Here is a 230,686-nt window from a genome sequence, read left to right as displayed (position 1 = left end):
GGTGAAATTGATTCGAATACCAACGACCGTGCTTTCCCAAGATGATTCTGCCGTGGGGGTAAAGAATAGCGTAAATGCCTTCGGAAAGAAGAATTTTATAGGAACCTTTGCGCCTCCTTATGCTATTATTAACGATACGGACTTCCTTAAGACTTTAGAGCAACGCGATTGGATCGCCGGTATTTCTGAAGCCTTAAAAGTGGCATTGATCAAAGATGCCGTCTTTTTTGAATACTTAGAGAAAAACGCACACCTCTTGCGCGATAGAAATATGGAAGCCATGCAATATACCATTTATAGGTGTGCCGAAATGCATATGCACCATATCGCCCAAGGAGGGGATCCTTTTGAAAGCGGATCGTCCCGACCTCTTGATTTCGGACATTGGGCGGCCCATAAATTGGAATATATGACCAATTACGCGCTTCGCCACGGTGAGGCCGTTGCAAAAGGTATTGTTTTGGATGTGGCTTATGCCCATTTGATCGGTCTGATAAACGAAGCCGACTTAAACCGCATTGTACGCGTCTTTCAGAACATTGGTTTCGACTTGAGTTTTCCGTTGGCTTCCGCGAAGGAGGTAGACGAACTGCTTAACGGAATTGAGGAATTTAGGGAACACTTGGGCGGTGTGCTTACGATTACCCTGATTTCGGATATCGGTGTAAAACACGACGTTCATGAAATTGACCGGGAGGTCATGAAAAAAGCATTGGACGTAGTAAACGAAATTTCTAAACTTAAAGTAGAGTAGCTTGCGCATAGATAATAATTTTCAACTTACGTATTGTACCAATATCCATCCCGGATTCGATTGGAAGACCACTTTTGATAGTCTTAAAGAACACGTTCCACAGATAAGGGGCAAAGTGTCTCCCGATAAGCCTTTTGGCTTGGGCTTACGGTTGTCTAATAAGGCGAGTGAGGAGCTCGATATGGATGGAAACCTAGAGGAGTTTAAGCAATGGATGGCCGAAAACCAGGTATATGTTTTTACCATGAACGGTTTTCCTTATGGGAACTTTCATAACGAGCGGGTCAAAGACGATGTTCATGCGCCCGATTGGACGACACCGGAACGCCTCACCTATACCAAACGAATGTTCGATCAGTTGGCGGCCTTGCTTCCTGATGGTATTTCTGGGGGAATTTCCACTTCTCCCGTTAGTTATAAATATTGGCATGCTACGGAAGACGCTGTGAAATCGGCTTTTGAAACCGGGGCGAAAAATATGATAGAGGTGGCCATGCATCTCAATGAAATAGAGCGGCAGACCGGAAAATATTTGCATCTTGATATAGAACCTGAGCCCGACGGAATGTTGGAGAACAGTGACGAGGTGCTAGGCTTTTTTGCAGATTATCTTTTGCCTATCGGTACATCGGTAATTGTCGAAAAGCTCGGGGTCGATGTGGAAACGGCCGAAAAAATGATACGTCGTCACCTAACCGTATGCTACGATATCTGTCATTTTTCATTGGCTTTTGAGGAGCCGACCGATACCTTTGAAAAATTCGCTGAAGCGGGAATAGTTATCGGGAAAATACAGGTAAGTGCCGCTTTGAAGATTCTGTCGAACCCTTCGGGGAACGATGAAATATGGAAGGCTTTGACGCTTTTTGATGAGCCTACCTATCTCCATCAGGTTACCGAGAAAATTGGGGGAAAGGTGGTGACCTATAACGACCTACCTATTGTTCTTAAGGATAAAAAGGAATTTCAAGAATTGCGGGCGCATTTTCATGTGCCTATATTTTTAGAACGTTTTGGTGCGTTGGATTCGACCCAAGACCATATTCTAAAGGTGATGGAGTATGTAAAGAAGCATCCCGTTTCAGAACATTTGGAAATAGAGACCTATACTTGGGATGTGCTTCCGGCAGCTTTAAAAAAAGACCTTTCAGAGTCTATCATTAGGGAAATCGATTGGTTTGTAGAAAAGTTTTAGAAGATGAAAAAAACGCTAGTGATCAATGTTGTGGGTCTTACCCAACGTCTTATCGGGGAGCATACCCCCTTTATTGAGTCTTTTTTAAAAAAAGGCAAGTCGGCCTATATCAGTCCTGTTTTACCAGCGGTAACTTGTTCGGTCCAGTCTACCTATCTGACCGGGAAAACCCCGTCTGAACACGGTGTAGTGGGGAATGGCTGGTATTTTAAAGAGGAATGCGAGGTGAAATTCTGGCGTCAATCGAATAAATTGGTGCAGAGCGAAAAGCTTTGGGACGAGTTAAAAAGGGAAGATGAACATTTTACCTGTGCCAACCATTTCTGGTGGTATAATATGTACTCTAATGTAGATTATAGTTTAACGCCACGGCCCAATTACTTGGCGGATGGGCGAAAGATTCCCGATGTGTATTCGTATCCCCCTGAACTGAGGGATACCTTGCAGGAAGAGTTGGGTACCTTCCCTTTATTCCAATTTTGGGGGCCGAAAACTTCCATTAAATCGAGTAAATGGATTGCCGATGCAGCCATACGTACCGATGAGATGCATAACCCGACCCTGTCATTGGTTTACCTTCCACATTTAGATTACAATTTGCAACGTCACGGCCTTGATTTTACCAAGATCAAAAAGGACCTTAAGGAAATAGATGGGGTGGTGGAGCAGTTGGTGACGCATTTTCAACAGCGCAATGCACGTATTGTATTGCTATCTGAATATGGTATTACCGATGTGAGCAATCCTATTCATTTGAACAGGATCCTGCGTTCCAAAGGCTATATCGCCATACGGGAAGAACGCGGATTGGAGTTGTTGGATGCCGGGCAGAGCAAGGCCTTTGCGGTAGCGGACCACCAAATAGCCCATGTTTATTTGAACGACCCTTCGGTAAAGTTGGAAGTTAAGGCTTTGTTGGAGTCGGTTTCGGGGGTAGAAATGGTATTGACAGGGGAAGAATTGCAAAAGGTCAATTTACAACATGAACGTTGTGGAGACCTTGTGGTTGTGGCCGATGCGGACTCATGGTTTACCTACTATTTTTGGTTAGATGATGCTAAGGCTCCCGACTATGCGCGTATGGTGGATATTCATAAAAAACCGGGTTATGATCCAGTGGAAATGTTGACGGACCCTAAGGATAAATTGGTGATGGCCAAGGTTATCGGTAAATTATTGAAGAAGAAATTGGGATTCAGGACGGTAATGAACATTATACCCTTGGATGCCACCTTGGTAAAGGGGTCGCATGGTAGGATTCCGGAAGATAAGGCTGATTTTCCTATTTTGGTTACCGATCAGATCAACGCTACTTTCGACGATGCTATTGAAGCGACCGATGTATACCAGATCTTAAAAAACCATGTAACCGAAGATATATGAGGTATTTTTTTAAACTACTGGGCTTTGTGTTTACGGCCTTGTTTCTATGGTCGGCCTATGTTCAGAATAACGACCCCGATGCCTTTTTATGGTATGGTATTTATGGCCTTGCCGCGATAGCTTCGCTATTGTTCGCTATGGATAGGTTGAAATTTTCCGTGGCGGCTGTCTTGGGAATGCTTTATTTGATAGGAGCCATTGTTTCTTGGCCCGAAAAATTTGAAGGTTTTACCATTGGTGAAGGTAATATCGAAAATATTGAAAGAGGCCGGGAAGCTTGTGGTCTACTGATTGTGGCCTTGGTTATGTTCACTTATATGTGGCGTGAACGGTATGTAAAAAGACGATTAAAGGTCTAGGTCAAAAGTTTGGCGCAGCAAATCTATGGCGGGGTTTTTCTCCCGTAATTTTTGATATTTTTCTTCTGGGGTAAACGCGAACTTTTTGGCTACGGTTTCGTTTACGGTTATTTTTAGTTCAATAAAGTAGTTGTTGAGTTTTTTTCTCAGATACTCCATCAGGTCGTATTGCTCTCGCTCAATCTCCTTTTTCATAGTGCCGTTGGGAAGCTCGATCCAAATGGTTTTTTCTTGAAGCAGTTTCGGTACATCGGCATTGAGGTTGGAAGCTAATATTTTCTTGCCCTCCAAATCGATTTTATCGACAAAATCGGCCCAGTGCTTCTGCATTTCCTCTTCGGTAAATGGGTCTTTGGGTAGCTTACTTTCGTCAATGGTCTCGTCTTTTCGGCTTAGCTCGTGCTCTTTTTTGATCTTTAAGCTTGAAAGGGAGAGTCCTGATACCCTTTTGCCGCCACCGATATTGAGTTTTTTTATCGGAGGTGTTTCCGGTTGGGGTTCGGTTTCGGGCTTGGGTTCTACCACAGCATCCGAACTCGGAACTTCTTTCGGGCTTTCTTGGGGCCGATAATGGGTTTGCTCTTCCTTGTTCTTTGCTTCTACGGGGGTAGGGGGCGCTGCTGGCGATTGTTCTTGGGCGGTGCTTTCCTTTGGTTTTTTTTGTAGGGCATTGTTCCCCTTAAAAAAAGAAGCGGGAGCGATAAAGTCAGGGCTAGGGCCTGTTAAGATGTCGTGTTCAGAATTTTTTTTTTCAGCCTCAAAATCAATAGAGGCTAATTTCATCAGGGTAAGTTCTACCAGCAGCCGCTGGTTCTTACTGGTCTTGTACTTGAGGTCGCAATCGTTGGCAATGTTCAAGGCTTGCAATAGGAAGCGGTTAGAGGTCTTCTTTGATTGCTCTAGATAGTTCTGTTTGGCTACGTCGCCAACTTCTAGCAGGTTTATGGTGTCTTGGTGCTGACATACCATAAGGTCCCTGAAATGCGAAGCAAGGCCACTGATAAAGTGATGGCCGTCAAAACCTAGTGACAAGGTTTTGTTGAACAAAAGCAATAATTGGGGAATGTTGTGTTCTAAAATCAAATCGGTTGCCGAGAAATAGGTGTCGTAGTCAAGAACGTTAAGGTTCTCTGTAACGGCTTTTCTCGTCAATTCCTTTCCTGAAAAACTAACGACCCTGTCAAAAATGGAGAGGGCGTCCCTCATGGCACCGTCCGCTTTTTGGGCTATAATGTGCAAGGCGTCGTCATCTGCAACAATGCCTTGGTTTTCGGCTATGTATTTTAGGTATTCGGCGGCGTCTTTGACGGTAATTCGCTTGAAATCAAAAATTTGACAACGCGAAAGTATCGTAGGTATAATTTTGTGCTTCTCTGTGGTCGCCAAAATGAAAATGGCGTGTTTTGGTGGCTCTTCCAGGGTTTTTAGAAAAGCGTTGAAAGCCGATTGCGAGAGCATATGCACCTCATCGATGATATATACTTTGTATTTGCCGACTTGGGGCGGGATACGTACCTGGTCGATAAGGTTACGGATATCGTCTACCGAGTTGTTCGAAGCGGCATCGAGCTCAAAAATATTGAAGGCAAAATCTTCACCTTCACGTTCGGTACCATCTGAATTGATCTGTTTGGCCAAAATACGCGCACAGGTAGTTTTACCAACTCCCCTAGGGCCACAGAATAAAAGGGCCTGTGCCAAATGATTGTGTTCAATGGCATTGGTGAGGGTATTGGTAATGGCCTGTTGTCCCACAACATCCCTAAATGTCTGGGGTCTATATTTACGTGCCGATACAATAAAGGGTTCCAAAAGAAACTACGGTTTAGAATTTACGTTCACTCGAATGTGCAAATATAAAAATAGGATTGGTAAGAGGGTTTTATTTCGACAAGATAAAGTCTTTATTTATCAACAATTGTTCTAATTTTGCAGGTTGAGCAGGTCGCCTTATCGCTGCCGTGAAAACGGGAGAGGAAAGTCCGGACACCATAGTGCAGCATAGCGGGTAACGCCCGTCGTCCGTTTAACGGAAAGGACAAGTGCAGCAGAAAGTATGTACAGGTAATGCTGTAGTGAAACCAGGTAAACTCTATGCGGTGAAACGCCATGTAAATCGGTGCTTGAGGGTTGCACGCCCGAGCCGAAGGGTAGGCGGTTAGAGGCCAGCAGTAATGTTGGTACTAGATAAATGATAGGGAAGTCCCTCGGGGCTTGACAGAATCCGGCTTATGGCCTGCTTTTTTTATTTTTGGTTTAGAGGGTGACTGGTTCGGGCCAGGCAAAAAAGCTAAAAATGCTACCTCCGTACTTTCTTTTTTCCACAAAATGTTCAAGATGTGATAGGTCCATGTGGCTCGAGTGCTCAATGATGAGTAGTCCGTTGTCTAGCAATAGGCCGTTTTCGAATACCTTTTGGGGAATTTTTTCAAAGGACTCTATAGGAAGGTCATAAGGAGGGTCGGCAAATATGATGGTCGCCTTTTCCCGCGATTTTTCAAGATAGGTAAAAACATCGCTTTTAAATGCGGCAATACCCATCTCAAGGGCGTCGGAGGTGTCGTTGATAAATTTTACGCAGCCATAATCGGCATCTACCGCGCTTATGTTTTTGGTGCCCCGGGAGGCGAATTCATAGCTGATATTTCCGGTGCCCGAAAAAAGATCTACTACGGTGAGCTCGTCAAAATAATAGCGGTTGTTCAAAATGTTGAATAGGGCCTCCTTGGCCATATCCGTGGTGGGGCGAACCGGAAGTTTTTTGGGGGCGCTTATTCGCTTACCCTTATGTGTGCCTGAAATGATGCGCATTAAAAAGCGTTTATAACGGTGAAATCTATGGTCTCTTCTTTAGAGTTTAAATGGGGGTGCTCAGAGAAGGAAGGGAAAAATATCGAGACGTTCTTTGCGTAATTGTAGCAAAGCGTGTAGATGTCATCGCCTTCTTCGATCTGACCGAAAAGCTTTATGAAGACCGACTCGGTATCGAGTTCAAGTTGCTCTAAGGTAAAAAGCAGGTAGTATAAAAAGTCTTCTTTGGTGATGAAGGTAAAACTGTTGTAGAGTAAAAGTTTCTTTCCGGAGATTATGGTGACATCCATCTGTTGTTCCGAGATAAGAACATAACAGGTGGGCTCTTTTGAAGCCATATGGGTGTTCATCAATGATTCTACTAATACGGTTCCGTTATGCTTAAAAGTAAATTCGCCGAAAAGGTCGTAAATGTAATTGTTGATGTTTACAAAAGGAACATAGACATTGATGATATCAAAGCTATCGAGTTCATCATAGGCCAAGTGGTCATTGGCCAGTATTTTGGTGTTGAACTTTAGGTAGTTGGCCAGTTCTTCTTCGTTGAACAAGGGTTTGGGTACTAGGCTAAAGAGAGTGTTGCGGTGGACTACCACAACTTCTGAATACTGGTCTTGTTCTATTTTGTGGGTGGAGAAGAGAAGTTTTAAGCGCTTTAATACCTCGTAGGGCGTCAATCTTTTGGCAAAGACTACGCTCTCGGCACTTACAATGGAATTTTCTACAGTATTGAGGACACAAAAAGAAAGTCCATTCAAGCTAACTTGAATGGACAGTTTTTTGAAATCTTCCACTAGTTCTCCAGTGTTATTTTTTGTCTCCTTTTTTGTCATATATAGGGGGCCAGTTTCCGTTGGTACTGACTTCGTCTAAAGATCCAACTTTGATAAAAGGTCCGTTTACTTCTTCAACACCAACTTCGGCTTTTTCTTTCTTAAGGAGGGTTTCAGGCTGGTCATACAATACAACAGCCTTGTCAACCTTAGCTTCAAAAACAGGGGCTTTGTAATTTCCTTTAGTAAGAATCGAAGCTTTCATTTCGAATTTCTCACCACCTTTTGCAAAAGGTACTTCCATTAGGGTTTTATAGCGGTTGTCACTTTTGAAAAGTGAGTCTTTAACCGATACCGTACCTAGGGTGTCTATAATTCTCACTTCTCTAAGCATATCGATGCCGTAAGTCTTATCGAATTCCATATAAGATGAATCTCTCTGCTGGGTAATGGTATAATGAGCAGTATCGATAAACTTAATCAAACTGTTAAAGTCGTTAGCGTATTTTCTGTTGACTGTTTTGTAGGCCTCCTGCGCATTTTTAATGTCTTTCAATTTGGCGATAACCTGCCCGAAACGTTCTTCCTTCACTTTATTGAATTCGATGGGCCCTGTAACTGATTGGTATATAAGGTATCCCAAACCTATACAAGCTATCCACAGTACAATTTGAATTATGGTCTTCATTTCTTAAGTGTTAATTATATTTTAGTGGTTGTCACAAATCTACAATTTTTTTTCAATCGCAAAAGTTTTTCGCCCAAAAATCCTGTTTATATTTGAGGTCTATGACAATGTTGACCGATGCATCTTTTTATAAAATTCTAAAGGAAAAATTTCCACACGAACCTACGCTGAAGCAGGCCATAGCCTTAGAAAAGTTGGCCATCTTTATACTTTCAAAGCGAAAGGAGGACGTATTTCTTCTAAAAGGCTTTGCGGGTACGGGTAAAACCACCCTGGTCGGCACCTTGGTCAACAGCCTGTGGAAAACCACTATGAAAGCCGTACTTATGGCCCCGACGGGGCGTGCGGCCAAGGTAATGTCAAACTACGCCAATACGCAATCCTTTACGATCCATAGAAAGATATACTTCCCTAAGAAACAGGGGGGTGGGGGGATACAGTTCGTCTTGGCGCCCAACAAGCACCGCAACACTATCTTTATCGTTGATGAAGCGTCTATGATACCCGATGCACCCACCGATTCAAAGCTCTTTGGTAACGGTTCTTTGTTAGATGACCTGATACAGTTCGTGTATTCAGGACATAACTGTAAACTTATTTTAATCGGTGATACCGCCCAGTTGCCGCCGGTGCATTTAGATTTGAGTCCGGCCTTGGATCCCGATAAACTGGCCTTGAATTATAATAAGGAAGTGATACGATTGGAACTTGACGAGGTGGTGCGCCAAGCTGAAAATTCCGGAATTTTGGTTAACGCCACCCTGCTTCGTGAACAATTACAAGGAAGTTTCTTTGAAAATTTCCAATTTCACCTCGATAACTATAAGGATATCGTCAGGCTCGTTGACGGATATGAGATACAGGAAGCCATTGACAACAGTTATTCGGAAAATGGAAAGGAAGAGACCGCATTTATCGTGCGCTCCAATAAAAGGGCCAACCTCTACAATGAAAACATTCGCAGTCGCATCTTGTTTCTAGAGAACGAGTTGGCGGTGGGTGATTATATGATGGTGGTCAAAAACAACTATTTTTGGCTGAGTCCGAATACGGAGGCAGGTTTTATTGCCAATGGGGATATCATAGAGGTGCTTGAAATTTTTGCCATTAAGGAACTGTACGGCTTCCGGTTTGCCGAAGTGAAGGTGCAAATGGTAGATTATCCTAATCAGAAACCTTTTGAAACGGTACTTCTGTTAGATACCATAAAGGCCGAAACACCTTCGTTGCCCTATGAAGAGGGCAATAGGTTGTATCAGGAGGTAATGAAGGATTACGCCAACGAAAGTTCAAAGTACAAGAAGTTTTTGGGAGTAAAGAACAATAAGTATTTTAATGCGCTACAGGTCAAGTTTTCCTATGCCATCACCTGCCATAAGTCACAGGGGGGGCAGTGGAATACGGTTTTCGTGGAGCAGCCCTACTTGCCGAACGGTGTGGATAAAGAGTATTTACGTTGGTTGTATACGGCTGTTACAAGGGCCAAAAAACAATTGTACCTTATCGGATTTAAGGACGATTTTTTTGTTGATTCGGAATAGGCTAAATTCGTCTTGGTAAAGCGCTAGTTTTAAATCGGTTTGCCGCTGAAGGGGGAGGCCTTGGCTTAGCGGGTCGAATGGCGGAATGAAATAATTTTAGTTGAGATGACATCAGATACCATTATCAGTATTTTTTTAGGGGTAGGCTTGGCCGCTTCGGTAGGCTTTCGTGTATTCTTGCCGCTTTTTGCCTTGAGTCTGGCCTCGTACACAGGGGTCTGGGAGTTGAATGAGAGCTGGCAGTGGATCGGTAGTTTAGCGGCTTTGATTACGCTGGGCGTCGCCACGTTTGTGGAAATTTTCGCCTACTTTATCCCTTGGGTAGATAATGTTTTAGATAGCTTTGCGGTACCTTTGGCCGCTATTGCGGGTACAGCTGTAATGGTGTCTACCGTGGCAGATCTTGATCCCGTGGTTACTTGGTCTTTGGCCATAATAGCCGGTGGCGGTACCGCTACGGCCATTAAAGGGGCAGGGGCGACCAGTAGATTGGCTTCGACGGCTACCACCGGAGGATTGGGAAATCCCTTGGTTTCGACGGTAGAGACGGGTACCGCCTTAGTCGTGACCACGGCCTCTATATTCGCTCCTATTTTGGCCGCATTTTTGGTGGTTATCATTTTAGCTTTGATTTTTAGGATCTATAGAAAACTAAGGCCTAGGACAAAAAGATAGATACTGTTTGAGCGGTAAGCTTATGCCAACGGATGTTTTGGCCGTAGGCATGAAGTATAAAATATGTAGTTAACGATAATACTATAGTAAAGTGAAGATAATAGCCATGATACCGGCCCGTTATGCCGCATCGCGATTTCCGGCAAAGTTGATGCAGGACCTTTCGGGTAAGCCGGTTATATTACGAACATATGAAGCTGCGCTAAAAACCATGCTCTTCGACGAGGTATTCGTTGTAACCGATAGCGATGTTATTTACAATACCATTATAAGTGCTGGTGGCCAAGCCTTAATGAGCCAAAAAGAGCATGATTGTGGTAGTGACCGTATTGCCGAGGCCGTTACCGATATGCATGTTGATATCATTGTCAATGTTCAGGGGGATGAACCTTTTACCGATCGCGAGAGCCTGGCAGGGGTATTGGAGGTGTTTAAGCAGGATCCCGATAAAGAAATCGACTTAGCTTCGTTAATGGTACGTATTACCGATGAAGAGGAAATAAGCAACCCTAATACGGTCAAGGTTATAGTCGACAACCGAAATTTTGCATTGTATTTTTCACGTTCGCCTATTCCTTATCCTAGAAATAAAGATATAGAGAGCATATATTATAAGCACAAAGGTATCTATGCCTTTAGAAAACGGGCCTTGATGGACTTTCAAAGGTTGCCGATGCTGCCCTTGGAGGCCATAGAAAAGATAGAGGCCATACGTTATTTGGAGTACGGCAAAAAAATTAAGATGGTGGAAACCACGGTTTCCGGAATAGAAATCGATACCCCTGAAGATTTGAAAAGAGCACAACAGGCATGGAAGTAGACTATAGTAATATTAAGGTCGTCGGTTTTGATGCCGATGATACGCTATGGGTAAATGAAACCTATTTTAGGGAGGCCGAAACAAAGTTTGGCAAGCTTCTCGAAGGGTACGAAACCATGAATACCATTGATCAAGAGTTGTTCAGAATGGAAATCAAAAACCTTGAGCTTTACGGTTACGGGGTTAAGGGATTTATGCTTTCAATGGTAGAATCGGCATTGGAACTGTCGAACAATAGGGTTTCGCAGGCAACGATCGGCGAAATCTTGAATATTGGCAAAGAGATGCTAAGGCAACCTGTAGAATTGTTAGGGGGCGTAAGGGAAGTTTTACGTAAATTGAGCGGAAATTATCGGTTAATAGTACTGACCAAAGGAGACTTATTGGATCAAGAACGCAAATTGGAACGATCGGGACTTTCTGAATTTTTTCAACATGTGGAGGTTTTGAGCGATAAAAAAGAAGAAAACTATCTACATTTGTTGAACCATTTGCAGATCGATGTAAACGAATTTCTTATGATCGGAAACTCTTTGAAATCGGATGTTCTTCCCCTTGTGAATATTGGGGCCCAAGCGGTTCACGTTCCTTTTCATACCACCTGGCAGCACGAAGAGGTCAAAGTAAATGAGGATGATTATAAATATCTGAAAATAAATAGATTGACAGATATTTTGGGGTATTTGAAATAAGACTATGGAGGTTAAAAAAGATATGGGGCGTAAGCCCGAAACAATTAATGTGAATACTGAATATAAGAATTTTCCAATGGTACCCAGGGTGGTATTCGGAAGGGGGAGTTTTGATCAATTGGGAGCTATTTTAATGCCGAGAAGGAAGCATTCCGAAGCACCGTTTATTTTTTTGGTCGATGATGTTTTTGAGAATACCGAATTGGCCAAAAGAATCCCTTTAATTTTTAATGATCAGATTATTTTTATTTCGGCGGAAGAAGAGCCGAAAACGACCCAGGTAGATGTCTTGGTCGATAAAATCAAGGCCGAATTCGGGGAATTGCCTTCCGGTATCGTCGGAATCGGTGGCGGAACATTGCTTGACTTGGCAAAGGCCGTGGCCATCTTGCTAACGAACAACGGTAGTTCTTCTGACTATCAAGGTTGGGATTTGGTTCATAAACCTGCCGTTTTCCATGCCGGAATACCTACCATAAGCGGTACGGGTGCCGAGGTTTCTAGAACTACCGTACTCTTGGGGCCCGAAAAGAAATTAGGAATCAATTCCGATCATACCACTTTTGACCAAGTGCTTTTAGATCCCGATTTGACCCAAGGGGTCAGCAAAGAGCAGTGGTTCTATACGGGTATGGATTGTTATATCCACTGTATCGAGTCATTGACGGGAACTTACCTGAACGCCTTTAGCCAAAGTTATGGCGAAAAGGCCTTGGAACTCTGTAAAGAAGTCTATTTAGGGAGTTTATCCCCTGAAGAATCGCGTGATAAATTAATGATGGCATCATGGCACGGGGGTATGAGCATAGCCTATTCACAGGTGGGTGTAGCCCATGCGATGAGTTACGGTCTCGGCTATTTGTTGGGGGTTAAACATGGTATTGGCAATTGTTTGGTGTTTCAACACTTGGAGGAGTTTTATCCTGAAGGCGTGGCCCTTTTTCACGAAATGAGGCAAAAGCACGATATAGCATTGCCGCAAGGGGTTTGTGCCAACCTAAGTGATGCCGATTTTGAGACAATGATTTCCGTTGCCATGAATATGGTTCCCTTATGGGAAAACGCCTTAGGTAAGAACTGGCGGGAAACCATTACTCCTGAAAAGTTGAGGTCTATTTATGAAAAAATATAACTTTCCTGCCGCTTAAGGGAAAGTGGTCATGGCATTTTGATGCCTATCCGTATTTTTCTTTAATTTAAAGTTTCCTCTATGCAAAGATTGGCCCGTTTTATTTATTTCAAGCTGATGGGCTGGAAGATGGTCGGTACATTTCCAGGTCATTTAGACAAGTTTGTCATCGCCGTTGTTCCACATACCAGTTATGTCGATTTTTTTCTCGGTTTGTTGATACGGAAAATATGGAATGAACCTATCAATTTTGTCGGTAAAAAAAGTCTCTTTGCCTTTCCTTTCGGTTTTATATTTAGGAAGTTGGGAGGAGAGCCCATTGATCGTAGTAAGAATAACGATATGGTTTCGGCCACAGTAAAGGTATTCCAAGAGCGGAAGAAATTTAGATTGACCATTGCTCCTGAAGGTACCCGGAAAAAAGTGGATAAATGGAAAACCGGGTTTTATTATATCGCCAAAGGAGCCCAAGTGCCCGTTGTGCTGGTGGCCTTTGATTTTGGTAAAAAACAGGTCAAGATTTCAGAACCTTTGTATACTACCGATGATAAAGACGCCGATTTTAAGGTTTATGAAGACTTCTTTAAAGGTGTGGTCGGAAAGATACCACGGCAGCCATAAGGTGTGCTAAGGAAGAAAAGTTTTTTTCGCATCATACAAACTTAGGTTTACCCTATTAAAAAAGCGGCCTATCGGACCGCTTTTTTAATATGTGAAATAACTTTCGTTATCGAATGCTATTCTTGCATTGTATGGTAGACGTTCTGAACATCGTCGTCTTCCTCTATTTTTTCTAAAAGCTTCTCGACATCGGCAGCTTCTTCCTCTGAAAGCTGCTTGGTCACTTGTGGAATGCGCTCGAATCCGGAGGATAAGATTTCAATCTCCCTGTTTTCCAGTTCTTTTTGAATGGCTCCAAAGCTTTCAAAAGGGGCGTAGATCAAAATACCGTCATCATCTACAAAAACCTCTTCCGCTCCAAAATCAATAAGTTCCAGTTCCAGTTCTTCGGGATCGATGCCTTCTGCAGGAATCCTGAAATTGCATGTGTGGTCAAACATAAATTCTACAGAACCCGATGTGCCCAAACTTCCATCACATTTATTGAAATAGCTTCTGATATTGGCAACGGTTCGGGTGTTGTTATCGGTAGCGGTCTCGATGAGGATGGCTATACCATGGGGTGCGTAACCTTCGAACAATACTTCTTTGTAATCGCCTAGACTCTTATCGGAGGCTCTTTTAATGGCGCGCTCAATATTGTCCTTGGGCATGTTTACCGACTTGGCGTTCTGGATGACCGCCCTAAGTCTTGAATTGGAGTCCGGATCCGGTCCTCCTTCTTTTACAGCTATTACAATATCCTTTCCAATGCGAGTAAAGGCCTTTGACATAGCTGACCATCGCTTCATTTTACGTGCTTTTCGAAACTCAAAAGCTCTTCCCATAATCTGTAACTAAATATTTGTTGAAGGTAGCAAATTTAATAAAATTGACAACGGGTGCAAGTACTTGGCCCTCACCATTTCAAAAGAAGTTTGTATAAGGGGCGTTTTTGAACCGTACAGGAATATTATTTTGTCAAATAGGGCTACCTTTTATTCACTTTCAATAATCGCTTCAATGCTATGCGCCAACTTAAAATCTTTTTCCGTAAGGCCCCCTACATCGTGGGTGTTCAGTCGAATGTGCAATGAATTGTAAACGTTGCTCCAGTCGGGGTGGTGCCCTTGGGCCTCGCATTCAAAGGCAATACGCGTCATTACCGAAAAAGTTTCTTTGAAGTCCTTGAATTCGAACGAGGTTTCAATGGCGCCATTGGCGTAATCCCAACCGTCAAGCTTGGCAAGTTGGCTCTCGATTTCTTGTTCAGATAATTTTTTCATAGGTGTGTTGCTGTATTTGCGTGGTTACGAAAACCTGAAATTAATCATTTCAAATTTCTTCGGGGGTAAAAAATACCCTTATTGTGAGTTCTAGCGCATCACATGGTGGTCTATGATATCTTGATAGCTAAACTGTAGGTTTTTAGGGAGTTTGTTGTCTCGGGGCAATACGGCGAGATATCGTTCGTCGTTAGTGGTGAATACCCGCTTGTAGATCGGGGTGAAATCACCGATGCGCTCTACGATTTCCTTTGTGAAATCTTCGTGGTGCACAAGGTCGTTACTGCCAAGATGAAAGATACCTCTTTTATTTCTGTTGATGAGGTAATGGATCTGTTGGGTGAGTTTGTCGTCGTTGGTTACGTTCAAGACCAGATTGGGAAAAACTTCAACAGGCGCATTGTCCCAAATATATTTTTTGATATCCTTTACCCGTGGAGAACTATTTCCGAAAACCATGGGTATACGCAGTATGCCCATTTTTTTTTGGGGAAGCCTAAGGAGCATATTTTCGATTTTGATCTTCAATCGTCCGTATACACTCTCCGAAAGCGTTTTGTCGTGCTCGTAGGAAGGGTATTTGCTATAGGCGTCAAACACATTGGCAGAAGAGAGGAAGTATAGGCAACAATCGTTTTCCTTTACGTATTCGACAAGGTGCCGATGGGCCACGATTTGCGAGGCAAAATTTCCCCTGACGGCCGATACGATTACTTTTGGGCCTACCTTTTCCAGAATTTCATGAACGTCATCCTCTTCCATATTGTATTTGAAGAACTGTTTGTTGCCTTCAAATGATCGTCTGGCCGAATTATACGTGCCGTAGGTGTCAAAATAGTTGCATAGCTCTTTGTATATGGCATTGCCCAAAAAACCACTGGCTCCTAAAATGAGAATTTTTTTACTTCCATCGTCCATCTTTCTCCCTCTCTCTTATGTGTCTGTGCCGCTTATCCTTTGTAAAAAGGCGGCTTTACAATAGTGGCCGGTACCGCATTTTTTCTGATTTGAATGTGTATTTTACTGCCTGCTTCCGCAAATACGCTAGGAACGTAACCTAGGCCTATACCCTTGCCCAACGAAGGGGACATGGTACCGGAGGTTACAATCCCAATGGTCTTTCCTTGTCCGTCCACTATGTCGTACCCCTGTCTTGGTATCCCTCTTTCGTCAAGTTCAAATCCGATCAACTTGCGTTCTGGGGCATGCGCCTTTATTTTGGCCAAGGCTTCGCTGTTTACAAAATCTTTGGTGAACTTGGTGATCCAACCCAATCCGGCTTCAAACGGAGAGGTGCTGTCGTCAATATCGTTACCATATAGGCAATAGCCCATTTCAAGACGTAGGGTGTCACGAGCGGCAAGACCTATGGGTTTGATGTCGTAGGCGGCTCCTGCTTCAAAAACCATGTCCCATACTTGTTGTACCTCGCTGTTCTTGCAATAGATTTCGAATCCGCCCGATCCGGTATAACCGGTAGCCGAAATAATGACATTGTCGATTCCCGCAAAATCGCCTACCACAAAATTGTAGAACTTGATGCTGGCCAAATCGACCGATGTCAGCGATTGCATCGCTTCAACAGCTTTGGGCCCTTGGATGGCCAAAAGTGAAAATTCGTCAGAAATATTGCGCATGGTAGCGCCTATTTCTTCATTGTATTTTGATATATGTGCCCAGTCTTTTTCAATGTTCGAAGCGTTGACTACCAAAAGGTAGGTTTCTTCCTTTATGCGATATACGATAAGATCATCGACAATACCACCTGTTTCATTCGGGAGGCAGCTGTATTGTGCTTTTCCAAGGGTAAGTTTAGAGGCATCGTTAGACGATACTTTTTGAATAAGGTCTAGGGCTTTCGGGCCCTCGATCAAAAACTCTCCCATATGGGAAACATCAAAAACACCCACACCTTTGCGAACGGTCTCGTGTTCTACATTTATGCCTTCATAAGAAACAGGCATATTGTATCCGGCAAAGGGTACCATTTTTGCACCTAAGGCTTCATGGGTCTGGGTCAACGCAGTATTTTTCATCGTACTTCTTTATTTAGGCTTACAAAGCTATTGAAATATTTAACTATTGTATAATTGCGGTTTGATATGTTTTGCATAATCTTTGTAAATTACCCCAAGCATTGTTTCAATGCGAAAAGATCAAACCTCTAAAAAATACAAAATGGTAAGACTACTTTATGTAATGGTAGCGATATGTATGGCTCCTTTGTCCAGCATGGCCCAAGACGAACCTTCCGATTTCCTTTCGGCCGATTTTCACAAGAACAGAAGGGAAGCGGTCCGAAAAATGATGCCCGCCAATAGTGTGGCCGTTTTTTTTGCCAACGCCGTTAGAAATCGTGCCAATGATGTAGATTATGTCTACCATCAAGACCCCAATTTTTATTACCTGACAGGCTATAAGGAGCCGAACTCGGTCTTGCTTATTTTTTCGGAAGATCAAAAAGATGCCAATGGAGAAGTGTACAATGAGACACTTTATGTACAGGAGCGTGACCCGAGGGCCGAGCAATGGAACGGAAAACGTCTGGGAATAGAAGGGGCTAAAAGTAAATTGGGTTTCAAATCGGTCTATAACGGTAGTGCGTTCAAACAAGTGGCCGTCGACTTTCAAAAGTTCGATAAGGTGCTGTTCTTTGATTTTAAGAACGATTATCGCGATTCAAGGGACGGGGCGGATCTCTTCGATTTGATACAAACCTTCAAGGAAAAAACCAATTATCCGGCCGATTACGATGGCTCAAAAGAGCGGTTTTATTCGATGATTACCGCTACGGATGTTGAGAACAGTGCCAATGTGGCCCAAGTTTTGGGGCGTTATTTGAACCGGGACGAAAAGTTGCAGGAAGATGAACTTTTAAGTGGATTTGTAAATGCCGGGGACGATAAGTTGCGAAATGAAATAAAGCAAAAGGTTTCCCTAAAGCTCGATGCCCATAATTTGGATTCCTCTACGCTGGGCGAGATTATGGCGACTTTACGCGAGACCAAACTTGAGGAAGAAATGGCGCTCTTGAAAAAAGCCATAGAGATTTCGGCAGTGGGGCAGGTAGAGGTGATGAAGGCCATGCACCCGAACATGTCGGAAACCGAAATCCAAGGGGTGCACGAATATGTCTATAAGAAATACGGTGCGGAATACGAAGGGTATCCTTCTATTGTAGGAGGAGGCAATAATGGGTGTATTTTGCATTACATAGAAAACAACAAACCTCAGGTAGGCAATGATTTGGTGTTGATGGATCTAGGCGCCGAATACCGGGGCTACACGGCCGATGTTACCCGAACCATACCGGCTAACGGAAAGTTTACCAAGGAACAAAAACAGATATACGATATTGTATATGAAGCTCAGGAAGCGGGTATTAAGGCCAGTGTGGTCGGTGCCCCCTTCCAGGCCCCGGGGCAAGCCGCGAGTAAAGTGGTTACCGAAGGTCTGATGAAACTGGGTATAATCAAAAAGGAAGAAGAGGCCCGTGTTTATTTTCCCCATGGTACTTCGCATTATTTAGGTTTAGATGTACATGATGCCGGAACCTATAGACCTTTTCAGGAAAATACGGTAATTACGGTAGAGCCGGGTATCTATATTCCCGAAGGAAGTGCTTGTGATGAAAAATGGTGGGGTATAGCGGTACGGATAGAAGATGATATCCTAATAACGAAAGACGGGCCGGTAAACCTATCGGCCATGGCGCCTAGAAAGGCAGAGGACATAGAAAAAGTTATGAAGCAACCGAGTCCGTTGGACAAATTTGAGCTTCCGAAGTTGAACTAATAAAAAAGCCCCTAAAATTATTTAGGGGCTTTTTTATTAGCGGTTCAATAGATACTGTTTGAGCTCGTCGTATTCCTTTATGGAAATGGACTTCTTTTCTTTGTCCATTACCTGTTTGATCTGTTCGGGAATATCGACCGACCGACCGATGGTGTCTTCCACCACATCCAAAAATTTTACGGGATGTGCGGTCTCTAAAAAGATACCGTAACAATCGGGATGCGTTTCTTGGTATTTCTTCAACCCTAAATAACCGACAGCCCCATGGGGGTCGGTAATATAGCCGCTTTTAGTGTATACTTTTTTCATGGTTTCCCTGGTTTCCGCATCGGAGAAGGCGTACGAAGAGAGGTTTTTCTGTAACGCTTCAAAATTATCTTGGTACAAATGTCTGATGCGAATGAAATTACTTGGGTCGCCCACATCCATGGCATTTGAGATGGTTGGTGTAGAGGGTTTTGGGGTGTATTCCTTCGTTCTCATGAACTCGGGCACGGTGTCGTTAACATTGGTGGCGGCAATAAAGTGTTTTACGGGCATGCCTAGACGTTGGGCTACCATACCGGCACAGATGTTTCCGAAGTTACCGCTGGGGATGGAGAAAACGATTTCCTTTCCCTTTGCTTTCGCTTGTTTATAGGCAAACAAAAAATAGAACAATTGGGGCAGCCAGCGCGCCACATTGATGGAATTGGCCGATGTCAATTGCATTTTTTCCAGAAGGTCTCCGTCTAAGAAAGCGGTCTTTACCATTTTTTGACAGTCGTCAAAGGTGCCGTCTACTCTAAGGGCGGTTATATTCTGGCCCAAGGTGGTCAGCTGTCGTTCTTGAATATCGCTTACTTTTCCGTTCGGGTAGAGAATGACCACACGAACGCCTTCCACGCCTAAAAAACCATTGGCAACGGCGCCACCGGTGTCACCTGAAGTGGCTACCAATACGGTTACATCTTGCTTTTCCCCTTCTGAAAAATAGCCAAGGCAATTGGCCATAAAGCGTGCGCCGACATCTTTAAAGGCCATGGTGGGACCGTGAAAAAGTTCTAAGGTCGATACGTTTTCCTCAATTTCAACTACCGGAAAGTCAAAGTCAAGGACCTTGGCAATAATTTCGCGGAGCCTGTCGTTGGGAATTTCATCGGATACAAATTGGTGAATGGCATTGAATGCAATTTCATGATCGGTCAAATCTTCGATATGTTCAAAGAAACGCGCGGGAAGGGGCTCTATCCGCTCAGGAAAATACAGTCCTTTATCGGGAGCGATTCCTTTGATTACCGCATCTTTAAACGAAACTTCGGGGGCTTTTTTATTTAGGCTATAAAAATTCATTACTGTAGGGTCTTTATTCCTTCACGGTTAATTTTAGAGACGTGAACATCGTAATCGATACCAATGTTCTTGTATACATTTTTCATGGCGGCCGCAACTTCGTTTGCCATAGCTTCACCTTTGCTGAACGCAAAAATAGAAGGCCCGGAACCCGATATGCCGCAACCTAGGGCACCTGCATTTAAAGCTTCGCTTTTTACTTGGTCAAAACCGGGAATCAATATGGAGCGGATGGGCTCGACGATATGGTCGACCAAGGAACGTCCGATGAGGTCGTAATCTTCAGTGAATAGGCCGGCTATGAGCCCGCCTACGTTGCCCCACTGCTTAATGCCGTCGGCCAAGGTGATATTGGTTTTCAGTATTTTTCGCGAATCAGATGTCTTTACTTCTATTTGTGGGTGGATTACCGTAGCGTACAATTCGGAAGGCGTGTGAATAGGTATAATGTCCAAGGGGGCGTAACTGCGCACCAGGGTAAAGCCTCCAAATAGGGCCGGGGCTACATTGTCGGCATGGGCGACGCCACTTGCCAACCGTTCGCCTTCCATAGAAAACTGAACCAGTTCAAGGGTAGAAAACGGCCTGCCCAATAGCTCGTTCATGGCCCAAACGGCCCCTGTTGAACTCGCTGCGCTGCTGCCGATTCCGCTTCCGGCCTTTATCTTTTTGTGGATTTCGATTTCAAATCCACCTTCGTAGTCGCCTTTTTCCAAAAGAGCCAAGCCTGCTACACCGGCCACATTGCGCTCGGTTTCCATGGGGAGGTCTTGGCCTTCTAATTTAGTGATCCTTATGCCTTTTTCCGAGGTTTTTCGAACCACCATGGTATCGCCAACGTTATCTAGGGCCACACCGAGTACATCAAATCCGCAGGAGACATTGGCAATCGTTGCCGGACAGAATATTTTAATTTCTTCCATAATTAGAAATTTCCGATTCTAATGATATCGGCAAAAATGCCTGAGGCGGTAACGTCGGCCCCTGCACCGGCCCCTTTGATGATCATAGGCTGGTTAGGGTAGCGTTCCGTGTAGAAAAGAACGATATTGTCACTGCCTTCCAAGTTGTAAAAGTCGTGTCCCTTAGGTATGGCCTGAAGGCCTACATTGGCTTTTCCGTTTTCGAATTGGGCCACATACTTTAATTTGCTATCGGCGTCTTGGGCCTCTTTGTACATCTTTTGAAAATCGTCTTCATGCTTGATCAACGAAGCGAAGAAATCTTCATTGTTCGTAGTGTCAAGGCTTTCTTGAGGTAAGAACGATTTGTTTTCAATATCGCCGATCTCTAATTGGTTTCCGCTTTCACGGGCCAAGATCAAGATTTTTCGCATCACATCAACACCGCTCAAATCTATCTTTGGATCCGGTTCGGTATAACCTTCTTGCTGGGCTTGTTTCACGATATCGTGAAAAGTGGTCTTGTCGTTGAAGTTGTTGAAAACAAAGTTCAGGCTTCCGGATAGAACCGCTTGTATCTTAAGGATTTTGTCGCCCGAGGCGATCAAATGTTTTAATGTATCTATAATCGGAAGTCCGGCCCCTACATTGGTCTCGAATAAGAAGGGAGCATTATAGGTTCGCGCAAGCGACTTTAGTTCTTTGTAATTTTCATAGGCCGAAGAACAGGCGATCTTGTTACAGGTAACTACCGAAATGCTGTTGCCCAAATAGGCGTTGTAGGTTTTGGAAACTTCCTCGCTCGCCGTATTATCTACGAAAATGCTGTTGCGGTAATTGAGCTCGTTGACCTTTTTCATGAACTCGACCTTGTCGGCCTTTTGTCCGGCGGCCAGTTCCGCTTCCCAATTTTTAAGGGGAATACCGTTTTCGTCAAAAACCATGGTGCGCGAATTCGACATGCCAATGACGCGTATGTTCAATTTTAGGTTTTCTTTTAAAAACTTCTTTTGTTGGTAGATCTGCTTCAATAATTTAGATCCTACGTTACCCACACCCATTACGAAGAGGTTGAGCTGTTTGATGTTTTCTTCAAAAAATTCTTCGTGAAGGGCGTTGAGGGCTTTTTTAACGTCTTCTTTCTTGATAACGGCCGAAATGTTCCGCTCCGAAGCGCCCTGTGCAATGACACGTAGGTTTACGTTGTTCTTGCCTAAAGTGCTGAACATTTTACCGCTCAGGCCTTGATGGCTTTTCATATTGTCGCCGACCAGTGCTATGATGGCCAAATTTTTTTCCGCAATTACGGGCTTTATCTTTCCGCGTTCTATTTCGTATTCAAAAGCAGTATTCACCACTTCGGTGGCCCTGTCGATATCATCGGCCGAAACACCTACGCAGATAGAGTGTTCCGAAGACGCCTGGGTAATAAGCACTACGCTTATTTCTGATAGGGAAAGCACTTCAAAGAAGCGTTTTGATATACCGGGAATACCTACCATTCCAGGACCTTCAAGAGATAATAGGGCAATATTTTCTACATGGCTGATACCACGCACCGTCTTGCCTTTTTCGTTTTTGTTCTTGGTGATTAAGGTTCCGGAATTATCGGGTTCAAATGTATTTTTAATTACGATGGATATACCTTTGGCCAATACCGGTTGAATGGTTGGGGGGTATAAGACCTTGGCGCCAAAATGCGATAGCTCCATGGCTTCTTCGTACGATATGTGCGGAATGGCCTTGGCCTGTTTTACGATTTTTGGGTTGGCCGTAAACATACCGCTAACATCCGTCCATATTTCCAAGAACTGGGCATTGATGGCCGCAGCTACAATAGCGGCCGTATAATCTGAACCTCCACGGCCTAAGGTGGTAGAGTTGCCGTTTTCCGAGGAAGCGATAAAACCTCCCATAACAATGACTTGGTGGTCGTCTTTATCGAAGAACTTTACGCAGTTGTCATTGGTCAGGTCGAAATTGACCGCGGCCTTACCGTTTATGTCATTGGTCTTGATCAGTTCCCTGCTATCGATATAAGCGGAATTTAAATCCTCTTGAATAAAATATTCGTTGATGATATAAGACGATAGAAGTTCCCCGTAGCTTACGATCTTATCGGAAAGACGAGGAGTGATTTCCCCAATGAGAAAAGCACCTTCGAGTAGGGTTTCTAAAGTGTTGATTTCACTTTTGACCTTGCTTAGTACCTTGCTTTGGGCGCTTACGTGAATAAGTGATTTGGCCGTATCCAAGTGTCGGTCTTCGATTTCTTTTAAAATAGATTTATAACCTTGGTCTTGGGCAGAGGCTTGTTGTGCCGCATTGAGCAAGAGGTCGGTAACACCACCGAAAGCAGATACCACAACAATAGTTTTTTTGGCATCTGATTGGGATACGATATTTTTTACTAATGATATGTTGGAGGCGTTGGCTACGGATGTGCCGCCGAATTTTAAAACTTTCATGTTAGAGGAAATTAACTCTTAAAAATAGATTGGGTGCGAAATAACGCGATAACGAACTGATATGTTTTTGCCTACCCCAAAGGGGTGGTGGTGCCAAATGTGTTGATAGAACCATTGGTCGTGAAGAAAAGTTCAGTTGATATGTTTGCGATATGCTGGTACATTGTAAAAATGAAAGCATCAAAAGTAGTACTTTTGGACTCTTAATCAAATTTTTGTTGCTAGTTATTGGGCCATAATGTTAATTACTTACATTATTGAAAATTTTGTGAGATTTTTGCATAAAATTATAGCTATTGCATCATTGTTTGAGCGGCGAGCTAACAAGTGGAAACCATATACATACTTAACAACCAGATAATTCTACAATCGTATACATGAAAATTTTCTCAGCAAAACAAATCTATGAAGCCGATAAGGCTACGATAAAAAAGAACGGTATAAGCAGTGATGAATTGATGGAAGGCGTTGCTGTTCAACTTTTCAATTGGTTGCACTATAGAATTCAGGGCGCCCCGGTCAAAATTCACCTCTTCTGTGGTATTGGTAATAATGGGGGAGACGGCATTGCACTGTCGAGGCACTTACTAGAACACGGTTATAATATTGAGGTGTACGTTGTGAATTATAGCAAGAAACGGTCCGATGATTTTTTAGTGAACCTAGACCGTTTGAAAGACCGGAAAGTATGGCCCGAGTTTTTGGAGGAAAGCTCCGTTTTGCCTGAAATAGGGCGGGATGATATTGTGGTGGATGCCATTTTTGGTATTGGCCTGAACCGTGCTCCCGATACTTGGGTGGTAAAATTGTTCGACCATATCCGGCAATCGGAAGCCTTTGTGCTTTCTGTTGATATTCCGTCAGGATTGTTCACCGATAAGGTGCCCCACGACGAAAATGCGGTGATAAGGGCGAACCATACCTTAAGTTTTCAAGTGCCGAAATTGGTGTTTTTCTTGCCTGAAACTGGTGTCTTTACCGAGCAATGGGAGGTTTTGGATATTGGTATTGATCCCGAATTCTTAACGAATACGGAAACGGATTATGAGTTGATAGGGAAGAACGAAATGCTTCCCGTCTATATCCCCAGGGAAAAATTTTCGCATAAGGGAAGTCATGGACACGGACTTATTGTCGGGGGAAGCTATGGTAAGGTCGGTGCGGTGCATTTGGCTTCTAAGGCATGTTTGTATGCAGGTAGCGGCTTGGTAACGGCCTATGTTCCCAAATGTGGCTATGTGCCCCTGCAGACGAATTTCCCCGAAGCTATGGTCATAACCGATGTCGATGAAGAAGTTATATCTAAAATCGAGTTTGATATTGACCCAACGGTAATCGGTATCGGTGTTGGAATGGGGAAAGATAAACGTAGTGTGCAGGCTCTCGATGATTTTTTGAATAGCAATAAAAAACCCTTGGTAATTGATGCCGATGCCTTGAACATACTTGCAGAAAACAGGCATTTGTTGGATAAAATCCCCGCGCAAAGCGTATTGACCCCCCATCCAAAAGAATTGGAAAGGTTGATCGGTACTTGGAAGGATGATTTTGATAAATTGGATAAGGCAAAAGCATTTTCAAAGAAATACGACTGTGTTTTGGTGATCAAAGGCTCGCATACCATTACCCTCTATGATGAAAAGGGATATATCAACACTACTGGGAACCCAGGTATGGGAACCGGTGGAACGGGGGACCTGTTGACCGGTATGGTAACGGGACTTATAGCTCAGGGATACAATCCGCTTAACGCCGCTGTTTTTGGGGTGTACCTACATGGAAGGGCAGGGGATATAGCCGTTGAAAAAACGGGATATCAGGCATTGACCGCTAGTGCGGTTGCCGAAAGTATCGGTGCGGCCTTTATCGACTTGTTTGCCGTACCTGAAAATAGGCCTCGGCCGAACGAAAACGATACGGCCCAAGAATAAGGAAATGTTTCATAGACATAAAAAAACTCAAGATTTTTAAAATCTTGAGTTTTTTTATACCAATTGATAGGTGTACTATTTAGCTTTTGCGCGACGCTTTACCCAAGCTACCGCATTGTCATATTCAATAAAGAATTTCATGGGTTTTTTATAGAATAGCTTTTCGATCTTGAAATTATGCATGTCTATTTCCTTTACCGATACTATGGCAAATGCCTTCAGGTTGTCCAATTGACGTAGATACGTATATATAGTTGGGTCTACGGCATACGATTTTTTCCTTAGGCTGATGTAGCCGAAGTTTTTATCCCTGAAATGAATTTCTGAAATGCCTATGATTTGATATACTCTTTCTAAAGTGAGTGTAGCGCCTTCATCGAACAGCGAAACCATATGGTTTTCGTAAACTTGTATTTTTCCAACATCTAATTGATACTCCCTGACTATAACAGTCTTTTTTGGTCGCCTCACTTTCATTTTAAATTTATTATAATGTCCTGTGACGAATGTAGATGTATCGTTATCTATTGAGAAAAATAATAGATTAAAAGCGTAAATATCGTTTATAGTGCTGTTGTTGAAGCTTTATTGTACTGGGTTCTTGGGGTCTAATTCTTTGTAAAAGAAAAAAGGGAGCCCATATAATAGGCTCCCTTGATAGAATTTATGGCGGTAAAAATTAGGTATTCGAAGACTTTTCCGCTTTTTTGATTTCTATGGTAAGTTCCTCTTTTTTCTCGTCGAGGTCCATGATAATACTATCGCCATCTTCAAGTTTTGAGTTTACGATCTCTTCGGCCAGTGCATCTTCAATATATTTTTGAATAGCCCTTTTTAAAGGTCTGGCGCCATATTGTTTATCAAAACCCTTGTCGGCAATGTAGTCTTTGGCTTTATCGGTTAATTTTAAATCGTAGCCGATATCCTTAATTCTAGCAAAAAGCTTTTTAAGTTCAATATCTATGATTTTGTGGATGTCTTCTCTTTCAAGTGCATTAAATACGATCACATCGTCGATCCTGTTCAAGAATTCGGGTGCGAAGGCCTTTTTAAGGGCACCTTCTATAACACTCTTTTGGTGACTGTCTTCTTGGGACTTCATGGCCGATGTGCCGAAGCCGATACCTTGTCCGAAATCTTTTAGTTTTCTCGCGCCAATGTTTGAGGTCATAATGATAATAGAGTTTCTAAAATCAATTTTTCTGCCCAAACTATCGGTAAGGTAGCCGTCGTCTAGCACTTGTAGCAACATATTGAATACATCGGGATGTGCTTTTTCTACTTCATCTAGAAGAATAACGGAGTAAGGCTTGCGTCTTACCTTTTCGGTCAACTGACCGCCTTCTTCGTAGCCTACATATCCTGGAGGTGCTCCTACCAATCGGGAAATGGCGAATTTTTCCATGTATTCGCTCATATCGATACGAATCAAGGCATCTTCAGAGTCAAAAAGTTCCTTGGCCAGTACTTTGGCCAATTGGGTTTTGCCTACCCCGGTCTGACCTAGGAAGATGAACGAACCAATAGGCTTGTTCGGATCTTTCAGTCCGGCCCGGTTTCTTTGAATGGCCTTGGCTACTTTTGCTACCGCCTCGTCTTGACCGATTACGTTTGATTTGATCAAGTTGGGCAGTTCGGCAAGTTTGTTGCTTTCCGTTTGTGCAATTCGGTTTACGGGTATGCCGCTCATCATGGAAACCACGTCGGCCACATTGTCTTCCGTTACCGTTTCTTTATGAAGCTTACTGTCTTCTTCCCATTTTTCTTGAGCGGTAGCCAAGTCTTTTTCAAGACGTTTCTCGTCATCGCGCAATTTAGCGGCCTCTTCGTATTTCTGTTTTTTGACCACGCTGTTCTTTAGCTCGCGAACATCTTCAAGTTGTTTTTCGAGTTCAAGGATCTGCTTGGGTACATCCATGTTAACGATATGGACGCGAGAACCTGCTTCGTCAAGGGCATCAATGGCCTTGTCCGGTAAGAATCGGTCCGTCATATAACGGTTCGTAAGCTTAACACAGGCTATGATAGCTTCGTCAGTGTAGTTTACGTTATGGTGGTCTTCGTATTTCCCTTTGATGTTGTGAAGAATTTCAATGGTTTCCTCAACCGTAGTCGGTTCAACGATTACCTTTTGAAAGCGTCTTTCGAGCGCCCCGTCTTTTTCAATGTACTGTCGGTACTCATCTAGGGTAGTGGCACCTATACATTGGATTTCGCCCCGGGCCAATGCCGGTTTGAACATGTTGGAGGCATCTAAACTGCCCGTAGCACCGCCTGCACCTACAATGGTGTGTATCTCGTCAATGAAAAGGATGACATCGTCATTCTTTTCAAGTTCGTTCATTACCGCCTTCATGCGCTCTTCGAACTGGCCACGGTATTTTGTGCCGGCTACCAAAGACGCCAGATCAAGGGTCACCACCCTTTTGTTGTATAGGATACGGGAAACCTTTTTGTTGATGATCCTTAAGGCCAAGCCTTCGGCAATGGCACTTTTACCAACACCGGGCTCTCCGATCAAAAGCGGGTTGTTTTTCTTTCTTCTACTTAGTATTTGGGAAACACGTTCAATTTCCTTGTCCCTTCCCACAACGGGGTCTAGCTTGTTTTCCTCGGCCATGAGTGTAAGGTCGCGGCCAAAGTTGTCCAGTACGGGGGTTTTTGATTTTTTGTTTCCTTTTGGTCCTGCCGTAGTGCCAAAACTTCCTTCTTTTCCTTCGTTGTCGTCGCTATCGCTCGGAAACGATTCGGAAGTTGGGGCGTCTACAATATCGTCGTCGCTTGTAATCATAAATTTAAACTGTTCCTTTACACCGTCGTAATCTACTTTCAACTTGTGAAGCAGTTTCGTGGTGGGGTCATTTTCGTTCCTTAGAATGCACAATAGCAAATGGGCCGTATTGATCGAGGAGCTCTGGAAAAGCTTGGCTTCTAAAAATGTGGTTTTTAGGGCACGCTCCGCCTGTCTCGTCAAGTGCAAGTTCTTTTTATCTTTTTGTAAGTTGTTCGGGTTTGGATTGGAGGGGCTGAGAATTTCGACCTTTCGCCTGAGGTGATCTAAATCCACCTCCATAGCGTCAAGAATGCTAATTGCCTTGCCGTTACCATCCCGCAAAAGCCCCAGCATCAAGTGCTCGGTACCAATGAAATCATGGCCCAACCGCAGCGCTTCTTCTTTGCTGTAAGCAATTACGTCTTTTACCCTCGGTGAAAAATTATCATCCATAAAATTATCCTTTCATCTATAAAATTAGTAAAACTATACCAATCTAACGCAAATAGTGTACCTAATATTAGAGAAAGTATTCTTAAATAAGAAAAAATGGGCAGGTCTTGGGGATAAGCGGTAAATCAAGCTGTAGGCTTGGGTCTTGTAAAAAGTGTTGATAAATTATTTAATAAAGAAGGCGGTATGTGCTTTAAAGGCTATCATTTTATGTATATTGGCATGTTTTTTTTAACTAAAATAATTCTAGGATTTAAAAATGGCAGAAGGAGAAAAATTGATTCCGATTAACATTGAAGAGGAAATGAAATCTGCTTACATCGACTACTCGATGTCGGTCATTGTGTCACGTGCTTTACCTGATGTCAGGGACGGTCTAAAACCGGTTCACAGAAGGGTTCTTTACGGGATGTACGAACTAGGGGTTCGTTCCTCTAGCGCACACAAAAAATCTGCGCGTATCGTGGGTGAGGTTCTGGGTAAGTACCACCCTCACGGTGATACATCGGTATATGACTCTATGGTGCGTATGGCCCAGGAGTGGAGTTTGCGTTACATGCTCGTAGATGGGCAGGGTAACTTTGGATCGGTAGATGGCGATAGCCCTGCGGCAATGCGTTATACCGAGGCCAGAATGCGAAAAATAGCCGATGACATGTTGGCGGATATCGATAAGGATACCGTCGACCATCAGTTGAACTTTGATGATTCTTTACAAGAGCCTACAGTGCTTCCTACGCGAGTGCCCAATCTTTTGGTGAACGGTGCTTCGGGTATTGCCGTAGGTATGGCTACCAATATGCCTCCCCACAACCTTTCGGAAGTGGTAGATGGTACGGTGGCCTATATTGAAAACAACGATATAGAGGTCGATGAGATCATGACCCATATCAAGGCCCCCGATTTTCCTACCGGTGGTGTCATTTACGGTTATGATGGGGTAAAGGAAGCCTTTCATACCGGAAGGGGAAGGATCAAGATCAGGGCCAAGGCCATTGTTGAAGAGGTTCAGGGTAGGGAGTGTATTATCGTAACCGAAATACCTTACCAGATCAACAAGGCCGATATGATCAAGAAAACGGCCGATTTGATCAACGAAAAGAAAATCGATGGAATATCGAGTATCCGTGATGAGTCCGATAGAAACGGAATGCGTATCGTTTATATTTTAAAACGTGATGCTATTCCTAATATCGTACTTAATACATTGTACAAATACACGGCATTGCAATCTTCCTTCAGTGTCAACAATATTGCACTGGTAAACGGTAGGCCTAGGTTGCTGAACGTAAAGGAAATGATCCATTATTTCGTCGAGCACCGTCACGAAGTGGTGGTAAGGCGAACCAAGTTTGAACTTAAAAAAGCGGAAGATCGTGCCCACATCTTAGAGGGCTTGATCATTGCTTCCGATAATATCGATGAGGTAATTGCCATTATCAGGGCATCGTCCAATGCGGATGAAGCCAGGACCAACCTGATGGAACGCTTTAAGCTGACCGAAATACAGGCAAAGGCAATCGTTGAAATGAGACTCCGTCAGTTAACGGGTCTTGAGCAGGATAAATTACGCTCAGAATACGAAGAAATTCTTGAGACCATAGCGGACCTTAAGGATATCTTGGCCAGAAAAGAGCGAAGAATGGAAATCATCAAAGAAGAACTTCTTGAGATAAAGGACAAGTATGGTGATGAGCGTCGTTCCGAAATCAATTTGGCCGGAGGGGATTTGAGTATCGAAGATATGATTCCTGATGAGCAAGTGGTTATTACCATTTCGCATGCCGGATATATTAAGAGAACACCCGTTTCCGAATATAAAACACAAAATAGGGGCGGTGTTGGTCAAAAGGCTTCCTCTACGAGGAATGAGGATTTCTTGGAATACCTCTTCGTGGGAACCAATCACCAATACATGCTCTTCTTTACCCAGAAAGGAAAATGTTTCTGGATGCGTGTCTATGAAATTCCGGAAGGAAGCAGGACTTCAAAAGGTAGGGCTATACAGAACCTTATCAATATAGAACAAGATGATAACGTCAAGGCCTTTATTTGTACACAAGACCTTAAGGACGAAGAATACGTAAACAGTCATTATGTGATCATGGCCACCAAGAAAGGTGTGGTCAAGAAAACGAGCTTGGAGCAATACTCGCGCCCACGACAAAATGGTATTAATGCTATCGGTATTCGTGAAGACGATGAGTTGCTAGAAGCAAAATTGACTACGGGAACCAGTCAGATCTTCCTTGGTTTGAAATCAGGTAAAGCCATCCGTTTTGAAGAAAGCAAGACTCGCCCAATGGGTAGAAATGCTTCAGGGGTGCGTGGTATAACCTTGGCAGACGATAAAGACGAGGTTATCGGTATGGTATCCGTACACGATATGGAAGACAATATCTTGGTCGTTTCCGAGAACGGTTACGGAAAACGGTCGAATATTGATGATTACCGAATCACCAACAGAGGTGGTAAGGGGGTCAAGACCATTTCCATTACGGAAAAAACCGGAGGCCTTGTAGCTATAAAGAACGTTTCAGATTCAGATGACCTAATGATCATTAACAAGTCGGGTATAGCCATTCGTATGAGTGTTGAAGACCTACGTGTTATGGGTAGGGCTACCCAAGGGGTGCGTCTCATCAACCTGAAGGGCAATGATTCCATTGCCGCCGTGGCCAAAGTAATGAAGGATGAAGATGATCTTTCGGAAAGCGATGTCCTTGATATCGACGTAGATGCAGAAGAAGGTGGCACGGCTCTTGATAATGATGGAGGGGGAGAAACAACAGAAGAATAGATTTGAACTATAATTATAACGCTAATACTTAATTAAATTGAAAATGAAACGTAGATTTTTAATAGTTGCGAGCCTTTGTTTTTGCATGGCGGGATTCGCACAGAAGAACGAAATAAAAGCAGCCGAAAAGGCGATGAAGGCCGGCGATGCAGCATCTGCTAAAAGTGCCCTTGAAGCGGTTTCTGGATCTATCTCCGGAGCCGATGTAAAATTACAGGCCCAATACTACTTCGTAAGTGGTAAGGCTTATGCCGATTTGGCTAAAAAAGGTGATGGCAGTGCTTTTCAAAAAGCGGCCGATGCCTTTCAAAAAGTCTTGAAGATCGAGGAGGAAAGCGGAAAGAAAAAATATTCTGCCGAAACCCAGCAGCATATGTCGGCCTTGAGTGCCGATTTGGTCAACTCTGCGGTTGAGGATAACGGTAACAAGAAATTCAAGGAAGCTGCCGAGAAATTGTATACCAGCTATAAAATTAGCCCTAAGGATACCTCTTACCTTTATTATGCGGCCAGTAGCGCTGTAAACGGAGGTCACTACGAAGAGGCCTTGAAGTATTACAACGAGCTTCAGGAGATAGGATACGATGGTAGCGGTGTTGTCTACAAAGCTACAAATGTAGAGACCGGTCAGGAAGAGGAAATGGACAAGACCCAGAGAGACCTAATGGTAAAATCTGGAACTTACAAAGATCCCAAAGATGAAAAAACACCATCTAAAAAGGCTGAAATCGTTAAAAACACCGCTTTGATCTATACTCAGTTGGGTCAAGACGATAAAGCATTGGAAGCTTACAAAGTGGCAAGGGCCAACGATCCCAAAGATGTGAACTTGATCTTGAACGAGGCCAACCTATACTACAAGATGGGTGATAAGGACAGGTTTAAGGAATTGATGGCCGAAGCGGCAGCTGTGGCTCCCGATAATCCAGATTTGCACTACAACATAGGTGTAATCAACATGGAGCAAGGTAACTTGGAAGAAGCAAGGGCTTCGTACAAAAAGGCATTGGAAATCAATCCTGGTTATACCAACGCTCAATTGAACCTTTCTACAACCTATGTAAACGAGGGTAACGGTCTTATCGATGAGATGAACTCATTGGGTAACTCTAAGAAGGATATCGCTCGTTACGACGAATTGAAAGAGAAAAAAGATCAGCTTTTTAAAGAAGGAGCTAACATCTTGGAAGACGCTTTAAAAACTAATCCTGATAACCAAGGTATTTTGACCCAATTGAAAAATATCTATGGAGCTATGGGTGACAATGAAAACTTCATGAGAATCAAAAAGATTCTTGGCGAGTAATCGTTGAAGCGATACAATATCTAAAATCCCCCAAGGAATTTCCTTGGGGGATTTTTTGTTTACAAAGTTTTCTTGGGAATGGGGAGTGTGTCGATCTATGTAACGGGAAGGGGGGTGAAATAGGATTAGGTTCATTTTTATGGTCGATTCCTAAAATGGGGGAGAAGCAGGTATTTTAAGATAAAGGTTGTCTGTTAGACTTTTGTAATAACGACCTCTCGTTTTATGGAAAAGGTGTAATCCAGTAGATAGATCTTCATCAGTCGACCGATAGGGCTGTTGAAACTAGGAGGTGCAAAACCCCAAAGAGCGAAGAGGTTGTTCCTCTGAGGTAATTTCGCGCTAGAAAATCCGATTCTTTAGTATAGGAAAAGGCTAGATGATCTTTTTAATGACCCTTAGTTTGTGGGAGTAGCTACCGTTCTCCGCATTGAAAATTCCGGTGTGGTCGATACGGTCTATACGGACCTTTCCGTCTACGTGAATGATATAATTGTTTTCCATGATAATGCCTACATGGTAGATCTCGCCATCGGAATTGTCGAAAAACGCCAGATCGCCCGCTTCGGTTTCTTCGATAAAGCTTAGGGGGTTTCCTTGTTTGGCTTGCTGGTCGGCCTTTCGCAATAAGCGATAACCATTGATTTTATAGACCATTTGGGTAAACCCGGCCGCATCTATGCCGAAGGGGGTTTTTCCGCCCCAAAGATAAGGGGCGTTGAGGTAGAGCAAGGCGGTTTGTATGAGTTGGGTTTTGTCTTTTTGTTGACCGGTAGATTTACCGTCGAAGGTATGGGAGAGTACCGCACAATTGCCGGTAGACGAACCAAGGATGACCGGTAGCAGGACTGAGTTTTCGGTTTCTACAAAGGAGATCAGGTCGGAACTGTAGCCTACCTTGTCTGAAGATTCTATATGGTTATAGGTCTCTTCCGAGATCAAGGTCATCTGATGATTGCTCACCCATCCTTCAAATTTATCAAAGGCCACACGAATGCGGCTCCATGCTTTTCTTCGTTCTAAGACTTTGAAGTGTTCGCCATAGACCAATTGTGAAACCATTTCTGAGGTTTCATCGGCATTTGCGCGAACGGAGACTATACTTAGGGGACAAATTCCGTATTGCATAAGACTGGTTGGTTCGGGTATGGATTATCGTTCTACGATTATTGCAGAAGCGCCACCTCCGCCATTACATATTGCGGCAGCCCCTATTTTGGAATTGTTTTGTTCCAAGACGTTGAGAAGTGTAACGAGAATACGTGCTCCTGAACAGCCCAATGGATGCCCTAGGGATACCGCTCCGCCGTTTACGTTTACCTTGTCGTCCGTGAGTCCCAATAACTTCATATTGGCCAGTCCAACCACTGAAAAGGCTTCGTTGAACTCGAAAAAGTCGATATCGTTGATCGATATGCCCGCTTTGGCGATGGCCTTCGGAAGGGCCTTTGCCGGTGCGGTGGTAAACCATTTGGGTTCTTGTGCGGCATCGGCATAGCTTTTTATGGTTGCCAAGGGTGTGAGTCCGAGTTCTTTTGCCTTGTCAGCACTCATGAGTACCAAGGCGGCGGCGCCGTCGTTTATCGTGGAAGCGTTCGCGGCGGTTACCGTACCATCTTTGGAGAAGGCGGGGCGTAAGGCCGGAATTTTGTCCATTCTAACATTCTTGAACTCTTCGTCCTCGGAAATAATTATAGGTTCCCCACGGCGTTGCGGTACTTCAACGGGAGTCACCTCGTTGTTGAATTTTCCGTTTTTCCATGCGTTTGCCGATCGTTCGTACGATTGTATGGCAAATTTATCTTGGTCTTCCCTAGAGAATTGGTATTCGGTTGCACAGGCGTCTGCACAGACTCCCATGGCCTGTTGGTCGTATGCGTCGACAAGACCGTCTTTTTGCATTCCGTCCTCTAGGGTCGCGGGACCGAATTTTTGACCGTTTCTCATATGAACGTAATGAGGTATAAGGCTCATGTTTTCCATTCCTCCGGCAACGGCAATGGAAATATCGCCCAAGGCGATTGCCTGAGCGGCCAGCATGACCGATTTCATACCCGAGGCACAGACTTTGTTGATGGTAGTGCAGGGTACCGAATCAGGAATGTCCGCAAAGATAGCGGCCTGTCGGGCAGGTGCTTGGCCCGTGCCCGCTTGAACTACATTGCCCATAAAAACTTCTTCTACCGAATTGGGGGCAAGATTTATTTTGGCGAGTGCCGCCTTGATGGCCACGGCGCCCAACTTAGGGGCCGGAATGGTCGATAACCCCCCCATAAAGCTGCCAATTGGAGTTCTTGAGGCAGATACAATAACTACATCGTTCATAATTATACAAGAATTTCTGTTTCGCAAAACTAAGAAATTAATAGGCAACGTTTTTCGTTGTTGCCAGAAAAGCCTTCGGTAAGTTTATTATTTTCTATTTTTGACTCATATACTAAGCTCATGCGCAAATTTTTGGACAAACTTTTTAAGAACCAATCCCTCCTGTATAAGTACTTTCTGTATTTGGTTTCGGTGGCATGTATTGTTTTTTTCTTTCCTAAGGGAGGAAAGTTCAAGTATGAGTTTCAAAAAGGAAAGCCGTGGCAGTATGAAAATCTCTACGCACCTTTTGATTTTTCCATACAGAAAAGTGCCGAGGATATTGAAAAGGAGAAAAACGAACTGTTGAACAACCAAATCGATTATTACCGATTTGATGAAACGGTAGAAGACACCGTCTTGAAGGTGTACAATAAAAAGTTTACTTCCGTATTCAATGAAGAAAGATATAGTGCAAGTGCCCGTGAAGCCTTGTATTCGGCGGGGAAGGATATTTTAAGGCGCTTGTACAAAACCGGTGTTTTGGAAAAGTTGAACGGAAAGGTGGAAAAACAACGCCTTTACCTGGTAAAAAACAATGAAGCCGAAAGTGTACCGCTCAATAGTCTGGTCCGGATAAAGAATTTACGGCCCGTATTGAAAAGAATACTTCGAGAGAAGGACCTTTCCATGTACGAACAGGAATATCAAGGCCTTTTTCTTGATTTGGTAAGGCCCAATGTGACATATGATAAAAACCTCTCGGAGAAGGCCCTGAACGAAGCCTTGTCGAATATCTCGCACACGCGGGGTACCGTAGATGAGGGGAAACTCATAATAGCTCGGGGTGAAGTGGTAGAGGCCGAGAACCTGAACATCTTAAACTCCCTGAAGACCGAGTACGAGTCTGAGTTATGGACTTCCAATAATTACTATTTTATTTTATTCGGATATACCGTGCTTGTAGCCTTGGTGCTGATGATGCTGTTTCTGTTTTTAAAGAAGTACAGAAGGGAGAATTTTGATAACAATACCAAGGTTACCTTTATATTCTTCAATATTCTTTTTATGGTCTTGGTCACAACCATGGTGGTCAAATATAACGAGGCCTATGTATTCGTGGTTCCGATATGTATTTTGCCCCTGATTCTCAAAACCTTTTTCGATGCCCGTTTAGGACTGTTCGTTCATGTCTTGACGGTGCTTATACTCGGTTTTGTGGTGCCCAATAGCTTTGAGTACATTTTTTTACAGATCATTGTTGGTATTGTTACCATTTTAACGGTATCGGAACTTTATAAGAGGGCCAATCTTTTTATATCGGTCGGTCAGATTACCCTGATCTACGTGGTGGGGTATTTGGCGTTCCACATTATACACGAAGGTAATTTAGACAATATACAGTGGTTTACTTTAGGACTTTTCTTTTTAAATGGAATGATCACCCTTTTTGTACAGCCTTTGATCTATGTGTACGAAAAGGTGTTTGGGTTGGTTTCCGACGTTTCCCTATTAGAGTTGTCCGATACCAATTCGAAGTTGTTGAAAGAACTGTCGAACAAGGCGCCAGGTACGTTTCACCATTCTTTACAGGTAGCCAACCTAGCGGAAGCCGCAGCCAATGAAATTGGGGCGAATGCCATGTTGGTGAGGGTGGGGGCCCTCTACCATGATATAGGCAAAATGTTGCACCCTACCTATTTTACCGAAAACCAGATTACGAACGTGAATCCCCATGACGAACTTTCGCCCAAAGACAGTGGAAAAATTATAATCAACCATGTGATCGACGGTATTGAGTTGGCCAGGAAGAACAACTTGCCCGATCGGGTAATCGATTTTATCAGGTCTCACCACGGTACAACTTTGGTCTATTACTTTTTTAAGAAGCAACAAGAGCTAGAGGAAGACGTAGACGAATCTTTTTTCAGGTATCCTGGTCCTATACCCTTTTCAAAGGAAACGGCCATTCTGATGATGGCCGATTCGGTAGAGGCGGCATCAAAGAGTTTAAAAAACCCTACTTCGGGAATAATAGAAGAATTTGTAGATAAAATTATAGCGGGACAAATGGCCGCGGGACAATTTTTAAATGCCAATATCACCTTCAAGGAGATAGAAGCCATAAAAAAGATTTTTAAGCAGAAGTTGATCAATATTTATCACCTTCGAGTGGAATATCCTGAATAATAGGGTGGTATGACGGATTGAAAGTCCAGGTTTTTTTATTTTTGAAAGGAAGATAATGGTCGTGATAAAACTTCTTGAAAAAAATGTAAAAAATAGTTGCGATCTCGAATTCTAAGCGGTACATTTGCAACCGCAATTTTAGTCATGGAGACGTGCTAAAATAAGTTCTTTGAAGAAATTATTAGGAGAGGTGCCGGAGTGGTAACGGAGCAGATTGCTAATCTGTCGACGCGTAAGTGTCGCATGGGTTCGAGTCCCATTCTCTCCGCAATTTTCTTTGTAATAATAGATAACCGAATTATCGGGGTGTAGCGTAGCCCGGTTATCGCGCCTGCTTTGGGAGCAGGAGGTCGCAGGTTCGAATCCTGCCACCCCGACCAAGAAAATCCGATTACGAAAGTGATCGGATTTTTTGTTTTTAAAGGTGTAGTGCCAACGGCACTTAAACCGGAAAAAAAATATGGACAGGCGATAGCCTGTGTCGGATTGTCTTGAGCACCGACCCTCTTTCAGGTTCAGCGCAGCTAATCCTGCCGGCCCGACAAATAGGGTGTTAATTTTTTTAAAATACGCAAATAAATGAAAGCCGGAAAAATACACTTTTGCTGGTTTTTTTTGTGCCCGTTTGGCGGCAGATTCGAGTTCGATTGTCCATATCTAAGTTCTAAACCAAAATTAGTTTTTATTGCCGTTCCATTTTATAAAGCAATGTATTGTGGACGGCCCATTGCTTTGCAGTCAATATTACTGGTATTTTTTTGTTTAAAAGTATAATATCTCGTACAGGGTAGTAAAGAAGGATTAACTAAAAGGGTATTGCCAAACCTGCAATTTACTTGTTTAGTTGTGGTATGTGTTAACTAAAAAGGGAAGGACTATGGACTTTCTTAATAATTACATTTCAGGTTGATTTGTGCATGATTGACTTTAGTCGAACTAAAGTTGCCCTTTGCGTCGAAAAATACTTTATGTAGCAATAATGCTACAATTTTTCTGTTTTAACTATCTCTTTTATAATCGAGTTTACTTTAAATATTTTTGATGCTCAAGGCGCTATGCTTTTTCGTAAAAGTTAATTACTTCACCTTTAAGTTATCTATATTTAGACCTAACTAACGACGTAAATTTTTAAACAAGAGTCTATAAGTTTATTTTTTTTCTTTTAGATATTTGATTTTCAATTCAGTATGGTCAAGAGTTATAGATTTTTGGTGTATTTTTTTATGATGTTGGCCATCCTTATCGCGTGTACGAAGGAGGTTAATCTTGTAACTGAAGTAGAGTTCGATCTATTGGGGGACAATACGGAGGAAGGATATGTTAAAGAATCTCTTGCAACGGTATTAACTATATCTCCAGAGGAAATTTTGGAAGAAATTACCTATGGCTTTAAGTATACGGTAGAGGAAGGCGAAGGCTTTTTTGAGGATGATAACGGAGAACCCTTGGCACCGGGAGAAATGTATCTTTTTGAAGGGCTGTCCCAAAACCTGCATTATATAGGTTCTGAGGCCGGAGAGCATAAGGTTCTCTTTCAAGCAGAGGATTCATATGGTTTTGCCAAGGAACTTGAACTAGTATATACTCTTGAAAATGTGCCTGCAACATGGACGGCCACCGCTGCCGATGAGGAACTTCTTGTGGGAGACGAAACTACTATTACGGTTACCCTTGGTGATGAAGGGGCCGGGTATGCCTCATACGAACGTAATTATAAGATTACCGTTGGATCGGGGGAATGGACTAAGGAAGACGGTACGGGACTGGAAACTGACACCTTTGTTCAAATCGTTCCTGGCACTTACCAATATAATTTTATAGCACAAGAACTAGGCACGGTAGTTCTCACGTTTGATCTTCAGGATGGCAACGGACAGAAAATTACAACAGAGGTAGCGCTTGAAGTAGTGGAGGAACTCTCATCGGGAGAGAATAACATTCTAAGTTTCTCACTATCGGAACAGATTGGTACGGCTATAATCGATTCTGAAAACCACACAATATCTGTAACAGTTCCGGAAGGAAGCGAACGGAATATTGCACCATCGGTACTGACAGTGTCGGAGGGAGCTACAGTCTCACCAGGAGCTGAAGAGCAGCAAGATTTCATGAACCAGGTGGTCTATACGGTTACGGCAGAGAACGGTGATGAAAAAGAGTGGACAGTAACGGTAATGGAGCAAGCTATTGCTATTGAAATAACTTCGTTTAGTATTAATGGAGTAGAAGGGAGTATAACGGACACGGAAATCCTCCTAGAATTGCCATCTGGTACAGATGTTACGGCATTGATTCCTACGATAGGGATTGTTGGTGAATCGGTGAACCCAATGTCCGGAGTGGAACAGGATTTTAGCAATCCAATTACATATACGGTCATGGAAGGTAGTATGACTAAAGCGTATACGGTTACGGTCACTACGGTTGCCAACCAACCACCTACGGCCAGTGATGTTACGGTTAACGTTATTACAAATTCCGCTAACAACAGTATAGACATGGAACCCCATATTGGCGATCCAGAAAACGACAACCTTACCGTAGGTATAGGAAGTGGCCCTACAAACGGCAATGCGACCATCTCCGGGACGATTATCAATTATACCCCGAACAATGGTTTTTCCGGTGGGGATGAAATCATCTACACGGTCAATGACGGGAACAACCCTACAGAAAGCGGAACGCTAAGCGTACAGGTCAATGGGGTTGCGAACGAACCGCCTACGGCCAACGATTTTACGTTTACGGTAGATGCCAACTCCAGTAATAACGCTATTGAACTGTCCGGTGAAATCAATGATCCGGAAAACGACAACCTTACCGTAGGTATAGGAAGTGGCCCTACAAACGGCAATGCGACCATCTCTGGGACGATTATCAGTTATACCCCGAACAATGGTTTTTCCGGCGAGGATGAAATCACCTATACGGTCAATGACGGAAACAACCCTGCAGTAAGCGGAACGCTAAGCGTACAGGTCAATGGGGTTGCGAACGAACCGCCTACGGCCAACGATTTTACGTTTACGGTAGATGCCAACTCCAGTAATAACGCTATTGAACTGTCCGGTGAAATCAATGATCCGGAAAACGACAACCTTACCGTAGGTATAGGAAGTGGCCCTACAAACGGCAATGCGACCATCTCCGGGACGATTATCAGTTATACCCCGAACAATGGTTTTTCCGGTGGGGATGAAATCATCTACACGGTCAATGACGGGAACAACCCTGCAGAAAGCGGAACGCTAAGCGTACAGGTCAATGGGGTTGCGAACGAACCGCCTACGGCCAACGATTTTACGTTTACGGTAGATGCCAACTCCAGTAATAACGCTATTGAACTGTCCGGTGAAATCAATGATCCGGAAAACGACAACCTTACCGTAGGTATAGGAAGTGGCCCTACAAACGGCAATGCGACCATCTCCGGGACGATTATCAGTTATACCCCGAACAATGGTTTTTCCGGTGGGGATGAAATCATCTACACGGTCAATGATGGGAACAACCCTGCAGTAAGCGGAACGCTAAGCATACAGGTCAATGGGGTTGCGAACGAACCGCCTACGGCCAACGATTTTACGTTTACGGTAGATGCCAACTCCAGCAATAACGCTATTGAACTATCCGGTGAAATCAATGATCCGGAAAATGACAATCTTACCGTGGCCATAGGAAGCGGCCCTTTTAATGGCAGTGCAACCATCTCCGGGACGATTATCAGCTATACCCCGAACAATGGTTTTTCAGGTAATGATGGTATCACCTACACGGTCAATGATGGAAACAACCCTGCAGTGAGTGGAACACTAACGGTAGAGGTAAATGGAGTGCCAAACGAACCGCCTACGGCCAACGATTTTACGTTTACAGTAGCTGGTAACTCCAGCAATAACGCTATTGAACTGTCCGGTGAAATCAATGATCCGGAAAACGACAATCTTACCGTAGGTATAGGAAGCGGCCCTACAAACGGCAATGCGACCATCTCCGGGACGATTATCAGTTATACCCCGAACAATGGTTTTTCCGGCGAGGATGAAATCACCTATACGGTCAATGACGGAAACAACCCTGCAGTAAGCGGAACCCTAACGGTCACCGTTACGAATATTGCTCCGGAAGCGGTAGCTTCGGGCCCTAGTAGTGCTGCGCCTAATTCTGTGGTATTATTTACGGGCAGTGGCTCTTCAGACCCTAACGGAGACACTTTAACCTATTTATGGGATTTTGGTGATGGCAATACTTCAAGTCAAATGAATCCATCCCATACCTATACAAGTTCAGGGGATTATAATGTAGAACTAACGGTTAACGATGGTAATGGGGGAAGTGATTCAGTGATAATTAGCATAACAATAGAAACCCCAACGACATTTGATCCTCTAACGGGTAGGTATACTGCCCCAGCAGGTACTTCAATTAATGTGAATCTTGAATCGTATGGTACAGGCAAAGGTGGTGCCACATTAAGTGCACATACAGGCAGTAATCAGACGGGAACCTCTCTTCTTACTTTACAAACTTCATGGAACGAATCATCTAGTTCAACATTTTTTGATGATGACAATGGTAGTTTTATAATGCCTTCTAGCGGAGAGGTTTATTTTTATGGAAGACATACTTCTATTATTCCTATAGCGGATAGCTTTGTTGCTATAAATGATGGATCATCAACGAAATCACATAATTTGAGCAATACTCCAATACAGTAGTATGTATTTTTTTTAGAATAAAAACAGCAAAACTATAAAGTACTTCCCTTTTGAAAATAGGATTTTAGACGGATTTTTCATGAGTGGTTTGATACTGAAAACTAGTGCAATGCTAGCGCCAGCGGACTCCATTAACAACAACGAGAGAGTCATCCCAATGCTCACCAGCTTGAAAATAGGCATCCATATGATTCAGGCCGACAATTTTATCAAAACCGATTATATTTTCTACTTGTGCCAGTACAGAGCATTCTCCAATAAGTAGGACAGCTTTAATACAAATCTCGGTTAATTTGTGCTACTTTTTTAAACATGTCTATCGGTCTATGACAAGCTATGGATTCATGTCTTTTTTCCTTGTTGTAATGTTCAAAATACTCCGTTAGGAGTAGGAACGGTACCAGTCCATCACTTTGGTGGGTTCAGATATATCTTAATATTGCCTCTTCCTTTTGGAGGTATGCCTTCCGGGCAATACGGCCCGCAGGCCCATAACATGGTAATATAGCCGCTTTATTCTGTTCTTGCTTACTTTGTATCCCTTTGTCATGGGTAAGTCATACATGGATCTATAATAGTATGACCAATGAGATTTAAAGCATTATTATATACCCTACCTTATCTTTATGGGACAGCAACAGCAGATAACCATCTGGCTATCAAATGAATTTCACTCTACTTAAATAATTAACAAGTTTAACAAGGTTGAAACAAAGTGGTTTTTAATAAAAAACCACCTATTTAGGTGCTTTCCGTATTTCTTTGGACCATGCCAAAAACCAACATTAAAATTGTCTCATACTTTTCCCCCATCTTATCTCTTAAAATACGGAAAGCTTTCGTTATTTGGTTCTCGACAGTTTTCTTAGAAAGGTTCAGGCATTGAGATATCTCAATATTGGTAAGTCCTTCTTTTTTACTCATTAGAAAAATTTGTTTACATTTTGGGGGCAACTCTTGAATTGCAGCGAAAAGGACATTCAATACCTTTTGTTCCTGGACCTCGTCTTTTTCTTCAACAGCAAGTTCTAAAGCTGTCAAGTATTTTTTCTCTAAAGCCATAACGGCTTTACCTTTTCGATATTCATCAATGAATTTATTATGAACAGATTTATACAGGTAACTATCCAAAGAAAGTTCATGGTTTAGTTTTTTCCGTTTTTCCCAAATCTGGACAAATACATTTTGCACTATATCTTCTGCCAGCAAATCATCACGCATAAGACTGTTGGCATAAGCACATAATCGGTTGTGGTAGTTCTCTACCAGGTAAACATATGCCTCTTCGTTCCCTTTTTTTAAACCCTCAATCAATAATGATTGATCATTAAAATGTCTTTTCATATGGTGGTTTGGTTGTTGTTGGTCTATGGATTATAACAAATATTAAAAAAAAATGTGAAAAAAGTAGGGGTATCGTAATTTGAGTTCGTATTAATGTGAATTGTATAATGAATGAAACCGAAAAAACTACATAGACTGATTGTCAAATATATTACAGCTGCAATTTCGAAATCGGAATTGGATGAATTGGAAATTGAACTCAAACAACCTTCCAATATTCAACTTTTTAATGAATATGTAAAACTAAATTATAGAATTGACAGTAAAATGAAAATCTACGATACGGAGAAATCAAAACGTCTTTTACTGGATAAGATAAGGGAAGATAAAAGGAAGCCCAAAAAAATCAAACTGAATAATTACCTCAAGTATGCTGCACTTATTGTGTTATCTATGACTATTGGATACTTGGTAAAAGAAGTAGCGTTTGAAAAACCGAAGGAGGCCGAATTTACTCCAACGGAGAACTTTATAACTCTAGAACGAGAAGATGGAAATATACAAGTTATTTCAGAAGATGGCTCTACTGAGATATTGGATACCAAAGGAAATGTAGTCGGCTCTCAAGTAGGTAATCAATTAGTGTATAAAGATAACAATGAGTCTGAAACGAGTGAACCGGTTTATAACACGTTACATGTGCCTTATGGAAAACGGTTTGAGCTTAAATTGGAAGATGGTTCCATAGCATACTTGAACTCGGGGTCATCCTTAAAATATCCAGTAAGATTCCAAAAAGGAATGGACCGAAAAATTTATTTGATGGGAGAAGCTTTTTTAGAGGTAGCAAAGGATAAGGAAAGACCATTTATTGTCAATGCATCTGATTTGAACGTTAAGGTGTATGGCACAAAGTTCAATGTGTCAGCCTATCCTGAAGACAGCATGAAACAAGTTGTTTTGGTCGAAGGGTCAGTAGGTATGTATTCAAAAATAAAAAGTTCTGATGTAATTAAAGAAACAGTATTAACACCAGGAACCTTAGGGAGTTACGACAATGCTCTTGGTGATGTATCTACTCAACCGGTTGTAACAAGTATTTATACATCTTGGGTTCAGGGAGTTTTGGTGTTTAGGAATATAAGTTTTGAAGATATTCTCAAAAAGCTAGAACGGCACTACGATGTTAAAATAATAAACCAAAATTCAAAAATGGCATCGGAAACATTCAATGCTAGTTTCGGTGATATGCCAATCGAAAAAATACTAGAGTATTTCAAGAGTCAATATGATATAGATTACATCATTAATAAAGACACAATAATTGTAAAATGAAAAAATTAACCGTTTAAAATCCCAGCCAATGAAGAACTAGATTAACCAATTATTCACTTTTTTGTTTATTTCTCAACTGGGCAAAAAAAATCGGAAAATGTGTCACCATTTCCCGATTGGTAGAAGTGATTAGCCAATTTGTATAACCACAATCAAACATTATAAAAGTATGAAAAAATTTCTTGATCAAACAAGAAGGGGACTCCCATTGCTTAAACTCAATTTGAAGATGAAAATTAGTATGTTGTTTATGTTTTTGGTCCTGTTTACCATGCAGGCCAAAACATCATATTCGCAGGGGACAAAGATTACACTAGATTTGAGCAATGTCACTGTTATAAGGCTTATTGATGAAATTGAAAGCCAAACCGAATTTCATTTTGTGTATCAAATCAAAGATGTTGATTTGAATAGAATAATAAGTGTAAAAGCGAAGCAAGAAACGGTACCACAGATTCTAACTAGAATTTTCGCAAAAACAAGAACTACTCATCGGGTAGTAGATAAACAAATATTTCTTAAGCAACGTGCATTATCTAATAATGTCCAAAACAGTAATATTTCTATTATTGAGGCGGAGATTCAAGAAGTAGTGTCCGGAACGGTTACGGATACTAACGGTCAACCATTACCAGGTGCAAACATTGTCGAAAAAGGAACAACTAATGGTGTTACCGCAGATTTTGACGGTAATTTTTCTATTGAGGTAGAAGAGGATAGTGCCATTTTAGTTGTCACTTATATCGGTTTTGCAACTAAGGAAGTTCCTGTTGATAAGGAAACTAGTTTAATTATAGAATTACAAGAAAGTGCAGCCGGATTGGAAGAAGTTGTGGTAGTTGGGTATGGAACTGTCCGTAAAAGCGATTTAACAGGAGCAGTCGTTAATGCTGACCTTGAATCGTTTAAAGAAGCTCCAAATACAAACATTTTACAATCTATTAGTGGATCGGTACCAGGTTTAAACATAGGTCAAATAAGTTCTGCAGGAGAAGAACCCTCTATTCAGGTTAGGGGCCGAACATCAATTAACGGAAACCTATCCCCATTAATAGTGGTTGATGGGGCTATATATCGAGGAAGTCTTAACGATTTAAACCCAAGTGATATTGAAGCGGTAAATGTACTTAAGGATGCTAGCAGTAAAGCCATTTACGGAGCCCAAGCAGCGAATGGCGTGATTTTGCTTACTACAAAAGGCGGAAAAAAAGGCCAAGGACCGGTCATTAGGTACAATGCCTATTATACATCACAATCGCCATCTAACGACCTACGAACCCTAAATCGAAATGAATATATCGAAATGCAACGAGATTTAGACTGGCGGAACAGCTATTTGGCGCCGAACTATACCGAGCAAAACCCTGATTGGAAAGTTCTAGATGCTCTAGATGTTTTGCCGCCACTGGTCCAAGGTGTTCAAGATGGCACTGATAGCGATTGGTTCGGAGAAATGACAGGCGCTGGTTTTATAAACAACCACCAGCTCTCATTTAGCGGAGGAAGTGAAAACACTACATACTATATATCAGGCGGATATACAAAACAAGATAATTGGGTTCTGAATGACGAATTTGAACGAAAAACGGTAAGAATCAACATTGAAACCAAGCTTACCCCTTGGTTGACATTAGGGGCAAACACCTATGGGTCTTTCTCAGATTTCTCAGGTGTAAGCCCATCAATCGGCGGTGTAATCTCGCAATTACCTTTTGGAAAAATTAGAGATGAAAATGGAAATTATATTATAAATCCAAATGGCAATGCAGGGGTCAACGGGTTTTTAGAGTCCGAAGCCGAAGATAGTGATATACGAAATAATATTTCTGGGGTATTTCATAGTATAGTTAGTATTCCAGGGATTGATGGATTGACTTATCGTATAAATTATAGCCATAATTACAGATGGAACAATAGGTTTAATTCAAATATCTACGGTGCTGGCTTAAATGGAAGTGCGTTTAAAGATGTTTCCAGTACATACGACTGGTCCCTAGATAATATCATAGACTACAAAAACGACTTTGGAAAACATTCTATTGGAGTAACGCTTTTATCCGGTAGAAATAAAATAGAATTTGACCGCACTAGGGTTGAAGGCTCAGGTTTTGACAACTTGGATTTGGGGTATCAAAGTATTTCCCAAGCTTCAGTGCAAAACATAACTTCCAACGGATATAGAGAGTCTTTTAGTTATCAAATGGCTAGGTTAAGTTACGACTATGACAATAAATACCTATTGACAGCAACCATAAGACGAGATGGGTATTCCGGATTTGCAGAAAATAAAAAAATTGGCTACTTCCCTTCCCTTGCCCTAAGTTGGGTGCTAACGGAAGACCTTAACTTAGGCGATGATTCCATCCTTAATTATTTGAAATTACGAACAAGCTATGGCGCAACAGGGAATCTCACCAATAGATTTCAATCATTGGCTCGTGTAGATTTAGATGAAGATTCAAGATATGTTTTCGGAGATGGAGGAGGAACCCTAAATGGGCAATCACCAACATCATTGGCCAATCCAAACCTTAGTTGGGAAACCACAAAAGGAATCAATCTAGGATTAGATTTTTCGATTATGAATAGCAGTATTAGTGGTAGTATCGATTATTATAACTCGAAGACCACCGACCTTCTTTGGAAGCAAAGTTTACCTTCCCTAACAGGATTTTCATTCATCCAGACGAATTTAGGCGAAGTTGCCAATTCTGGTATAGAAGTCTTTTTGAACAGTAGAATTGCACGGCAATCTTCATCTTCTAAAATAGGATGGGATATCGGGGTCAATCTATCTGCCAACAAAAACAAGATAAACACTTTATTGGGGTATGATCAAGATGGTGATGGAAAGGAAGACAATCTTATTGCCGATAATCTTTTTATAGGAGAATCGATAGGAGCAATTTATAATTATGATATTCAAGGCATCTACCAGCTAACCGACCAAGGAAATATTCCCGACGGTTACACTGTGGGGACACGTAAAATCAGGGACATAAATGAAGATGGTATTTTAAACACCGATGACCGTACAATATTAGGTAGAGCTGAGCCAGCTTACACTATAGGGTTTCAAAACACTTTAAAATATAATAACCTTACGTTGAGGCTTTTTATTAAAAGCATCCAAGGAGGAAAAGATGGGTATTTAGGGGTTAACAATCCAATTATAGGCGAATTGGAAAGGCCTACTACCAACACAAATGTATTGACCACGGTAGATTGGTGGTCTCCTAGAAACCCTAATGCCACCTTTAAAGGATTAGGGGCTCAAGAACCCTTACCTATTAGAAATTACTTCTCTCGAGATTTTATTCGTTTACAAGATATTTCTCTAGGTTATGATTTTGACACTTCCTCCAACTGGATGAAAGATGCAGGTATTAAGGGATTGAAGCTGTACCTCAGCGGAAAAAATTTGATTACTATAACAGACTGGTTAGGTTGGGATCCAGAAACTGGACAAGGATTTACCTCGAGCAGCCCCGTAATGAAATCCATTACTACTGGATTGGATATTAGTTTTTAATTAAAAAAATAATTCGATGAAAAGTAAATATACACACATTACAATATACATACTCTTACTGTTTTTATCAGTATCGTGCAATGAAGACGACTTTCTTAAAGAAGAACCCCAAGATTTCTTTGTCACGGAAACGGCGTATAAGAATATTGACCAATTTCAATCGTCGCTAATAGATTTGTACGCAAAGACAAGAGCTGCCATTATGGGAGACGGAACCAATCAGTTTGGTGCAATGGCCCAATATTTTGGCACGGACATGTTTCAAGAAGGAAGAGACGAGGAAAATCAACCGACTCGATTTGGTAATTATGCCAACTCTTACAATCCCACTAACGGAAATATTGTATCATTCATTTGGAACGATTATTATAAAATTGTTGCTAATGCCAATACCATTATAGCTCGGATTGAAAACTCAGAATTAACAGACAGCGAAAAAATAAGCGTAGGTGCCGAAGCAAAGTTTTTCCGAGCATTTGCCTATAGATATTTAGTCTATCATTTTGGAGATGTACCCCTATTGACAGAAGAGATTGCAGAACCTAAAACAGATTTCACTCGAGATTCAAAAGAAGACGTTTTAAATTTAATGGTTCAAGATTTTTCGGACGCCGCGGCCGGGTTAAGTGATATTACCGAAGTTGAAGATGGACGATTACATAATTTAGTTGCGCAACACTATCTGGCTGAAACATATATTTCTTTAGGCGAGTACGGCCAAGCTATCACAGCAGCTTCGGTTGTAATCGATAATCCAGCAACCTCTTTAATGACGGAAAGGTTTGGCTCTCTCGCTTCAGACACAGAAGGAAACGTTTATTACGACTTATTTAGGGTAGGTAACCAAAACCGTTCTTCAGGAAATACAGAAGCCCTATGGGTTGCACAAATGGAAGTAGATGTCCCGGGAGGACTTTTATCAACCTCGAGTGCGGGACCCGCAAATCTTGAACGAATGCATGGACCTCTATCATGGACCCTGGTAGATCCCGATGGTAATCCTGGCACTATAGGACCATCCTCTACATTAAACAGTGGAGGAAGAGGTATTGTTTGGATAAAGCTTACAAAGTTTTGGGAAAAAGACATTTGGGGAGACGATTATGATATAGATATTCGAAGCCAAAGAATAAACCTATTCAGGGATCCTGTCTATGATAATCCTGAATCCGCTTATTTTGGTATGAGTATGTTGGAAAATCCCCCAGCAAACAATGTTCTTGATGATGAACCATGGCGTATCACACCATATCTTACGAAGGTAACTACAATAGGTCAACATCCTGATAATCTGTATGCCGACAAAGAAAAAATGTTATTGAAGAATAGTGCAGGATCTACCTTCCGAGATCGTTATTTCTTAAGATTGGCAGCTACTTACCTCTTAAGGGCAGAAGCTTATCATCTAAATGGGGATAATGCCAATGCCGCGATTGACATTAACAAGATTAGAGCCCGGTCTAACGGATCGCTTATTAATGCAAATGAAGTAAGCATAGATTATATTCTAGATGAGCGAGGCCGTGAACTTAGTTTTGAAGAACCTAGAAGGTTAGTACTTCATCGAACCGGAAAACTGGTCGAAAGGGTTCGGCTACAAAACTCTTTTAATACCGACGACATTCAAGACTTTCACAACTTAGCTCCTATTCCTTTATCGAATATAGAAGCAAATGTTACAGGAGAATTAAAACAAAATCCAGGATACTGATATTTATTTGAGTTTGTTTAACAATGAATCGCATGGGAAATGCATCGTTCATTTTCCGTGCTTTTCTAATTTTTTAGAATAGGAATGAAATATATAAAAATACGAAGTTGCATTGGTATTATGGCCTTGGTCCTTGTATCGTGTACTCAAGAAAGAAATACTGTATCCCTTAAAAAATATACCGACGAAGTAGTGTTTAAAAATAAGGGGACCGTTTCACGTGATATGATTTTTTCCAAAGTAGAAAAAAAAGGATTTTATGTTGAGACTGACGAAAAGTATAGATATATGGATGGTCCGAATTATCTTTTTGAAAAAAAAGGAGATAGTACGATAGAACCACCGTCGGGGATGCGTTCTTCCGTGCCTTTAGGAGGCTTCGGGGCAGGATCTGTAGAATTAAGGGCTGATGGAGGCTTTATGGACTGGGATATTTTCAACAACTCACCCGCAACGGGAAATGATAAGATACAATTAAACGATGCCTTCATGGGGCTATATATTCAGGCTGATGGTAAAAAGGCTTTTGCCACTACTTTACGCACACACCCTCCCAAAAAACTTCCAGCGGTCCAACAATTGGAATACTCAGGGGCCTTTCCTGTTTCTCGCCTCAATATTCAAGATTCCAATATTCCTTTAAAGACAAAATTATACGCATATTCAGAATACAAAATTCGTAATTCAATACAGTCAGCCACTCCCTGTGCCCTTTTCAGTCTCGAGCTAGAAAATGTCACAGATGACGAGTATCAAGCTGCTTTTCTTTTTAACCTCCCAAATCATATCCAAGGTTTGTTTAACGTAGACCAAGGTTTAGTCTTGACCAAAAAAGGAAAAGAACCTTCCAGCGGAGACATGACCTTGGCAGCGAACGGAGCAGATGAAGTAACTTATAGCGTAGCGGATGACTTAAACAAATTATGGGATGAATTTTCCGATAACGGTAATTTTCAAGAAGATATTCATGATTCGGGCCAATACGGTGCCATAAGCGCAAAAGTCTCATTGGCTCCAGGAGAAAAAAGAACCATAACGATAGCGATGGGATGGTACTTTCCTGAGAGACCGATTTCTGTAGAGATAGTGGGCAATTATTACACCAACTTATTCAGGAGCAGTACCGAGGTTACCGAAAAGGCATTGAGCCGCTTACCTGAAACATGGAAAGGAATTATTGAATGGAACGAAACCTGTTTTGATAATTCCCTGCCTGATTGGTTACAAGATGCTATGGTAAATAGTACGGCAACCATTGTAAAAACTGGAATCTGGACGAAAGATAACAGATTCCGTCAGTGGGAATCCTTCGCGTGTCCCAACATTGACCCAATTCATATAAGTTTTGCCCGTTCGCTACCGTATGATTTGTTTTTTCCCGAACTTAAAAAGAGTATTATCGGTGCTCATGGTGCCGCTCAGCGAGATAATGGATATATCCCCGAAAAGCTTTGGCCCAGAAATTCCAAAGACCCTTTAGACCAACCTAGTCCGGGTCGTGTTCTTGGTGATTGTAGCACTTCATTCATTTTGAGCGTTTATGCCTCCCACATTTGGGATGGGGATGAAGAGTTCGTAAATGAAATGTGGCCCCATGTAAAAAGGGCCGCCCAATGGCAAATAAATCGTTCGCGGAAATTTGGCTTACCAGATAGACTTGCGGCCACCTATGATTTGTCTGGATTCGGCAAGAAAGATCTCGTTTCATATAATGCCTTTATGCATTTGGCGGCGATGAAAGCGGCTACAGAATTGGCAAAGGAGCGTGAAAAAGAAGATTTAGTATCACTATATAAAAAGAACATTGCAGCTGCCCAAAATACTTTAAAAGCACATTTTTGGACCGGAACTTACTTTAGAAATTGGTGGAATAAGGATGAACCTAAAAATGATGATATTCATATTGATACCCAATTTGGTCAAGTATGGAGCTATTTGTTGGGACTTGGAGATGTTATCGAACCAGAATTAATGAAGTCGCACCTTGAAGCTGAGGTAGTTGCCGCAGATTCACCCTATGGAATGAAAGTGTTGGCTTATGCGGGTAACGACAGGGATGAAACAGGTTCCGGCGTAAACAATACTGTATGGCAAGCAGGGAGCATTCATTGGTCGATATTGAATATTTATTTGCAAATGAACCCGGATAAAAGTTTAGGACAGGCCAAGAAAGTAATTAATCATTGGCGGAAGGGACTAAATGATCAATGGAATTATGCTGATCTCACTTCAGTAACCAATGGGTATCCACATACAAACTCCCATTATGGCAGACAATTGATGCTTTGGGGAATTCCACTTGCCTTGAGTGGGCAGCAATTCTCGGCCCCACAAGGAGTGTTGTCTTTCACCCCAAGAATTGAAGCCCCCTATAAATTACCATTTTTTACGGCTCACGCTAGTGGGGTATTAGAAGCTAAAGTGGGGGAACCATTGCTATTGACCTTAAAAAGCGGTCACTTAAAGTTGAACAAAATCATAGTTGATGATCAAACCCTAACGGAGAACGCAACCCTCAATGTAGGTGACACTATCGTGTTGGATCAAGGATAATATTTGTTTGGAGCCTTAGACGTCCGAATGATTGCAACAACCTTTTTTTAAGATGTCCAATACGGACATATCCTTTATGAATAGCTAAATATGAAGAGAATACTAGTTACTTCTGTCTTTTTACTTAGTCTCTTATTGATGCTGTTTTCCCAGGAGAATACCCCATTTTCAAGGTCTACGGACTTTGAATTACTGCACCAATTTCGGGCCGCAGGAATTTGGGATGCCTGTTTAGACCTTAAAATTGATTTCAATGAGGTATTTGGTCCTTTGACCACTGAAGTCGGCCATCCTTACAGACGTTACCGCTGGTCCGTAAGCTATGATGAAAATGGAGGGACCATGATAAATGCATTGCCCCCTGAAGAAGAGTTAGGTTGGACACCATGGGAGCGTTGGTCTTTAATAAATGGCGAGCCCACGAGAACTGAATGGGTAAAGTATCCTGTAAAAAAACTTCTTAAACGAGGTATTGTTCCATGGTATAAATTGTCAGAGACATCAACATTATCTCCTCGGTTTCATAAAAAAAGTACTCAAGATTTGGAAAGTCAGCTTCGATTGGCCAGGGTAGACATAGCATCGGAATGGTTGGGGCTGGATTTTAAAAAAACATTTATAGAACCAATGGAACTAGGCCTACAACAAAAATACCAACAGTTTAGGTGGGTAGTGATTCCTCATATACTCGCTGCCGATGGCCCTGTAATTTATGCCTTACCTCCAATGCACAAATCAGACAATTGGCCTTGGGAATCATGGTACACCGATGGAAAGACTTCGCACATTCACCACGTCCATTATACCGAAAAGAAAATACTTAGTACGGGGAGCTGGTCCGAATTGGTGGGAGCTCCACAGAGACCGCCGGAAGTTTGCCAGTTTACATGGTATTGGCACAATGACCAATTGATGACACCAGCATTATCCCATACACATTAACTCCTTACAACATTAGTAAAATAAAGAAACATCTTATGTTTAATCTGATATCAGCCAATCGACTTAAAAACACCAAAAAGACAGCCATTTGGTGTGATATTTTTTTCCTCCTAGTAGTATCGTTCTCTTCTTTCTCCGCTATATCACAAGAAGAGCAAGGCCCTCACATACCCTTAGAAAAGAACCTCAATCCAAAATGGGTCGAATCCCTATTTGAAAAAGGAAAACAAAAAGTTTATAGTGGAGATGAACTTAAATATATTGCCATGCCTTGCGGAGGAATAGGTTCCGGGCAAGTAAATGTAACAGGAGACGGCAGGTTGGCGTTTACAGAGTCTGTGTATAATTTGCAACAGCAACCCAATAGCGGACACGGTCTTTCAACGGGATACAACTACTTACATCCCGAGGAGCCCCAATCAAAAGTTGAAAATACTTTCACGATTTGTATAGAACAGGCCAATGGTATCTCCGAAGAGTTAAAACTGGACAAAGACGATTTTGACGATATCCAATTCATTGGAGAGTATCCTATAGCACAAGTGAATTATCGCAAAAAGTCTGACCGGCTTCCCATAGAAATCAGTTCCGAAGTTTTTTCTCCGTTTGTCCCATTAAGTGTTCGGAGTTCTGCCAACCCTGTTACTGTAGTGAAATATAAAATCACAAACACAAGTAAGGATAAAATTGATGTTTCCATTATTGGCGAACTCAAGAATATTGCGTTTCCACAGCCCTCCAAGGTAAAACAAGTAAATACGGCTCTTCGGTCAAAAGGGGTTTCAGGTATTTCCTTTGAGATGCAACCTATGAGCAATGATTCGGTTTTGGCCAAACATCCTCAATTGGGAGGGTTTTCGTTGAGTGTTTTAAATCAGAAAGCCGATTTATTGGTCAATGCCAATGAAAAAGATAGTAAGAAAAAAAGAAGTTCTTCTGAAGATCCCATAAGTGGGAGTGTAGGTTCTACCGTCTCGTTAAGGTCAGGCCAAACCAAGGAAATCACCTTTCTAGTGAGTTGGTATTTCCCTAACTACTATGAAAACGGCAAAAGATACAAAGATGCCATGGCCGAAGCACCGGGCTGGGTAGGGCACATTTACAACAACTGGTATGCCAATTCGTTCGATGTTACAAAATATGTAGCAAGCAACTTCAATACACTTTATGCCGACACAAAACTATTTAGGGATACTTACAATGACAATACCTTGCCCTATTGGTTGGCCAACCGTATTACAATGCCGGTCTCCACTTTGGCCGCAGGAAATATTGCCATCTGGAAAAATGGTAGAATGTATGGCTATGAAGGGATAGGTTTCTGCCAAGGAACCTGTGGCCATGTGTACAATTTTGTCGCCGCCATCTCCAAACTATTTCCTGAATTGGAGCGCTCGGTACGCCTACTCCAAGATTTTAATAGCACCGAAAAATATAGTGGATACAGTCCGTCGGGGCGCATCAATTTTAGGGGATATGGGGTAAACAAGCCTGAAGTTCCCCATAGTTACGCCTCAGATGCCCAGAGTGGATATGTATTAAAGGCTTATCGTGAACATTTAAATTCCCCGAACAATGAATTCTTGGATACGGTTTGGGAGAAAGTAAAAATGGCCATCGGATATCATATTTTTAAAGATGGTGCCGAAATCGGTCTAGAGCCAAACGGGGTATTGGAAGGTGAACAGACCTTTTGGGACCCCATGTGGTACGGCCCCAATCCGTATAACAACACTTTATACCTTGCCGCATTACGGGCGGCAGAAGAGATGGCCAAGGTGAAAGGAGAACCTGAATTGGCCAGTCGTTACCATAAACTATTTGAATCTGGACAAAAGTTTATGAACGAAGAAATGTGGAACGGTGAGTTTTACATTCACCTTTATCCGGTTGGACTTAACGGGAATGTAGGAATCAAGAATGGTTTCAAATTACCTTCCGAAATTGATGATAACGCCCAAAGTTATATCAAAGCCTTTAATGAGGGACGATCGGGCTATTTTCCCGGTACGGCCTGCGATGCCCAACAATTGTTCGGACAAAATTGGGCCAACCAACTTGGTTTGGGCTATATTCTATCACCTGAAAAAAGTGAGATTGCCGCAAAAAGCATATTCAAATATAATTGGACACCCGATATTGCAACTATTTATGACTTTGAAAAGCCGAACGCACGGGTTCTTGCCGCAAAAGGTGAAGCGGCCATGATAAATGGTGGGTGGACAAAGGAGAAGCCGAAATCTTTTGAGAACACACACGACAAGACCAATGTATGGACCGGACTTGAATACGAGGCAGCCTGCGATATGATTAACGAGGGATTGTTGGAAGAGGCTATTGTAGCTATTCGTTCTATAGACGACAGGTACAATGGAACCAAACGAAATCCGTGGAACGAAGTAGAAGGTTCCAACCACTACTCACGCGCCATGCACTCTTGGAATGTACTCCTATCATTGAGCGGGTTTACCTATAACGGTCCGGAAGGAATCATAGGCTTTAAGCCTCGCCTAAATCCCGATAATTTTAAAAGTTTTTTTTCCACGGCCGAGGGCTGGGGTACTTTCAAACAGGTTAGATATGGTAAAGCACAGACAAACACACTCTTACTTACCTATGGCAAGCTCGAACTTAATGTCGTCACCCTAGATATTGTTGAAGGCAAAGAATTAAATGGGGTATCGGTGAAACTGAACGGGAAAATCATAAAATCTTCCTACGAACAGCAAGGAAACACTGTTTTAATTTCATTGAGTAGTAAGCTGACAATGAATACAAACGATATTCTTAACGTCGATTTAAAATAAGACAAAATGAAAAAATATATAATTCTTTCCCTTGTTATTTGTTTGACGGTAGCCTGCGGGGAAACAAATTGTAATCTCCCGAAACCAGAGAAGACTACTGTAGTAAAGGTAGATTGGGAAGACGAACTTCAAGATCAAGTGAAGCTCTTGGGGCATCGCAATTGGATCGTTGTGGTTGATGAGGCCTATCCGTTACAGAGCAGTCCTGGCATTATGATGCTCAGGAGTACCGCGGGCCATGTTGAAACTCTAATATCGGTTAAGAATATCATAGATGGACAAAGGCATATTAAACCTAACGTTTATTTGGATAAGGAAATAGATTATATAGATGAGGATTTAGCTCCTGGAATTACGGATTATCGCGAAACCTTAAATAGAGTTCTTGGGCAGAAGAACGTGGAGAAAGTTATCCATGAAGATATAATTACCATGCTCGACAAGGCTTCTGAACAGTTTAAGATCCTTGTGATAAAGACTGATTTTACCATTCCATATACTTCTGTTTTCTTTCAATTGGACTGTAAGTATTGGAATACGGAGGCCGAGAAACAGATGCGGGATAAAATGGAAGGCAATTAATATTATAATGACCGAAATTGATTGAATTTACATTAATGCGTTTCAACCTCATGCCAATATTGATTCAGAGGTAGTTTTTCTAAAATAGCCGCTGGGCAAAAAAATATTCTGTTTAATTCAGTTGAGTTCGTTGAGTTTCTTATCAAAGAGCAATAGGAAACTTGACCTCCTCCCATCTTTAGGTACCGGTCATAACTAGGGAATCAGGGCTATTTTCATTCATTTTGATGTACTCGTAGGGAGAGGTCCAAATAAAATGGTATGGCTATATGAGGAAGCGCTGTGATGGTCAATGTCACCTTGCCCCGAGATTTTTAAAGGGCAGGTTTCTAAATGGCTAGGGTGGTGGTAATCCATTTCAGGCCTTCTTCCTGTCCAGTAGAGTCGCTCCGTTTCTTCACTTTTATAGATATAGTGTTACCAATCCAATTTTATACGACTATGATATTATAGGTAGGTGGGTTCACAGTGAAACGGGATTCTCTCCACAATGGTTTCTACGAAGTGAACTTGGGCGAAATACTAGGTAAGGGTACAAACATTGCCAACGGTAAAACAATTATTTTGATCAGGATAACGAAAAAATTGTGTAAACGGGACCAGAGGTGATACTTTTGTATGGCTGTATGTTTAAATGGCAAGGTATGTTATCCCAAATTACCTTAAAAACCTACTTGTTTATGAAATTGAAATGGATGTTTTTCATTTTGTTCATTGCATATACTACTGTGGCAATGAAAGCAAGTAATTTACCCATACCTGTATCGGTAAATGAAAGCATAACGATTACGTTATTTTTTCCTTCGGAAATCAAAAAGGTCGTAGAACCTGCTCCCCACTATAAGTTCGAGTATGAACCCAATGGAAAAATAGCGACCCTCGTAGCCAAGAAGGGGGCTACCAGTAACCTCACCGTAATTACCAAGAATGGATATATTTATTCGTTTTTACTTCAATATGATAACGAGGTCAATAGCTTTACCTATGTGCTGACAAAGGATCAAGCTATTGGGAAATTGAATGAATCTAGTGTTGCTGAGGTAAGTAACACAAATGGAAGGCTAGCCAGTCATGACGAAGAAACTGTCGAGGAGCAAACTGTCGAGGAGCAAACTGTCGAGGAGCAAACTGTTGGACAGGCCGAATCCGATACCTTTGGGGAGCCATCTTCGAATGAAAATAACGATACTGACAATAAGGTAGAAGCTGATTTAAGACCTAACGACCTAACCAGTGAGGAAACCCCAGAAACAATAGAAAGCAGTCTTTACGATTCGGATAGGGAGGGCTATTATCGGATTTTTTGTGAAAACAGTTATTTGCAAAAATCTAAGTTCAAAAAAATTTCCAATACGGTAAATTTAATCGGGCTACAGTTAAACAATATAATAAAAGATCATGATGATCTACACTTTGTATTAGAGGTTAAAAATGATTCTTGGAGCGATTATAAGGTAAAGTCGTTGAGATTCTTTATCAAATCCTTGGAAGGGAACCGCGAAATACAAATAAAGGATTTGTTTATCTACAATTTGCAAGAATCCATTCCTGCGCACAGTAACAATCATCTTGTATTTGTTTGCAAAAACTTTGTTATGGGCAAAGGCCAAAATATTTATGTATTGCTTGAAGAGGACGGGGGTAGGGAACGCTCTGTAATGTTAGGGCTAAGCTCACAGCAAATCAAGCGCGGTAGATAAGCGATAAGCTGCGGTATATAATGTATGGCAAAGCTTGTTTTAGTTTACTCCCTAGCTTTTATATTTTTGGTCCCATCCGGTAAAGCCACTTGTAGCAAACGAGTGGCTAGTCGGAAGTGAACTATATAGGGTATTAGGTGTTCTTTTATTGGCAAGTCTCTGCTAGTTCTTTAATATCTTCAACACCCATTTTTTGTGATTCTATCATGGTGGGATAGTTTTCCATCATTTTGTCAAGAATACAAGAGCATAATTCATTTGCTTTTTCTTCGGAAACTTTTCCATTGTTTGCACCAATGCAACCCTTTAGAAATCCGTTTTTATCATCTTCAGACCATCCTTTGGTTTCTTGGCAGGAAATTCCTAGAATTATGAATAGTAGTAAGACGAAACCTTTTACTTTTACGATTTTCATGTTAACATTTTATTTATAGATTATTTCTTACAAGTAACGGTGGGTTTGATGGTTTAGTACATATGCCTAATAGAAAAACAAGTATTTGTGTTTGATGGTTTCTTGTAGATTTTTGTAAGGGAAACTATAATTGAAAATTGCGTTTTCTCTTCTATTGGTGGGGCAGCTACCAAGGAGTGTTTACGTTCTTTTTACGGCGTTTTGATCTTTAGAGCCGAAAATGGCCGAAGAATAAGCCCAAATACCGACGAGCATTCCACCGACAAAGAACAGCACCAGAAAGGGTAGCCAATCGGGGTGGTCATCGGGGTTTTCTAAGAGGATCCATCTCTTGTACAAATAACTTAAGAGTCCTAAAGTAAAACCTAGCATCATCAAGGGTATGATAAGCTTGAGTCCCAAAATGCCCAAAATATTCTTGGGCCTGGCAGTTGGTTTTCCTATGGCGTAATTGTATCCCGCCCATAATAGTGCCAATAACCAGATACAAGTAAGCCAAGCCACGAGTTTTGTTGCAACAGAAATTATTCCGAGGGTAAGTACTTTGTCGTTTTTGGCATCGTAGTAGATGGTAATATTGCTTCCTATTTTTGCTCTATCCCCAGAGCTATAGTCGAGTTTGCGCTCCAGTTTTCGTCCGTTGTCCAATTCAATTTCTACAATGGGGGTAAACATTGCTACTTCTCGCTCATGGCCATCACTGTCCTTAACGGTATCGTAATGCATTTCTTCAAAAACAATGGGAACCTCCATTTTATTTCCTGTAAAAAGGGGGAAGAAAGAGTGGGGTATAATGAGTGTAAACGGAATAGCAAGGTTTGAAATAATGACGGTCAGGATAAAGATATAAATTGCGGAACAACCTGACTTTTCCCCTTTGTTCTTTGTTTTGCGTCGGCTTATGATGCCCCAGCCCAATACCAAGCCGAGAAGACTGCTGAAAATAAAAAGAGATGCATAAAGAGACATAGAATATATTTTTGGGTATCGGAGGTTTTATGAGTCCGAAAAAGCGACTCATTCCTTATTTCTTTTACTCGATAATCGAGATTAAATGTTCCGAAGCTTGCCTCAAAATCAAGGTGTATTCCTTTTAATGCCTCGCGGGCTTGCACCGAGGTAGTTTACTTTAGTTTGATAAATCTTGTACAAGAGGGAATGATTGGTCAAAATAAATATGAGGTTAACGAAGGCTATAGCGGCCCAAACTAAAAACAATTTCAGCGTTGCTTGGTCATTGTACTGCATAATACCAATGATGATAGCACCGAGGAACCATGTAGCAATGAAATAGAGTAGGCCCAGGATGTTCATTTTGCCATCGGGTGCTTGTTTGAAGAGGCTAATCAAGAACCTGTAGGGTATATACAATACCAAAATACCGATATACGCCAAGGATTGAATAATAGCAATATTGTTGTTGATTCCTTTTAGAAAATCAACATACTCAAAACTGAACTCCATCGTACTGTTTTTCTTTTTCGGAAATCTGCAATAGTTGTTTTTTACCGTATCCCATGGGTTTGGCCAATAACAGGGCGGGAAATTCATTGATGCCTATATTGTACAGGTTGACGCTGTCGTTGTAAAGTTCCCTCCGGTCGGCCAAGTGGTCTTCGAGCTCCGATACCCTTTGCTGTAGGGATAGGAAGGAGGAATTGGCCTTTACATCGGGGTAGTTCTCCGAAACCGCCAATATATTCGCAAAGGCCTTGTTCAATTCATTGGCGGCCTTTACCTTGTTGTCGTTATTGGAAGCGTTCAAATACCTCGTTCGCAATTCGGTCACCTTGGTGAGCAGGCCTTCTTCGTATTCCATATACTTTTTGACGATTTTTACCAGCTCGGGAATCTCCTCGGCACGCTGTTTTAAGAGGACGTCGATATTGGCGAAGTTCTTGTCGACGTTCTGGTTGAACATCACCAGGCGGTTGTAGATCTTAACGCCGCTGGAAACGATGTAAACCAAAATCAGGGCCAGTACTATAATTAAGATAATGTGGTTCATATTTTTATGTATTAAAATTCAAATGGTAAAAATTGTTTTAGGTCAAACGCCTTAAAAAGAGAAGTAAACCTTACGATTACCTTTTCACCCGATATATCTATATCGCAAAGTAGTATAATACTGATTATCGCGATTAAAAATATAAAATGTCTTATAAGCGAATTACGTAGCGGTCGTAAGACGTTCCAACGTTGAACATAATCAAAGGGGGCGATTGCGAAGATGTCTTTCGAAGGTTCTTTTTCTATGAACACTTGCTGTCCCCTGTTGGTAGCCTTACCTACCAAGAGTACATCCATGCCTTCTTTTAATAAAAATAGCTGATAACGTCTGCTATTGGATTCATAACTGTGTTCCGATTCGGGAAAATTCAATATACTTATATCTTCTCCCTTAATGGTCGCCGTACCCGTATCATCGGCTATTTCAAAGGTATTGCATTGGGTCTCCATGGAGATGTTGGTATAGCTTTTTTTGCCATCCTTGTCCCTACTGATCGTGTCGATTTTATACACATATCCGATGCAGGGTTCTTTTTTTATTCTAGATATTACGGGGTCGAGCATTCTGGTTTTTCCGGAAATTTCTACCAAGCCCATGGCCATTGAACGTACCTTGGAGGTGGCGAGGGTGCCTTGTAAATCGTAAAAGATATTCTTCTTACTAGGTTTAACGATATCCAAGAAAAGAGGAACGGCAAACAACAGAAAAATACCCCAAGGCCATGTGAGCATTATTAGGGGCATTCCCAATAAAAAAAGAAAAATACCTAAGAGTGATTCCTTTTTACGAATTGATTTATATATCCCTCCGAAGATCATAAGGAGCAAAAGAAGGGGGAAATTGACCAAGCAAGCGAAGAGAACGTAACCAGGATCGAAAAAAGCCGTAATCAAGACCACGGCAGGGGGAACGGCGAATAAAGGCCAGCCCGGTTTAACGGTAATCTTATAAATACCGTTTAATACCAAGAAATAAAAGATGCCGAAAGCACTTGAAAATAATACCATAAAAATGATTATCGGGGTATCTATGGTATCTACTCTGAAGGTTTCCAGCACGGACTTGTTTTATTTTCTATTGTAGTAACGAAAGGTTGATTACATAAATTATTAAAAAAGCGACTATTTGTCGAAATGACATTTCTAATAACGGGTGTACTTATAGGATATAAGATGTAGCAAGCTATAAAAGAGGGCAAAAAAGTGACATATAAAATCTACAAAGCCTATATGTTTCGGAGTTTATACTATTTTGTCATAATTGATTTGATGTCAAGGCCTACTCGATTCACAATTACTTTATAAGTGCTAGGAATCAAAGTGATTGATTTCTCCACCGAAACCTAAAATTAAAAAGGAGCTGAATTTTGGGGTGGGTATCGATATCGCTGAACTCTTGGACTTAGTGCCCTTTATGGCTTTTAGGCATATTATTGGCGCTTTGCCCATGCTTTTTTGAGGTTGAAAAAGCTGAATATAATTCCCGCACCGATCAATAGGTACATGGCATAAGACTCGATAAAAGATTTTGATGGCGTTTTGGCCAATTGCGGTGTCTCGGGGTTGTACAAGATGGTAATCTTATCGTTGACGGCCTTAGTAGTGCCGAATATCGGAATGGCCAGCAGTTCCACTTGGGTTTCATATTGATTGCCATCATTGGCGGTAAAAGATACCATGGCAAAAGCCCTAGTGCTTTTCGCCTTGACCTTATTGTGAACTTCAAGAATGGTAGCCTCTGTTTCGACCCAGTTTTCAGTGGCATCCTGAGCCATAAGAAGAAAGGGCGATACTAGAAATAATACACTAAGCAAGATTGATTTCATATGTAATGTTCATTGAATTATGTTCGAGATAGCTTCGTTTTTAACGGCTTTTCTTCATTCGATAGATGTTTAATACCTAAACGAAAATTTATAGGAATTCCCGATAGCAAGTTTACATATTTTTCTGTAATTAGGATATTCAATTCTTAAGTTTTGTCTTTTTTCTACATGAAAATCGAACATTTTTTGGGTTAGTGAAACTGTATAATACTCTGTAATAAAAAACCACTGCAATATGAATTGTAGTGGTTCTCTGCTTTCTTTATTTCTTGTTGTTTCTTACTCCGTATGGCACTCGTTAACGATCGCTAGCGAGGGTCTTATTCAATTTTTTTAAAACCTTCTTCGAGAACAATATCAGGAATTTCGGTTCTTAGTATTAGTGTACTTTGGGTTACTTCTAATATTGTACTGTTAAAAACTTTATTACCTGTCTCTTCATTTGTTATGTAAATGGTATCTCCTTTCAATTGGTATAATTTATCAACAACAAACTCTTCTTCACAATTTAAAAAGGCAAACTGTATGTATCTTCCGTTTTCGGTAAACTGGATATAATCTGGTTTAAAACCTGGACAAGCTTCGCCAGAATGTTTAAACTGATTATTTATAACTCCATTTATGCGACTAGATGAATAAGCCCACTTACCCACTAACAATTCTGCATTTTTATTTAATAAATCATCATCAGAGTCCGTGTCCGAATCACTACAAGAAAGAAATAAAAACGCTAATGTAAACAAAAGTGATTTTTTCATTTTAATAGTAGTTAATTACGGCAATATTACAATTTAAATAGAGTGCGAATTTACAGATTAGCGTAAATTGGAAAATTTGTATTTTTATGGAAGTGCAGCTTGGTCATTCGTGTTTTTAAAATTAGAATTTTGATTTAATGATGCTATCGGGAAAATCTATTTTCTAATCGCTCGATTATTTTTTCTTTCTGTCCATTAGGGTAATTTATTTCAGATTTTCCATCAATTATATAGATGAGAACTGAATTTATTCGCCGAGAATCAACATCTCCTACGCCAATTGCCGAACCATCGGTAAATTGAGATAAGATTAGAGAACGATTATCGCCAATACCTCTCCAAATGAAATTTTCTTTTTCTTTGAGTGCATTTATAGATTCATCATTATTTAGATTTTCTGCAGCTCCTAATAGCTTTTTAAGTTCATTAAAGATTAAGTCTTTATCACCAATAAAATTATATCTTAAGTGTAATGTTTCTATTAAATCGCTATCTCCATTTTGCCTGCTTAATGAAATATAACTATCATTAGGGATTTTGACGCCATTGATTTCATAAGTAGATAAAAGTTCAATATCGCCCAATTTAAACAAGTTAACATTTGTAGTCCGTTCAGCCTTTATATATTCGGAGAATTCACTTTCTTTGACTTTAAAATCAGCCGTTTTTAAAAGTTTACCAAAGTCAGTTGAGAAATTAATTTTTAATATATCAATTTTCATATTGGTAGGGTCTACTGTTTTATCGTCACCTGTTTGCTTTTTAGTTTGACAGCTTATATTTAATGAGATAACAATCAGGAAAATCAGAAATATAGTTTTCTGTTGCATAGCTAGATTATCTTTTAATTATTACATCTAATGGGCCTAAATATTTCATCTATCCCATTATCCTTTTATTCCATTAAACAGAATGATAGCGAAGGTAATAATGGTTAAAAGTGCAAAATAAACAAAACCCTTGACTCCTGTTTTTTTAAGATATCCGGTGTCTTTGCCAATTATAACAAATATCAAATAGAGAATAGGGTAGAACAAGAGGATGCACAGTAAGACAGTGCCTGCCAAAAAGAGATACCCCTTTTTGGAGATTTCGTATATGACGTTGTTCTTATAGGCAACCTCTCTAATACTGCCAATTTCAGGTCTTTCCGACGATGCTATGTCCAATGGCATTTTAAGGTGTGCCGTACTATTTTCCAGTTTAAAACTAACAATTGGGGTGTGCATAAGAACCCTACGCCTGCTTCCGCTTCTGTTTATCCAACTAGATTCACTTTTTAGGTCAATTATTTCGGCCTCGTACCTGGGATAGGTAATGAAGGCGTAGCCAGTTTTTACCAATTCTGGAGTTAAATAAAAAAGTAGTAAAAAGACCATATTCACCCATAAAAAAGTAAAGCCTTTAAAGGCTATACTGGTCTTATTCCGGGATTTTTTTTTCTTCAGAAAAAGAAAACTTAAGATTGAGGCCAATAATATGGGGATTAGCAAGTAGGTCATTGATTCAGTTGTTTGCTCACTAGCTTAATTCGATAGTAGGAAAGACTCACTGATTACGAAAGCCGTTAATTTGCCAGTATAATATTACTTGAGGAAAGAACCTCGCTATAAAACACCTTATCATCAATATTTTCTCTTTGGTTTCCAGATGAACTTAGGGTGATTTTTAGTTTTTCGTTTTGCCATTGTTGCGACATGCCGTAATCATTCTTATAGATTTTTTTTCCGACACCATACATTTGTTTTGAATGTTCCTGCCATTTTTGTTTTTCCTCAATCTTTTCAGAAGTAATGGTGTATCCTACAATCTTACCATTTTCACAATAAACATAGGCTTTGTCTCCTTTTATATTGGGGTGAACAAAATCACCCGGCTCAAGTATGTAGAATGAAAAATATTGATCTCCTTGATGGGGAAATTCCTGAAGTAATTTTTCTCCTTTGCCCATAAGGGTATTTAAATGAATATTACCTTTTTTGGAGCAACTTGCCAAAAGGGGAGGGGAACAGAGACCTATAATTGTAACCAAGGTACTTTCGATAAATTGTCTTCGTTTCATGAATAGTTTTATTAATCAAAACGGTTTAAAAATAATGGACCGGTTTCAGTTATCCTGTTTTCAAGAATTCTATTTTCCCCATCCAGAAAATGAACAAGTAAATCCCTTGTGTCGATAAAGTTAATTTCCCTTATGCAGGTTGAGAAATCGGTCACAAGTTTTTTATCGGCACTTCCGAAAAATTGTTTCCATTTGGGTACCTCCACCATTTTCGGTCTGCTATATTCAAGCGAAAACCGCAAATCGTTTTCCAAAAAAGAATCGTTAATTGCAAAGTTGGGCACAATTAATAGTTGTGATTTTTGATGTTTTACATCGGAGTAGGAGATGTTGAAATACCAAAAATCGTTTCTCGGGTCTGCCTCTTTTTTTTTCGTATTTCCATCTTGGTTTCCAGAGAAGGATTCTATCACCAGTTTGTGCCAATTTATTTTTTCAAAATCGGCTAAAACTTGTTTTTTGGAGATTCCTTCTTTTACAAGTTCCTTTTCCATGAAGGGATCCAAAAATTCATATTGTAGATTTCTCATAATTCTAAGAGCTAACTATATGATAGAGAATCCTTTTGAAAGATCCCGTTTGTGAAGCTTTACTTCAAATTCAATATCGCCTTGGCTCTCTGGGTCTGGACTTTTGAACTTAAGGGCTTCCGTACCATCAAGGCGTACCAGACGCACTAGTTTACCGTGTCCCATGACCTGAACGCGAAGTTCATCTTTTTTCATGGGCAGCATTTGCAATTTTTGTCCAAAAATTTGCATGGCTCCTTTTTGAAAATTCGCTTTTCGTTCTTCGGAAAAGTAAAAGGCTTGCTCTTGCAATCTCATTTTTTCTTTGGAAAGTTCTAAATATTTTCCCGCATTATGAGATTCCATCACTAAATATAGTTGGTTATAAAAGGCAAAAACCTCTTCAAAAAGTTTTTCTTCTTTAATTTTTGAGAGGTCGACCGAGTTTTGCCAACCATCAAGAACAAAAGGTAATTCAACTTCTATTTTTGTTGATATTTCAAATACAGGATAATTAATATTTTCGCTAAGGCCATCCCAAGGTTGTTCTATACGGGGGTGAAATTTATACCTTGTTTTTTTCATTGTCCCCAATGGCCCTTCGGTCTCGGCTACATGAAAGTCAAGAGACATATATTCTTCTTCCGTAATGGCTTTTTTACCATATCTAGGAAGCATTTTGCCTACGACTTTATATTTGCCACTTTCTAAAATCACATTGTTGATAGGCACTGCCCCGGTAGAACCACCTTCCTGTGTCTGGTCTCCAAAAAAGCTGTATACCAATACGTCGTTCACATATAGTTCACCAGAACATCCAAACCTTTGGTATAAGGAATAATAGGGCTTTAAAAAATTATGTTGCATAAATTATTGTATTACTATAATAAATACTATTTCGCAAATCGTTCCTCGTCATCGGGTATAACTTAATCATTCTCTTAGGTCCGGAATATCGATTAAGCTTAATAGGCCTTTGCTATATTGCCATAGGCCTTGCTCCAAAGCTTTTTTGCTAACTACAGTTAGTGCGCCGCTTATTGATTTTGTCTCCTCTTTTTCTAAATTGGAAACCCCTATTAAATAATGAACGATAATATCGTCTTTATGCCATATGTAAGCTTGGGTTTTATCTCCATCGGAATACACAAGTTTACCCTTTCCGTAATTTTTTGTTAATTGGGCCAATAGGTCATTGGATTTGTTAGAACCGCTGACAACACCTTTATAGCCTTTTAAATAATCGTCTATAACACCCAATTCTACGCCTTCATCAAATTTAATACTGGCGTAGGATACCCCTTTTTCTTTTGCATTGATAAAATAATTCCAAATCCTATTATCCGCATCGGTGGGATAACTGTTCTCAATGGTAAGGGAAGCAATTATGGGAGCAACGTTTTCTTCAAAGCCGATTTTGGAAAAGTCTATGATGTTTTGGTTACCGCATCCCATAAAAAACAACAGGGGTATCAATCTCAGGTACATGTTTTTGGTTTTAGGGTTTTAGTCAGTTTTAATTTCGAAAGTACAAGAATTACCAGTACACTGTAATCTGTAAAAAAAGGACATCCAATAAATATAATTTTAATCCCTTATATCCGGCATTTTAACTTTATCTAGATATGGCTTGTAAATTGGCCATTGACCTTTCTTTAATGCACTTGTCTTTAGTATTATTAGCATACCTTGTTCAGCCTCTTTGGCAGTACCTTCTGATGTACTAAACTTATTGAACTCGATTATTTTATTATCGCTTTCCCAAATATAGTACTGGGTTCCTTTGAAATTATAAATGAGTTTTCCAATCCCATATTTCTGTTCTAGGGCAGCAAGAAGTTCTTGGGTATTTTCAGTTGAAGAGGTGCTACATCGAAAACCGATGGGTTTATCATTTACTGTTCTTATTTCGACTATATCATCTCCTAATTGTATGCCGTTATAGGTAATTTGATTTTCTTTTGGGGAAATAAAATAACTATAAATTATGTTGTTTCTATTTTCCTCCAGATGGTCAAGTGGCTCGATTCTCGCAAATTTGAAGTCCGATTTAAGGTTGATTTCTCTTTTTTCTTCAATTTTGAACGATGAAATGGTTTTTTCAAAATTAGCATCAAAGTTTATGTTTGCCAGATTAAGATTATTTGAGCAACTAGAGCAAGAAAACAATATTACTAGGCTCATGAATTTTATTATGCGCATATTTGAGTTTCTTAATTTAAGTAGTAATCTTTTTTTCCAATGCGATTGTAGAGTTCCTTCCCAATTAACAGGGCGGCTTTTGTACAGAACCAAAACGAGTAACAAGTCTCTTTCTTGATTAAACATCAGGGAACTGTCTTAAAATAATGCCCGCCTCTTGGTAGGCATGTGCCCGTTTTTCCCGATCCCGTTTCCATTATAACCGTTCCATCCTGTTTTTAGTATGCTCAGGGAGCGAGCGTTGTAGGGTTTGCTTTGTTCGTAACCTTTCCGACACCTAAAAAACAAAAGCTATTTAATACTTTAAATTAAATAGCTTTTGTGATGGGGTGCTGTATATTATAGTCTTAGGTTTATTCTAATAAAATCAAAATAAATTCAGTTTTTTATCCTTGATGTTATTTTCTGATAATCTCGAATTCGTCCTTGCCGATGGGCTTATGAATAAAGAAATTATAATACCAATAATCGGTATCCGTTTCGGCGATTAGGCATTCACCCTTAAATTTTTCCACTCGCTCTATGGTGGCCAATTTGCCATTCGCATAAATTTTCATTACATAATCCTTCGGGTTTATTGGCCACATGTTCCCCTGACAGTCGTTTAGTAGTTCATTTTTTCGTTCGGAAGAGCTATACCAGTTTAAGTTGTCTTCGTCATAGGTGCAGATTCTTATTTCTGCGTCTTTGTTTTCGTTCATTTCCAAGTAACCCTCTACATCTCCATTATGAAGCTTATCTTTTATTTCCTCAAAAAAACCGAAGACCTCTTTCTCCAGTTCCTCCCTGTCCATCGATCTAAGGTCTTGGCTGTTGCTCCAGCCCTCCAGCTCATAGGGTAGGTCGGTAATCTCAATATTCCATTCTTGTTCTATCATTGGGATTTTAATATTTGGTATCGTCAAGGGCAGTTCTTGAAGTACTTTATAGTTTTTGACCCTGCCCATATCCGGTTCTGTCTGCTTTTCATAAGAGACGAGCTTTAGAAAACTGTTTTTTAAATCGTTATTGGATACAGTTTCTCCGGAACCATCAGTAGGGGCAAGAAACCTAGCTTTTAACGAGTGGCTACCATTGGATAAAAGGTAGGGGTTGATATCGATGCCCATAATTTTTCTTGACATGGAATATTCCTTGGCAAGTGGTATATCGTTCAGATAGAGTTCAAAAGGAACATCTATTTGTAGGGATATGGCATAAAATAGTTCTTTAGTGTCCATGGAGTATTGTTTTTCCGTCTTTTTGATAGTGCTATCAGCTTTTTTCTTGTCTTGTGGCTTGCAATTTACCGCGCAGAGCAACAGTAATAATAATATATGTTTCATTTCTCAGAATTTGAACAGTTCTATTTCGGGTCCCGATAGCCCGGTACCTACTATCAAACCTATATAATAATTTATTTTTACCGCACCAAAGGTCGATAAAATTATCCCGTCGACTACTTTTTGAACGCCCTCGATGGCCTTTCCGGTCAAGAATCAATCTACTCTGTAATAATCGGTCGGGACCAAAGTGACTTCGTCCTCGTTCATAAACCTGAAATCTAATAGAAACTGGATTTCGTTGGGGCTATCATCATCGTCGTAGCACCATTGTATATATGCGCGTAGTTTTTTTTGCAGATATAATCTCATCCTCAGGGTGGTTTGGTCTATAGGGAGGGTCGTTGAGAATTCATATTCCCTGTCCCGGTAGGGGATGGTTAGGTAAATGATGGATTTAAACCGGGTGAAATCTTTCTGTTTATGGAAGGTGTCTCTAAACTTGAAATCACTGGTCCCCCCCGCTGGCGCTCGTTTGCAACGAGTGCCGTCCCAGTTATTTTTTATTCTAGAAACCAATATCGTCAATTGTTAATATAGTATGATCCTCTGCAAAGTTTTTAGCGCTACTATATTTCCAACCTATTGAATTACTAACAAAATCAGTAATAATACTTTCTAATATACAGTAGCAAAAGAAACAAAATATGCAGTTGTTGGATTATGAAATTTGTATTTTCTGCTCATTGTTTAAAAATACGAAAACCTATCTGGAAATATAGGTAGGTTTTATTGTTTAGCGTTATTTGTATAGCATACGGCTTACTCTGTAGGGCACTCGTTGCAAACGAGCGCTAGCGGGGGTTTTGATTTAGTGCCAGTGTATTCTTTTCTGAAATCTAAAGGAGTCTCCATGATTTCAAAAGGCAAATAACCTGCTAAAAAAGCATTTTTTTTTCTTTGAGTAGGGTAGGTTTTGTGGGTTATTTTTCTATCAAAGCTAGATTTTAATTCTTCCATTTTTTAATTTATTGTGGTACCACAGGTTTCCATTCGCCATGGCGTTCTACATTTTCTGCGGATTGCCATATGCGGTGTACTCGGTTTCCTTTTTGATCGGTTTCGATGATGTCTTTCCAATGTTTGTCCCGTTCTTTTTGCCACTTGTGTTTATACTCGCGTGTAGGTATAAAGCTTCTGAAAATAGGAGGGGGGAAACCTTCTTCCTTTCTGCGTTTATAATCTGCTTTACGGTATGCATCAAAAGCATTGCCAGGTGGCAGTGGTCTGTTTTTGTCCATATACCATATTAAAAAGGAAAGTTCTTGAAAGTAATTACCACCAAAATGGAAAGTATAAAAAGTACCTACTTTATTTGGACGAATAGCATTTAAACGATCAGGAGAGGGAGACCCTGCAGCTCCACCCGCATATATTAATCTAATATTTTGCAAAGGCATGGTTATAGCTTTAGCCCATAGAACTCCAGAAAAAGTGATTACTGAACTTTTCCTGTTCAGAATAAGAAGTTTTTGTGGAATTGTTATCATATAAATAATAACACTAAATAATACTAATGAAGAGATAATAAACATTATCAATTCTGAAGTGTCCCAAAAATGTTCTTTATACCATATTAATAAAGAACTAATCATTAAAAAAATGGATATTGCTCCAAAAATAATGGGTCCTAAATATTTAGATTCCTTCCTTACAAGAAAAGTATTATTACATAATATGTAATTGTGTTTTGATTTAGAACCAGTGTATTCTTTTCTGAAATCTAAAGGAGTCTCCATGATTTCAAAAGGCAAATAACCTGCTAAAAAAGCATTTTTTTTTCTTTGAGTAGGGTAGGTTTTGTGGGTTATTTTTCTATCAAAGCTAGATTTTAATTCTTCCATTTTTTAATTTATTGTGGTACCACGGGTTTCCATTCACCATGGCGTTCTACATTTTCTGCGGATTGCCATATGCGGTGTACTCGGTTTCCTTTTTCGTCGGTTTCGATGATGTCTTTCCAATGTTTGTCCCGTTCTTTTTGCCACTTGTGTTTATACTCGCGTGTAGGTATAAAGCTTCTGAAAATAGGAGGGGGAAAACCTTCTTCCTTTCTGCGTTTATAATCCGCTTTACGGTACTCATCAAAAGCGTCACCAGGTGGCAATGGTCTGTTTTTGTCCATATACCATATTAAAAAGGAAAGTTCTTGCAAATAACTACCCCCTAAATTTGTCATATATCCAAATTGTTTTTTAGTAGGTCTTATGATAATCAACCTTGCCGGTCCCGGTGAACCACTGGCCCCGGAAGTATAACCTATTCGTAATTTTTCTACGGCCATGGTAAAAGGCTTGCCGTAGGTAAAAGCTGGAAAAGAGACCAGACCATCTCTACGATTTAAAATCATTTCCTTATCTGGTACTGTATAATAATAAACGATACAAGAAATAAGTAGTAAAACACTAAGAGCAAAAAGAAATATCTCAGTCATATCCCAATTATTTGTCGTAATCAAGACAGCAATTGATCTAAAAAGAAAAAATAAGGCAATTATAGAAAAAATCAAGGGCACAAGAAATTTTGGTTCTTCACTTACTAAAACTTCATGATTTGCTACTCTATATTTTTTTTTTGAGTCTTTACCAACCGACTCTAAAGTCTTTGACATTGGGGTTTCAGAAATTTCAAAAGGTAGATACCCCGCCCAAAAAGCATTTTTCTTTCTTTTCTTTATGTAGGAAGTGTGGGTAAGTTTTTTATTGAAGTAGTCTTTTACTTTTACCATGTATCATGATTTAAAAGTTCGTTTAAAGGTAAATTTTTAAGATTTTCTTCTTGATCAGAATTCTCTAGCATTATCTCCGTATTGGTCAACTTTATTCTTGCGCCCATATAGCGTTCCTCACCTTTCAACTTATAGGGGAAGTAGAGCTCGGCCTCCGGATCTATTTTTAGGCGAAGTGCAAAAAGAACCTTGGATTTTTTAATAATAAGTGGCTTTTGTAAATCTGGGATATTGGATTTTATAAAACCTTGCTGTTTATCAAAATACTATGGTTTTTTGATCGAGACAAACAACATTTCAAAGTCTTCACTTTCTGGAGGTTCATACAGACTTCCATCTTCATTTGTTTGGGAATATATAATGCGCCCGTCATTGAAAATGAATTTTACATATCGGTTGGCTACAGGGGTTTTTGTTTCTGGTTTCAAATAGGTGGTTTCTTCCCAGTCGTTATGAATTTGTGGGTCATACCATGTTGATCCTTCTTCTCTTTCGAATTTTTCGGTATACTGCTCATCTGTCCAGTATTGCTCCCGTTCTTTTTGTTGTTCAGGGGTGGCTTCTGGGGTAGGGACATAGCTTTTGTACAGGGGAGGGGGGAAGCCTTCGGCCTTCCGCCTTAAAAAGTCCCTTTCCCTATAGGGGTCAAAGGCATCCCCCGGTGGTAGGGGACGGTTTCTGTCCATATACCATACGTAGAATGATAATAATTCATCAAATTTAGTAATATGACCATATAATTTAGCTCCTTTAAGAAGATAGTCAGGATGTTTTACGGCTAATACCATGTCTAAATTGCCAGAGGACCCTCCAGTCCCAACCCACCCAAATCTACCTTTACTAAATTCTATTGTAAATCCCTTTTTCCACATGAATCCAGGTACACTTAATGTACCTTGATATCTCTTAAGAATAATATCTTTGCTGGGAATGGTGAAATAATATATTATTCCAAGAATTAATAGTGAAAATAATCCCAAAGTGATAAATAGACTTCCTAAACTTGAAAACATATCATCTGGTCCTAAGAAAAATAGAAATAATAATATTAGAAAGGGAACTATAATTAAACCTTGGGGAGAGGATTGTGCATCACTAATAATAATAACAGTGCAATCATCAGCTTTTTTAAAGATTTTATTATTTATTAATTTACTTTTAACAGCTGAAGGTTTTACAGAAATTTCTAAATCCAAGTGACCTTTCAGGAATTCTTTAATTCTTTTCCACTTAGATTTTAAAAAAGTTACTTTTTCCATGCAATCCCTGGTTTTAGGTTGTCCAACTTATTTATTCGCAAATTACTATGGTAGGTGTGGTTTATATTGGTAATGTTCAAACTTCCTATGGTTTCTGTTTACATGTTCATCCCCAATTAACAGGGTTGCTTTTATACAAATCTAGGTTAATTTGACCTCCTTCCATTTTTAGATGCCGGTGCGGTTTGGACCACTATGCCATTTAAAACATTTTTAACTTCTTCCGCACCTACACTTTGTGATGATAATCCTATTTGACTCATTTTAGACTATTTTATTACCGTTGTAGATATATATTTTTTCGGGCCTTGACAAGCTCTATGGTCCGGGTATCGTTTTTCAGGTAAACCTTGATTTCGGAGTTGTATTTATCGACTTCCACTATAAACTGGGCCTGGACCTTGTTCTCTTGCTCGAAAATATGTTGGAAGGCCTCAAAGGTTTCCGTTTCGTCCAGTTCTATAGTGGCGCCATAAGCCGTGTCCCCTGCATACCAAGTCGGTTTTATATATTTCGGGCCCCCCTGTAAGCTTCCCTTAAAACCGAACTGTTTAAAAGTAGAATAATAATCTTAATTTTAAACAGTATTATGAGGAAGAGTAGATTTTCACCCACGCAGATCGCAAAGATTTTAAAGGAGTTCGATAATGGCAAGACCGTTGCGGATATAACCCGTGAACACGGTGTGAGTTCGGCCGCTTTCTACAAGTGGCATTCGAAGTATGCCGGAATGAGCGGCAAGGAGCTCAGGCGCATAAAGGAACTGGAAGAAGAGAACCGAAAGCTCAAGCAGATGTACGCCAACTTGGCTTTGGACCATCAAATGGCGAAGGAGATCATCGAAAAAAAGCTCTGAAGCCTTGCCGTAAGCGCAGTATCGCCAAAGAACTTGTTCATTACGGTATCAGCAGGGCGTGCCGTGTCCTAAATATGAGCAAGAGCGTCTATTATTACAAACCTTTGCCGAAGGACGACACCGAAATAGAGGATGCCTTGCGGCAAAAGGCAAAAGAACATTCGGAGGAAGGCTTCTGGAAGGCCTACGACCGTTTGCGCAATGAAGGGAAGCCATGGAACCATAAACGGGTCCACCGTGTGTACAAGGCCCTTGGACTTCCTTTGAGAAGAAAAGTAAAGAAACGTTTGCCCGCAAGGGTGAAAGAGCCCTTAGAGGTGCCTGATGGACTTAACCACACATGGAGTATGGACTTTGTGACCGATGTCCTGGAAAACAAGAGACGCTTCAGGTCGTTCAACGTCATCGATGATTTTAATCGAGAAGCACTTCATATAGAAGTCGACTTTTCCTTGACCAGCAATCGCGTTGTCTGGGTGCTCAACCATCTCATCAATAGGAAAGGGAAGCCGAAGAAGATAAGAATGGACAACGGCCCTGAGTTCATTGCCCACATAACCAATGATTGGAGCCAGATGCACGGGATAGAGTTCAAATATATCCAACCGGGCAAGCCGACCCAAAATGCTTTTGTGGAAAGGTTCAACGGAAGCTGCAGACGTGGGGTGCTGAACAAATATATCTTTGAAAACCTAGACCAAGTAAGGGAACGGACACAGATCTGGATCAACGATTATAACCATCATAGGCCCCACGATGCCTTAGGTAGAATACCGCCCGTAAAATACGCGGAACTTAATTCTTTTGGGGCTAGCCCCAAAAGAATTAAAAACAATAACTTTAATGAAGTTTTAGAAAACTAAGCAGTTCTAATTATGGGAAGCTTACAGTTCACCTTTTTGCCCTTGGCCACCACATTCTTGATCTCTGCCGTATAGGTGCGAATAACGGGTTCGCCGTTAAGCTCTAATAAAGATGCGTAAGATGTTTGGGTCTTTGGCATTAAATGGTTTTATGATATTCTGTTATGCTTAATCCGATGTGAACATTTTAACTTCCGCCTTTTCTATTACAATGGTATCATTGGAACTCTCTAGGCTGATTTTCAAACTACGATTGTATTTATCGATTTCCAAAACTAATTCGGCCTGTGTTGTTTCAGGATTTTTATATATCGTTTTAAAGGCGTTCCAGATTTCTTCTTCATCAAATTTTATTTTAGAGCCGTATCGATTATTGTTTTTATCTTTCCAATGAAAATAAAAACTTTTAGAAGGAGGGTACTCCTTATATTCATTTAGAATGGGGTTATCCGAACGCACTTTATAACTTTCACCGTTATAAAATTTATTTGAGAAATCTTGAAGAACTCCGTCATCCTTGTGCTTAAAAGTAGGCTTCCAAAGAAAGGATTGCCTGTATTCAGTCCATTTACCTATGGGAATACCTTCTTGGGCTATGACTTTTTTGGTCTCATCTGAAAATTCATTTTTTCTGTTTTGTACATATTCATCAAGGCTAATTTTTGCAGAAGGCTTAAAATCTCCCATGGCTACTTCTGTTTTTATAGCTTGGTAATGCCCTATTTCAATACTAGTACCTGCCCCCATAATAAAAACAGATACAGCGCCTCCTGGGGCTAAACATACTATTAGGTTGTTATAAGTTTTATGTTTTCCGTGCTCGTTTATATATCCTTTTTCAAATAGTTCTGTTATTTTATCTGTGGGCAAATTAAAATCTCCAAAATAAAATTGATTTTCGGTATACGAAATCCAAATAATTTTCAACTTGTTGGGAACGGGCTTAAAATCCGGTCCGGTGACCCAAGTAGAGCCAGAGTTGCCCCAACCGTTGGAAACCACACCACCATTCGGAATCATAAAATATTCATCATCCTCGGTAATAAACCCCCCTTGATAAATTCCTATAGGGTAATGCTCTGGGGCACATTCCGTGGGTCGCCATTCAAATGTTTTCATAGTGGAATTAGTGGTTTGCTGATTATTATTTTTGTTTGGTTTACAGCAGAAGCCAATAAGAACAAGACCAATTAGACTTATTCTTTTGAGTGCTGAAAGCTTGTTTCTATCTAAATTCATTATCCGTCATTTTCTTCGCGTTCTCTGGTCAAATAACTATCTCTTGGATGGTGTGGAGGGTACCAAACCCCTTTAATTTTAATTTTTTGGCTATAATGCGCCGACGAATGTATATAGTTTGCTCGTATGGCCCTAAGCATTTTTACATCTTTGGGATTATCAAAGCGCATAGGTGCCGCATTTTTATAAATATGTTGATCCAAACGAGCTTTAATAGCCTTTAAATTGACCGTATAGTTGGTGTTGTCAGGTAATTTAACGCTTGTATCCTCGTTTATATCGTAATCTTCTTTTATCATGGTATCGTTAAAACATTTAATTTTGGAATTTGCATATTCTACCATAATATGTAGGGGTATAAAACTATAGCTTTGAGAACATACAGTTCTATTAACGACGAGTGCATGGTTGGGACGTACATGTTCATTTTTGCCAACAGTGAGTTTACCCTTATTGATATAGATTTCATCTGGAGAGTACCAGCTATCCTTAATTAGCTGGTCTCGCATATCCCTGGCAGCTTTATAGATCCACTGTGTACGTTTTTCATCCATTGAAATAGTACCTTCTCGTATCACTAAATGATTTTCATGATCGTTATTGGTATAGCCTCCTCCAATATCGGAATGTACTCCTGGTATATATTTTTCGACGCCTTTTGATCCTGCACTTTTAATATTGGTAATTACAAAATTTTCCCTATGTTCATCTTGTGCTACTAAATGAAACGTATGTTTTGCTTTACGAACCGCATCTAAATCTAGTTGAAAGGTGTCAAAAACATGTTCTATGCCATATGAAGCAACGGTCTCATAAAGTCCGGCAAAACGAACTTCTAATAAGAGTGGTTGTTCAACTTCATTGGCTTTTAATTCTTCTCCTAGCTTACCATAGGCAGTAATTAATTTTCTAGTTCGTACATGTCCTCTTCCGTATATTTTACGGGTAATTTTATATATAAAATGCCGCGCTGCCGCAGCACCACGACTAAAACCAAAGACATCGATACGGAGGATCTTTATTTTTTCAGCTTCACTACGGTCTAGTAGATCTTTTATTTTTATTGCTGCCTGTTCACATGCTTTTTCTACTTTGCCTGGGATACCTGTAGGGCCTTCCCCCAAGCCTTTACCCTTTTCATCATCCGCACCATAATTGATAGTGCCAATGCCCTCTATATAGATACTTGTTTGTAACTCTTCTCCAGATTCTTTTTTTACATAAGCAGGTTCCATACGCGCAACATTGGAGAGGTCATTATCATAACTACCCGTATCATCATCAGCATTATTGCTTTTTATTTCTCTATATTTTCTACCTTCCCAAGTAGTATTACCTGCTTTTTCAAACGCTAATCTAGCTTTGGTATTTTTGGCATTATTTAAAGTACCATCAAAAAAAACACCTATTGTAATGTCTATGCTCTCTTCAGGTATTGATTCTTCATATGTAGAATCACCAACATTAACCGGTGCCGTTTGTACCTTTATGCCACTTAGCATATTTTTTGCTCCTTCTTCGCCAGCAGAAGTTGCCGTTAATCCTATTTGACACATACCTAATTATTCTTGCTTATATATTTCTCTAATTCTTTAAATACTTCCACAGAATTTGTTTTAGAGGTAAGAAATATTCTTGTTTTACTATTGTATTTAAATGACCTAAGTTAGTTACTACTCCCCGTACTCAATAGAATCACCACTTGCAATGGTGATCTTACCTCCGGCATTGGTTTTTATCTCCCCACTGGCATCCGTAGTAATTTCTTGGGCCTCCTGTTTGAAGGTGCTGCTGATCCTTAACGGCACTCGTTATAAACGATCGCTAGTGGGGGGGAGTATAATAAACAGTAAAAATCCTGATTCAATTTTTTTTTTGTTAACGTATAACTTCTAGTGGTGCTCCCGGTTTTGGGCGATGGAGAAAGATGTTAAAAACTTCTTCATATTCATCTTTAATATCTGCAATTAGAGGAGATTCATGATTCATATTCTCAAGACTTACTAACTTGCCTTTTCCATATAAACAAAGATGGTAATTTGTTAAAGGTCTCATATTGTTTTTACTGTCTATGATTCTATTTGTTAACCTTTCTAAATCATCATTTTTTACATCTTTATCAGCAAAAAAAGAATCAAATTTTTCTATATTTTTTTTAGATAACTCTTTTAAATACTTAGAATAATTACCCTCATTAATTATGCTACGTATTTCTTGGTATTTTTGGAGGGTTTCATTTAATAAGTCATCTTTGTTTTCTTTTGAAAGGTCTACAGATTCACTCCAACCCATATGTTGATAAGGTACTTTAGCCTCAAACTTCCAGACTGCAATCATACTTGGTTGATTTGGTACAAAGTTTTTGAATTTGAACGTATGTAACAAGGTCTTCTTTTGTTCACTATAAGAGGTTAATCCATTTTCATACAAATATATTTTTGCCTCAAAATATTCTACGTCTAATTTGTTCACCTCGTTTTTACCTCGATTAGGTAGCAATTTAATTTTTATTTCTTGTGTTCCACTTGACAGGATTAAATCATTAATTGGCAGTTCATGGTCTGTTGAGCCTTCTTCGTAATCTTTTTCTAATACAACATCGTTTATATAACTTTCGTAAGGATTGCCTGAAGTTATTTTTAAACTATATAAAGGTTTAGTTTCATATGCTATGGTTTGCTTCGTTTTCGTGATTGTTTTTATTTTACCGTTCGTCCCGCTATTACAATTTAGGGGGAGTGTAATTAAAATTAAAGCCGTTTTTAAAATCAGTGTGTTCATATTTTTAATTTCCTTCAAATGTCATGCTTATTATTTTCGATATATGACCAATGGTTAACTTGATGGGCCTGGTTTTTTGGGCTATAGCCTTTTTCTCTTATTGCCAGTATGTATTAAATCTATTTTATTGTCCCGATTAAAATTGGGCTTGCCGATATTTTAAAATAACGATCGGTTTTCCCCTTTGTTCTTTGTTTTGTTGAACCGGCTTGTGATACCCGGCCCCAATACCCGGCCGCAAATACGATTCATTCCAGACCAGCCATTTCTTGTATGTTTTTGTGGTAAACCTTGTACAGGCGGGAGTGATTGTTCAGCACAAAAATGAGGTTGACCGTGATGATAGATATAAAAACAAGGAACAACTTTATTCCCGAGGTTTCATCTTGGCATAGGATACCTATGGTAAAGCCACTCATCAACCATGTCAAAACAAAATATAATAGTCCTAGGGAATTCATTTTCCCGGTTGTATCCTGCTTGAACAGTTTCAATAGTAGCCAATAGGGAATATATAATAATAGAATACCGCCATAGGCCATAAGCTTAATACTGCCGATGTTACTGTTTATGCTTTTTAAAATATCGAAATACTCAAAACTGAACTCCACCGTATCGTTTTTCTTTTTCGGATATCTGCAATAGTTCCTTGTTTCCATATCCCATGGGTTTGGCCAATAGCAAAGCGGGAAATTCCTTGATGCCTATATTGTACAGGTTGACGCTGTCGTTGTAAAGCTCCCTGCGGTCGGCCAAGTGGTCTTCGAGTTCCGACACCCTTTTTTGTAGGGAGAGGAAGGAGGCATTGGCCTTTACATCGGGATAGTTCTCTGAAACCGCCATGATATGGGCAAAGGCCTTGTCCAGTTCATTGGCGGCCTTTACCTTGTTCTCGTTATTGGAAGCGTTCAAATACCTCGTCCTCAATTCGGTGACCTTGGTGAGCAGGCCTTCCTCGTATTCCATGTACTTTTGACGATTTTTACGAGCTCGGGTATTTCATCTGCACGTTGTTTTAAAAGGACGTCGATATTGGCGAAGTTCTTGTCGACGTTCTGGTTCAGTATCACAAGGCGGTTGTAGATCTTGATGCCGCTGGAAACGATGTAAACCAAAATCAGGGCCAGTACTATGATTAAGATTATGCTGTTCATATATTTATATGTTAAAAATCATATTTAAAGAGCTGTTCCGGTTCTGATTTAAAAAAGCGAAAAAAAGCTTATCACGATTTTTTCGCCGTCTATATTGATGTTACAGAGCAGAACAATACTGATGATTGCTATTAAAAATATAAAATGTCTTATAAAGGAATGATATAAAGGGGTCGATTGGTTATATTGATAAACATAATCCAAGGGTGCGATGGCGAAGACATTTTTCGTTGTGTCTTTTTCAATGAACACCTGCCCGCCCTTGTTGGTCGCCTTACCTATCAAGAGTACGTCCATGCCTTCTTTTAATAAAAATTGCTGATAACGTCTGCCCTTGGATTCATAGCTGTGTTCCGATTCGGGAAGATCCAATAGGCTTATGTCCCCTCCCTTAATGGTTACTGTGCCCGTATCATCGGTTATTTGAAAGGTATTGCATTGGGTCTCCGTTAAAATATTGTCATAACGTATCCTGCCTTTTTTGTCCGTTCGGATTACATCGATTTTATAGATATAGCCGATGCAGGGCACTTTTTTTATTTTGGAGATTAGGGGTTTTAGCATAACGGTTTTCCCGGAAACCTCTACCAGGCCCATGGCCATGGACCGTATCTTTGAAGAGGGCAGTAGGGTCTGTAAGTCATAAAAGGTATCGCTTTTAGAGGGAGTTAGGGTGCTTAGGACCAGAATAAGCACTATTGAGGCTATTAAGCCATAGGGGCCGGCCATTATGGATATCGGGACAATGGCCCCTACGGTAAGTAACCATGCTACGGTAGATAGTTGCACCTTGTTCTTTAGTATGCCATAAATGGGAGCAACAATGATCAAAAAAAGAAGAATGGCGCAATCGATCCATATAGCCGTGGGCGCATAACCGGGGTCGTACAGTACGGTGAGGGTCATTAATACCAGGGGAAGGGCAAAAAGTGGCCAGACATGTTTTGCCTTTAGCTTGAATAAGGATTTCAAAATAAAATAATAGGCCACACCAAACACTATCGAAGAAAAGGTCATGATAGCTATGATCAATGCATCTACTTTGTCCCAATAAAAAAGATTCAAGGCATTTTATTTTGGTGTAAAAAGGTTTGAAAACTTGGCCCAATAAAACGAAAGCTATTTAATTAAATAGCTTTTGAGGGTGGGTTTTGATAAGGTCTGTCTTTTTAGTCTGAATGGTACTCTTTACAAATGAGACAGTAAAAGTCTATACAAACAAATTTATCTACTTATTACCGTATGACTTCTAATCTGTCAGATTCTTTTGGTTTGTGTAAAAATAAAGGAATTTGATATTGTGTCTTTTCAGTTTTGTTTTCAAAAAACAACGCTGGTTCAAGGTTTGGTTGTTGAAGGGAAATGACCTTTTCGTCTCCATAAAGAAACAAGCTTACGTTTTTTGATATAGGGGCTATTTGCATTTCTGGGTCATTTAAAAATGAAACAAGTTCTTCCCACTCACTATCGGTTTCCGCTTGAGAAGAGTAAATACTGGTATCCACTTCTTTAAGCTTTGTTAAGTAAATTTTCTTATAAGCCACGAAGTCCTTTTCCTTTAAGATATTATGAATATTACTATAAAAAGCTAATACTTCATTCGTTAGTGATTGGTTTATTTGAAAAATGCTTGAGTCGGACCAACCTTTCAATAAATAAGGGACAGTGACTTTAAAATTAGTTTTATATTCAAAAAAGGGCATAGGCTTATCGAATAAGGGAGTCTGGAAAACAAGTACCTCTGTTGGCATCCTACTTGGATCGGAAGCATCGTTAACAAGAATTGAAATTTGTAATTTTGAATGCTCGGTTAGACTACTTTGGCTGTTCTGTGGCCAAAGTTTTAATGAAATACCTTGATTCCCTGATTTTAATATTAAATGGTTTATAGGGTATTGGGTAGAAATCATACCCGTATCCACATAACTGAAAACAGGCATGTCATTAATCCGTATTTCAAAATTGCAGGAAGTGCTGGAAAATTTTATTTTGTAAAAGGGTTTGTCCATTGCTTGATTATTCTCTTAAATCTGGCATTTTTATTTGCTTTAGCATACTCGTGTATAAAGGGCAGGTTCCCTTTAATAATTCATTCGCATCTACCATTACCAATGAGGAACCTAACCAATCAACTCTATTTCCATCTTTATCTTCATTGGTGTATATTATCGTTGAATATCTAATAAATTTATTGTCAATTTTCCAAATGTAGATTTGACTACCATTATTGTCCTCTCCAAAAATAAGTTTTCCCTTACCATATTTTTTTTCCAAATAATCAAATAGCATATTTGTTGACTCAGCGTCGTAAATGTCCATATGATAATAAGCGATTATATTATCAATTGTCCGAAACATAAGCTCATTTGGGATTATATTATTATATGTAACCTTATTGTTTGAGGGATCAATATATATATCTTTGATTATTCGTCCTTTGTTCCTTTCAACCTCACCACTATCTTCAATCTTTAAAAATTTATAGTCTAGTAAAAGGTCTATGGATTTAGTGTTTTTAATGTTTAAAAATTCTGAAAAATCATTAATGTTTTCAGTAAGCGTTAAGTTTTCTAAATCCATAGTTTGATTACAACTGGTTAAAATGCTAAATAAAACAATTAGTAACATTCGCAACATATATTATTTGTTTAAATAGTTTTTTTGAAATTCTACTTTATCAGATTCGACAATTTTTGCCTCCGGAGGACTTTGATCAAAACTTTTTTTTGCAATTCCAAATTTGACACTCCCCTTTAATACAAATGTAGCGATTACTCCCCCAAATTCTGCCACAGGCATTACATACACCCCTTCTTTATCGGCACCCGCTTCCAATCCTCCGGTGACACTTGCTTTACCAGTTATCCCAGCTTCCAATTCTGCTTCAAAACTTCCTGAAACAAACTTCCCAGTAGAGCCTTTGGCGGAAAGTTCTACTTCTACACTAATCTCACCATTAATTTGTATTTTTCCTGTTGTCTCTTCAGGAGTTAATGTGTTAATTTCTAGTTTCCCATCAATTTTGATTTCTCCGTTAAACCTTATTTCGAACAAAATTTCAACGTATTCTTTTGCATTGTCCCTTATGAATCGAACGATTTTCTCTACAGCCGGCGAGCCTACGTTAGCAAGGGTTGAAATCAAATCGATAGTAAATGTAGCTCCTATCAATGGATTAGCTGAAGCCCCCACGGTAACCATGGTAGCTACTTTGTGTGCAAAATCAGGAGTTTCGCTATCCATCTCTTTTAGATACCATTGTGCGGAAATTGCAATGGCGGGAGATTTAACTTCAAATTCAAAGGGAAGGTTTCCTCGTAGCTGAGTTGTAATACCATCAACAATACCCTTGACCTTTAGAAACATCTTCAATGTCTTTCGGATATTCTCCATGAATTTATCCCCAATCTCAACAGCATCGCCTTTGTCCCATTGGGCTTTTAGAGACCAACCAAAGGACTGGGCCATTTCCCCCTCTTCTTTGGCCCATTCCGCATCTATGGCAGCACCTATTGCTTTTTTTCTGTCGACGCTATGCTTTGGAAGCCCTTTGCTAAAACCATATGCAAAGGGGGCATCATGGTTCCATTGAAATTCTAAGGTCCATTTAATATCGGAATATACATGTACTGGTACATGTTTTTTGTAGCTACAGGTATCAAAATAGAAGTCATATTTACGGTACAACCTTTTTCCTTTAGGCCATATATAATGTAAAGGAGCCAAATGATTTTCGCTAAGATTACAAATGACATCATGTTTTATTGTGTTACCTCCTTGTAAAACCACGTCTTCTTTTGTGATAATATTGTCATTGTTCTTATAGCTGACGACTATTTTTTCATCGAGATGTTCAGTAATACTACTGAGGCATTTTCCGACTTCAAGTCCTTCTGCTTTTATGGTTATATTATTAATGTTTTTATTAGAACCTGAAACCATTTCATATGGCTCTGGATTTATCACCGTTTTGTTCTGATCAAAATAGATATAATCTCTATTTGTTTTTTTCTTTTTAATAATCAATGAAGTGAACTTGCAGGGGTTGTACCTCAGTATACTATGCTCAACTCGCCCAATAGAAACCGGTACAGCACTCCCTTTTTCAGATTTTCTGTCGGCAATCTTATTCTGAATATCAATATAATTAGACCTCAAGCTTTCTTTCTTTCCCGTTTTTGGGTCTGTATAGCTGATTATTGGAGTTAATCGTAAATAATCGTTAAAAGTTTGTTCTGCAAGATTGAACAATTTATTTCTCCAAATACTTTTTATTGGAACATTTAAAATAAGTTTTCCTAAGTAGGTAATATCGCTTACAGAATCAATAATCGTTCCTTCTTCATCTTCTTCAAAATCTATATGTAACAATTCACCATTTAGCCCCTCGGTTTCGATGTGTAATTGGAGCATGTCTCCAAACTTCGCTTCGGCATATCCTAGTTCCGCCCCATTATTATCGTCTTGATACTTTTTCCAAGTTACATTGGTGATTTTAGGGTCACATTGACCTGATACATAGAAACCTGAGGGTAGTTTGTTTTCAGGGTAAGAGTGAAAGGCTTCTATCCAATTAAGGGCACTGCCACATAGTTTTTTCTTTAGGACGGCTCTAACTCCCCTACCTTTAATGCCTACAGCATCATCCTTGGTGAATATTCTGTTCTTGTCACTCAGGGTATGCCATATCCAGCTTTCTTTTCCTTTCCTAAAGGATGGTGTTTGTGCGTAATAACCGTCATCAGGTACAAAGACATCTAGATACATGCCATCCTCCTTGCTTCCCATTAATATGTGGTAAGGACTATGTAGAGATCCGGTTTTTGCTTCGACCCCGTTTGACTCTTTGGCAACTATTCTTTTTACTCCAGTAATATGCTGTTTCTTACTTTTCATTTAGATTAATTCAATACCATCGTAATCCTCGTTCCTATATTTTGCGGTTCCCAAATTGACCATGGGGTTTAATTGACTATGTATGTCTTCATCCGCATCTTCCAAGGTGGAAGCTGGGATGCTTATCGTCTGTCCATGGTTAAATATCGTTATTGTACCACCGCCTGCACTGCATTGTGCAGTACTTGTGTCCAAAAGAGGCTTTCCTCCATTGGGAAGTTCTATGTTTTCATAAAAGCCGGACCATTCTAAATTGGCGGCACACGGCATTGAAGAAGGAGTGCCGGGTTTACAAGTGGTAAAATTTACAGAAGCTACTGTTTTTTCTAAATCTGTGGCAATAAGTTTTTGTGTGCCTTGGTCGTCGTTGATGTAATATTTTTGTTGAGTTATTACCTCCATGGGAAGGGATGGTACCCCGGGAGCCATAGTGCAATTACAGATAGCACCTTTGCACACCAATATTCCGTTTTTTTCTGGTTTTGCCATAATTTGTTCTTTTTCTATTAGATTTCAAAAGCTTCCATTCGAAAACTTCTCCCTTTGCCATATGGCAGCTCTATGAAGCAATCTGAAATAATGGACTTTATAATTTTTGAATTCTTATCTAATTGAAATGTCGCTTCTATACGACCATTTTTATTTTCATTGGAAGGTGTTACCGGAATATCTTTTAAGGTAACTAAATCATAGGCACTGCGTTCCTCATTTAAAAAACCTTCCATTCTTAATGTAATAGAACCATAATTACTAATCTCGTGGTTTATTTTTAATTCGGACAAAAAGCAAACCGGTAGGGTGTTGGGCAATATGGGTACTTTGATTTCTGCTTCCGTCATGTTGGTCAGCATACCATATGTTTGGTATATCGGAGCTAAATAAAAACAAAGAAAAATGTCTTGTTCTATTGCTTTGTTCAACAAAGTGTCATCTTGAATATTGTTGTCTGTAGTTTTTAAATACCAGTCTACCAGTTCATGTGCAAACCTGTTTTTTAAGATTTTTCTTTTTTCATTCCAATTTGCCCTAATTATATCACTATTTATAATTCGTTTTCTTTTCTGTTTCCATCCTATTTCCAATTGCATAGGATAGAGGGCCAAATTACATTCTGTAGCTATGACATCTAAGTTTTTATGTGGTTTTTGATCATTAATTCGTACGTTTTTCTTGTCAAAATTGTACAGCCATAAGAACATGTCTGTTTTTTGGGCATTTATCTCTATTTCATAGGTTATGAGCCCTTTTTCCTTACCCTTGTCGTCGTTGAATTTAATTAGGACGCCATATTTCCTTTTGAAATTTGAGGGTTCGATTTTTAAGTAATTGTCAATTCCTAAATTGACCTTTTCTTTATTGTTTTTCAAAAGAAGTAAGGATTAAAATAATTTTACCTTTTCATTGCTTTGTACATCAACAGATTTTTGAGAAAATAAAGTCAAATTTTTGGATGTACTGTTCACGGAGATTTCGTCAGCAGTTTCTTCTAATTTTTTAGCATTGATCATAATTTCGTTGTCGATAATATCATTTTTGTTTTTGGCCATGGTATTGACGGTTTCTCCAGCACTAGCACTAATATTTCTACTTGCTCCGGCCGTAATATCTTCCTGTGCGTCTAATTGTATATTTTTAGCTGAAAATTTTATGGTTTCCTTGGCGGTAAGCGTAACGTTATTTTCTGCATTAACATTTACATTGTTATTCGCATTGATGGTAATGTCGTTACTCGCCGTATCGATCTGAAAAATATTCTCATTCTTATCCTTGATCGTAATGCTCTCCCCACCGTCGGTATCGTTGAGCTCTATGATATGCCCGCTACGGGTCTTGATGGCCTTGATGTTGTTGTCGGCATCGGCCAGGCCGCTTTTGGCACTGCTGTTAAAGCCGGCACTGAGTACAAAGGGCTTTTCGGGGTTGTCGGCCTCGAAACCGACCAAGACCTCTTCTTCCTTTTCGGGGATGAAGTAAAAGCCCTTGTCGCTACCGGAGTAGGGGGTGGCCATCTTTATCCAGGGTGTACTGGTACCCATGGGCCTCTGCCAGGGGAACTGCACCTTGATACGTCCGAGTCCTTCCGGATCGGCATTGTCGAGCACCCAGCCCCTTTGCGCGCCCGATCGGGGAGCGGCAAAACTGTTGGAGTAGGGCAGGTGTTCGGTGCCCTCGGGCACGCCCTCGAACTCGTTGCGGTAATGTCCGCTATGGTCGAACCTGTGTACGACCTTGGTGATATCATAGGAACCGTAGGGGTCCTTTTTGCCCTGGTCGGAAAAATTGAGCCCTTCCAAGGTGAGGGTATCGCCGACGCGAAGGCCCACGAGCTCCGAAGTGCCCGAGGCCAATATCATACTGGCCGCCTTTCCCATGGCGTTGACCTTTGTGGCGGTATCTACGCCGCTTTGCGCACTGTATTCGTGCTGGCCTACGCTCCAATCATAGGAACTTCTCTTGGCGAAAACGTTTTGCGATTCGCCCTTTATCCGGTCTTGGTAGGGGTGTGACGAGCTTGGGGCGAAGGCCGATGCATCGGCTTCCAGATCGGTGTCGTTGACCCAGTCCCTGGCCTTAAGTCCGAAGGACTGCTCCCTGAGCACGGTGGAAAGGTTAAAGCCCTGTACATCTTGTCCGTAAATGCCGTGCACCTGTTTGTCCCCGGTCCTGCCCACGCAGAAATCGGTGCCGTTATGGTAGATCCAGGCCCCATAGCGGCTGCAGAGCCGTTGAAGGAAGGCCAGGTCGCTCTCGTTATATTGTACGGTATAGGGCAGGCTTACGTCGGTGCCCTTGCCGATGGAAAGTTTTACATGTTCGGTGGAATGTCCGTTCACGGTATCGGTAGCCACCTGAGATAGGGGCGTACCCTCTTCGTAGCTAAGGCACTGGACGGAATTGGCCAAGAGGGCCGCCGGCCCATGGCCCGACAGTACGATGGTACCTGCGGCATCGGCCCCCTTTTGGAGGTCTACCGAGGTGACCACGCCCTTGAATTCCATTTGGTTTTCGTTGATGCCGATGGTGATCTTCTTGCCCACATAGGCCAGGGCATTGTCCATCAAGGCGCCCGCGTAGCCTTCGGTGGCATTGGAAGGGAAGGCGATACGGAAGGCGCTGTGCCCTCCAATGGACTGTTCTACGGTAACGCTATAGCCCGAATTGGGCAAGAATTCCTCTCCTCCTACAAGGAGTTTGCTGTTTACTATTTTGGACATAAGGCAGTGTTTACGGAGGTTAAAGTAATAATAACATTAAAAGCGTACAAAATAACACTTGTTTTTTCGTTAAACTGCAAGTTGCTTTTTCTTACAAAAAAATCAAGTTGAGGTATAAAAAACACGGAAGGGCAATACATTGGCCGAACGCGTTTTAATGCCTATCAACAATTCTTTTTTCAGATGTTCCCAATCATCTTCACTATAATTGGTCTCGCTATTTTGGGTAATATATATATCGGTCGTAGGGGTGTAGCCCACAGAATTGTCACGGGAAACCATGACGCCTTTTTTGATGCTTACCTTTGTAATACTATCCTTAAAAATCGCATAGCAATGTTGAACGATATCTTGTCGGGTTATTATTCTTCCCCTAGAGAGAATGTGTTCGCGGTAGGCGTAGATTTTTTCACTTGGGGACGGCTCGTCGTGCCCTCCCAAGGTACCCGTGATCAAGACCAATGATTCGGGTTTAAAGGCCGTTCCCGAATATTGGTGCAGCTTGCTGTAGGGGTTGATCTTGTTGGCCTTTTCACCTGAGGTGGTCCAATAATCGGCATAAATAATGGTGTCCCTATTTTTGTTGATACTGTTCTTGTTAATGATCAAATAAGGAATTTTATTTTTCTTAAAACCGCGGAGTTCTATTTGTTGTTCTATGCGGGAAACGATCTGTTTCAGGTCTTTTAAATTCGAATTGATAAAGTCGTCCCCCATGGCCGAGAAGGCCACGCTGTCTTCTTTTAAAAGGTCTAAGGTGTAGTTCAATAGTTCGGAGGCATCGCGCTCGTCAAAACGGCTGACCCCTCCAAAACGCAAGTAGGCCTGGGGCCTTACCTCGTCTTTTTTGTCCCTGTTATGTACATAATACTTATTGCCGGTATCGCCCTCCACATGGCTGACATCCAAAAAGAAATCATTTTCCGATTCCATGGGGATAATATTGAAATACGACTGTAAACGCCTACTGGTGCTATGGGTCTTTTTATTCAATATGGGAAAACAGTTGATATGGCAATGCAGGTTTTCCAACATTGGGGTGGAAACCACGGAAGAAAAGGAAATTTTGATCCATAGAAGCGGCTCTTGGAACATGGCGATATCTTTTTCCGATAAAAACTCCTTGAAAATTTCCGGATGTGGCTTCAAGTTATCGGCCAAGGGCACTTGGCCCTCAATGGTGTAAAAATGGTCTTCGTAATACTGCCTTACGTAATCTTCATAAAACTGTATCTTACTTTGTATACCTTCATTGATATAGGCACTATAATCGTCCCTAACGGCCTCTTTTTGAGGGAATCCCTTGGTAACTTCCAAAGCCATACCGTTTACGGACCATTCGGCAATGCCCAAGTGGTGTACCAATAGTTCTTTGTTCGAGAAATTGAGGAGGTCAAAGTAACATAAAAGCTCCTTTAATTCCTTTAGGTCTTTACCGGGCTGGATCCCTAGGTATATGGCGGATGATTCCGGGGCACCGGAGAAATCGCCTTTCGTGAGCCACGGCGCACTTCTTTGATTTCCGTAGGATACGATCTTGTCGGGATAGGCAATATATTTCAGTTCACAATTGTTCAGGGTAAAATCGCCCGAAGGACAGAAGAAAAAATCGGTAAACCCTTCCCTGCCATTGAAATTGTTGAACAAGGGCATTCTTTTTCTATTGAAGAATTGGGTTTTTCCGTTGATTTCTATTTGCGAATCCAAGGGTAGGGCGTGCATGACGGCATGGGCCGGTTTGGCCGTTACCGATATTTCCGGTGTTAAAAGATCTACCAAGCGCTCGGTAATCTTGGTTCGGCTGGTCTTTATGGTTTCCGATATGCGTTCGAACTCATGCGAACAAGCATCGAAAAGGATGCCGACGATGGGATCGAATGAATATTCAATTTCCATTTCATCGACCCCCCAAGTGTCAGCGGCCCTGCGGATTAGACGATCTTTAATTTCCTCTTTGGATAGACTTTTCACACGTATATTTTTTTAATTTACCTATTGATCATCAATGTTTGTACGACAAGGGAGCCAAGTAATAATCCCCTGTAAATGAAAAGGGCTCATCGGTTTTTATAATGGTCCCCTTAATAGTGATATATAGATATTTTTTGAGTCTTACTTTGTTGGTGTTGGAAGACAGGCTTTCCATGAGCTCAACGTTCAAATCGATATTCGAAAGGCGTTTTTCGTAGGTTTCAATCTGATTTTTCAGCGATTTTTTGATGCGTTCCTTAAGGACGTTGGCATTTATCAAAAGATCGAAATCGGTTTCCCATATTTCACTACCAAAAGCTTCATCAAACGTATACTCCTCGAAATAGGTCGTAATGATCACGCTAATAAACTGGGAGATAGAGTCGCGCATACCGATTTTCTTGAGCTCTTTCTTCTCGAAAAAACGCTTAAAATCAAAAGGTGCCTGATAATAGGGTTTTGCCATTCTAGATTTGTTTATTCTGTTCGCAGTTTGCTTTTGACCTGCTATTTCTTCATTTTACTAACTACTTAATACTTAGTACTGACTACTAACCACTAACCACTAACCACTAACCACTAACTACTTAGTACTTAGTACTGACTACTTAATACTTAATACTGACCACTAACCACTCGCTCTTCCATATCATTCAACAACGGAAAAAACTACCTCCTTATTTTTCATTTCCACTTTTACGGTCTGTGGCGCCTTGATTTCTCCGGAGATGATCATTTTCGATAGGGGTCTTTTCAGTTTGTTCCGGATGACCGCTTTAAGTGGTCGAACCCCGTAAGTAGGGGAGAAGCCGTCTAATGATAGGTGCTCTTTTGTCTCCTTGTCTATTTCAAGGGTAATACCCAAGCGTTCGGTAAGTACCAATAATTCCTTCATTAAATGAAGGTCGAAAATGGTAGGGGCGTTCTTTTCCGAGATGGGTGCAAAAGGGACGATCTCTGTAATACGTCCTAAAAATTCCGGTCTAAAATAAGAGGCCATTATTTCGAGCAGCTCGTCCGATTTTGGAACGGAGCCCCCTTCGAAGGCCTTGCTTATAAATTCGGAGCCTATATTTGAGGTAAAGAGAATTACCGCATTTGAAAAATCGCCTACCTTGCCTAAACGGTCGCTGAGTTTGCCTTCGTCCAATATTTGGAGAAATACGTCGAATACCGACTGGTGGGCTTTTTCAATTTCATCGAATAAGACAATGGAATAGGGTTTCTGCCTGATCTTATTGACCAAGACCCCGCCTTCTTCATAGCCGACATAGCCCGGAGGCGCACCGTATAACAAGGCTGCAGAGTGCTCTTCCTTAAATTCTGACATGTCAAAACGAATGATCGCACTTTCGTCGTTGAAAAGAAATTCTGCCAATGATTTCGCCAATTCCGTTTTTCCCGTTCCCGTGGGTCCGGAAAAGAAGAAAGAGCCGATAGGTTGTCCGGCTTTTGAAAGTCCTGAACGCGATTCTATAATAGCTTCGGTAACGGTTTTAATGGCATTGTCTTGGCCGATGACCCTTTTCTTAAGGGTGTCCTCCATATCCATCAAACGTTCTTTTTCCTTGGTCTGTACCTTGCCTGCGGGTATTCCCGTAATACTCGAAACCATGGCGGCCAGATCTTCTTCGAGTACGGCTTCACGGGGTGTTTTCGAGTGCGCGTCAATAGCGCTTATGATATTCTTAAGGTAAGTGGATTTTTCGTTATAGGAAGGAAATCCGAAGGCGTCTTCGGTGTCGAATTTCCCGAGTACGATAGGGCTTAATTTATTCCTTAAGGCCATATAGACCCAGTCGATTTCTTGAATGTTCTCGGCTTCGTCGCGTTCTTCGGCTTTTTCCTCAATGGCTTCCATCCTTGCCTTTAATTCCTCAAGGTCGTTGGGAAGGGACTGCTCCGATACATTGGCCGCAGCCATGGTCCGGTCCAATAAGTCTAGGGCGGAATCGGGCAGGCTTTTTTCCTTTAAATACCTTTTGGACAATCGTATCGCTTCGCGAAGGGTATCTTCGGTAAGTTGCAACTCGTGATGGTCGGTATAGGTTTGGCCGATACTTTGTAGGATCCTAAAGGCCATTTCGTTATCGGGCTCTTCCAAGGTGACGGATTCAAACCTCCTGTTGAGCGCATCGTCGTTGCTGATATATTTTCTGTAATTGTCAGAGTTGGTCGCCCCTACAAGAATGACTTCGCCTTTGTTCAGCTCAGACTTGATGACGTTCAAAATTCCTTGGCTCGATGAGGCATCCTGTAGAAGAAAATGGAAATCGTCTATAAAGACAATAGGTTTTACAAGTGCCTTGGCTTCATCAAAAATGTTTTGCAGGCGGTCTTCGACCTCCCCTTTATATGAAGCACCGGAGAGCAATAGGGCCGTATCGATTTCAAAAAGATGGGCGTCCTTTAGGTTTTCAACGATTTTTCCGCCGACAATCTCCCTTGCCAAATTTTGGGCCAAAACACTTTTGCCTACACCCGATTCCCCTTGAATGATCACATTCGGCTTGTTTTTACGGCTGAGGATCTCAATAATTTTCTTTAGTTCCCTATCGCGGTTTACGATATGGTCGTACGAGCCTTCGCGGGCCGGTTCCAATAGGTCTTTTGCGTACTTGTATAATACGCCGTCAGATTTGGGAGGGGTGCTTCCCGGGGCGGTTTTTGTATTGACCGTCCCCGATTTGTCGGTTTTTCTTTGGCTTATAAGGTCGTCGAGCAATTGGTTACTGCTCAGGGGTATTGACTTTAGCTGGTCAAAGGTAAAGCCTACGCCGGGCGTAATGGCGGCGATAAAGATGCAGATCAGGTCGGGTTCCTCCTTGTTGAGTTTCTGTTGTATGTCTTCGGCTTCGTTAAAGACAAGTTGTGCTTCCGGACTTGCCTTAAGGTCGCCCGATCGGCTGGTGCGTTTTGGGTATTCCTCTAAACGAACCTCGGCCCATTCCTCGATAAAATACACATCTACGTTCTTGTTATGCAAAAAACGTAAGAGCGATAAATCGCGATGAAGGGTGGCTTTGACCAGATGTGCAGGTCCGAAACTATCGTGTTGGTATTCATCGGCAATTTGAGTGGCGATGTGTATGGCCTTTTCCAATTCAGTATTCATAGGTCGGTTAATTTCTGTTCAAACGTTGAGAAAGGCTCAATGCCGTATTTAACTTGTTGATTTCTTTTTCGTATTCCTCAATCTGCTCGTTCAGGTCTTCAATATCCATTCTGGCACTTTCTACCTGTTTTAGGTCCCTCTTGGCATCGACCAGTTTTTTATAGGTGAGGATGAGGTTTTCGTACATGCCCCTGTCGTCTAGGGAGTCTTTCGGGATGTCACTTTTTAGGTCGATAAGATCAGCGTTGATCGATTGCTCCAAAAAGAAATAACCGTCCTTGGCACCGTCTAGGGAATCAATTTGTTTGTCGATATCTTCCAATGCCGTCATGAATTGTTTTTGGTATAAAAATTCATAGCGTATTCTCTGGTTTTCGGCACGGAGTACCTCGTTTTCTTTCCAAGGTAATTTATAGCTAAAGAAAAAAGCCGTAAAAAGAATGCCTACCGAGATGGCGAACATCAGTAAGAAAAGCAGAAAAGAAGAGATGCGTTCGTTTTTATTAAGTACTTCCATATTTCAATATTTATTCGGCCAAAAATGAAGTGCCCCTAGATTTTCTAGGCTTTTCCTCTACAATGTTTTCGTTAACAAAGATGCCCATATCCCTACGCTTACCGATATAATCGACTTGGGTGAGAACGGTGAGCAACCTGTCGATGGTCTGCATAAAGACGTTGATTACCTGAAGGTTTTCGTTAACGTCGTTATGATTGTACTGTAGGTTGATGACGTCAGTGAACAATTTTTCATAGTCCCCTCCCTTAAGGTCTGTCCATTCCCCAAAATAATTGAAGAGCTGTTCTTTGTTTTCAGGAGACGATATATCTACGGATCCTTTGAATATCCGAGCAAAACTTACAAGGATTTGCAACAATTCCCTAGGATGCATGTCGTGTTCTTCCCACTTCACCTTGGTAATCTGTTGGGCAAGGTATACGTAAATCTTGTCGACCACTAATTTCATGGCATCGGCAATGGGGTTGTCACTTTGTTTTGACATGATTTTCTGAACGATCAAAATGGCATTGCGCTCGGTCATTTTTAGGAAGCTCTCCGATTCGTTGTAAAAATGAATCAAACTTTCGTGTGCCCCAAGGGTAGTGCAGGGAGGAATGTAGTCGGTGGCCACTGATAATCCCTTGCCTTCTTTTTCGATTTTGGCAATGGGTAATTGGTTGCCGGTCAAGCCCGATTTTTCTAGGTCGGACGCACTAACAAAGGAGAAAAAATACCCGTGTGTAAGGTAGGGAAGCCTTGGGGGGACTTCAGCGGGGTCTTGATTGCCAAAAGGAATAGGGTTTGCCGTGTCGATATTGATCAAGACGAAACCTTCCTCCAGTGTTTTGTCGGCCAGCTCGGCCACTACGATCTCTTCCTTGACATCGGGAGTGTTTTCGGTGATCTCGATACGGTTGCCATTGGGGGTGACGGCCCTTAATCTATTGAATGAAACCTTTAAGCTCTTGTGAATATCAAGGTTTATGGCGTATTCGTTGTTGCCAAAGAGATGCGAGGCAAGAAATCCGTGTCCGTATTTCCCCATGCGTACAACAAAGGCATCTTTTATACTGTTTTCAGCAAAGTTTTGAAGGCTTTGAAAATGCTCTTTTGAGATTTTCATTCCATCTACCCAATTGATCTTGAAATTTTTGATATCTTCTATCATGTGTCTTATTTTAAATACGTTGGCAAACGACTGTATCGCTATCTTTTAGGTTGTTTTCTTCCACGGTGCGTTCCGGGTCTATATGTTTTGATGTCCCATACCATTTAGGTTTACTGTAAAAGTACCATCCATGGGGGTCTCCTGTATCGGAGGTAACTTCAATTTTGGTCGTTGTTTTCTTGTTGTTGTAATCATTGATAAAGAAATAGAACAATCTTCCGAAGTCCATATCTTTTGGCGCCTTCGCCTTGAAACTGGTCATATTCGGTGAATTGGCATTCTTGTAGAACATAAAATTCAGAACGATCATGTTGTTGAGCTCGTAATGCTTTGGCGCATCGTACTTATTGCCCATGGGGTAATACCATTTGGTAAATAGTTTTGCGGGAATGGAAATGGAATATTCATATAGGATGAAAAAGCTGGTAGGGAATACATAGGCAGCAATGACCAAAAAGTAGTAAGGCAAGTACTGCAGGTCGTTAAAATGTGCGGCTATCATTATAATAGGAACCATTAATACCAATCCGGAAATTATGGCGAACACCAATTCCTTAAGCTTTTGGTGGGTGTCGAATTTTTCAAAGATGCTTCTGTGAAAGAAGACATTGGCCACCCCCATGATGGTGGCAAAACCGAGCATTGAAAAATACCGTAATAGTAAAGATGACTGCTTCAGGTTATATATGATGGCCACGAAGAGTGCCATAACCACTATATTGGCCGCTAGGTAGACATAGTATTTTTTGCGCCTGGTTTTAAACCCGGGGGTTTTTGAACCCAAGAAATGAAGAACCAGGGCCACTACCACCAAAACAATGGCAAAGGGCATTATAGATTCAAAACTTATGAATTTTCTAAAGTAACTTTTGATCATGGGGTGTTAAATTGTTGCCGATATTCCAAGTCTACCTGAATAGGCGTCCTCGGTCATTATAAATCTTGTTTTACGCTTAGGTAGCCTGAAGTTGATTTCAAAATCACTTTCATGGGGCAAGGTATGTTCCAAAAAGAAATTGACGACAGCCGTTATTTTCCCGTCAGGCAGGTAATCCTCTATGTTTTCAGGGCGGCTAATGTTGTTCATTGTAAAAATATATTTAGGCAGAAAGGTCTTTTGTTTTCCCGAGGTCGCCATATTCACGCCAAGTTGCCATGGTTCGTTCGTAACAGGTAGGCCTGCGGTAGCAAAATCTTTCTCGATCAAGATCTCTTCTTCTATGATATTTTCAAGTATCTTTTTTAACAACGGAATATTTCCGGCTATTTTATACATGAACGGCATAGTTTTTAAAATTTTTGCCGCCATACGTTTCGGAATCCTTTCGTCTATTTTCCATAAATCCATTAAAAAGTCAACCAATTTGGGACTTCCCAAGGCTGTTAGGATTTCGTTTTCGGCAGATTCGATATCGACACGATGAAGAAAGAACTCGGTTTCCAAGGGTTTGAAAAACTTCAAGGCATTCTCCTGTTCAATTTTTCTGCCATGGTAATCCGCCACCATGGTATTTACAAAAGGAGTACTAATATAGGTGGAATGAAAGAAACGTTCGGGCAAAACATTGTAAAAGCTACGTCGACTTAGGTGAACGTTCAGGGTATCATCATTATAACGGTCTTTTTCAATACGGGTGATATCTTTACTAAAGCGACGCTTAAAAAAGTCGCTGAGCGAAAGATCGACCTGGGTATCTTCCTCAATATAGGAAAGTAGGGTTTCCGCCTTTAGGTCAAAATCCAAATTGAATACCTCTTGGCGTATGTCGTTTTCGGGGAAATCTTTCATTTATTGAATGTTTAATAACCTGGCGGAGGCTACATATTTATCTTGCCAATATGGATTGTTAAGATCGACGATCTCTACACCATGTGGCGAGTTTGAGCCCGTAAATTTACCGTTTTGTAAATAAATACCCACATGTGAGACCACACGATCTTCATTACGGAGCCGAAAAAAGAGCAAATCGCCCTCTTTTAGGTATTTCTGGTTTTTAAAATGTGATTCGGGGTCCAAATAAAACTGCTGTATTGAGGTTCTTGGAAGCTCGCTGCCGTACGCCTTACGGTAAATAGCTTGCACATAGGCCGAACAATCTACCCCGTTTTTCGATTCCCCTCCCCAATCGTAGGGGGTGCCGAGCCATTCCTTAATGGCCGCATATAGCTTTTCGTTTTGGATCGATTCTTCGCTCACTTGTAATAATTGAGCGAATTTTTTTTTCTCTTCGGCAGATAAATAGCCCATACCGGTAGGCTTTTTTATTACTTTAGCCGTAGTTTTTTGAACAGGCTTCTTGTTCTCCGATTGGCGTTTGTATTTTTCCATTTCACGCTTATAATAGGAGTAATCCTCATTTTGCAACGTTTTTCTCGAACAAGAAATCGATAACACAATAACTAAGATAAATACAAGTTTTAATTTCATCGAATGAATAGTACTTTTAGATACATAAACCATAACCGAAAATTAGATATTAATTATGATTCATAAAAGGATTAAAACCCACTTTGACAAAAACGTATTTATCTCTTTTTTAGTATTGGTGATTTTTGGTCTTGGGCTTTTATCATTTAGATTGAACAGTAAGGTAGACTGTAGCAATGTTGATTTTGAAATGATTGCCGAATCTTATACCACTGCCGATTTGATCGAATTTAAAAGTATAGACCCATCGGGCGTGGAGTGGGAGTGGGATTTTGGAAAAGATATTCCTAAAAAATACAGGTCTAATGTGGTGCATCAGTTCACCAAGGAAGGTACTTATACGGTATCCTTAAAAATGAACGGTCAATGCGGGGTGACAAAACAGATTGAAATTTCAAAACCGAAGGACCTGATCGTTCCTGAACTGATTCCTAATATAATTCTTCCCGAATACGTAAGGGTCGGCCAAGAAGTTGAATTCTCGAACGATTCGGAATTTGCCGAGTCGTGGCAATGGAGCTTTGGGGAGTCGATGACCATTGATGGCAACAATCGCAAAGAGAAGTATGTCTATAAGAGTCCCGGGGAAAAAACCGTTCTATTGGTCGTGAATGGCGATAGGCGTCATGAAGCCAAGCAGCGGATTACCGTTTTGCCGGAAAAGAAAAGTAGAAAAAGAAGGGCAAGCATAACCCGTGTAGATCCTATTGAAACGGTTCTTCAAGATCAGATAAGGGATAAACCCAAGGCCGAAGATAAGGCTGCTGCGGATGCGGAACAAAGGAAAAAGGAAGAAGTTGCCAATAGAATAGAAGTGTCAAACGATGATATGCAGCAAATGTTTATTTCCTATTCCGGTAGGAACCTTGATGATATTTCCATTCGAAAATACTTCTGTTATAGTAATATACCTGTTTTCAATAAAACAGGCAACCGGTTTACGGTGAGCCAGTTTTTTAAGGAAATAAGGGATGTGAACAAACTAGAGATCAAGAGTATAAAAATGATCAAGGATAAGAAAACAGGTTGCGTAAAAAGTATGACCATCGATATGCGAACCAAAAAAGGCTTGTTCTGGAAGACCTTTTAAAGGGATGCACGGTTTTTGAAAGTAATCGTTCCCCTTACATTTTTTATGTCAAAAATGTTTCAAGTTAAGTTTTATAGGAAAACAACTACTTTAAATGTATGTTTTGATTTTTAATTTTAAAGTGTTTTCGTAATGTCGATAAAAGAATTTTACGAACATTTTAATCAAAAAATCAATAAGGGGGAGATTTTGTTCTGGTACTGATTATTACTGGTGTTCCCCGTGTTTTAATACGCTTTTTCGAGGTTTTATGATTTGGTATTTCGTCGAAAAAAATTGCAAGTTTTAGTGATAGTCAATAGTTTAGCAGCGTTCTTATGTAACGTTACTTAATTATTAATCAGGTATTATTTACCAAAAAATTATTTATTATGGCTTTTAAAGCAAAATTGAAAGTTGCGGGAAAAGAGTTTACCGTTTTACACTGTTCTTATGATTTAAACCAAGAAGTTGATCCAACAGGAAGACCTTCTTCTGTTACCCGTGGTGGCAGAATCAACATGACTGTTGAATCAAATGGGGAAACCGGTTTTTTTGAATGGATGACCAACAACTTTGAAAGAAAAGACGGAAGTATTGTCTTTATTAAGCGTGATACTGACGCAACTTTAAAAGAAGTTAAATTCAAGGAAGGTTATTTGATCAAGTACAAAGAAAACTTTGATGCTACCGGTCAGAACCCATTAACTGAATCATTTACTATTTCTGCCAAGGAATTGGCCAGTGGTGGTGGTGAACATGTCAATGAATGGGTATAACCATATACGGACTTTTATTTATAAAAGGGGGCAATCTTATGCCTCCTTTTTACGTTTAATTGTGTATATATTGTACGTATAACTATTTTTTATTTAAATTTAGAAAATAAAATTATAATTTATGGCTATAGGTAATCTAGGTATAGGTGGTAATGAGGTAAAAGGCGACGCAAACGAGGCCTTGACCGAAATACCACAGAATAGAACTTTAATTGTAGGTAAGTTGACCCCAAATGCTCCGGTAAAGCCCGAGGCTATTGAAGGACTTAGGACAATTGAAGATGCTTTTGAGCATTTTGAACCTAAACTGAATATCCCGTTCGAGGATAAAGACGGTGGCGTTTTTAATGAGGAACTTTCGTTCACCAACTTAGGTGATTTTGGTAAAAAGGGAATTACAAATAACAGTGTGTTTTTAAAAGAGTTGGAAATTGAAAGTGATCAATACAAAAAGATCATCAAGCAATTGAAGACCAACAAAATTTTAAAAGCGGCATTGGAAGACCCTGAAGCCAAACAATCATTGGTTGAGACTATTGATGCGCTTATCGAGGAAATCAAAAATGCCAAATAACCTTATTCTATTCCACATATGTCCGATAAACTAAAACAGTCACAACTAAGTGACAAACCTTTCATTGAGCAAATCAAGGAAAAATCAGATAACCTTGCCAAATACGGTGGGTTTGATTTATTAGAATCTGCTATTGATGATGTTCAGAACCTAAACCCCGATCGTAAGGCACGTAGAAAAATGTTCCTTACCGAAAACAATAAAAAACAAGAGCGGGAGTCGCTTTTGAAAATTTTATCGCTTTGGTCGGATACCTTGAAATCAGGGGATGATATCATAGGCTTGGTACAAGCTGCCGATGATAAGGCTCAAGAATCACAAAAAACATACACCAAAAATATTAAAACGGCACTGGAAGAGACTCGAGAATTGGAGACCTCTTACCGTTCTGTTGCCCTATTTTATAAAAACACCGATTTACCTTCATTGAAGAACGTAACCGTGGTCAATGCCGAATTGGACCAATTGACCGATTTGGACAATACACGTTTCTTTGATTACATACGTGAAGAATTGGTGTCTAAATATGACCGTTTAGACCTAAGGGAGAACTATTCGCTTATGGTGCTTCCAGGTTATCTAGGTTCAAAATCGGTTGTGGATAAATGGGCAAAATTGGCCCATGAAAACAAAGTGACCTTGGTTACCGATTTTGCGCATTTAGATGAACCGGACGATGTGATGGAAATGTTCGAAAGTGCCAACTTGGCCAGTGGCGATGCTTATTTGTCCAATACGATCATGACCTGTAACTGGTTGGTCGGTAGAGGTAAGTATGATGAGGTAGGTGAAGAAGAAGATGTACATGTACCGCCCTCTGGAGCCTTGGCGGGAAAAATATACAAGACCTTAATGTCACAGGTTACCGCTGGTAAAAAGCACGGTGGACTAAGTGAAGTTGATGGAGTGCGTTTTGACCTTCGGAAAAGTGAGATTGCCAATTTAGAAAACTTAGGATTGGTACCTATGGTAAATGAATATGGCAAAGTAATGGCCTTTTCGGCCAAAACCTTGTTCAATGGTGACAACCTAGGGCTACAGACCTATTCCGTAGTACGTGTTTTCGATTATGTGACCAAAGTGTTGATGGACTTCCTTAACAGAAGGGCCTTTGAAAACTTCGATGCACGAACCAGAAAGGAAATACAAAACCAAATCGTTCGCTTTTTGGATGAAATTACTGGTCCCGGTAAATTGATCGAGAATTTTGAGATCCGTCGTTTCGAACAGGATATTAATCAAAAGGACCGTATTTATTTAGACGTGCGTTTAAAACCTTATTTCCCGGCCAAAAACTTCTTGATTAAGATGGACGGTCAAAAAGGTGATGAGGGTGCCGAATGGGATACCGATTACCAACAAAGTTAATAACCCGTTTTTAAAGTTCTAAAACACATAAACCCCTACAACTATGTCTTTTTTAGCAAAACTCATTATTGATGGGCAGGACTACAACGTCTTGCACTGTACCTATAATTTTGAACAACCTATGGATTCTACGGGCAAACCTGCCGGGAAACCATTGGGTGGTCAAATCATGATTACCTTGGAATCCCAGGGAAAATTCGATCTGTTCCATTGGATGTCTTCTTCAGATCAAACGAAGGACGGAACGATTATCTTCTATAAGCGCGACGCCATGTCGCAATTGCAACGGGTGGAGTTTACCAAGGCCTATTGTGTTAGCCTTGAGGAAGAATTTGACGCCATCGATGATGTGCCTATGCAAAAGCGCATCGTTATTTCGGCACAGAGCATTAAAATCGGTGATATGGTCTTTCAGAATCGTTGGGGGGAGTAGTACAGTTATGGATGCCAATTCTTTAAAAGCTAAAAAGCAAAGGTTAAAGCTCGAGATCAATAAATCTTTGACCCGGGTACGCTTATCCAAGAATGGAAAGTTGACCTTGGCCGACAAGCAGAGAATTAAAAATGCTGCGGCTAATGGTCTTCAGCGTTTTGTGAAAGCCGAGTTGAAAAGAACTACTACAAAAACTTATGACTGGTATTTTACAAAAACAGAAAATGACCGGATTCAAGTAGGAACACCTCTTAGGAATAACCTTGGTTATAATCGATATTTTATTATTGATTATGTTGAAGTCCCTATAAATACTCAATACTCTTATACTTCTTATTGTACTTATGAAAGGGTTAGGGAATTTAGTATTTCAAGTAAGGAAATATCTGATATCATATCGGGGTCTAAACGGTTGTTCAATAGGATGTTGACGGTGACCGTAAGTGAGAAAGAAGATGCAAAAATATATGCAGCGTTTGACAATGTTGATGAAAAAAAGATAATAAGCGTTACTATTGGTGTTCCTGTGGCTGTTATTGGAACTGCAAACACCTTACCTTTCATTATTGCTGAAGGACAATTAATAGCAGGGTCTGGTTCATATCTTAAGAGTACGATAATTGGTAGTGGTGCTGGGCTCAGCTTAGAAAGCAGTGTTAGTAGTTCATTAACTTCAATAGCTGCCGATGCTACTTCTCAATATGTTGGGAATGGGTTTGATTTTAAAGAGGTAGATCCATTAAAGGCTACAATGTCAGGAGTTTTTAAGGTAAACGCTTCTTCCGTATTATTAAAATCTTCCGTAAGTTCTAGGAGTGATTATGGTTACGTTCCACAATTAAATAGTTTTGGTGAAACTGCTATTAATTTTTCATTTGGTATGTTGGGTAGAAATAGTATAAATCAAAATATTAGTTCTTTAGGGCTTTCAGAATTTAATAAAAGTATGGGAGGGTATTTAGAAAACATTCTGAAAATGGGAGCTAATAGTACTAAAACTGCTATTGTTGTTGAAGTTAAAAAAGAAATGGAAAAATGATGGATTGGTTAAATTCCAAAAAACCGGTGAAATTACTGCTGGTATTAGCCATTTGTTTTTTTTCATTTAAATATTTTCGCACAATTTATCATTTCAAATTTTACTCAACTTATACTATCGGAAAATGTACTTCCATTGAACACCAAAATGCATCCACTTATGCAGACTTTATTTTTTTTGTTGAAGGTCGTCAATATGATGGCTCAACTAAGTTGAAAGAGGTAAATAGTATTTGGGTCAACAAATACTTCAAGGTAAGATACTCAAGTAAAAAACCTGAAATAAATGAGATACTTTTAGACGAAATGATTACCGACCCCAAGGCCGTTGAAGCGGCGGGCTTCAAGCTAAAAAGCAAAATAGAATAGTATATGTTCTTTTTATGTTTATGATTCTACTACATTCAGTTTTAGCGTAAAAAAATAATCTAATATTTGGTACGTTCTAAATTAAAGTGTCCCGTATGAAAAACAATTTGATCACCATAGCATCCTATGTACCGGTCATTATTTATATAGTCTATTCTTCTTTGACAAGAGAGCCCAACAGTGGCATAAATTGGATTGAAGTTGTAACGGCAGGACTTTTAGGTGGTGTAGGTACTGCAATCGGGAACAGAATGAAGAACAAAAATTTATAGATAAAACTTCAGCGTTTTATTAAAGGAAAGAGTGTATGTCATGGTTCAATGGTTCGGACTAGGTAACTATTAGCTGATATGTCAAATATAGCGAGTAGTGAAAAATGAGGGGCCAAAAGTGTTGGTTACGTTTTATAATGTGGATAAAAAAAAGCAGCTATGAGGTTTATATTAATGATCGTCCTTTTGATTTCTGCTATTTCTTGTAAAGAAAAAGCTTTTTCGCAAGAGATGTCTACAGAATTCTGTAAAGGCATTAAGCAGCTAGATTTATCAAATAGTTCAGCTGAAAATATCTTGAAGGATATGACGCAACTTGGTTTAGATTTAAGAAACAACAATCCGGATAAAGTTAAGTCTATAAGAAATCAGATTGCCCAACAAATAGGAACGGACGATGAAATGGAGGTAGCATATGCTTTTGCAGTAAAATTTACCGGTGATCTAATGGAAAACTGTCCCGAATATCTAACGGCAGTTAGAAAAATTTTGCCTCAAAAAATAGACTCAAATGCAACTGTAGGCTATGTGTCAGGTAAGGTCGAATCTTTTCTAAAAGAGTGGCAAAATGAGCCTTTGGACAAGAAGTATGAAATGGCTACGGATTCGATAATTACATATTTAGGCTTCTGTGCTAATTACAGTGAGAATTACCCAAATTTGAGTTATGGAGATTTATCACCTCAAAACGATGTACATATATATCTTTTGCACAATTCAGATGATTATCTAAAAGCTTTCCTTGTCAATACTCAATTAAAAGGCATGGGATATAAGGCTGTAGAATTCCCGAGGTTACCTGAAATTACTATTAAAGGATTTGAGTAATTCTTTTTTAAGAACCTCGCCCGCTAGCACTCGCTTGCAACGAGTGTCCTACAAAGTAAGAATAGGTACAAACTAAAAAGAAAGCTATCCAATATTTTAGATATCTTTTATGTTTTTAGACAATGCGATGAAAACGATAACTAAAGTAACACGGACCGTGCTCGTCAAATACCGTATTCGGGATTTATTCGTTATTCCTAATGGAGGCGGAGCAGGTATGAAATTCTGGGCCCACTTGGCCAAATTGGGCAAAATATGGCATAATATTTAGGTACCGGTCATAACTGGAGAATCCGGGCTATTTTCATTAATTTAGATATACTCGTTTGGGGGTATGTCCTAAACGAGCAGTATGCACCCCCAATTAAAACTTCGGTCATATGCTGACAGGGTAAACTTGAAAAAAGGGCGCAAAAATATATGCGGTATTTGATAATGCTGACGAAAAAAAGATAATTACGGTGACAGTAGGTAGAGGAATGACCTTTACTTTGGCAGGTCAAACGGGTACTAAAATTATTGGGAAAGATGGATGCTCTGAGGAATAAGTTTCCAGGGTCTATCTCCAAGGATACAATTGCTTTTGTAATTGGTCTATTGGTTTTGGCTTTAGGTATATTATATGCCACATATAAACAATATGATATTGCGGACAATCAAAAAAAAACAAATGGGGAGATAATTGAATTTTACCATTCTACAAGAGCTAGATATGGTTTAAAATATCGTTACTGGGTGGATGATAAGGAATATATTGGGTCGACAGGTGTTAGTCCTTTTAACTGCGACAACGGCAAAAAAGGTTGCGTTGGCCAGGAGTTTCCCGTGTACTATTCTTCCGAAAATCCTCAGTATAGCCGAATAGACTTGGGCAAATACGAGAAATACAAAACCACGGTCGAGTTTGTAAAATAAGTGTTCAGTTAAATTCAGATAAGAAATGAGGTATTTTATTGTTTGGATCATATTGTTTCCCTTGGCCGTTTCGTGCCAAGTAAAAGAAGTTGACCTACAAGGTACTTGGCACTATGAGCGCCGTTCAAGACCCGAAACGGGTTTTACCATGAGCATCGATGGGGTGGATGTCACCGACGAACTGAACGACGAAACTGGGGATGGGGACGGTATGGACCATTTTTACCTGGTCTTTGACGGTCAGGGACAATTGATCGAGTACAAGGTGGGCATAGGCTTCCGTTCCACCTACAAAATCGTTGATAACCTTATTTACTCAAACGGAGAACCGCTATATCAAATAGTGACATTCAGGGATAGTCTAATGGTCATAAAGCAACCCGATGAAGTGGATACCGCTACATATGAAAGAGTTGAAGTCGATTTGAGTGCTTTGGAGATCATAAATTGACTTATGAAGGGTCTGTAAATTAAACTCTGTCCGATCTGTCAATCCCTCTGGGGCTAGCCCCAGAGGGATTGGGATTTAAATCCAAGGGTATCCTCTCCCCAAATTTAATATAAAGTTGCTGGACCACTAGACTCCAATTTTGGATGGGCGAGGTCCATTTCCTCTCGATGTTCCTGGTGGCCAGGTAGACCAGCTTGAGCAATGCCATATCGTTTGTAAAGGCCCCCTTGGTCTTGGTGACCTTTCGCACCTGTCGGTGGAAGCCCTCCACGGCATTGGTGGTGTAGATCATCTTGCGTATCGGCGGGGTGTACTGGAAGTATTGGGAGAGTTCCTCCCAGTTGTTCTGCCAAGATTCGATGACCACAGGGTATTTACCGCCCCATTTTTCGCCCAGGGCCAGGAGCTCGTCCTCGGCCACCTCCTTACTGGTGGCACGGTACACCTGTTTGAGGTCCCGAAGAAACTCCTTTTGGTCCTTTGAGGCGATATACCTGAGGGAATTCCGTATCTGGTGGACGATGCACTTCTGCACCTGGGTCTTTGGGAATATGCTCAGGATAGCCTCTGTAAAGCCCTTCAGGTTGTCGGTACAGGCGATAAGGATCCCGGTTGTTCAGGTCGGTCAGTACCTGGAGCCAGAAGTTGGCACCCTCGCTCTCGGAGATGTACATCCCCAGAACTTCCTTATAGCCCTCCTTGTTGATGCCAAGGATGTTATAAAGGGCCTTGTGCTCGATCTTCCCATCGACCTTTACCTTGTAGTGCATGGCATCGAGCCATACGATGCAATAGAGAGGCTCCAAGGGGCGGTTCTGCCATGCTTTTACGTCCGGGATGATCCTATCCGTTATTTGGCTTAGGACGGTATGAGAGATGTCGGTGTCGTACATCTCCTTTCTATGGGCGGAGATGTCGCGGTAACTCATGCCAAGACCGTAAAGGCCTATTATCTTGTCGGAGAGGTTGTCGGCCAAAATGGTCTGTCGCTTCTTTACAAGTTCCGGTTCAAAGCTGCTCTGCCTGTCCTGGGGCGTATCGATGTCGAAGGTGCCAAAACCACTTTTCAGGGTCTTTTTTCCCTTGCCGTTGCGTTTGTTGCCCTTGGCGCGCTCACCCTCGTCCAGATGGCCGTCCATCTCCGCCTCAAGGGCCTTCTCGATTACATTCTTCAACATGGGGGGCAAAGGCGCCCCCTTCTCCGAATAGGTTCTTGCCCGACATGAACTGCTCGAGCACCTTTTTTTCAAATTCAGTCTGTTCTTTCTTTGTCATGATTCTGTCTGAATAAAATTAATAATTATAATCTTTTTCAGACAGAGTTCAGTTTACAGTCTATCAATATATTATCCTTATTAACCACTATTCAAAAATCATTCTTTATCAGGATATCATATTTTTCAACAACATCCTAATTTCGGATCACAAACAACTTGTTGATTCTTTCATAAACCCATTCTTTAATTCACAGATAGTATTGAAAGTATTTAACACTTTAATCATTGTTGTATTAAAAATTAGATAACTATAAAAAAACTATATAAGTCAGCAATTAACAAAAAAAAATAATTATGAACAGGAATAATGTATGGTTTGTAACCGGAGCATCTAAAGGTTTGGGATTAGCACTTGTAAAGCAATTACTAGCTAGTGGACATTATGTAGCAGCAACCTCACGCGATATAAAATCATTAGAAAAATGAGGTAAGTAAAGTTACTAAAACGTTTCTGCCGATTGAAATGGATCTAGTAAAAGAGCAAAGTGTGCAAGAAGCTATTGAGGCCGTAGTCGCTCATTTCGGGCAAATTGATGTTATTGTTAATAATGCAGGATATGGCCAGATGGGAACACTAGAAAAAATTTCTGACGCCGAGATAAGGGCTAGTTTTGATGTAAATGTTTTTGGTCTGGCACATGTCATTAGAAAAGCAATGCCTTACCTACGGAAACAAAAATCCGGACATATTATTAACATATCTTCTATTGCAGGTTATACTGCAAACTTTCCTTTTTGGGGTATCTATAGCGCTACCAAATTTGCAGTAACGGCTTTTACAGAGGCTTTGGCTGCTGATATTAAATCATTTGGAATTAAGGCGACAGTTGTACATCCTGGATATTTCAAGACTAATTTTCTAAAGAAAGGATCTATAGCCGTACCCGCTAACCCAATTGTTGAGTATACCGAAGCCCGTCAAATACAAGAAGCACATCTGCGTGAAATTGATGAGAATCAAGCCGGAGATCCTATAAAGGCAGCTAACGCTATGATAAAAATAAGTGAAGTAATGGATCCTCCACTACACTTATTTCTTGGTCAAGATGCTTATGATATAGCCTATAAAAAAATGGAGCAGGTAAAAACCGATCTCGAAGCGTGGAAAGATGTAACAGTTTCAACAGCCCTTTGATAGGCCAATGGACATATTTAAAAAAGCAGCATAAATTAACCTGGATTTGTAGAAAACCTGTCCTACTAATTGGGGAATGAACAGGGCTTCTGGATTTAATTAAAGTTTCGAACATGACAGTCAATCTAAAAAAAGGTAAAGGTATCCTGAATGTTCTAGTTTATTGTCCATCACATTAAATGAATATAAAAAGTCTTTTTTATGTGTTAAACCAGTTTAAGAGAAAAATTAAGAACCCAAAATGAATGACAATGAAACAAAAACAATTAGCCATTATTGGAGTTGGATGTAGATTTCCAGGTAATTCCAATACCCCAGAACAATTCTGGGATTTATTGAAATCAGGAACAGATGCCATTATTAATGTTCCTAAAAGTAGATGGGACAACAGGCGTTTTTTTAGTCAGAATAAGAACAGGAAAGGTAAAACGTTTTCATCCCAGTTTGGTTTTTTAACCTCAGATGTAACAGAATTTGATCCGTTATTTTTTGGGATCAGTCCATTTGAGGCTGAAACCTTAGACCCGCAACAAAGATTATTACTTCAAACTACCTGGGAGGCTTTTGAAGATGCAGGAATTCCCGAATCGAAATTCAGAGGAAGTGATACGGGAGTGTTTATAGGAGGTTTTACACTGGACAATAAGTTGATACAGTTAGGCTCTAAAAACCGAAATCAAATAAAATCTCCAACAGCAACCAGCTGTACAATGGCCATGTTATCTAACCGTATTTCGTATTCATTGGATCTTAGAGGTCCTAGTCTTTCTATAGATACGGCCTGTTCTTCTTCTTTGGTTGGTATCCATTATGCCTGTCAGAGTATCTGGGCAGGTGAGTCCAAAATGGCCATTGCAGGTGGCGTAAACCTGATGCTCAAACCGGAATATCCCATTGTTATGAGTAAAGGACAATTTTTATCCAGTCATTCCAGATGCAAAACATTCGATGCGGACGCTCAGGGATATGTTAGAGGCGAAGGTGTTGGAGTTATACTGATTAAACCCTTGGAAGAAGCCTTATTGGATAATGATATTGTTTATGCGGTCATTCATCAAACAGGGAGTAATCAGGACGGTAAAACAGAAGGAATTACGGTGCCGAATGGAGATTCCCAAAAGCAGTTATTGCGAAAAGTTATCGATCAGTCTGAAATAGACCCCAATGATATTTGCTATGTAGAAGCTCATGGAACTGGTACTCCTACTGGAGATCCGATAGAATTTTCTGCTTTAGATACCGTGATCAAAGAGAAGGTTACAAAAGAAGAGCATGTGGCTGTCGGTTCAGTCAAAACAAACATAGGCCACCTCGAAGCCGCTTCTGGTGTGGCCGGTTTAATAAAGGCTATTTTGGTTTTAAAGTATAACCAAACGGTGCCCCACCTTCATTTTACAAACCCAAATCCACAAATTGACTTTGAAAATGCCAAACTGAAGGTGTCTACCGATGTAAGAAGGTTGTCCGACCAACAGGAAAGATACGGTTTGGTCAATTCATTCGGATACGGAGGAACCAATGCCAACGTATTGTTATCTAATACGACCATTGAGCAAAAGGAACTGCCATCAGGATTGAAAACCTCTCGTGTTTACATACTTCCTTTAACGGCTAAAAGTGATTATTCGTTACGGGCATATGCCAAAAAAATAGCATCACACTTAACAGAGGATAATTATGCAGACACCCTATATACTTTACTTAACAGAAGATCTAAACTAAATACTAGGGCTATATTTGTGGCCAATTCGATGGATGAACTCATGTGGCAGTTGAACGAATTTGCCGAAGGAAATAGTGTGAAAGGTGTGCAAACCTATACGGCTACAACCGAATTATCTCCTAAACTTTTTATCTTCACAGGCATGGGACCTCAATGGTTTGCCATGGGTCGTGACTTATACCATTCGAGTGAATTGTTTAAGCAAAAATGGGAAGAATACGATATGATATTTCAGGCTATTACCGGTTGGAGTATGCTTGAAGAGCTACTAAAGGAGAAAGAAGATTCCAGAATTAAGGAAACGCAGTTTGCACAGCCTGCCAATTTCTTTTTACAGGCTGCATTAACCGAACTTTGGGCTTCCTACGGTATTACACCCGATGCTGTACTTGGACATTCAGTAGGTGAAGTAACGGCAGCATACGTTTCTGGAGCGTTAAGATTAAAAGACTGTTTAATAGTAAGTTATCATAGAAGCAGGATTCAGCAAAAAGCCGCAGGAAAGGGATCCATGCTGGCAGTGGGGCTTCCAGAAAATGAAATAAATCAGTACATAGAAGCTTACGGCGATGTTTCTGTTGCAGCCATTAACAGTCCCAGCACGGTTACATTGGCAGGTAAGACCAAGAGGCTTCAACATATAAGTAACAAGCTAACGGAGTTGAATGTTTTCAATAAAATGTTGGAGGTAGATGTTGCCTATCATTCTTACCAAATGGATGGTCTAAAACGAGAGTTATTGGATTCTCTGGATGTTATTTCACCCCAACCACCAGAAATTCCGATTTATTCTTCGGTAACGGCTAGGAAAATGGAAGGGGCGTCATTTAACAATACGTATTGGTGGGACAACGTACGGCAGCCCGTGAGATTTTCAGATGCTATCGTTCAGACTCTTTCAGATGGATACCACACCATGTTAGAGGTTGGACCTCATCCGGTTTTAAGGCATTCTATCAATGAATGTGCAGAACGTCTGGGCAAAAAGACCAACCTTCTTTTTTCATTGAGACGAAAAGAAGATGGGGAGCAACACATTTTAGATAACCTTGCCCATTTTTATGCGATTGGATACGCTATAGACTGGTCAAAATTCTATACTGGTGGAAATCACATAAAATTACCATTATATGAATGGGAAAACCAGAGCTATTTCTCTGAAAGTAACTCTTCACGTGAAGACAGATTAGGATTGGAAGGTCATCCATTTCTAAATCAAACGTACCCTTATCACCTTCCTTCGTTTGAGATGGAAGTCAATGAGCAATTTTTACCCTATTTACAGGACCATGTTGTTTCCGGAGCGGTAGTTTTTCCCGGTGCAGCCTATGTGGAGGCCATACTGGCCATGAATCAAAAAGTGAGTGGAACAGAGACATGTACGCTAAAAGATGTTCTGTTTAGTAATGTCTTGATATTTAATGAGGATGAAGTTCAGTTTTTAAATACGACTTTTAATCCTTCAAACTCCACGTGCGACATATTTTCCCATAGCGATGAAAGTAATTCATGGACTCAGCATGCATCGGCAAAAGTGATAGAATGTATTAATGGCAAACATGATAAAATAGCTTTTTTAGCAACGCTTAAAGCTTTTGAAAAAGAGAGGACCATTGAAGGAATCTATGATGCGTTGGATGCCATTGGTTTGAAATACGGCCCGGTATTTCGAGGTATCCAAGAGATTAAATGTAAAGGCGATAAGGAACTATTGGTAAAGATAAAACCACATAAATCCATAGTTAAAGATCATGAATATTTACTGCATCCTAGTATCTTAGACGCTTGTTTTCAAAGTGTTATCGCAGCGCTTAACGGACGAGAGGTCGCTCCGGGCGCATTCGTGCCGACAAAAATCAATTTCGTGCATTTTCACACCAGGCCGAAATTGAATGAATATATCTATTGCCATGCTGAGATTACAGAGATAGGCCATGAATACCTGATTGCCAATATGACTTTGATAGGTAAAGATGGTACCGTTATAGCTCAATTGGAAGGTCTTAATTGCCAGTCGATTGAAAGTAATGCGCAAAATGAGGAGCGAGATATTAACGAATTGTTTTATGAGTTTAACTGGAAGAATATTCCCTTACTGGAAGGTGAGCCTGATTTTGAGAATGAAACAATCTTATTCTTTGGGCCTTCATCTAAAAAGGCAAAGCCATTTATGGACGACCTTAAGTTTTATGGGGCCAAGGTTATTCAAATGGATCAATTTGATAAGAATCTTCTGGAACAAGAAAAGAATTCAGTTACCAGATTGATTTATGCACCTTTTCTAGATGAAAAGAAAGAACTAAGTTACAAGGCTGTTCAGGAAATTACCTTTCCGTTACTTTCTTTTTTTCAGTCTTTAAAAGGTACAGGACCGGTTCAGTTAGTAATTTTAACTCTGAATGGTCACCAGGTGCTGGATACCGATGATATGAATATCAATTCTGGAGCTCTGCTCGGTTTAAACCACGTGATTGGAAACGAACATCCAAATATTTCGCCTTTATCATTGGATACCGACCACTACAATCTAGAAAACCCTAAATCAATATTGCTACAATTGTTGGGAGTAGAAGAAGATATTGCATTAAGGGGAAATAGCCGGTTTGTCAGGTCATTAAGCAAACCTTCAGAACCTAAGGTTCTTGGTTTTAGTCGAAAAGCAGCCAATGATGAGCCTTTTCAGATTATACATGAAAAAGGAAAAGGCGCTGAAGGTTTTTCTTTGGTAGAGAGCACTATTGTCGAACCGTCTGAGGACGAAATTACATTAAAAGTAAAATCTGCCTCCTTGAATTTCAAGGATGTCTTGAAAATAAATGGACAGATTTCCCAAGATGCGTTGAAAAACAGCTATTTTCAGAATAGCATAAGTATGGAAGTGGTAGGTACCGTTATCAACAAAGGAAAAAATGTATCGGACATTGCTATTGGAGATGATATTTTGATGCTGGCAAAGGACGGTGGTTTTACCAGATATATTACTACGAAGCCCGATTTCTACGTTAAAAAGGCGACCACATTATCTTATGACGAAATGAATATTGCCATACCTTTTATTACCGCATGGCATGCATTGGTTGATAAGGCCGATCTTTCTGAAGGAGAAACAGTCTTGATTCATAACGGGACAGGAGGAGTAGGTTTGGCAGCTATTCAAATAGCAAAAAAATTAAACGCTAAAATTATTACAACAACCAGTACCGAAGAGAAGAGAGCCCACCTGAGAGCGGAAGGTGTGGAGCACATCCTTTATTCCCGAAGCTTGGATTATGTAAAAGATGTTATGGATATCACCGATGGTAAAGGCGTGGATGTGGTTTTAAACGCTATTTCTGGAGAGTCTCTGGTGCAATCATTCGAGTTATTGGCCGATTACGGCCGGTTTATTGAAATTGGTAAAAAGGATATCGTACTTAACAAGGGTTTGCCCATGCAGACCTTCAATAGAAATGTTAGCTTTTTTCACATTGACATTGATCAAATGTTTATGCAACGACCGAAAAAAACACATGAGTTGTTGCAAATTCTCTATACCAAGTTCCAGGATGAAGACTATAAACCAATACCTGTAACTTCATTTCCTGCAAAGGGTATCGAGGAGGCGTTCAAGTTTATGAATAAAAGTAAGCATATTGGTAAGGTAACACTGAATTTTGAAGAAGGTGAGGTGGAATTGACCACTGCTAAATCTGGGATTGATTCAGACGGAGCATTTCTAATCACCGGAGGTACTGCCGGTTTCGGTTTTGAAATTGCCAAATGGCTTATTGGAAAAGAGGTAAAGAAAGTTGTCTTATGTTCCCGAAGTGGCGTAAAAGATATGGAAAGGCAGGCATTTATTGATCGGGTGAATAAAGCTGGTGTTACGGAGGTATATGTTCATAAACTGGATATCACCAATACAGATGAAGTTAAAAAGCTGATTGATTCTCTATCGCAAGATACCATTGCTTTTAAAGGAGTTTTTCACGGAGCCATGGTGTTGGATGATGCCTTTATGAAGGATTTGGATGAAGAACGTTTCTTACGTGTTATGAATCCCAAAGTACTGGGAGCCATTAACCTTCATAATGCACTCGGTTCTTACGCTCTGGACTTTTTTCTTTGTTTTTCGTCTATTTCATCCTTAATTGGTAACGTAGGACAAGGGAATTATGTGGCAGCGAATGCATTTTTAGATAATTTCTCGCACTGGAGAAATGCACAAAATCTGGCGTGTACCAGTTTAAATTTAGGTGTGCTGGCCGAGGTTGGTGTGGTTTCCCGAAATGAACATGTAGGTCTGATAATGGATGCAGCAGGAGTTAAAGGGTTTGATACCCGAACCGCATTGCGTATGCTTGATTATATTTTAAGTGAAAAGCCTGCTCAGATTTGCTTTTTCGATGTGGATTGGGAGGTATGGAGTGCGATAAATCCGAGAGTAGCTAATTCATCCAGATTTAAAAGCATTGTTGATCAGTTTTCCGGCACTAATGCACTTTCTAAGGAGTTAAGATCTCTGGTAGAGGAACTTAAAGACTGTGGTGAAAAAGATAGAATAAGAGTTATTCTTGAAAAAACAATCGTAGTATTTGCCAATGTAATGAAAATGAACCCCGATTCCATCAACCCGGAAGAGGGAATTAATATGATGGGAGTAGATTCATTAGTTTCTGTTGAAATAGTTGTGGCGATTAAAGCGATGCTTGGGGTAGAACTTTCTATTATGGATTTATTAAATGGCTCCAGCCTCAATCGGTTAAGTGAAATTATCTTAACGAAAGTTGAAGAGCATTTAGGTGGTATTGTAGAAAACTAGTTATATGAAACTAATTTGTTTTCCTTTTGCAGGAGGGACAGAGAGAGCATTTGATTTTTTAGAAACATATTTGCCGGAGGGCATCAAGCTGGTTCAGCTGAGTGCCCCTGGTAAGGGTATTCGTTTTAAAGAAAGTCATAGTATTTCTTTTGATGAATTAATAGACACGTATTATGATCAGATGGAGTTTGATGAAACTTACATATTATTTGGTCATTCCATGGGAGCATTGATTGTTCATTGCCTGTTACATAAAGTTATTAGTGAAAAGCAAAAATTACCATGTCAAGTCATTGTGTCTGGTAAAGAAGGTCCCTCAATTCATAAGGATCGGAAACGGTATCATTTTTCAAATGAAGATGTTGTTCGTTTGCTAATTCGATTAGGTGGATTATCTAAAGAAACAGTTAAGGCAGTAGACCATTCGACCATTTTACCATTCAAGAAAGATCTTATTATACTAGATCAATGGCCTAAACGTTTTTTTAGGCCTCACATGGTGCCTGTTCATTTTATTTACGGGAGTACAGATAAGTTACACCCCGATGCCGCTAAATCCTGGAAAAAAACTACTAGTGGTTACTTTAGTATAAAGGTTTTTACTGGAGCTCATTTTTATTACTTGAATCAAAAAGAAGGTTTTGCACAAGAGTTGATAAACCAAATATTAATAAATAACAAGGCTACGGAAGGAAAAAAAGGCAAAAATTTCGATGATTAAAGACACAATAAATTCCAAAAAAGAATAGCACATTTTACCTTTTTTTTGCCCTCAAACTTTCGTTGTTATCATTTGATATGCTTTAGTATCAAAGCGAACTCATTTAGACTTTTTAATTTTAAACTTTTTTAGGGCCAGTACGATAAAAGACAAATAGTTGAACCCTTTCCAGCTTTCCGTTGTGGTATCGAACCTGTTGAGCAAGGAACGAAAGCTGTCCATCCATGCATTGGTGCGCTCTACCGCATATCGTTCGCGATATAGTTTTTGGTCAAAATACTCGTCCCTGTCCGTATTCCCGTTTCTTTTGTTGAAACAAACGTTGGCATTGATGTCCTTGGCCGCACAGGCCGACCTGAAATCTTTGGAATCAAAACCCGCATCGGCGTTGAGAAACAGCCCCCCCGATATCTATTCTGGAATTTTCAAGTGTTGCCGTGACCACCTCGAACTGCACCTCTATTTCATACAGGTCGTTATGGTTGCCCTCCACGGGTTGCGACATGGCCAGGGGCAATCCCTGTCTATCGGTCAGGTAAAGGGCGTTTGTCGTTTTCGATTTCTTCCTTCCTTGATATTGTACATCCTCGCCGCCCCGTTTGGCAGGAGTGTGACTGCCGTCAAGGTCTACACTGGAAAGGTCGAGCCTGTCCCTATATTTTTCAAGTATGCTCGTCCAACATCGGTAGAAGGTCCCTGATAGGCACCATTTCCTGAAGTGGTAGTAAACACCTTGCCAAGTCAATGCCCTTTGAGCAAAAAGAGCCGTTACGGGCAAGTATTCCCATTGCACACCTGTCTTCATCTTGTAGAGAACGGCATTGACTATCTCGGACAGTTCTACCCTAGGGGGAAAACCGCGTCTAGCCATCGGGATATTAGGAACTATTTCCATTTCTATGGTATCTTTGTCGAGTACTTTGTACATGGGCTATGGAGTTTGAGTGTCGCAACACAAATATCCGTAGCCCTATCTTTCGATCCAAAAAAAAAGTCTAAATCACTTCATTTTACAGAAATGGGAAGCTGAAAGCAAAGGGACTTTTTCAAAAAAATATTAAAAAAGGTTGGTGGAACTATTACCGACAAGATGGTGAACCAAAGAGTTTGGAGGAGTACTTGGTCATCCATGACAGTATGTACAAGAATCAATCGATACATTATCTGAATAATGGGGAAATAGACTTAAAAAACAGTTCTTTCTTTAGTTTGGAAATACCCGATACGATGGTAGTGGGTAAAAATGTAGGAAAAGTTTTGAGCTATAATTCCAACTATTCATCGGACGAATATTATCTATCGGATTACCATTTCTTAACGGTAATTGTAGAAAATGAATATGAAAACGGATTGATAAAAAAAGATACTTTTAGCGATGGGACATTTACTCCTAGTTTTGGAATTTTCGCTAGAAAAAAAGGGTATCAGACAGTAAGAGGTCGTATCATGGAGGAAATAGTATACGACATTCCTTCTGATAGCTCGGTAGTTGTTAAAGAGCATTTTAAATACTTCGAAAAAGATGTGTTCGTTCAAAAACCTACATAATATTTTTGATTGTTTCTTGCCAAGAAAATCAAACAGACCTACAGGGTGCTTGAAATCAAGAGATAATCTAATGGTCATAAAACTACCAGATGAAGTGGGTACCGCCACTAAAAAAAAGGTGAATGCCGATTTAAGTATTTTGGAAATGGTAAATTAAACTGAAATCTTATAACTGAATTTAACTGAATTACATTGGGCAACATTAAATTTTGCTTCATGAATACGTACCTTAGTTGTATTTTAGAATATCATGGGTAAAAATAAAATTGGTGTCCCAAACTTCTTTCTGGTCCTAGCCTTTGTTTTTTGCTTGGCCTTTTTTTGGGGAGGTTTACTGTCTTCGGGTTCATCAAGCTCCGTACGTGTTAATGGACTAGCCATTCTATTTATGATAATTGCCTGGGTATTTGCAGGTATTATGTCATTTTGGCTTTTTAGAAGCTTTAAAATAGTCACCATTAAAAATAATACAATTACCGCTTCATCATTTTTTTCGAAAAAGAAAGTACTTAAGTTCAGTGATTTGGAGTTTGTAGGGTGGCATTCAGAGTATTTCCATTATTCCAAAAGTTTTCATATCGTCGCAACACTTTATGATATTCATGGTGGTTCTATTGAAATAAATGATTTGGAATTGGAAAATTTTGATGCGATTATGCAGTGTGTTCCCCATGAAAATTCAAGTTCTAAAAAACGGGTATATAAAAAGTTGGCAAAGGATGGCTATCTCTCTTCAGCTATTGGCTTGGCGCTTAGTGCGTTGTTTTTTGTTTTTATGGCCGTAAGTTTTGGAGGTGATATTCAGGGCAATCTTTCCGGTAATTATACTTTAGAGGACTTCTTTTTTAGAGTGCTTTTCCCAATAGTTCATATGCTGATAATTTGGGTGTTTTTAAAACGTACGCTTAGATATCGAAACATCCTTAAGAAGGGGAAATCGGTTAAAAAAACAATAGCAAAAACCAATTTGGGACGAAAGGGGAAAATCGAGAATAGTTTTGAATATTGTGATGACCCGGTAATGGGATATTTTAGCGGGTCATGGAAGATTGAGGGGCAAAATGAGTTGGCCGAGGTGTACTTTTATGCCCCTAAAGACGAAATACTTCAATCTCAAATCGATAATTTTGATAAACTCTTGACTAATTATCCAACGCTTAGAAAAGAACTAGGCCAAGCGTTGGATGAACGATTAAAATTAGAGAACCACAAACATTTGGATCATTTACTGGAACAACCTCTTCATTTTTCAATTATTTCGGTGCTATATGACCAGAGAAACCATGAGAATGTCCAAGCGGATTACGATATTGAATTGATTGCTTCAAAACTCTACAAATCATTAGGGATAAAAAGGGCTGTGGATATCGTTGCGGTTATTGCCAACGGAAAGATAAAAGAAATCATACAAGAGTCCGACAGTCAGGAAAACGATAGTTTGTGATTACAATGATCGGCGAGCTTTGTTTTAGGACTTAATTTAGCTGGCCAGGCTATATTTGAAATCGGTATAATTTTATTTTCTAAGTAAATTTTGTTTATAGACGAATGTAATGAGGAAAAGAAATCGCAATAGGTAAGAGTCTTGATGTTAAGAAGAGGCAGGGATAAGATAAAATATGAACACTGCTCTTTCTTAAAGTCGGATGAGGTAAAAAACCAAACTAAAAGAGCGTTGTTTTTCATGTGTTTCCCGATAGTTTTAATGAATTCAAGACCCTTATGCTTTAGGGAAAATCAAAAGGAAACTTATATGATGGTTATGGCTGGTAAGAGTAGGGCGGCCGGCACAATGGTTGTGTGATGATAGAATTTTTTGGTTTTTTATTTGACGGTATAAACCTACAACTCTAGCCTTTCGACGATAATTTATTGGGATATCTCCCTTTATTAGTATTTTTGTATTTTAATGTTTTGTTAAGCCTTCTTTTTTTTGTAGGTAAAAAGCTATAGAAAATATTAAACTTTCTTTATGTATGAAGGTATCCCCGATTCTCTTTAATTTATTTATCGGTTTTTTTTTCTTGATAGTGGGTAATACTATGGTCGCCCAATCCCCATTGGCGGTAGCATGTAACGAGAATAGTACTGTGAGTCTATTTTTTCCGTCCAAACTGGTGAAAATTGTAGAACCTGGGGTTAATTTTAGGTTTACCTATGATGAAAGCTCGAATATAGGGGCCTTACAAGCTAGAAAAGGAAAGAACAGTAACCTTACGGTGATAACTGAAAATGGTTTTATCTTTTCGTTTAACTTGAGTTATTCAGAGAATGTAGAAAAGTTCAATTATATAATTTCACCTGAGCAAGCGGTGGGGAAACTAAATCAAGGGCCTACGGTTCAAACTGAAACGGACCAAGAACCCCGCAAAGATTTACAAGAAACCCAAGAATCCCCTTTGCCTAAACCTTCGATAAACGAAGGGGTAGAAATGCAGAAAGAGGCAATAGTTGAGAAAGAAATTCCTAGTAATCCCATTGAAAACCAAATAATTCCAGAAAATAGCCCTAAACTTGAATCGGAAGGAACCGTTTATAATGACGCTTCCGGGGTTGAGCAAGACTTATATGATGTCGATAGGGAGGAATATTATCGTATTTTTTGTGAAAACAACTATTTACAAAAAACAGTTTTTAAGAGAAGTTTTAGACAGAATAAAAGAATTGTCTTAAAATTGAACAATATTTTGGTTGACAGGGAAGAAATTTACTTTATACTCCAGATTGAGAATAATTCCAAAAGGGAGTATCATATAGATGGTGTAAGTTTCTTTAAAAAAGCGGCTGTTGGTCAATTACAAAAAATTATGAAACCCCGATATACCTTTAACCTACAAGAATCCCTTGATCCGGCAAGTGTCAATGAGATCGTATATGTTTTCAAAAATTTCAAATTAAGTAGCAAGGAACTTATTTATGTGGCCTTGGCAGAAAAAGACACCGACAATATGGTGATACTTCCGTTAGATAATAAACAAGTAAATTCCCCTTCCAATTGAATATTAAAAAAATATTTTCGGTCTTACTTTTTTGCATCCCCGTTTTCATGATAGGGCAAAGTTATACAAATACTTTTTCGGTCTCCGGTGGTATGTTCGGAGAGGGTTATGGTGGTGAGTTAACCCTGGATAATAATCTTAGTGAGACCACCTTTACGGAATTGGCCTTAAATGTCTCCATTGCAAACTATCAGTCAGGAATAAAATCTATTCCCTATTCAAGCTTAACGGCGAGCTATTCATATTTCATAACCCTTTATAGTAGAAATAGGCGGATGCAGGCACTCTCATTAGGGGGCGGTGTTTTGGCAGGCTATGAAATGGTCAATAACGGAGAGGTCGAGGTATCAAACATTGTATCGGTCAATGGGGAAAGTAAGTTTATTTACGGAGCCGTATTGACGGGGGATATCGATATTATTGTCAGTGAGCATATATCATTGATCATCCGTACATCGGAATATTTTCATGCAAATAGTGATTTCGGGAGTTTTACTAACTACACAGGCCTTGGGTTAAGGTATTATTTCAATAAATAAATTAACTTAAATTAAGTTAAGTGAAAAGGCTATACGACAAACTTATATATTCTGTGGTTGTTATAGCCATCCTTATCGCCTGTACGAAGCAGGTAGGCCTGGTGACTGAGGTAGAGTTCGATTTTGTAGGGAACAATACCGATACGGGCCATATTAACGAAGGGCTCACTACGGTCCTTACCGTTGTCCCGGAGGAAGTTTTGGAAGGCTATACCTATAGCTTCACCTATTCGGTGGAATCGGGGGAGGGCGGTTTCGAGGACGACAAGGGGGAAAACCTTGCTCCCGGGGAGAAACATCCCTTTAGCGGATTGACCGGCAACCTGCAATATATCGGCACCACGGTAGGGGAGCACAAAGTGCGTGTCCTAGCGGAGGACCCCTATGGCTTTACGGAGGAACTAGAACTCACCTATACCCTTAGCGAGGTTCCCGCCACATGGACGGCAACGGCGTCGGACACCGAGCTTTTGGTCGGCGGCCTTACGACGATTACGGTCACCTTGGGCAACGAGGGCACGGGCGATGTGGCGTACGAACGCAGTTACGGTATGGTCGCGGGATCGGGGGAACTTACCCTGGAGGACGGTACGGGGTTGGAAATGGAGGCCTATGTGGATATCGTTCCCGGTACCTATCGATACAATTTCATGGCGGAAGCCCTTGGTACGGTCATCCTTACCTTCGACCTGAGGGACGGCAACGGTCAGGAACTTACCGCGGAGGTGCGCCTTGAGGTGGTGGAGGAACTGTCACCGGAGGGCAACGACATCGTGGCCTTCTCATTGCCGGGGCAGATCGGTACGTCCGTGATCGACCCCGATGCCCATACGGTATCCCTAAATGTCCCCGAGGGAACGGAATTGGCCACGGCCCCCGAGGAGCTTAGGGTATCGGAGGGCGCGACGGTCTCCCCCACGGCGGATGCGGAGCTTGATTTCTCGAATCCCGTCACCTATACGGTCACGGCCGGTAACGGTGATGTCCAGGAGTGGACGGTCAGTGTCGCCGAGGTCGCTGCGGACCCCGAGATTACGCTGTTCTCGATAAACGGGACGGAGGGCGTCATTTCGGGCACCGATATTACGGTAAGCCTCCCCTCTGGCACCGATGTGACGGCCCTTGCCCCGGTGATAACCTACACAGGGGAATCGGTGAGCCCGGAACCGGAAGTAGAACAGGACTTTACCGATCCGGTCACCTACACGGTCACTGAGGGCGGTGTAACAAAAGAATATGTTGTTACAGTGAATGTCAATGCGGTCGTAAACGGGGCCCCGACGGCGAACGACCTTACGGTGACCGTCGAAGGGAACTCGAGCAATAATACCATCGATGTGGCCGGGGAGATCGGGGATCCCGAGAACGCCCCCCTTACTGTGGGCATCCAAGGCAACCCTGCGAACGGAACGGCCAGCATTTCGGGTACGGTGATCAGCTATACCCCTAACAATGGCTTTTCGGGCAATGACGTTATCACCTATACCGTCAATGACGGAATCAACCCTGCGGTGAGCGCGACGATTACGGTAACGGTGAATACGGTGGCAAACGGGGCCCCGACGGCGAACGACCTTACGGTGACCGTCGAAGGGAACTCGAGCAATAATACCATCGATGTGGCCGGGGAGATCATGGATCCCGAGAACGCCCCTCTCACGGTAGGCATCCAAGGCAACCCTGTGAACGGAACGGCCAGCATTTCGGGTACGGTGATCAGCTATACCCCTAACAATGGCTTTTCGGGCAATGACGTTATCACCTATACCGTCAATGACGGAATCAACCCTGCGGTGAGCGCGACGATTACGGTAACGGTGAATACGGTGGCAAACGGGGCCCCGACGGCGAACGACCTTACGGTGACCGTCGAAGGGAACTCGAGCAATAATACCATCGATGTGGCCGGGGAGATCATGGATCCCGAGAACGCCCCTCTCACGATAGGTATCCAAGGCAACCCTGTGAACGGAACGGCCAGCATTTCGGGTACGGTAATCAGCTATACCCCTAACAATGGCTTTTCGGGCAATGACGTTATCACTTATACCGTCAATGACGGAATCAACCCTGCGGTGAGCGCGACGATTACGGTAACGGTGAATACGGTGGCAAACGGGGCCCCGACGGCGAACGACCTTACGGTGACCGTCGAAGGGAACTCGAGCAATAATACCATCGATGTGGCCGGGGAGATCATGGATCCCGAGAACGCCCCCCTTACTGTGGGCATCCAAGGCAACCCTGTGAACGGAACGGCCGGCATTTCGGGTACGGTGATCAGCTATACCCCTAACAATGGCTTTTCGGGCAACGATGAGATTACCTATACCGTCAATGACGGAATCAACCCTGCAGTGAGCGCGACCATAACTATTACTGTATCATCTGTGTTGCGATATCATCGATTTGAGCGTTTAGGGGCAAATTTAACCGAAGCTACTGCCAATTTTTGTAATGGTAGCAGTTTAGGCGGGGCAAAACTCAATATTGAAATAGAAACAAAGCTTATTGTCGGAAATGTTTATCGATTGTCTAACACTGATTATACAGGCTATTATAAAGTGGCCATTGCCTTGGACACCCCGAATAACGATGCTGACGATACCATAAGCGGAGGTGATGTTTCAGGAGCGGTCAGTATTAATTGTTCTACGCCTACGGAATTAACTTGGGATCTTAGTACAGGTGTGTTAAGCGGCCCGCCTAATGCTAATGTCACAATAAGCATAAGTGCTACGGGTGATGGAGGGGCTACTTTAAGGAGTTCAAGTGTGAATTTTAATTGGATAATTTGTGGTCCAGGGGCACAGGCAGAAGGGTGTCCTTATCCCAGTTCAGAAAGCATAACTGTTCAATTTCCTTCTTCAGGAAGTATAACTATTTCAGGTAGTCATAATTCTTCCTCAGATCCTTCAAGTGCGGCTACCGTTACTTTTTCTAGTGGAGGCAAAACGATAACGGATTTTATGGCCAATAATGCTATTCCCAGGTAGGTCATTCAGCACATTTTGTATAAATGTATTCTTTATTTTAGCTTAAGTTTTTAATAATATACCCTACAACGAATAAATTTGATGAAATAATCAACGGTTGTTATTTTGTCCTGATTGTATAGAATGTTCCTTAACCATGTACAAGAACTACAGACCCTTAGCGTATTTCATTTTGATGTTGACCGTCCTGTTTGCCTGCACGAAGGACGTAGGCCTTTTGACGGAGGTGGAGTTCGTGCTGTCGGGCGACAACACGGAGGAGGGCCATGTGGGGGAACCGCTCCCCACGGCCTTGACGGTGGTCCCGGAGGAGGTGCTGGAAGGTTATACCTATAATTTCAGCTATTCCGTGGAATCGGGCGACGGACATTTCGAGGACGGCCAAGGGGAGGTGCTGGAGCCCGGGCGGGCCTACGCCCTTGACGGTTTGGCCAAGGACCTGGTCTATATCGGGTCGGAGGTGGGTGACCATAGGGTGCGCTTCGTTGCCGAGGACCCCTACGGATTCACGGAGGAGCTTGAACTGGACTACATACTGACGGAGGTCCCCGCCACATGGACGGCCACGGCGTCGGACACCGAGCTTTTGGTCGGCGGCCTTACGACGATTACGGTCACCTTGGGCAACGAGGGAACGGGCGATGTGGCGTACGAACGCAGTTACGGTATGGTCGAGGGGTCGGGGGAACTTACCCTGGAGGACGGTACGGGATTGGAAATGGACGCCTATGTGGATATCGTTCCCGGTACCTATCGATACAATTTCATGGCGGAAGCCCTTGGTACGGTCATCCTTACCTTCGACCTGAGGGACGGCAACGGTCAGGAACTTACCGCGGAGGTGCGCCTTGAGGTGGTGGAGGAACTGTCACCGGAGGGCAACGACATCGTGGCCTTCTCATTGCCGGGACAGATCGGTACGTCCACGATCGACCCCGATGCTCATACGGTATCCGTAAATGTCCCCGAGGGAACGGAATTGGCCACGGCCCCCGGGGAGCTTAGGGTATCGGAGGGCGCGACGGTATCCCCCACGGCGGATGCGGAGCTTGATTTCTCGAATCCCGTCACCTATACGGTCACGGCCGGTAACGGTGATGTCCAGGAGTGGACCGTGAACGTAGCCGTAGTCGCCGCGGAACCGGAGATAAGGGCCTTTACAATCAATGGGGTGGAAGGCAACATATCGGGCACCGATATTACTGTGGACCTTCCCGTAGGTACGGACGCGAAGTCCCTTGCCCCGGTGATAACCTTTACGGGTGACTCGATAAGCCCGGAACCGGAGGTCGAACAGGACTTTACCAATCCGGTTACCTATACGGTCACCGAGGGCGATGTATCCAGAGCATATACCGTTACTGTTAATGTAAATACGGTCGTAAACGGCCCCCCGACGGCGAACGACCTTACGGTGACCGTCGAAGGGAACTCGAGCAATAATACCATCGATGTGGCCGGGGAGATCATGGATCCCGAGAACGCCCCCCTTACTGTGGGCATCCAAGGCAACCCTGTGAACGGAACGGCCAGCATTTCGGGTACGGTGATCAGCTATACCCCTAATAATGGCTTTTCGGGCAACGATGAGATTACCTATACCATCAATGACGGAATCAACCCTGCGGTGAGCGCGACGATTACGGTAACGGTGAATACGGTGGCAAACGGGGCCCCGACGGCGAACGACCTTACGGTGACCGTCGAAGGGAACTCGAGCAATAATACCATCGATGTGGCCGGGCAGATCATGGATCCCGAGAACGCCCCCCTTACTGTGGGCATCCAAGGCAACCCTGTGAACGGAACGGCCAGCATTTCGGGTACGGTAATCAGCTATACCCCTAATAATGGCTTTTCGGGCAATGACGTTATCATCTATACCGTCAATGACGGAATCAACCCTGCGGTGAGCGCGACGATTACGGTAACGGTGAATACGGTGGCAAACGGGGCCCCGACGGCGAACGACCTTACGGTGACCGTCGAAGGGAACTCGAGCAATAATACCATCGATGTGGCCGGGGAGATCATGGATCCCGAGAACGCCCCCCTTACTGTGGGCATCCAAGGCAACCCTGCGAACGGAACGGCTAGCATTTCGGGTACGGTGATCAGCTATACCCCTAACAATGGCTTTTCGGGCAACGATGAGATTACCTATACCATCAATGACGGAATCAACCCTGCGGTGAGCGCGACGATAACGATTACAGTAAAAACACCAGTTATTTCCATTACCTTCAATCGTTCAACGGGCCGTTATACCGGCCCTCCGGGATCTAGGGTTACCATTACGATGTCTACTAATTCGGCCAGTGGTAAGGGAGGGGCGTTTTTTAATGTAGGAACCCAACCCTTTCCAGGTGGAGGAACAGTTCTTCTGACGCTTGATTATACATGGAATACTGTGTCAGGTAGTTCAATCAACAAAACAGGTTCAGGTAGTTTTACTATGCCTGCAAATGGGGAGGTCTATTTAAAAGGAATACATAACATTACAATAGAAGATGGTTTAACTTCTACGGGTATAGTTATTTCAAATAACCAAGGAATAACCAAAACGACGTACATGGATGAATTAAACCCTTTGCCTTGAACAAGTTTTCTGTTAACGACAAGCTTACATTTTTAGTTTCAGGGTAGGAGGGTATCGGTATTGAGTTCTAGTTACAATAAATAGATTTCAATAAGTTGTTGGTAGTTATTGCTGATACTTGTGGAAGTCTCCCCTTCCTTTGATTTTTAAAGGAAGTACTACTGCAGTAGGGAGTATCGCTTTTCCTTTTCATATAGTAAGTACCTTGATAAAAAAAATCAAAAATAAGGGTGCCTACTTTCTTAATTGGGTTAAATTGTCAGGTTATATCGTAGTTCATCTTCTACAAATATTGATGGCTTATTCATGAGGTATGGCTCCAGTATGATTAACTAAGCTTTCAAATACCTTTTACATGTTTGCCTCTCCAGAGTCGCAATTCGTCCTAAAAAAATGGCATCTTTTTCCAATAGTCGTTTTATGGTTCGGTTGTTTTTTTTGAGGTATTCTCATTATAAGGGCTTATAATTATTTTTTAAGAAAAATACACATCTCATTTTATTGTAAGTGTTAAAATTTTAGAACTTTTAAACACTATAACGTTTTCGTTTTTTTTCGAAAACGTTTTCGGGTTTTACACAGTTTCTCCAACGTTTTCATTCCTATAAATTTACATCTGCTTTATGCATTAAAGTGAGATTAGAACGAACTCAATTATTAATACAACAAACAAAATCTATGAAAATACTTCAGAAGATATGGTTGCTAGTATTTCTGGTGCCCACGGCAATTTTCGCCCAACAAAAAGTGAGCGGAACGGTAACCGATGCGGCTTCAGGAATCCCAATAATGGGAGCAAACGTAATTGTTAAAGGAAGTACCATCGGAACTACAACCGATTTTGACGGAAACTATCAAATAGAGGCAGATAATGGGGCGATATTACAGTTTTCCTACCTCGGATTCGAATCGGTGGAAATGATGGTAAATGGTGGTACTTTGAATGTAGTCATGAGCGAAGATGCCCAACAATTGGAAGAAGTGGTCGTAATCGGTTATGGTACGGTGAAGAAAAAAGACGCTACAGGCGCGGTTGATATGGTTTCTTCCGAGGATTTCAACCAGGGCCCGGTGCTTTCCGCCCAACAGTTGATTCAAGGTAAGGTTGCAGGGGTATCCATTACTTCTGGTGGGGGTGCGCCTGGCGAGGGTCAAAATATCGTAATAAGGGGGCAAGGGTCGTTATCACTGACCAGTGAGCCTCTTTACGTGGTAGACGGTATTCCCTTAGATAATGAAGGCGTAGGCGGATCTCGTAACCCTTTGAACTTTATCAACCCAAACGATATCGAGAGTATGACCGTCTTAAAAGATGCATCGTCTACTGCTATTTACGGGGCACGGGCAGCTAACGGGGTAGTAATGATCACGACGAAAAAGGGAAAAGGAAAAGAGTTTCGGTTCAACTACTCTGGATCGACGACTTACTATGATCCTACGGACTATGTAGATGTCTTGGATGCGGATCGGTATCGTAATTTGGTGAACCAAATCGGCGATGAGTCCGCTATTGACCGCTTAGGAAATAGTAACACCGATTGGCAAGATGAAATCTATACACAGGCGGTTGGATTTAACCATAATTTCAGTACAACCGGAAATATTGGCGGCTTTATTCCCGTGAGGGCTTCTTTAGGTTATACGGACCAGAACGGTATTCTTAAAGGGGATAACTTTTCAAGAACTACAGGAGCTGTGAACTTTAGGCCCAATCTGTTGGACGGCCATTTGAAGATCGAGCTTAACGGTAGGGGTATGTATACTGAAAATTCATTCGCCAATAGGGATGCCATCGGTGCGTCGGTCGATTTTGACCCTACACAGTCCGTTTACGATATGAATTCACCTTTTGCCAATTATTATACGTGGCTCAATGCCGATGGGGTGCAGAACAACCTTGCGCCTACCAATCCGGTCGCTTTGGTAAACTTAAAGGAAGATACCGCAGAGGTAAGGCGTTTTATCGGAAATGCCAAAGTGGATTATAGGCTTCACTTTTTTCCTGATTTGATTGCTACCGTAAACGTGGGGCTCGATAAATCCAATAGTCACGGAAGAACCATCGTATCGGAACTTATGCCCTCTTCCCAACTTGATTGGAACGGTTCGTTGTCAAACTATACGAACGAGTCGACCAGCAAATTGTTCGATGCCTATGCCACCTATATGAAGGAATTTGGCAAAAGCAACCTGACCGCCGTAGCGGGATATTCATATCAAAGTTTTGAAAATGATAATTTTAAATACGATAGTGAGGCCGAAGAAGATGGTAACGATTTTGAGTTTATAGATAAGTGGAAAAGTGTGCTGCTATCCTACTTCGGAAGGGTCAACTATAATTTTGATGACAAATATCTGTTGACCGCTACCTTGAGGGCCGATGCTTCTTCAAAATTAAATCCAGATGACCGTTGGGGCTATTTTCCTTCCTTCGCCTTTGCTTGGAATATGAACAATGAGAGTTTTCTGAAAGATTCAAATACGATCGATAATTTAAAACTTCGATTGGGATATGGTGAAATTGGAAACGTCAACGGCTTGGGTGATTATAACTTTTTGACCCGTTACAACGGAAGCCAATCGACCGCCAATTATCAGTTGGGTACCGGTTTTTATCAAACATATCGCCCTGAGGCTTTCAACGGAAACTTAAAATGGGAAGTTGGTAAAACCTTCAATGCAGGTGTCGATTTTGGCATATTTGATAGTAGAATTTCAGGTTCTTTGAACGTCTACTATAAAAATACAGAAGACCTTATCAGTAAGGTGACCGTAGACCCGTTCACTAATTTTTCCAACACTATAGATAAAAACATTGGCGATATGGTGAACAAAGGTGTTGAGATGGAACTGAATCTCGTGCCCGTCACGACCGAAGACCTTCATTGGAGCATAGGTTATAATATTTCCTTTAACGATAATGAAATCACCAATTTGCCCGATCAGGTAGAGGTCGGTGACATTAACGGAGGTACCGGAAACAAAATACAGTTGCATAAAGAAGGGTATGCTCCATATAGTTATTGGGTGTATAAACAGGTATACGATCAACAAGGACGTCCTATAGAAGGAGCCTATGTCGATCGAAACGGAGATAACAAAATCAACAACGAAGACCGGTATCTGTACCAAGACCCCTATGCTGATATTATCATGGGCCTAAATACCAACCTTAATTACAAGAATTGGGATTTGGCCATAGTGACCAGGGCGAACTTGGGCAATTATGCCTACAACAATATGGCGTCGAGTAAAAGTTATGAGGTTAGGGCAACGGAGAACAATATCTTGACCAATTTACATTCCGATTACTTTAACACCGGGTTTAAATCTATTACGGAGAGTAACCTAGCGAGTGACTATTATATTCAAGATGCTTCCTTTTTTAAAGTAGATAATATAACGCTAGGATATACGCTGCCCGAATTCGCGGGAAACACTTCGCTAAGGGTATATGGTTCTGTGCAGAATTTACTGACTCTTACCGATTACGATGGGCTGGATCCCGAAATCAAGGGAGGGATTGATAATAATTTCTACCCAAGGCCGCGATCTTTTGTATTTGGAGTAAATCTTGACTTTTAAAACGTATACCATGAAAAAAACATATAAGAAAATAATAGCCTTGTTCGTTGTAGGGGTATTTTTAGGATCCTGCCAAGATGACCTCGACCAAACCCCTATCGATCCCGATAGTTTTACGGAACAAAACGTATTTGCAAGTCCTGATGAGGCCAAGGGTGCCTTGGCCAAACTTTATGCAAGTTTGGCCCTTACAGGTCAAGAAGGGCCTTCGGGACAAGCCGATATCAGTGGAATAGACGAGGGAACGTCACAGTTTTCACGAATGCTTTTTAGCCTGAACGAACTGACCACCGATAATGCCGTAGTCGGTTGGGGAGACCCGGGCCTGCCCAATCTTCATGAAATGAACTGGGATGCGAACAACGATTTTACTACGGCAATGTATTACCGTTTGGCCCAAGAGGTGTCTTTCTGTAATTCCTTTATCGAAAATGCCCAATCGCTTGCCGATGATGCAGAGGTGGGCTATTATATTGCCGAAGCACGGTTTTTAAGGGCTTTTGCCTACTATAATCTAATTGACCTTTATGGCAATGTTCCCTTGGTTACGGTAGTTTCTACCGAGCTTCCAGAACAGAGTCGCCGATCGGAAACCTTTGATTTCGTTGAAAGCGAATTATTGGAAATTCAAGACCTGCTCAAAGATAGCCAGTCTAACGAGTACGGACGTGTAGATCGAGTGGCCGCTTGGGCACTGCTGTCTAAACTGTACTTGAATGCCAAAGTGTGGACGGATCAAGATAAATACACCGATGCGGTTACTTATGCCAATAAGGTCTTAGGCTCTTCTTATTCCATAAATACGAACGATACCAATGGAAACGGTACGGCCTATGACGAGCTTTTTTTGGCGGACAATGATACCAACGGGGCTCAAAATGAATTTATTTTCGCACTTAATTTCGACGGAAACCAATCGAGGACATATGGAGGAACGACCTTTTTGGTCCATGCTGCCGTGGGCGGTACAATGGAAGCTTCAGATTTTGGAGTGAACGGAGGATGGAGCGGATTAAGGACTACCAGTGCCTTAGTGGAGAAATTCGATGCCTCGGCCACTGATTTCGATTCTGATGGGCATCCGGTGCAATGGGCCGATATGAGGGCGATGTTTCATGCCGACGGACAAAATTATGACATCAATACGATTGCCAATACGTTTACCGATGGTTATGCCGTAACCAAGTTTAAAAATGTAGACGCCCAAGGTAATGCGGGTAGCGATGCCGGAGGTGAATTTGTAGATTCCGACCTTCCTATTATCCGTTTGGCCGATATATATCTGGTATACGCGGAAGCCGTTTTAAGAGGTGGCTCCGGTGGCGATATCAATACGGCCGCATCTTACATCAATGAGTTGAGACAACGTGCCTATGGTTCCACAGCGGGTAATATTAGCGCCGCTGACCTTACCCTGAATTTTGTTTTGGACGAAAGGGCCAGGGAATTGTTTTGGGAAGGACAAAGACGCACAGATCTTGTTCGTTACGGTCTCTTTACTTCAAATAGTTATGTATGGCCATTTAAAGGTGGGGTCAAAAACGGAACCGCGGTCGATTCCTATAGAGACTTGTTCCCACTTCCTGCCAATATTATTTCAATCAATAGCAACCTTACCCAAAATACGGGGTATTAAAAACCATAAAAAATGAAAAAAATAGCATTTGTAATTACCTCACTCGTAATTTCATTGGGCTTTTATGCTTGCTCTAATGATGATGATTTTACTTTTGTGGCCCAATCCAATACTGAGGAAATATCCTTTGAAAACACCCTTCTCGAGTCTTATCAACTTAGCTCCGCTAATGCCGATAACCTCGCCGAACGCTTTATTTGGAATAAGGCCGATTTTGATGTGCCCACTCCCGTTTATTACGAGGTCCAGGCTTCTTCCGATGAATCTTTTGAGGCTATTACGGTTTTGGCAAGCGACCTCACCGAGAATAACTACGGGGTTACCGTTGCCAATATGTTAAGTTTGGCAGAAGACGCGGGCTTGGATAACGCCCCTGATACAGAGGCCCCTAATACCGGTACATTATATTTTAGGGTACGCGCCTATGTTGGCGATGATGCCGCAAATGTAGTGGAACAATTATCCGAAACCTTGTTATTCCCGGTCGTACTTGTTCAAGAAGAGGAGGGAGAAAGTCCGATAGAAATAAAACCGCATTTGTTTATGGTCGGAGACGTTACCGAGGCCGGATGGGACAATAATGCGAACAATACTCCACTTTTTAGGGATTCTGAAAATGACAATAATTTCTTTTTTACAGGAAGGTTTGCCGGTAGCGCCTCTACGGAAGGATTCAAACTATTGGAAGTTTTGGGTGCATGGCAACCTCAATGGGGGGTAGACGGGACCAATGTGAGCAGCAGCGATATCCTAGGAAGTGACCCGTCTGCGTTTGAGGTTGACGAAGACGGTTATTACAGCTTCAACATCAATACCGAAGAGCTTACTTATACCCTAGAAAAATATGATGCTTCCGCGGCAGCTACCTATACCAATATCGGAATTATAGGTGATGCGAGTGCAGGAGGATGGGATACCGATACCGATCTTGTCCAATCCACTTTTGATCCCCACCTGTGGCATGCAGAGGGAGTTGAACTTGTAGACGGTGAAATAAAATTTAGGGCAGACCATTTGTGGGACAATAGCTGGGGTGCCAGCACTGAATTAAGTGGTCAGGGCATGAACAATAATGACCCTAATATTCCTGTCAAGGCAGGGACTTATAACGTTTGGTTTAACGATCTTGATGGAAGATATATTTTAATACCTCAAGAATAGGGTTAGCTGAAGAGGAGTCCGAAACCATGGGTTTTACCTGATGTTTCGGACTTCTTTTTTCTGCCTATAAAGAATATAATATGAAAAAGATCTACAGATTTTTTTGTTTCGGACTGGCCATAATGGCCTCTTGTTCGAGTGATGATGACCAATCGGTAGTTGCCGATACCAACGACAATACCCAAAAGGAAATTATAAGTCCAATTGAACTATCTGATTACGATAATGGAAGCGGGGTTATGATGCAAACCTTTTATTGGGATGTTGAGCCAAGGGGGGAGTGGTGGACAAACCTCTCTGGAAAGATAGACGACTGGGCCGAAAGTGGGGTAGACAGGTTGTGGTTGCCCGTAGCGACCAAGGGGGCATCGGGAGGTTACTCCATGGGGTATGACCCATCCGATTATTTTGATTTTGGCGAATTTGACCAACACGGAACAGTGGAAACCCGTTTCGGTAGCCGGCAAGAGTTGGAAACATTGATTGAAAAAGCCCATGGGAAGGGCTTGGAAGTTATCGCCGATATTGTTATTAACCACAATTCGGGAGGGGGAGAGGAATATAACCCGTATAGGGACAAAAATACCTATACTTTGTTCGATGAATTGCACGGTAATGCCTCTGGAATGTTCAATAGGAATTTCGAAAATTTTTACCCGAACAGTACGAGTAATTATGACGATGGAAGTTTGTTCTACGCCGAGCAGAATCTAGATCACAACCAAGAATATGTTCAAAATTGGCTATGGAAATCGGAGAATTCGGTAGCCAAATATTATAAGAACGTAATGGGGTTTGATGGATGGCGCTTCGATTATGTTTTAGGATATGAACCTTGGGTGGTCAAGGCATGGTTAGATGAAGTAGGGGGATTTTCGGTAAGTGAACTCTGGGATGGAAATGCCGATGTGCTTTCTCAATATGTCGATCAGACGGGTAGTGGAGTCTTTGATTTTGCTACCTTCTATAAATTGGAGGAAGCTATGGACCGTTTTGACGATCTTACGGTTTTGGAAGGTAAAATGTTGTGGAAGACCCATCCTGATAAATCCGTTACCTTTGCCGCCAATCACGATACCGAAAAAGATGAAAACGAAGACAATCGGATTGCCGATGAGAACAAATTAAAGGCCTATGCCTATATATTGACACATCCGGGCTATCCGACCATTTTCTATTCCGATTATGAAAATGAAGCGTTTAAAGAACCGTTGAAACAGCTCGTACAAATTCATAATAGCTTGGCTATAGGTGATGCCGAAGTGCTTTATGTTGATAATGATGAGTACATCATGAAACGAGCGGGTACCGATGATAATCCAGGGTTGATACTATATATCAATACTTCGGGGAATACTAAAAAACGAACGATAAAGTCGGCATGGAACAATAGCTATTTAATGGATTACACCAAAAATGTCCATGGCTCGATTACGAGTGATGAAAATGGAGAGGCCCTTATTGAGGCACCTGCCAACGGCTACAGTATTTGGTCTATTGCCAAAGTAAATTAAAAATTAAGTATTATCTACTTTGATAGGTCGAGGGCGTTCGATAATGAAATAGCCGGCTTAGCAGGGTCAAAATGATTTATAAAATGAAGAAAATATTTTTTGCCATTGCGGTTTCCATTTTACTTTTTCCACGGGCAATAGCGCAACAATTGAAATCGCCCAACGGTGATTTTTCAATGGGATTCACTTTGGTCGACGATGGAATACCGGTCTATAACCTGTCTTACAAAAACCAAGAAGTAATCAAGCGGAGCAAACTAGGGCTAGAGCTTAAGAACGATGAAAAATCATTGTTGAGCGGTTTCTCGATTACCGATACGCAGACCACTACTTTTGATGATACCTGGGTTCCGGTTTGGGGAGAGGTGAATGAAATAAGGAATCGTTATAATGAGCTGAAGGTTGATTTGAAACAAGAGGGCACCGAAAGGGTTCTTCGGCTTCGTTTTCGCCTATTTGATGACGGACTCGGGTTTAGATATGAGTTTCCCGAACAGCCCGGTCTAACTTATGTGGTCATTAAGGAAGAGCGTACCCAGTTTGCCATGACCGGTGACCATACGGCCTTTTGGATTCCAGGGGACTACGATACGCAAGAATACGATTATACCGAATCAAAGTTGTCGGAGATACGCGGTAAAATGGAAGCGGCCATTACACCCAATGTTTCCCAGACCCAATTTTCCCCCACCGGTGTACAAACATCCTTAATGATGAAAACCGATACGGGGATATACATCAACCTGCATGAGGCGGCCTTGATCGATTATCCATGTATGCACCTGAACCTTGATGATAGCAATATGGTATTCCAATCTTGGTTGACACCCGATGCCAGGGGAGACAAAGGGTATATACAAGCACCTTTTGAAACTCCTTGGCGTACGATTATCGTAAGTGACGATGCACGCGATATTCTATCCTCTAAAATGACGTTGAACCTAAACGAACCTTGTAAGATTCCAGATACCTCATGGATAAAACCTGTGAAGTATGTTGGGGTTTGGTGGGAGATGATTACCGGAAAAAGAAGCTGGTCGTACACCAATGACTTTCCTTCCGTAAAATTAGGAAAGACCGATTACAGCAAGGCAAGCCCTAACGGTACCCATGCCGCAAATACCGAACATGTTAAGGAATATATCGATTTTGCCGCTGAAAACGGATTCGACGGGGTTCTGGTAGAGGGATGGAACCAAGGTTGGGAAGATTGGTTCGGAAATTCAAAGGACTATGTATTCGATTTTGTAACTCCATACCCTGATTTCGATGTAGCGGAAATTCACCAATATGCCAAATCAAAAGGGATAAAGATGATCATGCACCATGAGACTTCGGGATCGGTTCGTAATTATGAGCGGCACCTGGACAAAGCCTATCAGTTTATGAACGACCACGGCTACGAGGCGGTTAAAAGTGGGTATGTGGGCGATATTATCCCTCGGGGAGAATACCATTATGGCCAGTGGCTTGTAAACCACTATCAATATGCCCTTGAAAAAGCCGCTGACTATAAGGTTATGGTAAATGCCCATGAAGCGGTACGGCCGACAGGAATTAGTAGAACGTATCCGAATTTGATAGGCAATGAATCGGCAAGGGGTACCGAGTACCAAGCTTTTGGAGGGAATAAGCCTAACCATGTTACCGTTTTGCCCTTTACCCGGTTGGTAGGTGGACCGATGGATTATACACCGGGAATTTTTGAAATGGATATCTCTAAGTTGAATCCGGAAAATACCTCGCACGTCAATGCTACTATAGTCAATCAATTGGCATTATATGTTACAATGTATAGCCCATTGCAAATGGCCGCGGATCTACCCGAGAACTACAAACGTTTTCCAGATGCCTTTCAATTTATAAAAGATGTAGCCGTCGATTGGGACGATAGCAAATATCTTGAGGCCGAACCGGGTAGGTATATTACCGTGGCCCGTAAAGAAAAGGGTGCGTCGAATTGGTTCGTCGGTAATGTCAATGGAAATGAAGCTAGGACATCAAAGATAAAATTGGACTTCCTTGAAAAAGGGAAAAAATATACGGCTACTATTTACGCCGATGCGTCCGATGCACACTATAAAACCAATCCACAGGCATATAAGATTTCGACCAAGACCGTAACCTATCGTTCATTTTTAAAGTTAAGGTCGGCATCGGGTGGTGGGTATGCCATAAGTATAATTGAAAAATAAGCATAAAGCAAAGCAATGGTCGACTCCGACTTTTATGGGGCTTTATCCTATGGTTTGCTTTTGCTTGGAAAACAGCATTGAAATCAATTCACATGAAACGTGATTGGATCCACTTTTATTGGTGATTCTTTATAGGGAATGTTAAGGAGGCTGCTCAGATGAAATGGGTTTAGCCTCCTTTTTTTTGTGCACGACATGCTCAAAAGTGAAGTGTAGGTCATGGTATATGACGACAATATAACATCTTATGGTTTTTCTGCCATCGGATAACCGTAAGTAGGTACGAAAGAACGACCCCGAAAAAATGGCAATTGGAGTTAAGACAAAGGAAAAACCATGGACCCTGACCCCACCATTTCGGTTTTTATGTGCTCTAAAACGGCATCTAAATTATTCCTGTAGCTGGTAAACGCGTGCGTAGTCGATTATCATTTTCTGAGGAAAGATACTGTCATCAATGCCTTTTAGTCCTCCCCAACTACCCCCGATGGCCAGGTTCAATTTTAAATGGAAAGGCTGGTCAAAAGGCCATTCCGCATTGGTTTTGTGCTGGTTTTCAAACTGATGGTACGCAGTGCCGTCTAACAGGAATACAATTTTTTCGGGAGTCCATTCAATGGAATACTCGTGGAAATCGTCGTAAGGGTTTTCTATAAAAACCGATTTGCCTACTTCGGTTTTTTTGATGTGGTTGAAAGCTTCGGTGTGCACCGTACCGAAAATCGAATCGCTTTGATAGCCAACGTGCTCCATGATGTCTATTTCCCCGCATTTGGGCCAACCGACTTCTTTCCAGTTTTTGCCCAGCATCCAAATGGCCGGCCACGTTCCGGTGCCCTTGGGTAATTTGGCCCTAACGCTGACTTTGCCATATTTCCACTCGTTCAGGTCTTTGGTGGTTATACTGGCCGAGGTATATTCCCCAAACTCTGTGTTTTTTGTCCAGTTGTCGGCCTCTTCGGAAACGAATGTCTCGTTTTCCACCTTTTCCTTATGGGACTCTATAATAAGGAAGCCGTCCTCAACACGAATGTTTTTGGGGTTATCGGTATAGTACTGTGCTTCGTTGTTTCTGATAAAACCTATTTCATAGGCCCAATTGTCAAGATTTGGTTCGCCCTTACCATCGAATTCATCGGCCCATACCAATGTATAGCCTGCTGGCGATTCTTCTTCCGCCTCGGTATCGTTGGTTTTCTTGTTGTTGCCATCACAGCTGCCAAGGGTAAGGCCTATAAAAATAAGAGGTATTAGGTATTTTGAAAAAAGGGATTTTTGCATGGGGTCTTAGTTATGTATACAAGATAAGAAACTTCGGGAAAAGGTAATGGTCGACACTAGGTTCTTCATGGAAGAAATCGCTTTTAGGGTTGTGCTGTTTTCTTAAGTAGAAGCTCGGGCTCGTTGGTGGTGATATAATCGAAATCGTATTTCAAGAACCATTCCATGTCTTCCTCTTCATTTACGGTCCAGGCATTTAGGGCTAGTCTGTTCTTTTTGGCACTTGTAATCCATTCCGGATGTTTTTTAAAGACGGATAAGTAATAATCGGCACCATCGATGCCATCACGTTTCAATACTTCGGGAGATTTGCTGCCGTCTAGATACTGCGTGTGTACTTCAGGATTCAGTTCTTCCAATCGCTTTAAAATATCATAGCTAAAGCTGATATACACCACCATATGTTGTGCGTTGAGCTCGTTTATCAAATGATAGACTTTCTCTGCGATCAAGAGTCCCCTTTCCTTGTTTTTAGAGGGTTTGATCTCGCACACAAGGCGGGTCGTAGTATTGTTTTCAAGGCCGGCCAAAATATACTGCCTTAGGGTGGGCAACACCTCTCCGTTCTTCAATGGAAATTTGCTTAGCTCTTCATAAGAGCTTTCTTCAATTTCCAGGTTGGCGTAATCTGGGTCGTGGGTAATTATTAGAGAATCGTTCGCGGTCATACGTACGTCAAATTCGCTACCTGCACATCGCATTCGGATGGCTTCCTTAAGGGAAGCTATGGAGTTCTCCGGTAAATTTTTGGCCTTCCATGCCCCTCTGTGGGCCACCACTTTGTTTTGTGAAAAATCGACGGTTTTTTTTGTGGTTGAACACGAACCGACCAGAATCATTGTCATCAATAGAACAATATATCTCATACTTTACTTTTTTAGTATTAATATTTGGGCACAGGCCCTACGACCCATGCCCAAATCACTCAACTCAATTAATTATTACTCGGGGAAACTATTAATTATAACCATCGTTTTGCGGGTAGCCAGGACCTAGTAAATCAAGATCGATCTGTGCAATAGGGAAATTGATATAGTAAGGCTTCCAATTGGTACGTGGGTCTTTTTCGCCCAAGTTGGCCGGATAGTATTCCGCATCACCTGCGTAGTTCGTGATTTGCCTATCGATGACCTCTTGCCCCATTCTTTTTAAGGTAAACCATCGTTCTCCTTCAAAGGCAAGTTCACGGGCCCGTTCGTCCAGTATGGCCTGTTCGTCCACTGTGGCCAAGGGAGCGGCTCCCGCCCTTGTTCTTACCGCGTTTATATAGGGAAGGGGGTCTCCACTTGAGCGCATTATGGCCTCTGCCGCTATCAAGTAGGTTTCGGCCAATCTATATACCATTATATTGCTTCTTTGAAGATAGGAATTAGGGTTGTCGTCTTCTTCGGCAAACTTTATACAAGAGGGGTGAAGCCTTTGGTAGTACGAAGTATAGGTGTCACTAGGGTTGTTCAAATCTGTAATCGGCTTATAGATCTTGATTTCTTGATTTATACTATCACCGGAAGTATAATAGTATTTTAGCCTAAAATAAGTGTCGTCATCACGGGTGTCATTGGGGTCTTCCGCAAGCAGGTCGAGCAAATATTTGTTGGGAAGTATCCTTGAGAATCCTCGCCCACCTTGTGCAATATTGGCCTCTATCCCAGAAATCTGAAAGTATTGGGTAACATAGTTGGCGTTGATCATGGTGTTGTCGCCACCGCCCAATAGGTCGTCTTGAGACTGTATTACAAACAGGGCTTCTGCATGGTTTTTATCTCCGGAAAAGACTTCCTCCGTTGTAGGCATCAGGCTATGGGGTCCTTCCTCTATAAGGGAAACGGCTTGGTATTTGGCTTCCTCCCAATCGCCTTCCCACATGGCCACTTTGGCTTTTAGATGTTTTGCCGTCCCCTTTGTTACGCGACCAAAGGTATCGTTCCATTCCAAATGCTCTATGGCGAAATCCAAATCGCTATTCAGCAGTGCAAAAATCTCTTCCTTCGATGATTTGTCGTTGATGACATCAAAGGCATTGTCTACCGTAACCGTATTGGTGGTAACATAGATGTTGTTGAACATTCGGTATAGGTAGAAATAGGAGTTCGACCTAAAAAACTTGGCTTCGGCCAAAACTTGGTTTCTTATATCTTCGTCGATATCCTCCAGAGCTTCGGCAGCATTGATAATTTCGGTTGCCTTGTTGGCAATATTATAAAAATGTTTCCAAAATAACGAGGATACAAATTTGGCGCCTTGATCTACGGGAGATACCCCTCTTTCATACCTGCCCATTAACCCGGTATAGCCGGTTCTACTGAAGGCAAGGTCGCTTCGTGAAGACATTAACACCCCGCCCATAAAATCTTCGGTGCCGTTGTCATATCGATCCCTATTGAACTTGTATAAACTTACTACGCCCGATTTTAAACCATCTTCGGTAGTATATATATAGTCGGAATCGATCAAGGTACTCGGTTGCTCTTCTAGGTAGTCTTCACACGATATGGCTATAACGACTACGCTTAGTAGGGCAAATCCCTTCATTAATTTTAGGTATAGTTTTTCGGTATTCATAATTTCTTTTTTTTTAAAATTTAACCCTTACACCAAAAGTGAAACTTCTTGCATCTGGATAGCCGGTGTCGGCATTCGAAAAGGTACTCCTGATATTTACTTCAGGACTATAGCCGATATAGTCGGTATCCGTAAATAGGTTCGTTCCGGTAATATAAAACCTAATTTGCTCAAGGCTTAGGTCAGAGGTTATGGCATCGGGCAATGTGTAGCCTAAACTAACGGTTCTTAATCTTACGTATGACGCATCCCTTACCGCCAATGAATTTAAGTACAATGGGGTAGTGTCGTAATTAGGTCTAGGGAAAGATGTGGAAGGATTTTCGGGAGTATAATAGTCCACCTTTACACCATTGAGCTTTCCGGAAAGCGTTCCGCCGTTATTGAAATCGGACAAGAAAGGATTCACTTTGGTCGTACCTTCAACCGCATAAAAGTCTACGAACAGGTCAAAGCCTTTGTATGCTACCGAAGTGGACAATGAACCGAACCAGTCGGGGTTAGGACTCTTAAAGACCCGGTCTTCGGGAGTTATTTTTCCGTCCGGTATTCCGGTTTCGTTGCCGTTTTCATCTACCCCGTTGGTATCTTTTATTTTGATGTCTCCAGGTCTTAGGTTTTCCTGTGGAAGTGCCGATTCGGGGTTGGCCTGCGGGGCATTGGCAAAATCTTCACCTTCTTGCCAGATACCGTCAAACTCGTACTGGTAAATCACGCCAACGGGTTGCCCTACATAGTATCCGTAGGTGTCATCTGCAATGATGGGGTTGCCGTCGCCGTCATTATAGAGTTCCAATAATTTGTTTTTGTTCTTTGACCAATTGGTTGAAACCGACCATTTAAAATTATCGGTAGTGATAAGATTGGCCGTTAGATTTAACTCTACACCGGTATTTTGTAGTTCCCCGGCATTAAAGAAGGTGTATTGGTAACCTGTGATGGAAGGAACCCCCCGTCGAAGCAACAGGTCGGTGGTTCGCGCATCGTAATAATCGACATTACCTGTCAAAGCCCTATTGAACAAGGAGAAATCAAGACCTAAGTTGAGTGTCGTTATCCTTTCGAATTTTAAATCGGTATTGGGGAGAATGACCGATGGCGAGTATCCTGAGAAGGATTCCCTGTCGAAAGTATAATTTTGTCCATCTGCGGTAAATAAAGAGGTATAGGCACGGCCAAGGTCATTAACCAAAGAACCGTAACTCGCCCTGAGTTTTAGCTCTTGAACAGCATTGACATCCCTTAAAAAGTTTTCGTTATGCAGTTTCCAAGCAGCGGAAGCGGCCGGGTTAAAGCTCCATTTGTTGTCTTGTGAATTTACCGAAGCCCCATCGGCCCTAGCGGTTGCGGTCAGCAAATATTTATTGTTGAGGTTATATCTGGCCCTGGCCATAAAGGAAGCCAGTCGTTGCTGATTTTTATCGCGTTCTACGGTTACGTTCCCTACGGCATTCGATATACCGTCATAGCCCAAACTTTCATTTGAAAAACCTTGTCCCTCGGTAAAGGTTCTGCTGTATTTGTTTTCTTGGGAAGATTGAACCAAGGTTAGGTTGAGCTTGTTGTCCTCGTTAAAGGCCTTGTCATAGGTCAATATATTCTCTATCAAATAAGACTCGGTCAAACGGTTGTCGATTCTGGCGATACCATTGACATCGTCGCCAGCGGAACTTAGTGAAGATTGGTATTGCCCTCTTTCCGATGTTCTTCTGGTAAGGTTGGTCTTTAATTGATACTGTAGGTCTTTGGTGATTTGCCAAATGGGGGTAACGTTGATTACGTAATCGTTTCCTTTTTCATCATTGTCTTGTTCCCGTAGGTTCCAAATGGGGTTAACGGCCGACAGTTCCTCGCCGCTTGGAAACTGGGTTAGGTTGCCGTCTTCGTCATAGGCCCTGCCCAAAGGAGAGGTGGTTATTACGTTTACGTTGGCGGCCCTTTCGGTATCATCGTTCAAGATATTCAGGTCAAAATTCACTGAAAACTTGTCGCTGATTTTTTGATCGACGTTGAGGCGTAACGTTTTTCTCGTATAACTAGAAGTTGGAATAATACCTTCTTCCTTAAAGTAATTGACACTGCCGAAAACCTTGGTGAATTCCGAACCGCCACTAACGCTCACGGCATGACTGTTGACATAACCGTTCTTTACCAATTCATCCTCCCAATCGATGAATTCGTTGTTGGCTATGGAGGCCAATTCTAGTTCTGAAAAAATATCCTCTTCATTTGGGTAGGAGCCATCCGCAATGTTGGATCGGGCAGCTTCCCTTCTTAATTGGGCGAACTCCTGTCCGTTATAGACATCGAAATTACGCTCCATTGTTTTTGAGCTTACAAAGCCATGATAGTTTACGCTTACTTTTCCGCTTTTACCTCTCTTGGTAGTGATCAAAACAACACCATTGGCCCCTCTTGATCCGTAAATGGCCTGTGCAGACGCATCTTTTAAGAATTCAACCGACTCAATATCGTCAGAGTCGATATCTTCGATGCCGCCATCCCTAATAATACCGTCGACAACATAAATGGCGCTAACGCTTCCTTCAATGGAACCTTGTCCCCTGAAGATGATGTCGGAAGTACCCCCAGGTCTTAGGGTTCCGCCTCCTACATCTACCTGTAGACCGGCTATTCTACCTCTTAGCATTTCGTTGACATCCGATGTCGGGGTCAATAGGGCCTTTTCAACATCGGTAACGGCAACCGCATTGACCACATCACTTTTGTTTTGGGTACCATACCCAACTACAACGACCTCTTCCAGTTGGCTGGAATCTTCCTGTAATGTAATGGTGATAGGGCCGTTTGAAATGGGTACTTCCGTAGTGGCGTAACCGATATACGAAGCAATCAGGGTAGTGGCGCCTTGGGGCGCGTTCAAAGAGAAATTACCATCAAAATCGGTAGATGTACCCTGGGTGGTTCCTTTGACCACTATCGAAGCTCCCGCTAGGGGAATTCCATCTTGGTCAAGAACTGATCCTGTTATTTTTTGCTGGTCTTGCGAATAGACGACTACAGCAGAAAAAATATTGAGCAAAAGCCACAGTAGCTTTTTTCTTGGATTAAATAATTTGATAATCATAGAATGTTGGTTTTGTTCAAGATTAAAAGTTGAGTTTTTAGATAGTTATACATTTTGTATCACTAGAACATATAGTTCCATTGTTACCAATGTAGAGAGATTTCTCTTTTGAGAGGGAAAACGTGGCACTACAAAAACATACATATTGAAATAGTCTTGGCCATAGCTTCTTAAGCCCCATTATTTATAGGATTTTCAGCTATTTTGTTTTTGCTTGCAATAGTGGGGAAAAGGTGTGCTTATAAAGGGGTTTAAGTAATTTGTGGGGGTAATGTAGGGGTAATATTTAGGTGGTTTTAACGTTTAAATCGAGAGAATGTAGTCCGTAAGTTTCGTTTCCCTTTTTAAATCGAGCTTTTTTCGTAGCCTTGAACGCCTGACTTCTACACTTTTGACGGAAATGTTAAGTAGCGGTGCTATTTCCTTAGATGATAGGTTCAATCGTAAATAGGCGCAGAACTTTAAATCGTTGGATGATAAATTAGGATGCAGTTCCTTGGCCCTGGTTAAAAATTCCCTATCCGTATTGTTAAAGGCCTCCATGAAAATTTTTCGGTCTTTTGAACTGTTAAGGTTTTTATCGATCAGTTTTATTACCGGATGGGTCTTGTTGAATGTATCATCACTCTTTTTGAGCTCTTTTTTGACCCTTCTTAGCAATTCGTTTCTCTTGATCAAACTCATTGTAGAAATGGCGAGTTCCCGGTTCTTGCTTTCAATTTCCTGGTTGAGCTTTTCATTGGTTAGCCGTATCATTTCCTGTTCACTTTGAATATACTTCAACTGCATTTCGCGTTGACTTTCGAGCATGGCTTTTCTGTTCTGACGGCGATAGTAGGTCTTATACGATTTGTGCACTAAAAATCCGACACCGAAGATGAGCAGGGCGTATGCCAATAGCGCTATGTTGGAGAGGTAAAACGGACGGGCAATAACAAAGCTGTATTGTATCGTATTCGTTGAAATATGTTTCCCGATTTTTGATCGGGCCCTAAATACGTAATCTCCAAAAGGCAATTTTTCAAAGGTTACGGATGGGGCAGGACCCCATTCGCTCCACGAATCGTCGAGCCCTTCCAATTGATATTGGTAGTTAACGTTGGTATACTTGTCGTATTGGGGTACACTATAATGAAATTTTAGTGTTGATCGCTTATAGGAAAATTGTCCTTCTTCAAGTATGGGGACATCCTTGGTATCCTTTTCGTTTTTTGTAACGCCGACCTTGTCCAACACGATTTGATGGGGCTTGTTCGGAATTTTCTCAAGGTCTATCAACAAGTATCCATTGGTCTTGCCTATAAGGTATTTGTTGTTATCTATTTGGGTGATATTTTCAAAGCTGAGGGTCATTTTTCTCCAATTGTTTCCAATGGGAATGGAGTTGAAGTCTACCATATTGTTCAAGGGCCCTTTTTGGGTATAGCCGATATGGGTCTGGTTAAAGCTCCATAGGCGTTCCTTTTGATCAAATACCAATTTGCCCGATAGATATTCGCCCTCCGGAATGAGCGGACTCAGAGTGCTGTCCTTTACAAATCTTCTTGTGCTAGGCTCAAGCTTGAAAATCCCGTTTCGATTTGTATAGAGCAGATCTTTGCCCATCTTTACTATTCCGGAGCCCTTGCTTTTTTCAATGTCGGGAATCAGGGTCACGGAATCAAAAGACAATAAATCGCTGTTCAGTATTAATCGGTAGACTCCTTTGGTTTCGTGGTTGACCCATATTTCACGAGTCTCTAGAATTTCAAAAAAACGCGATGAAATTTCAAACCCTTTGATTTTGTGGTCTAGTTTCCACAAGCCTGCATCGTTTTTCAATATGGCCAAGCCAGAATAATGGCCGACCAGAAGTTTGTTGGGCTGATCGGGTATGGGCTTAAAGTCCCACGTCCCATCAATATGGGCCACTAACGATGCCGTATTGCCCGTAATGGAAAAGACACCATTGTTGTGTCCGCATAGCAGTTGGTCGTTTTCGGCATAAAGAGACCAAACCTGGCCTTCCGTACCTTTTATAAATTTCAGGTTTTCGTCAGAATCTAGATTTTTATAGAATAGTCCCTGATTGGTGCCGATATACAGCTTTTTGTCGTGTGTGATGGAGGTGTAGGTGGTTCCGAACGTACCATCGCGGTCATTGTACTCCCTTATATACGATTGCCTGTTGATACAATCAAGGCCATTGTCTAGGGCGGCCCAAACATTGGCGTCGGCATCTTCAAATAAATTGAGTACGGTATTGTTACTTAAGCCATTTTTTTGGTTGAATACCCTGGTAATTTGTCCATCGATCGACATTGAAACGATGCCTTTTGAGATGGTGCCCAGCATAAAGCTTTTGTCCTTTAGCTGAATGCCTCTAAATACCCGTGCATGTTGAAGTAGGGTGTCGGCGGGAATATGCCATTTTTTAAGGGTGCGGTTTTCTATTTTGTACAGTCCCTTGGTCCGTGTCAATACCACCAGCCCGTCATTTATTGAGAAGATGTTAAGGAGGAACTTTATGTTGAGATCTTTAGGTATGGTCGCAATCAATTTTTCCGTTCCGTTTTCAAGATTGAAAATTCTTCCGTCGTATTTCTGTAGGTATATTTTTTGGTCGACCTTGAATAACCTGTAGTTGTTTTCTTTGTCCGTAGAAAAGTTCAATTCCTTTGAATCGGTATCGTAAAAATAAAGGCGGTCGTATGACTGAAAGATCACATATTTATCGAGCCCTTCAATATTCCATATGATTTCATCTTCGAAGAGCTTTTCTTTTATGGATTCGGAGATAGAGTGGTAGTCCATTGCCCCTTTGTCGTTTTTGGTCCAATAACCGAACTCCATATAACTACCTGAATAAACCTTGTCCTTATAGGAAGATAATGAGCGAATTGCGGCATTGTTAAGTGAGGGATATAAGACCCATCGAGAGCCGTCATATTCAAGTAGTCCTTCGTTGTTGGCCACGTAAATATAGCCTTCGAGGTTTTGGGTTACGTCCCAATTCTGGTTTTCCGCCCCGTATTCCGAAGCGGAAAACTTAACGATGGGTGGGGTTTCTTGAGCGTGCAAAAACTGTAGTCCAAAAAACAGTACAATCGCAAGTTTATAGAAGCGCAAAAAATGAAAGGCATTTAAAGTATGCATGTTTTTTGATGGTATAACCTATAAACAGTTCAGGCAAATTTATGAATATGTAGCCAATTGCTGTGATTGGCCATGTTTTGATACGTAATAATAAACAAAAGGGGAGGGTTTACCGGTTTTTTGGGCTCTTATTTGAAGGTTGTCTACCATCAACATAAGGAAAGGGGCGGTGCTTTTCTCTTAAAGTTGTAATAAGGGGTGGTCTTCCTCCACTTTAATTTGTAAAAAAGGATAGACCTGGTGAATGTGAGCTCCATTCCTTATATTTTTATGTAATCGAAAGGGGGGGGAGGACCTAGGACATTTTGGCGTCCCTTTAGCTCCTGAAATACGTGTTATGTGCAAATTGATTTCGGTTTAGAGGGATCACGGTTTGAAGGGCAATTTTGATAGGCAGGTATATTGGACTTGGTTTTGCCGTATTTCAAACGGGCTGTATTATGCTAGCTAATGTATTGAGGGTGTTTTTTTGTAGAATGGACCAATGCGGGAAAAAGAAGCAAATATTTTCTGTATTCAGGCTTATTGGTAATGACGGAGGGCATTACGGTAATTGCTAATGGGAATTTTATTTCCCATTGACTCTTGATAGGATGGAGGTGGCATTGGAAGGCAACGATGTTCAAAGCGACTATGGTTAAAATTGAGTCAAAGCTGAAACAACAAGCTATAAGCATGGAATACGGAAGTCGGGTAAACTTTGATTTATGGAGGTTATGATTTTATATCGACAGTAGGATATAAAAACAAAAAGGAGCGCAATTCAACGTACGCTCCTTTTTTAAAACTAACAAAAACTAACTCAAACGTGGTAAGGCTTAGCGAATGAGATGCGCTATTAGGCCTTCCATTATGTTATATCCTATTCTTTCGTGATTCCCCTATCCGTATTTTTTTTTGTTCGAAAAAGGGTGGTGGCGAATATCTATACTTTATTAAATCCGTGTATCACTTGTGTGAGGCGTTAGGCTATGTTATCTCGATATGCCGATGGTGATTTCCCCATTACTCGCTTAAAGACCCTGGTAAAATAGTAGGGGTCGTCATAACCGATGTCAATCGCTATTTCATTTATGCGGAGCGTGCTGAAATCTAAAAGGTGGCAGGCGCGCTGCATTTTTAGGAAGGTAAAATGTTCGATAGGGGTGTGGGAGGTCTTCTTTTTAAAGAGAAGGCAGAAGTGCGAAACGGAAAGGCCCGAAGAGGAGGCGATTTCATGTATACTAAGTTTTTTCTGTATGTTTTCCTTCATAAGGGCAATGGCTATGGAGACAGGGTCGTTGTTCAACGAAGTCTTGGTCTGTGTAAAAAGGGAATGGTATTTAAACGAACCCAGAAGGTTGATAAGCAGCACACTGCTGTATTCTAGATTGTTCAATGAATTTCCCGCTTCAAGGGTATAGTATATTTCCTCAAAAAGATAGGCTCTTTCCCTTAACCTGCTGTTCGGCGTCTTTATCAAGGTCCTTGGGTAGACAAAGGGGTTGATGAAGTGATCCGTGTTTTCCCCGTTAAAATGTATCCAGTAGATGGTCCATGGGTCGGTATAATCCGCACCATACTTGTGGGGCGCGTTTTTAGGTATAATGGAAAACTGGTTTTCGGAAAGATTATGCCGCTTCCCTTCGATTTCTATCCACCCTTTTCCCTTGGCGCAAAAAATAAGAATATATTCCGGACAGCCCTCGGGTCTCTCGCGATAGTGATATTGAGCCTTTGGGAAATAACCGACGTCTGTCACATATAAGCCCCTTGTAAATTGGTTTTTTCTTAAAATTTTGAGGGGTTTTTTATGTAATACTAACATCTTCTGCCCCGTGAAAGCATCCTTTTTTTTCATAAGACTAATATAGTAATAAGAAAATAATCCATTAAATGAATAACATAATCTATTTTTTGATGCCTCGTCAGCGAATACATTTGTTCTATATCGAAGTGGCAGTATCCTTTGGTGGTATGATCATGGCCGATATCGGTATTCCAATAAATTCCTTGTCGTATAAACAATCAGCCTAATTGACATTTGAAAAGGGCTAAATGAAATGAAGTAATGAGCGTAAAAGTCTGGAGCGAAAAAATAATGATTCCTACCTATGAAATCGGAGCTGCCGAAAAGAACCCCATTTTTCTTGAAAAAAGGGTGTATCAAGGCAGTAGCGGAAAAGTATACCCCTATCCGGTGGTCGAGAAAATAAGCGACGAAAAGGTCGAAAAGGAATGGCTGGCCTGTTTTCTCGAAAACGATTTTTTAAAAATTATGATTTTACCCGAATTGGGCGGACGTGTACAAATGGCCTACGATAAAGTAAAAAAACGCCATTTTGTATATTATAACGAAGTGATAAAACCGGCATTGGTCGGACTTACGGGGCCGTGGATTTCAGGAGGTATCGAATTTAACTGGCCACAACATCATCGCCCCTCTACCTACCTTCCCGTTGATTATAGCATTACCGAAAATGATGATCAGAGCAAAACGGTTTGGTGCAGTGAAATGGAGCGTATGTCAGGAACCAAGGGCATGGCCGGCTTTACCTTGCATCCCGATAAGGCCTATTTGGAAATAAAGGTAAGCCTCTATAACCGCACCGATAGGCCCCAAACATTTTTGTGGTGGGCCAATCCGGCAGTAGCGGTCAATGATGACTATCAGTCTGTCTTTCCTCCCGATGTTACCGCCGTATTCGATCACGGTAAACGCGATGTTTCCGAATTTCCGATTGCCAAAGGGGTCTATTATAAGTTTGATTATTCCCCGGGTACCGATATTTCGCGTTATGCGAATATTCCCGTACCTACATCGTACATGGCCATGAAGTCGGATTACAATTTTGTCGGGGGCTACGAAAACGATTCTAAGGGAGGCCTGCTACATGTGGCCAATCACCATATTTCCCCTGGAAAAAAACAGTGGACCTGGGGTAATGGGGACTTTGGCAAGGCATGGGACCGAAACCTTACCGATGCCAATGGCCCTTATATTGAGTTGATGTGCGGCGTCTATACCGATAACCAACCCGATTTTACATGGCTCAAGCCTTACGAGGAAAAATCGTTTTCACAGTACTTTATGCCCTACCAAGATCTGGGCGTGGTAAAGAATGCATCAAAAGATGCGATGTTGAACCTCGTATTCGAAGGGGATAGGGCCCTTGTAAAGGCATATGCCACTGCGGTCTATAACCAGGCTACCGTACGACTTAAGTGTAAACAAGAGGTGCTCTTAGAGGAAAAATATGACTTTAGGCCGGGCCGATCGTATGCCTCGGAGCTTAGTATCGATCCCGATTTGCCCCAACACGATTTTGAACTTTCGATCCTATTGGAGAACGGAAGCGTTCTGTTGGATTGGAGACCGGAAAAAGAACCTGAGAATACCATTCCCGAGCCGGCACAGGCGGCTAAGGAACCTAAGGATATAGAAACGAACGAGGAGCTGTTTTTGAACGGACTTCATTTGGAACAATATCGCCATGCCACTTATGACCCCCTGCCGTACTACCGAGAGGCATTGGAGCGCGACCCAGGTGATATCCGTTGTAATAACGCCATGGGCCTATGGTTGATGGGGAAAGGAAAGTTTGGAAAGGCGGCACCATACTTTTTAAAGGCCTACAATAGGCAGATAGACCGCAACCCGAATCCTTTGGATGGGGAGCCTCTTTTTAATCTAGGGCTTTCGCTGTCTTACCAAGGCAAGTATGCCGAAGCCTATGATGCTTTTTATAAGTCCGTTTGGGATGTTTCCTTTATGGATCCTGGGTATTTTCAGCTGTCACTTCTCGATTGTATGAAGCAAGATTGGGTTGCGGCTTTAGATACCGTAGACCGGTCACTGCTACGCAATTGGCATAATCATAAAGCACGCCACTTAAAGGTGGCCGTACTCCGAAAGCAAGGGGAAACCGAACGGGCCCTATTGCTTATCGAGGAGTCTTTATCCATAGACCTTTTCAATTTCGGATTGTATTTTGAAAAGTACCTTATGGGGAACCAAGGGGCTAAAGAAGAACTGATCGAGCTCATGCGCAACGATATTCATAATTATATTGAAATTTCGTTGGATTATGCCCGGGCCGGTTTGTTCGATGAGGCCATAGCCCTGATAGGGTTGGGAGTTTCCCATTGTGGCCCTGACTATCCGATGGCGCTGTACTTTAAAGCTTGGTTTTTGACCCGGTCGGGGAAAGATACCGCTGCCCTTGAAACCATAAAAGCTGCCGAGAAGGCGCTTCCCGATTATTGCTTCCCGCATCGTTTGGAAGCGGTTTTGGCCCTTGAGTCGGCCATACGTGTCTATCCTGAATGTGCTAAGGCGCCTTACTACTTAGGTAATTTTTGGTACAACGCCCTCCAGTACAACGATGCTATTTCGTGTTGGGAAAACTCGGTCAAGAACGACCCTTCTTTTCCAACGGCACATAGAAACCTGGCCTTGGCCTATTACAATAAAAGGGGCGACTTCAACAAGGCCCTTGACTCTATGGAGGTCGCTTTTGAATTAGATCCCAACGATGCCCGAATTTTTATGGAGCGTGATCAACTCTATAAACGGCTGAACAAATCGGTAGCATTTCGGTTTGAAAATTTTGAGAAATATCCGCAATTGGTATTGCTTCGGGATGACCTGTATATCGAAAAAGCCTATCTCTTGATTATAGAAAGGAAATATAGGCAGGCCTACGAATGGATTATGCAAAGGAAGTTTCATCCATGGGAAGGTGGTGAAGGCAAAGTGACCAAGGCCTATACATCGAGTCTGATAGGTATGGCGCGCGAGGCCTTTGTAAAAAAGGATTTTAAGGCCGCCATGGAAAATTTGGAAAAGGCGAGAACCTATCCCCATAACCTTGGTGAAGGCAAACTGCCGGGTGCCCATGAGAACGAAATCGACTACTGGTACGGCTGTGCCCTTGAGGGGCTTGGCCATATTGAAAAAGCAAATTTGTATTGGAGGAAAGCCGCTTCGGGTGCCAGCGAGCCAATGGCGGTATGGTTCTATAACGATCAGCCGCCTGAAACTATTTTTTATCAGGGCCTTGCCTTGATAAAACTGAAAAAGTCAAAAGAAGCTCTAAAGCGATTTGGAAAACTGATTTCTTACGGGGAGGCCCACCTTGCCGATGAGGTTAAAATCGACTATTTCGCGGTTTCCCTTCCCGATTTGATGATTTGGGATGAAAACCTTGACCTAAGGAATAAAATGCACTGCCAATATTTAATGGCCCTAGGCTATAAGGGTATTGAAGGAGGAAGAAAGTTGGCGGAAGAACTCTTTGAAAAAGTCATGGCCCATACAAATGTCACTTTAGACATGGCCGCCATTATGGAAATCGATTATCCAATACAAACGAATTCAGCACACCACCAAAAATAGAAAGTATGAGCACTTTAAAAATAGTGGAAGAATGTGATCAAGTTTCAGTAATCAATCTCAAACTCGGATGTGATGTGGCCTATAGGGAACTGTTCGACCGATATAATAAAAGGCTGTATTATTTTGCCTTGGGGTATTTAAAATCGCCCGTAGAGGCCGAGGGGGTGGTGCAAGATGTCTTTGCTAAAATTTGGGAAAAGAAGGAAAACCTCAAACCTGACAATTCCTTTAAGGCCTATATCTTTACAATTGCCTATAATTTGATCAAGAAAAACTTCATAAGACGGGGGCGTGTACGCGATTATTTGGCATCGGAAGGTGTGCAGCGAGGCTTTGACCTGTCTACCACGGATCAATTGGATTACAATTTTACCATGGAAAGGTTGAAAAACCTGGTGGCCAAAATGCCAAAGAGAAGACAGGAGACGTTTATCAAAAGCCGTTTTGAAGGCCTTCCCGTAAAAGATATTGCCGTAGAGATGGGAATAAGTCCTAAAACCGTTGAAAACCAGATTACTTTGGCCTTAAAATACCTTCGCGTGCATTTGAACGGTATTGAAGAACCAGGGGTTCTAGAAATATAGTAGGCCCGAAACGAAAGTTTGCGCTCAAAAGACTTCATAAGCCGTTAAATAGGGTATGTCCGTGATTTATTGATCGTGATAGTCCGAACGGGGCAGCGTAATGCCCTCTTATTTCACAATATTACGGTACTCGTACTTTGATCGAATATCGCCTGTCAATCTACAATCTAGACCTAAAGGATCATGTCATTGGAGCGCCCGCTAAACGGAATACTTCCATTTTCTTTAACAAAATTTAACGAAAACTTGTTATGGCATAGGGGAATAAGGACAATATCGGATATTACTTAATAGTAGTGCCTTTTTATTATTTCTAAAGCTTTTCCGATGAAGATGAAATTAGATGAAAAAAGAATTCTTGACTACTTCTCAGGAGAAGATACCCCTAAGGATAGAAAGTACATAGAGTCTCTTTTTGCGGATGCTGAACGGGAAGAAGAATTAAAAGAGTTATTGGCAAGACATTGGGAAGCCTTTTCCCAAGATGATAATTTCCCCGATAAAAGTCTAGGACATTTGTTTCAAAGACCAATCGGCAAGCCGGGTTGTCTAGGAGGTAAAAATATATCCGACGTCTTTCGAAAAATATGGATGGCCTATGCACGTGTTGCCGCGATGTTGCTATTGCCATTGGGACTACTGTACCTAGTATGTATAAATGGGCAAAAAGAAAACGTCCTCGATCAAGTTTCTTCTATTCGTATAAATGCTCCCTTGGGGTCAAAACTTCAATTTACTTTACCCGATGGAAGCACAGGCTGGTTGAATAGTGGTTCGACCCTGACTTACCCACCACAATTTGGAGAAACCCGTGATGTCCATTTAATAGGGGAGGCATGGTTCGATGTGAAGAAGAATAAACACAGGCCCTTTAATGTGGTAACCCCTGATGTTGATATTTCCGTTTTGGGAACCAAATTTAACGTAGTAGCCTACAAGGGAGAAAAAACCGATGTCGTCTTAGAGTCGGGAAAGGTTCTGTTAAAACCTAAAGGAGACCAACAGCAATTATCAATGGAGCCCAGTGAGAGGGTCGTTATCGATTCGAAGACGAACCGAGTAAGTCGTTCGAACATCGTAGGTGACAACAAATTTTCGAGTTGGAAAGATGGCAAATTGGTCTTTCGGAACGATTCAATGGAAGAGGTGGCCCAACGATTGGGCCGATGGTACAATGTCGACGTTACCATAGAAAACCATACAGGTAAAGATTTGAGATTGCGGGCGGTATTTGTAGATGAGGATATTGAGGAGGTATTACGGCTCTTAAAAATGAGTTTCCCTATAGACTATCATATAGAAGATCGAAAAAAGGACGAAGGACACTTTCAGTTTTCAAAGCGAAAGGTCAAAATCACGGTTCGATAATAAAAGAAAAACCAACCAAACCAAAACCAATGCCTATGGTGTAACCTTAATAACAAAAAAAACAGGAAAGTGGTTGCAACACATTCCTGTTAGGGCGATTAGAAGTCACAACCGAATTATAACTACTAAACTATTACAAAATTATGGAAAAAAAACCGAAACGAGGGGGAGCGGAAATGTTTACCCTGCGTAAAATTTTAAGAATCATGAGAATTACCTTTTTCTTGGTTATAGTGGCGATAAGCAGTGTTTTTGCGAACGATTCGTATGCGCAGCACAAAAAGCTATCACTAAAGATGACCGATGTGAGACTTGGTGAAGTTCTCGATAAAATAGAAAAGGAAAGTCAGTTTTACTTTTTGGCCAACCAAGAATCTATTGATCTTGAACGTCTAGTGGACATAGACGTAAGAAACCAGCCTATCAGCTCTATACTTGACTTGGTCTTGGAGCATACGAATATCCGGTATACGGTGATTGAAAAACAGATTGTTCTGACCAACTCCGAAATTCAAAGGATAGTTGAACCTCATATGTCGGCATTGGCGCAAAACGGCATTGCCGCTGTACGCCCTGTGAATACCATGGATATAGGCAAGAGTGCATTTTACCAGATAATCAGGGGAACGGTCATCGATGAAGGCGGACAACCATTGCCCGGGGTAAACGTTTTGGCAAAAGGTACGACTACGGGTACACAAACCGACTTTGACGGAAACTATTCGATAAATGTGCCCGAGGGAGCAACGACCTTAGTTTTTTCATTTATCGGCCTAAAGTCACAAGAAATCGCAATTAACGGGAAAACGGTGGTTAATGTTACCATGATCGAAGATGCTACTGCCTTGGATGAGGTGGTGCTTGTGGGGTATGGAGCGGTAAAGAGAAGTGACTTGACCGGATCAGTAGCTTCGATCAGTAGTAAAGACATAAGTGAGATCCCGACCAATACGGTCAGCAACCTTTTGCAAGGTAGGGCCGCAGGTGTTCAGGTTACTACTGGGGATGGCTCACCAGGTGGTGGGATCAACATTAGAATACGAGGTACCAGTACGATTACGGGATCTACGGAACCCCTTTATATTGTAGATGGCTTCCCGGTGAACAGTGATAATGATGACCTCTATGTTTCAGGAGGTCTGAACGAAGGTGGCGGAGCCGGAAACGATACGAACAAGGTTCGTCCCAATGCACTATCCTTTATCAACCCTAACGACATTGCCAATATCGAAATATTGAAGGATGCCGCAGCTACCGCTATTTACGGAAGTAGAGGTGCCAACGGGGTAGTTTTGATTACGACTAAGAGAGGGAATATCGGAAAGACAAAACTGAACTTGAACTATTCTACTGGGGTTCAGACCATAATCCGTAAAATAGAAACATTAGATGGCCCGGAATATGTAAGAAGATATACCGAACGTGAGATCAATGGGGGCGTTGCTCCTCAAAATGTAAGGTTCAATGGTTCCGATAAATACCACCCAGTGGCCGAAGATGCCAAAACCTTCAACTATCAAGACCTTATTTATCGTCCTGCCATTACCCAAGACATTGCACTGGCTTTTACGGGAGGTAATGAAAAAACAAAATATTTGCTATCTGGGAAATATGTGGATCAACAGGGGATCATGGTAGAGTCAGGTTATAGGGATGCCCAGATTAGGGTGAACCTTGACCAAAAATTGGGCGACTTTATAGACGTAAAAACGAATCTATTATTGAGTAGGTCGATCAATAAAAGAGTGCCAGCTGGTGCAGGTTTCAATTACAATACGGTAACCTATGCTTTGGGGCAGGCGCCTATTCATGACCCGGAATGGTTCGATGAATCGACCGGACTTTGGTATACGGATTCGAAGGTGAGTCAACAGTACACCAATCCATTGAAGATTTTACAGGATATAGACGACCAAATATTCACCAATAGACTTTTAGGTAACGTACAGGCCGATTTTAGAATAACAAAATCATTGACCTTTACAGGTAGTGCCGGTATAGATTATTCCGATGCCACAAGAAAATTCTACCAGAAAAGAACCTTGACCTATTTTGATTCACCTGTGCCAAATGGACAGGCAAGAATCAATGGGGTAGAGGCCGTTCGTACCAATACCAATGGTTATTTTACTTGGACCAATAGTTTTGGCGACCATAATCTAAATGTGGTAGGTGGGGGTGAATTGATATCCCAAACGATATCCAACCTCAATGTAAGTATTGAAGATTTTGCGACCGATGAATTGGGTACCGAAAACCTAGGTGGAGGTAATATTGAGACCGCAGGTTTGAGTAATGGAAAACGCAAGTGGCAAACCGTTGGCTTTTTCGGAAGGATGAACTATGATTTTAAAAGTAAGTACTACGCCAGCGTTAACGTAAGACAAGATGGCTCGTCTGTATTTGGGGCATCGAATAAATGGGGATTCTTTCCTTCCTTGGCCTTGGCATGGCGCCCGACCGAAGAAGATTTTCTTAAAGATCAAGACTTCGTTTCCAACTTGAAACTAAGGGCGAGTATCGGTCAAACCGGTAACGGTTCGCTTGATCCCTATAGTGCCATTGGCCTATGGACCATTGGTGGAACCTATAGCTATGACGACCAGATCGTAAATAGGGTTAACCTGTCAAGAATATCGAATCCTGATTTGAAATGGGAGACGACTACCCAATACAATGTTGGTCTAGATGCACGCTTCTTGAACGGAAAACTTGGTTTTACCTTTGATTACTACTTAAAGGATACCGAAGATTTGATCCTGCCTGTAGTTATACCTAAAAGTACCGGCTTCGATTCTTCCATTCAGAACTTGGGTGAATTGCGCAATACAGGATTGGAATTCGGTATAGACGCCGCCCTTGCCTCAACCGAAGACTTTTCATGGAACATTAATGCAAACGTATCCCATATAGAATCTAAAGCTACCAATGTAGGAGAGGGAACGAACATCGACCCCAACACACAGGAGCCTTATATTGAAGTAGCCAAATGGAACAGAAGGGGAGGACCACGTTTATACGAAGGACAGCCTGCCGGACAGATTTACGGATATGTAATTGAAGGGGTTTTCAGAGACCAGTCACAAGCCGATAACTGGCCTGTAGATATGGATCCTCAAAGAAACTTGCATCAAGAAGGTTTCTATATCTACAAGGATATTAATGGAGATGGTATAATTACCGATGCTGATCAAGAATCTTTGGGAACGGGACAACCTGATTATATTTTCGGGCTTACCAACCGTTTCAAATACAAGGCTTTCGACCTATCCTTATTTTTACAGGGAACCACTGGTTCAGATATTGTGATGTTTTACTCGGGTGATGCGGACAAGGCTATCAATTCCGATTTTTGGACTCCTGATAATAGGGATGCCTTGGTGGCCGTAAATAGTAGCAGCAACAATAGTAGAAAAGGGCTGACGTTCGACAACAGACAGATACAGGACGGTAGCTACCTTCGTCTGAAGAACATTCGTTTGGGATATACTTTCCCTGATGATATCGGTCTGTTAGGTGGACTGAACATTTATCTCAATGCATCCAACTTACTTACGCTTACGACTTACGACGGTTACAATCCCGATGTGAATTCAGGTGGAGGAGAAGCCTTTAGTGAAGGTTTTGACGCTGGGGTTTATCCGCTTTCTAGGACATATACGTTGGGCTTGAATTTTAACTTTTAAAAGGACGAAAAGATGAAAAAGATATATATAAACACCATTTTAATTTTAAGTCTTCTTTTTGCTTCGACCTCTTGTGAGGACTATCTGGAAGAAGAGGTATACAATTCTTTTGGCGATACCGATTTTCCTACGGAAGCCACAATAGAGACCATGGTCAATTCGGCCCACCATTTTATGGGTATGTTGGTGGTTTTTAACCATCGTATGTTTTGGGCAACGGAATTTCCAACCCCTGTTTTTCACTATAAATTTCGTGAAATACACCCAAGGAACAACCTCTCTACATGGAGTTGGAACAACGAGTTCGGAGATCCGGCATACTTCGATATTATGGAACGTCTTTGGGATGTAGTGAGAATGTCTAACGATATCATCGAAAAAGCTCCCCAAATTCAAATGGAAGACGCTGGACGACAAGCGGAAATTGTTGCTGAAGCTAAGTTTCTTAGAGGTATGGCCTATTTCTACGCTGTACGCCTATGGGGAGGAATGCCAATTGTAGACAAGCCACAGACCCTAACGGACGATCTGTTTCCGGCTAGGGCCAGTATTGAAGAAACCTATGCCTTCTTGATCCAAGATTTTAAGGATGCCGCGGCCGTATTACCTACAAGAAGTGAATATACCAATAGAGGTTTCAATGAGGGACATATAACAAAAGGAACGGCCCAAGGGATGTTGGCAAAGGCCTATATTACCATGGGCGGAGCGCCCTTGAACGACAAATCTAACCTAGAGGAAGCTAAAATCTTATTGGAGAAGGTTATGGGTTCTGGACAGTACAGTTTGGTGCAATCGGATACCCCTTATCAGGATTTATGGGACTGGCAGAACGAGAACAATTCTGAAATGATGTATTCGATCCAGAAAGAAGGCCTTGTTCAAAATTTCAGGGGAATGTTCGGGTATATGACCCCAAATGATGCTACGGAAGGTATTTGGACGAGTGGGCAAGATTACTCCAGAGGTTCAGCCTTAGACGGGGTAACCCCTGAATTCGCTAAATGGTATGCGTCTCATGATTCAGGTCCGAGATATAAATGGACCATTGTAACGGAGTATTTGCTTTTAAACGATAAGCCACCTTTTAAGGCAGGTGATATTTTGAATATGGAAGATGGCCCCCAGGCCCAAGCCTATCAAGGAAAATGGAGGGCTGTTGGTGCTGAATTGGACAACAACTTTTTCTGCCCCAACAACTTTCCTGTTCTGCGTTATGCCGATATTTTATTGTTGCATTCCGAGGTAACCAATGAATTGGGTGCAGCCGATTATACCGGCCTTAATGCCATCCGGGAAAGAGCAGGTTTACCTACTTTGTCAGGGTTGTCCCAAGATGATTTCAGGGATGCCGTTTTTATCGAACGTGACTTGGAACTGACCTATGAGCAGAACATGCTCTTCGATATGAGGAGAAGAGGATTGGATTATACCAAGTCGAAATTAGAAGGCTTTTTTAATCCGAACCAGAACGAGTCGGCACCTGGTGCCGGAGATGGTTATCCGCAAGATTTCCAATTTTCCATAGAACCACATCGAATGTTGTTTCCTTATCCACCAAGAGAGTTGCTCTCAAACCCTAACTTAGAGCAGAATCCTGGTTATTAATACTTTTTATCTTAGGGCAAATATGAGTGGTATCCGCTCATATTTGCTTTTTTTATTTCGTTCTTAACCATTAAACTAATCTTTAAACTATGCGCAAAAACAAATTCTTACGAAGACCTGAAAAACACCTAACGCCTATTTTTTCATTTTTTGCCTTCGTCTTATTATTTTCATGTTCGGGAGATAAGAACATGGAGAGTGTAAACCTTACCAGTCCTGACGCTAAATACAGCTTTACCTTCGATACGGGAAATGGAACATCACCTTCGTACCATATTAGTTTTGACGGCCAAGAAGTAATTGCAAGTTCCGGTTTGGGGTTTCAAATGGAAAATGGAACGCAAGCAGTTTCGTCCATTGAAATAGAATCGGTAGAGACCGATGAGGTCAACTCAAGTTGGAAACCGGTCTATGGTGAAAAAAACAGCTATCCCGAAAATTATAAGGAATCACTCATCAAACTAAAGGGCGAAGGGGCTTTATACAACCTCCGAGTTCGGGCATATAATGAAGGGGTTGCATTCCGGTACGAGTTTAAGGAAGCAAAGGGTACCATTGAAAAGGAACTCACCGAATTTTCAGTATCACCGTCCGCTACGGCTTGGTCATCGGTAAGGGCACAGAGCGAGATTTCCAAAAGGAAGGTAACGGAACTCGATACGGTAGTGGAACGCCCCTTGCTAGTACAACTCAAAGATTCATTGTTTACGGCCATAGGCGAAGCCGCACTAGTCGATTATGCACGGATGAAACTCAGACGCGACCTAGATAAAAGCGGTACACTGGTTTCGGAATTGAGCAGTAAGGTCGTATTGGGGAACACGGTTGACAAAACCCCATGGCGCTTTGTCATGGCGGCGAAAAAACCTGCACAGTTGTTAGAGAACAATTATTTATTGTTGAACCTGAACGAACCGAACAAGATAAGCGATACCTCATATATAAGACCGGGAAAAATCATACGGGAATCTACGCTTACAACCCAAGGGGGGATGGCCTGTGTAGATTTCGCGGTAAAACACAATTTACAGTATATAGAATTTGATGCCGGTTGGTACGGTAATGAATACGACGATGCCTCCGATGCGACTACGATTACGATTGATCCTAAAAGATCTAAGGGTCCACTAGATTTATTGAATGTAATCAAGTATGCGAAAAGTAAGAATGTAGGAGTTGTTCTTTATGTGAACAGAAGGGCTTTGGAAAAACAATTGGATGAGGTTTTGCCCTTGTTGAAATCATGGGGCGTAAGCGGTATAAAATACGGTTTCGTGAACGTAGGTCCGCAAGAATGGACCGTTTGGTTGCACGATGCCGTACGAAAAGCCGCGGAACACAATCTTATGATCGATATTCACGATGAGTACAGACCTACGGGCTACTCAAGAACCTATCCCAACCTAATGACCCAAGAGGGAATTAGGGGAGATGAGGAATCACCCGAAAATGGAGAGGTCATAAGTACCATATTTACGCGTATGATCGCCGGGGCCGGTGATCAGACCAATTGCTATTTCGCGCCTAGGGTAGAAGAGAAAATGGGCAGTCATGCCTCACAGTTGGCCAAGGCCGTTTGTATTTATAGTCCATGGCAATTTTTATACTGGTACGATAGGCCCGAAGGGTCAAAACCAGGAGAAGAAGGTGCAGGGGGTACTAAAGAATTCATACAGGAAGTGCCCGAATTGGCATGGTACGATGCCTTGCCCACTACTTGGGACGACACCCGGGTATTGGACGGCTACCCTGGGGAATACGCCATAATTGCCCGAAAAAGTAACAATGATTGGTTCGTTGGGGCTTTAAGCGGATCGACCGGGAAGGATATTAGTTTTACATTAGATTTTCTTGATGCTGGAAAGGAATATGAGGCTACGCTATATTCGGATGATGCCAATAGCGATGCCCGTACCAAAGTAGCGATAGAAACGAGAAAAGTAAGTTCAAAAGATAGTATAGATCATACCCTATTGGCCAAAAATGGTTTGGCGGTCCATATTAGGGCATTATAATAAGTACAACTTCTTGCATTTTATAAAAAACGCTGTTATATACAGCGTTTTTTTTTGCCCTCTACGGAGCAACTGCCAATAATCCTTCCCTAGGGAATTTTACTCGATAATCGAGATTAAATGCTCCGAGGCTTACCTCGAAAGCAAGGTATATTCCTTTGAATGCCTCGCGGGCTTGGCCTGAAGTAGTTTACTATTTCGAAACATAGACGTGACATTTTACTTCTTTCCACGGTCTATTTCCCTATCCTATGACGAAGTACAAAAAAGAAACCGTTCCTGAGGTTGTCTTCTTTGATATATAGGGTATGTTTTTTTTAAAGAATGTATAGGGATGCAATTTTATTCAATAAATAATGTAATACATATCTTACGTGTTTATGAGGTTTTTGACCTTTAAATAAAACTTAATGTTTTGTGAACAAAACGACCTCCTATTTCAGTGATTTTCTCCACCTAGAACAAAATACAACCTCAAACTGAAATATATATCCCCCCTGTAAACGTAATCCAGCCGGTATATTTGGACGAGTTTACACTAAGAAAACAAGTTTCAGGATACCAATTTACCTACTGTGTTTCAAGAGGGGAATGACCGCATAATCCGATGTCGTTCCATAATCTGAATGATTTTGATCTGTCTACTTAAAGTAAATCCACCAGTCCTTATTGAGCGAAAAGTTGAATAAGATTTTTAACCAACCATTTGAAATTATGAAGTACATAGAAAAAGTTTTAATGGTCATAAGTTTTGTGTCCGTAATCACACTTCTCTCATGTAACAACGATGATGAAGAAACCATCGAGCTTAGCGATCCGCGTATAAGCTTGAAGTCACCCGGTGATAAGAGTGATGGAATTGACATTGCCCCCACCTTTTCTTGGGAAGCTACCGATCCAATGCAAAAATCATTGAAGTACGATTTTTATTTGGGACTAGATAGCACGAAGCTTTTCTCCCAAGCCAGCAAATTGGAAGCCACGACCTATACCTTAACCGATTATAAGCTTCGTAAGGATAAAGTTTACTATTGGCAGGTGTTTGCCGATAACGGAAGCGATAGGGCGGCCAGTGAGATTTGGAGTTTTAGTAGTATTCCCGCTCCGGATGCCCCGATTCTCGACGGCCCTTCCGATAACATCTTTGTACGTGACCAGCTAGAGTTTACATGGCAAGAGGTTGTTGCGGGCGAAGGGGAAGAGCTGCAGTATCAGGTTTTCTTTGGAAAAACGAATCCTCCGAAGGAAAAGGTCGCTACCACAAAGGAACTGGCCTATTCCATGGACCCTGTCGACCTTGAGGTCGGGGAGGTGTATTATTGGCAGGTTAAGGTTTCCGACCTTATAAATGATTCTGCAAGTGAAGTCCGTATGTTCAAAAAATTAAAACCAGGGGCACCCGACGAGCCCATGGCAACTTCACCGGAACACAAAAGCGGACAGTATTCGAGTAATATCACCCTTAAGTGGAATGAGGCCCCAGATCCTGAAAATGATGCGGTTTCGTACACGGTTTATCTCGATGAGGTTTCTCCCCCAAATGTAAAACTGGGCGAAAATATTTCTGCCACCCAGATTAATGCAGAAGGTTTGGAAATAAACAAACCCTACTACTGGCGTATTGAGGCTAGCGATCCCATGGGGAACACTACCGAATCTTCGGTATTCAGTTTTACTATTTTAAATGCTGGCGCCCCAGGAGCACCTATAGTTCAAGATCTTGCCGTAAACGGGGTCTTTTCTTTAGATGAATCGCTTGTATGGGCAAAAGCAGACGGGGCGGTGTCCTACGATGTCTATATAGATACGGTGTATCCGCCATTGAATAAAGTGGCCGACGGCCTTACGGAAACGGAGTATAAAGTGCCAAATAGTGATATACCGAGTGATATAACGGATGTGAAGACCTATTACGCCATTGTGGTAGCAAAAGATGCCGATGGCAATGAATCGAGCTCGGTGCCTTTACAGTTCACACCTCAAATGACAGGCTCCATTAGGGATGCTCGAGGTGATGAGGTAAATCATTACGAATGGGTAAGGGTCGGCACACAGGTTTGGATGTCGCAAAACTTGAGGGCAACCCGCTTTACCGATGGTGAAAAAATAAATCAACTAGGGCTTAACGAATTGGTGAAAGATGACGTCAACGCTCTTTATTACAACGAACATCCCGCTGTGGAAGGATTTCCATCGAATTGGGTGAACACCTACGGTCGAGTCTATTCTTGGTGGGTGGTAGAGAGTGCCATAGCACCGGAAGGATGGCATGTTATGAAACCTTCGGATATAAACACATTGAAAGCTTATGCGGGACACCCTAGAAACCTGTTGAGCGAATGGCATGAGGGTGGGGCCAATATTTACGGACTCAATTATGAAACCGCAGGATGGCGCTATCCTTCCTCGAACGACTTTGTCGAGGGCTTTAGGGTGCCCCTAGAACAGTCAAGGGCCAACCTTTGGGTCAACAATGGCAACTATGGTGTTTGGGAGCTCAACGCCAGCTACAACAATACTTTCAGATATTTTGACTACCACTCAGGGATGATGTTCGGGATACGATTGGTAAAAGACTGATCTCAATTATAAAAGAAGCATTTTTCAAAACGAATAACCTATGAAATTCAAACTAATAATCTGTATCATCACTGCTGCTATTTCCATGCAGGTAATATGTGCTCAAACCATTGAGGTCTCTGGTCAGGTCACCGATGAAACGGGACAGCCTCTTTTGGGTGCCAATGTCATTATTAAAGGTACTTCCAAAGGAACCGTAACCGACTTCGACGGAAACTATAGCATAAAAGTCGAACCTACCGACAAACTTACTTTTACCTATATAGGTTTTATTGCAAAGGAATTCGATGTTGACGGAAAATCTGTAATCGATGTAAGCTTGCTACCTGAGGCACAAAGCTTAGACGAGGTCGTGGTCATTGGTTACGGCACGCAAAAGAAGAGCAATATCGTTGGGGCCGTATCCGATGTTTCGGGAAAGGATTTAGTAAGCACGGGTATCACCAACCTCTCACAGGTAATACAAGATAGGCTTCCGGGGGTGTTTACCCAAATCAATACGGGACAACCTGGTGCCGATGACGCTAAGATAACCGTTCGAGGTGTGTCAAGTTTTAATGGGGACAACTCTCCGTTGATTTTGGTCGATGGAGTGGAAGCGGCCGGTGGATTTTCGCAATTGGATCCAGGGGAGATTTCTTCCATATCGGTATTAAAAGATGCCTCATCAACCGCTATTTATGGGGTTCGTGGTGCCGACGGGGTTATTTTGATTACAACAAAAAGAGGGTCCATAGGAGCGCCTAGAATTAGCGTGGCCGGAGGTATTACGGCCAAAGTGTTGACCGATATACCCGATCAGCTTGGGTCTTACGACGTGCTGACCCTCGGGCAAGAATCCATAAAAAATTCAGGTTTTTACGACGGTTTAAGGTCTCAACGGTATATCGATACCTTTCTTGATCCGAACCGTGATCCCTATGCCTATCCAGATATTGATTGGTACGATGCCCTTATACGGGATGTCGGATGGGAAAGCAATGCCCGTATCAACGTTTCCGGTGGAACGGATTTTGTCAAGTATTTTACATCCTTCAGTGTGAACCATGTTGGGGATATTGTAAAAACGGAAAAATCGAACGGCTATTACAGTCCTGAATTTTCATATGACAAATATAACTTTAGAACGAACCTAGATTTCAACCTTACCAAGACCACGACGTTAAAAACTGATATTTCAGGGCGATCGGAATTGCGGAAAACACCGAACACCGAGGTTGCGGCCGATCAATTTAGCAATGTATTCAAGTTTATAGATCAGGCCACGCCTTATTTGTTTCCCTTGTATTATCCGGAAGAATTCGTATTGTCCCATCCGGATCCTTTGGCGCCTAACCAAGGAGGGATACGTTTAGCCGCCGCAGGGGCCGAAGTGCCCTACCAGGCCAACGCCTATAATGCGCTGAACTATTCGGGAATGCGTAAGTTCAGAAGGGATGTGGTTGATATACAAATAGGCCTTACCCAAAAACTGGACTTTATCACTAAGGGGCTTTTACTATCAGGTCGTTTTAATTACAGTACCGCCTACGAATATGAAAAAAGGGAAGGGTGGAATGTAAGTGAGTGGCTTTACGATGCCGAACGTGATCAATGGAGAGAACAATCGGGACAAAACTACAATTCAACGGATCTGGATTTTCACAGTACGGGAGGTGAAAGTTACGAGAGCAGTATTAGAAATATTTATTACGAAGCTAAGTTGGATTATCAACGTCAATTCGGTTCGCATAATGTAGGATTTCTGGGGGTTTTTAACCGAAATGAAAGGCGTTTAAGCGCTACGGATTTGCCGTATTTCGGTGAGGACTGGGTCGGTAGGGCCAATTATGATTATAAGCAGCGCTATATATTTGAAGTTAGTGCAGGTTATAATGGATCGGAAAAATTTGCCCCGGGAAAACGCTTTGGCTTCTTTCCTGCAGCGGCCATTGGCTGGAACATCGCCAAAGAACCTCTTGTAGAAAAGAACCTACCTTGGTTAGATGATTTTAAAGTGCGTTACTCCTATGGGGAAACGGGCAATCAAAAAAACTCCCCCCGCTTTCTCTACCTAGGAGGATGGGATGAAGTGTCCAACAAATGGGGCTATATGAGGTTCGGTTTGCCCGCAGCAAATGAAGCGCCCAGATATGGTGAAGTTAAAATTGCCAACCCGAATGCAACTTGGGAAACCGCGTATAAACAAAATCTAGGTTTTGATGTCGCCCTCTTGGGCAACGATCTAACATTGGCCGTAGATCTCTATAAGGAAAGGAGAGAAGGTATTTTATTATCGAACCCCGTTCCATCGTATTACCATCCGGGATTCGGGTCCTTGGGTAAAGTAGGCCTGCCTCCTATTAATCAAGGAAAATCTAAAAATCAAGGTATTGAAGTGGTCTCTAATTATAGCCATATAACACCAAGTGGATTCAGGTACTCCTTAGGAGGAAACTTTACCATTGCCGATAGCCGGATCGTCTATAAGGCCGATAGGGCGCTCACACCCGATTATCAAAAGCAGCAAGGCAAGCCCATTGGTTGGATCAGTGGGTATCAGACCAACGGTTATATCAATAATTTTGAACAGGCCGTTAACGCCCCTGCTATTAGTGGAGGCAATGCACCAGGAAATTATTTTTACTCTGATTTCAATGGTAACGGAGAAATTGAGGCCAATGATAATGTCCCTATGGAAGAGACGAATCAGCCTTTCATTCTGTATGCATTTAATACCAATTTGTCATACAAGGGTATTGATCTCGGTGTGCGTTTCTTCGGTAAGGATGGTGTGGCGTATTCAACCAATAAATACTATCCAAACTTTGACCAACACCTTTTAGAGGCAAAAACCGTGCATTTAGATCGTTGGTCGCCAGAGAACCAAGATGCACAATTTCCGGCTTTTTCCAATGCAGGCGAACGATTTTATAGAAAACGTAGTGATGCTAACGTATTGAGTACGGCCTATTTAAAACTTCAGAATGTCACCCTTGGCTACACTTTGGAATCAGCTTATTTGCAACGTTTGTTGCGCATCCAGCGTATGAAGTTCAATCTATCCGGTCAGAACCTATATACCTGGTCCGATGTTCCTTTTGGGGACCCTGAAGGGGGTAACGGACTATCCGGAGGTTATGGGGCCTATCCCCTTGTAAAAAGATACATTTTTACTCTAAATATCGATTTCTAAAAAACAACAATGATGAAATATAACTATATACTACTCATACTCTCTATAGTCATATTGGTAGGCTGTGAAGATTACCTTGATAGACGTGATGAGAACTCAAGTTTTCTGACAGAGGAAGATATCTGGAGAGACAAAAATAAAATCAACGGTATGGCCTTCCGGCTGTATGACACTATGGAGTGGTTTTTTGAATCACGATACGATTATAATGGTCGGCAAAGTGCAGGTGGAGGTAAAAACTACGGGAACAGTTGCCAGTTTTCGGGAGAAGTACTCAATACCAGAAGTGTAGGGGGGAATGATAAAGTGATGCGGGGGGATTGGGTGGCCGCTGTAAACGAGAATTTTGCTAATCCTGATTTTCAAATGGCCTGGGAAGATATGTGGGAAGCTGTATATGTTTCAAATTCAATCTTATATGGTATTGATGATGTAACCTCCGACGTAATGACCAAGGATGAGAAAAACCAAGTAAAAGGGGAAGCCTTTTTGTTTAGGGCGTTGGGCTACCATGAGCTATCTAAACGTTGGGGCGCCATGCCTTATATTAAGGAGAAAATATTTCCAGAAACCGAGTTAAACCTACCAAGGCCTACATATAAGCAACAGATCACCGATATCGTCGCCGATTGTGATTCGGCAATTGCATATTTGCCCAAGGTCAGTTATTTGAACGACCCGGTTATGATGGGGAGAATGGGCAAGGCGGCTGCTATGGCACTTAAGTCAAGGGCGCTGACTACGGCGGCAAGTCCTAATTACACCGTAAACAATGAAAGTGATACCGAATTATGGGAAAAAGCGGCCCAAGCGGCGTGGGATTTGATCAAACTTTCGGAGACAAGCGATAAGGTGGGCCTTTACCAAGGGGATTACAACAATATTTTCCATACCGAACCGGGCACCATAGAAGGGGTTTGGCCCCGCTATTATGAACCTTCTCGACCCAGTTCCAATTTATACTTCCATACTTGGCTTTGGATCAATATCGGAGGATATGCCGGGCTAAGTCCTACTCAAGAGCTGGTAGACCTCTACGAAACCGCCGATGGATGGCCGATTACGGATTCCCGATCGGGGTATGATGACCAAAATCCATATGAAAATAGAGACCCAAGGTTTTACAAGAACATATTGTACCATGGCAGTACTTGGTCAAAATTTTCAGAGAATGAAACCATTGACATGCGAACAGATCCTTTAGGGGTTGACCGTACCACTCCTAACGGGGCCGATTTTGGAAACTCAAAAACAGGCTATTTGGTTCGAAAAATGTTGCCGGATAAGTGGAACAGTAAAAAATATAACGACAGCAAGTACATTAATGCGCCCTATATAAGAATGGCCGAGATATACCTTAACTACGCCGAGGCGGTCAACGAGGCCTATAAGAACCCGAATGCGGCCGTACCAGGTGCCAGTCTTACGGCAGTTGGGGCTTTAAACGCCGTTCGTAATAGAGTGGGTATGGCAGATGTTAGACCGGAATTCACTACCGATTATGCCGTCTTTCAAGAGCGGGTAAGAAATGAGTTTCAGGTAGAGCTGTGTTTTGAGTACCATATCTGGTTCGATTTGATCCGCTGGAGAATCGCTCATGAAAAACTGGACAATTACAATTTTCATGGCGTAAAAATTATCGATGACGCCAGTGCCCCCACGGGTGTACGATTCGAAAGATTTGAAATACCTATAGAGAGACGTTTTGAAGAGAAACATTACCGCTACCCACTTCGATTGGGTGATTTACAGATTTTTGAGCTCCCAGAAATGAAACAAAACCCAGGCTGGTAGTATGTTAATAATAAAAGATCTAACAATGAAAAAACTACGACCCATATATCTAGTAATCACTGCTCTGTTGTGGTTAAGCACCCATAAGGGTATGGCTCAAGATACAAGTGAACTATTTGAGGTTTCGGCAACACTATTGAACGAGGCCGGTGAGGTGTGCGATAAAGCGACAATAGTGGCTTCCAACTCAAAAAATAGAACATTTACCGACCTAAATGGCGTTTTTAGCATACGTGCGAACAAGGAAGATGTACTGGTTATTTCGGCTTTAGGGTTCGAAAGGACTACAGTGAACGTAACGAACGGTGAACTCGAAAGTACTTCGATCATTCTTAAGGAATGGGGCACTATTGATGCAGACCGAAAAATTAGTGTGGCTTATGGAGATTTGCCCTTCGAACGGATCACGGGTTCCGTTGAACGCATTACGGGAGACGAGTTAAGCGATTATCCTACCACATTTGTACAAGAGGCTTTGGCGGGAAGGTTATCAGGACTCACTTCCAATTATGGATCGGCTTCACCTGAAATAGAAAATTTCAGCAATAGCGTTCGCGGTGCCGGTGTTGGTGAGATGTATTTGGATGGAATACCGTCAAACCTGGTATTGACCCCGGGAGAGGTTGACAATATCGTATTGGCCAAGGATTATGGAAGCTCGTTCCTGTACGGAATTACCGCGGCGCCAGGGGCCATGATCGTAAAGACAAAGAAAGGTTTGAAGGGTGATCGCTCTATTAAGTTTAAAGTGCGTAGAGGGGTACGGACACCGACGTTTCTTCCTGAAATGATGAACTCCCAAGATTATGCGAAAAATTATAACCAAGCTTTGGCGAACGACGGTATATCTCCCATATACGATCAAAATACAATAGATGCATATACCAACAAGAGAGATACCGTAAGAAATCCCAACCAAGATTACCACAAGAAATTTGTCAGCGATTTGGCGAGCTACCGACATATTACGGGAGAATTTTCGGGAGGAAACGAAATCACCCAGTATTTCTCACATTTGGGGTATTATACTACCGATGGGATTGAAAGCGAAGGCGATGGAAGAAAGTTGTCGAGACTACGCCTGAACAACAACCTTCAGATAAAGGTGAGCGACTTTGTTTCGGTGGATCTTGGAATAGGGGGGAGCTTCAACAAAAGAAAGGCGCCCCTTATGAGTGGCGACGATGCCTTCAATACAATGTATCAATATCCCGCCAACGCCTTGCCGTTTAAGATCAATGATTCTATTTATGCAAGAAACCCCGAGTATGGAACCAACTTGTTGGTCAATCTGGCACATGGGTCCATTATAGAAGATACCAGAAGGGACGCCAATGCCAGGCTGGGTTTGAACTTTGATTTGTCGACCGTGGCCAAGGGGTTGAATTTTAGTAGCCTGGTAGGGCTTTACAGCTATAACAATCTCTCAAAAAGGTTAGACCCAACGGTCGATATGGCCGAACCTTTTTTTACAAAAACACTCACAGGACAAGACACTTTGGTTTTAAGAAATTATACCAAGGGAGCTACCGATACAGGATGGGCCAAATTAGGAGATCGGGTCGACCGAAACCAATTCATAAAGGCGTCCTTCAATTACGATAGAAGTTTTGGAGACCACCATGACCTGACCGCCGATTTGATTTATACCAAGGAAAGCAAAAGCGGCAGCCAATTAGGGCAGGAAGAACACTATAGGAATATTGGTTTTAGGGCCAATTATTTAATGGCTAAAAAATATGTGTTCGAAGGAAATTGGATGAACTCGGCGGTACGACAACTTCAAAAAAAGCAACGCCGTACGATTACCTATGCCACGGGTGTAGCCTGGTTGGCCCACAAGGAAAACTTCTTGAAGAGTTCACAATGGTTGGATTTTCTTAAGCTAAGGGCGAATTACGGTATGCAAGGGCGTCCTGTTGGCCAGTTTTTTCTTGAAGATGATCAATACAGCGGATCAGGTGCCGGTACCTTCGGTATCGTTGGGGCCACCTCTTCATCTGGGGGATATCGTCGCGTATTTACGGGAGCCGATGACATTGTAATGCCGAAACAGGAATACCTTAACGTAGGTTTCGATTTTCAGATGTTCAAGCATAAGTTGAACGGACAGATCAATTATTATAACATACGTAACTACGACGAGTTGGTGGTTCCGAACAATCTATACGCCCTATTGGCGGCAAATGACGATTACCTGCCCTATATTAACTTTTCCGACAATGAGAGAAAAGGCTTCGATGGAAGTATAAGCTATCGAAAGAAACTTGGCGATTTTCGCTTCTCCATCGGTGCAAATGCCATGTACAACACCACATATGTAACCAAATCAAACTCCATTAATTATCCTGAAGAAGCAAGAAATCAAATGGGCAATCAAGGAGGTCGTATCATTGGTTTGGAGGCCGACGGAATTTTTCAGAATCAAGCGGAAATAGATGCTGCCATACCTTCAAAATTCGGAGAGGTAAAACCGGGGGATATCCGATATAAAGATTACAACGGAGACGGTACCATAGATGAGAAAGACTACCATGAAATAGGGCATTCCCCAAGATTATCCTATGGTTTAAACTATGGTATGAAATATAGAAACTGGGCCTTTAGCCTGCACGGCGATGGCGTGGCCGGTGGTAGCTTCAACGACGGGCTCTATTGGAGTAGGGGCACGGACGCCTATACTCAAGAATTGTCGAAAAGCTGGCCGGCTACCAATGATTTGCCAAGGTTGACCACACTGTCTAACAGTAACAACTACAGGAATTCTTCATTTTGGTTGAAAGACGCCTCGTATTTCAATGTCAGGAGTATTACGTTGGAGTATACGATTCCACAAAATATAATTCAAAAATCGTTTATCAAGGAAATTACGTTTTTCACTTCGGGCAAAAACCTCTTTGTCTTATCATCGGTTAAAGACCGCTATATGCCAAGTCCTAATAAAGGTTATTCACAATACCCGGTATTGAAATCGTATGAAGTGGGGTTAGAAGTATCCTTTTAAAATAAAACCATCAACAATGAAAAAAAATATACTATTTTGTTTTGGAGTAGCATTGCTGGGCATATCCTGCTCCAATGATTTTACTGAGGTGGTGCCATCTAACAATGTTTCCACTAAAGAAGTGTTTACCGACATTAGCCGGGCCCAAAGCTTTTTAAATCCGGCCTATGGTTCTGTTCGAAATTCACCATGGATATCCTTAGATGCACAGACCCATAATGTCGTGAGTAAAAGCGGTCCTTCGCGTACTGCCGTTTCAGGGGCTACGGCTGAGTCTTCCCCGGTAAGCGGGGAATGGAATTCGGCCATTGGCAAGATTCTTCATATCAACGAATTTTTCGAAAAGGGCTTTAATGTTACCTATGATGCCTTCGATGAAGAGTTCGCTGAAGCTCTAAAGAAGCGGATTAGAGGAGAGGCTTTTGGTCTAAGGGCCTATTACAAGTGGATTCTGCTAAAGAATTTTGCAGGGCCGTCGGCCCAAGACCCCAATACCATGTTGGGAATACCGATTATTGATGAAGTCCTTACCATTGATAATGCCAATGATATACCCCGAAGTACATATATGCAGAGCTATGCCAACATTCAAAAAGATTTGGATAGCGCCCTTACCAACATTGACCTGCTACGTTATGCAGGTGATGGCGATGTAGACGGCGTTCGGCTTACCAGTAGAATTTCGGGAGAAATGATTTGGGCCTTACGTGCTAGAATGGCGCTTTTTGCGGCTAGTCCCGCTTTCGAGCAGATTTCATGGGAAGAGGCGGCAAATACGGCATATGATGCCATTGCGGCAATCGATGAAGGGGCCATAAAAGATTTACAGCCTTTTGGGAACTTTAATAATGTAGATAATCCCGACCATTTTTGGAGACGTAGTTTCAGCGAAAACGGCAGCCTTGAATCCCAAAATTTTCCACCTTCCTTATTCGGAAATGGCGATTGGAACCCTAGTCAAAATTTGGTCGAGGTATTTCCCGACAGCTTGGGGTACCCGATAACGGATCCGAATAGTATTTACGATCCTGTTGAGCCATATGCGAATAGAGACCCTCGTTTTGAACGTTTTGTTTTCCATAATGGGGAAAATGAATTTCGAAATGCCTTTATCGAAGTATTTGCCGGAGGCAAAGATGCGCAGGGAGGTATACGCAAACAAGCGACTCGTTCAGGGTACTATCTAAAAAAGTTTCTTAGTGACAATATCAATCTCGATGTAGAGGCCAATGCCAATAAGGAGGACTATAAAGTTTATCCTATTTTTGATCGTGGCGGACTATATCTCGATTTTGCCGAGGCCGCCATCGAAGCTTATGGTATTGCCGGAAAAGGGGGAGATATGGTGTTTTCGGCCAAAGAGGTGCTATCGGTAATTAGAAAAAGAGCCGGTATATCTACCGATCAATACCTAGACCTTGCAATAAGCGACCTTGGTGCATATCGTAACCTGATACGTAATGAACGACGTATCGAATATGCCTTTGAAGGTGAGTATTATTACGATGTACGCCGTTGGAAAGTTTCCTTAGAAGAATTGAACCAGCCTGTGCTAGGTATAGAGGTCGGTAAAGAAGCTAGCGATAAATTTAACTATACCGCTACCGAAATAGAGTCTAGAAGTTTTGAGGAATATATGTATTACAACCCTATTCCTCGTAATGAAGTTTTAAAATCGAATACCCTTATTCAAAACTTCGGATGGCAATAGTTTTCCGAACGATTAAATTTAAACTGATATGAAATATAGCTATTCAATATTGACATTGGTCCTGGCATTGGTTTTCTCTTGTGAAGAGTATGAAGATTATGTTGTAGATACCGCGGGTTACACCGATGTTTATTTTCCTAAGCCCGAATTACAAAGGTCAATTGTGTCCGGAGAGGGATTGTCCATCAAAGTGGGCGTTTACTTGGGCGGCCTAAGGGAAAACAAGGAGGATCATCAAGTAAAGTATGTAATCGATGAGACCTTGTTGGTCGATACCCCTTATACCCTTATGCCTGATGATTATTACAGCTTGGAGGGTGATGAGATTACGGTGCCGAAGGGCTCGTTTCAAGGTTTGGTCGATGTGAAATTCGATTCCTTGAAATTGGCGCAGGATACCTTGCTTAGGGATTTTAATTATGCACTTCCTTTTAAGATCGTTTCAACCTCGGTTGATTCTATTCTAGAAGGTAAGGAACAGACGATCATTCCCTTGAAATTAATGAATACCTACGAAGGTAATTTTTATCAGGTGGGATCTTTGAAGCAATTTTTTACCGCAACAAAAGTACTTGATACGGTATATGTATATGGGGATGATTTAGACGGGCCCAATACACCGATTCGAACCCTTTCCTCTATTATGATGGATACCGTAGACCTTGATGGTATCGGGCCACGAGGGGGAGATGGTTACCATATGCGCTTAAAGGTCGACCCCAAGGATAATTCGGTAGAAATCATTGCCGATACCGCATCGATATATCAAGTTTACCCTAACGGAAAGAGTACTTGGGACCCCGTTAAGCGAAAGTTCGTTTTAAGCTATAAGTACAGCGATGGCGAGAGGGATTATGAGGTCGAGGAAAAACTGACGTTTCGAAATCGCGTAAGGGATGGTATAAACGAATGGAGATGGGAAGGTTTTCCCGGTAACTAGAAAAGTAGACTATAAAAATCAAAAGATTAAAAATGATATTGAACCCGGAAAGCTCGCTTTCCGGGTTTTTTGTTTTGGCAAGATAAAGTCTTTTGGGGCGGGTCTCAGTTCGATTCCCCCTCATCTAGATTTCACAGGGCAACCTTTACATGGTTATTGCACCATTGATTCCTTCTTTTATTGCCTTCTTTTTCAGGAAAGGATACGTCGTACGATGTCCCGGGATGTTGCCGGTCATTTTTGACTGTCTTAAATACGACTTGCTTTAAATATTTAACCTTCTATGGGAAGGGGAGGCGGGCCTAAACGAAGGTCAGGATAATTACGTATTGTTTATGGTTTAGGGCAAACCGGAAGAAGGGTTTGATTTACTCTCGGAAACGTATCGCTTCGCATATTCCGAAGGGGTCAGCATATGTTCTTGTTTAAAGCACTTGCTAAAATATTTAGGGTCGTTGAAGCCACTTTTAATGCAAATTTCGGCAATGAGCAAACCAGAATCTTGGCGTATGATCTGGGCGGCCCTTTTTAGTCGATATGAGCGTATAAATTCATTGGATGACTGTCCGGTCAGTTGTTTAAGTTTACGGTACAGGGCAGAGTGGCTCATGCCCATTTTCTTTTTGAACATTTCCGCGGTAAAATCCGGATTATCGAAGTTTTCATCTAAAATCGAATGGGCCTTCTTGATAAATAGGGAATCGATTGAATCTACCGAGGTGTCATCAGGAACCAGGTTTACCTTTACTTTGGATATCTCCGATACTCTTTTGACATTTTTGATGATGTTCTCAATTCTTGCTTTTACGATCTGAATATCGAAAGGTTTGGCAATGTAGTCATTGGCGCCTATTTCCAAGCCCCTCAATTTAAACTCATCCGATGTCCATGCACTAAGGAAGAGGAAGGGGATGTGACGTGTCTTCTCGTTCTTTTTTATAGCTTCACAGAATTGTAGGCCATCCATAATCGGCATTAATGTGTCGCTCATGATCAACTCTGGGGCGTGTTCTAGGGCCAATTTAAGTCCTTCCTCCCCATTAGGGGCTTCTATGACCTTGAACGTATCGGAAAGGGATGATACAATGTACGACCGTATATCGACATCATCTTCTACGATCAATATTTTTGGAGTGCTTTTGGAGTGGACCTTTACCGGAAGGGGACTAGGGGTTTTCTTGGCGTTCCGTACGGTTATCGGACGCAAGGGCAAAGTCGTCTTTACAATTTCTTCTTGTTTGATTTCCTTGGGTTGATAATACTTTCGCTCTATGGGTAACTGTATGGAAAACAGGGAGCCGACCTCAGGCTCGCTTTCCAAAGCAATGCTTCCATGATGAAGGGTGATAAGGCGTTTCACATAATCGAGACCGATACCTGCCCCGTTCGGGTTTAGCGACTTGGCTTCCTGCACCTGATAGAAACCTTCGAAAATCTTATGTTGTTTTTCTTTGGCAATCCCTATACCGGTGTCTTTTATTTCAATGACAATATGGCCTTTAGACTTCTTGCTATAGCCTAATCCTACCGAAACCAAACCGTTTTTAGGAGTAAACTTAAAGGCGTTGGACAATAGGTTGTATACGATTTTCTCTATTTTGTCTTCGTCGACCCATCCTTCTATTGTTTCCATTTCTTTTATGAACTCTAATCGTACTCCTTTTTGAATGGCAAATTCACGGAAAGCATTGGTGGCTTCTTCTAAAATCGCGGCTATATCTTGCTTAGACACTTGAAGGCTTAAAGTATCCCCTTCCAGTTTACTGATATCGAGAATTTGATCGACAAGGCGCAGTAATCGTGCCACACTCGTATCAATCAATTGAAATAGATGGTCTTGTTTGGGGTCTTTTTTGAATCGCCCCAGTTGCTGTAAAGGGTCTGAAATAAGGGTGAGCGGAGTCCGTAGCTCATGCGATATATAGGTAAAAAAACGCAAGCGCATTTGATTGAAATCTTGTTTGTTTTTCATTTTCAACCGCTGCACTATCAAGGCGTTCTTTTGCTGAACACTGATAAACGTATACTTGTTGTAGAGATACAGCAAGAAAAGCACCAATAAGACCATTAGGGATCTAAACCACCAAGTAGCATGAAACGGTGGGGCTATCTCGATAGCTAAGGCCTTTACGTTGGCCGATGCCCCAAGGGTCTTTAACTTTAAAATGTAATTGCCGTGGTTGAGATTGGTAAAACCAATGGTTCTGTTATTTCCGATAGGAACCCATTCATCCATATAGTTTTCCAATATATAGGCGTACTGGTTGCCTCCGGGGTTGTTGAAGTCTAGGGCGACAAAATCTATGGAGAAATCCTTTTGGTCGGGCTTCAAAAATAATTTGTCGGTTTTAGAGATACTTTTCTTGAGTAGGGACGACGCTTCCCCGGCGGTAACTTCCTTATTGTCTATTTTTAGGGAAGTCAGAATTATTTCGGGCTCCGTTCTTTTCCTTAAAAGACTATCTGGATTGAAAATCACCAATCCCTTTGATCCGCCAAAGGCGAGTCTATTATCGGGTAAAAAGGTCGATGCGCGCGGATAAAACTGATACAATGGAAATTTATGTGGCCGCCCTACATTTTCAAAGGTGGAGGTAGCCTTGTTGAACTTAGAAATTCCCTTAAAAGTACTGACCCAAATTGAGCCATCGTCAGTGTCGATAAGGCTAGAGACAAAATTGGTAGGTAGGCCCTCTTTTTCGGTAAATATGGTAAACTCGCTATTTCTTGGATCGAGGTATCCCATACCGCCGCCTAATGAAGAAAACCAAATATGGCCCGATTTTTTATCTAGAAGAACTTGACTGATCGGAAAGGACGACAGCTGGGGTGATCGGTAGTTTTTAAAGCTCTTGGTTTTGGTGTCAAAGATGCAAATGCCGCCGAAAGTGGCTAAAATTAAGGTGTTGTCGCTACCGATTCTTATATCCCTGATATCTTTTCGGCTGTAGCTCTTGAATTCTTGTTTTGATCTATCGAAGAGGTTTAAGCCTTCTTGTGTGCCTATCCATAGATTGTTCTCGGGATCTTCAATGATACAATAAACCATGTCACTGCTGAGGCCACCAGGGTTCAAGGCATCGTTGTTATAACGGATGAAACCGTTTTTTTTTGGTTTTAAACGGTTAAGTCCCCCAGAATAGGTGCCTACCCAAATGTTACCGAGGTAATCTTCATAAATGCTCGTTACGGTATTAAAGCTCAATGATGAAGGATTCTTTCTATCATAGAGGTACGATGTGTATTTATCTTTTTCGGGGTCGTACACGTTGAGGCCTCCCCAAGTACCCAACCACAATTTGTTCTTACGGTCTAGGTAAACACTTCGGATCCTACTGTCGGAAATGCTATTGCTATTGTAGGTGAGATGTTTGATCAACTCGAACTTGTCGTTTTTTGCGCTGTTGAAACATACGCCGCCGGCATAGGTGCCTACCCATAATACGCCTTCCCTGTCTTCGTATACCGAATAAATGGAATTGGTAACCAGGCCACTAGTGTGATCCGGAAGGTGTTGGTAATTGGTGAACGACCTATTTTCGGTATCCATTTTGCTTAACCCGCCTCCATTGGTCGCTATCCATAAATGACCATCGGGAGTGTAAAAAATGTCCCTGATTTCATTATGGGGAAGCAAGCTGTTTTTGGTATTGAAGTTCTCGAAACGGACTTTCTGTTTGTTGAAATAAGAAATACCTTGCCGCTCCGTACCTATCCAAAGGCCTCCTTGGTGATCAAGGGATAAAGATTTTATATGGCTTCCGGACAAAGAATCCGGCTTTTTTGGGGCTCCAAAGTATTTGGTGAACTTTTCGGTCTTGACATCAAGAAAGTTCAAGCCATTTTGTGTTCCCACCCAAAGATTGTCATTGTCTTTGGCCAAAGACCTTACATCTGAATTCGATAAGGAAGTTTTGTTATTGGAATCGTGTTTGTACGTTTTGAGTATGCCCCTTTTAAGATGATAAAGCAATAGTCCTTCGGTAGTGCCTAGCCACATTAAGGAATCATTTTCAAATGCGAGGACATTCACGTGGGGACGACTATCGGAAATGCCTGTCAATTCATGCTCAATGATCGTTTCTAAATAAGGGTCGTAACGTTTGAGCCCGTTGTCGGTCGCCAACCAAATATTGCCCTCTGTATCTTCCAACATATCATAGACCTTACGGCCTTTTAAAGGGGAGGTGCTCTTTTTGAAGATATCCACATGGTAGCTATTGTACCTGCTAAGGCCGTCATCGGTTCCGAACCAGAGGTATCCCGTTCTATCTTTTAGAATGCTGTATATGGTATTTTGTGATAATCCGTCTTCCGTGGTGATAGAGATAAAATCTAGGGCGGATTCCTTTTCAAGGGTCTGGGCAAATACTATAGGGAATCTTGTCAAAAACAATAAAATCCATATAGCATAAAAATTTTTAGACATAGGGGAAGCTTCAAAATGTAAAAATGGTTGGTAGGGTCTTTATGATGATGTTATTGGAATCTTTAGTAAACGAACCGATCTATTTTCATGGGGTAAACTTGATTTATAGTGAGACTTAACAAAAGATAAGGTATAGATATTCTGGATGGAAGTAGCGAAACGATAAAAAGACCGTTTAAAATTACGAATTTTTTGATTTTATAGCCAATGAAATGTCTTTTTGTTTGTATTAATATGTAAAAATTGACGAAATAAAACCATTGAGGTATTTGGTTTAGGATAAACATAATTTTTGTGCTAAACGTAAGGGCTTCTTTTTTTATGGAATCGATTCAAGAAAGTCGGCTCACTCTGCCAATAGTCTTAAAAGTGTTGTTATCGGCCCATTTTTATTGACTTTGAACAAAATGTTTACCAATTATATCTCATAGTCCACCCCTTGTCTAGCGTTTTCCTCTTTATTTGAAGACTAACATGTCATGTCCCTATGGAAAAGGGAAATCGGTGTTCATGTTGAGAAAAACTGGTCTTAGGCCATTACGCTGTTAAAGAGCCCGGAAGTGTTTTTTTAACGGGCCGGGCCGAAAAAGAACGATAAATATATAGTTAAATGAGGATAGGTGCACTGATAATTGGGATTCTACTGTTTTCTTTTCCAAAGGAATTACATTCGCAAAGCAAGCAAAAGATATATCACAAAAACTGGGTCGATTTTAATAAGAACGGCAAAAAGGATGTTTATGAAGATCCCACACGGCCAGTAGACCTTCGTATTGAAGACTTGCTCTCACAAATGACCTTAGAGGAAAAAAGTTGCCAAATGGCCACCCTCTATGGCTTTGGTAGGGTATTGAAAGATGAATTGCCGACCCCCGATTGGAAAAATCAGATATGGAAAGACGGTATCGGCAATATAGACGAGCAACTCAATAATCTAGCTTACCACCCTTCGGCCGTGACCGATAAGGCTTGGCCTCCCTCGAATCATATCAAAGCCTTGAACACCATTCAGGAATTCTTTGTAGAAGACACCCGTTTGGGTATTCCGGTTGATTTCACCAATGAAGGCATACGGGGGCTGTGCCATGAAAAGGCCACTAGTTTTCCCTCACAACTCGGGGTAGGGGCTACATGGAACAAAAATTTGGTCGGTAAAATAGGACATATTACCGGAAAAGAAGCCCGGCTATTGGGCTATACCAATGTGTATTCTCCCATACTCGATATTGCGCGCGACCCACGCTGGGGCAGGGTCGTGGAGTGCTACGGGGAAGACCCCTACCTGGTAGGCGAACTCGGTTATCAAATGGTAAAGGGAATACAGCAAGAGAAAGTGGTTTCCACTCCCAAACACTTTGCCATATACAGTGCACCAAAAGGAGGTCGTGACGGCGATGCCCGAACCGATGCCCATATTACCGAGCGCGAATTATTTTCTCTTTATTTACATCCCTTTAAACGTGCTATCAAAGATGCCGGCGCCATGGGGGTGATGAGTTCTTATAACGATTACAATGGGGTGCCGGTGAGCTCCTCCAAATATTTTTTGAACGATATTCTACGTGAAGATTGGGGCTTTAAAGGCTATGTGGTATCCGATAGCCGTGCGGTCGAATTTATTGCCGATAAACACCATGTGGCCAAAGACCGCAAGGATGCGGTTCGACAGGCTGTTCTCGCAGGTTTGAATGTAAGAACCGATTTTACCATGCCCGAAGACTTTATTCTTCCGGTTCGGGAGTTGGTCAAGGAAGGAGGGCTTGACATGGCCACCATTGACGACCGCGTACGCGATATTCTAAGGGTGAAATTCTGGCAAGGACTTTTTGATGCTCCTTATGGGAAGCAAATGAAAGAGGCGGATAAGACCGTCGGGAAGCCTGAGTACCAAGAAGTGGCATACCAAGCTTCCTTGGAAAGCATTGTCTTGCTCAAAAACGAAGAAAACATTCTCCCTCTCGACTTTTCAAAATATAAATCGGTGTTGGTTACGGGCCCCAATGCCAAGGCCATCAATCACTCGGTAAGTAGATACGGTCCATCTCACATTGATGTGGTTTCGGTTTTTGACGGAATAAAGGAAAAATTCCCTAAAGACGTAGAGATAAAGTACACCAAGGGCTGTGTTTTTTTTGATGAAAATTGGCCCGATAGCGAATTGATGAACACCCCGCCAACGGAAGCGGAACAAAGTGAAATCGACAAGGCTGTGGCGATGGCGAAAACGGTAGGCTTGGCCATAGTGGTTTTGGGCGATGACGAAGAAACCGTAGGGGAATCGCGATCTAGAACCTCCTTAGACCTTCCGGGAAACCAACAAAAACTGGTCGAGGAAATCTACAAAACGGGTACCCCGGTAATCGTGGTGCTGATCAACGGTCGGCCGATGACCATTAATTGGGTCGATAAATATGTGCCGGGCATTGTCGAGGGCTGGTTTCAAGGAAAATTTGGCGGATCTGCCATCGCCGATGTATTGGTGGGCAGTTACAATCCGGGCGGAAAGCTTCCGGTATCCTTCCCTAAAACGGTAGGGCAATTACCGATGAACTTTCCTTCGAAACCGGGCGCCCAAGCCGATCAGCCCGCTAAAGGACCCAACGGCTCGGGAAAAACACGGGTAGGAGGCTTTCTTTATCCTTTTGGTTACGGTCTGAGTTACACCACTTTTGAGTATACGAACCTGAAAATCCGATCGAATATCAAAAACGGTTTGGGGGATGTAGTGGTTTCCGTGGATATTACTAATTCAGGGAAGCGAAAGGGCGATGAAATCGTTCAGCTTTATTTTTCGGATGAAACCTCCAGTGTAACGGTCTATGAAAAACAGCTTCGGGGCTTCGAGCGAATTTCCTTGGAAGCAGGGGAGACCAAGACGGTAAATTTTACACTGTCACCAGAAGATCTGTCTCTTTATAATAGGCAAATGGAATTTGTGCTCGAACCAGGAAGTTTCACGATCATGATAGGAAGCTCTGCAGAAGATATTCATGTCAGTGGAAACTTGAAAATATAAACCAACCAATGAAAATAAAATCAGCCCTTATATTGCTTTTACCTATTGTCTTGAGCGCCGTTAGCGCTACGGCACAAGACTCTCCTTCTTTTGAATTGGCAAAACCAAGTGCCAAACAAATTGCGTTTGCCGATTGGGAGGTGGGGGCTTTTATACATTTCGATTTAAACACTTTTACAGGTCAGGAACATGGTGACGGACAGGAATCACCATCACAATTCAACCCTACCGAATTAGATGCCGAGCAATGGGTGCTGACCGCAAAATCTTTAGGGGCAAAATATGCCTGTCTTACGGTCAGGCACGAAGGCGGATTCTGCTTGTGGCCCTCAAAAACTACCGATTATACGATTGCCAACAGCCCGTATAAAGAAGGTAAAGGTGATATTGTAAGAGAGTTTGTCGAAGCTTGTCGTAAACATGACATGGTGCCCGCATTTTATCATACCGCCGCCTTTGATGCCAATGCAACCCTCAAAGATTACAAAGGAAAACTTGACCTTCCGTTAGACTGGATGACCACTTGGGGGAAGGCCATGTCTTCTGCCCATAAAAACGATCCAGGTCTTAAAGAGCGGCTGAAAAAAATCCAGGTAGAACAGATGAGGGAGCTCCTTACCGAATATGGCCCGATTGGTTTTATGTGGTCTGACCACTGGAATGCACAAGATCCAAATGGAGTTTGGAGGGCGGTAACGGATTTGGCGGAAGAATTGCAACCGGAAATGGTATTTATGGGAACTGATACTTGGGTCCCTGGAAATGAAACAGGACATGTGGTATATCCTATGTGGAATGCGGTGAATACGGTTGATGGGACAAATTATTCAAGGCCGGCACCAACCAAAAACGATATTACGGATAAGAAAAATGATTATGGACTTTTGGAAACAGATGTCCTTACGGGACATCCGTTGGGGAAATTTTGGCGCGTCCGTGAATGCACTACGAATTCAGGGTTTCATTATGGGGGGTGGTTTTGGCACCCCGACTCGGTGAAGGCGACCTTCCCAAAAAAACTATGGGAACACTTAGACCTGTATTATAGAACCGTAGGGCTTGGAGCCAATACCATCATCAATTTACCTCCTGACGACCGTGGGCTTATACCGGAAGATTTTGTAACTGCTGCCAAGGTTTTCGGTGATGAAATCAAGGAGCGATTTTCAAATCCAATAGCCCAAACCAATAAAATCCATAAGGGCGACACATTGGAGTTGTCATGGGCAAAGCCTAAAGTTATTAATACCATAGTCACTATGGAAAACATAGCAAACGGACAAAAAGTGGCAAAGTATGTATTAGAGGCTTTTGTAGACAAAAAGTGGCAAGAACTAAAACCCAGAAACAAGCTAATCGGATTTAAACCCTATAACAGTAGTCCAGGGTATCAGACCATTGGCCACAAGAAAATAGATCGAGTAGAGCCGGTAACTACAAATAGAATACGGTTTAGAAGCTTGGAATCTATTGTGCACCCTGTTGAAATCAGACAGATGTCGGTTTTTAATTGCCCGCCGGTAGTAAAGAATTTTGACTCGAAGTTTCCCTTTTTAAGTGGACTGGAATCTATATCTGAATCTGCTCATAATGGCGTAAAAAGAGATAAAAATTATATCGGTGAAAATATAGTCATTAATGGCAAAGCATTTCAAAAAGGGCTGATGGTTTGTCCGGTCGGTAAAACCAGTGAAGGACATATCGAATTTAATATATCGCAGTACCAAGATGTTAAAGGTATAACGGCCACTATAGGTATAGACGATATGGTAAACCATAACGGCTCGGTCGTTTTTATTGTAAGAACGTATCAAAACGGTTTATGGACTGACCTATACACCAGTGAAACACTAACAGGGAATGATGACGGAGTCGATATTGATATTGATTTCCCGCACCCTACCAGTAAAGTTCGCCTTATTACAACCGACGGGGGAGATAATGCCAATTCTGACCATGCCGTTTGGGGCAATATTCAATTTAAACTAGAGGAATAAACTTATATTTTTTATGAAATATTTTTCCTATTCATTACTGTTTCTACTATTCCTAAACTGTAGAAATGAAAAATCGTCGTCCTCAAGTATAGAAGAGTCTACACTTGCAAAACCAAGTGCCAAACAAATTGCGTTTGCCGATTGGGAGGTGGGGGCTTTTATCCATTTTGGATTGAATGTATTTAGCGGGCAGGAACATGGAGATGGAAAAGTATCGCCCTCTGAGTTCGATCCTAGCGAATTAGATGCTGAACAATGGGTGTTGGCAGCCAAGGCGTTGGGGGCAAAATACGCTTGTCTCACCGTTAGGCACGAAGGCGGATTCTGCTTGTGGCCCTCAAAAACTACCGATTATACGATTGCCAACAGCCCTTACAAGGGAGGTAAGGGTGATATCGCCCAAGAATTTGTCGATGCATGTCGTAAACATGACATGAAAATTGGTTTTTATCACACCTCAAGTCACGATGCCAATGCCGGCCTTAGCTGGTACGATGGGTATATCGGTTGGGCGGATAATCGCGATTCTTTAATGAATATTGCCTTTCAAAGACCGGGTCTCAAAGAAAAATACAAGCAGGTTCAAATGGGCCAAATGCGGGAACTGCTCACTAATTATGGCCCCATAGATTTTATGTGGTCGGATCATTGGGGAGCCCCGGGTAGTGAAGAGATCTGGAATCCGATTACCGATTTGGTAGCCGAACTTCAACCCAATATGGTATTTATGGGCCCTGAAACATGGGTTCCGGGAAATGAATCGGGCCTTGTGGTCTACCCAATGTGGAACGCGGTAAATACAGTTGACGGAACAAATTATACCAGGCCTTCTGCTAGTTCAAAGGATAAGAATGTCGAGAATGATTATGGCCTTTTAGAAACCGAGGTAAGAACAGGGCATCCCGAGGGCAAATTTTGGAGGGTAAGGGAATGTACTACACATTGGGCCTTTCATGAAGGAGGTTGGTTTTGGCATCCTGAGGTCACTTTGCCAAGGTCTTTGTCGGAACATGTAGACCTTTATTATAGAACCGTTGGCCTCGGAGCTAACACGATTATCAACCTTCCTCCGGACAATCGCGGCTTAATTCCCGATACTATCGTTTCCGCGGCCAAAAAATTTGGGAATGAAATTAAAAGGAGGTTTTCCAATCCCATTGCGGAATTGAAGCAAATAAAAACAGGGGAAACGGTTGAACTAAGCTGGAGCAAACCGCAAAAAATAAATACGGTGGTATTAATGGAAAATATCGCCAATGGGCAGCGCGCGGTCAAATATTCTTTGGAAGCCTTTGTAAACGATTCCTGGGTTCCCCTAAAACCGATGAACCATTTTCCCATAGCCAAACCGCCGTACAATCCCAATCCCGGGTACGAAACCATTGGACATAAAAAAATCGATAGGATCGAAACGGTTGAAACCAATAAAATCAGGTTCAAAAGTCTGGAATCTGTAGAAGGTGTACCAGAAATACGAAAAATGCAGGTCTTCTATAATGCTCCTTATTAATTAGAATGAAACAATACAGATCAATGGATTCCTTTACATCACGTTATTTACCCTTTACCTTACTGGCTTTGGTCATGTTTAATATGGGTTTTGCCCAAGATAAAGCACGACCTTCCGACAAGAAGATAGAAAAGCTCATTTCTAAAATGAGCCTAGAGGAAAAAGTGCATCAATTGGCCACGCAATACCCCAATGCCAACATGCGATTGGGTATACCGAACCTGAGTGCCAACGAATGCCTGCACGGAATAAAAATGGATAGCGCAACGGTATTTCCACAAGCCATAGCCATGGCAAGTACATGGGATACTGAACTGATCGAAAGAATGGGACATACGGTGGCCAAGGAGTCAAGGGCCTTCGGCATCCATCAATGTTACACCCCTATGCTGGCCGTGGTACGCGATGTACGTTGGGGGCGAACCGAAGAAAGCTATGGCGAAGACCCGTATTTGGTGGGTAAAATCGGTTCATCGTACATCAGGGGATTGCAGGGCATGGGAGCGGAACGCTTTGATGAAAACCATATAATGGCTACGGCCAAGCACTTTGTGGCCGATGGGGAACCTATGGCCGGCGACAATGGTGCGGCGCACGATATATCGGAATACACGCTTCAAAATGTGCATTTATATCCATTTCGGATGGCCATTGAGGAAGCCGAGGTAGGCGCGATAATGCCGGCCCATCACCTTTTGAACGGTATACCTTGCCATGCGAACAAACACGTAATGCAGACCGTACTTCGCGATGAATGGGGATGGGACGGGCTTGTGGTCTCTGACAATGGGGATATGCGCTCCTTAAAACGGGTTTTTAATTATGTTCCCGATTACGAACATGCGGCCAAAAAAGGTTTGGAGGCTGGAATTCATCAAGAACTGGCCCTTTTTCAAGGCTGGAGCGACCATCGTATGTTTGGCGATTACCTGATATCGGCAGTAAATAAAAAGATAGTGCCCGTCGCTCTTGTAGACGATGCGGTAAAACATGTATTACAGGCTAAATTCGATCTAGGTCTTTTTGATACCGATATCAAAAACGACGAGCGTTTCGATGTCCTTAAAAACCCCGATAACGGTGAGCCGGACAAGGTTAGCCAGCACGATGCCGAAATGTTTAAAAAGGCCCTCTATGTAGGGATTCCTAAAAAGGATTGGAAGAAAACCGTTTTTGACCAAAGTCATAATGACCTGGCCCTTGAAGTGGCACAGAAGTCCATTGTACTCTTAAAAAATGAAGGGGATCTTCTTCCGCTCAAAAAGGAAAAGTATAAAAAGATAAGTGTTGTAGGGCCCAATGGAAAGGCCATGCGCTTGGGAGGCTATTCTCCCGACAATCCTAAATACTACATCAACATAGTAGAGGGAATACAAAACTACCTCGGTAGTGATAGGGAGGTCGCCTTTGAAGAGGGCTGCGATTTTACCGACTCTACGGCAAATATTCCGAAAGCGGTGGCATTGGCCGAATCTTCCGACATCACCATCGTTGCTATCGGCGGATCGGAAGAAACCTGCCGAGAGAATGAAGATCGTGATGACCTAAGCCTTCCCGGGCCACAACAAAAATTGGTAGAGGCCATTCACGCCACGGGCAAACCTTATGTAGTGGTACTGCTCAATGGTAGGCCTCTTTCCATTGAATGGATTGCCGAGAATTCTCAGGCCATTGTAGAAGGGTGGTATCTAGGGCAGGAAACAGGAAAAGCGATCGCCAATATATTGTTCGGAAAGGTAAACCCAAGTGGTAAACTACCAATAACCTTTCCTAGAAACGTAGGTCAGGTGCCCTTGTTTTACAATAAGCTGGAAACCGGACGCCCTAGACAGATATATAACTCCGATCCCGAACCCTTGTTTCCGTTCGGTTACGGGTTGAGCTATACTTCCTTTGAACTAGGTGAGCCCCGACTTTCAAATGAAACCATAGCCGCAAATGAACTGACAACGGTAAATATTCCTATAACCAATACCGGTACCCGTTCGGGGGAAACGGTGGTCCAACTGTATGTGCACGATGTTCTTTCCGAAAGGGTGCGCCCCCAAAAGGAACTGCGCAATTTTAAAAGAGTGGCCCTAAAACCGGGTGAGACAAAACAAATAAGTATCAAAATCGGTGCTCAGCAATTGGAGTATTGGAACGATGGTAAGTGGACGATAGAACCGGGACAATTTGATATCATGGTCGGATTGGACTCCAAACACCTCAAAAAAGTAGCCTTAACTGTCAAAAATTAGTCACATATTATGAGATTTTTGAACCTTTCAAGCTTTACTAATTCTATCGCGCTGCTGTGCTTGTGCCTTTTCTTGGGATGCGCCGAGAAGCCAAAGGAAACAGGTGGTAAAGCGGAATTGAAGTTATGGTACGATAGGCCGGCCGAAATTTGGGAAGAAGCCTTGCCCGTGGGGAATGGAAGTCTGGGGGCCATGGTTTTTGGACGTCCCGTAATGGAACGGATTCAATTCAACGAAGATACCTTTTGGGCAGGAGGTCCGATTACCCCTAGTAAACCCGAGACCAAGAGCTATCTGCCAGAGGTCAGGAAACTGGTCTTCGACGGGAAATACAAAGAGGCCGATGCCCTTATCAATAAACATATTATCGGTCCTAAAATGATGCCTTACCTGCCTATGGGCGATGTTGTTATTGAAATGAAAGGCCTTGACGATATCACCGATTTTCGCAGGGAATTAGATCTTAGAACGGCAATAAGCAAGGTCGGTTTCAGCTCAAAAGGAATAGCCTACAAACGTGAGGTCTTTTCTGCCGTCGAAGAAAATGCCATAGTCATTAGACTAGAGGCCAGTAAAGAGAAAAGCCTTAATTTTTCCATTGCCCTAGATAACCAAATTGGGGCAACATCCCAGGTCTTGGATGCAAATAACCTAGAACTCTCGGGCACCGCTCCCGATAGGGCCAACAGAAAGAGTGAACTCCGCTTTGTTTCTAGATTGAATATTGGGGAAAACGACGGACATACTATCATAAACGATTCCACTATTACGGTTTCAGGCGCTTCTAAGGTGACCCTTCTTTTATTCGCGGCCACGAACTTTAAAAATTATAAAGATGTTTCGGGTAATCCTGATTTTAAATGCAAGACCTTGTTGGATCTGGTGCATCTCAAAAGCTTCGAACAAATACGGGAACAGCATATAACCAATCATCAGCGCCTATTTGAACGCTTAGACTTCGACATGCCCACCAATTCGAATTCAGGCTTACCGACCAACGAACGATTAGAGAAATTTCAAGAGGAGACCGACCCTAGTTTGGTTGCCCTGTATTATCAATTTGGGCGCTATCTCTTAATGAGCAGTTCAAGGGGAAATAGCCAACCGGCGAACCTGCAGGGCATATGGAATCAAAATCCGACCCCCCCTTGGGATAGTAAATACACGACCAATATTAATTTGGAAATGAATTATTGGCCTGCAGAGGCGAGCAATTTGGCGGAATGTGCCATCCCCTTGTTTACCTCTATTCGACAACTGGCGGAGGCTGGGGCCGTAACGGCAAAAAACAATTATGGGGCCGATGGGTGGGTACTACACCACAATACGGATATCTGGAAGACCACGACGCCGCTAGATGGGGCGGCTTGGGGTATTTGGCCAACAGGTGGGGCCTGGCTTACGACCCATTTATGGGAACACTACCTGTTTTCCGAAGACGAGGCCTTTCTTAGATTACACTATCCCGTGATAAAGGGCGCAGCCGAATTCTTTGTGAATACATTGGTCGCCCACCCCGAATACGGTTACTTGGTGACCAATCCGAGCATATCTCCCGAAAATAGACATATGGAAGGGAATATTAGCGTTTGCGCGGGCCCGGCAATGGACACCCAGTTGATTCGTGATCTTTTCGCCCAGTGTATCAAGGCTTCCGAGATATTGAACGTCGATTCCGATTTTAGGGAACTTCTGGTAGAAACCCGAAGTAAACTGGCTCCCGACAAAATAGGCTCAGAGGGACAATTGCAGGAGTGGTTGGATGACTGGGACATGAAGGTCCCTGAGTTACAACATCGCCATGTAAGCCATTTATACGGACTCTATCCTGGGGCGCAATTCACCCCGGAAAAAACACCGAAGGAATGGAATGCCGCAAGAAAATCGCTAGAAATCCGTGGAGATGGGGGTACCGGCTGGTCTCTTGGTTGGAAAGTTGCCCTTTGGGCACGGTTGAACGATGGAGACCATGCCTTTAAAATACTAAAGACTTTATTGAAGTCTACAGATTTTGTAGGGCATGGAGGCCCGGGAGGGACCTATCCGAACTTGTTCGATGCCTGCCCTCCTTTTCAAATAGACGGGAACTTTGGAGCCCTTGCCGGAATCAATGAAATGTTATTGCAGAGCCAAAACAACAGGGTGTTGCTGTTGCCGGCATTGCCTGCCGAATTGAAAGACGGGAGTATTCAAGGTATTCGGGCGCGTGGGGGATTTGAGCTTTCCATAGCATGGAAGGAAGGAAAATTAATGGCTGTAAAAATACTTTCTAAAAAAGGGAATACCTGCAATTTGGTGTATGGTGATAAAAGCATGGCACTAGAAACCGAGGCAGGGAAATCCTATCTGTTGGACGGAGAACTGAATATCAAAACAAAAAAATAAATTATGATTAAAATGATACATACGAATCGAGGAAAACTATTTCTCTTAACGCTCTTGTTAAGTTTGCAGGGCTTTGCACAGAAACCATACGAAGCCAATTGGAAATCCATAGACAGTCGCCCCGTTCCTGAATGGTACACCGACGCCAAATTCGGTATTTTCATACATTGGGGACCTTATTCGGTACCTGCCTTTTCTAAGGTAGGCGAATATTCGGAATGGTACTGGATGAATTTGGCCAATCCGCAAAGGGTTAAAAATGGGTATAAGGAAACCAATGAATTCCACAATCGGGTCTATGGGGAAAATTTTACCTATCCTGATTTTGTACCCTTGTTCACGGCCGATATGTACGATGCCGATCAATGGGCCCGTATTTTTGAGAAATCAGGGGCCAAATATGTGGTGCTGACTTCTAAACACCATGACGGTTACACCCTGTGGCCGAGTAAAGAGTCCGACAAATCATGGGGACGCCCGTGGAGTGCTACCAACTCCGGTCCCGGTCGCGACCTTTTGGGTGAACTGACGACAGCAGTACGTAAAACCGACGTGAAAATGGGGATCTATTACTCCCTCTACGAGTGGTTTAATCCCTTATACACCTCAGATGTAGACCTGTACGTCGACCAACATATGGTACCCCAGTTTAAAGATGTGGTCAACAAATATTCCCCATCATTGATTTTTACCGATGGTGAATGGGACTACCCCCATACGACATGGAAGGCGACCGAGCTATTGTCTTGGTTGTACAATGAATCACCAAGTAAAGAAGATGTAGTGATCAATGACCGATGGGGTAAAGAGACAAGACATCACCATGGGGGCTACTATACTACCGAATACGGTTCAGGAATGCCCAATGCAGATGTGCCTTGGGAAGAAAATCGAGGCATGGCCCATTCATTCGGGTTTAGTAAAACCGAAAATTTTGAAGATTACAATTCTACCCAAGAGCTTCTGTATATGTTGATCGATATAGTGAGTAGGGGAGGAAACTTTCTTTTGGACATAGGCCCAACGGCAGATGGACGAATACCCGTAATCATGCAGGAACGCCTTTTGGAAATGGGAGATTGGCTCAATGTGAACGGAGAGGCAATTTACGGCACTACGCTATGGAAGGAAACATGCCAATGGACCGACGGTCAAGTGCAAGATGCCAAAAGAGGACGGTACAAAGTAAAGTACGATGTCATGAAACTGACGGTCGATCCAGAACCTGGCTTTGCCTCGAAAGAAATTTTCTTCACCCAAAAGGGTCAAACACTTTACGGTATTTGTCCGGTATACCCTAAAGGAAACCTGACGGTTAAAAATGTCAAATTAAAGTCTGATGCCAAGGTGACCTTACTTGGTTATGAAGGCCCTTTAAAATGGGAACAAAACGGAAAGGATATTATAGTGAACGTTCCTTCATTAACGGCATCGGAAGTGCCTTGTGATTATGCGTGGACGTTTAAAATTGATGGCGTAAAAAAATAATGGTAGGATTCTCTAAAAATATAACCTCTAAATTACGCATAGTACTGCTTTTGTGCTTGCCCTTGTTCGCTTGTAAGGACATGGTGGCCCCAAAAGGGAAAGAGAATCCCGATGCGGTAACCCAACAACGGTTGCCCGAATCAAAATTGAGGGAATGGCAGGCGTTGAAGTACGGTATGTTCATACATTTTGGTATGAGTACGTTTTTAGGGGAAGAACTGCCCGATGGCCAAGCACCGCTGGATACATACGCCCCGACCAATTTAGATGTATCGCAATGGGTCAGGGTGGCCAAAGAGGCGGGGATGACCTATGCCGTTTTGACGGCCAAACATGTTGCGGGCCATTGTTTATGGCCCTCCGATTATACCGATTACGACGTGTCGGGAAACAAAACGGCGGTTGATGTGGTAGGTGAATTTGTAAAGGAGTGTCGTAAGCAGGGAATACGGCCGGGACTCTATTATTGCGCATGGGACAATCATCATACTTTCGGAAGTCTTATGCCGGGCAAGTCGGAAAATTATAATGGGGCTATGGTCACACCTACGGAAATGGAACCGGCAAAGGGAGCACCGTATACCTCCCATCTATACCAGAATTTTATGACCGCGCAAATAGATGAGCTCCTTGAAAGATACAGTCCCTTGGTCGAATTCTGGATCGATATTCCCATAATTCTTGGCGATGGCTATCGACAGTTTATCTACGACCGTATCTCAAAAAAATATCCAGATATGCTTATCGTCATGAACCATGGAAAGAAAAAGGTAGGAAAGGATCTTGTCTTTTTAGATAAAAAGGCCTGGCCTACCGATGTCCTTACATTAGAGCGCTTCTCTCCCGAAAAACCGTATGATCCCGTATGGGAAATAAAAAACCAACAATACTACTTACCTGCCGAATCGAACATGCCTATAGGCAATGAGTGGTTTTGGGAAATTGATGACGAGGCCAAACCCATAGACGAGTTAACCTCCAAATTTCAGGATTGTTTGGATAATGATGTAAACTTTCTATTGAACGTACCGCCCGACCAAAGTGGTCAAATACCTCAGAAGTGGATTATACCATTGATGGAGCTAAAACAGAAAATGAACTTGCAAATTCAAAATTGAACAGAAAATGAACAGCTTATGCTTTAGCCAATATCGGTTGGCCCTTATTAGGCCAATGGCCTTCCTCCTTGTTAATTTGCTGATGTGTTCTTTGGGGCATGCACAAGAAAATAAGGAAGAAGGGCAACCCGCATTTTCATTTCCCGAGTACAGCTCCAAATACACCGACAATCAATTTTTAAAAGATGTAAGACCTGGGGCAAAATTCTATGTTGGCCCGAACGGCAAGGACAATAACCCCGGAACGAAGAATAAACCCTTTAAGAGCCTGGAGGCCGCAAGAAATGCGATAAGGAACTTAAAAACTACTAAGGGCTTGCCCAATGGTGGGGTTGAGGTAGTTGTATTAAAAGGGACCTATTTTATTGAAAACGAGTTTCAACTTTTAAAAGAAGATTCAGGAAGTCCTGATAGACCCGTGGTCTATAGCGGAGAGGCCCCAGATGAGGTGATTTTCTCTTCTGGAGCTGAACTCAACGTAAAAAAATTGCAGAAGGTAAAAAATGAAAAACTGCTGGCCAGGCTCCACCCGAAAGCACGTGGAAAGGTCATGAGTATAGACCTCACGAAGCATCAGGCCGCCAAAGCGTTTAAGGGAGATGGTGAATATGGGCAATTGGCCATGAACGGCAGTATGTTGCAATTGGCACAGTGGCCGAATCGGGGATATAACCATATAGGGGAAATTTTAGAGGAAGGCCCCACTACACGTTGGCTTAAACCTAATGAACAACCTATGCCCTACAGTAAGGAAAACCCGACCGGCGGGAAATTTAGGTTCAAGGAAAACCTCTCACCTTCTATTGCGGATGAATTTAAAAGAACGGGAGATATGAGGGTCCAAGGCTACTTTCATAATGATTGGTACTTTCAGAACGAAGCCGTGGGCAATATAGAAGAGGGCTCCGTTCAGTTGTTGCACCACACCCGATACGGAATTGTCGACAAGATCAAGTCCATTCCGAGAAGGGTACGGCTTTTTAATGTTTTGGCAGAATTGGACGAACCGGGAGAATGGTATTTCGACAAAAAGGAGCAACGCTTGTACGTCTGGCCTATTGACGGATTTATGCCAAAAACATCAAGATTGACCGTGATTGGCGATCAAGGGAGAGGCCAGAAAGGCAAAAGCGGAAAATTGGCAATGATCAGCCTTAAGAACACCTCAAACGTAATTTTAAAGAACTTCGTTTTCGAAAACACGGCCGATTTGGCCGTGAGTATAGAAGGAGGGGAACACAACCTCTTGGCGGCAAGTACCGTCCGTAACGGCGCCGGAAAGGGAGTTAACATAAGTGGAGGGAAATATAACGGTATTACCGCCTGTAATTTCTATGATCTTTATGCGGCCTTCAGTATTTCCGGAGGCGATTTCCGATCCTTGGAACACTGCTTCAATTTCGCAACCAATAACATCATAAGGGATTGCCGTTATCGCGGGTATGGGCTTATAGGCTTATCGGGTGTCGGTATATATTTTGCGCATAACCTTTTGTACAACATGAACGGGGCTATCTCCTACAAAACGGTGGATCTTTTAATGGAATACAACGAGTTTTATAACATAGGTTATGAAATGGGAGATTTTAACGTGGCCTATTGCGGGGCGCAATGGTATACCATGAACAATGTGCTTCGGTACAATTTTGTACACCACCTCATTGAACCCGGGGGACATCCCGTTATGGCCTTTAGAAATGACGATGGCGGTGCAGGTTTGAAAATCTACGGAAATGTATTTTATAGGTCGGGGCGCGGTGGTGCCGCTTTTCAAGGCCCATTAAATGATTATCAAAATAACATTACCATGGACTGTTCGGTAATGTGGTGGACGAATAAAAGCGCTATCTCTTCCGTCGAAATTCAAGACCGATGGAAGGACCTCTCTAAATTCGGGCGAGACCTTCCCAAGGGAGACAAAGGTGATTACCTCAATATTGTTGAAAGTGTTATCGGAAAAGAAGGCTGGTTGAAATCGCCATGGAAGGAAGCCTTCCCCGAAATGAAAGAAATGATAGAAACCAATCCTTGGGCACAGACGTTTTGTCAAGTGAAGGATAATTATACCTTTAAAGTCAGTCAAAAATTCCATATACACGGTGGTTCGGGTACCATAGAAGGTCTAGAGAGCAGTGAGGTCGGTCGTTTTACGGACCTTCCGGCAGAAGGCCATTTTGAACTGCCAACCGATATTGAACTAAGTGCCTTTCGCGACGTGTCTTCCCTCGATTTTAGCTTTAGGGAAGATTTTACCCCCAAGCCCAATTTTAAACCAATACCCTTTGAGGAAATAGGCTTGGTAAATGACCGGTTTAGACCGAGCACGCCTAATAAAATGAAGTATCGAAGTGAAATTTATAAGAGGTTCAAGAGCGAAAAAGGCGGGCGCTACAATGCAGAGATCGTCAATGCGAGATACCCCTTGCCCAGTTACCTGAAACCATAGGCTTCCTTCATTCCAAAAAAAAAACAGTACAGATTCAAACCAAAATATCAAAACTATGTTTAAAACCCGCACCCTAATGCTCATGCTTTCAACGAGCTTTCTTTTGCTCAATTGTAAGGAGGAAGAAAAAGTCATTACGAAAAACGCTGAGGTTGATACGGAAGAAACGGCCAGGCCATTGGCCGAACTACAGCTCGATTTTTTAAACACGCGGTATCAGGCCTATTTTCACTACAATATGTGCACCTTCAAAAACCTGAATTCCGAAGAGCATTTTGGGAGGTCTACGGGGACGGAACCAGCGAGTATGTGGGCGCCTACGGGCTTAGATGTGGCACAATGGGCCCAAGTGTGTAAAGATGCACGGATGGAAGGCGGATGGTTGACCACTAAACACCATGGGGGCTTCTGTCTTTGGGATAGTGAATATACCGATTACGATGTGGCTTCCTCTGGCGTCAAGACCGACGTGGTAGGCGAATTTGTAAAAACGTTTAGGGATGCCGGTTTAAAAGTGGGACTGTATTATTCTATTTTAGACTATCATCATGGTGTGGAAAACGGGAGCACGACACGTGAGGAAATCGAGTTCCTCAAAAATCAGATTACCGAATTGTTGACCAATTATGGGCCAATAGATTACATCAACTTCGATGGTTGGTCGTCATGGCCTACCACTCCGAATTTTGACGATGTTCCCTATGGTGAAATCTACAGATTGGTAAAATCCTTACAGCCCAATTGCCTTATCGTTAACCATACATATGAATCCAATTTGGCCCATGCCGAAGTGCCGTTTGCCGATGCGGCGGGCCGTGCCTATCCATATCACCCAGACTATATGCGGCCAACGGCAGCTTCCGATCTGGTCCAAATCGATTGGTGGTGGGATGATAATAACAACATGCGTGTTACTAAAAGTGTAGAGTATATCTTAGGTCAATTAGACAGTTACAACTCCCATAATTCGGTTTACATTCTGAATATTTCCCCCAACCCTGCCGGGCGTATAGACGATGATGCCATCGTTCGATTAAAAGAGGCCGCAGCGGTATGGGAAAAACCGGAAGACCTTAAAAGCCCAGGGGCGAATTGGGGTTTTGCTTATGAGGTTTCCGAAAACCTGGCCTTTTTAAGGCCTTGCTCCCAATCGAGCACCCATACTTTTATTCGTGATAAAAGAGCCTATCCAAGGGCCGATATTGCGGTTGATGGGGTAACCGAAGGCAATGGCGAAATGGAGCAAACTTCATGGACGGAAGTTGAAGACCGTCCTTGGTGGAAGGTAGACCTTCAGGCCGAACATAAAATAAACGAAATAAAACTGTTTGACCGCACCGATAAGCATACGGACGAATTGAAAAACTTTACGGTAAGCATATGGGATGCCGACGAAAAAGAGGTTTGGAAATCCGATGAGGTGAATGCCGCATCAAAAACGCATACCATCGCCGTTCCCGATATCGTCGGAAGTTTTGTAAAAGTTCAATTAAATGGAAAAGGTAGTCTTGCTTTGGCAGAGGTTATCGTAAAAGGAAAATAATTATGAAAATAGTAAAGATAGTAGCACTTTTTTTAATTGCGACGCATATCCAAGCGCAAACAACTATAGATAAGAAGTCAAAACCCTTACCCGAGCTTCAGCTTGATTTTGTAAATACCCGTTACCAGGCCTATTTTCATTATAACATGGCCACTTTTAACAATGTCAATTCAGAAGAGAAACAAGGTCGGGCCTATGGTAAGGTCGCCCCAACAACTTGGGCGCCTACGGGACTCGATACGGACCAGTGGGCCCAGGTGGTAAAAGATGCTAGAATGACCGGAGGCTGGCTTACGACAAAACACCATGGTGGCTTCTGTCTTTGGGATAGCGCCTATACGGATTATGACGTGGCTTCTTCGGGCGTCAAGACCGATGTTGTCAAAGCCTTTGTCGATTCGTTTCGCAAGGCGGGCCTGAAAGTAGGACTGTATTATTCGATATTGGATTATCATCATAAAGTAGAAAACGGTAGCACTTCGCGGGCGGAAATCGAATTCACTAAAAATCAGATCAGGGAACTTTTGACCAATTATGGGCCAATAGATTATATCAATTTCGATGGCTGGTCTTCATGGCCTACCAACCCTGATTTTGACGATATGCCCTATGGTGAAATTTATGCCTTGGTCAAATCCTTGCAGCCCAATTGCCTGATCGTAAACCATACTTATGAGTCCAATCTGGCCCATGCCGAGGTTCCCTTTGCCGATGCCGCGGGAAGGGCTTATCCGTACCATAAAGATTATATGAGACCGACTGCGGCCTCCGATTTTATTCAGCGAGGCTGGTGGTGGGACAACAACAATGGCTTTGGCGTATCTAAAAGTGTTGATTACCTGCTAAAACAACTGAATAGTTACAACTCTCATAATTCAGTCTATATTCTAAATATTTCGCCCAACCCTGAAGGGCGGATCGATGAAGATGTAATAACACGGTTAAAAGAAACTGCGGCGGTATGGCAGAAACCCGCCCCACTTGAAAAACCAGGATCCGATTGGGGTTTTTCTTATGAGGTTTCCGAAAACCTGGCCTTTTTGAAACCTTGCTCCCAATCTACGACCCATCCCTATATCAATGATAAACGCGCCTATCCAAGAGCCGATATTGCCGTTGATGGCGTAACCGAGGGGAACTGGGAAATGGAACAGACATCGGGCACCAAACAACAAATGAACCCGTGGTGGATGGTAGATCTTCAAGACACGGAAAAAATCAATGAAATCACCATATACAATGCTACTGGCCAGGAAAAAACAGAAATGACCGATGTAATCGTCTCTATTTTGGATAAGGACGAAAAAGTAGTTTGGTCCAAAGGGTTTAAAGAATTCCCCGATCCTTCAAAAACACTAAAGACCAAGGGCGTGTTTGGACGCTTTGTAAAGATAAGGATGCAAAAAGAAGGTAGCCTCAGAATTGCCGAGGTCATTGTAAAATAATCGATAGGGCAGGCGGCAAGCGCAGATGCCTTTTGTTTAAAAGAAAGGGATAGGGTTTCCTGTCCGTAACAAGATATAAATTAAAAATAGCTCTAAACGGCCTTTTCAAATATGGGAGTTCAAACTGTACATATGGTTCGTTCGGAAAAATCAACCGACCGACTGCTTGTTATTGCCTTGTTCCTGCTTACATTTTCTTTGCAATTTTCGGTTTATGCCCTTGAGGAAAAACGTGTCGACAAGGTATACTATGTGAGTAAAAAAGGAAATGACAACTGGTCGGGTAAACGGCCTAAGCCGAATTCAAACGGATCAGACGGACCTTTTTTGACTATAAAAAAAGCCTTAGAGGTTATGAAGGATGGTGGCATCTGTTATATTCGAAAGGGAACTTACCGCGAAACAGTATTTCCGAATTTTGTAGGCGAACCGTCAAGGAAATTGAGACTCGTCGGTTATAAAAATGAAAAGGTTATAATCAACGGGTGTTCAGTGATGGACAAGGGGTGGACCAAAATATCTGAGCATATTTTTAGTGTTCCCCTAGAAAAAACTTCGGAAGATTTAATCGTCTTCCATAATGAAAATTGGACACCCGAAGCGCGTTGGCCCAATTACTCGGGCGACCTTCTTAAACCAAATTTCGCCAAGGTAGACGGTGGTACCGCCCTATCGTTACAAAATACCGATTTACCCAAGAACATAGATTTAAAAGGTGCGACGCTCTATGGTTTCTTTGGAAAGGAATGGGCGTTGCAGACCTTTGTAGTTTCTGGGTATAAGCCTAATGAACAAAGGATCTCCTTTCCCGAGGCCAAAAGAAGGCAAAATTATTACGGAGGTACTTCTGGGTGGGACAAAAATTATGCGCCTAGAAAGGGGAATCGATTTTACATTTCCGGTCATTACGATTTGTTGGATACCGATGGGGAATGGTATTATGACCCCCAAAAGGGAAAGCTCTTTTTTTATTTAGAAGAGCATGAAGCCTCATCTGAATTAAGTCTCGAAATAAAGACGAGAAACAATGCAATTGATCTGTCGGGGAGCTCTTATGTCGAAATCGCCAATCTTGACATTTTTGGTGCGGGAATAACTTCTGATGCGCTTACGCAGCATTGCCTCATAGAAAACGTAAAAGGGTTCTATGTTGAACCGGGCATCAATTTATCGGGTAAGCATAACGAAATCAACAGTTGTGAATTTGCATATAGCCCGAAGGCCTTGGTTAACATTACGGGAAGTAATAATAAGGTCGTGAACAGCTATATCCACGATGGAAATTACACCGGCACATGGGACCAACTGTTGAACACCTCTGGTAGCGGCCATTTGATAAGTCACAATACGGTTGCCCGTGCAGGTGGCGGATGTATTGGGCCGGGAGGAAAAAATATGCGCTTCCAGTACAACAGTGTTAGTGATGCAGGCCTCATTCGGCATGATATCGGCGGTTTTTATGTGGCCAACAATGATGGGGCCGGTACGGTCATTCACCATAATAAAGTGCACAACGTCTATGGCATTGGTATTTATTTAGACAATAGTACCAGTAATTATACCATTCATCATAACGTGGTGTGGAACTGTGGTTGGGAATATATACTCACCGAGGCACCACCGGGCTTTTTGAGTATTGGGGCCTATGATGGCATACGCCTTAATACTCCGGGAAACTATAACCTTATATTCAATAATACGCTTTATAATAAATACGGACTAGGGTATTGGGGAAGGAACTTTAAAGAGGATATGTACGGTGATGTCGTAATCAACAATATTTTCACAGGTTCATACCATGTCTCGGAAAACGTAGTAACTACCCATAATCTTTTCAAGGATATTGAAGCGCGATTAGTGGATCCCCAATCTCAAAATTTTGAGCTTAGCGCGACATCTCCGGCTATTGACAAAGGGGTAATATTGAAATCCATAACAGATAGCTTTGAAGGACAAGCTCCTGATCTTGGTGCATTCGAATATGGTAAGGAAGCATGGCGTGCCGGGCATAATTTTGATGCTCCGCCAAAACCTGAATTCGAAGCCTTTAAGACCGATTTTATGAACTTGGTTACCAACGGCACCTTTGAGCAAGGTTTGAACGCTTGGCATAAAACAGGGGAGGCAGTGCAAATCATTCAAGAGGATTCATGGGGAATTGAAACGGCGAAAACTCGAATGCAATCGCATTCTGTTGCGATCCATAAAAAAAATAACGGCATTCAACAAACCATAGAAAACCTTGAATCCAATACGAATTATACCATGTCGGTCTGGGTCAAGGCTCCCGACTCTGGTGCTAAGGGTGAATTACGTATTGAAAGCAAGGATTCCAAAATGTCAGGTCAAACTTCACTTACCTCCGAATGGGAATTTTTAAGTATTGAATTTAAGACCGATGACAGACCAAAACCCTTTACCGTTTCATTGCTAAATACAGGCTCTCAGGCCACGGTTTATTTTGATGATGTGGGCTTGGTCAAGAATATAGGACAGACGATAAATAATTAAAATATAACACCATGAATGGAAGAATTTTTTACTTCACTTTACTAATTGCGGTTTGTTTCGGCTCATGTAAAAATACGGCTTCAAAAGAAACGGTATTGCACGAAGAAAAACACAGTCCGCGGCAACCCAACATCGTTTTCATCTTTGCCGATGATTTAGGTTTTGCCGATTTAGGTTTTACCGGAAGCGATACCCATCTGACACCCAATTTGGATAAGTTGGCCAAGGAAAGCGTCTATTTTGATCGGGCATATTCCTCGCATCCGACCTGTGCGCCGAGCCGCATGTCTATAATGACGGGAAAGTACCCGGCACGACTGGGGGCCGTAAGCCATGGCAAACTTGGTGGGGTTGCCCATCCGGGGCCCAATGATAATGGTTTGCCCATGACGGAAACGACAATTGGCGAGGCCTTGAAGAAAGAGGGGTATACTACCGCGCATATTGGAAAATGGCATATCGGCAAAGGTGAGAATAATCCAGGTACGCGAGGATTCGATGTGGATATTGCATCTAATGAGTTTTGTTGCCCAGGGAGTTACATGTATCCTTTTGAGTCGAACAATGAAAAACAAAGGGTGGCTTCAAAAATCCCGGATTTGGAAGATAGGAAACCAGGCGATTTTTTAACCGATGCCCTTGCGGAAGAGGCTGTGAAATTTATTCATTCCACAGATGAGAAACCCTTCTTCCTGAACATGTCATTTTATGCCGTTCACACGCCCATAACCGCCATACCTGAAAAAGTGGAAAAGTATAAAAGGTTGATCGGTCCCGATGCCAGACAGAAGAACCCTACCTATGCCGGCTTGGTCGAACACTTAGATGACGCCGTAGGTGCTATTCTTAAGGCCTTGGAAGAAAAAGGAATAATCGATAACACCATTATCGTGTTTACCAGTGATAATGGTGGGGAAATATTGCACGGTATTACCGATAACTTTCCATTGCGGGACGGCAAAGGTTCTTCTTACGAAGGAGGTACCCGAGTGCCCCTTTTGGTCAAATGGCCGGGCGTTACACAGGTGAATACGGTAAGCCATGAACGGATCATAGGGTTTGATTATTATCCGACCTTTCTCTCTATGGCCGGAGCAAATCCTGATTTACATGATATAGATGGAAGGGACTTTAGCCCCTTGTTGAAAAATCCAAAGGAAAAACTCGAGGAAAGGGACCTTCACTGGCTCAAATACCTTTCGTTGATCCATTATAGAATTCCTATAGCCGATAATAAGAGGTGTTTTGAGACCATAGTCAGTGGCGATTGGAAGCTGCACGAGTATTTTCAAATGCCGGATGGTTATAAGCAACACTTTGAGTTGTACAATTTAAAGGACGACCCTTCGGAAAAAAACAACCTAGCTAATAAATTTCCTGAAAAGGTACAGGAGTTGAAGTTGAAAATGGAAAGCTGGAAAAAAGATATTGGCGCCCCCGTTTACGATATGGAAAAATTTTATGGGCATGTAAAAATATAAACCTAAAAGAACCCTCTAAGACATGAATAAAAAAACAATAGTAATCTGTATAGGAGTCATGCTTTTGGCCACCTTTATGGGGCATTCGCAACTATTCGTTTCTCCCGAAGGCGGAGATAACAACAAAGGAAGCCGATCGGACCCTACCTCCTTTGAAGGGGCTATCGAGAAGGCTTCGGAAATCTTAAAACGGAAAGGAGTACCTAAAAAAGGACTTACCATTACGCTTGGCGGAGGGGTCTATCGATTTAAGAAAAAAATAGTTCTAGGTCCTGAATTTAAGGGGACAGAGGATAGGCCGATAATCATAAGGGCGGCAGCGGGGGAAAGTGTGTTGTTCGATGGAAGTATGCTCATTTCGCCCAAAAATTTCAGTGCGGTAAAAGCCCCCGATGAATTGGCCAGGCTATCCGCCCGAGCGTCGAACAAGATTATGGTGGCCACCATTACCGATACTACAATGTTGGGCAGGTTCAACAAAGACCTGATGCTCAACCTAAGCTATGACGATGTAGAATATTTACCTTCCGTTTTCCCGAATGAAGGCTATGCCAGTTTTGTGGAAGAGACGGTACGGGCAGAAGTGTCTCCTCCGGCCATTCCCGTAGGAAAACAAGATTATGGGGTTCGTGCAGGCTATGTGCCATATTTGGCGAAAGATAAGCCCAGGGGCTGGAAAGGTTCACTGCAAGACCCACGTGGAGCCCAGGCCCAAATAGGGGATAAGGTAAATGAAATGGCCGGCAGTTGGCAACAATGGGAGAACGAACTTAAAAGAAACAATACCAGAAACCAGCTAACCGGTTTTATTGAAGCCAGTTGGCTGTTAAGCTCCCAACCCGTTTACGGTGCTGATGCCGCAACGAAATCCATTCATCTGACCCGTGCCTTGGGCTATGGGTGGGCATGGAGAAAGAACGATAAACCTTTTCGTGTTTTTGGACTTCTATGTGAACTTGACCGGCCCGGTGAATGGCATTTTGACCCATTGACCAATCGCTTGTTCGTTTATCCGCCAACCCCCATAAACGGAAACACCCAAATAGGCTTATCGGTGGCGAATGGCTTTTTGGCCCTAGATGGTACCCGTCATGTTAAGGTAATAGGTCTGTCCGTTAAAAATGTAGGAAGCGGCAGTGTGTATACGATCAAAGGTGAACATAACCTTGTGGCCGGTGCCCAGATTACCAATTCTACGGCGGTGGGAGTTGAAATTCTAGGCACCGACAATGTCGTTAAGAGTTGCGATTTGGTTGATTTAGATGTGCACGTGCGGCTAAGCGGGGGGCTACGTTCCCCTGACGAGATCACTCCAGGTAATAACTTGGTGGAAAACTGCCAAATCTATCAAGATAGTTTTAAACACGAAAAGGTCAATATTGTAATGAACGGGGTAGGGAACATATTTCGTCATAATATGATCCATAATTCCTTGGGACAAGCCATGGTGGTTAACGGTAATGACCATTTGGTCGAGTATAACGAACTCTTTAATATCGGTTATGAGGAAGGTGATGGCGGGGCCATATATTCCGGAGCTGATTTGGGCGGTTTCGGAAATACATACCGCTACAACTTCTTTCATCATTTGATGCACGTACCCGGAAAGGTAGAACGTGCCGGATTGCATTTAGACGATGGTCAATCGGGGGCGACCGTAATCGGAAACGTATTCTATAAATCGGCATCCAAAGGCGCATTTATGTTCGGAGGGGCCGGTCATACCGTAAAGGAAAACGTATTTCTAGAAGGCGATAGGGGAGCCTACTTCGTACAGAGCCTAGGGAATAAAATGTTCGATATTCAAAAGGAAATTGCAGCAGACCCCAATCATCATCGCAAGGGAACTAAGGAAGATTATATCGGCCGCGTAGAAGTGTACACAGGAAAAAGAGGATGGACCAAATCGCCATGGAAGGATAAATACCCATTGATGCGTACCATTTTGAGCGATACTTTGGAGTTTGGCCGCTTATGGCCAATCCATATAAAAGTAGAGGATAATTTTAACTATGCGAACAAGCGGGGCATCGATAAAATTATCGATTATCGCGTCGCTCCCGAAGCTATTGCCAAGTCTAGCGTGAAGAACAATAAAGAGGTTACACCCGATGACTTCGTCGATTACGATGCAATGAATTTTGCCTTCAAAGATGGGAAAAAACATGCGGCCATTCCTTTTGCACAAATCGGATTGTATGTCGATAGTTACAGGAAAAACACACCGGACAAAACCAAATACAGAACGGCCATAAAAGAACATTTTAAAGGTATAGTTAGCGGTCATCCGGGTACCTTGCTTCGAATCGATACGGCAAAATTGGTAAGGGAGGAAAAATAGGGGCGGCCTAGAAAATACTTTAAGCCCGTTTTGTGCACCTTGTTTTTAGGAAGGCCTTATCGGTAGGCGGGTACTAGGCAAGCTGTCTTTTCGGGTAGCCTTGTTGGGTTTGAATGCCCCACGTTTTTCTTGATCTGAAATTTTAAGTTTCAATAGGGGAGTTGACTGCTTGGTAGGATACTACTTAAAATTAAAAGGTTTATATCATGAAAATTCAAAGTATTGCCCTATTGATGTTTTTGAGCATAGTTCTTGCTTCCTTCCAAGTCCGTGCTCAAAGTGAAGAACACGGTAATGAGCTGTCGGTGACCTTGCACGGGGCCAAGGCTACTTTTAAAAATAAGATACTGCAGGTAACAACCGGAAAAGTGGAGCGTACTTGGGAGTGGAGCGGTTCTGGCTTCAAGACGGTGAGTTTTAAAAATACGCGTTCGGGAAAGGAATGGTGCACGGAAAAATCGCCTTATGATAGCGATTGGGATTTGCCGACCAAAATCGATAATGCTTCCCCGGCCCGTTTGATAGCTGTGGAAGGTGTCAGTACCGATGATGAAAAGTTCACGACCGAACATATCTTGGTAAGGGCCTTGGTAAGATACGACTCCGGCATTGAACTGAACTATTTGGTTCGCGTTTACCCTAATGCTCCGGGAATATGGACGGCCCTTGAGGTCAGGGCCATTGACGGGTTTTCGCCAGAGGGCATTCCTGAAGATTTGGCCATGTATAAGTCCTATGGATCGAACCAGCCCATAAAAATTGCGAGAAACGAGTTTATTCCGGTCGATTTTTCGCAACCCAACCAACGACGGTATTGGGGAATTTACAACAATCCCGGAAACCGCGTGAATACCGATGACATGGTCAAGGAGCGTATTGTAAAGGGATACCCTATTTTTCAGGATGAGCAGAATACCTGGGCAAACGGCCTTGTGGTACAGGCCGGAGACGAAGGCTTGATTTTGGTCAAGGAATCGAATAAGACGGTAAACAAATACGGGCACCAGACCGGTAGCTTTTATTGCACGCCCACAGGTGTCGAAGTAACGGGATGGGGATTGAAGCCTAAGGAAATTACATCGGAGTTCAAACGTACTTGGGCTACGTGGAGTATTTTGTACTCAGGAGGTAGTGATGCCTCTGAATTGGCCTTCAAACGTTTTGATCGTATACGTTATCCTGTACAGTTAGATCGAGATATGCATATTTTGATCGATACCTGGGGTAGTGATTGGCAAAATGGCGAATATGATAAAATCTATGGTCGGGAGAATTCTGAATTTTCGGTTATCGAAAAGGAAATAAAATCGGCCGCCGATCTGGGTATAGATATCGTTCGCATCGATGACGGTTGGCAAGAAGGGGCCACTAAGAGTAAAAACTCATGGCATCCCAATACCAACGTGGGCTATGATGCCCACTGGAAGAAAACCAAAAAACTGTCGAAGAAATACAATGTGGGTATCGGCCTCTGGGCGGCCATCCGCTATATCACTCCCGAAGAGCTGATAAAGAACCAAGAACAACTGAATGTGGCTACCTGGAAGTTTGATTTCGATAAACTCGAAGATCACGATGCCTTTGCCGATCGCATTAAGGGGATTCGTGAATTCATCAAAAAAACCGATTATAGTACACAAACATCGTGGTGCCCCGAATACGATGATCAGCGATACGGTTGGTACAGTCCGGCACGTGAGGTCGGCCCGATGTACTTTCAGAACATACAGAACAACTTGCCATCGCATTTGGCCTATGTGCCCTATATCACGCTAAGACATCATTGGATGATGGCAAAGTATTACAATATGAACGATTTACAGGCCCATTGGCAGAATACCTCGAGAACCAATCCCAAATATTCCGATGCGCATTTGCACAGCCAATCCTATGCGGCCATGTCGGCCTTCATGGCGGCACCTTCCTGTTTTATGCTGACACAGCTGCTAAAGCCCGAAGAACGCGACGAACTTCGTGATGTAATCGGAGTTTATAAGGAACACCGTAAGGGGATTTGGGAAAACTATGTGTTTCCTATCGGGGAAGAACCCAACAATGCCGCGTGGACAGGCTTTCAAATTGCCGATCCCGAGAAAAAGGAGGGATATCTCATGATATTCAGGGAAATCGGTAACAAGGATTCCCAAGGAAAAATAGCCCTTAAATTCCTAAACGGAAAAAAGGTAAGCCTAATGGATCTTGAAAAGCCCAAGGCTAACGCGTCTGAAGAAATGAAGGTCGAGAACGGAAATCTTATCCTTACCATTCCTGAACCTGCAGGTTACCGGTTTATTAAGTATGAAACCAATTAAAGGAGGCAGGTGTTCGTAAAGGACAAGATTATAACATAAGTAGATTTCGATAATAGGGGGCAATATTCCTTCTCTAAAAAAACGTTTTACAGACTATGGGAAAATCAGATGCAGTACTAAGGGGAATTTACAAATGCGCATTGATGACTTTTATAATGCTATTGTTTTCATGTGTAGATAAGAATCCCCAAGCATTGATGCTACATACTTCCGGACTGACATTGGGGTTTAATGCAGAAGGGGAGATAAGCAAGGCGATATTTGAAAAAGGGCAGGTTGAAAAAGCGCTTGCAGGGCATTCCTTGCTTAAAGGATGCGTAGTGACCGATGTTCGATTGGAAAAGAAATCGGATGACGAGATCGTATTCTTGAAAACGGTGGAGAACAGTACCACAAAACAGACATTTCAGCTTACGGAAACTTTTAAGGCAACAGAAAATAGCATTCGTTGGGAAATACAGATCAAAGATGATGGTGAAAATTGGTCTACACCCATTCAAACCATTTTGAACTATCCAGCTTCCGAAAATGTAAAATTTTGGGCCCCATGGGCCGACCCAAGGGGCGATTTGAGTGGTGGAGGAACGGATAATAAGGAGATTGCCAATGCCATTATCGGTGAAGGAGACCTAGATGATTTAATGAGTTGGGCCGACCCATTGGAGCCTATAGATGTGGCTGATGGACTTTGGCATTATGGCGCCCCTCGCTATGAATATGAAAATCCAGGTTTGTTGTATTGTCCGTTTCAAGGAGATGTAATAACCATTCCCATGGTAAGCTTTTGGGAGGAAAAAGATGATATAGGACTAAGCTTGGTGCTTTCGCCAGAAGATACTTTACTGGATATTAACGTGCAGACCACTAAGGCTGGAGAAGTCACTTTTTCAAGGTACAACCATAGGATAGGACAAGGAAAGGAACTCACCTTTGCCATGGATATTGTACCGCATCAAGCCGATTGGCGTAGTAGTCTTGGTTGGGTGGTAAACCGTTATGAAAATTATTTTCAGCCCGTCAATCCCTTGGCGGATCAAATAGCAGGTACGGGCGCATACTCCAATAGCGATGTCTCATTTGACGTAGAAAAGATGAAGAAAATGGCTTTCCGGGTAAATTGGAGGGCTTCCTTTGATTTTCCGTATATGGGCATGTTCGCTCCTCCGGTCGACGAAACGGCCGAATGGTCAAGCTTCGTCCGTTTTCGCAATAGGGGTAAAGTGGCCCGAAAAACCACTTCAATGCCTATTATGCAGAACTACGCCAAAAAGATGAAGGATGCCGGTTTTTATGTGCTGAGCTATTTCAATGTAACGGAGTTCGGTACGCAAATCGAATATCCACGGCCAAAATCCACTCGGACAAAAGATACCCCGCTTTGGCGAGATGCAAATGACTACCTCTACGAAAACCTGGCCGATGCTATACTTTTTGCCCCTAAACAACAGAAGGCCGTTTTAGATAAAGGCATATATAGCGTAAAGCCCGGAGATCCTTTTTTTACTTGGGAAAAGGCAATAGCCCTAGATCCCGGTGTTGAGAGCTATCAAAATTTTCTGGTCGGACAGGCCGAGCGTACGGTCGCGGGAATACCCGATTCCTTCGGAATTTGCATTGACCGAATGGATTGGACCCGCTTTTATAACCATAGCACCGATGATGGCGTAAGTTGGATGGGAGAACAACCCGTAGGGTCTTTGTTTATGTCGTGGATGGGCATTATGGAAAAGCTCCATCCCATATTTCACGACGCCGATAAGGTTATCTATGTGAACAACCATGTAAAACGTATTGAACAGCTGAAATATGTAGATGGTATTTTTGACGAGTTCACCTATTCCGGTTCCGCCTTGAATGCCATTGCCTTTTTGGGCAACCAAAAACCAACCTTGGGTTGGATGAGTACCGACAAGCAATTGCTTCCCGATCCCGATCAGGTAATTCAAAAATTCATTTACATGGGCGTTTTTCCCATGGCGCCGTTTCCGGGGAATGACCATTCCATGCGACCTTCGGATCTGGCCGATAAGGTGTATTTAGATTATGGCCCCTTGTTCGATCAAATGCGGGGAAAGAAATGGGTGTTCGAGCCACATGTGATCGCTATTACCAAGGGAGAAGCAAAGGTAAATCTGTTCAAGACCGATGGAGGGTATAGCATTCCGGTGATGTATGCGGGGGAAGGGGAAGCTGTTGAGGTGACCGTGCGAAAAGAAGACTTGGTGAAAGAAGGATTAAAGGTGGTAGCCTATTATCCTGGAGATGAACAGCCAACAGTGCTAGAGACAAGTGTAGAAGCGGGGGAACTGAAAATCAAAACTCCCATCAAACGGAGCTGTGCTATGATCAAGATTGAAATATAAAAAAGGGAAATCTAAAATATGGTGAAATTTATACGTAATTCCGTTTTAACGCTCAAAGGTATAGGGGTAATCTGTAGCTTATTCATGGTTCAGCTTTCCATTGCCCAAGATAAAAAGAAACCCAATATCATTTTTATTATGACCGATGACCATGCTGCCGGGGCAACGGGAATATACGGAGGTCGTTTGGCCGATCTGGGGGCTACGCCAAACCTAGATGCTTTGGCAAAGGAGGGTATGGTTTTTGAAAATTGCTTTGTGACCAATAGTATCTGTACGCCAAGTCGAGCCTCGATTATTACGGGGCAGTATAGTCAGACCAACGGTGTTCTCGATCTGTGGAACGAATTGGATGCCAATAAACAATACCTCCCCCAAGAAATCAAAAAACTGGGCTATGAAACGGCCATGATCGGAAAATGGCACTTGCACCAAGAACCAAAGGCCTTTGATTATTACAAGGTCTTTCCCCTGCAGGGTACATATTTTGATCCTGAGTTTAGGGCTAAAGATAAAGGAAAGTGGCCCGATAATACGGTGCAATACAAAGGACATAGTTCCGATGTGGTCACGGACCAAGCTTTGAATTGGGTGCATAATCGTAAGAATCCCGAAAAACCGTTTTTTCTAATGTATCACTTTAAGGCACCGCATGATATGTTTGAGTTTAACCCCAAGTATGCTTCGTATCTTGAAGACATAAAAATACCTGAGCCCCAAAGCCTCTACGATCAACCTCATTGGGGCTCTGAGGCCACACGTGGTAAAAATGATAGTTTACTGCACGTGATCGGTTCTTCAATTTCGAGTCGCCACCCGAACCGAAATTATGTGGATATATATAAGACAGGGAATTTGCCTACGGAAAAAGAGCGAACAAGTGCCGCCTACCAAGAATATTTAAAACGCTACCTGCGCTGTGTCAAAGGGGTAGATGATAATTTAGGCCGTTTTTTTGAGGATTTAAAAAAAGAAGGACTTTGGGAAAATACCATTATCGTTTATACCTCGGATCAAGGCATGATGCTGGGCGAACACGACTTTGAGGATAAGCGTTGGATGTATGAAGAATCGATACATATGCCGTTTATCGTGAGATATCCAGAAAAGATAAAGGCAGGTTCACGAACGAGTTATCTGATCAACAACACCGATTTTGCACCTACCCTGATTGAACTGGCCGGGGGAAGGGCTCCCGTTTATATGCAAGGGAAAAGCCTAAAACCCATTATGGAAGGAGAGCGACCCGATGACTGGCGTAAGGCAACCTATTACCGCTATTGGATGCAGATGATCCACCACGACATACCCGCACATTTTGGATTACGGAGTGAAAATTACAAATTGATCTTTTTCTATGGACGATACCATAACCTAGAAAAAGAAGGAAGTCTTTCTATGTATTGGAACGATGAGGAGCATTCCAATAAGGTGGAACCTACTCCCGCTGCCTGGGAATTCTACGATTTGAAAAACGATCCCGGAGAACTGGTCAACGCGTACGGAAATCCGAAATATCAAAACATCATTCAACAAATGAAAGCTGAGCTGAAAAGCACGAGGAAAGAACTGAATGAAGAAGATGATAAATATCCCCATTTACAGGAAATCATAGTCCGCCATTGGAACGACGAATAGGTCAAACGACCATATTCGCATGGCCGGAACTTTAGAATAAGGCCCTATATCTCCGACCTCGTTGAACGACGTTTGGGTTTTGGCCAGACCGAATACAAGTTTCAGACAACTACTCTTAGGTAAGATCACGGCTACTTTTTGATAGGCTGTGGTTACCTCGTTTTTGTAATTACATATTTTTTGAGGGATAATCTTGATATTTTAACATATTATGAGCTTTATTTTTAATAAAAGGTTATTTTTTATTTGCACAAATAATATATTATTATAATATTTGAGGAAATAAAAATAAAAGCAATGCCAGCAACCCGATCCCTTCCGACAGAACAATTAGAGGCTGTACCTACAGATGCTCCGGATCGCTTATTGGTAGGGAAGGTAAAGTTGGGGTGTGCCCTGTCTTATGCCAAGCTCTTTGAGCTTTACGGCGACAAACTTTATTATTTCGCCTTGGGGTATATAAAATCGCCAATCGAGGCAGAGGGTGTGGTACAAGACGTTTTTGTAAAGGTTTGGGAGAAGCGCGAATCGTTAAAATTGGAATGCTCCTTTAAGTCTTACATTTTTACAATTGCCTTTAATTTGGTAAAAAAGGTCTTCAATAAGAGGAAGCGTTTGCGTAAGTATATTGATTCAAAGGAAATTATACATGGGTTTGATTTTTCTACGGAGCATCAAATCGAATATAATTTTATGATGGAATGGTTGAATAACCTAGTGGGCGAAATGCCGGAACGGAGAAGGGAAACCTTTATCCAGAGTCGGTTCAATGGTCTTCCCGTAAAAGAAATCGCCAAGGAGATGAACGTTAGTCCCAAAACCGTAGAGAACCAAATAACGGCGGCCTTAAAATTTATCAAGGCGCATTGGGATATCGATGTGGTGTCTAAACGGTACAAGGCCAAGCCGAAGGTCAAGTTGGCCCAAATCGAAGCGGCAGAATTAAGTTGCTAGTGTATACAGAGACATTGAAGGGCATGGTAGATTATATTATTATATTTTTTAACGTAAATTCCGGTATTTTGATAAAAACACATTTAAATTCAGGAATTTGAAGAATAAAATACCACTATACCATAAGGTTTACGACTACCTTTTAAAGAAGATAGAGAAGGAATTCAATCCAGGGGATCTACTGCCCACCCAATCTGAAATCGCCAAAGAAACGGAGACTAGTTTGATTACGGTCAAAAGGGCCATTAAGGAATTGGAAGCTATGGGCTATGTAGAATCTAAGGCAGGAAAGGGCACAACGGTCAAGAAGCCCCAAATTGTCGATAGCCATGTGGGCGTATCAAGTTGGACGGACTCTATAATCGGTCAGGGGAAAGTACCGAGTACGGCTTGGACGAAAATAGAAAAAAGGGCGCCGAGCCATAAAGTTTCGGCGGCTCTGGGTTTAAAGGCCCGTCAGAAAACCATTTATGTAGAACGGCTCCGATTGATCGATAGTAGGCCTATTTGTTTAATGTACAATGAAATGCCCATGCACTTGGTGCCGGGGTTTAACGAAGAAATAAAACTAGAGGAATCGATCTATACCTATTTGGAAGAGAATTACGGACTTATCGGTGTTTCGGCCGATGAGGAAGTATATGCAAGGGAGGCTACCGCTTATGAGATCAATATCTTAAAACTAAAATCGCCCATCGTTTTGGTTATCGAAAGAACATCGTATCTGCAAGACGATACGCCTTATGAGGCGTCTTGCATCATTGCTGCCGCCGATTCTTACGTTTACCGTTCCAGACAGATCAATAAAACGGTAGACACCGAAATATTACGAAACTTATTAACCGAATAAACATACTATGAGCCTAACATTTCCAGATCAACTAGATATAGTGAAGGAAGGTCTAAAAAAACAAGAAAAACTATTAAAACAAGTAGCCGGATTTTACGCCGACGCTATAGAAAGTGGAGGTTTGGTGCATTTATATGCTAACGGGCACTCCCGTCAATCGGTAGAGGAGACGGTCATACGTATGGGGGCACTTACCGGCTTTAAGCCCATATTGTCCGATGCCATCACCACTTTTAATGACGTTACCGGGGCCAACGGTATACGGGTAGACCAGTTTTACGAAAAAGTAGAGGGCATAGGAAAGATACTTTTAAAGGAAATCCACTTCGGCCCTAAAGATGTACTTGTAGTGATTACCGCTACGGGCACGACCCCTGCCGCGGTTGACATGGCCGCCGAGTTTAGTAAGCAATACCCTGGTCTAAAAATTATAGGTATTGCCAGCGCGACCCAATCGGCCAAGATTCCGCCACGCCATAGCGGGGGAAAGAACCTGATCCATATTCTGGAAGAGAACCCTAATGGCTATTTTATTGATAATTCGATGCCCAATGGTGACCTGTCGGTAGAGTTCCAAGGTAATACGGGTCGATATAATGTATGCCCCCTGTCTACGGTAGGCGCCATTTCGGTAACACAAAGCCTAAATGAATTGACCATTAAGGAGCTGGATAAGAGAGGGGTAAAACACTATGTGTTACGGAACATGCATATCGCCGATACCACTGATAATTATGACGAATGGCTGGATGATCAAAGAAAGCGATATGCCCTTGCCAGCCATAACCCTAACCGCGTGCAACCGATTCAATAAGGCCTGGTGGCCCGGCCATTTCAGAAAACCTGTATGCCCTGTGCATAAATGGCACAATGATCCAAGAAATGAAAGACAAGATTTTTATTATAACAGGCTCTTCCGGTATTGCGGCGGAAACCATTAAGATGGCCCTTACACAGGGGGCAAAGGTGTTTTACATTGGTCGTGATGCCGAGCGCTGCCAAGACTTTCAAGATCAACTAAGAAAAGAGGGCCTTGATGCCGATTATATCGTTGGCGATTTGGTCCATCCAGAGGTAGCCCCCGCCTTGGTAAAGGCCTGCATTGAAAAATACGGTCGTATAGACGGACTTTTTAATGTTGCGGGAATAAGTGGCCGACGTTTTGGTGATGGTCCGGTACACGAGTGTACGGAAGAAGGATGGAACATTACCATGACGACCAATGTAACCACCCAATATAGAATGTGTCGCGAAGTGGTACGGCAAATGTTGGATCAAGACCCTGATAATGATGGTTTGCGGGGCAGTATTCTCAATATGTCGAGCATTTTAGGGCTATCTCCCGAACCGAAATTTTTCAGTACGATCGGGTATGCCGCCGCTAAAGGGGCTATAATCAGTATGAGTACCTCTATGGCATCAAAGTATGCACTGAACAAGATTCGCGTAAATACGATTGCACCCGGACTGGCATTGACGCGAATGAGTGCCAGGGCCACCCAAGATGAGGCCATTACGGCCTTTATGAAAGAGAAACAGCCCCTTGAAGGAGGGGTTATGGATGCCAAAGACGTGGCTTCCTCAGCTATATTCCTGCTAAGCAATCAAAGTAAATCTATTACAGGGGAAGTACTAAAGGTCGATGCAGGCTGGAGTATTTCCTAATCAAAATTAAGAGAGGTAAATTATGCAAACATACAACAGATCATTGCCTATATCCGATAGTTACGACCTAATTGTGGTAGGCTCGGGCTCGGCAGGTTGTCCTGCGGCCATAGCGGCAGGTAGAAGAGGGGTGAAAGTATTACTATTGGAACGTTTGGGCTTTTTAGGAGGCACCAGCACCGCCGTTTTGGATACGTTTTATGGGTATTACACCCCTGGTAACCGTTCAACAAAAGTAGTGGGTGGTATTGCCGACGATGTTGTAAAAGGTTTGGCGGGCTACAATGCCTATTTGGAACGCCCGAATTCTTTCGGGGCGGGTACCGGGGTTACCTACCATCCCGAATATCTCAAAGTGGTATGGGAACAACTGGCCAAAAACGCTGGGGTCGAAATCCTGTTGAACGCTTGGGTACAAGATACGGTAACCGACGGCGACAAGGTAGTCGGTTTGGTGGTGGCTACAAAAAGCGGACTCCAATATATTAAATGTAAACAACTGATCGATGCTTCCGGTGATGCGGATATTTGTCATCAGGCCGGCATCCCTTACGAATTGGCGGGGGCTATCGATCCGGCACAGACCTTGACTACCACGTTTAAAATGGTGAATGTCGATTTGGTCAAACGAAAAACGATATCCAAGGCGGAAATCAATACTTTAATGGAAAAAGCTGCGGCTACGGGGCGGTTTAACTTACCACGAAAAGAAGGTAGTGACCATATCACCCCGGTAGATCATATGACGGCAACCATCATGACCCGCTTGTCGTCCTACAAAAAAGACGTCAATGGAAATGTTATCAATGCCGCTGACCCGAAATTATGGTCCGATGCCGAAATGGAAGGACGATTGCAGGCTTTGGAGTATATTCGGTTTTTAAAGGAATATGTTCCGGGCTATGAAAAGTCGGAACTCTCCACTTTCGGGGTTCAGATAGGGGTTCGTGAAACCCGCAGGGTACACGGGCATTATAGACTGACAGCCGAAGACGTCTTAGGGGCCCGTAAGTTCAAAGACCAAATCGGACTCTGCGGAGCACCAATGGAAGACCATCACGATGGTGAGGGCGTTCGCTGGCAATATATTCCCAATGGGGAAACAGTGGGAATTCCATATCGTACCTTGGTTCCTTTGGAAAGTAGCAATATTTTGGTGGCCGGCCGCTGTTTTTCGGCTAACCATGTGGCACAAAGCAGTGTGCGATCTATGGGGCAATGCATGGTAATGGGGGAGGCCGCAGGTGTGGCTTCGTCAATGGCATTGCAAAAAGGATGTGCTCCCATCGATATCGATACTGATGAATTACGGGCAATCTTGAAAAAACAAGGCGCCTTGGTAGATGCTCCCCAATAAGGAGCAAAATTATGCGAATGAAAGACTACACAATAGCAATAGATGTTGGCGGTACCCGAATAAAGGCGGGAATTGTCGATTCGGAAGGGAAACTATATCGTTCTGAAGAAGTAAACTCCAATGCGCATTTGGGAGCCGATGCTATGCTCGAAGTGGTAAAGGAATTGATAAAGAATCGCTCGCCCAAATCCGAAGAAGATGGTGTCTGTATCGGGATTGGACTGGGACTTACAGGTCCGGTAGACCCCCATATGGGAGTAGTTTTGTTACCGGGAAAGTTTGAAGGACTCGAGGGATTTCCTATAGTGCCTATGCTGAGGGAGGCCTTTGACCTCCCCGTTCTTGCTGAGAACGATGGCCGTTTGGCAGCTTATGCGGCCAAATATTACGGAAATGCCAAAGATGTCGATTGGGCAGTGGTCATTACCTTGGGTACCGGCATTGGTTCTGGGGTTATCATCAATGGACAGATTTTGGTTGACCCGCATTTTAATTTCGGTATTCAAATGGGGCATCTGGTGATGGACGCCAGTAATAAGCAATTTTGCCTGACCGGAAATTATGGTACGGGAGAAACCTTGTGCTCGGCTACCGCCTTGGTAAATCAAGTGAAGACGGCAATTCAAAGAGGCCTCCCCTCGGTCTTGTCCGAGAGTTATTTTAAAAACCCTTTCCAAATAGGTTTTAAAGAAATAGCTGAGGCCTGTAGAAATGGTGACGCATTGTGTCTTAGAGAATTAGAGATGTGGAAGGAATACCTGGCGGTATTGCTTGTTAATGCTACCCATGCCTACGGTCCCCAAAAGATCATATTGAGCGGTGGGGCTACCTTGGCGGCGGACCTTTTTCTAGACGATGTCCAGGAAAAAGTAAATAAACGCGTATTTCGCTATCCGAAAAATCAAGGCGTCCCTATTGAGATATCTACCATAAAAGAGTATGCGGGAGTCTATGGCGCCGCGGCCATGCTAAGGGAAAAACTTTCCGCAAAGGACTAAATCGGCAGGGTTATGAGCTTCCTGTTAGGGGCTAGACCTCTTTTTAGGATATAATCTATATATGTCTTTTTTTCAAATAGAAGGAAAACCTTGGAACCATAGTAAACTATCTCGGGGCAAGCCCGAGCGGTATTAAAAGGAATACACCTTGATTTCGAAGCAAGTCTTGGAGTATTTAATCTCGATTATCGAGTAAACAGAAAGTGGCTTTAAAACAGTAATCTATATAAGCGAGCAAATGAAAGAGTGGCTAAAATTGACATCGGAAGAGATTGGGAAACTAGATAGGGCTATACCGGTTATAGTACCCTTAGGTTTAGTGGAGGCCCATGGGCCACACTTGGCTACGAGTGTCGATATCGATACCGCCAATTATTTTAGCAGGAAAGTCGCCGAAAACACGGGAGCGATTCTCGCACCTTGCGTAAACTATGGTTTTGCGGATGAAATGCGCGATTACCCCGGTACGCTTGGGGTGACCGTCGAGACCTTTATGGCCATAGTTCAAGATCTGATACAGCGTTTCTATAAAACCGGATTTAAGAAAATCGTTTTTATAACGGGGCATGGGGCCAATAAAACGGCCTGCGAATTGGCTTTCTTTAAAATATGGGAAGCACATCCAGATTTTAAAGGCGTCTGTTGGAACTGGTGGAGCGATTGTGGCATAACGGGCATTCACCATGCGGATAAGGGGGAAACAGAGGTAGCCATGGCCGTTGGTACACCGTCAAAAATGGAAGCCGTACGTGATTTTGAGGTAAATAAACCGTGGTATAAAATAGCTTCCCGATATGAGTTGGATCCAGATTCGGGCGGTATTAACGGAAAACCGAGTCTCGCCGATATTGAAAATGGAAACAAGATTTGCGATAAGGCGGTTGAAGCACTGACCGAGAAAGTTAGGCAAGCCTTCAAATAGAAACAGTTAACATTTTTAAAACAGAGCATGCAGCACAAATTCAATTTTAGATATATCTTTTTTATATCGATTACTTCGGCAATGGGAGGCCTTCTTTTTGGTTATGACTGGGTGGTTATAGGTGGGGCCAAACCATTTTACGAACGGTTTTTTGAAATCGCCGACCTTCCTTCCTTACAAGGATGGGCCATGAGCAGTGCCCTGATCGGATGTATTGTTGGGGCCGCCTTCGCAGGTAAAATAACCGAGCGTTTCGGTCGAAAGAAACCATTGGGGCTGGCCGCTTTTTTGTTTGTGGTTTCCGCTTTTGGTACAGGTTGGTTTGATGATTTTAATATCTTTATCCTATTTCGAATTTTAGGAGGCCTGGGTATCGGACTGGCATCTACCATTTCGCCAATGTACATTGCGGAAGTGTCCCCCTCAATTTATAGGGGAAGATTGGTGTCTCTCAATCAACTGGCGATTGTAGTCGGTATTTTGGCCGCTCAGGTTATTAATTTTGGAATTGCCGAACCTGTAGTGGCAAATGCTTCAAACGCTCAAATACTGGATTCTTGGAACGGTCAGATGGGATGGCGATGGATGTTTTGGGCGGAATTGGTACCTGCGGGACTGTTCTTTATCTTGATTTTTGCCATTCCTGAAAGCCCTAGATGGCTATCGAAAAATTCACAAAAGGAACTTTCCTTAAAAATACTATCGAGCATAGGAGGCGACGATTATGCGCGACAGACCCAATCGGAGATAAACGATAACCTTGTAGGAGCCGAAAATAAAGTGAGTTTATCGCAATTGTTCAAAGGGAAAAATAAAAAACTTGTGATTACCGGGGTTGTATTGGCCTTTTTGCAACAATGGTGCGGAATCAACGTCATCTTTAATTATGCGGAAGAGATTTTTACCAGTGCGGGATATGGGGTAAGCGATGCCCTTTTCAATATTATTCTAACCGGTGTCGTGAATTTGGTCTTTACCCTTTTGGCCATGCAGGTAATTGACCGATGGGGAAGACGTAATCTGTGGTTGTTGGGATCCGTTGGGCTGGGACTTTCATATGTCTGTATTGGATTATTCTACTTTTTTGCATTAAAAGGATTTGCCTTAGTGGTCTTGGTAGTCATTGCAATCGCTATTTACGCCTTGACGTTGGCCCCGGTTTTTTGGGTGCTGATATCGGAGATTTTCCCGAACCGAATACGAGGGGCAGCTATGTCATTGACCACCACGGGGCTATGGGTGGCCTGCTTCTTGTTAACGTATAGTTTCCCAATATTAAATGTATCAATGGGTTCGTACGGTACTTTTTGGTTGTTTAGTGGTATTTGTGTTTTGTGTTTTCTTTTTGTGAAGTATTGGATTCCCGAAACAAAGAATAAATCCTTGGAAGAGATTGAAAAAATATTTGATGCTTAAGAACATAAAGGGAAGCGCCTTATAAGTAGTTATTCGAGGGGAGGACTATATACTGAAATGACAGGGAAAGTGTTACCGATTTTTGAAGGTTTCGTTTGTTTCCCTACATAAAAAAGAGGAGATTATACAAAAAGGGCACATCATAATTGAACCAAGGTGGCGCATAGAAAAAACGATATAAGAAGAACCCAAATCGATGGTCATACTATTTTAGAGTGTATCGATAGTGAAACCGATCATTCATTTTCGGTCATACCCGATTATGGGGGGAGCCTTAATTCTTTTGTCTGTAAGGGCGAGGAAGTACTCTTGGGGGCGCGTAATGAAAAGGACTTTCAAGAGTTTACCGTAAATAGCTATGCCGGGGCACAGCTGTTTCCTTACCCCAACAGGATCAAAGGAGGGAATTATACTTTTGACGGTGAAGAATTTTCATTGCCACTCAATGATCATCCCTATAAAAATGCCCTTCACGGTTTAATTTATAATCGCCCGTTCAAGGTTGTCGATATAGCGGCAAGTCATGGTCGGGTAAAATTGGAATACCGATATCAACACGACCATGGGGGCTACCCTTTTGATCTGTTGTTGTCCAATACCTATCGCCTTTCCGGTAATACGCTTTCAATCTACACGGTAATTGAAAACTTAGGTAGTGATACGGCACCGGTGGGGCATGGGTGGCACCCTTATTTTATGGCGCCTGAAAAAGCGGATGTCTATAGCTTGGAAATGGAGCAACAGGGATATTATGTCATTGATCATGATTTGATCCCTACAGGTGAATTGGTAGATACCTTTATCGCTTCCGATTTGAAGCCTATTGGATCTACTGAACTAAATCATTGTTTTGCTTTGGAAAAAGGGAAGGCCTCAAAAGTAAAATTGATAAATTCAATAAACGGCAGGGAGGTAGAAATTAGTACAAAGGGATATCCGTATATGCAAGTATATATTCCTCCAAATCGGAACTGTATAGCCCTAGAACCCTGTACTTGTATTCCTAACGCATTTAACAATCAAGTAGGATCCCGTTATCTGGAGCCTAGTGAGGTCTGGGAATTACAATTTGATATCACTATCAAAGCTTAGGAAAGACATAAAATAAACCATACTTTGAATCAATGGCCAATGCCATATAAGTAAAGGGTGTATCGATTTAATCCGAATTAAAATTGTATTGCTTTCTGTAAAGGGTAGGGGTTTTTCCTGTGATGGTTTTAAACGAGCGACTAAAATAGGTGAAACTGTCAAATCCACATTCATAGCAGATTTGACTGGTCGACAAGTCATTGCTTTGTAAAAGCTTACAGGCATATCCGATTCTCGCTTCCTTGACAAATTGGGAAAATGTTTTTCGGGTCTTCTTCTTAAAGAATCTACAGAATGCACTCTTGGAAAGGTTCAAGAGTTCTGCCGCCTTGTCCAAGTCTATTTTTTCGGTCAAATGTTCCATAACGTACTCATATACCTTATCCAGTCTCTCGTCGTTTCCTTTATTGAACGATTTGACAAAACCGGAAGTCGCCAAGACCTGGTGGTCGGTATTCGTTGCAATATCGTTCAACACCTCAAAGAACAACATCAGCTTTTCAAAACCTTGAACATGGGTCAACTTCTCGATTTTGGCACCGATTTCAATTCGGGCGGGACCATCTATGCGAATCCCGTATTTTGCCTTTTTCAGCAGGTCGTCTATAGCTTTTAGGCCTTCGAGGGTCAAGAACCGGCTTCCCCAGAGTTCAGGTTCAAAATGGATGATTATTGCCGAAACGTGGTTGCCCGAAGTATTCTCGTAATAGGGGGCTTCGTTCTGCCAAAGGTGGGGTAGGTTAGGCCCTATTAAAACCAAGTCGCCGGGCAAGAACTGATCAATATGATCACCGATAAACCGCCTTCCCTTACTTTTTAATATTAGGGTGAGTTCAATTTCACTGTGAAAGTGCCATGAATTGTAAAAATGGGGCAATTCATCCTTTCGAATTTCAAAAGCCTTATTAGAGGATAATGTGATTTTCTGTGAAATGGCCTTCATAATTGTTTATATTGTCAGAATTTGACTTCATTTTTTATTAAAATGTAAATATAGTGTATTTTAATGTGAATAATGTGCAGGTGTGGAGTGCTCCTGTACATTAGCTTTGAGTTTCTAACCTATTTTAAAATAAAGAGTATATGAATGTACTTGATCTGACGGACGAAGAATTGTTCGCAGCGGCGCGAAAAGAATTATTTACGGCCGTAGTTGGCGATGCTATGGATAAGATGAAACTGTACCATCAGTTTTTGCCGGCTCGAATACAGCCGCTTAAACCTGACATGTTATTAATCGGAAGGGCCATGACCGTACTCGAAGCCGATACTTTTGAAGAAACCCCGACTTTTACGAACAATCCTATTCTAAAAAAACCTTTTGGGCTAATGCTCGAAGCTTTGGACGACCTTAAAAAAGATGAGGTCTATATATGTACGGGAGCCTCTGATCACTATGCCTTGATTGGGGAAATTATGATGACGCGCGCCCAAAAACTCGGTGCCGCCGGTGCCGTGGTCAATGGCTATTCAAGGGATACCCATGGAATGCTGGATCTCGACATGCCTATTTTTTCCTATGGAAATTATGCGCAAGACCAAGGGCCTAGGGGCAGGGTAATCGATTTTCGGGTGCCTATAGAAATTGAAGGGGTACGAATCGAACCCGGAGACATCGTGGTAGGCGATGTAGATGGGGTATGTATCGTGCCCAAAGCTCATGAAAAGGAAGTTTTTGAACGGGCCTTTGAAAAAGCAAGGGGCGAACGAAAAGTATTGAAAGCGGTACAGGAGGGGATGAGCGCCGTAGATGCCTGGAATACATATGGCATCATGTAATCCTTTAAATAGTAGAAACGAAATAAATAATTCGAATATAGTATAATGAAAATAACCGAAGTAAAAGTTTGGCTGGTAGAAGGGGTAAAGTATAACTGGACACTGTTAAAAATATATACCGATACTGGCCATACCGGTGTTGGCGAATCAACAAACTGGCCCGGTAGCCAGATTGTAGAAGCCGCTACCCGCGAACTTGGGGAGCGAATTATAGGATTGGATCCTATGCGTACCGATTTTATATGGACAAAACTTTATCGTGATTTAAATTGGGTCGGACCTTATGGCGCCAGTATGTGTGCGATAAGTGGCATTGATATGGCCCTTTTGGACCTTAAGGCCAAGGTGTTAGGGGTTCCTATGTACGACCTGTTAGGTGGGCAGTACCGAACTGAAATTCCCCTATACGCCAATTATTGGTTCATAGGAGGGGGGCATAATACCGAAGATTATGTGCAACAAGCCAAACAAGTAAAGGAGGCCGGCTTTAGCGGATTGAAATTTGATCCCTTTGCTCACACCAATTATTTTTACGGGGATGACCTTGCTACGGAGCTTTCCCTTACCAAAACACAACAAGACCTGGCCTTTAATATCAGTAAGGCCGTTCGTGAGGCCATCGGTCCTGATATGGACATGATGATCGAAACGCACGCCATGTTGAATTTTAAGGTGGCCGTAGCCATGGCCGAACGATTTGCCGCCTTGGATATCGCTTGGTTTGAAGAGCCGGCAGGACCGGAAAGTACGAAGACCCTTAGGGCCTTTAGGGAGCGCATCGACCCTAAGGTTTCTATCTGTGTTGGGGAAAGGCACTATACGCGCTATGGAATACGTGATGTTCTCGAGAGCTATGTGGCCGATATTATCATGCCCGATATAACGAGGTGCGGTGGGCCTAGTGAAATGAAACGTATGGCTACAATGGCGGAAGCCTACAATGTTTTGGTGGCCCCGCACAACCCTAATGGACCTTTGTCTACATTGGCGAGTTCACATGTTTGTGCTTCTATTCCCAATTTCTTCCGCCAAGAGTTTATTTTCAACGATGTGCCTTGGAGGGATGAGGTGTTGAGCCACCCCCTGAATATTCAAGAGGGTAAACTGGTACTTTCGGATAGACCGGGATTAGGGGTGGACCTCATTGAGAGCGAAATGGAAAAACACCCAGGAATACGAAAACACAAGGAAGGGTATTACATTTAATAAAAATACTAAGCATATATGGTCGAAACGGTTCTAAATACTACAGCAACACTGGGTGAAGGTGTTTTTTGGCATCCCAAGGAGAATAAAGTCTATTGGGTGGATATCTATGGCAAGGAAATACATGCTACCGATCCAAAGACCGGAAGCAACCAGACTTTTAAGCTTCCCGAATATGTGGGCACTATTGCGCCCATTCGTTCAGGAGGATTGCTGGTAGCCTTAGAAAATGGCGTAGTGGAACTGGATACCGAGACAGGCGGTTTTTCCTCCGTTTTAGAACTCGAAAAAGACAAACCCGATAATAGGTTTAACGACGGCAAGTGTGATCCAAAGGGCCGCTTTTGGCTAGGAAGCATGTGTCGCCAAGGCCTAAGTGCAACAGGGGCTTTATACAGTATCGAGGCAGGTATGGGCCATGTAAAAAGAGCCGACCATATTACGGTGTCAAACGGTATTACTTGGAGCTTGGACCATAAGACCATGTACTATATAGACTCGCCGACAAGAAAAGTGGTCGCTTATTCCTACGATTTGGAAACAGGAGCTATATCCAATCCGATAAAAGTGATTGATATACCTGAAGAATTTGGTTTTCCCGATGGAATGACCATTGATAATGAGGGAATGTTATGGATCGCGCTGTGGGGCGGAAGTGCGGTATCCCGATGGAAGCCTGATACAGGGGAGCTTATCCAAAAGATAGGGGTGCCGGCCCCACATGTAACATCATGTGCTTTTGGGGGAGCGGATTTGAACAAGCTTTATATCACGACGGCAAGGGAAGGGCTTACCAAAGCACAGTTGGCCGAATACCCATTAAGTGGGAGCCTTTTTGCCATAGACCTTCCTGTCGGAGGTCCGGAGGTCTTCTTTTTTAATGAATCAATAGGCCCTAACAATTAATTATATATCGATATGCTGAACATAGACTTAAAGAATAAGGTAGTACTGGTCACAGGGGTGACAAGTGGTATAGGGGCTGGAATAGCCGCTATATTTTCCCAGGCCGGCAGTGTCGTCTCAGGTTGTGGAAGAAGGGAAGAATCCCATACCGATGTGCAAAACTTCCACGGCAAAGGAGCCGAGTACGGAAGGGCTACCCTGTACACCCAAACCGATGTCACCAACGATGATGACCTAAAAAACTTAGTGGACCGTACCGTAGATAAATTTGGGAAAATCGATTTTTTGATATCCAATGCAGGGGCGAATTCCTTTCAGGGCAGTAAGGAATGTAGCGATGAGGATTTTGATAAAAACCTGAACCTGAATTTGAGATCGCATTGGAAAATAAGCCAATTATGTGAACCCCATTTGAGCAAGAGCGATAATGGAACCATAGTTATTATCACCTCAAACCATGCCTTTTCCACCATACCGGGGTGTTTTCCATACAACACCACCAAAACGGCATTAAGGGGGCTGGTACAGTCCTTGGCCATTGAATGGGGCCCAAAGATAAGGGCAGTGGGTGTAGCTCCGGGATTTATAGAGACTGCGGGAACACAAACCTGGTTCGACTCTTTTCCCGACCCAGGGGCAGAACGCGAGAGAACCAATGCCTTTCATCCTAGCGGAAGGATCGGAACGTCCGATGAAGTCGGTGCCTTTTGCGCTTTCTTATGTAGTGAATACGGAAAATTCATGAACGGAACCACATACCTAATGGACGGGGGAAGGTCCGCACTAATGCAAGATACCTGAGCACTTTAAGGCAAAGGCACATATAAAATTAAAAAAACAACGATTGTTATGAATACTAGATTTCTTTTAATGGGCACTTTCCTCTTTGCGCTACTGGTTATCGGTGGGTGTGGAGCAGTGAAAAAAACGGATATACCGAAATCTTTTTCCCCTGATGGGAACATTGAAGTTTTCTTGAAACTTGACGAGGGGAGTGGGGCATTGCGCTTTTCCGCCCGACTGTTCGACAATACGGTTTTGGAGGCCTCGCCCCTAGGAATTATCATGGCCGATAATGAACATCGTTTTTCCGATCAACTAGAGTTTGTTCAACATGAGCGTAAGCGTATTGATGAGCGCTATGTGATGGTAACGGGTAAACAGAAAGAAAGGCATAACTACTGTACTGAATCGCGATACACCTTTAAAAATACCAAGAACAAAACCTTTACGGTCGTATTCAGGGTTTTTAACGAAGGCATTTCATTTCGATATGAACTGGACAACCAAAAGGAAACAAGCGTAACCAAAGAAATGTCCGCCTTCAATTTTAAAGGCTTGAAAGCATTATGGTCTATCGATTACCAGTCTGGGGACGAGAATATTTTTGAAAAGAAAACGGGCACCCAAACCGTACAGAACAAAGCCTTGTCCTTCCCTGTTTTGGTAGAATCAAATTCAGGGAATTGGATGCTGGCCTCCGAATCGGATGTCTCCAATTTTCCCTTGGCAGGAGCCATGTTCAACAACGATCAATTGAACCTGATATATCCGGGAGGTAAGAAAGGTGAAAATGTAGTCGGGGCAAATTTTAAATCGCCTTGGCGCATATTGATGATGGGCAAGGAACTTAGTGCCATCGCCCAAAATTCTATGGTGGACCATTTGGCCCGACCATCGGCTATCCCCGATATTTCATGGGTCGAAGCGGGAGTCACTTCATTTCCCTGGTGGGGAGACAATCTCGCCAATAGCTCTCCGGAAACCTTAAAAAAGTACATCGACCTTTCGGCTACAATGGGGTGGGGTTATATAGAATTCGATGTTCCCCTTATCAATTCTCCGGCCCATGCCATTGACGACTGGAAAACGACCCCTTGGGTAAAAGATGTAGTAGATTATGGTCTCGCCAAAGGTGTGAAGTGCTATGGGTGGGATGAATTTAAAAATTTAGATACCCCGGAAAAAAGAAAGGATATTTTCGGAAGGTACAATCAGTTGGGTATTGTCGGGTGTAAAGTCGATTTTATCAATGATTATTCACAAAGGGCAAGAAGAATCTTGGAAGAGATCATCAAGGATGCGGCAAGATATAAGCTCATGCTAAGTTTTCACGGAGCCCAAGCGCCAAGAGGTTTTGCCCGTACCTATCCCCACATTATGAGTTATGAGGCCGTAAAAGGTTCTGAATACTACCTAAGTATCAATGGGGCCAAGGGATTAACCCCCTACCACAACGCTACCTTACCGTTTACGAGAAACGTACTGGGGAGTATGGATTATACCCCAGTGGCATTTTCAACCCCTTTAAGAACGACTACAATGGCCCATGAATTGGCACTTTCGGTAGTTTTTGAATCAGGTTGGCAAGGCATGTGCGATATCCCTGAGGCCTATCTTGACTCACCGGGAAGGAAGTTTCTAGAGAATTTACCCGCGGCTTGGGACGAAACGAAATTGTTGGCGGGCTACCCTGGGGAGTACTGTGTTATGGCACGAAGAAAGGGAGATGATTGGTATGTAGGCGGAATAAGCGCCGTGGGGAAACGGGAATTTTCCATAGACCTTTCTGAAATAGTTTCAGGCCCTAAAGAGGTCATTGTATATCAAGATGTTCTTGATGAAGACAAATTGAAACTCGAAAAAAGGCAGTTGACGGAAAAAGGAAACCTTAGGGTGGCCTTAAAGAAAAATGGAGGTTTTACACTTGTGCTAGAAGGAAGTGGGCAATAGTGTTGGCCATAGGTAAGAGTGTCTGTACAAAGCAAAAATAAAATATGATGGAAGAAAAGGATGAAGTTCTGGTAGGGAATTTGAAAACGGGGGATATAAAAGCTTACGAGGCTCTATATGAAAAATATAGGGGCAGACTCTATCACTTTGCATTTGGATATTTAAAATCGCACGTGGAAGCGGAAGGTTTGGTTCAAGATGTTTTTGTCAAAATATGGAAAAAGAAAGCCGACCTCAAGCCGGAATGCTCCTTTAAGTCCTACATCTTTACCATAGCTTTCAACCTGATTAAAAAGACATTTATAAAACGAACGGCCCGGAAAAACTATATCAACTCCGAAGCAGACCGGGAAAGTATCGATTACTCTACATTGAACCTGGTCGATTATACTTTTTTAATGGAGAACCTCATGGGGCTTGTTGCCCAAATTCCGGAACGAAGAAGGGAAACTTTTACCAAGAGTCGGTTCGATGGTCTTTCGGTAAAGGAAATTGCACAAGACATGGAAGTCAGCCCTAAGACGGTAGAGAATCAGATTACGCTCGCATTAAAATTTATAAAATCAAATTTGGCGGTTGAAAATAACCAAGTGAATTAACCCTGACCCCTATTTGATTTACGAACACCAAACTCATCTAACAGCAAAACAAATATTATCTTACTATGAACACCAAAAAACTACTTCGTCCCCTTTTATTGATTTTAACCCTGACCTTCATTTCGTGCTCCAATTCCGAAATCAAGGTAGAGAGTCCTGATGGAAACTATACATTGGTTTTCAACCTCAATGAAAAATCCGAAGCCATTTACCATGTAGATTATAAGGGAACTGGCATTATTGAAGCATCTAAGTTAGGTTTGGGTATAGATGGTCTGCCAACGGAAGGCTTGAAAGCGACTTTGGTCGAAACCAAAATGCATAATGCTATTTGGAAACCTCCCTATGGAACTAAAACCGAATATCCTGAAAAGTACTCGGAAGCCTTGGTCAAAATAACGACGGATTCTGGAGAACCCCTTTACAACCTCCGCTTTCGTGCCTATGATGAAGGCATCGCCCTTCGATATGAATTTCCTGAAAATAAGGAAAAGGTCACTATTGAAAAGGAACTCACGGAGTTTTCGGTAAAGCAGGGAGCTATAGCTTATACCACCCGAGTTTCCCAAGGCGTGATCGAAAAAACTCCTGTTGACGAAATTAAGGAGTCTATGGAACGTCCTCTGTTGATCAACCTATCGGACTCCTTGTACGTGGCCATTGGCGAAGCGGCACAAATCAACTACTCGCGAATGAAACTCAATTCTTATGGAAGCCATACGCTACAAGCCGATATTGAGGGAGAAGTGACTTTTGACCATCCTTTTGTTTCCCCATGGCGTTTTGTAATGGCAGGTAAGACTGCGGGAGAAATCTTAGAGAACAATTATTTGGTTTTGAACTTGAACGAACCCAATAAAATTGCCGATACCTCCTGGATGAAACCGGGCAAGGTGATCAGGGACCTTACCTTGACTACCGAAGGGGGAAAGGCCTATATCGATTTTGCGGTAAAACACAATATCCAATATGTGATAGAAAGTGCCGGATGGTATGGCAATGAATTTACAAAAGAAGCAGATGCTTCGACCGTTACCGTCGATCCAGAAAGGTCAACAGGACCGCTTGATATGCCGGAAGTCATTCGCTATGGCAAAGAACAGGGTGTAGATATTATGGTATATGTCAACCGTAACCAATTGGAAAAACAACTGGATGATATTCTTCCCCTATATCGCAGTTGGGGCATTAAGGGTATAAAATACGGTTTCGTGAGAACCGGTGACCAATACTGGACCAATTGGATGCACGAGGCCGTTCGAAAGGCTGCGGATCACGAAATGGTATTGAGTATTCACGATGACTACCGTCCGGTAGGGTATTCGAGAACGTATCCTAACCTTATGACCATGGAAGGGATTCGGGGAGATGAAGAAAGTCCGTCGAACGAACAGACCCTAATGACCATGTTTACCCGTATGATTGCCGGGGCGGGGGACAATACCGTCTGTTATTTTGCACCAAGGGTTACCGAAAAAATGGGTTCCCATGCGTCACAATTGGCAAAAACCGTTTGCTTATATAGCCCCTTGTTGTGGCTGTATTGGTATGACCGACCGGAAACCGCAACTTTGGATAGTGGTGGTGCAGGGGGGGCAAAATCCATTATTAAGGAAGTGCCCGAACTGGAGTTTTTTGATAACGTACCGACCGTTTGGGACGATATCAAAGTGCTTCACTCAGAAGTAGGGGAATTGGGTACTATAGCCAGAAAAAGTAAGAATGACTGGTTCATAGGAACAATAAACGGTCAGTCTGCAAAAGACGTAAGCCTTCCCTTGGATTTTCTTGACGATGATACGGCCTATATCGCTACGGTCTATTTCGATGACCCTTCGGTCGATACCGAAACCAAGGTAGGTATAGAGCGATTGGAGGTCAACAGTACCTCCTCTATCCAAAGAAAGATAGCTGGCAATAATGGAATGGCGATTCATATTACCTACAAGACTGACGCCAAATAGTTTTTGAATTTATTAGACCGATCGAAGGATCTTAAAATCTCTTGATCGATGTGACTTAAACAGCGGAGCTTCGTGTTCCGCTGTCAGGCCACCCCCTACTTTAAGCTCATGGACTTGAGTCTCTATAAAAATGAAATAGTCATAGGACAGACCGGTATATGTCCACACTTGACAAGAATTCCAACCAACTAGTACGTATACGTAGTCGGTTTTAAAAAACGGTATGAACCGAGAATCTCAACAAATAATATTTCAAAGAACAGGCCTATGGAATAAATAAAAAAAACTTGACTAGCAAAGCAATCACAATGACGACTTTATTTCTGCAACAGGAAGGAATAAAATAATCGGGAAATGGACCAACATTCCCCGATAGGTAAAGAATAAAAAATAAATAACTAAAAGTAAAGATATGAAAATACCAACTCTATTAGAATTGAACTATGGTTCAAGAACTGGGCTCGTCATATTATTGACAGTTTCGTTCTTTGAATTACAGGCAATGGGGTATCATAACCCCATCGAGTGGGGTACCCTTGACAACGAAAGAATATTCGAAAGCCCAGAAGCTGTAGTTTACGAAGGTGTAGGGGATTCCGTTGCCGATACGGGAGTCCGTACTTCAGAAAGGCGAGACATTGCAAGAATTGTTTTTGGGCAGCAATTAAAAGTAAGTGGTACCATTACCGATACGGGCGGACAACCATTGCCCGGGGCGAGTATTGTGGAGAAAGGAACCTCTAACGGAACCCAGACCGATTTCGATGGAAATTTTAGCTTGGAGCTTACTGATGGAAATGCAATTTTAATTGTTTCCTACATTGGTTTTGCTACACAGGAAATAACGGTCGATGGGCGGGACAATATAAGTGCGGCCCTTGAAGAGAGCGCGGCCGGATTGGACGAAGTGGTAGTGGTCGGCTTTGGAACCCAGAAGAAGGTCAACCTTACTGGGGCCGTGGCCACAATGGGCTCTGAAAATTTGGAAAATCGACCGGTTACTAACGTTTCTTCGGCCTTACAAGGTCAAATGCCCGGTGTTACGGTGCTTCAATCTTCGGGTGAGCCCGGTAGGGACGGCGCTTCAATCCGTATTAGGGGTGTAGGTACGATGAACAATGCCAACCCTATGGTCTTGGTCGATGGAATAGAGTCTAGTATGGATGACGTTAACCCTAACGATATTGATAATATCAGTGTGTTAAAGGATGCGGCTTCGGCGGCCATCTATGGAACAAGGGCGGCCAATGGGGTAATCCTCATAACGACCAAAAGGGGAAAAGTAGGGAAACCTTCTTTTTCGTACAGGGGATATACAGGTGTGCAAAAGCCAACCTATACCCCTGAGTTCCTCAATTCTTACGAATATGCCAAACTAAGGAACGAAGGCCTGGTAAATGAAGGGGCCACACCACAGTTCAGCGACTCCGACCTTGAAAAGTTGAGAACGGGATCGGATCCGGTAAATTTTGCCGATACCGATTGGATGGATTTGCTGTATCGCGGATCGGGCATGGTTCAAAGTCATGACATCAGTGTTTCGGGAGGAACCGAAAACACAAAATATCTGGTATCACTCGGATATTTCAATCAAGAAGGTATTGTAAAGAACACTAATTTTGATCGATACAACCTTAGGGTCAACCTCGATACTAAGGTCAGTAAAGCCTTTACCCTAGGGCTGAATACATCAATTTCCCAAAGGGAGATTTTTAGGCCTAATGGCGACTTCTTTGTGTATCCCCACCGTACCCCTCCCAATATTTCGGTAAAATTGGCCGATGGTTCGTGGAATCATTATTTCAATAACAATCCTATTGCCATTATAGAAGAAGGCGGAAAACATACGACCAAGGATACGCACGTGTTGACGACTTTGTTCGGTGTCTTTACCATAGCCAAAGGATTGACTTTAAAAGGAGTATTGGCGGCGGATTTCAATTTTGACGACCAATCGAGGCACACCAAACAATTTACCTGGGGAGATGGTACCAATAGTGGGGCGAATTCTATAGAAAATGAACTGGATCGATCCAGAAACATTACTTCACAGGCCATCCTGAATTATAAAGAGGATTTTGGGGCCCATAGTATCGATTTTCTTGCCGGGGCATCGCAAGAATCCTTTACTCGCGATTTTGACGGG

166 protein-coding genes, 2 tRNA genes, 1 other RNA gene and 2 pseudogenes (2 of these 171 running past the window's edge) are annotated in these 230,686 nt (G+C 42.1%); 102 read left to right on the top strand and 69 right to left on the bottom strand.

Going from position 1 to position 230,686, the window contains the following annotated elements; genetic code table 11:
- The 4 genes in view from ZOBGAL_RS02280 to ZOBGAL_RS02265 are tightly spaced (at most 3 nt apart) and all read left to right on the top strand, a layout consistent with a single transcriptional unit that may run on beyond the window.
- Window positions 1–754: the 3' portion of a 3-dehydroquinate synthase gene (locus ZOBGAL_RS02280; protein WP_013991876.1), read on the top strand. It extends 407 nt beyond the left edge of the window; the window shows 754 of its 1,161 coding nt (coding positions 408–1,161); the start codon falls outside the window, past its left edge; the stop codon is at window positions 752–754.
- Window position 755: 1 nt separating this feature from the next.
- On the top strand, window positions 756–1,949 hold the full coding sequence (gene eboE, locus ZOBGAL_RS02275) for a metabolite traffic protein EboE (RefSeq protein WP_013991875.1): 1,194 nt from the start codon (window positions 756–758) through the stop codon (window positions 1,947–1,949).
- A 3-nt stretch (window positions 1,950–1,952) separates the two neighbouring features.
- Window positions 1,953–3,332, top strand: coding sequence for an alkaline phosphatase family protein (locus tag ZOBGAL_RS02270; protein ID WP_013991874.1), 1,380 nt, complete (start codon window positions 1,953–1,955; stop codon window positions 3,330–3,332).
- On the top strand, window positions 3,329–3,691 hold the full coding sequence (locus tag ZOBGAL_RS02265; protein ID WP_013991873.1) for a transmembrane 220 family protein: 363 nt from the start codon (window positions 3,329–3,331) through the stop codon (window positions 3,689–3,691). Before ZOBGAL_RS02270 ends, ZOBGAL_RS02265 begins: the two co-directional genes overlap by 4 nt.
- Here the strand turns inward: ZOBGAL_RS02265 and ZOBGAL_RS02260 are convergent.
- A complete protein-coding gene (locus ZOBGAL_RS02260; protein WP_013991872.1) occupies window positions 3,680–5,503 on the bottom strand; it encodes a DNA polymerase III subunit gamma/tau in 1,824 nt (607 codons plus the stop codon). The two genes, ZOBGAL_RS02265 and ZOBGAL_RS02260, sit on opposite strands and share 12 nt — an antisense overlap.
- A 125-nt stretch (window positions 5,504–5,628) precedes the next feature.
- On the opposite strand from ZOBGAL_RS02260, the gene rnpB reads away from it, so the two are divergent.
- An RNA gene (gene rnpB, locus ZOBGAL_RS22980) (RNase P RNA component class A) lies at window positions 5,629–5,938 on the top strand.
- Between the two features lie 9 nt (window positions 5,939–5,947).
- Here rnpB and ZOBGAL_RS02255 read toward each other — a convergent pair.
- The 3 genes from ZOBGAL_RS02255 to ZOBGAL_RS02245 are packed head-to-tail and all read right to left on the bottom strand — an operon-like array spanning window position 5,948 to window position 7,963.
- On the bottom strand, window positions 5,948–6,502 hold the full coding sequence (locus ZOBGAL_RS02255) for an RsmD family RNA methyltransferase (protein WP_013991871.1): 555 nt from the start codon (window positions 6,500–6,502) through the stop codon (window positions 5,948–5,950).
- Window positions 6,502–7,335 (bottom strand): DUF3822 family protein, encoded by an 834-nt coding sequence (locus ZOBGAL_RS02250; protein ID WP_013991870.1) that lies wholly within the window; start codon window positions 7,333–7,335, stop codon window positions 6,502–6,504. The genes ZOBGAL_RS02255 and ZOBGAL_RS02250 overlap by 1 nt, the downstream gene beginning before the upstream one ends.
- On the bottom strand, window positions 7,310–7,963 hold the full coding sequence (locus ZOBGAL_RS02245) for a hypothetical protein (protein WP_013991869.1): 654 nt from the start codon (window positions 7,961–7,963) through the stop codon (window positions 7,310–7,312). Before ZOBGAL_RS02245 ends, ZOBGAL_RS02250 begins: the two co-directional genes overlap by 26 nt.
- A 101-nt stretch (window positions 7,964–8,064) precedes the next feature.
- Here ZOBGAL_RS02245 and ZOBGAL_RS02240 point away from each other — a divergent pair, with 101 nt between their 5' ends.
- From ZOBGAL_RS02240 to ZOBGAL_RS02215, 6 genes are all read left to right on the top strand, one after another.
- Window positions 8,065–9,504, top strand: coding sequence for an ATP-dependent DNA helicase (locus ZOBGAL_RS02240; protein ID WP_046287298.1), 1,440 nt, complete (start codon window positions 8,065–8,067; stop codon window positions 9,502–9,504).
- Window positions 9,505–9,609: 105 nt separating this feature from the next.
- Complete coding sequence (locus tag ZOBGAL_RS02235; RefSeq protein ID WP_013991867.1) at window positions 9,610–10,179, top strand: DUF4126 domain-containing protein; 570 nt, start codon at window positions 9,610–9,612, stop codon at window positions 10,177–10,179.
- A 106-nt stretch (window positions 10,180–10,285) separates the two neighbouring features.
- Window positions 10,286–10,999: a 3-deoxy-manno-octulosonate cytidylyltransferase gene (gene kdsB / locus ZOBGAL_RS02230; RefSeq protein WP_013991866.1), complete on the top strand. Its 714-nt coding sequence runs from the start codon at window positions 10,286–10,288 to the stop codon at window positions 10,997–10,999.
- Entirely contained in the window at window positions 10,990–11,691 is a 702-nt protein-coding gene (locus ZOBGAL_RS02225; RefSeq protein WP_013991865.1) for an HAD family hydrolase, read from the top strand. Before kdsB ends, ZOBGAL_RS02225 begins: the two co-directional genes overlap by 10 nt.
- A gap of 4 nt (window positions 11,692–11,695) precedes the next feature.
- Window positions 11,696–12,823 carry an iron-containing alcohol dehydrogenase family protein gene (locus ZOBGAL_RS02220; RefSeq protein ID WP_013991864.1) on the top strand — a complete coding sequence of 376 codons (1,128 nt, stop codon included), beginning with the start codon at window positions 11,696–11,698 and terminating at the stop codon, window positions 12,821–12,823.
- A 78-nt stretch (window positions 12,824–12,901) separates the two neighbouring features.
- Entirely contained in the window at window positions 12,902–13,441 is a 540-nt protein-coding gene (locus tag ZOBGAL_RS02215) for a 1-acyl-sn-glycerol-3-phosphate acyltransferase (protein WP_013991863.1), read from the top strand.
- A gap of 116 nt (window positions 13,442–13,557) precedes the next feature.
- On the opposite strand, the gene ZOBGAL_RS02210 is transcribed toward ZOBGAL_RS02215, so the two are convergent.
- From ZOBGAL_RS02210 to gcvT, 4 genes are all read right to left on the bottom strand, one after another.
- The gene (locus ZOBGAL_RS02210) at window positions 13,558–14,268 is read right to left on the bottom strand and encodes a YebC/PmpR family DNA-binding transcriptional regulator (protein ID WP_013991862.1); all 711 of its coding nucleotides are present in this window, start codon (window positions 14,266–14,268) and stop codon (window positions 13,558–13,560) included.
- 150 nt (window positions 14,269–14,418) lie between these two features.
- Window positions 14,419–14,706, bottom strand: a complete 288-nt coding sequence (locus tag ZOBGAL_RS02205) for a 4a-hydroxytetrahydrobiopterin dehydratase (RefSeq protein ID WP_013991861.1) — start codon at window positions 14,704–14,706, stop codon at window positions 14,419–14,421.
- Window positions 14,707–14,796: 90 nt separating this feature from the next.
- Window positions 14,797–15,624 (bottom strand): sugar nucleotide-binding protein, encoded by an 828-nt coding sequence (locus ZOBGAL_RS02200; protein ID WP_013991860.1) that lies wholly within the window; start codon window positions 15,622–15,624, stop codon window positions 14,797–14,799.
- A 32-nt stretch (window positions 15,625–15,656) separates the two neighbouring features.
- Window positions 15,657–16,742 carry a glycine cleavage system aminomethyltransferase GcvT gene (gcvT, locus tag ZOBGAL_RS02195; protein WP_013991859.1) on the bottom strand — a complete coding sequence of 362 codons (1,086 nt, stop codon included), beginning with the start codon at window positions 16,740–16,742 and terminating at the stop codon, window positions 15,657–15,659.
- A gap of 142 nt (window positions 16,743–16,884) precedes the next feature.
- Here gcvT and ZOBGAL_RS02190 point away from each other — a divergent pair, with 142 nt between their 5' ends.
- A complete protein-coding gene (locus ZOBGAL_RS02190) occupies window positions 16,885–18,501 on the top strand; it encodes an aminopeptidase P family protein (protein ID WP_046287709.1) in 1,617 nt (538 codons plus the stop codon).
- 36 nt (window positions 18,502–18,537) lie between these two features.
- Here ZOBGAL_RS02190 and thrC read toward each other — a convergent pair whose 3' ends face one another.
- Genes thrC through thrA form a run of 3 tightly spaced genes read right to left on the bottom strand, consistent with a single transcriptional unit; the run spans window position 18,538 to window position 23,203 of the window.
- On the bottom strand, window positions 18,538–19,833 hold the full coding sequence (thrC, locus tag ZOBGAL_RS02185) for a threonine synthase (protein WP_013991857.1): 1,296 nt from the start codon (window positions 19,831–19,833) through the stop codon (window positions 18,538–18,540).
- Window positions 19,833–20,756, bottom strand: a complete 924-nt coding sequence (locus ZOBGAL_RS02180; RefSeq protein WP_013991856.1) for a homoserine kinase — start codon at window positions 20,754–20,756, stop codon at window positions 19,833–19,835. Before ZOBGAL_RS02180 ends, thrC begins: the two co-directional genes overlap by 1 nt.
- 2 nt (window positions 20,757–20,758) lie before the next feature.
- A complete protein-coding gene (gene thrA / locus ZOBGAL_RS02175; protein ID WP_013991855.1) occupies window positions 20,759–23,203 on the bottom strand; it encodes a bifunctional aspartate kinase/homoserine dehydrogenase I in 2,445 nt (814 codons plus the stop codon).
- 377 nt (window positions 23,204–23,580) lie between these two features.
- Between thrA and ZOBGAL_RS02170 the strand changes: the two genes are divergently transcribed.
- Window positions 23,581–25,134, top strand: coding sequence for a bifunctional ADP-dependent NAD(P)H-hydrate dehydratase/NAD(P)H-hydrate epimerase (locus ZOBGAL_RS02170; RefSeq protein WP_013991854.1), 1,554 nt, complete (start codon window positions 23,581–23,583; stop codon window positions 25,132–25,134).
- A 75-nt stretch (window positions 25,135–25,209) separates the two neighbouring features.
- Here the strand turns inward: ZOBGAL_RS02170 and ZOBGAL_RS02165 are convergent, their stop codons facing one another.
- A complete protein-coding gene (locus tag ZOBGAL_RS02165; protein WP_013991853.1) occupies window positions 25,210–25,611 on the bottom strand; it encodes a hypothetical protein in 402 nt (133 codons plus the stop codon).
- Between the two features lie 202 nt (window positions 25,612–25,813).
- Complete coding sequence (locus tag ZOBGAL_RS02160; protein WP_013991852.1) at window positions 25,814–28,360, bottom strand: ATP-dependent Clp protease ATP-binding subunit; 2,547 nt, start codon at window positions 28,358–28,360, stop codon at window positions 25,814–25,816.
- Window positions 28,361–28,619: 259 nt separating this feature from the next.
- Here ZOBGAL_RS02160 and gyrA point away from each other — a divergent pair, with 259 nt between their 5' ends.
- A complete protein-coding gene (gene gyrA, locus ZOBGAL_RS02155; protein WP_013991851.1) occupies window positions 28,620–31,160 on the top strand; it encodes a DNA gyrase subunit A in 2,541 nt (846 codons plus the stop codon).
- Between the two features lie 43 nt (window positions 31,161–31,203).
- Window positions 31,204–32,466 carry a tetratricopeptide repeat protein gene (locus tag ZOBGAL_RS02150; RefSeq protein WP_013991850.1) on the top strand — a complete coding sequence of 421 codons (1,263 nt, stop codon included), beginning with the start codon at window positions 31,204–31,206 and terminating at the stop codon, window positions 32,464–32,466.
- Window positions 32,467–32,841: 375 nt separating this feature from the next.
- Here the strand turns inward: ZOBGAL_RS02150 and ZOBGAL_RS02145 are convergent, their stop codons facing one another.
- Both ZOBGAL_RS02145 and ZOBGAL_RS02140 read right to left on the bottom strand, forming a co-directional pair.
- On the bottom strand, window positions 32,842–33,594 hold the full coding sequence (locus ZOBGAL_RS02145; RefSeq protein WP_013991849.1) for a C40 family peptidase: 753 nt from the start codon (window positions 33,592–33,594) through the stop codon (window positions 32,842–32,844).
- 24 nt (window positions 33,595–33,618) lie between these two features.
- Window positions 33,619–34,791 carry an acetyl-CoA C-acyltransferase gene (locus tag ZOBGAL_RS02140; RefSeq protein ID WP_013991848.1) on the bottom strand — a complete coding sequence of 391 codons (1,173 nt, stop codon included), beginning with the start codon at window positions 34,789–34,791 and terminating at the stop codon, window positions 33,619–33,621.
- 120 nt (window positions 34,792–34,911) lie between these two features.
- On the opposite strand from ZOBGAL_RS02140, the gene ZOBGAL_RS02135 reads away from it, so the two are divergent.
- The 5 genes from ZOBGAL_RS02135 to ZOBGAL_RS23490 all read left to right on the top strand — a co-directional run bounded on the left by ZOBGAL_RS02135 (window position 34,912) and on the right by ZOBGAL_RS23490 (window position 41,943).
- Window positions 34,912–36,960 carry an HD family phosphohydrolase gene (locus ZOBGAL_RS02135; RefSeq protein WP_013991847.1) on the top strand — a complete coding sequence of 683 codons (2,049 nt, stop codon included), beginning with the start codon at window positions 34,912–34,914 and terminating at the stop codon, window positions 36,958–36,960.
- A 184-nt stretch (window positions 36,961–37,144) separates the two neighbouring features.
- Window positions 37,145–37,228: transfer RNA gene (locus ZOBGAL_RS02130), tRNA-Ser, on the top strand.
- A 34-nt stretch (window positions 37,229–37,262) separates the two neighbouring features.
- Window positions 37,263–37,340 (top strand) — tRNA-Pro (locus ZOBGAL_RS02125).
- A gap of 807 nt (window positions 37,341–38,147) precedes the next feature.
- Window positions 38,148–41,678 carry an Ig-like domain-containing protein gene (locus ZOBGAL_RS02120; protein ID WP_013991846.1) on the top strand — a complete coding sequence of 1,177 codons (3,531 nt, stop codon included), beginning with the start codon at window positions 38,148–38,150 and terminating at the stop codon, window positions 41,676–41,678.
- Between the two features lie 109 nt (window positions 41,679–41,787).
- Window positions 41,788–41,943, top strand: a complete 156-nt coding sequence (locus tag ZOBGAL_RS23490; RefSeq protein WP_158499710.1) for a hypothetical protein — start codon at window positions 41,788–41,790, stop codon at window positions 41,941–41,943.
- A 476-nt stretch (window positions 41,944–42,419) separates the two neighbouring features.
- Here the strand turns inward: ZOBGAL_RS23490 and ZOBGAL_RS02110 are convergent, their stop codons facing one another.
- The gene (locus ZOBGAL_RS02110) at window positions 42,420–43,022 is read right to left on the bottom strand and encodes an RNA polymerase sigma factor (protein WP_013991845.1); all 603 of its coding nucleotides are present in this window, start codon (window positions 43,020–43,022) and stop codon (window positions 42,420–42,422) included.
- Window positions 43,023–43,133: 111 nt separating this feature from the next.
- On the opposite strand from ZOBGAL_RS02110, the gene ZOBGAL_RS02105 reads away from it, so the two are divergent.
- The 8 genes from ZOBGAL_RS02105 to ZOBGAL_RS02070 all read left to right on the top strand — a co-directional run bounded on the left by ZOBGAL_RS02105 (window position 43,134) and on the right by ZOBGAL_RS02070 (window position 58,124).
- On the top strand, window positions 43,134–44,297 hold the full coding sequence (locus ZOBGAL_RS02105; protein ID WP_013991844.1) for a FecR family protein: 1,164 nt from the start codon (window positions 43,134–43,136) through the stop codon (window positions 44,295–44,297).
- Window positions 44,298–44,466: 169 nt separating this feature from the next.
- Window positions 44,467–47,829 carry a SusC/RagA family TonB-linked outer membrane protein gene (locus tag ZOBGAL_RS02100; RefSeq protein WP_052725457.1) on the top strand — a complete coding sequence of 1,121 codons (3,363 nt, stop codon included), beginning with the start codon at window positions 44,467–44,469 and terminating at the stop codon, window positions 47,827–47,829.
- A gap of 16 nt (window positions 47,830–47,845) precedes the next feature.
- Window positions 47,846–49,540, top strand: coding sequence for a RagB/SusD family nutrient uptake outer membrane protein (locus ZOBGAL_RS02095; protein WP_013991842.1), 1,695 nt, complete (start codon window positions 47,846–47,848; stop codon window positions 49,538–49,540).
- Window positions 49,541–49,624: 84 nt separating this feature from the next.
- On the top strand, window positions 49,625–52,093 hold the full coding sequence (locus ZOBGAL_RS02090; RefSeq protein ID WP_013991841.1) for a GH116 family glycosyl-hydrolase: 2,469 nt from the start codon (window positions 49,625–49,627) through the stop codon (window positions 52,091–52,093).
- Between the two features lie 90 nt (window positions 52,094–52,183).
- Window positions 52,184–53,035, top strand: coding sequence for a hypothetical protein (locus ZOBGAL_RS02085; RefSeq protein ID WP_013991840.1), 852 nt, complete (start codon window positions 52,184–52,186; stop codon window positions 53,033–53,035).
- Window positions 53,036–53,070: 35 nt separating this feature from the next.
- Window positions 53,071–55,842 (top strand): GH116 family glycosyl hydrolase, encoded by a 2,772-nt coding sequence (locus ZOBGAL_RS02080; protein WP_013991839.1) that lies wholly within the window; start codon window positions 53,071–53,073, stop codon window positions 55,840–55,842.
- 6 nt (window positions 55,843–55,848) lie between these two features.
- Window positions 55,849–56,424 (top strand): RbsD/FucU domain-containing protein, encoded by a 576-nt coding sequence (locus ZOBGAL_RS02075; RefSeq protein WP_013991838.1) that lies wholly within the window; start codon window positions 55,849–55,851, stop codon window positions 56,422–56,424.
- Between the two features lie 734 nt (window positions 56,425–57,158).
- Complete coding sequence (locus tag ZOBGAL_RS02070) at window positions 57,159–58,124, top strand: DUF4138 domain-containing protein (protein WP_158499709.1); 966 nt, start codon at window positions 57,159–57,161, stop codon at window positions 58,122–58,124.
- A gap of 145 nt (window positions 58,125–58,269) precedes the next feature.
- Here ZOBGAL_RS02070 and ZOBGAL_RS02065 read toward each other — a convergent pair whose 3' ends face one another.
- From ZOBGAL_RS02065 to ZOBGAL_RS22535, 20 genes are all read right to left on the bottom strand, one after another.
- Window positions 58,270–58,539, bottom strand: coding sequence for a hypothetical protein (locus ZOBGAL_RS02065; RefSeq protein WP_013991836.1), 270 nt, complete (start codon window positions 58,537–58,539; stop codon window positions 58,270–58,272).
- Between the two features lie 180 nt (window positions 58,540–58,719).
- Window positions 58,720–59,508, bottom strand: a complete 789-nt coding sequence (locus ZOBGAL_RS02060; protein WP_013991835.1) for a hypothetical protein — start codon at window positions 59,506–59,508, stop codon at window positions 58,720–58,722.
- A gap of 108 nt (window positions 59,509–59,616) precedes the next feature.
- The gene (locus ZOBGAL_RS02055; protein ID WP_013991834.1) at window positions 59,617–60,003 is read right to left on the bottom strand and encodes a hypothetical protein; all 387 of its coding nucleotides are present in this window, start codon (window positions 60,001–60,003) and stop codon (window positions 59,617–59,619) included.
- Complete coding sequence (locus tag ZOBGAL_RS02050) at window positions 59,987–60,547, bottom strand: LemA family protein (protein WP_013991833.1); 561 nt, start codon at window positions 60,545–60,547, stop codon at window positions 59,987–59,989. The genes ZOBGAL_RS02055 and ZOBGAL_RS02050 overlap by 17 nt, the downstream gene beginning before the upstream one ends.
- A gap of 11 nt (window positions 60,548–60,558) precedes the next feature.
- On the bottom strand, window positions 60,559–61,557 hold the full coding sequence (locus tag ZOBGAL_RS02045) for a hypothetical protein (protein WP_148560685.1): 999 nt from the start codon (window positions 61,555–61,557) through the stop codon (window positions 60,559–60,561).
- 422 nt (window positions 61,558–61,979) lie between these two features.
- Window positions 61,980–62,375: a DUF3592 domain-containing protein gene (locus ZOBGAL_RS02040; RefSeq protein ID WP_013991830.1), complete on the bottom strand. Its 396-nt coding sequence runs from the start codon at window positions 62,373–62,375 to the stop codon at window positions 61,980–61,982.
- Window positions 62,376–62,695: 320 nt separating this feature from the next.
- Window positions 62,696–63,133 (bottom strand): lipocalin family protein, encoded by a 438-nt coding sequence (locus ZOBGAL_RS02035; protein WP_013991829.1) that lies wholly within the window; start codon window positions 63,131–63,133, stop codon window positions 62,696–62,698.
- A 143-nt stretch (window positions 63,134–63,276) separates the two neighbouring features.
- Window positions 63,277–63,963 (bottom strand): hypothetical protein, encoded by a 687-nt coding sequence (locus ZOBGAL_RS02030; protein ID WP_013991828.1) that lies wholly within the window; start codon window positions 63,961–63,963, stop codon window positions 63,277–63,279.
- Window positions 63,964–64,020: 57 nt separating this feature from the next.
- Complete coding sequence (locus ZOBGAL_RS02025) at window positions 64,021–64,635, bottom strand: hypothetical protein (RefSeq protein WP_013991827.1); 615 nt, start codon at window positions 64,633–64,635, stop codon at window positions 64,021–64,023.
- 65 nt (window positions 64,636–64,700) lie between these two features.
- Window positions 64,701–65,084: a hypothetical protein gene (locus ZOBGAL_RS02020; RefSeq protein WP_148560684.1), complete on the bottom strand. Its 384-nt coding sequence runs from the start codon at window positions 65,082–65,084 to the stop codon at window positions 64,701–64,703.
- A 122-nt stretch (window positions 65,085–65,206) separates the two neighbouring features.
- Complete coding sequence (locus ZOBGAL_RS02015) at window positions 65,207–65,725, bottom strand: hypothetical protein (RefSeq protein ID WP_013991825.1); 519 nt, start codon at window positions 65,723–65,725, stop codon at window positions 65,207–65,209.
- 15 nt (window positions 65,726–65,740) lie between these two features.
- Entirely contained in the window at window positions 65,741–66,571 is an 831-nt protein-coding gene (locus ZOBGAL_RS02010) for a hypothetical protein (RefSeq protein ID WP_013991824.1), read from the bottom strand.
- A gap of 66 nt (window positions 66,572–66,637) precedes the next feature.
- The gene (locus ZOBGAL_RS02005) at window positions 66,638–67,192 is read right to left on the bottom strand and encodes a hypothetical protein (protein WP_013991823.1); all 555 of its coding nucleotides are present in this window, start codon (window positions 67,190–67,192) and stop codon (window positions 66,638–66,640) included.
- 99 nt (window positions 67,193–67,291) lie between these two features.
- Window positions 67,292–67,888, bottom strand: a complete 597-nt coding sequence (locus tag ZOBGAL_RS02000) for a hypothetical protein (RefSeq protein WP_148560683.1) — start codon at window positions 67,886–67,888, stop codon at window positions 67,292–67,294.
- Window positions 67,889–68,304: 416 nt separating this feature from the next.
- Entirely contained in the window at window positions 68,305–69,231 is a 927-nt protein-coding gene (locus tag ZOBGAL_RS01995; RefSeq protein ID WP_013991821.1) for a hypothetical protein, read from the bottom strand.
- A 153-nt stretch (window positions 69,232–69,384) separates the two neighbouring features.
- Entirely contained in the window at window positions 69,385–69,540 is a 156-nt protein-coding gene (locus ZOBGAL_RS23485) for a hypothetical protein (protein WP_158499708.1), read from the bottom strand.
- A 450-nt stretch (window positions 69,541–69,990) separates the two neighbouring features.
- Window positions 69,991–70,188 carry a hypothetical protein gene (locus ZOBGAL_RS23270; RefSeq protein ID WP_148560682.1) on the bottom strand — a complete coding sequence of 66 codons (198 nt, stop codon included), beginning with the start codon at window positions 70,186–70,188 and terminating at the stop codon, window positions 69,991–69,993.
- Window positions 70,189–70,196: 8 nt separating this feature from the next.
- Window positions 70,197–71,072 (bottom strand): hypothetical protein, encoded by an 876-nt coding sequence (locus ZOBGAL_RS22540; protein ID WP_013991818.1) that lies wholly within the window; start codon window positions 71,070–71,072, stop codon window positions 70,197–70,199.
- A gap of 8 nt (window positions 71,073–71,080) precedes the next feature.
- Window positions 71,081–71,956 carry a hypothetical protein gene (locus ZOBGAL_RS01980; protein WP_013991817.1) on the bottom strand — a complete coding sequence of 292 codons (876 nt, stop codon included), beginning with the start codon at window positions 71,954–71,956 and terminating at the stop codon, window positions 71,081–71,083.
- Between the two features lie 266 nt (window positions 71,957–72,222).
- Window positions 72,223–73,215 carry a hypothetical protein gene (locus tag ZOBGAL_RS22535; protein WP_013991815.1) on the bottom strand — a complete coding sequence of 331 codons (993 nt, stop codon included), beginning with the start codon at window positions 73,213–73,215 and terminating at the stop codon, window positions 72,223–72,225.
- Between the two features lie 589 nt (window positions 73,216–73,804).
- On the opposite strand from ZOBGAL_RS22535, the gene ZOBGAL_RS01965 reads away from it, so the two are divergent.
- Window positions 73,805–74,934, top strand: a protein-coding gene (locus ZOBGAL_RS01965) for an IS3 family transposase (RefSeq protein WP_148560681.1) whose coding sequence is annotated in 2 segments (ribosomal slippage) — window positions 73,805–74,066 and window positions 74,066–74,934 — 1,131 coding nt in all. Because the reading frame shifts where the segments join, the coding sequence is not laid out codon by codon here.
- On the opposite strand, the gene ZOBGAL_RS23480 is transcribed toward ZOBGAL_RS01965, so the two are convergent.
- The 23 genes from ZOBGAL_RS23480 to ZOBGAL_RS22520 all read right to left on the bottom strand — a co-directional run bounded on the left by ZOBGAL_RS23480 (window position 74,931) and on the right by ZOBGAL_RS22520 (window position 97,304).
- Window positions 74,931–75,074 carry a hypothetical protein gene (locus ZOBGAL_RS23480; RefSeq protein WP_013991809.1) on the bottom strand — a complete coding sequence of 48 codons (144 nt, stop codon included), beginning with the start codon at window positions 75,072–75,074 and terminating at the stop codon, window positions 74,931–74,933. The genes ZOBGAL_RS01965 and ZOBGAL_RS23480 overlap by 4 nt on opposite strands.
- Before the next feature lie 28 nt (window positions 75,075–75,102).
- Window positions 75,103–76,173, bottom strand: a complete 1,071-nt coding sequence (locus ZOBGAL_RS01960) for a DUF2931 family protein (RefSeq protein ID WP_013991808.1) — start codon at window positions 76,171–76,173, stop codon at window positions 75,103–75,105.
- Window positions 76,173–77,729: a T6SS phospholipase effector Tle1-like catalytic domain-containing protein gene (locus ZOBGAL_RS01955; RefSeq protein WP_013991807.1), complete on the bottom strand. Its 1,557-nt coding sequence runs from the start codon at window positions 77,727–77,729 to the stop codon at window positions 76,173–76,175. The genes ZOBGAL_RS01960 and ZOBGAL_RS01955 overlap by 1 nt, the downstream gene beginning before the upstream one ends.
- 117 nt (window positions 77,730–77,846) lie before the next feature.
- Window positions 77,847–77,981 (bottom strand): hypothetical protein, encoded by a 135-nt coding sequence (locus ZOBGAL_RS23880; protein WP_013991806.1) that lies wholly within the window; start codon window positions 77,979–77,981, stop codon window positions 77,847–77,849.
- Window positions 77,982–78,051: 70 nt separating this feature from the next.
- On the bottom strand, window positions 78,052–78,954 hold the full coding sequence (locus tag ZOBGAL_RS01950) for a hypothetical protein (protein WP_013991805.1): 903 nt from the start codon (window positions 78,952–78,954) through the stop codon (window positions 78,052–78,054).
- A 248-nt stretch (window positions 78,955–79,202) separates the two neighbouring features.
- Entirely contained in the window at window positions 79,203–79,613 is a 411-nt protein-coding gene (locus ZOBGAL_RS01945; protein WP_013991803.1) for a hypothetical protein, read from the bottom strand.
- Window positions 79,549–79,920 carry a LemA family protein gene (locus tag ZOBGAL_RS01940; protein ID WP_013991802.1) on the bottom strand — a complete coding sequence of 124 codons (372 nt, stop codon included), beginning with the start codon at window positions 79,918–79,920 and terminating at the stop codon, window positions 79,549–79,551. The genes ZOBGAL_RS01945 and ZOBGAL_RS01940 overlap by 65 nt, the downstream gene beginning before the upstream one ends.
- Entirely contained in the window at window positions 79,878–80,108 is a 231-nt protein-coding gene (locus ZOBGAL_RS23770) for a LemA family protein (protein ID WP_013991801.1), read from the bottom strand. The genes ZOBGAL_RS01940 and ZOBGAL_RS23770 overlap by 43 nt, the downstream gene beginning before the upstream one ends.
- Window positions 80,109–80,156: 48 nt before the next feature.
- Entirely contained in the window at window positions 80,157–81,173 is a 1,017-nt protein-coding gene (locus ZOBGAL_RS01935; protein ID WP_013991800.1) for a hypothetical protein, read from the bottom strand.
- Window positions 81,174–81,343: 170 nt separating this feature from the next.
- Window positions 81,344–82,117 carry a hypothetical protein gene (locus ZOBGAL_RS01930; protein WP_013991799.1) on the bottom strand — a complete coding sequence of 258 codons (774 nt, stop codon included), beginning with the start codon at window positions 82,115–82,117 and terminating at the stop codon, window positions 81,344–81,346.
- 7 nt (window positions 82,118–82,124) lie between these two features.
- The gene (locus ZOBGAL_RS01925; RefSeq protein WP_046287289.1) at window positions 82,125–82,688 is read right to left on the bottom strand and encodes a hypothetical protein; all 564 of its coding nucleotides are present in this window, start codon (window positions 82,686–82,688) and stop codon (window positions 82,125–82,127) included.
- Between the two features lie 60 nt (window positions 82,689–82,748).
- Window positions 82,749–85,004, bottom strand: coding sequence for a hypothetical protein (locus ZOBGAL_RS01920; protein ID WP_013991797.1), 2,256 nt, complete (start codon window positions 85,002–85,004; stop codon window positions 82,749–82,751).
- The gene (locus ZOBGAL_RS01915) at window positions 85,005–85,493 is read right to left on the bottom strand and encodes a DUF4280 domain-containing protein (RefSeq protein ID WP_013991796.1); all 489 of its coding nucleotides are present in this window, start codon (window positions 85,491–85,493) and stop codon (window positions 85,005–85,007) included.
- A gap of 17 nt (window positions 85,494–85,510) precedes the next feature.
- On the bottom strand, window positions 85,511–86,371 hold the full coding sequence (locus ZOBGAL_RS01910) for a hypothetical protein (RefSeq protein WP_013991795.1): 861 nt from the start codon (window positions 86,369–86,371) through the stop codon (window positions 85,511–85,513).
- Window positions 86,372–86,383: 12 nt separating this feature from the next.
- Entirely contained in the window at window positions 86,384–88,219 is a 1,836-nt protein-coding gene (locus ZOBGAL_RS01905; RefSeq protein WP_013991794.1) for a type VI secretion system Vgr family protein, read from the bottom strand.
- Window positions 88,220–88,321: 102 nt separating this feature from the next.
- On the bottom strand, window positions 88,322–90,190 hold the full coding sequence (locus ZOBGAL_RS01900) for a type VI secretion system baseplate subunit TssF (protein ID WP_013991793.1): 1,869 nt from the start codon (window positions 90,188–90,190) through the stop codon (window positions 88,322–88,324).
- Window positions 90,191–90,221: 31 nt separating this feature from the next.
- A complete protein-coding gene (locus ZOBGAL_RS01895; protein WP_013991792.1) occupies window positions 90,222–90,656 on the bottom strand; it encodes a GPW/gp25 family protein in 435 nt (144 codons plus the stop codon).
- Between the two features lie 183 nt (window positions 90,657–90,839).
- Window positions 90,840–93,305: an ATP-dependent Clp protease ATP-binding subunit gene (locus ZOBGAL_RS01890; RefSeq protein ID WP_013991791.1), complete on the bottom strand. Its 2,466-nt coding sequence runs from the start codon at window positions 93,303–93,305 to the stop codon at window positions 90,840–90,842.
- 7 nt (window positions 93,306–93,312) lie between these two features.
- The gene (locus tag ZOBGAL_RS01885) at window positions 93,313–93,822 is read right to left on the bottom strand and encodes a type VI secretion system transmembrane protein TssO (RefSeq protein ID WP_013991790.1); all 510 of its coding nucleotides are present in this window, start codon (window positions 93,820–93,822) and stop codon (window positions 93,313–93,315) included.
- 10 nt (window positions 93,823–93,832) lie between these two features.
- Complete coding sequence (locus ZOBGAL_RS01880) at window positions 93,833–94,975, bottom strand: hypothetical protein (protein WP_013991789.1); 1,143 nt, start codon at window positions 94,973–94,975, stop codon at window positions 93,833–93,835.
- Window positions 94,976–94,985: 10 nt separating this feature from the next.
- A complete protein-coding gene (locus ZOBGAL_RS22530; RefSeq protein ID WP_013991788.1) occupies window positions 94,986–95,852 on the bottom strand; it encodes a TssN family type VI secretion system protein in 867 nt (288 codons plus the stop codon).
- Between the two features lie 6 nt (window positions 95,853–95,858).
- A complete protein-coding gene (locus tag ZOBGAL_RS22525) occupies window positions 95,859–96,764 on the bottom strand; it encodes a hypothetical protein (protein ID WP_013991787.1) in 906 nt (301 codons plus the stop codon).
- Entirely contained in the window at window positions 96,765–97,304 is a 540-nt protein-coding gene (locus ZOBGAL_RS22520) for a C40 family peptidase (protein WP_158499707.1), read from the bottom strand.
- Window positions 97,305–97,458: 154 nt separating this feature from the next.
- Between ZOBGAL_RS22520 and ZOBGAL_RS01860 the strand changes: the two genes are divergently transcribed.
- From ZOBGAL_RS01860 to ZOBGAL_RS01815, 12 genes are all read left to right on the top strand, one after another.
- Window positions 97,459–98,493, top strand: coding sequence for a PKD domain-containing protein (locus ZOBGAL_RS01860; RefSeq protein WP_013991785.1), 1,035 nt, complete (start codon window positions 97,459–97,461; stop codon window positions 98,491–98,493).
- Between the two features lie 371 nt (window positions 98,494–98,864).
- Window positions 98,865–99,251 (top strand): type VI secretion system tube protein TssD, encoded by a 387-nt coding sequence (gene tssD, locus ZOBGAL_RS01855; protein WP_013991784.1) that lies wholly within the window; start codon window positions 98,865–98,867, stop codon window positions 99,249–99,251.
- A 121-nt stretch (window positions 99,252–99,372) separates the two neighbouring features.
- Window positions 99,373–99,825 (top strand): hypothetical protein, encoded by a 453-nt coding sequence (locus tag ZOBGAL_RS01850; protein WP_013991783.1) that lies wholly within the window; start codon window positions 99,373–99,375, stop codon window positions 99,823–99,825.
- An 18-nt stretch (window positions 99,826–99,843) separates the two neighbouring features.
- The gene (locus tag ZOBGAL_RS01845; RefSeq protein WP_013991782.1) at window positions 99,844–101,193 is read left to right on the top strand and encodes a DUF5458 family protein; all 1,350 of its coding nucleotides are present in this window, start codon (window positions 99,844–99,846) and stop codon (window positions 101,191–101,193) included.
- A 43-nt stretch (window positions 101,194–101,236) separates the two neighbouring features.
- Window positions 101,237–101,626, top strand: coding sequence for a type VI secretion system tube protein TssD (gene tssD, locus ZOBGAL_RS01840; protein WP_013991781.1), 390 nt, complete (start codon window positions 101,237–101,239; stop codon window positions 101,624–101,626).
- A gap of 7 nt (window positions 101,627–101,633) precedes the next feature.
- Complete coding sequence (locus tag ZOBGAL_RS01835; protein WP_013991780.1) at window positions 101,634–102,665, top strand: hypothetical protein; 1,032 nt, start codon at window positions 101,634–101,636, stop codon at window positions 102,663–102,665.
- Window positions 102,662–103,033 (top strand): hypothetical protein, encoded by a 372-nt coding sequence (locus tag ZOBGAL_RS01830; RefSeq protein WP_013991779.1) that lies wholly within the window; start codon window positions 102,662–102,664, stop codon window positions 103,031–103,033. The genes ZOBGAL_RS01835 and ZOBGAL_RS01830 overlap by 4 nt, the downstream gene beginning before the upstream one ends.
- Window positions 103,034–103,128: 95 nt before the next feature.
- Window positions 103,129–103,305 carry a hypothetical protein gene (locus ZOBGAL_RS23475; RefSeq protein ID WP_013991778.1) on the top strand — a complete coding sequence of 59 codons (177 nt, stop codon included), beginning with the start codon at window positions 103,129–103,131 and terminating at the stop codon, window positions 103,303–103,305.
- Between the two features lie 159 nt (window positions 103,306–103,464).
- Window positions 103,465–104,133: a hypothetical protein gene (locus ZOBGAL_RS01825; protein ID WP_046287288.1), complete on the top strand. Its 669-nt coding sequence runs from the start codon at window positions 103,465–103,467 to the stop codon at window positions 104,131–104,133.
- Window positions 104,134–104,260: 127 nt separating this feature from the next.
- A complete protein-coding gene (locus ZOBGAL_RS23470) occupies window positions 104,261–104,404 on the top strand; it encodes a hypothetical protein (protein ID WP_158499706.1) in 144 nt (47 codons plus the stop codon).
- Between the two features lie 248 nt (window positions 104,405–104,652).
- On the top strand, window positions 104,653–105,048 hold the full coding sequence (locus ZOBGAL_RS01820) for a DUF3592 domain-containing protein (protein WP_148560680.1): 396 nt from the start codon (window positions 104,653–104,655) through the stop codon (window positions 105,046–105,048).
- Between the two features lie 25 nt (window positions 105,049–105,073).
- Window positions 105,074–105,499, top strand: a complete 426-nt coding sequence (locus ZOBGAL_RS01815; RefSeq protein ID WP_013991774.1) for a hypothetical protein — start codon at window positions 105,074–105,076, stop codon at window positions 105,497–105,499.
- A 19-nt stretch (window positions 105,500–105,518) separates the two neighbouring features.
- Here ZOBGAL_RS01815 and ZOBGAL_RS01810 read toward each other — a convergent pair.
- Window positions 105,519–106,774: pseudogene (locus tag ZOBGAL_RS01810) on the bottom strand (IS256 family transposase).
- 296 nt (window positions 106,775–107,070) lie between these two features.
- On the opposite strand from ZOBGAL_RS01810, the gene ZOBGAL_RS23965 reads away from it, so the two are divergent.
- The 4 genes from ZOBGAL_RS23965 (at window position 107,071) to ZOBGAL_RS01795 (ending at window position 115,156) form a co-directional block, all read left to right on the top strand.
- The gene (locus ZOBGAL_RS23965; RefSeq protein ID WP_316932900.1) at window positions 107,071–107,202 is read left to right on the top strand and encodes a hypothetical protein; all 132 of its coding nucleotides are present in this window, start codon (window positions 107,071–107,073) and stop codon (window positions 107,200–107,202) included.
- 37 nt (window positions 107,203–107,239) lie between these two features.
- Window positions 107,240–107,911 (top strand): SDR family NAD(P)-dependent oxidoreductase, encoded by a 672-nt coding sequence (locus ZOBGAL_RS01805; RefSeq protein WP_013991771.1) that lies wholly within the window; start codon window positions 107,240–107,242, stop codon window positions 107,909–107,911.
- A 251-nt stretch (window positions 107,912–108,162) separates the two neighbouring features.
- Window positions 108,163–114,435 carry a type I polyketide synthase gene (locus ZOBGAL_RS01800; RefSeq protein ID WP_046287287.1) on the top strand — a complete coding sequence of 2,091 codons (6,273 nt, stop codon included), beginning with the start codon at window positions 108,163–108,165 and terminating at the stop codon, window positions 114,433–114,435.
- Between the two features lie 4 nt (window positions 114,436–114,439).
- Window positions 114,440–115,156, top strand: a complete 717-nt coding sequence (locus ZOBGAL_RS01795; protein WP_013991769.1) for a thioesterase II family protein — start codon at window positions 114,440–114,442, stop codon at window positions 115,154–115,156.
- A 99-nt stretch (window positions 115,157–115,255) separates the two neighbouring features.
- Here ZOBGAL_RS01795 and ZOBGAL_RS01790 read toward each other — a convergent pair.
- Window positions 115,256–116,084, bottom strand: a pseudogene (locus ZOBGAL_RS01790) (IS5 family transposase).
- A 179-nt stretch (window positions 116,085–116,263) separates the two neighbouring features.
- Between ZOBGAL_RS01790 and ZOBGAL_RS01785 the strand changes: the two are divergent.
- The 11 genes from ZOBGAL_RS01785 to ZOBGAL_RS01735 all read left to right on the top strand — a co-directional run bounded on the left by ZOBGAL_RS01785 (window position 116,264) and on the right by ZOBGAL_RS01735 (window position 135,928).
- Entirely contained in the window at window positions 116,264–116,704 is a 441-nt protein-coding gene (locus ZOBGAL_RS01785; protein ID WP_148560679.1) for a hypothetical protein, read from the top strand.
- 250 nt (window positions 116,705–116,954) lie between these two features.
- A complete protein-coding gene (locus tag ZOBGAL_RS01780) occupies window positions 116,955–118,148 on the top strand; it encodes a hypothetical protein (RefSeq protein ID WP_013991764.1) in 1,194 nt (397 codons plus the stop codon).
- A 532-nt stretch (window positions 118,149–118,680) separates the two neighbouring features.
- Window positions 118,681–119,703 (top strand): DUF4138 domain-containing protein, encoded by a 1,023-nt coding sequence (locus ZOBGAL_RS22515; RefSeq protein WP_013991762.1) that lies wholly within the window; start codon window positions 118,681–118,683, stop codon window positions 119,701–119,703.
- 47 nt (window positions 119,704–119,750) lie between these two features.
- Window positions 119,751–120,242, top strand: coding sequence for a conjugal transfer protein TraO (locus ZOBGAL_RS01770; protein ID WP_013991761.1), 492 nt, complete (start codon window positions 119,751–119,753; stop codon window positions 120,240–120,242).
- Window positions 120,243–120,262: 20 nt separating this feature from the next.
- On the top strand, window positions 120,263–123,238 hold the full coding sequence (locus ZOBGAL_RS01765; RefSeq protein WP_013991760.1) for an Ig-like domain-containing protein: 2,976 nt from the start codon (window positions 120,263–120,265) through the stop codon (window positions 123,236–123,238).
- 136 nt (window positions 123,239–123,374) lie between these two features.
- On the top strand, window positions 123,375–125,837 hold the full coding sequence (locus ZOBGAL_RS01760; RefSeq protein ID WP_046287286.1) for an Ig-like domain-containing protein: 2,463 nt from the start codon (window positions 123,375–123,377) through the stop codon (window positions 125,835–125,837).
- A 678-nt stretch (window positions 125,838–126,515) separates the two neighbouring features.
- Window positions 126,516–129,422 (top strand): SusC/RagA family TonB-linked outer membrane protein, encoded by a 2,907-nt coding sequence (locus tag ZOBGAL_RS01755; protein WP_013991758.1) that lies wholly within the window; start codon window positions 126,516–126,518, stop codon window positions 129,420–129,422.
- 10 nt (window positions 129,423–129,432) lie between these two features.
- Complete coding sequence (locus tag ZOBGAL_RS01750; protein WP_013991757.1) at window positions 129,433–131,058, top strand: RagB/SusD family nutrient uptake outer membrane protein; 1,626 nt, start codon at window positions 129,433–129,435, stop codon at window positions 131,056–131,058.
- A gap of 12 nt (window positions 131,059–131,070) precedes the next feature.
- Complete coding sequence (locus ZOBGAL_RS01745; protein WP_013991756.1) at window positions 131,071–132,219, top strand: SusF/SusE family outer membrane protein; 1,149 nt, start codon at window positions 131,071–131,073, stop codon at window positions 132,217–132,219.
- An 80-nt stretch (window positions 132,220–132,299) separates the two neighbouring features.
- On the top strand, window positions 132,300–133,733 hold the full coding sequence (locus ZOBGAL_RS01740; RefSeq protein ID WP_013991755.1) for an alpha-amylase: 1,434 nt from the start codon (window positions 132,300–132,302) through the stop codon (window positions 133,731–133,733).
- Window positions 133,734–133,816: 83 nt separating this feature from the next.
- Complete coding sequence (locus ZOBGAL_RS01735; protein WP_046287285.1) at window positions 133,817–135,928, top strand: glycoside hydrolase family 97 protein; 2,112 nt, start codon at window positions 133,817–133,819, stop codon at window positions 135,926–135,928.
- Window positions 135,929–136,318: 390 nt separating this feature from the next.
- Here the strand turns inward: ZOBGAL_RS01735 and ZOBGAL_RS01730 are convergent, their stop codons facing one another.
- The 6 genes from ZOBGAL_RS01730 to ZOBGAL_RS01705 form a co-directional block, all read right to left on the bottom strand.
- Entirely contained in the window at window positions 136,319–137,209 is an 891-nt protein-coding gene (locus ZOBGAL_RS01730; protein WP_013991753.1) for a glycoside hydrolase family 16 protein, read from the bottom strand.
- Between the two features lie 83 nt (window positions 137,210–137,292).
- Window positions 137,293–138,075, bottom strand: a complete 783-nt coding sequence (locus ZOBGAL_RS01725; RefSeq protein ID WP_013991752.1) for a glycerophosphodiester phosphodiesterase — start codon at window positions 138,073–138,075, stop codon at window positions 137,293–137,295.
- Between the two features lie 91 nt (window positions 138,076–138,166).
- Complete coding sequence (locus ZOBGAL_RS01720; protein WP_013991751.1) at window positions 138,167–139,771, bottom strand: RagB/SusD family nutrient uptake outer membrane protein; 1,605 nt, start codon at window positions 139,769–139,771, stop codon at window positions 138,167–138,169.
- A 13-nt stretch (window positions 139,772–139,784) separates the two neighbouring features.
- The gene (locus tag ZOBGAL_RS01715; RefSeq protein WP_013991750.1) at window positions 139,785–142,859 is read right to left on the bottom strand and encodes a SusC/RagA family TonB-linked outer membrane protein; all 3,075 of its coding nucleotides are present in this window, start codon (window positions 142,857–142,859) and stop codon (window positions 139,785–139,787) included.
- Window positions 142,860–143,162: 303 nt separating this feature from the next.
- Window positions 143,163–145,994 (bottom strand): triple tyrosine motif-containing protein, encoded by a 2,832-nt coding sequence (locus ZOBGAL_RS01710; RefSeq protein WP_013991749.1) that lies wholly within the window; start codon window positions 145,992–145,994, stop codon window positions 143,163–143,165.
- Window positions 145,995–146,958: 964 nt separating this feature from the next.
- A complete protein-coding gene (locus ZOBGAL_RS01705; RefSeq protein ID WP_158499705.1) occupies window positions 146,959–147,735 on the bottom strand; it encodes an AraC family transcriptional regulator in 777 nt (258 codons plus the stop codon).
- A gap of 134 nt (window positions 147,736–147,869) precedes the next feature.
- Here ZOBGAL_RS01705 and ZOBGAL_RS23465 point away from each other — a divergent pair, with 134 nt between their 5' ends.
- The 13 genes from ZOBGAL_RS23465 to ZOBGAL_RS01645 all read left to right on the top strand — a co-directional run bounded on the left by ZOBGAL_RS23465 (window position 147,870) and on the right by ZOBGAL_RS01645 (window position 173,836).
- Window positions 147,870–148,010 (top strand): hypothetical protein, encoded by a 141-nt coding sequence (locus tag ZOBGAL_RS23465; protein ID WP_158499704.1) that lies wholly within the window; start codon window positions 147,870–147,872, stop codon window positions 148,008–148,010.
- A 34-nt stretch (window positions 148,011–148,044) separates the two neighbouring features.
- Window positions 148,045–151,371, top strand: a complete 3,327-nt coding sequence (locus ZOBGAL_RS01700; protein WP_013991746.1) for a DUF5107 domain-containing protein — start codon at window positions 148,045–148,047, stop codon at window positions 151,369–151,371.
- Between the two features lie 5 nt (window positions 151,372–151,376).
- Window positions 151,377–151,955 (top strand): RNA polymerase sigma-70 factor, encoded by a 579-nt coding sequence (locus tag ZOBGAL_RS01695; RefSeq protein ID WP_013991745.1) that lies wholly within the window; start codon window positions 151,377–151,379, stop codon window positions 151,953–151,955.
- A gap of 327 nt (window positions 151,956–152,282) precedes the next feature.
- A complete protein-coding gene (locus ZOBGAL_RS01690) occupies window positions 152,283–153,323 on the top strand; it encodes a FecR family protein (protein WP_013991744.1) in 1,041 nt (346 codons plus the stop codon).
- Window positions 153,324–153,466: 143 nt separating this feature from the next.
- Complete coding sequence (locus ZOBGAL_RS01685) at window positions 153,467–157,009, top strand: TonB-dependent receptor (protein WP_046287283.1); 3,543 nt, start codon at window positions 153,467–153,469, stop codon at window positions 157,007–157,009.
- Window positions 157,010–157,021: 12 nt separating this feature from the next.
- Window positions 157,022–158,617, top strand: a complete 1,596-nt coding sequence (locus tag ZOBGAL_RS01680; RefSeq protein WP_013991742.1) for a RagB/SusD family nutrient uptake outer membrane protein — start codon at window positions 157,022–157,024, stop codon at window positions 158,615–158,617.
- 89 nt (window positions 158,618–158,706) lie between these two features.
- Window positions 158,707–160,632, top strand: coding sequence for a glycoside hydrolase family 97 protein (locus ZOBGAL_RS01675; RefSeq protein WP_013991741.1), 1,926 nt, complete (start codon window positions 158,707–158,709; stop codon window positions 160,630–160,632).
- 714 nt (window positions 160,633–161,346) lie between these two features.
- Complete coding sequence (locus tag ZOBGAL_RS01670; RefSeq protein ID WP_013991740.1) at window positions 161,347–163,212, top strand: FISUMP domain-containing protein; 1,866 nt, start codon at window positions 161,347–161,349, stop codon at window positions 163,210–163,212.
- 40 nt (window positions 163,213–163,252) lie between these two features.
- Window positions 163,253–166,387: a SusC/RagA family TonB-linked outer membrane protein gene (locus ZOBGAL_RS01665; protein WP_013991739.1), complete on the top strand. Its 3,135-nt coding sequence runs from the start codon at window positions 163,253–163,255 to the stop codon at window positions 166,385–166,387.
- Between the two features lie 9 nt (window positions 166,388–166,396).
- Window positions 166,397–168,181, top strand: a complete 1,785-nt coding sequence (locus ZOBGAL_RS01660) for a RagB/SusD family nutrient uptake outer membrane protein (protein WP_013991738.1) — start codon at window positions 166,397–166,399, stop codon at window positions 168,179–168,181.
- 25 nt (window positions 168,182–168,206) lie between these two features.
- Window positions 168,207–171,185 (top strand): SusC/RagA family TonB-linked outer membrane protein, encoded by a 2,979-nt coding sequence (locus ZOBGAL_RS01655; protein ID WP_013991737.1) that lies wholly within the window; start codon window positions 168,207–168,209, stop codon window positions 171,183–171,185.
- Between the two features lie 16 nt (window positions 171,186–171,201).
- Entirely contained in the window at window positions 171,202–172,896 is a 1,695-nt protein-coding gene (locus tag ZOBGAL_RS01650; RefSeq protein ID WP_013991736.1) for a RagB/SusD family nutrient uptake outer membrane protein, read from the top strand.
- A gap of 28 nt (window positions 172,897–172,924) precedes the next feature.
- The gene (locus tag ZOBGAL_RS01645) at window positions 172,925–173,836 is read left to right on the top strand and encodes a DUF1735 domain-containing protein (RefSeq protein WP_013991735.1); all 912 of its coding nucleotides are present in this window, start codon (window positions 172,925–172,927) and stop codon (window positions 173,834–173,836) included.
- 340 nt (window positions 173,837–174,176) lie between these two features.
- Here ZOBGAL_RS01645 and ZOBGAL_RS01640 read toward each other — a convergent pair whose 3' ends face one another.
- Window positions 174,177–178,265, bottom strand: a complete 4,089-nt coding sequence (locus tag ZOBGAL_RS01640) for a hybrid sensor histidine kinase/response regulator transcription factor (RefSeq protein WP_013991734.1) — start codon at window positions 178,263–178,265, stop codon at window positions 174,177–174,179.
- A gap of 610 nt (window positions 178,266–178,875) precedes the next feature.
- Between ZOBGAL_RS01640 and ZOBGAL_RS01635 the strand changes: the two genes are divergently transcribed.
- From ZOBGAL_RS01635 to ZOBGAL_RS01515, 25 genes are all read left to right on the top strand, one after another.
- On the top strand, window positions 178,876–181,281 hold the full coding sequence (locus tag ZOBGAL_RS01635; RefSeq protein WP_013991733.1) for a glycoside hydrolase family 3 N-terminal domain-containing protein: 2,406 nt from the start codon (window positions 178,876–178,878) through the stop codon (window positions 181,279–181,281).
- A gap of 8 nt (window positions 181,282–181,289) precedes the next feature.
- Complete coding sequence (locus tag ZOBGAL_RS01630; RefSeq protein WP_013991732.1) at window positions 181,290–183,278, top strand: alpha-L-fucosidase; 1,989 nt, start codon at window positions 181,290–181,292, stop codon at window positions 183,276–183,278.
- Window positions 183,279–183,291: 13 nt separating this feature from the next.
- Entirely contained in the window at window positions 183,292–184,788 is a 1,497-nt protein-coding gene (locus tag ZOBGAL_RS01625; RefSeq protein WP_013991731.1) for an alpha-L-fucosidase, read from the top strand.
- A 5-nt stretch (window positions 184,789–184,793) separates the two neighbouring features.
- Window positions 184,794–187,028 (top strand): glycoside hydrolase family 3 N-terminal domain-containing protein, encoded by a 2,235-nt coding sequence (locus tag ZOBGAL_RS01620; protein WP_084724333.1) that lies wholly within the window; start codon window positions 184,794–184,796, stop codon window positions 187,026–187,028.
- Window positions 187,029–187,037: 9 nt separating this feature from the next.
- The gene (locus ZOBGAL_RS01615) at window positions 187,038–189,413 is read left to right on the top strand and encodes a glycoside hydrolase family 95 protein (RefSeq protein ID WP_013991729.1); all 2,376 of its coding nucleotides are present in this window, start codon (window positions 187,038–187,040) and stop codon (window positions 189,411–189,413) included.
- 3 nt (window positions 189,414–189,416) lie between these two features.
- Window positions 189,417–190,901 carry an alpha-L-fucosidase gene (locus tag ZOBGAL_RS01610; protein WP_013991728.1) on the top strand — a complete coding sequence of 495 codons (1,485 nt, stop codon included), beginning with the start codon at window positions 189,417–189,419 and terminating at the stop codon, window positions 190,899–190,901.
- Window positions 190,901–192,019 (top strand): alpha-L-fucosidase, encoded by a 1,119-nt coding sequence (locus tag ZOBGAL_RS01605; RefSeq protein WP_013991727.1) that lies wholly within the window; start codon window positions 190,901–190,903, stop codon window positions 192,017–192,019. Before ZOBGAL_RS01610 ends, ZOBGAL_RS01605 begins: the two co-directional genes overlap by 1 nt.
- Before the next feature lie 7 nt (window positions 192,020–192,026).
- The gene (locus ZOBGAL_RS01600; protein ID WP_013991726.1) at window positions 192,027–194,465 is read left to right on the top strand and encodes a right-handed parallel beta-helix repeat-containing protein; all 2,439 of its coding nucleotides are present in this window, start codon (window positions 192,027–192,029) and stop codon (window positions 194,463–194,465) included.
- A gap of 55 nt (window positions 194,466–194,520) precedes the next feature.
- Entirely contained in the window at window positions 194,521–196,008 is a 1,488-nt protein-coding gene (locus ZOBGAL_RS01595; protein WP_013991725.1) for an alpha-L-fucosidase, read from the top strand.
- Window positions 196,009–196,010: 2 nt separating this feature from the next.
- A complete protein-coding gene (locus ZOBGAL_RS01590; protein ID WP_013991724.1) occupies window positions 196,011–197,453 on the top strand; it encodes an alpha-L-fucosidase in 1,443 nt (480 codons plus the stop codon).
- Between the two features lie 111 nt (window positions 197,454–197,564).
- Window positions 197,565–199,964, top strand: coding sequence for a carbohydrate binding domain-containing protein (locus ZOBGAL_RS01585; RefSeq protein WP_084724332.1), 2,400 nt, complete (start codon window positions 197,565–197,567; stop codon window positions 199,962–199,964).
- Window positions 199,965–199,975: 11 nt separating this feature from the next.
- The gene (locus tag ZOBGAL_RS01580; protein WP_013991722.1) at window positions 199,976–201,445 is read left to right on the top strand and encodes a sulfatase; all 1,470 of its coding nucleotides are present in this window, start codon (window positions 199,976–199,978) and stop codon (window positions 201,443–201,445) included.
- Between the two features lie 22 nt (window positions 201,446–201,467).
- Window positions 201,468–203,786: a right-handed parallel beta-helix repeat-containing protein gene (locus ZOBGAL_RS01575; protein ID WP_013991721.1), complete on the top strand. Its 2,319-nt coding sequence runs from the start codon at window positions 201,468–201,470 to the stop codon at window positions 203,784–203,786.
- A 206-nt stretch (window positions 203,787–203,992) separates the two neighbouring features.
- Window positions 203,993–206,098 carry an alpha-galactosidase gene (locus ZOBGAL_RS01570; RefSeq protein WP_013991720.1) on the top strand — a complete coding sequence of 702 codons (2,106 nt, stop codon included), beginning with the start codon at window positions 203,993–203,995 and terminating at the stop codon, window positions 206,096–206,098.
- Between the two features lie 95 nt (window positions 206,099–206,193).
- Window positions 206,194–208,461 carry a hypothetical protein gene (locus tag ZOBGAL_RS01565; protein WP_013991719.1) on the top strand — a complete coding sequence of 756 codons (2,268 nt, stop codon included), beginning with the start codon at window positions 206,194–206,196 and terminating at the stop codon, window positions 208,459–208,461.
- Between the two features lie 18 nt (window positions 208,462–208,479).
- A complete protein-coding gene (locus ZOBGAL_RS01560) occupies window positions 208,480–210,099 on the top strand; it encodes a sulfatase family protein (RefSeq protein ID WP_013991718.1) in 1,620 nt (539 codons plus the stop codon).
- A 297-nt stretch (window positions 210,100–210,396) separates the two neighbouring features.
- On the top strand, window positions 210,397–211,053 hold the full coding sequence (locus ZOBGAL_RS01555) for an RNA polymerase sigma-70 factor (RefSeq protein ID WP_013991717.1): 657 nt from the start codon (window positions 210,397–210,399) through the stop codon (window positions 211,051–211,053).
- Window positions 211,054–211,150: 97 nt separating this feature from the next.
- Window positions 211,151–211,903 carry a GntR family transcriptional regulator gene (locus ZOBGAL_RS01550; RefSeq protein WP_013991715.1) on the top strand — a complete coding sequence of 251 codons (753 nt, stop codon included), beginning with the start codon at window positions 211,151–211,153 and terminating at the stop codon, window positions 211,901–211,903.
- 7 nt (window positions 211,904–211,910) lie between these two features.
- Window positions 211,911–212,717, top strand: coding sequence for a sugar isomerase domain-containing protein (locus ZOBGAL_RS01545; protein ID WP_013991714.1), 807 nt, complete (start codon window positions 211,911–211,913; stop codon window positions 212,715–212,717).
- Between the two features lie 68 nt (window positions 212,718–212,785).
- On the top strand, window positions 212,786–213,568 hold the full coding sequence (locus ZOBGAL_RS01540; RefSeq protein ID WP_158499703.1) for an SDR family NAD(P)-dependent oxidoreductase: 783 nt from the start codon (window positions 212,786–212,788) through the stop codon (window positions 213,566–213,568).
- 22 nt (window positions 213,569–213,590) lie between these two features.
- Window positions 213,591–214,925, top strand: coding sequence for an FAD-dependent oxidoreductase (locus ZOBGAL_RS01535; RefSeq protein ID WP_013991712.1), 1,335 nt, complete (start codon window positions 213,591–213,593; stop codon window positions 214,923–214,925).
- Between the two features lie 17 nt (window positions 214,926–214,942).
- Window positions 214,943–215,923: an ROK family protein gene (locus ZOBGAL_RS01530; RefSeq protein WP_046287274.1), complete on the top strand. Its 981-nt coding sequence runs from the start codon at window positions 214,943–214,945 to the stop codon at window positions 215,921–215,923.
- A gap of 238 nt (window positions 215,924–216,161) precedes the next feature.
- A complete protein-coding gene (locus tag ZOBGAL_RS01525) occupies window positions 216,162–216,845 on the top strand; it encodes a creatininase family protein (RefSeq protein WP_013991710.1) in 684 nt (227 codons plus the stop codon).
- Between the two features lie 27 nt (window positions 216,846–216,872).
- Window positions 216,873–218,261, top strand: a complete 1,389-nt coding sequence (locus ZOBGAL_RS01520; RefSeq protein ID WP_013991709.1) for a sugar porter family MFS transporter — start codon at window positions 216,873–216,875, stop codon at window positions 218,259–218,261.
- A 156-nt stretch (window positions 218,262–218,417) separates the two neighbouring features.
- Window positions 218,418–219,353: an aldose 1-epimerase gene (locus ZOBGAL_RS01515; RefSeq protein ID WP_013991708.1), complete on the top strand. Its 936-nt coding sequence runs from the start codon at window positions 218,418–218,420 to the stop codon at window positions 219,351–219,353.
- A 67-nt stretch (window positions 219,354–219,420) separates the two neighbouring features.
- Here ZOBGAL_RS01515 and ZOBGAL_RS01510 read toward each other — a convergent pair whose 3' ends face one another.
- Complete coding sequence (locus tag ZOBGAL_RS01510; protein WP_013991707.1) at window positions 219,421–220,296, bottom strand: AraC family transcriptional regulator; 876 nt, start codon at window positions 220,294–220,296, stop codon at window positions 219,421–219,423.
- 140 nt (window positions 220,297–220,436) lie between these two features.
- On the opposite strand from ZOBGAL_RS01510, the gene ZOBGAL_RS01505 reads away from it, so the two are divergent.
- The 8 genes from ZOBGAL_RS01505 to ZOBGAL_RS01470 form a co-directional block, all read left to right on the top strand.
- The gene (locus ZOBGAL_RS01505; RefSeq protein ID WP_013991706.1) at window positions 220,437–221,132 is read left to right on the top strand and encodes an RraA family protein; all 696 of its coding nucleotides are present in this window, start codon (window positions 220,437–220,439) and stop codon (window positions 221,130–221,132) included.
- A gap of 45 nt (window positions 221,133–221,177) precedes the next feature.
- Window positions 221,178–222,338: a mandelate racemase/muconate lactonizing enzyme family protein gene (locus ZOBGAL_RS01500; protein WP_013991705.1), complete on the top strand. Its 1,161-nt coding sequence runs from the start codon at window positions 221,178–221,180 to the stop codon at window positions 222,336–222,338.
- 18 nt (window positions 222,339–222,356) lie between these two features.
- Window positions 222,357–223,244, top strand: a complete 888-nt coding sequence (locus ZOBGAL_RS01495; RefSeq protein ID WP_013991704.1) for an SMP-30/gluconolactonase/LRE family protein — start codon at window positions 222,357–222,359, stop codon at window positions 223,242–223,244.
- 12 nt (window positions 223,245–223,256) lie between these two features.
- Entirely contained in the window at window positions 223,257–224,045 is a 789-nt protein-coding gene (locus tag ZOBGAL_RS01490) for an SDR family NAD(P)-dependent oxidoreductase (protein ID WP_013991703.1), read from the top strand.
- Window positions 224,046–224,093: 48 nt separating this feature from the next.
- Complete coding sequence (locus tag ZOBGAL_RS01485; protein WP_013991702.1) at window positions 224,094–225,977, top strand: glycoside hydrolase family 97 protein; 1,884 nt, start codon at window positions 224,094–224,096, stop codon at window positions 225,975–225,977.
- Window positions 225,978–226,021: 44 nt separating this feature from the next.
- The gene (locus tag ZOBGAL_RS01480; protein WP_013991701.1) at window positions 226,022–226,576 is read left to right on the top strand and encodes an RNA polymerase sigma factor; all 555 of its coding nucleotides are present in this window, start codon (window positions 226,022–226,024) and stop codon (window positions 226,574–226,576) included.
- Between the two features lie 65 nt (window positions 226,577–226,641).
- Entirely contained in the window at window positions 226,642–228,540 is a 1,899-nt protein-coding gene (locus ZOBGAL_RS01475) for a glycoside hydrolase family 97 protein (RefSeq protein ID WP_013991700.1), read from the top strand.
- Between the two features lie 412 nt (window positions 228,541–228,952).
- On the top strand, window positions 228,953–230,686 hold the 5' portion of the coding sequence (locus tag ZOBGAL_RS01470; RefSeq protein WP_013991699.1) for a SusC/RagA family TonB-linked outer membrane protein. 1,404 nt of this gene lie beyond the right edge of the window; 1,734 of the gene's 3,138 nt are visible here — the first part of the coding sequence; its start codon is at window positions 228,953–228,955; its stop codon lies off the right edge, out of view.

The organism is Zobellia galactanivorans (assembly GCF_000973105.1).
Lineage (GTDB): Bacteria > Bacteroidota > Bacteroidia > Flavobacteriales > Flavobacteriaceae > Zobellia > Zobellia galactanivorans.
Note: the sequence above shows the minus strand (reverse complement) of the source record. Positions and strands in the feature narration are given on the sequence as shown.

Excerpts from the sequence above, each read along its gene's own strand:
- ZOBGAL_RS02180 (WP_013991856.1), bottom strand. The coding sequence starts at position 20,756 with ATGGAAGAAATTAAAATATTCTGTCCGGCAACGATTGCCAATGTCTCC.
- ZOBGAL_RS23475 (WP_013991778.1), top strand. The coding sequence starts at position 103,129 with ATGAAAAACAATTTGATCACCATAGCATCCTATGTACCGGTCATTATT.
- ZOBGAL_RS02265 (WP_013991873.1), top strand. The coding sequence starts at position 3,329 with ATGAGGTATTTTTTTAAACTACTGGGCTTTGTGTTTACGGCCTTGTTT.
- ZOBGAL_RS02225 (WP_013991865.1), top strand. The coding sequence starts at position 10,990 with ATGGAAGTAGACTATAGTAATATTAAGGTCGTCGGTTTTGATGCCGAT.
- ZOBGAL_RS01720 (WP_013991751.1), bottom strand. The coding sequence starts at position 139,771 with ATGAATACCGAAAAACTATACCTAAAATTAATGAAGGGATTTGCCCTA.
- ZOBGAL_RS01695 (WP_013991745.1), top strand. The coding sequence starts at position 151,377 with ATGAGCACTTTAAAAATAGTGGAAGAATGTGATCAAGTTTCAGTAATC.
- ZOBGAL_RS01485 (WP_013991702.1), top strand. The coding sequence starts at position 224,094 with ATGAATACTAGATTTCTTTTAATGGGCACTTTCCTCTTTGCGCTACTG.
- ZOBGAL_RS01755 (WP_013991758.1), top strand. The coding sequence starts at position 126,516 with ATGAAAATACTTCAGAAGATATGGTTGCTAGTATTTCTGGTGCCCACG.
- ZOBGAL_RS01815 (WP_013991774.1), top strand. The coding sequence starts at position 105,074 with ATGAGGTATTTTATTGTTTGGATCATATTGTTTCCCTTGGCCGTTTCG.
- ZOBGAL_RS01735 (WP_046287285.1), top strand. The coding sequence starts at position 133,817 with ATGAAGAAAATATTTTTTGCCATTGCGGTTTCCATTTTACTTTTTCCA.
- ZOBGAL_RS01800 (WP_046287287.1), top strand. The coding sequence starts at position 108,163 with ATGAAACAAAAACAATTAGCCATTATTGGAGTTGGATGTAGATTTCCA.
- ZOBGAL_RS01880 (WP_013991789.1), bottom strand. The coding sequence starts at position 94,975 with ATGATAGAAGATATCAAAAATTTCAAGATCAATTGGGTAGATGGAATG.
- ZOBGAL_RS01510 (WP_013991707.1), bottom strand. The coding sequence starts at position 220,296 with ATGAAGGCCATTTCACAGAAAATCACATTATCCTCTAATAAGGCTTTT.
- ZOBGAL_RS01770 (WP_013991761.1), top strand. The coding sequence starts at position 119,751 with ATGATAGGGCAAAGTTATACAAATACTTTTTCGGTCTCCGGTGGTATG.
- ZOBGAL_RS01475 (WP_013991700.1), top strand. The coding sequence starts at position 226,642 with ATGAACACCAAAAAACTACTTCGTCCCCTTTTATTGATTTTAACCCTG.
- ZOBGAL_RS02005 (WP_013991823.1), bottom strand. The coding sequence starts at position 67,192 with ATGTACCTGAGATTGATACCCCTGTTGTTTTTTATGGGATGCGGTAAC.
- ZOBGAL_RS01850 (WP_013991783.1), top strand. The coding sequence starts at position 99,373 with ATGGCTATAGGTAATCTAGGTATAGGTGGTAATGAGGTAAAAGGCGAC.
- ZOBGAL_RS02170 (WP_013991854.1), top strand. The coding sequence starts at position 23,581 with ATGAAAATTTTCTCAGCAAAACAAATCTATGAAGCCGATAAGGCTACG.
- ZOBGAL_RS01595 (WP_013991725.1), top strand. The coding sequence starts at position 194,521 with ATGTTTAAAACCCGCACCCTAATGCTCATGCTTTCAACGAGCTTTCTT.
- ZOBGAL_RS01545 (WP_013991714.1), top strand. The coding sequence starts at position 211,911 with ATGAGCCTAACATTTCCAGATCAACTAGATATAGTGAAGGAAGGTCTA.
- ZOBGAL_RS01530 (WP_046287274.1), top strand. The coding sequence starts at position 214,943 with ATGAAAGACTACACAATAGCAATAGATGTTGGCGGTACCCGAATAAAG.
- ZOBGAL_RS01760 (WP_046287286.1), top strand. The coding sequence starts at position 123,375 with ATGTACAAGAACTACAGACCCTTAGCGTATTTCATTTTGATGTTGACC.
- ZOBGAL_RS02215 (WP_013991863.1), top strand. The coding sequence starts at position 12,902 with ATGCAAAGATTGGCCCGTTTTATTTATTTCAAGCTGATGGGCTGGAAG.
- ZOBGAL_RS01690 (WP_013991744.1), top strand. The coding sequence starts at position 152,283 with ATGAAGATGAAATTAGATGAAAAAAGAATTCTTGACTACTTCTCAGGA.
- ZOBGAL_RS02020 (WP_148560684.1), bottom strand. The coding sequence starts at position 65,084 with ATGGGCAAAGGAGAAAAATTACTTCAGGAATTTCCCCATCAAGGAGAT.
- ZOBGAL_RS01725 (WP_013991752.1), bottom strand. The coding sequence starts at position 138,075 with ATGAGATATATTGTTCTATTGATGACAATGATTCTGGTCGGTTCGTGT.
- ZOBGAL_RS01685 (WP_046287283.1), top strand. The coding sequence starts at position 153,467 with ATGGAAAAAAAACCGAAACGAGGGGGAGCGGAAATGTTTACCCTGCGT.
- ZOBGAL_RS01920 (WP_013991797.1), bottom strand. The coding sequence starts at position 85,004 with ATGAAAAGTAAGAAACAGCATATTACTGGAGTAAAAAGAATAGTTGCC.
- ZOBGAL_RS01650 (WP_013991736.1), top strand. The coding sequence starts at position 171,202 with ATGAAAAAAAATATACTATTTTGTTTTGGAGTAGCATTGCTGGGCATA.
- ZOBGAL_RS02245 (WP_013991869.1), bottom strand. The coding sequence starts at position 7,963 with ATGAAGACCATAATTCAAATTGTACTGTGGATAGCTTGTATAGGTTTG.
- ZOBGAL_RS01505 (WP_013991706.1), top strand. The coding sequence starts at position 220,437 with ATGAATGTACTTGATCTGACGGACGAAGAATTGTTCGCAGCGGCGCGA.
- ZOBGAL_RS02040 (WP_013991830.1), bottom strand. The coding sequence starts at position 62,375 with ATGAAATCAATCTTGCTTAGTGTATTATTTCTAGTATCGCCCTTTCTT.
- ZOBGAL_RS01540 (WP_158499703.1), top strand. The coding sequence starts at position 212,786 with ATGAAAGACAAGATTTTTATTATAACAGGCTCTTCCGGTATTGCGGCG.
- ZOBGAL_RS02270 (WP_013991874.1), top strand. The coding sequence starts at position 1,953 with ATGAAAAAAACGCTAGTGATCAATGTTGTGGGTCTTACCCAACGTCTT.
- ZOBGAL_RS01915 (WP_013991796.1), bottom strand. The coding sequence starts at position 85,493 with ATGGCAAAACCAGAAAAAAACGGAATATTGGTGTGCAAAGGTGCTATC.
- ZOBGAL_RS01885 (WP_013991790.1), bottom strand. The coding sequence starts at position 93,822 with ATGGAAGTACTTAATAAAAACGAACGCATCTCTTCTTTTCTGCTTTTC.
- ZOBGAL_RS01925 (WP_046287289.1), bottom strand. The coding sequence starts at position 82,688 with ATGGATTTAGAAAACTTAACGCTTACTGAAAACATTAATGATTTTTCA.
- ZOBGAL_RS02015 (WP_013991825.1), bottom strand. The coding sequence starts at position 65,725 with ATGAGAAATCTACAATATGAATTTTTGGATCCCTTCATGGAAAAGGAA.
- ZOBGAL_RS01590 (WP_013991724.1), top strand. The coding sequence starts at position 196,011 with ATGAAAATAGTAAAGATAGTAGCACTTTTTTTAATTGCGACGCATATC.
- ZOBGAL_RS02090 (WP_013991841.1), top strand. The coding sequence starts at position 49,625 with ATGAAATATATAAAAATACGAAGTTGCATTGGTATTATGGCCTTGGTC.
- ZOBGAL_RS01930 (WP_013991799.1), bottom strand. The coding sequence starts at position 82,117 with ATGGACAAACCCTTTTACAAAATAAAATTTTCCAGCACTTCCTGCAAT.
- ZOBGAL_RS01955 (WP_013991807.1), bottom strand. The coding sequence starts at position 77,729 with ATGTGTCAAATAGGATTAACGGCAACTTCTGCTGGCGAAGAAGGAGCA.
- ZOBGAL_RS23480 (WP_013991809.1), bottom strand. The coding sequence starts at position 75,074 with ATGCCAAAGACCCAAACATCTTACGCATCTTTATTAGAGCTTAACGGC.
- ZOBGAL_RS22515 (WP_013991762.1), top strand. The coding sequence starts at position 118,681 with ATGAAGGTATCCCCGATTCTCTTTAATTTATTTATCGGTTTTTTTTTC.
- ZOBGAL_RS01905 (WP_013991794.1), bottom strand. The coding sequence starts at position 88,219 with ATGTCCAAAATAGTAAACAGCAAACTCCTTGTAGGAGGAGAGGAATTC.
- ZOBGAL_RS01605 (WP_013991727.1), top strand. The coding sequence starts at position 190,901 with ATGGTAGGATTCTCTAAAAATATAACCTCTAAATTACGCATAGTACTG.
- ZOBGAL_RS01680 (WP_013991742.1), top strand. The coding sequence starts at position 157,022 with ATGAAAAAGATATATATAAACACCATTTTAATTTTAAGTCTTCTTTTT.
- ZOBGAL_RS02165 (WP_013991853.1), bottom strand. The coding sequence starts at position 25,611 with ATGAAAGTGAGGCGACCAAAAAAGACTGTTATAGTCAGGGAGTATCAA.
- ZOBGAL_RS01700 (WP_013991746.1), top strand. The coding sequence starts at position 148,045 with ATGAGCGTAAAAGTCTGGAGCGAAAAAATAATGATTCCTACCTATGAA.
- ZOBGAL_RS01580 (WP_013991722.1), top strand. The coding sequence starts at position 199,976 with ATGAATGGAAGAATTTTTTACTTCACTTTACTAATTGCGGTTTGTTTC.
- ZOBGAL_RS02220 (WP_013991864.1), top strand. The coding sequence starts at position 11,696 with ATGGAGGTTAAAAAAGATATGGGGCGTAAGCCCGAAACAATTAATGTG.
- ZOBGAL_RS02045 (WP_148560685.1), bottom strand. The coding sequence starts at position 61,557 with ATGGTATTATTTTCAAGTGCTTTCGGCATCTTTTATTTCTTGGTATTA.
- tssD (WP_013991784.1), top strand. The coding sequence starts at position 98,865 with ATGGCTTTTAAAGCAAAATTGAAAGTTGCGGGAAAAGAGTTTACCGTT.
- ZOBGAL_RS02205 (WP_013991861.1), bottom strand. The coding sequence starts at position 14,706 with ATGAAAAAATTATCTGAACAAGAAATCGAGAGCCAACTTGCCAAGCTT.
- ZOBGAL_RS01655 (WP_013991737.1), top strand. The coding sequence starts at position 168,207 with ATGAAAAAACTACGACCCATATATCTAGTAATCACTGCTCTGTTGTGG.
- ZOBGAL_RS01615 (WP_013991729.1), top strand. The coding sequence starts at position 187,038 with ATGAGATTTTTGAACCTTTCAAGCTTTACTAATTCTATCGCGCTGCTG.
- ZOBGAL_RS01555 (WP_013991717.1), top strand. The coding sequence starts at position 210,397 with ATGCCAGCAACCCGATCCCTTCCGACAGAACAATTAGAGGCTGTACCT.
- ZOBGAL_RS02025 (WP_013991827.1), bottom strand. The coding sequence starts at position 64,635 with ATGACCTACTTGCTAATCCCCATATTATTGGCCTCAATCTTAAGTTTT.
- ZOBGAL_RS02035 (WP_013991829.1), bottom strand. The coding sequence starts at position 63,133 with ATGAAAAAATCACTTTTGTTTACATTAGCGTTTTTATTTCTTTCTTGT.
- ZOBGAL_RS02160 (WP_013991852.1), bottom strand. The coding sequence starts at position 28,360 with ATGGATGATAATTTTTCACCGAGGGTAAAAGACGTAATTGCTTACAGC.
- ZOBGAL_RS01585 (WP_084724332.1), top strand. The coding sequence starts at position 197,565 with ATGGGAGTTCAAACTGTACATATGGTTCGTTCGGAAAAATCAACCGAC.
- ZOBGAL_RS01795 (WP_013991769.1), top strand. The coding sequence starts at position 114,440 with ATGAAACTAATTTGTTTTCCTTTTGCAGGAGGGACAGAGAGAGCATTT.
- ZOBGAL_RS02235 (WP_013991867.1), top strand. The coding sequence starts at position 9,610 with ATGACATCAGATACCATTATCAGTATTTTTTTAGGGGTAGGCTTGGCC.
- ZOBGAL_RS01570 (WP_013991720.1), top strand. The coding sequence starts at position 203,993 with ATGAAAATTCAAAGTATTGCCCTATTGATGTTTTTGAGCATAGTTCTT.
- ZOBGAL_RS01645 (WP_013991735.1), top strand. The coding sequence starts at position 172,925 with ATGAAATATAGCTATTCAATATTGACATTGGTCCTGGCATTGGTTTTC.
- ZOBGAL_RS02100 (WP_052725457.1), top strand. The coding sequence starts at position 44,467 with ATGAAAAAATTTCTTGATCAAACAAGAAGGGGACTCCCATTGCTTAAA.
- ZOBGAL_RS23270 (WP_148560682.1), bottom strand. The coding sequence starts at position 70,188 with ATGGAAGAATTAAAATCTAGCTTTGATAGAAAAATAACCCACAAAACC.
- ZOBGAL_RS01945 (WP_013991803.1), bottom strand. The coding sequence starts at position 79,613 with ATGGAAACAAGGAACTATTGCAGATATCCGAAAAAGAAAAACGATACG.
- kdsB (WP_013991866.1), top strand. The coding sequence starts at position 10,286 with ATGATACCGGCCCGTTATGCCGCATCGCGATTTCCGGCAAAGTTGATG.
- ZOBGAL_RS01625 (WP_013991731.1), top strand. The coding sequence starts at position 183,292 with ATGAAATATTTTTCCTATTCATTACTGTTTCTACTATTCCTAAACTGT.
- ZOBGAL_RS01600 (WP_013991726.1), top strand. The coding sequence starts at position 192,027 with ATGAACAGCTTATGCTTTAGCCAATATCGGTTGGCCCTTATTAGGCCA.
- ZOBGAL_RS01890 (WP_013991791.1), bottom strand. The coding sequence starts at position 93,305 with ATGAATACTGAATTGGAAAAGGCCATACACATCGCCACTCAAATTGCC.
- ZOBGAL_RS01950 (WP_013991805.1), bottom strand. The coding sequence starts at position 78,954 with ATGAACACACTGATTTTAAAAACGGCTTTAATTTTAATTACACTCCCC.
- ZOBGAL_RS02085 (WP_013991840.1), top strand. The coding sequence starts at position 52,184 with ATGAAGAGAATACTAGTTACTTCTGTCTTTTTACTTAGTCTCTTATTG.
- ZOBGAL_RS01635 (WP_013991733.1), top strand. The coding sequence starts at position 178,876 with ATGAGGATAGGTGCACTGATAATTGGGATTCTACTGTTTTCTTTTCCA.
- ZOBGAL_RS01995 (WP_013991821.1), bottom strand. The coding sequence starts at position 69,231 with ATGAAACATATATTATTATTACTGTTGCTCTGCGCGGTAAATTGCAAG.
- ZOBGAL_RS01610 (WP_013991728.1), top strand. The coding sequence starts at position 189,417 with ATGATTAAAATGATACATACGAATCGAGGAAAACTATTTCTCTTAACG.
- ZOBGAL_RS01520 (WP_013991709.1), top strand. The coding sequence starts at position 216,873 with ATGCAGCACAAATTCAATTTTAGATATATCTTTTTTATATCGATTACT.
- ZOBGAL_RS02065 (WP_013991836.1), bottom strand. The coding sequence starts at position 58,539 with ATGAAAATCGTAAAAGTAAAAGGTTTCGTCTTACTACTATTCATAATT.
- gcvT (WP_013991859.1), bottom strand. The coding sequence starts at position 16,742 with ATGAAAAATACTGCGTTGACCCAGACCCATGAAGCCTTAGGTGCAAAA.
- ZOBGAL_RS01895 (WP_013991792.1), bottom strand. The coding sequence starts at position 90,656 with ATGGCAAAACCCTATTATCAGGCACCTTTTGATTTTAAGCGTTTTTTC.
- ZOBGAL_RS01630 (WP_013991732.1), top strand. The coding sequence starts at position 181,290 with ATGAAAATAAAATCAGCCCTTATATTGCTTTTACCTATTGTCTTGAGC.
- ZOBGAL_RS02135 (WP_013991847.1), top strand. The coding sequence starts at position 34,912 with ATGCGCAAATTTTTGGACAAACTTTTTAAGAACCAATCCCTCCTGTAT.
- ZOBGAL_RS01745 (WP_013991756.1), top strand. The coding sequence starts at position 131,071 with ATGAAAAAAATAGCATTTGTAATTACCTCACTCGTAATTTCATTGGGC.
- ZOBGAL_RS01940 (WP_013991802.1), bottom strand. The coding sequence starts at position 79,920 with ATGGAATACGAGGAAGGCCTGCTCACCAAGGTCACCGAATTGAGGACG.
- ZOBGAL_RS01805 (WP_013991771.1), top strand. The coding sequence starts at position 107,240 with ATGGATCTAGTAAAAGAGCAAAGTGTGCAAGAAGCTATTGAGGCCGTA.
- ZOBGAL_RS01525 (WP_013991710.1), top strand. The coding sequence starts at position 216,162 with ATGAAAGAGTGGCTAAAATTGACATCGGAAGAGATTGGGAAACTAGAT.
- ZOBGAL_RS02120 (WP_013991846.1), top strand. The coding sequence starts at position 38,148 with ATGGTCAAGAGTTATAGATTTTTGGTGTATTTTTTTATGATGTTGGCC.
- ZOBGAL_RS01780 (WP_013991764.1), top strand. The coding sequence starts at position 116,955 with ATGGGTAAAAATAAAATTGGTGTCCCAAACTTCTTTCTGGTCCTAGCC.
- ZOBGAL_RS22525 (WP_013991787.1), bottom strand. The coding sequence starts at position 96,764 with ATGAAAGATTTCCCCGAAAACGACATACGCCAAGAGGTATTCAATTTG.
- ZOBGAL_RS01670 (WP_013991740.1), top strand. The coding sequence starts at position 161,347 with ATGAAGTACATAGAAAAAGTTTTAATGGTCATAAGTTTTGTGTCCGTA.
- ZOBGAL_RS01575 (WP_013991721.1), top strand. The coding sequence starts at position 201,468 with ATGAATAAAAAAACAATAGTAATCTGTATAGGAGTCATGCTTTTGGCC.
- ZOBGAL_RS01660 (WP_013991738.1), top strand. The coding sequence starts at position 166,397 with ATGATGAAATATAACTATATACTACTCATACTCTCTATAGTCATATTG.
- ZOBGAL_RS02240 (WP_046287298.1), top strand. The coding sequence starts at position 8,065 with ATGACAATGTTGACCGATGCATCTTTTTATAAAATTCTAAAGGAAAAA.
- ZOBGAL_RS22530 (WP_013991788.1), bottom strand. The coding sequence starts at position 95,852 with ATGATCAAAAGTTACTTTAGAAAATTCATAAGTTTTGAATCTATAATG.
- ZOBGAL_RS22535 (WP_013991815.1), bottom strand. The coding sequence starts at position 73,215 with ATGGAAAAAGTAACTTTTTTAAAATCTAAGTGGAAAAGAATTAAAGAA.
- ZOBGAL_RS01535 (WP_013991712.1), top strand. The coding sequence starts at position 213,591 with ATGCAAACATACAACAGATCATTGCCTATATCCGATAGTTACGACCTA.
- gyrA (WP_013991851.1), top strand. The coding sequence starts at position 28,620 with ATGGCAGAAGGAGAAAAATTGATTCCGATTAACATTGAAGAGGAAATG.
- ZOBGAL_RS01960 (WP_013991808.1), bottom strand. The coding sequence starts at position 76,173 with ATGAATTTAGATAGAAACAAGCTTTCAGCACTCAAAAGAATAAGTCTA.
- ZOBGAL_RS01845 (WP_013991782.1), top strand. The coding sequence starts at position 99,844 with ATGTCCGATAAACTAAAACAGTCACAACTAAGTGACAAACCTTTCATT.
- ZOBGAL_RS23470 (WP_158499706.1), top strand. The coding sequence starts at position 104,261 with ATGAAAACGATAACTAAAGTAACACGGACCGTGCTCGTCAAATACCGT.
- ZOBGAL_RS02080 (WP_013991839.1), top strand. The coding sequence starts at position 53,071 with ATGTTTAATCTGATATCAGCCAATCGACTTAAAAACACCAAAAAGACA.
- ZOBGAL_RS01710 (WP_013991749.1), bottom strand. The coding sequence starts at position 145,994 with ATGCATACTTTAAATGCCTTTCATTTTTTGCGCTTCTATAAACTTGCG.
- ZOBGAL_RS23465 (WP_158499704.1), top strand. The coding sequence starts at position 147,870 with ATGAATAACATAATCTATTTTTTGATGCCTCGTCAGCGAATACATTTG.
- ZOBGAL_RS02190 (WP_046287709.1), top strand. The coding sequence starts at position 16,885 with ATGGTAAGACTACTTTATGTAATGGTAGCGATATGTATGGCTCCTTTG.
- thrA (WP_013991855.1), bottom strand. The coding sequence starts at position 23,203 with ATGAAAGTTTTAAAATTCGGCGGCACATCCGTAGCCAACGCCTCCAAC.
- ZOBGAL_RS02060 (WP_013991835.1), bottom strand. The coding sequence starts at position 59,508 with ATGTCTCTTTATGCATCTCTTTTTATTTTCAGCAGTCTTCTCGGCTTG.
- ZOBGAL_RS01480 (WP_013991701.1), top strand. The coding sequence starts at position 226,022 with ATGATGGAAGAAAAGGATGAAGTTCTGGTAGGGAATTTGAAAACGGGG.
- ZOBGAL_RS01830 (WP_013991779.1), top strand. The coding sequence starts at position 102,662 with ATGATGGATTGGTTAAATTCCAAAAAACCGGTGAAATTACTGCTGGTA.
- ZOBGAL_RS22520 (WP_158499707.1), bottom strand. The coding sequence starts at position 97,304 with ATGGAAAAATACAAACGCCAATCGGAGAACAAGAAGCCTGTTCAAAAA.
- ZOBGAL_RS01565 (WP_013991719.1), top strand. The coding sequence starts at position 206,194 with ATGGGAAAATCAGATGCAGTACTAAGGGGAATTTACAAATGCGCATTG.
- ZOBGAL_RS02010 (WP_013991824.1), bottom strand. The coding sequence starts at position 66,571 with ATGCAACATAATTTTTTAAAGCCCTATTATTCCTTATACCAAAGGTTT.
- ZOBGAL_RS01730 (WP_013991753.1), bottom strand. The coding sequence starts at position 137,209 with ATGCAAAAATCCCTTTTTTCAAAATACCTAATACCTCTTATTTTTATA.
- ZOBGAL_RS01750 (WP_013991757.1), top strand. The coding sequence starts at position 129,433 with ATGAAAAAAACATATAAGAAAATAATAGCCTTGTTCGTTGTAGGGGTA.
- ZOBGAL_RS02255 (WP_013991871.1), bottom strand. The coding sequence starts at position 6,502 with ATGCGCATCATTTCAGGCACACATAAGGGTAAGCGAATAAGCGCCCCC.
- ZOBGAL_RS02105 (WP_013991844.1), top strand. The coding sequence starts at position 43,134 with ATGAAACCGAAAAAACTACATAGACTGATTGTCAAATATATTACAGCT.
- ZOBGAL_RS01560 (WP_013991718.1), top strand. The coding sequence starts at position 208,480 with ATGGTGAAATTTATACGTAATTCCGTTTTAACGCTCAAAGGTATAGGG.
- ZOBGAL_RS01740 (WP_013991755.1), top strand. The coding sequence starts at position 132,300 with ATGAAAAAGATCTACAGATTTTTTTGTTTCGGACTGGCCATAATGGCC.
- ZOBGAL_RS02070 (WP_158499709.1), top strand. The coding sequence starts at position 57,159 with ATGAAAGCAAGTAATTTACCCATACCTGTATCGGTAAATGAAAGCATA.
- ZOBGAL_RS02145 (WP_013991849.1), bottom strand. The coding sequence starts at position 33,594 with ATGCAATACGGAATTTGTCCCCTAAGTATAGTCTCCGTTCGCGCAAAT.
- ZOBGAL_RS01980 (WP_013991817.1), bottom strand. The coding sequence starts at position 71,956 with ATGGTAAAAGTAAAAGACTACTTCAATAAAAAACTTACCCACACTTCC.
- ZOBGAL_RS02075 (WP_013991838.1), top strand. The coding sequence starts at position 55,849 with ATGAAAAAATATATAATTCTTTCCCTTGTTATTTGTTTGACGGTAGCC.
- ZOBGAL_RS23485 (WP_158499708.1), bottom strand. The coding sequence starts at position 69,540 with ATGAGATTATATCTGCAAAAAAAACTACGCGCATATATACAATGGTGC.
- ZOBGAL_RS02110 (WP_013991845.1), bottom strand. The coding sequence starts at position 43,022 with ATGAAAAGACATTTTAATGATCAATCATTATTGATTGAGGGTTTAAAA.
- ZOBGAL_RS23490 (WP_158499710.1), top strand. The coding sequence starts at position 41,788 with ATGCTAGCGCCAGCGGACTCCATTAACAACAACGAGAGAGTCATCCCA.
- ZOBGAL_RS23965 (WP_316932900.1), top strand. The coding sequence starts at position 107,071 with ATGAACAGGAATAATGTATGGTTTGTAACCGGAGCATCTAAAGGTTTG.
- ZOBGAL_RS02030 (WP_013991828.1), bottom strand. The coding sequence starts at position 63,963 with ATGCAACAGAAAACTATATTTCTGATTTTCCTGATTGTTATCTCATTA.
- ZOBGAL_RS02050 (WP_013991833.1), bottom strand. The coding sequence starts at position 60,547 with ATGAACCACATTATCTTAATTATAGTACTGGCCCTGATTTTGGTTTAC.
- ZOBGAL_RS23770 (WP_013991801.1), bottom strand. The coding sequence starts at position 80,108 with ATGAACAGCATAATCTTAATCATAGTACTGGCCCTGATTTTGGTTTAC.
- ZOBGAL_RS01640 (WP_013991734.1), bottom strand. The coding sequence starts at position 178,265 with ATGTCTAAAAATTTTTATGCTATATGGATTTTATTGTTTTTGACAAGA.
- ZOBGAL_RS02250 (WP_013991870.1), bottom strand. The coding sequence starts at position 7,335 with ATGACAAAAAAGGAGACAAAAAATAACACTGGAGAACTAGTGGAAGAT.
- ZOBGAL_RS01490 (WP_013991703.1), top strand. The coding sequence starts at position 223,257 with ATGCTGAACATAGACTTAAAGAATAAGGTAGTACTGGTCACAGGGGTG.
- ZOBGAL_RS01495 (WP_013991704.1), top strand. The coding sequence starts at position 222,357 with ATGGTCGAAACGGTTCTAAATACTACAGCAACACTGGGTGAAGGTGTT.
- ZOBGAL_RS02140 (WP_013991848.1), bottom strand. The coding sequence starts at position 34,791 with ATGAACGATGTAGTTATTGTATCTGCCTCAAGAACTCCAATTGGCAGC.
- ZOBGAL_RS01665 (WP_013991739.1), top strand. The coding sequence starts at position 163,253 with ATGAAATTCAAACTAATAATCTGTATCATCACTGCTGCTATTTCCATG.
- ZOBGAL_RS02210 (WP_013991862.1), bottom strand. The coding sequence starts at position 14,268 with ATGGGAAGAGCTTTTGAGTTTCGAAAAGCACGTAAAATGAAGCGATGG.
- thrC (WP_013991857.1), bottom strand. The coding sequence starts at position 19,833 with ATGAATTTTTATAGCCTAAATAAAAAAGCCCCCGAAGTTTCGTTTAAA.
- tssD (WP_013991781.1), top strand. The coding sequence starts at position 101,237 with ATGTCTTTTTTAGCAAAACTCATTATTGATGGGCAGGACTACAACGTC.
- ZOBGAL_RS02000 (WP_148560683.1), bottom strand. The coding sequence starts at position 67,888 with ATGAGCCTAGTAATATTGTTTTCTTGCTCTAGTTGCTCAAATAATCTT.
- ZOBGAL_RS22540 (WP_013991818.1), bottom strand. The coding sequence starts at position 71,072 with ATGGAAGAATTAAAATCTAGCTTTGATAGAAAAATAACCCACAAAACC.
- ZOBGAL_RS01835 (WP_013991780.1), top strand. The coding sequence starts at position 101,634 with ATGGATGCCAATTCTTTAAAAGCTAAAAAGCAAAGGTTAAAGCTCGAG.
- ZOBGAL_RS02150 (WP_013991850.1), top strand. The coding sequence starts at position 31,204 with ATGAAACGTAGATTTTTAATAGTTGCGAGCCTTTGTTTTTGCATGGCG.
- ZOBGAL_RS01860 (WP_013991785.1), top strand. The coding sequence starts at position 97,459 with ATGATTCATAAAAGGATTAAAACCCACTTTGACAAAAACGTATTTATC.
- ZOBGAL_RS02200 (WP_013991860.1), bottom strand. The coding sequence starts at position 15,624 with ATGGACGATGGAAGTAAAAAAATTCTCATTTTAGGAGCCAGTGGTTTT.
- ZOBGAL_RS01675 (WP_013991741.1), top strand. The coding sequence starts at position 158,707 with ATGCGCAAAAACAAATTCTTACGAAGACCTGAAAAACACCTAACGCCT.
- ZOBGAL_RS01500 (WP_013991705.1), top strand. The coding sequence starts at position 221,178 with ATGAAAATAACCGAAGTAAAAGTTTGGCTGGTAGAAGGGGTAAAGTAT.
- ZOBGAL_RS01825 (WP_046287288.1), top strand. The coding sequence starts at position 103,465 with ATGAGGTTTATATTAATGATCGTCCTTTTGATTTCTGCTATTTCTTGT.
- ZOBGAL_RS02055 (WP_013991834.1), bottom strand. The coding sequence starts at position 60,003 with ATGGAGTTCAGTTTTGAGTATGTTGATTTTCTAAAAGGAATCAACAAC.
- ZOBGAL_RS01715 (WP_013991750.1), bottom strand. The coding sequence starts at position 142,859 with ATGATTATCAAATTATTTAATCCAAGAAAAAAGCTACTGTGGCTTTTG.
- ZOBGAL_RS02095 (WP_013991842.1), top strand. The coding sequence starts at position 47,846 with ATGAAAAGTAAATATACACACATTACAATATACATACTCTTACTGTTT.
- ZOBGAL_RS01620 (WP_084724333.1), top strand. The coding sequence starts at position 184,794 with ATGAAACAATACAGATCAATGGATTCCTTTACATCACGTTATTTACCC.